Source organism: Sinorhizobium sp. CB7 (assembly GCF_041357635.1).
GTDB lineage: Bacteria > Pseudomonadota > Alphaproteobacteria > Rhizobiales > Rhizobiaceae > Rhizobium.
On record NZ_JAULLL010000001.1, the window covers coordinates 629,493 to 858,971 of the forward strand.

A 229,479-nucleotide genomic window follows, 5' to 3' on the forward strand; every position below is an offset into this window, starting at 1 on the left:
ACCCTTCATCTTCGCTGGTTTTCAAATGAGAGCAGTAAATCCAAAATGGAGACAATTGAAAATGTTTAAATCCATTAAGAGCATTACACTGGGCTTGGCAGCGGCCGCCTTCATGGCCGGCGTCGCGCATGCCGACGTCACCGTTTACACCGCTGGTCCGCAGAGTCTGATCGACAAGCTGTCGGCCGGCTTCACAAAGCAGACCGGCATCAAGGTCAACGTCTTCCAGGCAACGACCGGCAAGGTTATGGCTCGCATTGAGGCCGAGGCCGCAAACCCCGTCGTCGACGTCGTGATCTCGGCTTCCTGGGACACGGCGACCGATTTCACGAAGCGCGGCTGGCTCGTTGCCTACACCAGCCCGAATGCGGCCAAGGTTCCTGACTTCCTGAAGACCGACACTGCAGTCGCTCAGGGCATTTCGGCTCTCGGCATCGTCTGGAACACCAAGAGCGGTACGCCCAAGCCTTCTGAATGGGCCGATCTGACGAAGCCGGAATACAAGGACCTCGTCAACATTCCGGACCCGGCTCAGTCCGGCTCGTCCTTCGAACTGACCGCTGCTCTCGCAGGCCAGGATGACTGGAAGCTTTTCAAGGATCTCAAGGCAAACGGCGCCATCATTGCCGGCGCCAATGCCGATGCGCTGAACCCGGTTCTGCAGGGTGCGAAGGCAGCCGTCTTCGGTGCCGTCGATTACATCGCGCTCGCGTCCAAGGCCAAGGGGGAAAATATCGAAGTGGTCTTCCCGGCTTCCGGCACAGTCATCGCGCCGCGCCCGGCCATGATCATGAATTGGTCGAAAAACCAGGACGACGCCAAGAAGTTCATCGACTACATGCTCTCCGACGAAGGTCAGAAGACTGTCGCCGGCGAAATGCTGATGCCATCGCGCACGGACGTCGCGGCAAATCGCCCGCTGATCAGCGATCTCAAGCTGCTGAAGTACGACACGGCTGCCGTCTACGGCAAGCGCAAGGAAACGCTGAAGCAGTTCGCCGACACGCTCGGCGCGAAGTAAGGCACGGCCTATGCGATCGAACGGCATCGGCGGCTCGGTTCCGGCCGCGTGGCTCGCCACAGCAGGTCTCGTCCTCGTCGTTGCCGTTCCTTTCGTGGCCGTGGTGCTTCAGGGCATCTTCCCCGATCTCGGACAGGGCTCGTTCGCGAGCCCTTTCTCCCCGCTCTTTGCGACGCTTGCCGATAACTCGCTCATCCGGATGGGCGGCAACACGATCTTGCTCGGCTGTTGCGTGGTACTCGCCTCGGCGCTGGTCGCAGTGCCGCTGGGTGTTTTCCGGGCACTCTACAGAATTCCGCTCGCGCCGCTCTGGGACGTGCTGCTGCTCGTGCCCTTCATGATCCCGCCCTATATCGCGACCCTCGGCTGGATCATGACGCTGCAGCCGCGGGGCTATCTGCAGCAACTCGCCGGCTTCAATCTCGCGCCCACCCTTTTCTCGCTGTTCGGCATGACGCTTGTCATGGCCTTCAACACCTTTCCGGTCGTCTATTTCGCGGTATCGCGCACGGTCGAGGCTGTCGGCGCACGCTATGCCGACGTCGGCCGCGTCTTCGGGGCAACGCCTGCAAGAGCCTTCTGGCGCATCACGTTGCCGCTTTCGGCACCAGGCCTGACCGCCAGCCTGATGCTGGTCTTTGCCGCCGCGATCGAGGAATATGGCACGCCGGCCGCCCTCGGCCGCCGCGCCGGTTTTCAGGTGCTGGTGACAGGCATCGATCTTCGCGTCACGGATTGGCCGATCGATCTGCCGGGCGCGGCCATCCTCTCCCTGGTGCTTGTCGCCATGTCGCTTGCAACCTTCCTGTTGCAGCACTGGATTCTTTCGCGGCGTTCCTATCAGACCGTCGGCGGCAAGCCGCAGGCAAAGGACAAGCGCCCGCTCGGCGCCCTGAAGGTCCCTGTGCTGATCGCCTTTGCGGTGGTGGCTTTCCTTGCGACCGGCGTGCCGCTGCTGGCTATCCTCGCAACCGCATTATCGCGGACGATTTCGGGCGGGCTGGCGCTCGACAATGTCAGCTTCGCCAATTTCATGTCGGTCTTCGGCAACAGTGCCGGTGCGCTTGGCGCATTGGTGAACAGTTTCTCGCTCGGCATCGGCACGGCGCTGATCACCGGGCTGATCGGCGTCACTGCAGCCTATACAGTGGTGAAGACGAAAATCCGAGGGCGCACGGCGATCGACATCATGACCATCCTGCCGAATGCGCTGCCGGGTATCGTCGTTGCGGTCGGGCTGATTCTTGCCTGGAACATGCCGGGGCTGCCGTTCACGCCCTACAACACCGGCTTCATCCTGCTGCTTGCCTATTGCTGCATCCTCCTGCCGCAGCCGGTGCGCTACACGACGGCGGCCTTCCAGCAGATCGGCGACAATCTGGAGGCGGCCGCGCGCGTCTGCGGCGCAGACAGCCTGACCGCCTTTCGCCGCATCATGCTGCCGCTGGTCCTGCCGAGCCTTGCCTCGTCCATGCTTCTCGTCTTCGCGCTGGCCTCGAGGGAACTTGTCGCCTCCGTCGTCGTTGCTCCTGTCGGCATGCAGACGATCGCGACCTTCATCTGGCGGCAATTCGAGCAGGGTTCGATCGGTCTCGGCATGGCAATGGCCTTTATAGCCATCGTGATTACGACGCTCCTGCCGCTCGGCCTGCTCGGGCTGTTGCGCCGCGGCAGCGTCATCGAAGATTGAGCGCCATGAAAGCAGCGTTATGAAAGTTCAGGCGATTTCCGGTTACGGCGGCAAGACGCCCGCCTGCTTCCTGGTCGAGATTTCCGACCGACGCTTTCTTCTCGATCTCGGAGAGGGTCCGGAAACCGGCGTCTATCCGGATGTCTCAGGGCTGGGCAGGATCGATGCCGTCCTGATCGGCCACAGCCATAAGGACCACGTCGGCGCGCTGCATCTCCTGAAAGAGATCGGCGCGCCTCCCGTCTACGCCACAGCGATGGTCCGACAGATCGTCGGCCATCCGGCACTCGATGCAACCCGCGACCTGCCCTTGCGCGGCACAACAGAGATTCTCGATGTGAAGGTGGAGACGGGTCGCGCTTCGCACGCGCCGGGTGGCATCTGGATGCGGATTGGCGGCGAGGGTGGCGTTCTCTATACCGGCGACTGGACGCTCGAAAGCGAGCTCTACGATTTCGATCCGCCGCCGGCTGCTGTCGTGCTGATCTGCGATGCCTCCTACGGCGATTACGATGCGCCGCTTACGGACGGTGTTCGCCAGATCTTGGATGAGGCCGCCACAGGCCCGTTGCTGCTGCCGATGCCGCCGGCGGGCAGGGGCCTTGACGTCGCCGTTCTGCTCGCAGAAGCGGGAGTCGACATTTCCATCTGCAAGGCTCATCGCGGCATCGCCGCCAGGCTCATCGAGAGCAAGGCAGGAGAGGTGTCCGAGGAAGGCAAGCGGCGGCTCTATGACATGCTTGGTAAGGCCGGCGAGTTGACAGAGACGTCAGTGCAGGGCGGTGTCATGATCGCGGCGACGGCCGATGCCGGCAGCGGCGTTGCCGAGCCCCTTGCATCCCGCTTTGCCGTCGACGGCACTGCCCATATCGTCTTCACCGGCCACGTTGCCGACGACACGCCCGGTAAGAAGCTGTTGTCAGAGAGGAGGGCGAAGTTCATCCGCTGGAACGTGCATCCGCGCGCAAGCGATGTCGCTTGGCTGGTCGACCAGGTCCGGCCAAAGGCGGTTCTTCCCGTCTTCTGTGGGCAACCCGCGCTCGGGGAATTCATCGCGGCCAATCCGGCGATCCCCTTTGCCACTGCTCAGGTCGAAATCGACTGACAGTTTCCCGCAACCAAGATCGGAATGGTTTCTTCAGACGCGTGGTGTCTGACGCAACCATATCGAGCGCAGACATGCTCAAAGCCGAAGCAATTTCAGATGGTCAGTCATCTGATTTTCAGATGCCCTCAAAAAATCTATCTATTTGTTTTATGTCAATTTCACTCCTATTGTCCTTTCAACATCAGATGAGTTCTTTTGGACGAGGACGCGCGGCAAGCTGCGCATTGAAAGAATATCTGGTGATCGTTGGAGGATAATCTGTAGTAAATCGAAGTATGTTCGCACTCGTCGGAATATGATTTCGGCGTCGATACTCTTCTTTTTCAGTTTTATCTGACTGTTCGAATTGAGTGTTTTCCAACTGCCGTTGGAGACGCTTGCGCTTGGACTTTGCCACTTGGCATGTGGTGACGAGATATTGGAGTTGACAATGGAAGTGACGATTGTTGGCGGGGGGATCGGGGGCCTGACGCTCGCCCTCATGCTTCATGAAAAGGGTATTCCCTCCCGTGTTTACGAAGCGGCTCCCGAATTGAAGGGCCTAGGCGTCGGTATCAACCTCCTGCCGCATGCATCCCGCGAAATGTGCCGGCTGGGCCTTGAGGAGGATCTTGCCAAGGTGGCGATCACCACCAAGGAATCCGGTTTTTATAACCGTTACGGCCAGCATATCTTCAGCGAGCCGACCGGCCGCTACGCCGGTTACGAATGGCCGCAATTCTCCATCCACCGCGGCGACCTGCACATGGTGCTGCTGAAGGCTTTCAAAGAGCGCATCGGCGAAGACCGGCTGATGACGGCCTGGCAGTGCACGGGCTTTGACCATGCCGACAATGGCGTGACGCTGCATTTTGTCGATCCGCGCGACGGTTCGGCGCGTCCCTCGCAAACGGTGGAAATGGCGGTCAGCTGCGAAGGCATTCATTCCCGCATTCGCAAGCAGCTCTATCCGAACGAAGGCCCGCCGCGCTATTCCGGCATCAACATGTGGCGGGGTGTCACGCGCTGGAAGCCGTTCCTGACGGGCGCATCGATGGTACGCATCGGTTGGCTGAACACGGCCAAGGTGCTGATCTATCCGATCCGCGACAATATCGATGCCGAAGGCAATCAGCTCATCAACTGGGTGGTAGACATCGAGACCGACAAGTACAAGTCGCAGCGCGACTGGAACAAGCCGGGCCGCCTCGAAGACTTCTTCGATGTGGTCAAGGACTGGAAGTTCGACTGGCTCGATTGCCCCGCCATGTTCAAGGCGGCTGATCAGATCCTCGAATATCCGATGGTTGACCAGGATCCGCTCGACCAGTGGACGTTTGGTCACCTCACCCTGCTTGGCGATGCCGCCCATCCGATGTATCCGCGCGGCGCAAACGGTTCCGCACAGGCGATCCTTGATTGCCGGACGCTCACCGATGCGCTGGAACGCGAAGGCAATGTGCTGAAGGCGATGCATGCCTATGAGGAGATCCGCCGGCCGGCCACCGCCAAGGTCGTCCTGACCAACCGGGCCAATCCACCGGACGCCATCCTGCGTGAAGTCTATCTGCGCACGGATGACAAGCCTTTCGAGGACATCAACGACGTCATCAGCCGCGAAGACCTCGAACAGCTCTCGGCGAACTATCAGAAGATCGCGGGCTACCATAAGGACAATCTTGCCGCTGCAAGATGAGTTTGCCTGATCGGCCGGACCATGATGGCCCGGCCGATATATGCATGGTTGGGAGGCCGGAATGACAGTGCAGGACAGTACTTACGCCAAAATGATTTCGCGGCCCGGAATAGCCGGGAAAGTGAACCTGAAATGGATCATCATCTCCGCGGTCATTCTGATCGTCGGCTGGCTGGCGCTCGTTCCGCTCGTCTTCCTGGTGTGGCAGAGCTTCATGACACCTGCGGCCGGCGACGTGCCGGCCGCGTTCACCTACGAGAACTATGTCAAGGCCTTCACCGACAGCAGCATCATTCCGCTGTTTCGCAATTCGGTGATCTTCGCGACCGGCACGGCGTGTCTCGCGCTCTTCATAGGCACGCTTTTCGCATGGCTGAACGAGCGAACGAACACGCCTTTCAAGATGATGTTCTATGCGGCCTCCATCGTGCCACTCGTCATTCCCTCGATCCTTTTCACGGTGTCGTGGATCATGATGACGAGCCCGCAGATCGGGCTCTTCAACCTCATCCTGAAAAATGCCTTTGGCGTTACTCACCCCATCTTCAACATCTATTCGATGACCGGCATGATCTGGGTCGAAGGGCTGCATTATTCCCCTGTCGCCTTCCTGCTGATGTCGGCCGCATTCCGGGCAATGGATCCCTCGCTCGAGGAGTCCGCCCTGATGTCGGGCGCGTCCGTGGGGCAGATCCTTTTCCGCATCACGCTGAAGCTGGTCTGGCCGGCGCTCGTCGCCGCCTTCTTCATCCTGTTCGTGCGCGCGGTGGAATCCTTTGAGGTGCCGGCGCTGCTCGGCACGCCTGTTGGCATCGATGTCTTCACCTCATCCATCTATGATGCAATCCGCGAATATCCGAGCAATGTCGGATTGGCCTCGGCTTACGCGATCGTGCTGCTGGCGATCGCGTCCTTCGGCATCTATTTCCAGTCGCGGCTGGCCAATCAGGGCAGCAAATATTCGACGGTGACAGGCAAAGGCTTCCGCCCAAGGCCCTTCGACCTCGGAAAATGGCGCGTTCCGGCCGCCTGTCTGATCGTCGTCTACATGTTCCTGGTGATCGTGCTTCCCTTCCTGGTGCTTTTGTGGTCGTCGCTGAACAAATATTACAGCGTGCCGACCTGGAGTGCCCTCAGCAGAGTGTCGCTGAACGCCTATGCAACGGTGCTGAACTATCCGTCCGTTGGCCAGGCCGTCTGGAACAGCGCCATTCTGGCCTTCAGCGCGGCGACCGCGATCATGCTGCTGACGGCGGTGATCTCCTGGATCGTCATTCGCACCAAGCTGCCGGCGCGCTGGCTGATCGACAATCTCGCCTCGTTACCGATGGTCTTTCCCGGCCTCGTGCTCGGCCTCTCGATCATGATCTTCTATCTGTATCTCGACATCGGCGTCTATGGGACGACCTGGATCATCTTCATCGCCTATGTCACGCGCTTCATGCCCTATGGCATCCGCTACAACACCACCTCCATGCTGCAGATTCACAAGGATCTCGAGGAATCGGCCGCCATGAGCGGCGCCTCCTGGGGCCAGAGCTTCGTGCGCATCGTGCTGCCGCTGCTGAAGCCGGGCCTGCTGGCCGGCTGGATCTACATCCTGGTCGTTTCGGTGCGGGAGCTGTCGAGCTCGGTCCTGCTCTACAGCCCCGGCTCGGAAGTGGTTTCCGTAGTCATCTGGGAGATGTGGCAGAACGGGCAATATGTCGAGCTGTCGGCCTTCGGCGTGATGATGATCCTGGTGCTGTTTGTGATCGTCATGCTGGCGCAGGTGGTTGGCAAGCGCTTCGGCGTCAAGGAGGCGTGAGGGGAGGAGGGGGCTCGCGGGCAGCTGTCGGCGAGTTCCATTGGAAGAAAGGAATGGGAGGAAAGGCATGCTGGAATTCATAAGCAGATCATGGCGCTTCTCGCGACGGAGCCTATTCGTGGGCGTCGTTTCCGCGGCTCTTGCAGGCGGCGCGCATGCGCAGTCTACGATCGACGCGATCGCGAGCTACACCGGCCCAGATCGCATGGAGAAGTTGATTGCGGCCGCAAAGCAGGAAGGTGCTTTGCAGCTCTATACCGTTACGCCGGTCGAAGACGTCACCGTGATTACCAAGGCCTTCGAGGCCAAATACGGAATCCCGGTGCAGATCTGGCGCGGAAGCTCCGAAGACGTCCTGCGCCGCGCGGTGACGGAACTGAAAGCCGGCCGGCATGATGTCGATGTGATCGAGACCAATGGTCCGGAGTTGGAAGCCCTCCATCGCGAACATCTGCTGGAGCCAATCCAGTCGCCCCTGATCCCCGATATTTTTCCCGGCGCGGTTCCCGAGCACAGGGAATGGATCGGCAGCCGTCTCAACATTATAACCGCGGCCTATAATCCGGATTCCGTCAGCGAAGCCGATCTGCCGAAGAAGTGGGAGGATCTGCTTGATCCGAAATGGGCCGGCAAACTCGGCATCGAGGCAGTCGCCTATGACTGGCTTGCAACGGCCGCCAAGACCTTTCCTTCCGAGCAGGAGGGCATGGACTTCTTCAAGAAGCTCATGTCGGCAAACCATCCCGGGCTCTACAACGGCCATCCGCTCCTGACCAATGACGTAGCGTCGAGCGAAGTCCCGCTGGCGCTCACCGTCTATCTCTATAAGGTCGCGCAGATGGAGCGCGACGGTGCTCCGATCAAGAGGCTTTCGATCGGTCCGGCGATCGCCCGCATCAACGGTCTCGGTGTCGCGCGCACGGCGCCGCATCCCAATGCCGCGATTCTCTATCAGGATTTCACGCTCACGGATGGTCAGAAGATCCTGGCGGACAGGCAGTTCACGCCCACGAACATCAAGATCGTGCCCTTGCCGGAAGGCATGGAGGTGAGGGTCATCAATCCCGATGACGCCCTCGATAACCTGGCAGCATGGCGCGACAAATTCGAACATACATTCAAATGATTAGCCGAAATGTTCAATCCGAAATTCAACGGGAGGAAAAATGTTGGGATTGTTGAACACTCGCTCGATTGTCGGCCGTTCGGTCGGCGGGCTGGCCTTGATTGCCGCACTCATCGGCGGCCCCGCTTTTGCGCAGTCGAGTATTGATGAACTGGCGGGCTATACGGGCGCGGACCGCACGGAGAAGCTCGTCGCCGCTGCAAAGGAGGAAGGTGCGCTGACCCTCTATACCGCGACGCCGGTCGAGGACGTCACGGCCATTACCCGTGCATTCAGCGCGAAATATGGTATCCCGGTCACCACCTGGCGCGGCAGCTCGGAAGACGTGCTGCGCCGCGCCGTCACGGAAATCAAGGCCGGCCGCTATGACGCCGACGTCATCGAAACCAACGGCCCGGAATTGGAAGCGCTGCATCGCGAGAAGATCTTTCAGCCGATCACCTCGCCGCTGACCGCGAACATCTTCCCGCAGGCCGTTCCCGAGCACAAGGAGTGGATCGGCAGCCGTCTGAATATCATCACGGTTGCCTACAACACCAGCCTTGTCAGCGACGCCGAGGTACCGAAGACCTGGGACGACCTTCTCGATCCGCGTTGGAAGGGAAAGGTTGGTCTGGAAGCGGAAGCCTATGACTGGCTCGCGACTGTCGACGACAGCTTCCCCTCGGAGAAGGAAGGTCTCGACTTCTTCAAAAAGCTTGCCACCACGAACGGCATCTCGCTGCGCAAGGGCCATACGCTGCTCACCAACCTGACCGTCTCCGGTGAAGTGCCGCTGGCGCTGACGACCTATCTCTACAAGGTCGACCAGATGAACAAGGACGGTGCGCCGATCAAGGCGCTTGCGCTCGGTCCTGCCGTTGCCCGTATCAACGGTCTTGGCGTTGCACGCACGGCGGAGCATCCGGCTGCCGCGATTCTGTTTCAGGAATTCACGCTGACCGAGGGACAGAAGATCCTGGCCGACCGCGGCTTCACGCCGACCAACACGGCCGTCGTTCCGCTGCCGGAAGGGCTGAAGATCCAGGTCGTCAACTCTTCAAAGATGCTCGACGACCTCTCTAAGTGGCGCGATACGTTCGAAGCCACGGTGAAGTAGGAATACAAGTCGAGGAGGAGCCTCCCCATTGTGATGGGGAGGCCCGAAATCAGGTTCTGCAAGGTATCCCGTTTTGCCATCGTGCACGGGGATGTGAGGAGAATACCATGCTGAGTGTTCACGGTCTGAGCACCGAATATGCCGATGGCAAAGGCAAGGTCGTCAGGGCGGCACAGGACGTGTCCTTCGAGGTGCCGCAGGGCAAGCTTTTCACGCTTCTCGGGCCAAGCGGCTGCGGCAAGACGACGACGCTGCGTTCGATCGCGGGTCTCGAGCGTCCAGTCAAGGGTTCGATCAGCGTCGAGAACGTGACCGTCTATTCCGCGGGCAAGGGCATATTCATCGCGCCCAACCACAGGAATTTCGGCATGGTCTTCCAGAGCTACGCCATCTGGCCGCATATGAGCGTCTTCGAGAATGCCGCCTTTCCGTTGCGTGTCGCCAAGACGCGCTTCTCCAAGCAGCAGATCGAGCAGAAGGTGGAGCGCGTCCTGAAGGCCGTGGCGCTCGAAGCCTATGCCGGACGCGAGGCGACCCGGCTTTCCGGCGGGCAGCAGCAGCGCCTGGCGCTGGCGCGCGCGCTGATCATGGAACCCCGGCTGCTGCTTCTCGACGAGCCGCTCTCCAATCTCGACGCCAAGCTGCGCGACATGATGCGCTTCGAGCTCAAGCGCCTGCAACGCGAGCTCAACCTGACGACGCTCTACGTCACGCATGACCAGCAGGAGGCGCTGGCCCTCTCCCACCAGATCGCCGTGATGAATGCTGGACAAATCGTTCAGCTCGGTTCGCCGCGCGAGATCTATGAAACACCGAGCGCGCGCTTCGTCGCCGATTTCATAGGTTCCAGCAACTTCCTCGAAGCCAGGGTGCTCGGACGCGGGAAGGAGGCCGGGAACTGGGCGGTCGAAACGCCGGCGGGCCAGATCGAGGTTGCCGCGGAAGAGGCCCTCGATATCAAGGACAAGCTCACCGTCGCGGTGCGACCGGAAAATGTCCATCTCCTCGAAGAGGGGAGCAAGGATGGAGTGACCGGCAATCTCCTGGAGGGGACGGTGGATACCAAGGTCTTCCTGGGTGAATGCGTCGACTACATGGTCAACGTCGGAGGCGCAAAGCTTCTGGCGCGGGCGCATCCGAGCCTCAGGACGCCGATCGGCGGCCGCATCTTCGTGAACATCAAACCGGCCAAGGTCAACGTGATCACGCGCTGACCTGCCCTTCTATATAATTCAATTTCAGGACATCATGATGAGCCGTCTGAAGCTTTCCATCGCCACGACCGACTATGATCATTTTCGCGATTTCCGCACTGGCGCTGTAACCGCTGAAGGCATCGACCTGACCTGGTCGATGCTGTCGCATCACGAGGTTTTCGCGCGCTTCACCTTCAATCGCGAATGGGATATCGCCGAGCTTTCCTTCGCCAAATTCATGGCTCAGGTCAGCCGCCCGGATAGCGACATCATCGGCTTGCCGGTCATCTGCTCGCGTCTGTTTCGCTTCAGCTCGTTCTACGTCAACAAGGCAAGCGGCATCAAAACGGCCCAGGATTTGAAAGGCAAGCGCATCGGCGTGCCGGAATGGGCGCATTCGGCGGCCGTTTACATGCGCGGATGGATGCACAATGATGCGGGCGTCAAACTGCAGGACGTGCACTGGTATCAAGCGGGCGCCAATGCTCCGGGCCGGATCGAGAAGGTCGAGCTTGCGCTGCCCGAGGGGGTGACGCTCACGCGTGTTTCGGATAAATCGCTTTCCGAAATGCTCGCTTCCGGGGAACTCGATTGCGTCATCATCGCCCGTCCGCCGACCTGTTTCCTGGAAGAGGATTCGCGCGTCGAACGACTGTTCCCGGATTTCCTCGAGATGGAAGAAGAATATTACCAGAAGACGGGCATCTGGCCGATCATGCACATTATCGCGATGAAGAAGCGCCTGCTCGAGGACAATCCGTGGATCGCCCGCAATCTCTACAATGCCTTCGACGAATCGAAGCGGAGGAGTCTCGAACGCCTGCTCGATCCCGCCGTTTCACGCTACCCTCTGGCGTGGCTTCCGACCTACGCAAGGCGTATGCGCACCTTCTTCGGCGGCGATCCCTTCCCGTTCGGCATTGACAAGAACCGCCCCACTTTCGAGCAGATGATGCTCTACACATACCAGCAGGGGATCGCCAGCCGCCATATGAAGGTGGATGAGATCTTCCCGGCCGGAATCATGACCAAAGTTGTCGTCTGACAGGATCTCGAAGATGGATGCTGAAGCGATGAGCGATCTCCAAACCGTGTTGGCCGAACTCGTCACCGCCAACCATATTCTCGCAAACGAGGACGTGCTCGACGCCTTCGGCCACGTCAGCATCCGTTCTCCGGAGGCGGCGGGAGAATATTTGATCTCCCGTTCCCGAAGCCCGGAGCTGGTCACCGCGGCAGACATCCAGCGCTATGACCTCGACTCCAATCTTCTCGGATATGATGAGCGTCGCGGCTACATCGAACGCGTGATCCACGGCGGCATCCTCAAGCTTCGCCCGGATGTCATGGCGGTCTGTCATTTCCATTCCCCGGCCATCATGCCGTTCTGCGTGGCTGATATACCCTGGATACCGGTGACCCATCTCGCCGCCACGCTCGGGATCAGTGTACCAGTCTGGGACAGCCAGGACGAATTCGGCGATACCGACATGCTGATCTCGACGCCGGAACAGGCCGCCTCTATGGCGCGAACGCTCGGCAACCAAAATGCGGTCCTGCTGCGGGGCCATGGCGCCGTCGTCGTCGGGCGATCGGTCCGCGAACTGGTGATGCGTAGCATTCAGCTCTGCCGCAATGGCGACGTGCTGATGCGTACCCGCTTGCACGCCAACCCCAAGCCGCTCAGCGAACGCGAGGTCGCGCTGTCGGGTGCAAAGAACCTGGAAGCTCCGGTCCTGGCCCGCGCATGGGACTATTGGGCAGCACGAGCGGCGCAGGCACATTGACGCGGGGTCAGGGAAGTCTCGCCGTTCTGAAAAACCTGCGAGAATTCATTTGGTTGTTGTTCAGCGTTCATCCGGGACCTGGGCAGCAGCACAAATGCCGATAGGACTTGGCCGGGCCACTCGAAAATATTTAAGTTGCGCGCCGCCACTTTCATGCCACAGTGCCCGCTGCGGTGGCGTGATGTGAGCCCCCCGCGGGCTTGCCCTTCCAAAAATCGGAAAACAGGACAGGCCGCTGCGGTTGACGGACTCGATCACCCATGCAGTGTCATCTCGCGCTAGCCCGAAAATCGGAATCGATTCTCGAAAAGGCTCATGCGCAGGTTCAAAGTGATGGAGCGTCCTGAGCGTCCTGTCGGAGGCGCCGCGCTCTATGGCCGGGGAGGATGTGGCCGGTGCGTATCCGCCAGCTCGAATCATTTGTCAGCGTATGTGAAACCGGCAGCATCACCCAGGCCGCGGCCGCTCTAAACATCGTCCAACCCGCACTCGGTGCCCAGATCAGTGCGCTGGAGCAGGAGCTCGGCGTGCAGTTGCTCGAGCGCGGACCGCGCGGCACGACAACGACGCCTGCCGGACAATATTTCCTCGAGGAGGCCAAGGAGATACTCGACCGCCTCTCGACGATCCGACAGACGATCAAGCGCTTCGGCCCAGCCGAGGACAGGCATCTTTCGATCGGCCTGACATCCAGCCTCTCGGCCCTGCTTGCCGGCCCACTCGCACAGGAGCTCGGTCGCCAGAACTGGCCGGTCAAGGTGCAGATCGTCGAGGACATGAGCCATGTGCTGGCCGAACGGGCCGCACGCGGCGAACTCGATTTCGCGCTCGCCTTCAACGCGTTGCCGCACAAGGGAATGAAGCTGACGCCGGTTCTTAGGGAGTCGGTTTTCTTCATCACCGGCCCCACCTCCGAATTCAACCAGGAAGGGCCTATCAATCTGGTCGAGCTTGCCAAGGCGACATTCGTCATTCCGACCGACAAGGGGCAGATCCTGCAGCTGCTCAAGCAGGCGATGGGCTTCTTTAACCTGCCGTTGAATGTCGCTTACCAGATCGAATCAACCGAGGCGATCAAGGGCCTCATAGCGCAAGGAAATGCCTGCGCCGTCCTGCCTTTCGGAACGGTTAAGCGCGAGGTCGAGGCAGGCACCCTGATCGCCCGCAAAATCGCCAACCCGCCGTTGGTCAGGACGCTCTTCCTGCTGCAGCCAAGCGGGCGCCCAAACTCCGCACATATGGGCGAAGCCCTGCGTATCATCGAGAAGTTCGTCGTGCATCTGGCGGAGAGTTCAGCCTTCGAGATAGCCGAACCGCTGCAGCCGCGTTGACGATTGACCAAGCGGCGTCTCTCTACGCCGCTGGATCAACGCAACTGACCGGCTTTGCCTAAGCGCCCGGTCCTCAGACTGTCCGGCACTGCGCATTGCAAATCCGCCGCCTTACTGGACCGCCTCGAAAGCCGGAATCTCAGACATCTCCAACGGTGGCGTTTGAGGAATTGAGGCTAAGGCGAACAAAGCGACCACATAGGCAGCGAATGTTGCCGCGAGAAATGCAAACCGAGCCATCACAACTCTCATTTATGTCATCTAATGACATTTCTAAGATTCTTTGCCATGATGTCAATCCTGAACGCCAGATGAACGGTGTTCAGGAATGGGAAAAATGTGTTTGCATGAGGATGGAATATCGTTGCTTGCGGAATGAACATCCGAAATCGCCATCGAGGGAGCAATATTCTACCTTGAGGCAAATGAGGAATGTCCGGTGAAGGAGAGGGTGATGACCGTGGAGATGATCGCCTTCCGCGGATTGATATGCGCGACATGATTGTAAGATCCAAGCTCTTACGTTACACCGGGATTGCGCTTACTGAGGGCAATTTGCGTTAGGAGCTACCAAGCCGCGCATCCGACAATATCTTGCAGAGGAGTTCGGGATAGCCATTGTTATGGTGACCCGGCAGCGATTGAACAGGCCTCTCGAAGGCGATCGACCTGAGACGGAAACCGGTCAGTCCAGCCGCGATCAAACGCACTTCTCTTTCTCCGTGCGGTCCGAGACGGAAAGCGGGGATTCCGCCGGGGGAACGCTTGAAGTGGGGTTCTAAGAAGGGGCAGTTTGGGGAGAATAAAGGAATGAATGATCGTGCCGAAGTGGTCGAATGGTTGTCGCGCCTGGAGGCATTGTTGCAGGAAAGGGGGCTGTTGGATGGAAAGGGTGAACTCGTATCGGAGAGCGGTGCCCGACTTGCAGTGGACATTGAAGATCTGTTGGATGGGTTTGTCGAAAACATCGGCGAGCTGAATGGCCTGCTGAAAATCGGCAGGGCGGCGCGCGGAGGCGAGCCGTTGTCGGCGGCAGTCCTTGGTGCGGCGAGATTGATGATCAGGGAGGTCTTCCTGGCGCTTCAAGGAGATACTACGACCATTGCGGGGAAGATGTCCTCCTCTGGCGACGAGCCAAACTGATCCTGTCGAAACTGACGAATAGGCTCGCCCAGACTCATTCCAGGCGAGCCTTTGCGCTGGCGGGATATCTTACCGCATCCGGCCAAAGAATGGCGGAAGCACTTGAGCTCGAATGCGCACAATGGGAGACACTGCAGAACCGCTTATCTGGTGCGCGCGAGTGCTAACCCAACTTGGCAAGATGTCGAAGCTGCGCCAGGGATTCAGCGAGCAGCGGTTCGTTTTCGAGCATGCCCTGCAAGTGGGTTCTTGCCAGAGACTCGACCAATTTTTCCCCAGCCGGCGTCAGGCCGATCAGAACGCTGCGCTTGTCTTCCGGGGAAGGAATGCGTTGCACCAAGCCTGCCGCCGCGAGGCGATCGACAAGTTGCACGGCGCCGTTATGCTGCAGAAGCATCTGTTCGGCCAGTTCCCGGATCATGATTTTGCCCGCTGCGCTCGCCTTAATGACCAGCAATGCCTGATATTGCTGGGACGTCACCTCCGCTTGCGTGAGCGCCGCTTCGCTGAAAGCCAAAAAACGGCGCATCGCGAGCCTGACCCCCGCAAGGCTCACATAGATCCCCTGAGCAAGCGTTCCGCCCGTTTCTTGCTCAGCGGATTTGTGAAGAGTCATTTAGATTGTCCTTTTCTTATGTCATGGCGTGATATATTCTCATCTCGCCCACTCAGGGAGGTGGTTCGCGAGCGCGCAACGTGAGACGCAGGGCTGGGTCCACCAAGGCGTCCATCATCCTCCGCTACGCTCGCGAACCATATTTCCAATTCATGACGACAAAAAGGGAATGTTGCTGACGATCTTGATGCCAACGTCGGCAGCTTGATTATATTCGATGACCTTAGAACCTTTGGCGGGATTCCTGCGCCCGAAGCGCGCCTTTCTATGGTGGCCGAGCCGCGAATGAGATGAACGAATTTTAACGTCGACGGTAAGTATTTGATAACGAATTCCGCCGACTTAAGAAGACGTCGCCGGATACTTCCTCCGGCATTTCTCCAATCGAAACTCCAACAGGCAGGGATATGATGTTCATCAGAGCTATCGCTTGTGCTTTTTCGCTTGTGTTGCTGGGCTCGATGTCGGCTCAGGCGGCACCCATGCTCATCCAGCAATATGGGGCTTGGGGCGCCTATTCCTATCAATCTGAAAGCGGGCCGGTCTGCTACGTTTTGTCGGTACCGACATCGCAACTGCCGGCGAATGTTGACCATGGCAAAAATTACTTCATGGTTTCGCGCACCGCCAAGGGCGAAGAGCCGGAAGCCCTGATGGGATATGTCTTAAGGTCCGGCTCCAAGGTCAAAGTCACGATCGGGGACCGGACGTTCTCGATGTTCAGTAATGATGACAAAGCCTGGGTGGAAGACGCAACGGATGAGCCGGGAATGGTGGCAGCAATGCGCAGCGGCCATGACATGACCTTGGCAGCGGTATCCAAGAGAGGAACTGCGACCAGTTACACCTACTCGCTCTCAGGCATCACGGACGCGCTTAAAAAGATAGGTCTTTGCAAATAAACCTAGCGCGAAACTGTCCCTTGTTTATGGCGGCGGCTGCTCGGATTGAGCAATGCAAAACGCGAGCAACCGCCGCGCTATAGCTTGAAGGCCTGTTTCAGATGGTCGACAACCAGTTCCATCGCGTATTTTGCCCCAGGTACAAGTTTGCTCATGCCAAAGAACTCGTGGCCGAGACCCTCCATGTTCTGTGCGTTCACAGCTACTCCGGCGGCCCGGAGACGATCCGCGAAGATTTGACCTTCGCTGCGCAAGGGATCCAGGTCCCCTGTGATGATGGTCGTCGCCGGCAAACCGTCCAGGTCGCCGCGTCCGGCAAGGTTTATGCGAGGATCATTTTGCGCTAGCGGATCCGAAAACGCGTGCTTGAAAAACCACATCATGCCGGCCTTGCCCAAAGGTATGCTGTCGGCATTTTCCCGATAGGATGCGCTGTTCATATCGTTGCCGGCGAGCGGATAGAGCAGCAGCTGGATCAAGGGCGCCTCAACGTTTTCCGCAATTGCTCGGATCGCCACATTCGCGGCGAGATTGCCGCCTGCGCTCTCTCCAAGCACTGCGATGCGTTCTTTATCACCGCCCAGCGTTTCGAGTTGATCTCGGGCCCAGAGGTAGGCAGCCCATGCATCCTCATGGGCGGCGGGAAAGGGATGCTCGGGCGCTTTGTAGTAGTCCACGGCAAGAACGATGGCGCCAGCATGGAGAGCCAGTCTTCTCGCGGTCTGATCATAGGCGTCAATATTGCCGATGACGAAGCCGCCGCTATGAAAGTAGATGATGGCCGGATAGGGGCCTTCGCGTCCATCCGGAGTATAGATGCGCACCCGAACAGGCCCGTTCGGTGACGAGATGGCCAAGTCTTTCGTTTGAATTTTGGCTTCGGCAGTCCGATCCAGGCCGCGTAGAAGCTCCAGGGAATTTGCTGCATCCGCTGGACCTAGCTGTGCGCGCGCCTCCTCCACGGAAAGCTCAGAAAGCGGTCTGGCCCCCAGTCGTTTCAATTCGTCAAGGACCTCCCGCATTTCCGGGACAAGCCTGTCGAGCGGATGCTTCGGCTGTTTCGACGCGCCGGAAGGATCCTGGGTGTTTGGAGATGAAGTTGCGTCGATGCCCACCATGGCTGCATGCTCCGGCGATTGAGTAAACATGTGTACAGGCCGATGGTGGCCGTTGGTTGGCTGTCAGGTCGAACCTAGGCGTCTCGGTCAGGCAGAGCCCCCCTCGGCGATCTCAATAAAGGTGCTCCGCGGCAGTAGACCGGGCATGATCTTTCCGCCGACCAGCCATGCCGGAGTGCCACGAACGCCCACTTGCCGACCGAGCATCTCGGTCTCGTCCACCAGCAAGTGAGCTGATCGGCCGGCCAATGCGCGGCCCATGTCATCGACGCTTACGCCGGCTCGACGCGCACGCTCGCTGATGACGTCCGGGCTGCCGATATCGTCTCCTTCGGCGAAATGCGCGGCAAAGAGCGATTTGGAGAATTCGCGGAACGCGTCCGGCTCATTCCGCCTGACCCATTCCGCTGCAGCCAGCGCCATGCGGCTGTTGGGAAGCCGTTCCGGCCAGTTCAGCGGCAGGCTCGCTTCATCGGCTTCTTTCTGAAGCCTGTCATACATTTCGCCGCTCCGTGGGCCGACGAATTTACCGTCAGGCGGGATCTCCGGATGTATTTCAAACGCGAGATCGACGACGGCAAATCCACGATCCTCGAAGATCGCGTCGCGGCTTTGCCCGACGTAGCAGAAAGGACAGATGAAATCGTACCAATGAAGAACCGTGCGCCGATCGATTGGCCGGCCGATGATCGCCGCGATGCCGTCGGATGTCCGTACAGATCCGCGATCGTTCATACCTTGCTCTCCTTACTGCGAGTGACGAAACGGGAGAAGTAGCGTTCTCGTGCAACAGAACGAGACCCGATCGGTAAATTTCTCGGGAAGAGCGGCTAGCGGAGATGCGCAATTCAGTTGCCGACGCTACTTAATGCAGGCCACCGACGCCGAGCAGCCGCTCCACTGCGTCGTGATCATTTGACAAGGCCTCGGGCGTTCCGCTCCAGGCAAGCCGACCTCGTTCGAGGATGATCACCTGGTCGGCGAAATCCAGCGCGCTTTGGATGCGTTGCTCCACCAGCAGGATGGTCATGTCGCCGGTCTTGGCAAGTTCGGCAAAGGCGGCCATCAGTTCCTCGCAGATCACGGGCGCAAGGCCTTCGAGCGGCTCGTCGAGCAACAGCACGGAAGGTCGCCCGAGGATCGTGCGCGCTGTCGAGAGCATTTGCTGTTCGCCGCCGGAAAGCTGATTGCCGAGGTTCTTCCGCCGCTCCTGAAGACGGGGGAACATCTCGTATGCCTCCTGCAGCGCACTCTTGGGACGACCCTTGAGGCCGACGAAAAGATTTTCCTCGACGGTCAAGGTCGGGAAGATGCAGCGCGCCTGCGGCACATAGCCGAGACCGCGATGGGCACGCGATGCGCTTGGCAGGCCGGTGACGTCGGACGAGCCGAGACGGATACGGCCGTCGTAGCGCCGCGTCTGGCCGGCAAGTGTTGCGAGCAGCGTCGTCTTTCCCATTCCGTTGCGGCCGAGGACGGCAAGCCGCGCGCCGGCGGGAACAGAAAAGGTGACGCCTTCCAGAACACGCGTCGGGCCGTAACCGGCCGAAAGATTGTCGACTTCAAGCCGCGTGGCCGGCATTGGCATAGCTCCCGAGATAGGCCTCGCGCACGCGGGCATCCTTGGTGACGTCGATGGGCGAGCCGTCGAAGATGATCGTGCCGGCGGCAAGCACGACGACACGCTTGGCGAAGCGGAAGACGAGATCCATGTCATGCTCGATCATCAGGACAGCGAGATCGGCGGGGAGATCGGCCAGGGCCTGCTCGATACGACCGGTATCGCTCTGCGGTACGCCTGCGGCGGGCTCATCGAGCAACAGAACCTTTGGCTTCAGTGCCAGCGCCACTGCGATCTCCAGCAGGCGCTGCTGACCATAGGCGATCTCGTTGACCTTGCGATGCATCAGCGCGTCGAGGCCAAGCTTTCGCAGCGTATCGGTGACCTCTGCCATCACATCCGGCATGGCGAGGAAATTGCCAAGCATGCGCCCAGACCGGCCGTCGCGCTGCAAGATGGCCAAGGCCACATGCTCGGCCGGTGTCATGTCCTGGAAGAGCCGGGTCACCTGGAAAGAGCGGACGAGACCGCGCCTGACGCGACCGATGGCATCGATCCTGGTAACCATCTCACCCCCAAGCCGGACATCGCCGGAATCGGGACGCAGGTTGCCGGTAACGAGATTGACGAAGGTCGTCTTTCCGGCGCCGTTCGGGCCGATGAGCGCGACACGATCACCTGGTGCCATGGCAATGCTGACATCGTTGGTGACGGCAAGGCCGCCGAAGGCCTTGCAGAGGTTGGTGACTTCGAAGATGGGGTTCACCGGCTGGCCTCCTTGTGACGGGCGAAGAAGGCGGCGGCAGTGCCATAGAGACCCTTTGGCGCGAAGAGCACGACGGCGATCAGGAGCGCACCGACGATGGTCAGCCAGTGGAAGGGATTGGCCGCCGAGACATAATCCTCGAAGAGCATGAAGACGACGGTCCCGGAAAGTGCGCCGAAGAGCGAGCCGGTGCCGCCGAGAACGAGCATGACGAGCGACTCGGCCGACAGCGTGAAGGAGAGACTGTCGAGACCGACCACCTGGGTGGTTATCGCATTCAGCCCGCCTCCGATCCCGGCGATCGCACCGGAAATCACATACATCTTGATAAGCGTAGCCTTGGGCGAGGCGCCCATCGCGCGGATGCGCAGTGGATCTTCCTTGATGCCGCGGCAGAGCATGCCGAAAGGTGAACGGACGAGCAGGCGGAGCAGGACGAAAACGATGAGCAGAAGGACAACGGCAAAGACATAGGCCGTGTGGCCGTAGAGATCGAATTCGAAATATCCAAGCAGCGGATCGGGCGAGATCCCGGAAAGCCCGTCACTGCCGCCTGTCCAGGACGAGGCCTTGTTGGCGAATTCGTGGAAGAGATGGATGAGGGCGATTGACAGCACGAGCTGCGGCAGGCCATGGGCGCGCAGGATGACAACGCCGCAGACTAGGCCCGCAACCGCACCGCCGACGATGCCGGCCACCATCATGAGCAGCGGATCGTTAATGCCGTAATGGGCGGAAAGGATGCCGGCGGCATAAGCGCCGGAGCCGAACAAAGCCGCCTGGCCGAGCGTCGCAACGCCGCAATAGCCGGTGACGAGATCGAGCGAGAGCACGAGCAGAGCGATCGCGATAATGCGCGTCAGTAATGCGAGATTATCAGGAAAGAGGAGGAAGCCGAGCACGGCGATCACGATGATCGCGGTGACGCCGACAAGATCGCGGCCGATTGAACGGCGCTGGCGCGCGGTTGCGGCGATGGTGTCGTGGTTGATGGTCAGTGCCATTACTTCGTCCTCCCGGCCAGTCCTCGGGGGAAGACGCAGATGATCGCGATGACGGCGAGATAGAAGAAGAATTCGCCGAATTCCGGCATCAGGTAGCGGCCGGTCGTATCGATGCCGCCGAGCAGGAGACAGGCAAGCAGTGCGCCGGGAATGGAGCCTGCTCCGCCGACCGAAACCACCACCAGGAACGTCACCATGTAGCGCAGTGCGTAATAGGGCTCGACCGGCAGGAGCTCGGCGCCGACGACACCGCCGAAAGCGGCAAGGGCCACGGCGATCGCGAAGCTGACGGCGTAGACGATCTCGGTTCGCACGCCGAGTGCCGCAGCCATGGCAGCATTGTCGACGGAGGCGCGCAGCTTCACGCCGAAGCTCGTCCTCTCGATCGCGTACCAGAGGACGGCGGCAACAGCGAGACCGCAAAAGATCGCAAAAAGGCGATGAACGGGGATGGTGCGAAAACCGATATCGGCGGCACCCTGAAGCCCTGATGGCAGTGGAATGGTCTTCAGCGTCGGACCGAAGACAAAATTGGCGATGCCGATGACGCAGAAGGTAATGCCGATGGTCATCAGCACCTGGGTCAGTTCCGGCGCGCCATAGATGCGGCGATAAAGGAAGCGCTCGATCGGAACGGCGATTATGACCGTTCCAACGACGGCGATCAGCACCGCCACGGCGTAACCGAGACCCATATCCCGCGCGGCATAGGAGGCGATATAGCCGCCGATCATCGCAAAGGCACCATGGGCGAGATTGACGACGCGCATCAGCCCCATGGTGACCGACAGGCCGATGGAGATCACGAAAAGGACCATGCCATAGGCGAGCGCATCGACGGCTATGCTGAAGACAGTTTGCATGAGATATCCAAGTTTCCTTGTGCCGGGCGTAGAGAAAATCGCCTCTCACCCGAGCCCTCTCTCCGCCAGCGGAGAGAGGGTCTGTTCACGTGCGAAATCAGTTGCTGGCTGCCAGGCCAGGATCGCCCTGCTTCTCGAAGGTCTTGATTTCCTTGTTGAAGTAAGTGCCGTCATCGGCTTTGGCGACCTCGCGCAGATAGATGTTCTGCGTGATGTGACGGCTTTCCGGATCGATCGAAACCGGACCACGCGGGCTCGTCCAGGAAAGACCCTTGACCGCGTCGACGGCCTTCTGAGCATCCTGCTTGCCGCCGGTCGCCTCGATCATCTTGTAGATGACATACATGCCGTCATAGGCTCCGACTGCCGGGAAGGAGAGTTCCGCGGGATTGCCGATCGCTTTGGAGGCAGCTTCGACAAATGCCTTGTTTTCCGGAGAGTCGTGGGAAACGGCATAGTGGAAGCTTGTCTGGATGCCGAGAGCCGCGTCACCGAGGGCCGGTAAGTCCGACTCCTGCGTCAGGTCGCCCGGTGCGAAGAACTTGATGCCGGCCGTCTTCAGGCCGTTTTCGTTGTAGGCCTTGACGAAGCCGAGCGTCGTCGGACCCGACGGCAGGAAGGCGAAGACGCCTTCGGCGCCGGAATCCTTGATGCGTTGCATGATCGGGCTGAAATCATTGGTGGCGAGCGGCATGCGGATCGCCTCGACGACCTGGCCGCCTTCCTTCTCGAAGCCGGTCTTGAAGGCTTTTTCGGCGTCGATGCCCGGGCCGTAATCGCTGACGACGGAAATGACTTTCTTCACCCCGGCGTCATGCGCGACCTTGGCGATCGGAGTGGACGTCTGCCATGTGGTGAAGGAAGTGCGCACGACCAGGGGACTCTTCGTGACGATGGCCGAGGTGGCGGCATTCATAACCACCATGGGAACATTGCCCTGCTTCAGGATCGGTGTGACGGCCATGGCGTCCGGCGTGAAATAGAAGCCGGCGAGATACTGCACGCCTTCCTTGACGACCAGCTCCTGCGCCAGCGACTTCGACTGCGCCGGGTCGGCCTGCGGCACGTCCCGGTAGACGATTTCGACCGTGTCGTTACCGACCTTGTTGCCGTTCAGCGCCATATAGGCATCGATCCCGGCCTTGAAATTCTTGCCCTGCAGCGCGAACGGACCCGAGAATGGGCCGATGACGCCGACCTTGATGGTGTCGGCATAGGCCGCGCTGCCCATGACAAGCGCCGCCATGGCGGCAATGATCATTTTTTTCATATTTCTCTCCCTTAGATGCCGCCCGATCCAAAGCTCCAGCCGACCGGCGTTCCATAACTAATCTGACACGTGAAACGGTGATGTAAAAATGAAATAAAGAGGGGAATTCATGATTGTCTCCTTATGAATACCCCTGTGAAAGCAGTCCTCATATGTCTTATCGCAATTCCTGATAGCCGTCTTGCATTACTTGGAGAGCAGGCTTTCGCCGTCGCCTGATCCTTGTCCGAAATAAATAATCAAAGCTGCATGGGTGCCAATACTCGTCAGCGGCGGAGGCTGAAATCCGGTCAACGAATTTGCAGGCTATTTCCCGAGCCGTTGGATGCTGCCGACCAGCGTCTGGGCAAGCTTCAGCGATGCGCCGCAAGCGGTCGCCATCTGCGGCAGGATCATCCATTCCAGCGTCCAAGCCGCACCCGATCGCTCCTGTTCGTGCACGAGCGATTGATGAATGCCGGACAATTGCACGGCGTTGAAGCGGGCAAGTGAGACAAGCACTTCGGCGGCCACCGGATTCTGCTTGTGCGGCATGGCGGAGGATCCGCCACCGCCGGCAAGCGCGATTTCCGAGCCGGCTTGGGCAAGCAGCGCCACATCCTGTCCGAATTTTCCGAGGCTTCCTGCTATCATCGAGAACAGCCCCGCGATCTCGGCAATCCTTGCGCGCTGGCTTTGCCACTGCGGCTGGTCGGTCAGCCCGAGTTCATTGGCGAGTGAAGCGCGCACGGCGTTTGCCGTGCCTTTCAGCTTATCGAGAGTGCCGGCGGCACCACCGAACTGTACCGGGAAGACGGCCTGGGTGAGCTGATCACGATAGGAGGAGAGCGGCGCGTGCCATGCGGTGATTCTATCCGAGACGGTAATTGGAATTGCCGCCTGCATTCGGGTATGTCCCATGAGAGAATTGCCCCCGAACTGCCGATCAAGCGTTTCGAACGCCGTCATCAAGCCCGAGACCCGGCCGGCAAAAAGGAAGGTGACGCTTTTCAGCCGCAGCATGAGGCTGGTGTCGATCACGTCCTGGCTCGTGACGCCGAAATGCACATGTTGCGCGGCGTCGCCGCCGATAGCCTTGCGCAGTTGTTTGACGAGGTCCGGCACGACGACGCCGTCGGTGGCCGTCGCAGATTTCAATGCTGCGGTGTCCGGCTCGAAACCGGCGCAGACTTCCGCGATGCGATCCGCCGCATCCTGGGGAATCACGCCGTGGTTCGCTTCAGCCCTTGCAAGTGAAGCTTCGAAGGACAGCATGGCGCGGATATCGGCTTGGGCCGAAAACCAGGCGGCAACCTCTTCATCGCCGAGAAGACCGGAAAGGAACGGGTGATCGAAGGGTGATGCGGTCATGGTGTCCTGCGCCTGTTTTTCGCTCATATCCCTGCGAATTGCCCCTCACCCTAACCCTCTCCCCGCAGGCGGGGAGAGGGGACTATGGCGGAGTCTGCCGCAGCTGCGCACCATATCCCAATGGAGAGGAGATGGGCGCCATTCGCGAGGTCGTTCCCTCTCCCCGCGCGCGGGGAGAGGGTTAGGGTGAGGGGCTAGCTGTGCGCCCTCAAATATCGAGAAACACCGTTTCCTTCTCACCCTGAAGATGAACGTCGAAGGTATAAACCGGCGCCTCACCGGTGGCGATCAGGGTCGCGACGCGGTGACGGTGTTCAATCCGAAGAAGCAGCGGATCGATCGCATTGGCGTCTGCCTCGTCGGGGAAGTACATGCGGGTATGCAGGCCGATATTGATGCCGCGAGCGACGATCCAGAAGGTAATGTGCGGCGCCATCTTGCGCCCGTCCTTGAAGGGCACGCTGCCAGGTTTGACCGTCTCGAATGTGAAGACGCCGTCTTCCGCGCTCGTGGGGCAGCGGCCCCAGCCGGTAAAATTCGGGTCAGCCGTGCCGCGCAATTCCGACGGGCTGTTGTAGAGGCCGGCTGCATCCGCCTGCCAGATCTCCACCAGCGCATCCTTGAGCGGCATCCCGGTGCCGTCGAAGATCCTGCCCTTGACCGTGATCCGCTGTCCAAGCGTCTTGTCATTGACCATGGAGATGCCCAGGTCGTTTTCATAGACGCCGCCGATCCCGCAGAAGTTCGGCGTCAGGCCGATATGGACATAGGGCCCTGCCGTCTGCGATGGCGTTTCCTTGAGATATCCGAGTTCCTGGACCATCAGTTGCCCTCCAGCCGATTTTCAAAGAGCGTCGAGCGGCGTCCGCGCAGAACGATGTCGAACTTGTAGGCGCGCGCGTCCATGGGAATCGTGTTGCCCCAGTCGAGAGGCGCGATCAGCTGCTCGATCGCCCGCTTGTCCGGGATCGTGCCGACGATCGGACATTTCCAGATCATCGGGTCGCCTTCGAAATACATCTGGGTAATCAGGCGCTGCGCGAAGCCGTGGCCGAAAATCGAGAAATGGATATGCGCCGGGCGCCAGTCGTTGACGCCGTTCGGCCAGGGATAGGCGCCGGGCCTGATCGTGCGGAACGCGTAATGACCGTTCTCATCGGTGATCGCGCGACCGCAGCCGCCGAAATTCGGGTCAATCGCGGCGAGATAGGTTTCCTTCTTATGGCGATAGCGTCCGCCCGCATTGGCCTGCCAGAATTCCACCAATGCTCCCGGAACCGGCCGGGCGCGCTCATCCAGCACACGGCCGTGCACGATGATGCGTTCGCCGATGGCACTCTCACCCGGCTTGGCGAAATTATGGATCAGATCGTTGTCGAGTTCACCGAGTATCGAATGGCCGAAGACAGGACCGGTGATCTCGGAAATCGTTCCGTCGAGGGACAACAAGGCTTTCTGCGGCGAGCGGAGAACAGAGGTTTTGTAGCCGGGGGTGAAAGCGGGCGCGTGCCAGTCGCGATCCCGGGGGAAGAAGGCGCCCGTTTCCGGTTTCCTGTTGGGAATGTCAGACATGTTTCACCTCGATTCACGCCGCATGCCCGGCGTCCATCTGTTCGAAAACCCTCTTGGCGATCTTGATCGCGTGATTGGCGGCCGGAACGCCGGCATAGATCGCCACATGCATCAGCGCTTCCAGGACGTCGTCGCGCGTTGCGCCGGTATTGGCCGTCGCCCGCACATGCATAGCCACCTCGTCGTCCTGGCCGAGCGCGGCGAGGAGGGCGATCGTCACCATCGAGCGCTCGCGCTTGGTCCAGCCGGAACGTGACCAGAGATGGCCCCAGGCCGCTTCGGTGATCAATTCCTGAAACGGTCGATCGAAGTCGGTCGTGGTGGCCTGAGCGCGATCCACATGGGCATCGCCCAGGACCGAGCGGCGGGTCGCCATGCCCTGTCGGTAGCGCTCGGACGGTGCGTGGGCGTCATTCATGGGCTTTTTCTCCGGACTGGACGACATCGATGAAGGCGCGGATGACGGCGGTCAATGCTTCCGGCTGTTCAACGCAGGAAATGTGGCCGGCGTCGCGAATGACTTCATAACGCGCACCGGGGATGAGTTTTGCGGTCGACAGGACGAGATCCGGCGGCGTCGAACCGTCCTGATCACCGACGATGCAGATCGTCGGCACCGCGATCCTTTTTGCAGCCTCCGTCAAATCGGCATCGCGGATGGCAGCGCAAGTCGCAGTATAACCTGCGACAGGCTGGCGCTCGAGCATGTTGCAATAGCCGGCAAAGGCAGCGTTTTCCGGACGCCGGAAGGCCGGAGTGAACCAGCGCTCCATGATGGGATCAACGATGCTCGCAATGCTGTTCGCCTCGACTGCTGCGATGCGGGCATTCCACATCTCGGTTGTACCGATCTTATGCGCCGTATCGCAGAGGATCAGCGCACGCACGAGATCCGGCCGGCGCTGGTAGAGCGATTGAGCGATGAGACCACCGACGGAAATACCGCAGATGAAGGCGCTTCGAACGGAAAGGAAATCGAGGAGGCCCGCGAGATCCGTGGCGTGGTCCTCAATGGCATAGGGAACCTGGCCGACATCGGAAAGGCCGTGACCGCGCTTGTCGTAGACAAGAATGGCGAAATCGCCGGCAAGACGGACAATGACGTCGCGCCAGATGCGGAAATCGGTTCCAAGTGAATTGGCGAAGACCAGCACCGGCTTATCAGCGGTCGCGCCGATGATCTGGTAGTGGATCGTGACATCGTTAATACGGACAAACTGCACGGCTCTCTCCCTCTATTGCCTAAATTGGTTATTTAATTTGGTTAGGTAAAATGATATTTTCCGGCGTTCCAATAACCAGGAGATTATGTATTGGCGATCAGCCCACGCGTTAAGTTCCGGCATTTACAGACCTTTGTCGAGGTCGCGCGTCAAAAGAGCGTCATGAAGGCGGCCGAGCTTCTCAATGTCAGCCAGCCGGCTGTCACCAAAACGATTGGCGAACTCGAGGAGGCTCTTGGTGTCGACGTCTTCGAAAGAGAAGGACGCGGCATCAAGATCACGCGCTATGGCGAGGTCTTTCTGCGTTATGCCGGAGCCGCATTGACGGCGCTTCGCCAGGGGATTGATTCGGTCTCCCAGGCCCGTTCCGGCGAAGCGCCGCCGATTCGCATCGGAGCCTTGCCGACGGTCTCGACGCGTATCATGCCACGCGCCATGGAACTCTTCCTCAAGGAAGAGACATGGAGCCGCATCAAGATCGTCACCGGCGAGAATGCGGTGTTGCTTGAGCAGCTGCGGGTCGGTGATCTCGATCTCGTCGTCGGGCGCCTCGCAGCACCCGACAAAATGACGGGCTTTTCCTTCGAGCATCTCTATTCTGAGCAGGTCGTCTTCGCCGTCAGGCGCGGGCACCCGCTGCTCAAGGCGAAGCAGTCGCTCTTTGCCAATCTCGGCGAGTACACGATCCTGATGCCGACGCGCGGTTCGATCATCCGCCCCTTCGTCGAACAGTTCCTGATCGTCAATGGTGTCGCCAGCCTGCCGAACCAGATCGAAACCGTATCCGATTCCTTTGGGCGTGCATTCATTCGCATGACCGACGCCGTCTGGATCATTTCGCGCGGGGTCGTTGCCCAGGATATACAGGATGGGTTCCTCGCCACGCTGCCGATCGACACGAGCGAGACGAAGGGGCCGGTCGGGCTGACGATGCGCACCGATGCCATTCCCTCCATGCCGCTTTCGATCCTGATCCAGACGATCCGGGAAGCGGCTGCGGAAGTGTCGAAGAGACAGGCCGGATGAGTGGCGGGCAGACGCAGACCCACCACCCATCCCAGAACCCTCCGTGGATGGCGGAGGGGATGTTGCCGCAAAACCGCTGCATGCTCTTGCGCGATATGCCTTAGAGCGGGATGCCGAAAAGTGTGCGCGGTTTTCGGGCGACATCCCGCTCTAACTTTTAGATTTAAAGGCGGATTCAGATTTCAGGTCGATTCGACCTGAAATCATCCGGCTCTAGTAAGGAAGCCCGACATAATTTTCCGCAAGCGCCGTCGAAGCGGCGCGGGAATGGGTGAGATAGTCGAGTTCGGCTTCCTGGATTCGCTGGCCGAAATCACCGGTGTCCGGAAAACGATGCAACATCGTCGTCATCCACCAGGAGAAACGGACGGCCTTCCACACCCGAGACAGCGCCCGGGTCGAATAGGCATCGATGCCGGCATTCGATCGATCCTGATAATGCTCGGCAAGGCCCGAGAAGAGATAATGCACGTCACTGGCGGCAAGATTAAGGCCTTTGGCGCCGGTCGGCGGCACGATATGGGCGGCGTCGCCAACCAGGAACAGCCGGCCGAAACGCATCGGTTCGGCGACGAAGGAACGCAGCGGCGCGATCGATTTCTCGAACGAAGGTGCCGTCACCAGGGCCTCGGCATGATGAGCGGGCAGGCGGCGGCGCAGTTCGTCCCAGAAGCGATCGTCGCTCCAATCGTCGATCTTCTCATCGACGGAACACTGGACGTAGTAACGGCTGCGCGTTGCCGAGCGCATGGAACAGAGAGCGAAGCCGCGTGGATGATTGGCATAGATCAGCTCGTGGCTGACCGGCGGGACGTCGGCGAGGATGCCGAGCCAACCGAAGGGATAGACCTTCTCGAATGTATGGATCGATTTCTCTGGTACGGATTTCCGGCTGGCGCCATGAAAGCCGTCGCAGCCGGCGATGAAGTCGCAGTCGATGCGATGTGTGGCGCCATTCTTCTCATAGGTCACGAAGGGTGCGCTGCCGTCGAAATCATGCGGTTGGGCGTTGCCTGCGTCGTAGATCGTCACGCCGCCGCTTGCTTCGCGATGTTCCATCAGGTCACGGGTCAGTTCGGTCTGACCATAGACCAGGACGCGCTTGCCGCCGGTCAGACCGTGGAGGTCGATGCGATGGTCGCGGCCGTCAAAAGCGAGCGAGAAGCCGTCGTGGGGCAGGCCCTCGGCATGCATGCGGGCGCTGGATTTCGCCTCGTCCATGAGCCCGGCCGTGCCCTCTTCGAGGACGCCGGCGCGCACCCGGCCGAGAATATAGTCCTTGCTGACCCTGTCGAGAATGATGTTGTCGATGCCAGCCTCGATGAGCAACTGGCCGAGCAGAAGGCCGGACGGACCGGAACCGATGATGACCACCTGGGTACGCATGATCTCCTCCTGCGCTTGTCTTTTCGCAAGATTCTGACTGGACGTGAGGTAAGCGGCAATGGACATTTCGGCCAAGAAATTGCACAAATCGAACATTGTGGAAAAGGCAGGCTATGACGAGAGCGGTCCCGACATATGAGCTCTACGGCGAAGATCGTGCAGCAACGCACGATTTTTGGCTGCATTGCGAGACAATTCCTTCCCGAAGCAGCCTGCATCATTGGGAAATCCGGCTGCACCGCCACGAGCGCTTCTTTCAGATATTGTACATTGAGGCCGGCTCGGGCGATGCGATCTTTGGCAAGGAGAGCCATCCCATCCGGCCGCCAGCCGTCATCACGGTTCCGCCGGGCCTCCATCACGGATTTCGCTTCTCCAAGGATATCGACGGCTTCGTCTTTACCGTCCTGATCTCGCATCTGAAGGCTGCGCCCGGCGACCGCAGCCGGCTTGGCGAATGGCTTGCAAAACCCCACCTCACCCTGCTGAGCCGTGACAGTGAGGAGGCGGTCTTCCTTGGGCAGACGCTGCGCCGTCTGGGCGAGGAATTCGGCAACCGGCGCAGCGGCCGCAGCGATCTCCTGGACGCCTATCTGACGTCTGCCTTGACCTTGACCGCCCGGCTTTCCGAACAGGAGGATGGCAGGAGCGGTGCGACAAACGAAAACCAGCGTCGAATGGAGATGTTGAACGGTCTCGTGCAACGGCATTTCCGCTCCCAGAGGCCGGCGGCCTTCTATGCCGAGGAGCTTGGCATCTCGACGACGCATCTCAATCGTATTGTCCGTTCCATGACCGGGCATGGGACGCATGAGCTGATCGCCCGCAAACTGGTCGACGAGGCCAAGCGCGAGCTCGTCTTCACTTTCGGCAGCGTCCAGGAAATCGCCTATCGGCTGGGTTTTGCCGACCCGGCTTACTTCTCGCGCTTCTTCCTGAAGCAGACCGGTGAAACGCCGCGTGCCTGGCGGATCGCGGAGCGGGCGAAGCTTGGAATGTGATTATCGCAGCACGAGCCGCAGCGCCTTTTGCGTGTCCTTCAGCAGCGGCAGATAGCGGTCCGCCATCTCGGAAGCAGGCACATGGGCGGCCGGCGCACCGATATTGAGGGCGGCGACGATCAGCCCGCGGTCGTTTTCCACGGGAACCGCGATCGAGCAAAGGCCGATCTCAAGCTCCTGGTCGATGATAGCATAGCCTTGCGCGCGGACGCGGCGGAACTCCATCATCAATTCCTCGGGATCGGTTTTCGTATTCGGGGTATTGGCTTTGAGTTCCGTTCGGGCCAGGATGTCGCGTGCCTCGCTTTCGGGAAGTGTGGCAAGCAGGACCCGACCCATGGATGCGCAAAAGGCGGGAAGACGGCTGCCGGGCGTCAGGTTGATCGACATGACGCGGCGCTGCGAGGCTCGGGCGATATAAACGATCTCCGTGCCATCGAGCACCGAGGCCGACGCGCTCTGCCCCGCCTTTTCCGAAAGCTGATCGAGATAGGGCTGGATGATCGAGGGCAGGGGCGTTGCGGAGAGATAAGCGTGGCCAAGGCGCAGGATCTTGGGTGTCAGCGTGAAGAACTTACCGTCGTAGTCGGCATAGCCAAGCTCGGCAAGCGTCAGCAGCGAGCGGCGGACAGTGGCGCGGTCGAGGCCGGTCAGTTTCGAGGCCTCAGCGATGGCGAGGCGCTGATGCGTTTCGCCAAAGGCCTCAATGACCTTCAAACCTCTGGCAAAGCCGCTGACAAAATCCGTTTCACGCATCATCTGATCTGCTCTTTTGGTTCGTGTCTACAGCAGGTATCAAGAACAGTATTTATTGAGAAAATTCCACCAAGCACTTATTTGATCTGGTCGTTTTGCGCCAATAGATTTGTAGGATCGCGAGCGGCGCCTTGGGGCGCATCAAGTCCAGCGCCTCGTCGATAAGGAGGTAGACGACGCCATGTTCGCGAAGCATCGTCTTGATAGGCTCAGGCGAAATCGGGCTTCATGCTTCTCGGGCAGTCCCAAAGCGCGGAAGATGCGATTGCAAAGTGCACCACACCGCCTTCCTCGGCTTCGACGGTGAGGAGCGGGCGAACGGTGTCACCGAACTCGTTCTCATAGGCTTTGAAAAAACCTGACATGCATGAAGGTGCTCACCGCCTAACTACCTACTTCCACACCGGAATTTTGTTGAGTCAGCCGCAATTCGACTGATATCTTTATTTAAAAAAGAGAAAGTGCATATCGGCGGAACTGTAAGCAGATCGATGAATGTGAACAAAGGAAAACCGTTGCCGTTTACATCGGGCCAGGTAACGTTCCTTTTGTGAACAGTCGAAGCGCAGCCGCCCCGAGATCGCCGGTTGGGGAGTAGGACGCTCTTGCGTCTTCCTACACGCCAATCAGACTATTCCGTTCGAAGGGCACACAATGAATTCGCGCAGAATTCCGCTCCCTATGGGAATCCCAGCCATCGTTCTGTTCGCAGCCATGGCCGCCGGTTGCGTCTCCGCACAGAGACCTGCAACAACGGCGACTGACGGCGGCTATGGCTCCAATCCGGTGCTTCCGGAACCGAAGCCCACATTGATTCCGACGATCAATGTCGCCGATGCGAAGGGATGGCCTAGCGGCGCAAGCCCGAAACCGGCAAAGGGCCTGAAGGTGAACGCCTTCGCTGTGGGTCTCGATCACCCCCGCTGGATGTATCTTCTGCCGAACGGCGACGTGCTCGTTGCCGAGACAAATGCGCCAGCCAAGAAGGACAGCGGATTCAGTCTGCGCAAGCTCGTCATGGCGCAGGTTATGAAGCGGGCAGGTGCCGCGACGAAGAGTGCAAACCGCGTCACGCTCCTGCGCGACACGAACCACGATGGCGTCGCCGACCTGCGCACCCCCTTGATCGAAGGGCTCAATTCGCCCTTCGGCATGGCTCTCGTCAACGGAAAGCTCTATATCGCCAACACCGATGCGGTCGTCGCCTATCCCTATTTCCCCGGCCGTACCCGAATAACGGCACGGCCGCAAAAGATCGTCGACCTGCCGGCCGGGGATATCAATCACCACTGGACCAAGGACCTGATCGCCAGTCGCGACGGTCGGCAGCTCTACGTCACCGTCGGATCGAACAGCAATGTCGGCGAGAACGGGATGGCGGTGGAGAAAGACCGCGCATTGGTGCTGGAGGTTGATCTCGCCGACCGCAGAACGCGGGTTTTTGCTTCGGGCCTGCGAAATCCGAATGGACTCGCCTGGAATCCGGAGAGCGGCCGACTCTGGGTGGCTGTCAACGAGCGCGATGAGATTGGCGACGATCTCGTGCCGGATTATATGACTTCGTTGCGCGAAGGCGGCTTTTACGGATGGCCTTATAGCTATTTCGGCCAGAATGTCGACGTTCGCGCCAAGCCACCGCGGCCGGACCTAGTCGCCAAGGCAATCAAGCCTGATTATGCGCTAGGCTCGCATACCGCGTCGCTGGGACTCACATTCGATGAGGGCTCTTCACTGCGGCCGCCGTACCGCGGCGGCGCGTTCATTGGGCAGCACGGTTCATGGAACCGAAGCGTGCACAGCGGCTACAAAGTCATCTTCGTGCCTTTCCGCAACGGCAAGCCCGCAGGCCGACCGAAAGACATCCTCACCGGCTTCATCGGCGCTGGCGACAGGGCCATGGGCCGCCCGGTCGGCGTGATTTTCGACCAGACGGGCGCCCTGCTGGTCGCCGACGATGTCGGCAATATGATCTGGCGCGTGACGCCGGCCGTGCGACATTGATCTCGATGACTGCTGTTGGCGCAGAGCGATGGCCGCTTTTGGCCTTCGCCGTTCGCACTTCCGGAAAATACCGGCACCGAACCTAATCCTTTTCCGCTTCCGCGCAGGTCTCGTATTGAAGTTTGCCAAGATCGGCTTCGATCTCCACGACGACGCCCGCCGGCCGGTAGTCCAAGGTTACGTGGCCGAAGGCTCGAAGGCTCGATGCGATCAGACGGCTGCCGAAGCCCTTCCGCTTGGGGGGCCTTACCTCGGGACCGCCGCTCTCCCGCCACCAAAACTGCAGTCTAATCGGCCTGTCCTTATCTTTAATGTCCCATGAGACATCGACCGTGCCGGCCTCGCCAGAGAGCGCGCCGTACTTGCTGGCGTTGGTGGCTAGCTCGTGCAGCACAAGCGCGAAGGTAAGCGCTGCCTGAGGGCCAAGCTCGACGGATGGGCCGTGCATACGAAGGCGTTCCGACGCTTCCACGCCGATGTTCGCCGCGGTCGCCTCGACGATTGAAGCCATCGTCGTGCTTACCCAGTCGCGCTGCAGGAGGATGTCGTGCGCCTTTGAATAGGCGGTCAGTCGCGCCGTGATGGCGGATTTCGCGTCCTCGAGCGTCGCCGCGCTTCTGAAGGACTGGCTCGTGATTGCCTGCACCACGGTGAGCGTGTTCTTCATGCGATGGCTGAGTTCGTGCATCAGCATGCGCTGCCGCTCCTCGGCCTCGCGCTGGTCCGTCCGATCGCGGAGGATCTTCAGGAAGCCCTCCACAATACCGTCCTCCGAGCGGAGCGCCATCATCTGGCCCGAGGCCCAGAACAGAGTGCCGTCGCCCCGTCGATGCCAGCGTTCGTCATTGCCGCTCTCCCGGTCAAGCGACGCGGTCATCTCCCGCTGCGGAATGCCCTCCCGCTTGTCATCGTCGGTGAATATGATGGAGATCGGGCTGCCGATGATCTCCTCCGCCATCCATCCAAAGATCCGGGTGGCGCCTTCGTTCCAGCTCGTGATCAGCCCGTCGAGATCGAGGGATATGATCGCATATTCGATGGCGCTCTGGAGGATTGCGTCGAGAAAACGCTCCCGCGCGATCGTGTTCTTGGTCCTCGCGTCATTCATCGATGGCTACTCTGGTTGGTGACGGCATCCGGTTGATATGGCGCTTTCCGTTCAGCCAGCAAGCTTACGGCGCTTAGCCTTGCACTCGGTCCGCTCCTCAGGAGCCGCGAGCATTCCGACGAGGACCTCGAAGTCGTAGGAAGATGGAACATTCCTGCGCGGCAAAGGTTCACGGCTCAGGAGGTGGCATGAGCCACAACCCCATAACGTATCCGCCATTGGACGTTTTGAAGCCCGCCGGCGATGGCCTTTGGGTTGTCGATAGCGGTCCGCTTCACGCCCTAGGCATCATTCCACTGCCGGTCCGTATGACCGTGATGCGGCTGGAGAGTGGCGGCATTATTCTGCACTCGCCGACCCGCTATAACGGCCAACTCCGCGGGCAGATCGAGCAACATGGGCCGATTTCGCATCTGGTGGCGCCAAACAGCGCCCATTGGAGCTTTCTAAAGGAGTGGAAGGATCAAGTTCCGCAAGCTCTTGCTTGGGCGGCGCCGGGTCTGCGTGCACGAAGGCCGGTTAGAAAATCTGGCATAGAGTGGCACGACGATCTCGGCCTATCCTCCAGCGCCCTTTGGTCTCCAGACATCGAGCAGATCGAAGTGCCGGGACTTGGAGGATTTTGTGAAATCTGTTTCTTCCACCGCCGAAGTGATAGCCTTATCTTAACGGACCTGATGCAGAACCTCGACAACAGCACAATGTCCCCGCCACTGCGGATATTTTCGACGTTGACAGGTGCGCAAGGTCGAGCTCCCATCTATCTCAGGGCGATCATCAAGCTCAAAGGTGCGGCAGCGCGAACAGCCGCCGAGAGATTGGTGGCGCTCGACCCGAAAAGGGTCGTCTTCAGCCATGGGCAGTGGTTCGAAACTGATGCAAGCTTCAGGCTGCGGAAAGCTCTTGACTGGTTGCTTTAAAAGACACTTGCCGTCCAGCTGTTCTTTGTTGGCGACGGTCTTGCCGCGCGGGAATTCTCTGCGACAGAGTTCAGCCGTCGAACCGTTTCTGGGCGGATTGGCGATAGCCGACACCTAGTCTTCGCCGAAAGCATTCTCATTAACCTGACGCGTCTGCGGTTAGGAAAGCTGCCTACGAGTTGACGCCGCTGATTTGTGCGATATATGAACAAAAGTCAAATAACGCACAAAATGTTTGACGGGCGAGATTTTGAGGCGCTTATTTTCCGCCATCGAAGCGCCCTTCGAATTTCCCCTGGTGCAAAGGAACGGGAGAAAGGGCAGGTGACAACAATTTGGAAAGGGAGGCCTATGGCGAAGATCGTATCGCTCGCCGAAGCGGTGGCGGAAAATGTCAGGGATGGCGATAGCGTCGCCATGGAGGGGTTTACGCATCTGATCCCCTATGCGGCGGGTCATGAAGTCATCCGGCAGGAGAAGAAGGATCTCTACCTGATCCGCATGACGCCCGACCTCCTTTATGACCAGTTGATTGGCGTCGGCGCCGCCCGCGGCATGAAGTTTTCCTGGGGCGGCAATCCGGGCGTCGGCTCGTTGCACCGCTTCCGCGACGCAGTCGAAAACCAGTGGCCGCGGCCGCTCGAAATCGAAGAACATTCGCATGCCGCCATGGCGAACGCCTATGAGGCGGGTGCCGCGAACCTGCCTTTCGCCATGCTGCGCGGCTATATCGGCGCCGACCTGCCGAAAGTGAATCCGAACATCAAGAGCGTCACCTGTCCGTTTACCGGCGAAGTTCTGGCCGCCGTTCCGGCAATCCGGCCGGATGTCTCGATCATCCATGCGCTGCGAGCCGACCGGCAGGGCAACGTCTTGCTCGAAGGGATCGTCGGTGTACAGAAGGAGGCAGTCCTTGCCGCCAAACGCTCGATCGTCACCGTCGAGGAGGTCGTCGACGAGCTGAACCCGCCGTCGCCGAATTCCGTCGTGCTGCCGAGCTGGGCCGTCACCGCGGTCGCGCATGTCCCTGGCGGGGCATTCCCGTCCTATGCGCAGGGGTACTATCCGCGCTCGAATGCCTTCTATATCGCCTGGGATGAGATCGCCCGCGATCGCGACAGCTTCCAGGCCTGGATCAAGGAAAATGTGATGAATGCGAAGCCGGAAGACTTCGCCAGGCATGCCAAGAAGAAGGCAGCGTGAGGAGGCGACGATGACCGATTTCACACCCACCGAAATGATGACCATCGCGGCTGCCCGTGCACTCACCAATGACGATGTCTGCTTTGTCGGCATTGGCGCGCCTTCGGCAGCCTGTAATGTCGCCCGGCTCACGCACGCGCCGGACATTACCCTGATCTACGAGAGCGGAACGGTCGGTACCAAACCTGACATCCTGCCGCTGTCGATCGGCGACGGCGAGCTCTGCGATACCGCGCTCTTCACCGTCTCCGTGCCGGAGATGTTCCGCTACTGGCTGCAGGGCGGTCGCATCACGACCGGCTTCCTCGGCGGCGCGCAGATCGACCGGTTAGCGAACCTGAACACGACAGTCGTCGGACCCTATGATCATCCGAAGGTTCGCCTTCCGGGCGGCGGCGGCGCACCCGAGATCGCCAGCAATTGCGGCCAGATCTTCATCACCATGGCGCTCTCCAAGCGCGGCTTCGTCGAAAAGCTGCCCTTCATCACGTCGATGGGTCATGGCGAGGGCGGCAATCACCGCGAACGGCTCGGCATGAAGACTAAGGGCCCGACGCGCGTCATCACCGATCTCTGCATCATGGAGCCGGATCCCGTCACCAAGGAACTGACGGTCGTGTCCATCCATCACGGCGTCACCCGCGAGCAGATCATCGAGAATTGCGGCTGGGCCATCAAGTTCGCCGATAAGGTGATCGAGACGCCGGTGCCGACCGAAACCGAGCTCGCGGTTCTGCGCGATATCAACGCGCGCACCAAGAGGGCTCATCAGGGCGACGGCAAGGAGGCCGCGTAATGACCGAAGCCTATATATGCGATTATATCCGCACGCCGATTGGCCGTTTCGGCGGCTCGCTCTCATCCGTGCGCGCCGACGACCTCGGCGCCATTCCGCTGAAGGCCCTGATGGCGCGCAACGTATCCGTCGATTGGGACGCGGTGGATGACGTGATCTTCGGCTGCGCCAACCAGGCGGGCGAGGACAATCGCAACGTCGCGCGCATGTCCCTGCTGCTTGCCGGACTGCCGATCTCGGTGCCCGGTACGACGATCAACCGTCTCTGTGGTTCGGGCATGGACGCCGTAATCACCGCCGCCCGCGCCATTCGAGCGGGTGAAACGGAACTGATGATCGCCGGCGGCGTCGAGAGCATGTCGCGCGCGCCCTTCGTTATGCCTAAGGCGGAAACCGCCTTCTCGCGCAATGCCGAAATCTATGACACCACCATCGGCTGGCGCTTCATAAACCCGTTGATGAAGAAGCAATATGGCGTCGATTCCATGCCGGAAACCGGCGAGAACGTCGCCGAGGACTACAAGGTGAGTCGCGAGGATCAGGATGCCTTCGCCGTGCGTTCGCAGGCAAAGGCTGCTGCCTCGCAGGCAAGCGGCAGGCTCGCCATGGAGATCACCTCTGTGACGATCCCGCAGCGCAAGGGCGATCCGATTGTCGTCGAGAAGGACGAGCATCCGCGCGCCACGACTATGGAAGCGCTGGCGAAACTGCCGACGCCCTTCAAGAAGGAGGGCGGCACGGTGACGGCGGGCAATGCCTCAGGCGTCAACGACGGAGCCGCAGCCCTTATCATCGCTTCGGAAGCCGCCGCGAAAAAGCATGGCCTGACTCCGATCGCCCGTATTCTCGGCGGCGCGGCGGCAGCGGTTCCCCCTCGCGTGATGGGCGTTGGCCCAATTCCGGCCTCGCGCAAGCTCATGGCACGCCTCGGCATGAGCGCCAGCCAGTTCGATGTGATCGAACTCAATGAGGCCTTCGCCTCGCAGGGTCTGGCGGTGCTACGCGAACTCGGCATTGCCGACAACGACCCCCGCGTCAACCGCAACGGCGGGGCGATCGCGCTCGGCCACCCGCTTGGCATGTCAGGCGCCCGGATCACCGGCACTGCCGCGCTGGAGCTCAAGGAGATCGGTGGGGGCTACTCGCTCTCCACCATGTGCATCGGCGTCGGCCAGGGCATTGCCGTGGCGCTTGAACGCGTCTGAAATCTTTCGCGTGCACGTAAACGTAACACCCGGCCCCGGAAAATCCGGCGGCCGGGTTTTCCGTTTCAGGAAAGACCGTCACTGCAGCGGCAAGGATGAGTTCTCTCTAAATTTCGGATTTCATTAAGGAACATTCATACCCCCTCCACGTTTCCGATTGCGGGGTACGGTGAACCAAACACTCCGTGGATCCACGAGGAGAGAAACAGGACTGTGACCATATGAGCTATTCCTTTTCGGAACTCGATTTCCTGAAGCCGGAACTGGGCGCTGAATATGTCGGGACCGGCACTCACTTCGCCGTATTTTCCGCCCATGCAGAAAAGATCGAACTTTGCCTCTTCTCCAACGACGGAAAAAAGGAGATCGCCCGCCTGCCGCTGCCCAAGCGCGAGGGGGACATCTGGTCCGGCTACATCGCCGATCTCGGCCCCGAAACGGTCTATGGCTATCGCGCCCATGGTCCCTATGATCCGGGAAACGGCCACCGCTTCAATCCCAACAAGCTGCTTCTCGATCCCTACGCAAAGGAAGTGATGGGCGAGCTCGAGTGGAACGACGCCCTCTTCGGCTACACGATCGGAGAGGACGGTGACGACCTTTCTTTCGATGAGCGTGATAGCGCCCCCTTCATGGTGAAGGGGGTGGTCCAGGATTCGGCATTCGACTGGTCGGGGGAAGAAGCAATTCGACGTCCCTGGACGGAGACGATCATCTACGAGACGCATGTGCGCGGCATGACGATGACGCATCCCAAGGTGCCGGAAAAGCTGCGTGGTACCTTCCTCGGCATGTGCAGTGATCCGATCATCGATCATTTGACGAAGCTCGGTATTTCGGCGGTAGAGCTGCTGCCGATCCAATACTTCCTTGACGATCGCTATCTGGTGGAGCGCAAGCTCCGCAACTACTGGGGCTATCAGACGCTCGGCTTTTTCGCACCACAGCCGCGCTACATGTCCGGCAGCCGCATCACTGAATTCAAGACAATGGTGAGGAGGTTCCACGCCGCCGGCATCGAAGTGATCATGGACGTGGTCTACAACCATACCGCGGAAGGCTCCCAGCATGGCCCGACGCTCAGCTTCCGCGGGCTCGACAACGCAAGCTACTACATTCTTTCGCCTGAGGATCCGCGTCACACGTTCGATACCACCGGCACGGGTAATGCGCTCAACGTCGCTAATCCCATGGTGATGCGCATGGTGCTCGACAGCCTGCGCTACTGGGTGGGCGTCATGCATATCGACGGCTTTCGCTTCGACCTTGCGAGTACGCTTGGGCGTCAGGATCTGGAATTCGATCGGCAGGGCATCTTCTTTGGTGCGATCCGACAGGACCCGATCCTTGCGGGCGTAAAGCTCATCGCCGAGCCCTGGGATGTCGGCCAGGGCGGCTATCAGGTCGGCGGTTTCCCGCATCCCTTCCGCGAATGGAACGACCAATTCCGGGACGCCGTCCGCCGCTTCTGGAAGGGCGACGGCGGAGTGGTTCCGGAGCTTGCGGCGCGGATTACTGGCTCGGCACAGCAGTTCAACCATTCCGACCGTGGTGCGACTTCATCCATCAATCTGCTGAGCGCCCATGACGGGTTCACGCTGATGGACACGGTTTCCTATGACGGCAAACACAATGAGGCGAATGGCGAAGACAATAATGACGGCCATTCCGACAATCATTCCGACAACATGGGCGCCGAGGGAGATACCGACAATCCGGACATAATCAATGCCCGTACGCGGCGCCGCCGAAACATGATGGCGACGCTCCTCTTGAGCCAGGGCGTCCCGATGATCCTCGCCGGCGATGAAGTCGGCAACAGCCAGGGTGGCAATAACAATGCTTATTGCCAGGACAATGAAATCGGCTGGATCGACTGGTCGGGTCGTGACGATCCGTTCCTCGACTTCTGTCGCAAGGCAGTCGCCTTCCACAAGGCCCATCCGGTGTTGCGGCAGGAACGTTTCCTGACCGGCGAAAGCACGGAAGACGGCCGCGTCGAGATCGCCTGGTACAAGCCCGACGGCAATTTCATGGACGAGGCAGCCTGGAATGACGATGAGCTGCGTATCCTTGGCGTCCTGCTCTCGAAAAGCGTTCATGCGCTCGACAGTGATACGATGGACGACCTCTTTCTTATCTTCAATGCCGGCGGCGACTGCGACTTCAAACTCCCTGAAGCAAACGGCATCAAGCGGTGGGAAAGGGTATTGGAAACCGGCGCAGACGATGCTTTTACGGTTTTTCAACCGGATAATCCGGTAACGATCTACGCGGCGAGCGTTGCGGTTTTCGCCCCAAGGCCCACGACGCCGCCAGCCGAGCCGGAAAGGCAGCGGCGGCGATGGTTCCAGTTCGGTCGCGGCCGTCAGCGATAGGTGGGGGTCCAAAGAAGTACGATATGAACGGCGTATCCATCAGCGAACTGGGCTTGATCTATGTGAGCGATACGGAACCAGGCATCCGCCGCCGCCGACAAGGCCGAGGATTTTGCTACAGGCTGCCGAACGGCAGGCTCCTCAGCGATCCGATCCAGAAGAAGAGGATCGCAGCCCTCGGCCTTCCGCCCGCCTACGAGAATGTCTGGATCTGCCTACAGGAGAACGGCCACTTGCAGGCAACCGGTTACGATGCTCGCGGCCGCAAGCAATATCGTTATCACAAGGACTGGCAGTCGTTCCGAAGCATTGAAAAATTCGACCAGCTCATCGAATTTGGCCAAGCATTGCCGAAGATGCGCCGTACCATGCTGAGGCATCTGGAAGCGGGACCCGAGGACGTCAACGGCGTGCTCGCAGCACTTGCGACCCTGCTCGACGAGGCGCACCTGCGTGTCGGCAGCCCAGCCTACACCAGGGAAAACGGTACCTATGGCGCCACCACGCTGCTCAAGCGGCATCTGAAGATGGCCGATGGGCGGATTGAACTACAATTCGTCGCCAAGGGCGGCAAGCGCGTCAGGCGGAGCCTCAGACATCCGCGGCTGCAGCGCATTCTGGAGGAGATCGCGGATCTTCCAGGCCGACAACTCTTTGTCTGGAAGGACGAAAGCGGCACCCTGAGGTTGATCGACTCGGGCCGTCTGAATGCCTATCTGGCGGACATATCGGGCATGGCCATTTCCGCAAAGACCTTCCGTACCTGGGCGGGAAGCGTGGCGGCCTTCTCCGCCGCACGCGACGCGCTTGCAAAGGGCACCAGGCCGACTGTCAAGGAAATATCCGAGGCCGCGGCTGCGATTTTGCACAATACGCCGGCCATCTCCCGTTCGAGCTATATCCATCCTGCAATCATCGCACTTGCCGACAAGGGCCGTCAGCCGAGCGAAGACGAAATCAAGCCGTTGCTGGAGCCGCTGCGCGGCCTGCGTGCCGAAGAGAACCGGCTACTCGACTTTCTGATACGTGCAGCGGGACAGGTGGAAAAGGCGCCGCTGCTTGTGGCGTCTGGAATGGCAAGTCCGCCATCGGCCAAAGCCAAGGCGGACTTGATATCCTCGTAGGAAAGCTCGCTCACGCCGCACGGCGATAGTGGCGACCTTCCTCGACTTCCTCGACGATCTTGTTGACGAAGGCCTCGAGATCAGAGGGCGAACGCGATGTGATGATACCCTCGTCGGTCACGACCTTCTCGTCCTTCCAGGTCGCACCCGCATTCTTCACGTCGGTCTTGATCGAGTGATAGGATGTTGCCTGGCGGCCGCGCAGCGCATCGGCCTCGACGAGCAGCCAGGGAGCATGGCAGATTGCGGCAACGATCTTTCCCGACTTGAGGAAATCACGAACGATGCGCATCGCATCTTCGTCGACACGCAGCTTGTCGGGATTGATCTGACCGCCGGGAAGGACGATGGCGTCGAAATCATCGACCTTAACGGCCCTGGCGCTAAGATCCACATTCACACTGTCGCCCCAGTCGCCCTTGTCCCAGCTCTTGATGCTGCCATCCTTGATGGAAGCGATCTTGACGTTGGCGCCCCGCTTCCTCAGTTCATCCAAGGGGACACGCAGCTCCGAGCGCTCGTAGCCATCGGTGGCAAGTATCAGGATTCGTGCGGAGTTGATGGAAGGCATGGATTCGTCCTTTCCTGCTTCTGTGGAATTCGGGATGCGATCCTAGAACCGGTAACGCACGCAATCGTTCCGATAAATTTGCAGGCTGCGGGAACCTCCGGAACACGATGATGTTAACGTGGCAGATCAAAGGAGGGAGGGTGCAATGAACCCGCAAATCATCAGATTCGACGCTGGCGACTGGGTGCCGAACAATCCAAATTTTCCCGTTCTTCTCTATCGGGCAGTGCTGGCGGATGCCGACAGGGCAAAAGGCTTCGAGGAGCTTTTCAGAAGGAACGGGTGGGTAGGCCTCTGGCGCAATGGTGTCTATCCTTTCCATCACTATCATTCGAACGCTCATGAAGTGCTTGGGTTTGCTCGAGGAACTGCCCGACTGATGCTTGGCGGACCGACGGGGGCCGAACTGGAAGTATCGGCGGGAGACGTTGCCATTCTTCCTGCCGGCACCGGCCATTGCAGATTGAGCGCCAGCGACGATTTCCTGGTGATCGGCGGCTATCCGCCCGGAGAGGAGTACGACCTGTGCCGACAGGCGGCGACGCCGGAGCAAATGCGGTGCATTCGCGAGCTACCGGCGCCGAAGACCGATCCGGTTACTGGAAATCATGATGGTCTGGTCGCGACCTGGCGGTGATCCCGGGTCAACGACACATCGGAACCTTTGCGCGTCTGGATAGTTGAAAACCTTGAAACCGGACAAGGGCTTGAGGTGTTTTCACTATGGCGAACGTCCGCAAGATCGATCGCGCAAACGGAAAGATGGACGGCCGGGATCGACTGATCGTCGCCCTTTACGCGCAGCTTAAAGCCGAGCGTGAAACCCGTGAGGCCCTGGAATGGGTCATCCGCAATGGCGGTCTTTCGAAGGAGGTGCTGGAGGCGATCGCCAGCGATCCCGTGCCCGTCGTCACGAGCGAAGATATCGCCTCGGTGGAAAAGATCATTGCGCTCGAGGAGCGACGGAAGACGTCGTCTGCCAAGGACGAATAGCAAAGAGGTCGAGGAAGGAATCCCATCATGGTCGACATCGCCTATGAGATCGTGCCGCATGACAATGGCTGGGCTTACAAGCTCGGCGAGACCCTCTCCGAGGTCTATCCAACTCCGGAGCTAGCCATGGATAGCGCCCGCAGCGCCGCTGCACGCCAGAAGATCGGACAAGGCGATGCGAAAATTATCTATCCTGCCCCCGATGGTGGCTGGCAATCGCAATCCGTCAGGACCGACAGCTCCGGCACGTCCTAGGCAATCGGGGAGGAAGGTCGACCATGGCTCTCGAAACCTATGAGGCGAAACGCAACTTCAAGCTCACGCCGGAACCCCGTGGGAAGAAAGGGCGCAGCCAGGGCTTCAGCTTCGTGATCCAGAAGCACGACGCGACGCGTCTGCATTACGATTTTCGCCTGGAAATGGACGGCGTCCTTAAAAGCTGGGCCGTGACTAAGGGGCCGAGCCTTGATCCGGAAGATAAGCGGCTCGCCGTACACGTCGAGGATCATCCGCTCGCTTACGGTGATTTCGAGGGTATCATTCCCAAAGATCAATATGGCGGCGGCACCGTTATTGTTTGGGATCGCGGTACTTGGACGCCTCTCGATGACCCGCGCAAAGGTTACAAGAAAGGCCATCTGGAATTCGAGCTCGACGGCGAGAAGCTGAGGGGCCGCTGGCATCTCGTGCGCATGCATCCCCGCAAGGGTGAGAAGCGGGAAAACTGGCTGTTGATCAAGGGCGACGACGCCGAAGCGCGCCGCAACGGCGAGGCGGATATCCTCGAAGAACGACCGGAATCGGCAAAGACCGGCCGGCTGATCGAGGAGGTCGCGCAGAAACCGGACGACACCTGGAATTCCAAACCGGAGACAGGCGCGAAAGCCACAAGGCGCCCCGCCAGAAAGGCGAGGTCATCTGCCCCCCATGACTGGCCAAAAGGTGCAAGGAAGGGAGCGATGCCGGATTTCATCGCTCCCGCTCTTGCCCTGCTGAAGCCTAAACCACCTCCCGGAGACCGGTGGATCCACGAGATCAAGTTCGATGGCTACCGCCTTCAGGCACGAATTGAGGACGGGGAGGTGAAGCTCCTCACCCGGAGCGGGCTGGATTGGACCACGAAATTCGGCAAGGCGATCATCGATGCTTTCGCTGCGCTTCCGGTCAAAGCGGCGGTAGTCGATGGCGAGATCGTGGTCGAACGCGATATCGGCGCTTCGGATTTTTCGGCACTTCAGCATGACCTCAGTCAGGGGCACGACGATCGCTTCATCTTCTATGCCTTCGATCTTCTCTATCTCGATGGCTACGATCTGAGGAATGTTGCGCTGATCGAGCGGAAAGCCCTGCTGGAGAAACTGCTGCCCACCGGCGACGGGAAACTTCGTTACAGCGTGCATTTCGACGAAAGCGGCGGATTGGTACTTAATCATGCCTGCCGTCTGAGCCTGGAAGGCATCATTTCGAAAGACCGTAACAGTAAATATGTGTCCGGGCGGACAGGACAGTGGATCAAATCCAAATGCTCTCAGAGGCAGGAATTCGTGGTTGGCGGTTATGTGCCATCCACCACGATCAAGAATGCCATCGGGTCACTAGCCTTCGGCGTCTACGAGGACGACAAGCTGAAGCATATCGGTCGTGTCGGCACCGGCTATACGGTTGCGGTGGCGAAGTCTCTCTATGAGCGGCTGTCAAGGATGGAACAGAAGGAGAGTCCTTACGACGACACGCTGTCGGCAGAAGAGCGCCGGGGCCTCGTCTACGTGAAACCGGAACTTGTCGGCGAGGTGGAGTTTCGGGCATGGTCTGCCGATGGTAATCTTCGCCATGCCGCCTTCCGCGGATTGCGTGAGGACAAGCCCGCCAAGGACGTGGTTCGCGAGATGGAAAAGACACCGGCGAAAGCCCTGCCGAAAACGGCCGTGCAACTCACGCATGCCGACCGAATCTATTGGCCGGACGAAGGTGTGACCAAGGAAGGATTGGCCGACTATTATGCGCAGGTCTGGCGCTTCATGGCGCCGTACGTTGTTAACCGGCCGCTTGCCCTGTTGCGCTGTCCCGATGGGATTACAGGTCAACGCTTCTTCCAAAAGCATGCTTGGAAAGGCATCAATCCTCATATCGCGCAGATCACCGATCCAAAGGACAAGGAAGGCGAGAAATTCCTGCGCATCACCGACTTTGACGGCATGATCGCGCTCGTGCAATCAGCTGTGCTGGAAATCCATCCTTGGGGCACGACGACGGATCACTGGGAAAAGCCGGATATAATCATCATGGATCTCGATCCGGCAGAAGACGTGCCCTGGAGCGATGTAACTGCGGCCGCCTACGAGTTGAAGGAACGCCTTGAGGCGGCTGGGCTTGTTCCCTTTGTCAAAACATCCGGCGGCAAGGGGCTGCATGTCGTCGCGCCCCTGAAGCCGAAGGCAAACTGGAACGACGTCAAGGCCTTCGCCAAAGCACTTGCCGACGGCATGTCCGCTGACAATCCTGACAAATATCTGGCGACGGCAACGAAAGCGAAGCGGACCGGCAAGATCTTCATCGACTATCTGCGCAACGGCCGCGGCAACACTGCCGTGGCAGCCTATTCGACGCGTGCGCGCGCAGGAGCATCAGTCTCGATGCCTGTTGAATGGAAGGAACTCGGCGACGGCATAGGTCCGGCCTATTTCACGGTCGACAATACGCCTCCAAGACTGGAGGCGCTTCCAACCGATCCGTGGGAGGGCCTTTTCGCTGCAGCCGAGCCGCTGAGTGCGAAAAGGAAGAAGGCACTCTAAGGCATGTCGCGCAAAAGTGTGCAGCGGTTTTGCGGCAACGACATGCATCAAACAATAAGCTAAAAGCTGTCGCGTGAATCTCCTTTCATGCGACAGGCTTTAGAGTTCAGACAAACGCGCCATGGCCCTCTCCGAATATCACGGTGCCTCCATATCGAGCTCGGGATAATGCCGAAAGATCCCCTGCTCATTGAAAGCAAGGCGACGGTCGGATTTGAGATAGCGAGCGATATTCGGTCGCACTTCGACCGCATCATGCACGCCGGCGATGGCAGGATATTTCCTCTGGTAATCCCTCATGGCCTTTGGGAAGGCGTAGTTAAGCCCTTCCACGATCTGAAAGAGCGACAGATCCACATACGAGAGTGAAGTGCCGACGATATGCGCGGAGCCATTGGGGTTCTGCTGCAGGACCTGCTCGAAATAACCCAGGAATTTCGGAATGCGCTCCTTTATGAACGCGGCCGACCGCGCCTTGGCTTCTCTCTTCTGGTCTTCGTAATAGAGCGACGTCGCGATCGGGTGATGCGTGTCGTGAACCTCCGCGACGAAATCGGTCACGGTGAGCTGCAAACCGTTTGCCACGTAACGCAGATTTTCATCCGTCGGCGCTAGTCCGAGTTTGGGCCCAAGATAGAAGAGGATGTTGGCGACATGGGGAACGATGAGATCGCCATCCTTCAGAAAGGGAGGAGCAAAGGGAATCTGGGGCTCGCTCCTGCTTTCCATCAGCCGCATCATCGCACCGGTGCCACCGCCGTTTTTGGCTGGGCTGCGGGCGACATCGATATAGTCCGCGCCAGCCTCCTCGAGCGCCAGGCGGACAAACTCGCCGCGTCCCTGAATGCCGTCCCAATAGTAAAGCTCATATGCCATGCCGACCTCAATGTTTGGGTTCGCGATCAAAATCCTTGCGCAATTCGTCCTTGGTCCTCTCGAGCGTCGCTTTTTGCTTCTTCGTAAGCTGGTCGCCCGCGCGGTTGATGTAGAAGGTCAGCATGGACATCGCCGAACGGTAGGGACTGGATTTGCGCCTGTGACTGGATTCTGCGGAGTGCTTGAGTGATGCGGCAATCTTCTTCGGATCATCCGACTTGAATACACCTTCCTCGAGATCCAGCGCATCACTGGTTTCCGTGACTTGTTTTGACCATTTCTTCTTGCTTGTGGTTTGCTTGACCATGGCGTTATCCTCGCTGCTTGCCTCCGCCCGCCATCTGCTTTCGGATAAAGCCTGTTTTCCTCGATTGTTCCCCGGCATTTCTTACGAAAGCCGGATAGCGAGCCGATCGGCTAGAGCGAATGCCGAAAAGTGTGTGCGGTTTCGGGCGATGTCCCGCGCTAACTCTTTGATTTAGAGACGGATTCAGATTTAAGGTCGATTCGACCTGAAATCATCCGGCTCTAGTGCCGCAATTATTCCTGAGGGGCCGCAACGGGTCGGCTCACCACTTTGGCTGGAACTGAGGAAGGCCGCGCTTGCGAGGCGGGCGGGGCGCGAAATACGAAGCCAACCATGTAGTCGATGACAGCGACCAGAGCGAGTGCGCAGGCCAGATAGATTGATGCGACGGTAAAAAGTATAGACATGGCTCCCGCCTCAAATCGGGGTAATCATGAGATAGCAGCTTGCGACAAAGAGCGAGACCAGAATGGCTTCCAGATACCCCGAATTCATGGCGGAAACTCCTCGTTTTGGCCATAAACAGCGCTTGTGTGATTTTGTTCCTGCCACCAACGGCAAGTCACAAAACTTTCATGGAAAAAGCCACGACGATTGATGGTTCCGGAAAGCAAGTAACGGCAGGAAATATAAATTGGACACAAGTAAACAGGGCGCGGGACAACCGCACTCTCCATACACTCACTTTAAGACAATTTAATTACTCTGCGGCTTTTCGAGCCGAAACGCGTTTGGAAGCGGTTGCCGCCTTACCGGCTGGCGCTTTACTGGTTGGCGCTTTGCTGGTTGTGGCCTTGGCAGTTTCCGCCTTACCGTTGGCCGCAGGCGCGGGCGCCTTCCGCGGTGATCGCTTCGCTTTGCTCTTCACGTCCTTGCCGTCGGGCGAGGCCGCTGAGCCTTCGAGCGCTTCACGCTCTTTTCTTGCCTGTTCCCAATGAATCGGATCACGTCCGGCGGGACGCCCCTCTTCCTCCCAAAGAGCGTATGCGCGTTTCCTGATCCACTCTTCCCGTGTTTCTGCCATCGCTGATCTCCCGTCATAACATGCCGCTGTTTAACGCTCGACTTCTCCCAGAGTTCCAGAGGTTTGCCTCAGGTTCAAGAGAAAATAACGGGCGGAGGCAAGAATGACTTCAATCGCGCATAAATGCCCTGATTTTCCGCAGATCGCCTATAAATTGCGCTCGTTTTTGCTCTGCATCGGCCTCGTCGCGAACGCGCAAAAGATAGGAAGGATGGACGGTCACCAGCACTGGCGGCAGGGTGGGAAGATGAACGACATTCCCGCGCTCCTTTGTTACCCGGCTTTTGGGACCAAGCAGCGAATAAACCGCGGTGGCGCCAAGCGCGACGACGAGGGAAGGCTTGAGCAAGTCCAGTTCAGCTCCAAGCCACCATGCGCATCGTTGGATCTCGCCGGCATTGGGTTTGGAATGAAGTCGCCGCTTGCCTCGTATCTGATATTTGAAGTGCTTGACTGCATTGGTCACGTAGCAGCGTGACCGGTCCACGCCGGCTTCATCGAGACAAAGGTCAAGCAGCCGGCCCGCTGGTCCGACGAACGGCCTGCCGGCAATATCCTCCCTGTCCCCCGGCTGCTCGCCGACGAAAACGACCTCGGCGTGCGAGGGACCTTCCCCGAAGACCAACTGGGTGGCGTTGCGATAGAGATCACAGCGCGTGCAATGCTCGGCTTGGTGTCTCAGTTCCGCAAGCGTGGGTGCATTGGCCGTTTCGAGTGCGAATGTCGGACCGATTTTTGGTGTGAGATTCATGGACAAATCCCTGCCATGAGCTACGTCGCACGGTGGTCTCTCCGCAGGAAACCAATGAACCAATCGTTTGTTCCTCGCAGGAGAAGTTTCTAAACTTGGAACAACCCGCTGCGACGCGAATTTTCCCTACTTATGCGAGCTGAAAGCGAACTGAAATAAGTTGTGGAAGGGCGATATGTCGGCAGCAGGCAAGACGAACTCGAATTTCATTTTTCCGCGCAGCTGGGGTGCAGAACTCAGCGATAAGGAAATTGCCAGGTTCCGCCTCTGGGCGCCGAATGTAACGGCCATGGCTGTGCGGATCGACGGTGAAGAACAACCGATGACGGCGGTAAAGGACGGATGGTTTGAGCTCACCGTGGCCGACGTCGGACCGGGAACCAAATACATCTACGTTCTCCCTGACGGCATGACCGTCCCCGATCCTGCCTCACGGGCCCAGGTAAAGGAGGTTCACGGACCGTCGCTGTTGGTCGACCCCACGGCTTTTCGATGGAAGAATGCTGATTGGCGCGGAAGGCCATGGGAAGAGGCAGTTCTCTATGAGCTGCACATCGGTACCTTCACGCCTGAGGGGACTTTCCGAGCGGCAATTGCAAAGCTCCCGCACCTTGCAGCCATCGGTATCACTACTCTTGAAATCATGCCGGTCGCGCAGTTCGGAGGGCGACGAGGCTGGGGTTACGATGGGGTGCTGCATTACGCTCCGCACCCAGCCTATGGATCGCCGGACGATATGAAGGCGTTTGTGGACGCCGCGCACGGCTACGGCATCATGGTGCTCCTTGACGTCGTATATAATCACTTCGGTCCGGAAGGAAATTACCTCGATCGCTATGCGTCCGATTTCTTCCGCAGGGATTTAAAGACTCCCTGGGGCGCCGCGATCAATTTCAGTCAAGATGCGGTTCGGCGATATTTCATCGAGAACGCGCTCTACTGGCTCGGCGAGTTCCATCTGGACGGCCTGCGGCTGGATGCTGTCGAGCAGATCTACGACAATTCGAAGAGGCATATTCTGATGGAGCTGGCGGAAACGCTGCGCTCTTCCTTCACGGATCGCCCTATCCATCTCGTTCTCGAGGATCAGAGAAATCTGGTCAGTCTTCTTGAACGCGACGGCGCCGGGAGGACTGCAGCATATACCGCCGAATGGAATGACGATTTTCATCATGTCGCACATGTGCTCGCCACTGGAGAGGCGGGTGGCCACTATCGCCGCTTTGCCAATCCGCCATGGCAGAGATTGTCGCACGCGCTGCGACACGGCTTCATCTTTCCAGACCACAATGCAGAGCATCCGGAGGTTGTGCCGGAAGTCGACTTTTATCTGCCGCCCACGGCCTTCATCGACTTCCTCCAAAATCATGACCAGATCGGCAATCGCGCGTTCGGCGAACGGCTGACAGCCCTGACGTATCCGCCAATGCTGGAGGCTTTGATGGCGATGCTGCTCTTGTCCCCGCACATTCCTTTTCTCTTCATGGGAGAGGAGTTCGGCGAGACACAGCCGTTCCATTTCTTCTGCGACTGGAGCGACGAATTGGGCGAGGTCGTCTACAAGGCTCGGCTCAAGGAGGTCAAAAGCTTCGGCGAACTGCCCGCTGGCAAGGCCGCAAACGATATGCCTGCGCCGAATGCGCGTTCGACCTTTGAGGATTCAAAACTCCGCTGGAATAAGGCCGATTCCGATGAGGGGCGCAAATGGCTCGATTTCATAGCGAAGCTGATCCATCTGCGGCAGAAGTTCGTGGTCCCGCTCCTTGGCACGGCCAGGATCGTCGAAACCGAAGCACCCGATGCAGAAGAGGGGGTAGTCGCGGTTTCCTGGCTATTTGAGGACGGCAAGCTCGAATTAAGGGCCAATCTGGCCGACAGGCCATTGCCGGCGCCGCCTTTCGAGGGTGCGGCCATATTTTCGCACTTGGGGCCGGCCGATGACGAGCCGGGGGACGGCAGGCTGCCCGCATATTCCGTGGTCGTCGCCGTCGACCCCAAGCATGCAAGCAGAGCCACCATGGCATAGGCTTGTGCCTGGCCTTTTGACGATAGCAGGAGCCAGATTTTAGAGGTACACGCTTTCCGGGTATGCTGCGGCGATTGAAAGCTTTGATTCCGCAGTTATATTCGTGGCTATGCTTGTACTCATATTCACCTATTGGCCGCATATCCTTGCCGTGCTTTCGATTGCAATGGGCGCGGTTGCGGCCATTCATGCGACGATGACCAAGGAGGAAGTGCGCGCCGCGATCGGATGGGTCGGCGTCATCATCCTTTCCCCAATCGTTGGCGCCCTTCTATACGCCATTGCCGGAATCAACCGGATCCGAAGAGCCTCGCTTAGCCTTCAGCGCGACGCACTTTTTGCAAAAGGCGATTCGGATAGGCTTGCAGCCTTCATTGCAGAGCCTGATACAGTGATCAGTCAGTTCGGCCGCCGTTTTGCGGCCCTGCAGACGCTCGGCGACCGGGTCACGCGCTATCCGCTCACCACCGGCAACACCATCGACATGCTGGAATCCGGTGACGATGCCTATGCTGCCATGAAGACGGCTATCGACGGGGCCAAGCGCAGTATTCTGCTCGAAACCTACATATTCGACCGTGATGAGATCGGGCTCAGAATGGCCGATGCGCTCATCGCCGCGGTCAAGCGGGGCGTCGAGGTGCGCGTACTGATCGATGCTGTCGGCGCCCGTTATTCCGTCCCGAGCATCATCGGCTATCTGCGCGAGGGCGATGTTACGGTCGATGTGTTCAACGGCAATGTCATCATGGGACTGCGCCTGCCCTATGCCAATCTCAGAACCCACCGGAAGATCCTGCTTGTTGACGGTAACATCGCTTTCACCGGCGGCATGAACATCCGCAAGGGTTTCACGAACGAGTTTGCCAGTGGGGTCTGCGCGCTGGATACGCATTTCTGCGTGACGGGGCCGGCGGTCGCCGATCTCTTCGACGTTGCGGCGGAGGATTGGCGGTTCACGACAACCGAGTTGCTGCGCGCCGACGCTTGGGGAATCGAACCCCCACAACGGCAGCCCGGAGATCCCGTGATGATGCGCGTTGTTTCGTCCGGGCCGGACCGGAGTGTTGAAACCAACCATAAGGTGCTGATGGGTGCATTCTCCGTCGCGCGCAGTACGATCAGGATCATGTCGCCCTATTTTCTGCCGGACCGCGAGCTCATCAGCGCCCTGGTGACAGCGGCGCGGCGTGGAGTCGAGGTCGACATCGTCGTGCCAGCCGCCAACAACCTTCTGATGGTCGACCGCGCCATGACCGCCCAATTCGACCAGATGGTGAAGAACTATTGCCGCATCTGGCGGGCTACCGGGCCTTTCAATCATTCGAAACTGCTGACGGTCGATGGAGCCTGGGCCTATGTCGGCTCTTCCAATATCGATCCCCGTTCGCTGAGGCTCAATTTCGAGGTCGACATGGAGGTGATGAACGAAGGCTTTGCCGGCGAGATTGACGCTCATATCGAAGAAACGATCAAAACGGCGACCCCTGTGACGCTCCACAGCCTGCGCACGCGGCCCTTCGTCGTCCGGCTGTTCGAGAAGATAGTGTGGCTCGGCTCTCCTTACCTATAGGCGCTTTCAACCGCTTTCGCGGCGACCTGCCATGGCAAGTTCACCACGCGTGGCTATACTGGCTCAGAATACCCATATGGTTTGACATCGGCAGCATAAACGGCAGAACGGATGCACGCGAAGAAAGACAGCCTCCCCGCAAATATTCTGGCCTCGATCAGGAACAGGAAAAATCGCGGAAAGGCTCTAAACACAGCGCGGCCGACCGGCACGCTGATTGCTTCCTACAACGTCCACAAGTGCATCGGCACTGACAGGCGATTCGATCCAGAACGCACCACCAGGGTCATCCACGAAATCGATGCCGACGTGATTGCGCTGCAGGAGGCAGACACCCGCTTCGGAGAGCGCACCGGCATCCTCGATCTCGGCCGGTTGGAACGGGAAACCGGCCTCATCCCGGTGCCGGTCGCCGGCGTCAATAAGGCGCATGGATGGCACGGCAATGTGGTGCTCTTCAAGAAGGGCAAGGTTCGGGACGTGCACCAGATCAAACTGCCAGGCCTGGAACCGCGCGGGGCTCTGGTCGCCGAGATAGACCTTGAGAACGGAAGTTCACTTCGGGTGATCGCCGCCCATTTCGGCCTGCTCCACCGCTCGCGCGCGCAACAGGCGCGCCTGATCGTCGACGTGATGAACAGCAGGCGAGAGACCCCGACCGTGCTGCTCGGCGACCTCAACGAATGGCGCCTGGGCGACCGCTCCTCATTGAACACATTCCAAGCCGTATTCGGCCCGCTCCCACCGGCCGTGCCAAGCTTTCCCTCAGGCCTTCCGATCCTTGCGCTCGACCGCATCGTCGCGAACCGCAAAGGCCTGATTTCAACGGTTCAGGTGCACGACACTCCGCTGGCGCGCGTCGCCTCCGACCATCTGCCGATCAAAGCCGTGGTCGACTTGCAGAAGGTGCGCGAAGCGGCAGAGGCGTCGTAACGTCTCTTCAAGGGGCCTCGCGAAAGAGCCTCCACCGCGTCGGTCGGAAGGCTATGCGGTTCCTGTCGAGCGTGTCGGCCCGGTCGGGCGGCACCTCGATCTCGATATTTGGATAGTTCCGGCCGATATCCACTTCGATATGGCGTGTCCCGGCGACGCGTCGGCTCGCCGTCAGCAGACCGGCAATGCATCCGCCGCAGCCATCGAGCAGCTCGATATCGTGCGGCCGGAAATAGAGCTGTGCCTCGCCGTCCGGCTCGTCACGGATCATGAGCCCGAGCGGCCGGTCCTCGAACCAGATCTCGCCGCCTGCAACACGGACCTTCAAACAGTTGGACTGGCCGATAAAGCCGAATACGAAGGGAGAATTCGGCCGGTCATAGATTTCGTCCGGCGTGCCGACCTGCTCGACCTTGCCCTTACTGAGGACGACGACGCGATCGGCAAGTTCCAGGGCCTCTTCCTGATCGTGGGTGACGAAAACGGTCGTGTGGCCGGTACGATCGTGAATCTCGCGCAGCCACTTGCGCAGATCCTTTCTGACCTGCGCGTCAAGGGCGCCGAACGGTTCATCGAGCAGCAGCACATTCGGTTCAACGGCCATGGCGCGAGCAAGTGCTACGCGCTGACGCTGGCCGCCGGAAAGCTGTGCCGGATAGCGCTTTTCCAACCCGGAAAGCTGCACCAGATCGAGCAATTCGAGCGCCCGTTTGCGAATTTCGATCTTGGGAGGGCGGCGACTGGCATCGCGGACCTTGAGCCCGAAGGCGACATTGTCGAGCACCGTCATATGGCGGAACAGCGCATAGTGCTGGAACACGAAACCGATGTTGCGCTCCTGAACGGTTTTTTTTGACGCATCCTCGTTGCCGAAGAAAATCTGGCCGTCAGTCGGGCTTTCGAGGCCGGCGATCAGGCGCAGCAGTGTTGTCTTGCCCGAACCCGAAGGGCCGAGGAGCGCGATCAACTCGCCGGAGCGAATATCAAGGGACACCTCATGCAGCGCCGGAAAGCGGTCGAATTCCTTGCGCAGATTTTGAACGCGAACTTCCATAAACAATTCCTTCAGTGACGCCGGCTGGCAGCGATTTCCGCGCTGTATTTCAGTTCCAGCAGCGTCTTCAAAACAAGTGTTACGAGCGCAAGCAGCGCAAGCAACGAAGCGACCGCAAAAGCACCGGTAAAATTATACTCGTTATAGAGAATTTCCACCTGCAACGGCATGGTATTGGTCTGCCCGCGGATGTGACCGGACACGACCGAAACGGCGCCGAACTCTCCCATGGCACGCGCATTGCAGAGAAGTACGCCGTAGAGCAGGCCCCATTTGATATTCGGCAGGGTCACATGCCAGAACGTCTGCCAGCCGCTTGCGCCAAGCGAAAGGGCAGCCTCCTCATCGGCGGTGCCCTGTTCCTGCATGAGCGGGATGAGCTCGCGGGCAACGAACGGGAAGGTCACGAACATCGTCGCCAGCACAAGTCCCGGCACGGCAAAGAGGATCTTGATGCCGTGGCTCTGCAGCCAAGGGCCGAGCATAGTATTCGATCCGAAAAGCAGCACGAAAACGAGACCTGACACGACCGGCGAGACCGAAAAGGGCAGGTCGATCAGTGTGGTAAGAAACGCCTTGCCCTTGAATTCGAACTTGGCGATTGCCCAGGCGGCCGCAATCCCGAAGACGAGATTGAGCGGCACGCTGATTCCGGCGACGATCAGGGTCAGCCGGATTGCGGAGAGTGTTTCGGGATCCTGCAGCGCGGTGAAGAACTCAGTCGCACCCTTGCGGAATGCCTCGACGAAGACGGCTGCGAGCGGCAGAAGCAGGATCAGGGCAAGGAATGTCAGCGACAGGACGATCAGGGTCCAGCGCGCGATCCTTTTCTCAGTGACGGCCGAGTGAACCTTGACGGTAGCGGGAGCGGTTGCCTCATGTGCCATAGCCATACCTCCGCCTGCTCCAGGACTGTATGAGATTGATGACGAGCAGCATGATGAATGAGATGACGAGCATTATCGCCGCGATTGCCGTGGCCGCCGGATAGTTGAACTCCTCCAGCCGGATGACGATCAGAAGCGGCGCTATTTCCGAGACATAGGGAAGATTGCCGGCGATGAAGATGACTGAGCCATATTCGCCGACGGCCCGCGCAAAAGCCAAGGCGAAGCCGGTCAGCACCGCAGGGGCGAGCCCCGGCAGCAATACCCGCGTGATCGTCTGCAGGCGCGTGGCGCCGAGGGTCGCCGCGGCCTCCTCGACTTCCTTGTCGATCTCTTCCATCACAGGCTGCACCGTCCGCACGATGAAAGGCAGGCCGACGAAGATCAGCGCGACCACGATCCCCGCCGGGGTGAAGGCGATCTTGATGCCGAGCGGTGTCAGGAACTGGCCGATCCAGCCGTTCGGTGCGTAGAGTGTCGTCAGCGCAATGCCGGCAACAGCCGTGGGAAGCGCGAAGGGCAGATCCACCATGGCATCGATGACGCGCTTGCCAAAGAAGCGATAGCGTACGAGGACCCAGGCAAGCATCACGCCGAAGACGGCATTGATGCAGGCGGCGATAAAAGCTGCGCCAAAGCTGATGCGGAGCGCATTCAATGTGCGCGGATCGAGCGCAATCGACCAGAATTTCTCCCAGCCAAGTGCGCTCGACCGCCAGGCAAGGCCTGAAAGCGGGATCAGGATAAGAAGGGTGAGCCAGGTCAAGGTAAGGCCGAGCGCCATTCCGAAGCCCGGAATGACGCTCGGCTGCCTGAACCGCCACCGCGTGCGGCTATCGGTGCTCATAAGGAGATTATTGGCCCGGCTTGTAGATCTGGTCAAATATGCCGCCGTCATTGAAGAACTTCGGCTGCGCCTGGCTCCAGCCGCCGAAATCGTCGATGGTTGCGAGCTTCAGGTTCTGGAAGCGGGCGATATCGGCCTTTTCGGCCGCTTCGGGCTTGAACGGCCGGTAATAGTGCTTGGCCGCGATCTTCTGGCCTTCGTCGGAATAGAGGTATTGCAGGTAGGCTTCCGCCACCTTGCGCGTTCCCTTAGCATCGACGTTGCCATCGACGACGGCAACCGGGGGATCGGCCCTGATCGAAACGGAGGGCGTTACGATCTCGAAGCTGTCGGGACCGAGTTCCTCGAGCGAAAGATAGGCTTCGTTTTCCCAGGCGAGTAGGACGTCGCCGAGGCCGCGTTGGACGAAAGTGGTGGTCGCGCCGCGTGCGCCGGTATCGAGTACGGGAACATGCTTGAAGAGCTTTGCCACGTAATCCTGCGCCTTGGCATCGTCACCGCCATTGGCCTGTTTCGCCCAGGCCCACGCTGCCAGGACGTTCCAGCGCGCCCCGCCGGAGGTCTTCGGGTTCGGCGTGATGACCTGGACATCATCCTTGATCAGGTCGCCCCAGTCCTTGATGCCCTTGGGATTGCCCTTCCGGACAAGGAAAACGATGGTGGAGGTATATGGCGTGCTATTGTTTGGGAGTTTGCTCTTCCAGTCGGCCGGGATCTTGCCCGTGGCCTTTGCAATCGCATTGATGTCGCCTTCCAGCGCCAATGTGACAACATCCGCATCAAGACCGTCGATGACCGAGCGGGCCTGCGCTCCGGAACCGCCGTGGGAGGTCTGGATCGTTACCGTTTCACCGGTGTCCTGTTTCCATTTCGCTGCAAACGCAGCGTTGAAATCCTTGTATAATTCCCTCGTTGGGTCATAGGACACGTTAAGAAGCGTGGAATCCGCAAGGGCCGGGGCCAGGCTTGCGAGATGAAAACTTCCCGCAAGCAGGGCTGCTGCCAGCAGCCTCGAGATGCGAATTGATTGCATGGTGACCTCCTTCGTTTATACTTTAACTCTATCAAGTTGGTCGTATAATGTAACGAAGATCGTTCCGGTTCCACGCAGCCTCTTAGAATCTCATTCCATAGAATCGACGAAATTGAAATCGCGTTGCCGGTCGTTGGCCGCCGTTAAATACGCAGGCGCCGAACTTGTCTATCGAAGCTGGTCTGCGATGAAGGTCGAATAAAGCTCGTCGGCGCTTTTCGCCTGCCGCATGGCGGCAAGAACGCCTTCCGCCTGCAGCCGCCGTGCGATCGCCGCAAGCACGTTCAGGTATTCGCTGCGGCTGTTCTCGCCGAAAAGGAGGACGAAGGCGAGGTCCGTCGGGACGTCGTCAATTGCGTCGAAATCAAGCGGCTGGGCGAAACGGATCAGCAAGCCTTGCGGGCTTTCCAGCCCAGGCATCGCGGCATGCGGGACGGCAATGCCGTTGCCGATTCCGGTCGAGCCGAGCTTTTCACGCGCTTCCAGGACGCCGAAGACGATATTTTCATCCAGACCGAAGGAATGCGCCGCCCTGGATGCGATCTGGTGAAGAGCGCGCCACTTACTGGGCGCGGATATGTCGATAAAGACATGCTCGGGCAAAATGATCTTCGAAAGGTCCATTGTCTTGCTCGCTTGGTTTGATCAGCGGGACGCACCAGCAATCCGGCGCTTGAGGCGCAGGTCCAATGCCGCGACCTGACCCGAACTGATGTCAGTCCGGTTCACGTAACCGATAGCCGACACCGGTTTCCGTCGTGATATATTGCGGCTGGTCCGGTATCTGCTCGACCTTCTGGCGAAGCTGGCGGACATAGACGCGCAGATACTGCACGTCTGCCGCCGCACCCCAAACCTGTTTCAGCAGGAATTGGTGGGTGAGAACCTTTCCCGCATGCTGGGCAAGCACGCGCAGAATGTCATACTCCTTGGGCGACAGCTTGATCTCCTTGCCGTCGACCTTGACGATTCGCTTGACAAGGTCGATCGAGAGCCCGCCGGTCTGGAAGATCGGTTTCTCACCCTGCTGCTGCAACCGGTGGCGCAACGCCACGCGAATGCGCGCGCCGAGTTCGTTTATGCCGAAAGGCTTGGTGACGTAATCATCGGCGCCAGTTTCGAGCGCCTTGACGATCCCCGCCTCATCCGTGCGGCTCGACAGGATGACAACCGGCATCTGCAGGCCATCCTCGCGCCATTCCTGCAGCAGGTCATGGCCCGGCTTGTCCGGCAAGCCAAGGTCGAGAACGATGAGATCGGGCTGCTCGCCCTTGACCGCCTCTCGGGCAACGGCGGCATTCGGCGCTTCGCTGACGGCATAGCCTTGGGCACTCAGCCCCACGCGAAGGAGCTTGCGGATTGGGGGCTCGTCGTCGACGACAAGTATTTTCACGGCTGAACCGATCATTTGAGTTCATCCAATTTTGGAACATCGTTGGGTTTTGGCAGGCGTATGGTGAAGACTGCGCCTGAACCTCCGACCCGGTTTCCCGCTGCAATCGTTCCGCCCATGGCTTCGATGAAGCCGCGGCAGATCGATAGTCCAAGGCCAGTCCCGGCACGAACCTGGTCTCCCTTGCGTACGCGGTAGAACGTATCGAAGATGCGACCGAGGTCGGCGGCCGGAATCCCGGGGCCTTCGTCGGAGACCTCGAAGATCACCTGTTCGGCATCGGCCCAACCTTCAATGCGGATGGTGGATCCTTCGGGGGAATATTTTGCGGCATTGTCGAGCAGATTGAAGAATACCTGTTCGAAAAGAACCGGATCGACGCGCACCATCGGCAGATCGAGAGGGATCGTCACCTCCGTCTTATGGTGAGCGAGAATTTTGGCGCCGCGGCGCAAAGCGCTGCCGACGATGTCGCCGGCATAATGCAGTGCATAGTTCGGTTCCATCGCGCCGGACTCGATCTTCGTCATGTCGAGCAAATTGGCGATGAACCGGTTGAGCCGCTCGGATTCGTCGATGACAGTCGAAAGCAGGTCGACACGATCCTCCTCCGGCATGGAATCGATATAATCCCTCAGCGTTCCCGCCGCGCCGAGGATGGCTGCAAGCGGCGTCTTGAGGTCATGGGAGATCGAGGTGAGCAGGGCGGATCGCAACCGGTCGGCTTCGACGGCCAATTTGGCACGGTCGACATCGGCGACGAGCTGCACGCGTTCGATCGCAAGTGCCGCCTGATCTGCCAGCGCGTCGAGCAGCCGCTGCTGTTCGGGTGTGAGCAAGGGGCCTTCCCTGCGATCGCTGTCCAGTCCTATGACGCCGACGGCGGTGCGGCCGGTGCGCAGCGGCACATAGAGGCGCTTGGCGCCAGGCAAAGTGTCTGCACCCCGGCCGGCGGCATGATTGTGCTCCCATGCCCAGCGGGCGGCGGCGATGTCGGCATCATCGAGTGTGTCGTCCGGCGGATAGCCCGCCTTGACGGCAATGGTATCGCCCTCGGGCAGAAGCAGGACGACGCGCACCTTGAGCATGGAAGCGAGCTGGAAGGCGGTTGCCCAGAGAACATCGTCGAGCGTGCCGGTACCGGCGAGTTTTTTCGAGAAGAGGTAAAGATCTTCCGTCGTGCGGGCACGCTGGCGCGCGGCGGCGGCCTGCCGCTGCACGGTTGCCGTCAGGTTGCTGGCGATCACGGCGACGCCAAGGAAGAAGAGGAGCGCAAGCACACTTTCCGGATCGCTGATCGTCAATGTGTAGCGCGGCGGCAAAAAGAAGAAATTGAAGGAGAGCGCGCTCAGGATGCAGGCATAGAGCGCCGGACGCAGGCCGTGAATGACGGCCGAAGTCAGCACTGCCATCAGGAAGACAAGCGCAAGATTGCGGACGTCCAGCACCTGATCGAGCACGATGCCTGCGGCAAGGCCGACGGCCACATAGAGCGTTGAGAGCAGATAGGCGCGAAGCCGGAACGGCGGGGGAGTGGCCGCGGTCTTCACGCCCCGGACAACAGATGTGGGATCCTTCTCGTTTCCGGAAATGACATGGACGCTGATTTCGCCCGCCCTGCGGATCAGTTCATCGGGGATCGAACGTTGGAACCATTGCCGCCAGTCGTGGCTCTTCGGCGAGCCAATCACGATATGTGTGACGTTGTTTGCGATCGCATGCCGCAGCAGCTCTTCCGACACGTCGCGCCCCGGAATGGTGATCGCTTCGCCACCGAGCTGCTCCGCCAGCCTCAAGGTCGCCGCGATCGTGTCGCGCTGCGCCTCCGTCAGATTGATGGAGCGATTTGTCTCGACATAGACGGCGGCCCAGGGGCCGCGAAGTCTCGACGCCATGCGGGAGGCATAGCGCACGAGGGACGCACAGCGCGCATGGTGATCGATCGAGACCAGAACGCGGTCGCCCGCGGCCCAAGGCCCTGGGATCGCATGGGCCTGCATATGCGTCAGCAACTGGTCGTCGACGCGCTGGGCGGTCTTGCGCAGCGCCAGCTCGCGCAGCGCCGTCAGATTGCCGGGTGTGAAATAGTTGGTAAGCGCCCGCTCCGCGGTCTTCGGCACATAGACCTTGCCGTCGTGAAGGCGCTTGATGAGATCGTCCGGCGTGAGGTCGATGATCTCGACATCATCAGCCAGGTCGATGATGGAATCGGGCACCGTCTCGCGCACGCGAATGCGGGTGATCTGCGAGACCACGTCGTTGAGACTTTCGACATGCTGGATATTCAGCGTCGTATAGACATCGATGCCGCGATCAAGCAGTTCCCTGACATCGAGGTAGCGCTTCGGATGGCGGCTGCCTTCCGCATTGGTATGGGCAAGTTCGTCGACCAGCACCAGATCCGGCCTGCGGGCGAGAATGGCGTCGATATCCATCTCTTCAAGAAGGCGGCCCTTGTAGTGCACCTGCTTGCGCGGAATGATCTCGAAACCATCGAGCAGGGCCTGGGTTTCACGACGGCCGTGCGTCTCGACGACGCCGACCACGACGTCGAAGCCATCGGCCATCTTCGCCCGCCCGGAAACAAGCATTTCGTAGGTTTTTCCGACGCCGGGCGCGGCGCCGAGAAAGATCTTCAGACGGCCGCGCATTTCCTGCCGGGCTTTCTCGAGCAGTGCGTCCGGCGAGGGTCTGCCGGTCGGTTCGCGGCTATCGTCTGACATCCACACGATCTTTCTTCATCGGCCAGCCCCGAAACCGATTGCGGGATTCCGGGGCTGCAACCTTATTCAGTCATAGAAGCATCGAGGCTCTGGTTCAACGCGAGAACGTTGACGACAGGTTCCCCAAGGATGCCCAGTTCGCGCCCTTCGACCGCGGCATCGACAAGGGCGCGCACCTTGGCCTCATCCATACCGCGCGCCTTGGCGACGCGCGGAACCTGGAAATAGGCAGCTTCCGGCGAAATATCCGGATCGAGACCGCTGCCCGACGCCGTGACGAGGTCGACCGGAACTTCGGCGGTCGGGTTCGTAGCCTTTGCGGCATCGTAATCGGTCTTCACCCGGTCGATCAGCTTCTGGCTGGTCGGACCAAGGTTGGAGCCGCTGGAGCTGGCGGCATTATAGCCATCGCCGGCAGCCGACGGGCGACCGTGGAAATAGCGGTCACTGGTGAAGGCCTGGCCGATCAGCTTCGAGCCGATCACCTGACCGTCCTTTTCGACGAGGCTGCCGTTTGCCTGATAGGGGAAGATGGCCTGTGCGATGCCGGTCATTCCGATGGGATAGATCAGGCCGGTGATGGCAGTAGTGGCAACGATCATGACGATTGCCGGGCGTATTTGGTTCAACATGGAATGTCTCCTTAAGCGAGGCCGATCGCCGTGATGACGACGTCTATCGCCTTGATGCCGATGAAGGGCACGATGATGCCGCCAACGCCGTAGATCAGCAGGTTGCGGCTCAGAAGTGCGCCGGCGCCGATCGGACGATACCGCACACCTTTCAGCGAGAGCGGAATGAGGGCGATGATGATCAGCGCATTGAAGATGATCGCCGACAGGATAGCGCTTTGCGGCGTTGCAAGGCCCATGATGTTCAGCGCGCTGAGCTGCGGGTAGAAGGTCAGGAACATCGCCGGGATGATGGCGAAGTATTTCGCGATATCGTTGGCGATTGAGAAGGTCGTCAACGCGCCGCGTGTCATCAGCAACTGCTTGCCGATTTCCACAATCTCGATGAGCTTCGTCGGGTCGCTGTCGAGATCGACCATGTTGCCGGCTTCGCGGGCCGCGACCGTGCCGGTGTTCATGGCGACACCGACATCGGCCTGGGCAAGAGCGGGAGCGTCGTTCGTGCCATCGCCGCACATGGCAACAAGCTTCCCCTTGGCCTGTTCCTCGCGGATCAGCGACAGCTTGTTTTCCGGCGTCGCCTGGGCAAGGAAGTCGTCGACCCCCGCTTCGGCGGCGATTGCGGCCGCGGTCATCGGGTTGTCGCCGGTGATCATGACAGTACGGATACCCATGCGGCGCAATTCGGCGAAACGCTCGCGAATGCCGCCTTTGACGATGTCCTTGAGCTGGATGACACCGAGCAGGCGTCCATCGCGGGCAACCGCAAGCGGCGTGCCGCCCGACTTGGCGATCTCGTCGGCGATCGCCTGCAGTTCGCGCACGGTCTCGCTGCTGGTCCGCGCCATGACCGTCGAGCCTGCGCCCGAGTTCGCGATTGTGCCGGCATTGACATAGGCAAGCACCGCATCGACGGCACCCTTGCGGATCGACGAGCCTTCAAGGTCGACGCCGCTCATGCGGGTCTGGGCGGTGAAGGGCACGAAGGTGGCCTTCAGGCTTGCCATGTCGCGGCCACGGATCGAATATCTTTCCTTGGCGAGAACGACGATGGAACGACCTTCGGGTGTTTCGTCGGCAAGCGAGGCGAGCTGCGCGGCATCCGCCAGTTCCTGTTCGGATACGCCCTTGGCCGGAAGGAACGCCGTTGCCTGACGGTTGCCGAGCGTGATCGTGCCGGTCTTGTCGAGCAGCAGCGTATCGACGTCGCCTGCCGCTTCCACGGCGCGGCCGGACATTGCGAGCACGTTGAAGCGCACGAGGCGGTCCATGCCGGCAATACCGATTGCGGAAAGAAGGGCGCCGATGGTGGTCGGGATCAGCGTCACGAAAAGTGCGACGAGGACGATGATCGGGATCGCGCCGCCGGCATAGGTCGCAAAGCTCGGGATCGTCGCGGTGGCCAGCACGAATATCAGCGTCATGCCGGCAAGCAGGATGTTGAGCGCGATCTCGTTCGGCGTCTTCTGGCGTTCGGCACCTTCGACGAGTGCGATCATGCGATCGAGGAAGGTCGAGCCGGCGGCCGCCGTGATGCGGACGCGGATCCAATCGGAGAGCACCTGGGTGCCCCCGGTCACAGCCGAGCGGTCACCGCCGGATTCACGAATGACAGGGGCGGATTCGCCGGTGATCGCAGCTTCGTTGACTGAAGCGATGCCTTCCACAACTTCGCCGTCGGACGGGATGATGTCACCTGCTTCGACGAGGACGAGATCGCCGACCTTCAGGCTTGTGCCGGGGACGAGCTTGTAGCCCGTGCCGTTATTGGCGGAAAGCAGCTTGGCCTGGGTTTCCGAACGCGCCTTGCGCAGCGAGTCCGCCTGGGCCTTGCCGCGGCCCTCGGCCACGGCTTCCGCGAAGTTGGCAAAAAGGACGGTAAACCAGAGCCAGATGTTGATCTGGAAGGAGAAACCGAGATTGCCGCCGCCCGTCGCGAGATCGCGGAGGAACAGGATGGTCGTGAGTGCCGAAACCGTGGCTACGACGAACATGACCGGGTTTCTGGCGAGAGTCCGAGGGTTCAGCTTCTTGAAGGCGGCGCCCACGGCCGGAATGAGAATGCGAGAATCCATGATGCTCGCGGATTTTGCCTGGCTCATAAGAGAACTCCAGCTTGAAAAAGAGGACGGCGAAACCGGGAGCTCCGGTCAGCCATGTAAAATTCGAAAGACGGCGTGAGCGACGAGAAGCACGATCATCATCACGAGGACGATATCGGAGGCACGAGCCATCCGTCCCGTCTCACGCCCCGGATATCCGGGGCGTGGATTGAGAAGCCTTCGAAGCCTGGTAACGATAGGCCGCGACATGGCAGTCACTCCTAGAAAGTCTGGCCCGCGATTGCGACCAGGTGTTCGACGACCGGGCCGAGCGCGAGCGCGGGGAAGAAGGTGAGACCGCCAACGATCAGGATCGTGCCCACCAGCAGGCCGACGAAGAGCGGACCATCGGTCGGGAACGTACCGGCCGAGGCGGGGACTGTCTTCTTGGCAACCAGCGAGCCCGCAATGGCGAGCGCCGGGATGATGACCAGGAAGCGTCCCATCAGCATGCCGATGCCGAGCGTGATGTTGTACCAGGGCGTGTTACCGGTGAGGCCGCCGAAAGCCGAGCCGTTGTTCGCAGCAGCGGACGTGTAGGCATAGAGGATTTCGGAGAAACCGTGCGGACCGGCCGTGCCGATCGAGGCGACGGCAGACGGCAGCACGGTGGCGATCGCCGTGAAGACCAGCATGGCGAGCGGCAGGCAGAGAATGGCGAGCACGGCCATCTTCATCTCTTTTGCCTCGATCTTCTTGCCGAGATACTCCGGCGTGCGGCCGACCATCAGACCGGCAACGAAGACGGCGACGATGATGAACAGCAGGATGCCGTAGAAACCTGCGCCGACGCCACCGATGATGACTTCGCCGAGCTGCATGTTGATCAGCGGAATTAGGCCGCCAAGCGCCGTGAAGCTGCCATGCATCGCGTTGACCGCGCCGCAGGAGGCCGCCGTCGTGACGACCGCAAACAACGAGGACAAGACGATGCCGAAGCGGACTTCCTTGCCTTCCATGTTGCCGCCGTTGAGGCCAAAGGCATGCATCAGCGGATTGCCCGCCGCTTCAGCCCAGTAGGTGACGATGACACCGGCGACGAAAAGCACGCCCATCGCGGCAAGAATCGTCCAGCCTTGGCGCTGATTGCCGACCATACGACCGAATACGTTGGTCATTGCTGCGCCGATCGCGAAGATCGAAACCATCTGGATGAGGTTGGAGATCGCATCCGGATTTTCGAAGGGATGGGCGGAGTTGGCGTTGAAGAAGCCGCCGCCGTTCGTGCCGAGCATCTTGATTGCAAGCTGCGATGCAACCGGACCGACGGCAATCGTCTGCTGTGCGCCTTCGAGCGTCGTGGCGTTAACGTAAGGGCCGAGCGTCTGCGGCACGCCAAGATAGACGTAGACCAGCGTCAGCACGATGCAGATCGGCAGGAGAACGTAGAAGGTTGCACGGGTCAAATCGACCCAGAAATTGCCGACCGCCCTGGCCGACGCGCGTGAAAAGGCACGAATGAAGGCGACCGCGATCGCTATGCCGGTCGCGGCCGACACGAAATTCTGGACGGTGAAGCCAGCCATCTGCGTCAGATAGGACATCGAGCTTTCGCCGCCGTAGTTCTGCCAATTGGTGTTGCTGACGAAGCTGACGGCAGTGTTGAAGGAAAGCTCTGGGCCGACCGCGGCCATGCCCGCTGGATTGTACGGCAGAACCGCTTGGAATCGCATGAGCAGGTAAAGGACGATAACGCCAGCCAGATTGAACATCAGTAGCGCGAAGGCATAGGTCGTCCAGTGCTGTTCCTCGCGTTCATTGGTGCCGGCAAGAGCGTAAAGTCCGCGTTCCAGGGGAACGAGGACCGGCGATAGAAAGGTGCGCTCGCCATTGAAGACACGCGTCATGTAGCCGCCGAGCGGTTTGACGAGCGCAATTACGATCCCGCAGAAAATCAGGATCTGAAGCCATCCGTTGAGGGTCATGGGGGTAACTTTCAGTACCCGGCAAGTTCTTGTTCCGGCGCCTTTGCCTTAGGCTGGGAGGAGCTAAGGCGTTGTGCGCGAGATCAGAAGCGCTCGGGGCGAATGAGAGCGTAAGTGAGGTAAACGGTCAGAAACACGGTCACTGCACCGCTGAGAATATAATCGAGCAGCATGGCGGGTATCTCCTTTAGAGACTGTCGCAGGCTTTCGTGTAGGCAAAGCAAAGCACGAAAAACAAAGCACTGATCCCGATGAGAATAATGTCCATCATCGATCGTGACTCCTTGGTTGTTATTTGTCCAGAAGTCAGACAAGACAAAGGGCGCCTTCAGTGAAAGCGCCTTTCATTCTTCCTGGCCTCAGAGATAATCTTGGCGATATCTCGGCATTAATATGCGGCGGAAGCGCATAAAGGTTCGAGAGGATGAATTCTGGAAAGATATAAAAATCCTATAAATGCCAATAAGGACGATCTATCGCCGCACTCTTCCATATAAGGCGCTAGGCGAGGCGTTCCGCCATGCGATCCTCGCGGAACGGTTACGACTTGCAAGCGAGTACGCTTGCCCCTCAAGATCCGACCCAAAGTGACGGCTGTAGCTCACTGAAATCGCTACTGAACATAGCTAAGACCTCGCGTATTGCGGGCATAAACAGCCTCGCGCAAGGACCGCGGTTTTTTATGCCAGCCAAGCATGAAGCGGCTGATGACGCCTCCTCTGGTCGCGCATCATAAATCATCAGCGTCCGACGGTTGAATAAGATCTTTTTCAACGCGAATCGAATTGCCTAACTAAAACTTTACCGTGTTCTAACGGCAAAGTTGCATCAAAATGGGATCGTATGGTTTATGGCAAAATCAAGAACAAGAACTTCCTCAAGTTGCATTTCAGAATAACTATGTTTGCAGCGAGATTCCTTACCACGCCAACGGCGGCATTGCTTTGCCAGGCCATCTTCCTGATGCCCGGCCAATCGCAAGCCCAGGTGCCCGCCGCTGCAAGCCCTGCTGCAACAGCTGACATTCAATCCGAGAAGTTTGACGACTGGTATTATCGTTGCGGTGGCGAGGCCAACGCTCGCACCTGTGAGGTCGCGCAGATCGCGCAGGTCCCCGAGAACGGCAAACCGGTGAATGTCCTGACCTTGGCATTCGCCTTGCCGCCAAACGCTGCCACCGGTCAGTCGCCGAAGAAGGGCAAGGCGGCTCTCACTCTTACTGCCTTGCTGCCGCTCAACGTCTTTCTTCCCAATGGCTTCGCTATCAAGGCCAACGGGAAGACGCTCACCAAACTGGAATACCGCAATTGCAATCAGGCCGGATGCTGGGCGCAACAAAGCCTTGACCAACGCATGCTGACCTCGCTCGCCAAGGGCGGTTCGGCGGAAGGCCTTGTGCGGCTGATGAACGGACAGGATGTCAACATCCGCTTCTCGCTCAAAGGCCTGAAACCCGCATTGGACAAGCTCCAAGGCACACGTAGCAGATAATCGGGTCATATCATGACGATAGTGACTCGACACGCCCCGCTGGCGGGCGTCGCCCTTCTATTGGGCTTCGTCGCCGGCAATCCCACGAAAGCGCAATCACCGGCTGACGAGTTTTCTCGACGGCAGGATCAACAGACGGAAATCCGTAGATTGGACGCACTGAGACGCATAACGCCTGAGGACAAGGCGACAGCTGCCGACGCGCAGGCACCTTCGCCCGCGGCCGGTGATGGCCGTTGCTTCGACATCGAGCATGTCGCGGTCGAGGGTGCCGTGCACGTTCCGGCAGCAAGGATCGCAGCGATCACCAGCCGTTATGAAAACCGTTGCATCGGGCTTGCCGATATCAACGAAATCCTTCGCAGCCTGACGCATCTGTACCTGGACCACGGCTATGTGACATCGCGCGCCTACGTTCCCCAGCAGGACATCAAGGCATCGAAGATGCTGCGGCTGGTCATAGTGGAAGGGACGCTTGCCGACATCTACCTCAACGGCAAGCCCGCGCCCGCGAAGGGCTCGCTGAAGACGGCCTTTCCTGGTCTGAAGGGAAGGATCGCCAATATTCGTGATATCGAGCAGGGCATCGACCAGATCAATCGGCTGTCTTCCAACGACGCCAAGACATCGATGCTTCCAGGCCCCAGGGATGGCACGTCCATCCTCGATGTCAAGAACGAGCCGACGAAACGCTGGCATCTTTCCGTTGCAAACGACAATCTCGGACAGGAAAGCACCGGCTATGCGGAAAGCTCGATCCGGCTTGCGCTCGATGATCTTCTCGACATCAACGACCAGCTTGCATTTTCCTATCAGCGCACCGGTCCCGACTATCCCTGGTCCAGGGACGGCAGGGGAAACAGCAACAGCTACGCGGTCAACGCCAGCATCCCTTACGGCTACTGGACCATCTCGGCGAATGGCTCATGGTATGATTACAGAAGCTCGGTTCCCGGCAATTTCGGGCCGATCGAGACGTCGGGCGATTCCGGACAGTTCGGCATGGGAATCGATCGGGTCCTGCTGCGCGACAAGAACTCCATCACCACAATCAGAACCGGGCTGACCTACAAGCAGACCGACAACTTTCTTCTGGGCAATCGCATCGAAGTCGGCAGCCGCCAGTATAGCGTCGGCAGCATCGGTGTGTCGCATTCGAGACGGATGCTTGGCGGCATCTGGGTCTTTGACGGGACCTACGATCAGGGCCTTGATCTTTTCGACGCCGTCGATGCCGGTGATCCGGGTGCGGGCACCGCCGATCCGCGATTTGCGAAGTTCAGCGCCAACATCAGCGTGACCCAACCGTTCGAGCTTGGCGGCCAGCATTTCGAGGCGGTCTCCCTCGTAAGCGGACAATATTCTCCGGACAACCTCTTCGGCGCCGAGCAAATATCGCTGGGCAGCTACAGCAATGTCCGTGGTTTGCGGGAAAGCGTGCTGTTCGGCAACAACGGCCTCTTTACCCGTAACGAGCTCGTCTGGCGGACGATGCCCTGGGAAAACGACGGCCCTGTCGCGAAGGTTCTCGGAGAACTGCGCCCCTATGTGGGTCTCGACTACGGCCATGTCTATTCCCAGCAGCGTTTCGACATCAGCGGCGGCGATCTCTCCAGCTGGACGATCGGCGCCCGCCTGGTCGGCGGCAACCTCAATCTTGATCTCGGCTATTCCGGCATTCTGGCCAGCAGCGTCGATAGTGACGGTGATGGCCTCTTCTTTGTAACCACTTCGCTTCATTGGTGAATTCAACATGTCAATTGATAGAATGACCATCCAAACCAAAAATCCGCTTCTGCCGCTGCGCTCCGTCGCAGCCGTGATGATCTGCTGTTCGCTGGCGCTCTCGGGCTGCGGCGGGCGGGAGGCTCACCCGATCGCAGCGACGAATGTCGCCGATACTTCTCTGGATTGCGGTGCAATCAAGCGCGAGTTCGATGCGAACGAACGGCAGATCCTGTCGACGGTCAAGGAGCGATCCCAGGCGCAGGGAAAGAACATCATCCTCGGTGCGACAGGCGCTCTGATCTTCTTCCCCGCTCTGTTCTTCATGGACCCGAAGTCCCCCGAGAAGATCGAAATCGATGCCTTGCGCAACAGAAACAACGTGCTGATCGATCTGGCGAAATCGAAGAAATGCCCGGTGCCGCAGTCGCAGCTGGTAGACCTCTACAAGCACCTGGATGGCAAGGTCAGTAAGCCGTCTCCAGACAAGTGATTGATTCCTCAACTGTATGCCGATTGTAACGCGTAGGAAGGCGAAACAGCGATGGACCGGACAACAGCACGTGCGCCCATGGGCATGAAGGACGGCAGGAGCAGCCGCTTCTCCGCCATATCCCGCAGGGCATCTCGCCTCGCGCGCAAGTTCATCGCGTTTGGCCTGAGCGGCCTTATCGCCTTCCAGCCGATATTGGCGCAAGCCCAGCAGGTCGCGCCCGACGCCAGCGCGTTGGCCGGCAACCGGCCGGAGGTCGGCGCCGCCCCGAACGGCGTACCGCTCGTCGACATCGTCACGCCGAACAGCCAGGGGCTGTCTCACAACAAATATAACGATTTCAACGTCGGCGCACCGGGGCTCATTCTCAACAACTTCAATGGAGAGACCGGGACCTCGAAGCTCGGCGGCATCACGCCGGGCAATCCGAACCTGCGCAATTCGGGTCCTGCCAGTGTCATCCTCAACGAGGTCACCAGCGGAAATCGCAGTGCCCTAAACGGTCCGACCGAGGTCTTCGGCGGTCGGGCCGACGTCATCGTCGCCAATCCGAACGGCATCACCTGCGATGGCTGCGGCTTCATCAACACGCCGCGTGCCACGCTCACCACAGGCGTACCCGATGTTGGCGCGGACGGCCGTCTGAACGGCTTCACGGTCAATGGCGGCGACGTCACCTTCGGCGCCCGCGGCGGCAATTTTGCGTCTGGAGACGGCGCGGCCGATCTCTTCGACATCGTCTCGCGCAGCATAACCGTCAATGGTCCTGTCTACGGCAAGGATCTGCGCCTGACGGCCGGACGCAACAGCTTCGACTATGCGACCGGGCAGGCGACCGCACTGCAAGCCACCTCCGGCACACCCGAATTCGCGATCGACGGCTCCGCTCTCGGCGCCATGCAGGCGGGTCGCATAAAGATGGTGGTCACGGAAAAGGGTGCCGGCGTGCGCATGCGCGGCGACATGGCCGCCAACGCCGGCGAGCTGACCCTTTCAGCGGACGGGCGCATTTCGATCGGCAATGCCTCGGGTGCACACGGCGTCGATATCAGCTCGCGCGGCCGCGTCGAGGCGAGCAAGGTCACGTCGAAAGCGCGTGTTGCCGTAAAGGCCGATGCGGGCATCACCCTGCAGTCCGTCGCGGCCGACGGTGACGTGGCGCTCGATGGCGGCTCGGGGCTGATCTCGATTGCGGGCGATACATCGAGCCTCGGCAACATCAGGTTCTCGGCGGGCAGCATATCCGCCGGCGGCATAAGCGCGGGCGCAGCAGCATCCCTGACGGGCACGTCCGGCAATATCAGTCTCAATGGTGTCGCCAGTTCCCGCCAGGACCTGACGCTGTCTGCAATGAGCGGAGCAATCTCTGCCGGAACGCTCATCAGTTTCGATAATATTTCGTTGAAGGCCGGGCTCGATATCGCGCTCTCCGGTGACGCCACTGCGGCGGGCGATGTCACCATCAGCGGCAAGAGCTTCAAGGCGGGAGCGGTTACAGCCGGCGTCGATATCGCCGCGACCAGCGCCTCGCCAACCGGAGACGTGATTTTCTCGGCTCCGGGCAACCTCTCCATCGGCACGCCATCGGGCGCCGTCACGGTCAAGAGCCTCGGCGCCTCCGGCGACATCGACACGATCGCCTCCCGCATCCAGGCGCAGACGATCATCGCTCATCGGTCGATCGCGATTGCTGGTTCCCTCGACGTTGCCGGCCAGCTCCTTGGCGGTTCGGACGTATCGGTCACCGGCGGCGACATCGCAGCCGGAGCCGCGGTGGCAGGCGTCGATTTCGCCGCGACAGCCGCATCCGCATCGGGTGAGGTCGTCCTGACAAACACAGGCAATCTGACGCTCTCGGCAACCTCCGGGGATGTCGATGTCGCCAGCCTCCTCTCTGCCGGAGACCTTAGGGCGACAGCCGGCCGTGACATCAGCGCCAACGCCGTCAGTCACGGATCCATGTTGCTCACCGCCGGCCGCACGGTCACGCTTGCGGGTCAGTCGCTCGCAGGTTCGGCTGTCTCCATCACCGCAGGCAACGTGACGATCGACACGCTCATTTCCGGCGTCGATTTCGAGGCGACCGCGGCCTCCTCTCAGGGCAGATCATGCTCGGAAACGACGGGAGCCTGCTGGTGGATGCGTCCCAGGGCTCCATCAACGCGGACGATCTGCTGAGCGCAGGCGACCTGACGGCTCAGGCCACTCAGAATATCGCCTATCTGAGCCTTCAAAGCGGTGGTGCGGCCGCACTGACAGCGGATCAAGGCACGATCAGCCTCGACAAAAGGACGCATGCCGACGGCGACATAACTGTTTCCGCCCAATTGATCGATCTCAGCAATGGCCGCAGCGGCATCGACACGGCCGGCACGCTGAAGATCACGGCTGACAACGCCAACTTCTCCGGCAGCACGCTTACCTTTGGCGGCCTCGATCTCAATCTGACTGGCGCGGCGAACGTCGCCAATGCCAGGATCAACACGCTCTCCGCATCGGGCGGCACGGGCGATCTGCTGATCTCCGCATCGACGCTGAGCGGCAATGCGAACACCGCGCTCCTTGCCCAGGACGATTTGGCCCTGACGCTCGCAAGCCTCGGCAATGCCGGTCAGATCGCCGCCGGCAACAATCTGACACTGAACGTCTCCGGCAATCTGACCAACAGCTCCACCGGTCTCGTCTATGCGGGAGGCGACGTGAAGCTGTTCGTCCTGGGAGACCTCGTCAACGACCAGGGCGCCATCCTTGCCGGAACCGACCTGACCATCGCAGGCAATGCCGGGGGCGTCCGCAACCGGTCTCTGACCAATATCGGCGGGCTGCTGCAGTCCGGAAACGATCTCTCGGTCCTGACCAACAACCTGACGAACAGGCGCGTATCGACGCCGACCATCAGTAATTCGCTGGTCTCCTCCGGCATCGCGTCGTACTTCGCGCTCAATCCCGACGTAGCCGGCAAACCCTTTGCCTATCTCGAATCCCGAGAGCAGGATATATTCGAACTCTATCCCGGCGCCGGCACGCCGCTCTTTTCCGAGTACGAACCGCAACTCTGGTCGGTCGCAACCCTCTCCGACGGCACATCCTATCGCGCCTGGACATGGATCAGCGGCGACGGACCTGAGGCGGTCAGGCCGATCTTCGACTGGATCAAGGATCGCGTTCCCAAGGACGCGAACGGAAATCCCGTGCTCGATCCGAGCAATCCCTCCCGCTACTTCATCGTCGATCACGTGATTTCCGGCGGAAACCCGGATACCAGCACCACCTACAGCTGGGACGGCAGCGCCAATCTCAGCCAGAGCGTCTATCAGGACCATTTCGACGCGCCTTTGACGGCGCAAGGGCTGATCCACGCCAGCGGTGATCTCTCGATCGACGCCACCAATCTGACCAACGCCTACAGCGCGATCGAAGCGGGCGGCAATGCCACCCTCAAGGGCTCGGTCCTCGACAACCAGGGCGTGACGCTCACCCGCACGACGATGACGACCTGTCATGCCGACGGCGCATGCTCGGCCTATGATGCGTCGGGCAACCGCAACCCGTCCAAGGACATAGCCAATGGCACGTCGATCATAAGCAAGGTCGAGTCCATCGGCGGCGCTTCCGCCACGATCAAGGCCGGCGGAAACGTCAATATCTCCGGCTTCGCCACGGTCAACAACAGCGCGGCTGCGGGATCGATTGCAGGTGCGACAAGCACGTCGGCCACCGGCCGCGCAGACCCTACATCAGCCCTCAGCGGAATGACGGCAGGCGGAGCGCTCTTTGCGATCAATGCCGCCGCGAACGGTCTCGCCGGCGCCAGCCTCCAGGCCGCCGTCGCCGCTTCCACCCCAAAACCGCAGTCTGGCGGATTTGGCGGCACGATTCCCGGTCAAACCTTCCTCTACGAGACGCGCGCCGCGTTTCTCGACGTCGACAGGTATTACGGCTCCGGCTATTTCGTCAGCCACATCGGCTACCAGCCGGACAACGACGTCCCCTTCCTTGGCGACGCCTACTTCGAGAACCAGTACATCGATCAGCAGCTCCGGCAGAACACGGGCGAAGGGCTTGGAACATCACGCTTCATTCCCGGCAGCGATATTGTCGAGCAGGTCAAGACGCTGCTCGACAATGGCCTGCAATATGCCGAGGATCATAATATCAAGCTCGGCCAAACGCTATCGCCCGAACAAATCGCCGCGCTGACGCAACCGCTCGTCTGGTATGAGCACAAGACCGTCGACGGCGTCGAAGTCCTTGCACCGGTCGTCTACGTGCCGAGCACGGAGATGGCGCAGCTGACGGCGGCGGGTGCCCTGATTTCGGGCAGTTCCGTTACGGTCGAGGGCGGCGCGATCAACAATTCCGGAGCCATGGTCGCGAGCAACGATCTGTCCGTCTCGGGCAAATCGATCGCGACCAACGGCGGCAGCTTCAAGGCAGGCGGCGACCTGGCGCTGGCCTCTTCGGGAACGATAACGCTCAATGCGCAATCGCTTGACCTCGGCGGACAGAAAGTCGTCAATCCGAACGCCGCCGTAAGCGCCGGCGGACATGCGACGCTTACGGCCACATCCGATATCAACCTCAAGGGTGCGGCGGTCGAAGCGGGCGGCAACCTGTCGCTCAGCGGCAGCAACGTCACGCTCGATACCGTGAAGGTCGAGAACGGCAGTCAGCAGAACGCGACGGGGGCGCAGCTGTCGAGCGGCGGTACCCTGACGATTACCGCAAATGACAATGTCAATGTGATCGGCAGTTCCGCCAAGGCCGGGACATCGTTGGATGTGACCGCGCAGAACGGCTCCGTCAATGTCGTGACGACCGATCTGGCACGGCAGACCGACGATGGATACAGCAAGATAACCTCCACCGATCAGCAGGAATCACTGCTTTCGGCCGGTGGCGACGCGACCATCAAGTCGGGCAAGGACATTCTGCTGTCGGGCTCGTCTCTCAGCGCCGGCAACGACGTATCGCTCCAGGCGGCCGACAGCATCGATATTTCGGTCTCCCAGAGCCAGTCGGCTGCGAATTTCGGCAAGAATTCGTCCTCCAACACTACGCATACGGGATCCGAGATCACGGCCGGCGGCGCCGTTTCCGCGACGGCCGGCGATGATATCAACATCATCGGCAGCAAGCTTGCGGCCGATGACACCGTCAGGCTCAAGGCCGGCGACGACGTCACCATTGCCGAGGCAACCGATTCCGGCACGCTCGATGTTCAATCCTCGACAAAATCGGGCGGCTGGTTCGGGTCCAAGACGACGGCGACCGGCCATCTCGAGACGGAATCGGTGGTCGGATCCTCGATCAGCGGCAAGGGCGGCATCGACATCACCTCGGGTGGGAATACCACCATCTCCGCCTCCAAGGTCCAGGCCGGCGACGAAGAAAACAAGGCGAACCTGAACGTCAGTGCGGGCGGCGACCTCGTCATTGCCTCCGGCACGGATACCGTCTCCCAGGACGATCACGGCAAGAAGAAAGGCTTCCTCAGCAAGGGAAGCTCGCACTATCAGCGCTATGACGAAGCCACGATCGGCTCCGAGATCGGCGCTTCCGGCAATATCAGCCTGAATGCGGGCAATGCCGCCGTCATCGAAGGTTCGAAAGTCACCGCCGAAGGCGCGATCTCGGCAAGCGGCGACAGCCTCTCCATCATCGGCGCCCAGGAAAAGCACGAGCTCGAGGACCAACGCAAGAAATCCGGCCTCTTCGTCGGCTCCGGCGACGGCTTCTTCTCGATCTGGGGCAACAAGCAGAACTCCGGCAAGCAGTCCTCCACCCTCAACATCGGCTCTGAGCTATCGGCCGGAACCGATGTGACGCTGACGGCGCGCGACACGGACCTTAATATCATCGGTTCGGGCATCGAGGCCGGCCGGGATATCGCGCTCAGCGCGACGCGCGACGTCAATATCACGCCCGGCGCTGAAAGCTTCTCCTCCGAGGAGAAGGAAAAGCGCTCCGGCTTTGGCATTTCCTTCGGATCGGGCGGTGGCGGCGTGTCGATCGGCATCGGTGTCGCCAAGGCGAGCGACAAGACGACGCAAGGATCGAACACCAACGCTGCCTCGACGCTGACGGCCGGACGGGACCTGACCATCACAGCTGGCCGCGACGCCAACTTGCAGGCAGCACAGGTCGAGGCCGAACGCGATGTTGCCGTTACAGCGGCACGCGACGTCAACCTGCTTTCGGCTCAGGACGCCACCAATTACGAGCACATTCACAAGGAGCTCTTCGCCGGCATCACGGCGCAGGTGTCGAGCGGGCTGGTCAGCGCCGCGCAGGGCGTGGCTGAGAGCATGGAGGCGGCAGGTTCGGCAAGCGGCGGGGCGCAGGCGCTCGCCAACGCCGCCATGGCCGCGCTTTACGCCAACAAGCTGAAGCAGGGCCTGGACCAGATCAGCCAGAACGGCAATACCGGGATTTCCGCCTCCGTCTCGATCGGCTTCCAGTCATCGAAGACCGAGGAGCGCTCGCAAAGCTCCACGCCGGTGGTAACGAATATCCGCGCCGGCGACAGCGTCACGATCGACGCCAATTCCGGCGATATCAACAGCCATGGCGCGCAAATCATCGCGGGCTACAATCAATATGGCCTGCCCACTGGCGGCTCCGGCGACATCACGCTCGATGCCGGCAATGACATCAATCTCGAGAGCGCCGTCGCCACGGGCAATTCGTCGTCGCAGAACAGCTCGTTCGGCGCGAGCGTCGGCATCGGCGGTGGCTTCACCGTCGGAGCGGGTGGAATAAAGCCAATCGAAGGCAGCTCCACCGGCATCTCCGTCAGCGCCAATGGCAGCAAGGGGTCTGCAAACCAGAACACGACCACGCATGTCAACACCCATGTGGCAGGGGCTGGCACCGTCTCGCTCAATTCGAACAACGACACCAACCTGAAGGGCGCCGTCGTTTCCGGCGAGAGCGTCAAGGTCGATGCCGGCGGCGATCTGAACATCGAAAGCCAGGTCGATACGGCTTCGAGCAAGGCGCAGCAGACATCAGTCGGTGGCTCCATCGGCAATGGCGGCTTCAACGTCTCGGGCAGCTATCAGAACGCGAAGGGTGATGCAGCCGTCGTCTCCGAGCAGTCCGGCATTCACGCGGGCTCTGGCGGGTTCGACATCAATGTTGAAGGCAACACCTCGCTCAAGGGCGGCCTCATCACCAGCGAGGCGCCAGCCAAGGACAATCGTCTCGAAACCGGGACGCTGGAATTCTCCGACCTCGACACCCATTCGAAGTGGAAGGCCGAGACCTGGGGCGGCTCGATCGGCTCGGGTGGCATCAGCATGGCTCCACCGATCAAGCAGGGCGAGAGCGAGACCGGCAAGGCCCTCTCCGCCGTCTCGCCAGCGGAAATCGTCATCACCAACCCTGCTGCCCAGCAGCAGAACATCGACGATCTGCGCCGCGATACCACGAACACCAACACTTCGCTTCCCGGCCTGCCGGACCTGCAGAAGATTCTTGGCGAGCAGTACAAGACGCAACAGCGCTATCAGGAAGCCGCCCAGATGATGGCGGAGTTCGTGGCCGAACAGGCGGATAAGCTGGCAAAAGCAGCCCCGGACGAAGAAACCCGGAAATGCTGGGAAGCAGGCGGCGTCTGCCGTGCTGCGCTCCATGCCGTGGGCGGCGGCATCCTCGGCGGCGTCAACGATGTCTCCGGCATGATCAAGGCAGCCTTCGGTGGTGCTGCTGCGACGATGATCGGGCCGTACATTGATGGACTGGTGAACCAGCTCATCAACGATGCCGGTCTTGGTGGCACGGAGGCCGGGCGTTCTCTCGCAAAGATCGTGTCCGGTGGCATCGTCATGGGGCTGACCTCCGTCGTCGGCGGTGGCGATGCAGCGGCCTATGCCGGGGCGGAGTTCCGGTACAATTATCTTATGCATAGCGAGTGGGCCAAGTTTGAGGCCGAGCTCAAAGCTTGCCTGGCGCGAGGCGAAACCTGCGTCGATGTTATCGCCAAGTACAAGGCGATAAGCGAGGCGCATGAGGCGGAATTCGCCGCATGCGGCCGCGATCAAGCCTGCATTGACCTGCACATGACTCGGATTGCCGCAGCAGAGCTTTCGCACAAAACGTTCGATGTTCTCGAGCTCCTGAAGCCGACCGGCTGGTCGGCCACCTTCGATCGGCTGCAGTACGAAAACGCTGAAAAAATTGGCGCCGGCAGCGACATGAACCAGGTTTGGCATGATGCCGGAGCTGAATTCCGCAAGGAATTCGGAAAGGCGTCATGCTCAGGGCTGAGTGCCGCAGCATGCCAGAAGGCTTTTGACGAAGAAGTCATGCGCATTGCTGCCGTGGAAGCCCATAGCAAGGCTGTTGGCGAAGGCATTGTGTCCTTCTTCTCGGCCATGGGCATCGGCATCGATATGACTCCGATTGGCGATGCCGTCGCGGTTGTCGACTGCGCCTCATCTCCCAGCATGGGCACTTGCGTTGCTGCCGTGGCAGGCTTGCTTCCTGCTTTGGGGGATGGCGCAAAAATCCTGCTGAAGCGCGGGGATACCGTTCTGGAAGTCGCGCTGGATGCGAAGGGGGCTGCGAAGGTTGAAAATGCCGGCAGTTTGGCTACAGAGACGATTGGCGGTAAAACCTGTATTTATAGCTGTGTCGTGGATGGAGTTACACGGTATGTTGGGATCACGGATGACATTGCTCGAAGAGGCGTTGAACATCTCCGCGAAAAAGGAATAAAAATTGCGGAGATTCGTGGTTTATCAAATCTATCTCGCGATGACGCGAGGGCGGTCGAGCAAGTACTGATAAATTACTACGGATTGGGAAATAAAGGTGGAGATTTACTTAATAAGATTAATTCAATATCTTCGAGCAAAAATCCGACGGTTTATGAGCAAGCACTTGTACGCGGGAAAGAACTCCTTGATAGCGTCAATTATCAATGGACAAAATGAATATGCTTAAGCGTAAAACTGTTAAGGTGGGCGATATCTTCCAGATCCTAACATCGGAGGGTGTCTGCTATGGACAAGTGACGCACACACACCCAAAGTGGAAGTTTGTAGTAGCTATTTTCAGAGAGTTTTTTTCAAAAGAACCAGAGGATTTTAATGCGGTTGTATCAAAAGACCCACAGATTATTACGACATTTCTTATCCAAGATGCCATCCGCCAAGGGCTTTTCACGTTAGTTGCTAACGTTCCGGTTTTCGACCACCTCAGGAAATTTCCAACATTCCGTGGAACAAATCATTTAAATGGCGATAAAACGGTGTGGTTTTTTTGGGATGGCGATAAAGAATGGAAGGTAAATCGTCCCCTTACAGACAGGGAGAAGAGATATCCAGAGGGCCCATCTTTTCCTAGCGCGCCTTTGCTAATCGAAATGATTGAAAAAAACTATCGTGTGGAGAGGGATTACATTTGATTGTGAAATTTTGCATTCAACGTTTCACGCTGTCAAAGGAGGTAGCTGATGCAGGCTCTTCCCAAAAAACAATGGACCGAATTTCAAAGAGCGGTCGTAACTTTAAGTGAAAAATCGTTACCGAAAGAGGTGCTTGAAATAATTCTTGGCTGGTTGAGACGCAATAGAGCATTATTTCGGAAGAGCCATTCTCCACATATGGCTTCGAACGTTTCATCCAGATGAATGAGAAGCAATTGCCGGTTGCCTCTTCTGCAATGACTTCCGGAGACATTCTGCACTTTCGAACGGTCATTCTAAAATACAAGGAAGGCGACCTCGACGCGATTGCCAGGTTTCTGAGAGATAGTTTCGAGGAAATTGCCATTCTTGAGATTGACAAAGAGTGTCGTAACTGTGGGTCCTGGGGTATGAAGGTATATGTAGGACACAGCAACGAACTCTTGGCCTATGAGTGCAAAGTATGTGGATACTCCGAATACTCCGACGGGACAAAAGTCAAAGGCGAGCGCCTCGATTTCGCGGACATTGATAGATTGGAAAAATCTGGCCTGATCCAAGGAATTCGTTCGGATTGAGCCAATGAGGAGGATGGCCTCGCACTCAGGCCGATGAACTCGTTCCCACAGCAGGTCAAAGCCTGGCCGACGCAAAAGTAAATCCCACGGCTGATCGAAGCACAGCCGCTGACCGCGACAACAGACCAAGATTTCGGCAGGCTCGCTCGCGCCCATTTCGCGGCAATGTGAAATTCGCGTCACGGCTTTCCATGCGCGTGGCCACCCATCAGATAGACGCTCGAATCCGGCCGCGATACGAATCTCAAGGGTGCGGTCGTCTCCGGGGAGACTGTGACGGCTGACGTCGGGCGTGATCTCAATATCGTCTCCGTTCCCGATACCGGTTCCAGCTCCAACTCCTCGGCGTCGATCGGTGCAAGCTTTAGCGGGCCCCTTGGGGGAATGCCTTCGCTCACCGGCGTCTCGCCCGGCGGCGGTCTCGGCTCCGGCGACACCAACTGGATCAGCGAACAGTCCGGCCTCGTCTCTTCCGGCCAAATGGACGTAACGGTCGGCGGCAACACACATCTCGGAGCAGGCAAGATCATCTCCGAAAGCGGAGACCTGACGCTCGATACGGGCACACTGACCTTTGAGAACGTCCAAGGCTCGAAGCAATATGAGGGCTTCGATGTCACACTCAACATCGACCTGACAGACAGAGGGCCGCAGCAGCCCGGCGAGATTTCGCAGCCGCGCACGACGGGCGAGGGCAGCTGGCAGCTCGACGACACGCGCCAGGAGGTCCGGGCAACCGTCGGTCCGGGCGAGATCATCATCCGCGATGAGGAGAAGCAGGCGGCTCTGGAAGCTGGGGGTGTCACTGCGCCGCTAGAAGACCTTAACCGTGATCCCGACAAGGCCTATGAGATCACCAAGGACAAGCATGTCGGCATTGAGTTTTATCTCTCCGATACCAGCCTGAATGCAGCATTCGAGGCAGGTAAGACCATTGCCGAAATATTTGGGGATGTACTCGACCGTATGGTTGCCGATGGCGTGAGAACGCCGGAACAGGCTGCGTTGTCAAAGGAGATATTTCCATATCTGGATGACCCGGATGTCCTAGCGCAACTTGAGCAATGCGGCCAGCGACAAGGCGCGATCGATTTCAACATCTTCAACTGGATAGTCACTCCTGCATACGCCCAGACCGGCTGCTTGGTTGCACTGCCAAATGGACAGACAAAACAATTCACGCCCGTGCAGGCCATGGATTGCCTGTCAGACTATGCAAGAATGACGGGCATTGTACGTAGAGTGATTGGTCTGACGGGTACAACGGTCGTTGCATTGGCCGGTGTCTTCCTTCTGGCATCTGCGAACTCGATTGGACAAGATATCAACCAGAAATTTTCCAGTGCCGATGGCAGCACGGTTCTGGTGACTGGCAAAAGCGATCAACCCATCAGGCAAATCCTGGTGACCTATCCCGACGGCACCAGGGCAAGCCTTACCATTGAGGTCTACAACGACGGTGGGGTCGTTTATCTGACCAGTGGCATGATTGGTACTCAACCAATGACGCCGAATATGCTGCAGGATATGCAAATTACACTCAGCAACTCTGGCATGCCGAACGTGGTATTGAGCCAGAATGCAAATGGTGGGAGCGATCAAAAGTATTTTCCGCCTCCAAAAACTGGAGAGATTACCGGAATACCAGGATTGCGACCAGTTAAGGCGTTGGGTGGTCGGGCACGTTGGGTAGATAGCAAGGGACAAATATACGAGTGGGATAAGCAGCACGGGACGCTAGAGAAGTATGATAAGACTGGTAAGAAACATCTTGGCGAGTATGATCCCAAGACGGGCAAGCAGACCAAACCGCCTAAACCGGGACGAACGACGCCAACCTAAGGATGAGGCATCGCTATGCCACGCACAATAAGCTTATATCAACTGCACGGTAACGAGCTCGTAAATAGGCTGGAAATACTGAATGATGATCTTGAATTTTTTAGGAAATTATTCAATGAGCCAACTGGAGATCCTCTGATGTATGATAGCTATTTGATAAACACCGGAATTAACGAGAAGATATTTGAGAGGTTTGGCTTCTTTCTTGATGTGACGAAGTATAGCTGCTATGTAGAATTTTTTGAATAAAAAATAATATAAATAAGCTGAAGTTAATGAAATAATAAACAAGAATGCGATGACCCAAGCGATCAATACGCAATTCGCAAACCTGAATTAAGGCAAAGGCGGCAGGATTGCATCTGTCTGCACCCCTGTCGTCGCAAGCTTAAGCGGGCCCCTTGGGGGAATGCCCTCGCTCACCGGCGTCTCGCCCGGCGGCCTTGGCTCCGGCGAAACCAACTGGATCGGCGAACAGTCCGGCCTCGTCTCTTCCGGCCAAATGGACGTCACCGTCGGCGGCAACACCCATCTCGCGCAGGCAAGATCATCTCCGACAGCGGCGACCTGACGCTCGATACGGGGACGCTGACCTTTGAGAACTTCCAAGGCTCGAAGCAATATGAGGGCTTCGATGTCACGCTCAACATCGACCTGACAGACAGAGGTCCGCGGCAGCCCGGCGAGACTTCGCAGCCGCGCACGACGGGCGAGGGAAGCTGGCAGCTCGACGACACGCGCCAGGAGGTGCGGGCAACCGTCGGTCCGGGCCAGATCATCATCCGCGACGAGGAGAAGCAGGCGGCACTCGAAGCCGAAGGTGCCACTGCGCCGGTGGAGAACCTCAACCGTGATCCCGACAAGGCCTATGAGATCACCAAGGACAAGCATGTCGGCATTGAGTTTTATCTCTCCGATACCTCAGTAAAGAAGGCGCTCGAAGCGGGCGCGGCGATAACGGAGGTCATTGGCGATGCGCTCCGCAAAATGACCGCTGACGGCCTTATGACACCGGAGGATTTGGCGAAGGCGAACAAGGTCGCAGCCTACGCCGTCAACGATCCCAAGGTATTAGCGGCCTTGGCGGAGTGCAATAATCACGCATCGGTTCCGTTCAGCATCTTCGATTGGATCGTGCCGTCCGCCCATGCGGCCGCTAGCGCGTGCTCAATCTCGACACCGAATGGTCCGATAGAATTGTCCGTGACGGCCGCGAAGAACTGCTACGATGTTGTGAGACAAGCTATCAGTGTCCGGTCCGCTTTGGCCGTTGCGGGACAAATGGCCACAGTGGCGGCAGCCACGGCCGGCTTCTATTTTTGGATGACTGGCTCGATCGGTGACGACATCAATGAAACGACAAAGCTTTCGGATGGAACTGTCGTTCGTCTGACGGGGAATTCCGAGGCCCTCCGACGCGGCATTGAAATAACCACACCGAATGGCGACAAGGTTTCGCTGGTTCTTACCGAAGATCCCCTCACACATCAGCTTGAGCTGCAGTCCGGCAATGTCAATGGCGGCGCTATGTCTCGCCCGCTGTTGCAGGAGATGGTGAAGGGGCTGCAGAGCGGGGGCAAAAATGTCGTCTTGAGCCAGAAAGCCGGAGGTGGCGGTAAAACCGAGTGAAAGTCGAAGGCGAGGTGCGATTTGAAGATCCCAAATCTGGATATCAAATTGTTAAAGATCGTGCTGGTGGAAATGCTCACGGTGGCAGTGCGTGGAAATTACTCGACCGCGCAGGCAATAGAATTGGAACGTTGAATTCGGATGGCGTTTTTCTGCGTGGATGAGGGTTGAGATTATGAAAAAAGTGAATTTGGCAAAAATGTACGCGTATGTATTTACGCAAATCGAGACAATCGATGACGTAGGTAAGGCTAAAACACCATATTTGAATGTTTCAGTTTTTGATCATTGGCTGAATGAGAAGGAAGCTGATGATTGCGACATTCTAGCTTATAAAATCGCCGTTAATCGCGGAAGAGAAAACGCTTATTTATCGGGCGAACAGCAGTTTTTACAGCTTTACCGAAAATTAGGAGAAGGCGGTATTGTTATCAATGTTCCGGGGCCTTTACGAGAAATTTATAACAACTGTAGCGAAGTGGATGAAATATTTAAGAATAGCTTAAGAGAAAAGAAGCTTATGGACGTATTTTTCCCGATTTATTCGGTGAGAGTTCTTGGGGGATACGATCGGACTGACCTATTTGTTCTGCATGATTGGAAAAAATACACTCAACTGATTAACATTGTGGAGGAGGTAGGACTTTATGCAATTTAACGAATTATGCAGCGGGCACTGTCGTTGAGCTGAAGAAAGGTATGACTGACGCCCGTTAGCCAGCTCGTCGTCCGGCAGCTCCTCAATAGAAGCCAGCATCGGCGTCTCGGCCGGGGTGACATTGAGCGGCATTGGGGTCGGCATCAGTGGTGGTGCCCATGCGGGTACCGGCAAGTCGAACGGCGAGAGCACGACGCAGGTCAACAGCCATGTGACCGGCACGGGCGATATCGCGCTCGAATCCGGCCGCGATACGAATCTCAAAGGGGCGGTCGTCTCCGGGGAGACCGTGACGGCTGACGTCGGGCGCGACCTCAATATCATCTCCGTTCCCGATACCGGCTCCAGCTCCAACTCCTCGGCGTCGATCGGCGCAAGCTTTAGCGGGCCTCTGGGGGGAATGCCCTCGCTCACCGGCGTCTCGCCCGGCGGCGGCCTTGGCTCCGGCGACACCAACTGGATCAGCGAGCAGTCCGGCCTCGTCTCTTCCGGCCAAATGGACGTGACCGTCGGCGGCAACACGCATCTCGGAGCAGGCAAGATCATCTCCGAAAGCGGCGACCTGATGCTTGATACGGGCACGCTGACCTTTGAGAACTTCCAAGGCTCGAAGCAATATGAGGGCTTCGATGTCACGCTCAACATCGACCTGACAGACAGAGGTCCGCAGCAGCCCGGCGAGATTTCGCAGCCGCGCACGACGGGCGAGGGAAGCTGGCAGCTCGACGACACGCGTCAGGAGGTGCGGGCAACCGTCGGTCCGGGTGAGATCATCATCCGCGACGAGGAGAAGCAGGCAGCACTTGAAGCAGGAGGTGCCACTGCACCGCTGGAGGACCTTAACCGTGATCCTGATCAGGCCTATGAGATCACCAAGGACAAGCATGTCGGCATCGAGTTTTATCTGTCCGATACCTCAGTAAAGAAAGCGCTCGAAGCGGGCGCGGCGATAACAGAGGTCATTGGCGATGCGCTCCGCAAAATGACCGCTGATGGCCTTATGACACCGGAGGATTTGGCAAAGGCGAACAAGATCGCAGCCTACGCCGTCAACGATCCCAAGGTATTAGCGGCCTTGGCGGAGTGCAATAATCACGCATCGGTTCCGTTCAGCATCTTCGATTGGATCGTGCCGTCCGCCCATGCAGCGGCCAGCGCGTGCTCAATCTCGACGCCGGATGGCCCGATAGAATTGTCCGTGACGGCGGCGAAGAACTGCTACGATGTTGTGCGGCAGGCTATAAGTATCCGCTCCGCTTTGGCCGTTGCCGGAAAAATGGCCACAGTGGCGGCAGCCACGGCCGGCTTCTATTTTTGGATGACTGGCTCGATCGGTGACGACATCAATGAAACGACGAAACTTTCGGATGGAACTGTCGTTCGTCTGACCGGGAATTCGGAGGCCCTCCGGCGCAGCATTGAAATAACCACACCGAATGGCGACAAGGTTTCGCTGATTCTTACCGAAGATCCGCTTACACACCAGCTTGAACTGCAGTCCGGCAATGTCAATGGCGCCGCCATGTCTCGCCCGCTGTTGCAGGAAATTGTGACGGGGCTGCAGAGCGGGGGCAAAAATGTCGTCTTGAGCCAAAATGCGGGCATCGGTCATAATGGCGGGCCGCCGTTGAATGATGGTGGGTCCAACGGCAATAATCAAAATCCGAATGGAACACCGCCTCTCGTTCCCCCGCCCGTCCCCGGATACAATATCGATTATGATAAGATATCGACGGCCAAACCGGGGCAGGCAACGCAACCTAGGACCTTGGCTGAACAAGTGCTGTGGAATCAGGTGCTTCAGGACCCGGCTGGCGGACAAAAGCTCAATCTCAACAACGACCCACGGTTTCCTCCCGCGAATGGATGGCAGAAGATGGAGGTTACGCATACGCAGCCAGATGGGTCCAAGATATCGATCCACTACCAATATAATGCTATTACCGGCAAAGCATATGACATGAAGCTCACGAATTAGAATGGGTGCAACAATGAAAATAGTCGAAAAAGATGGATTCAACAGAATTGTTGAAGTATATGCACTATATTGGGTCGACGGAATTAGACATCATTTGGTAATTCCGTATGAAGGTTACGATGGTTTTATTGTGGTTAATGAGGATCAATGTGACGTGGTAGATTCGTCAATAAATGGGTTTATTTTGAAAAAAGATGATTATGGAGGAGATATGTTGATTCACTGGGCCGCAGAAAAGGGGGGGTTAATATATAAATTGACAGACCCCCCGGATGCCGATGCAGTAGCAGAATTGAAGCGTCGCCTTGCTGAAGAAAAACCACCCTTTTAAATCCGGCAGAATATTTCCTGAAAGGCTTTTACTGCCTTTTTAAGCGGACCTTGTAGCCTTCAAACCACTGGCGGCCAATGCAGCGTTCGCCGGTTTGAAAGCTTACGACGCGATCGCGGACTTGCGGGCGATCGGGCAAGGGAATCGTGATCGCTCTGGCCTGTTGGCATGTTCAATTGAGCTGCTAAAAAATACGAATATCACATTGGAGTATCAGGAGCGCCTTAAGCAACCAAATACCAGTACCGTCACGATTGTGCGATTGGAAGGCAATGAATATATGCCTTTCATCGGGATGAGTTCGCTTCAAGGTTTGATAGCGAGAGCATGGGCTATCGACGGTGGATCCGATCACGTAGCCGGTCTCCACCGCTCAATAGCGGTTCGCAGCTATCGACCGGAACCGATGTGACGTTGACGGCGCGCGACACCTACGTGAACCTCATCGGCTCCGGCATAAACGCTAGCAGCGCTTGCTACCGATAAAGAGATCGCGCTGAATATCATGGCCGATCTGCAAAAGGCATTGAGAGGGCAGAAATGAGCGCATTGACCGTTTCCTTCGCGTGTCACCTAGCGTTTCGGTTCCGAGAGCTGCTTCCTGTTCTTGCGGAGCATATCCAAGACAATAGCGGCGAAATTCTCCCGCATATTCTGATGTATGATTATTGTCGTTTCGTATGCGGCGGCCCTGATGGAGAACACAAGTGGCAGCGGGAGCTACTTGGCTATCTCGAAAACAATTTCTCAGAAAGCGACGATGAAATAAGCAATTTGATTGCTGTCTCTTTTATTGAAAATATCCCGGATCCACTCACGTCCAGACATTGGTCCGTTCAGCTTCTAGGAGAGAAGATGGCGGAGCAATATAGCGCCATTTATGGCACCTGATTTCCTTGTTCCTCTGAAGACTAGTCGCAAAGCAAAGTCAGGGGCGAACGAGGCTGACTCTGTAAAAGAGCCGTTTCATGCTCATATCGAGACGGTTATCACGCAACCCACAGGCGTCAGATACTACGCGGATGGACGCGTAGTTTTCCCAGACGCAAAGACGAGGACGGTAGTCATAAAGAACCCTAACAGCGGGGAAGGCACAGCCTTCCGGCCGGATTTCCAAGGTGGCTGGGACGACTATATCAGCCAGCTTCCGAAGAGGACTCAACCATATTGAGGTTACACCCATGGATGCTATTCGACTAGACAAAGAAGCTGTTATCCTTGCGCTCGATGTCGCGGACTTTAATTTTACCCGCGAGATTTTTCGCGAGTTTCGTCGTGTTGTTGATCCGCGCGAACTGCCGGCATTGACTGGGCGGACAAAGGCGGAATTGGACAGAATGATTGACGATCTCTCCGCTATCGCCGATCGTTTGGGAATTGATCTTTAAGATCTTTAAATAAGCAATCTAACTAGACAGGCTTACCACAGCAGCGAACATCGCCGCAGCAGGCGGGAAGCTGACCCGAACGTCGGAAACTTGTCTATAACTCTCCCGCTAAGCCTCCGGCTATGCTGGAGCGGCGGGAATGAAAAAACGAGTAGCCAGAGCTGGCGACAAAATCATCAAAAGCGAATTTTCATCAATCGAGAAAATTTACCATCATACCGAACTGACGTTGACTCTACGCTGGATTGCATAAATAGCGTTGCCGATCCGCACGCGGGCGATGATTAAGTCCGCGATCTGCAAGTTGAATCTAATCACATGACGAGGATTAGGGTCGGCGCGGCCAAGGCGTTCTGCCCGGTCGTCACAATAAGAATTTTGGAGTCCGATTTATGCCCGCGTTGCGGCTTTTGATTGCCTTCATCATGACCGTCGCCCTGTCCTCCTGCGTCACGACCGATCCACGACTGGTTGCAGCCCTTCAGCGGACTTCGGTCTCGCAGATCCGCGTTGAGACCGCACCCGATGTCACCATGGGCGGCCTGATCGACAGGACGAAGCCGGATCCTCAGCTGCCTGCCGTTGTTCGCACGATGCAGAGCGTCATGGCTCGCGAGCTCACCGGTCTGCCGGGAGGGCCGGTGCAGGGGCGTTTGGTCGTCACTTTGCACATGGTCGACGTTTCCAGCAAGGCAGGTCGGATTATTGCGGGAAATGACAGTTACATCGCGGGAACGGTCCGGCTGGAAGATGTCAAAACCGGTCAGTTGATCGCTCAGGCCCAGAATATCCGTGCCGAGGATCGCGGAATGAGGGGTGAAGGTTTGGGGATCGTCGTCGCCATGGCGGTCAACGCTGCCCAGGCTCAAAAGGAAGATGCTCTCGCACTCAGGTTGTCGAACTCGTTCACGCAGCAGGTCAAAGCCTGGCTGACGCAAAAGTAAATCCTATGGCGGATCGAAGCACCGCCGCTGGCGACGCGATGATAGCCCGGTTAATTCGGCAGGCTCGCTCGCGATTATTCCGCCGCGATGTGAAACTCACGCGGCACATTCCCATGCGCGTTGCCGCCCATCAGATAGATGAGACAGCTCGTGCGCAGCATGGAGGCAAAGTTGGAAACCGAGCCGTTGATCTCGAGCGCTTCGTCATAGAGGGTCGAGAGAAAGCGGGACGTTGACATGCGCTGGCTGTCTGCGATCTCGTCGATCAGATCCCAGAAGGCGGTTTCGAGCTGGATGCTGGTGGAATGACCACCGATCCTGACCGATCGGTTCACGGCGCGATAGCGCTGCGGATCCTGACCTGCGAAAACTCCACACATGGCATTGTCCTCCGCTCTTGTTTTTATAAGCCGATTATGGAACGGCCGATCGCAGTGGTCAATTTCCCTTTGCGCCGCCGGCGTCGAAGCACGCCGTCTTATCTTTCGCTTGATCAAGCAAAATTCCGCTTGCGGTAACCGGCTGCTACCTGCTGATGCCTGCTTTGATGCATCCTCGACCCAGATATCAGAGGGTGGCCGCGGGGGCGAAAGTGGCGAAAACGATACATTCGATGATCCGTGTTCTGGATGAGCAGCGGTCGGTGGATTTCTATGGCAAAGCCTTCGGCCTCGATGTGGCGGATCGGCTGGATTTCGAAACCTTCACGCTTGTCTATCTCAGCAATCCGCAAAGCGAGTTCGAGCTGGAGCTCACCATCAACAAGGGCAGGAAGGAGCCCTACAGCTTGGGCGACGGCTATGGGCATCTAGCCGTTTCGGTCGACGACCTCGACGCCGTGCATGCAAGCGTCAGCGACGCGGGACTAAACCCCAACAAGATCGTTGAATTCAGCCGCGATGGCGGCCTGATTGCCCGCTTCTTCTTCATCGCCGATCCCGATGGATACAAGATCGAGGTGCTGCAGAGGCACGGGCGCTTCAAATAGCAATTCTGCCGACGATCCTGAGGAGAGATCGCCGGCATGCGCATGGTCCCGAGGGGCATGCGCCAAGCAAGGGAGGAAACAGGAATGGTAACGATCTACGAAAGGCAATCGGGAATATCGCGCCGCGAACTCCTGAAACGTGGAGGCGCGGGCGCGGTGCTCCTGATCAGCGGCAATGCGGTGCTCTGTCCCACCTCGGCGTGGGGGCTCGAAACCACCGCGCTCAAGCCGGAAACGATGGCGACGCTGATCGTGCTCGCCCGCGACATCTATCCGCATGACCGACTTGCCGACCGTTACTATGCGGTCGCGGTCAAGGGCCAGGATACCAAGGCGGGCAGCGATGCCGCGCACAAGGAACTGATCGAAAACGGTGTGGCCGATCTCGACAAGCGCGCCGGCCCCGGCGGCTATCGCGGTCTTGCCTGGGAGGACGATCGCGTGGCGATCCTCAGGGACATCGAGACGACGCCCTTTTTCCAGGCCGTGCGCGGCGATCTCGTGGTCAGCCTCTACAACCAGAAGGAAGTCTGGCCGATCTTCGGCTACGAAGGCGAATCCTATTCCAAAGGCGGCTACATCAATCGCGGCTTCAACGACATCGAGTGGCTTTGACGGTTCCTGCGCGCCCGCACGGGCGCACCGCATGATCCGTCAATCTGGGAGGATAAAATGGCAGCCCCTTATGATCTCACCGACGACAGCGTGGTCGTCATCATCGGTTCCGGCGCGGGCGGTGGAACGCTCGGCAACGAGCTCGCGCAGAAAGGCGTGGACGTCGTCGTCCTGGAAGCCGGCAAACGCATCGAACACGAGGATTTCATCAACGACGAATGGGATAGCTTCACCCAGCTCTCCTGGCTCGACAAGCGCACGACCGGCGGTGGCTGGCGGGTGCACAAGGACTTCCCAAACCTGCCGGCCTGGATCGTCAAGGCGGTCGGCGGCACCACGACGCATTGGGCCGGCGCCTCGCTCCGCTTCCAGGAACATGAGTTCAAGACGGCGACGCATTACGGCAAGATCGAGGGCGCCAACCTGCTCGACTGGCCGATTACGCTTGCCGAACTCGAGCCCTATTACGCCAGGGCCGAGGACAAGATGGGCGTCACCCGGACGAACGGCATCGAGGGCCTTCCCGGCAACAGCAATTTTAGGGTGTTCAAGGCCGGTGCGGACAAGCTCGGCTACAAGGAATGCCATACCGGCAACATGGCGATCAATTCCGTCGACCGCGACGGCCGCATGGCCTGCCAGCAGACCGGCTTCTGCTTCCAGGGATGCAAGTGGGGAGCAAAATGGTCGACCCTCTATACCGAGATCCCGAAGGGTGAAGCGACGGGCAAGATGGAGGTCCGGCCGAATTCGCAGGTGGTCAAGATCGAGCACGACAAGACCGGCAAAGTGACGGGTGTGGTCTATGCGGACAAGGACGGCAAGCTGCACGAGCAGAAGGCGCGCATCGTGGCCGTCGCCGGCAACTCGATCGAAAGCCCACGGCTGCTTCTGAATTCCGCTTCTTCGATGTTCCCGGACGGGCTTGCCAACTCCTCCGGGCAGGTCGGCAAGAACTATATGCGCCACACCACTGGATCGGTCTATGGCGTCTTCGACAAGCCGGTTCACATGTACCGTGGCACGGTCATGGCCGGGATCATCCGCGACGAGGCCCGCCATGATCCCTCACGCGGCTTCGTCGGCGGCTACGAAATGGAGACCCTGTCGCTGGGGCTGCCCTTCATGGCTGCGTTCCTCGATCCGGGTGGATGGGGGCGCTCCTTCACGTCGGCGATGGACGACTATGTCAACATGGCCGGCATGTGGATCGTCGGCGAGGACATGCCGCAGGAACAGAATGCGGTCAAATTGCATGGCGAACTCAAGGACGAGTACGGCATGCCGATCCCGGACGTCTGGTTTACAGACCATTCGAACGATGACGCCATGCGCAACCATGCCTACAAGCAGGGCCAGGCGCTCTATGCGGCGGTAGGAGCCGTACGTTCCTTCCCGACGCCGCCCTATCCCTCGACGCATAATCTCGGCACCAACCGGATGAGCGAAAAGCCGCAGAACGGCGTGGTCAACAAATGGGGCCAGACCCACGACATCAAGAACCTGTTCATCTCGGACGGCAGCCAGTTTACGACCGGCGGCGCGGAAAACCCGACATTGACGATCGTCTCGCTGGCCATCCGTCAGGCCGACCATATCGCGTCCGAGATGTCGGCGGGCACGATTTAAGCAATTCCGGGAAAGTGCGAAGCGGTTTTCCATTCGGAATTGCGCATAAGAGATTAAGGCTCCGCCCCGGCCGCGCTTTGCGGCCGGAGTCCGCGCGCGGACGAGCCCCCAAGACGCGTCCGCGCTACTTCTGGCCGGCTCAAGCCGGCCATTCTTTTGCGTGATCGACAATTTCCGAGGAAGAGCGCACCGTCAATTGCGCCGGAGATCTATCCGGCTTGTCACGACCTTGTTGCCGGAGTTTGGATCGACGTCCATGGTCGTGAGCCTCATGCCGTTGTCGCTGACTTTCTGAACGGTGAGATCGGCCTTTCGATCGCCATTGACCAGCTTAGGCCAGAGGATGGTCAGGTTGATCGCGTTGCCGCTTCGGCTGCCGGCAAGGCCAGCCTTGCCGCCATTCGGCCCGAGATAGGTGCCGTTATACTTCGCGCCGTTGAATTTCAGATCCGCGCCGACCGGGCGGGATATCAGGATCATGCCGCGGCAGCGTCCCGTCATCGACAGCTCCGTATCACTCGCGCGGGAATCGAAGTTGCAGGTGACATTGATCGGCGATGAGTCGGCACGGATCCTGACCACGCCCTGGCCTGCCCATTTTCCCTGTAGCGATCTCAGGAAGTCCGATTCGCTTGCAATGGCGGTGTCGGCGATCAGAACCAGTATGGTTGTCGTCAACAGGAGCAAGCCGATCTTCATATCAGCCTCCAGCTTTGTGGACACGGGGTTGACGGCCGGCCGTTGTCCGTACCGGGAAAACGCGTCATGCCGAACGGGGTTCCGGGCGCACGGCGTCAAACATATCACATTTCCCTAAATAAAGCGGGATGCCGAGCCGATCGAAGATGCCTATACGAGACCAGCGAATCAGCCGGTTGTAGAGCGTCTTGCGGGGGCTATAGACTTCGGGGGCATCCCGCCATCGCAAACCATTGCGGGTGACGCGGTTTATCCTACTGATCACACGCAGGTCGTCCGCGCGCGGGACGCCACGCGATTGGGACGTGGTGTTCAAGACGCTTGAGCTGCGTCTCGGTGAGCCAGAATTGATCAGACATCGGCAAATCCTCCTGCCGCACTTGAATCATGATGGCTTGCCCGATGGAATTTTAAGGTTCGCGACGCCCGTTGCGCCTCAGAAGCGGACGTAAATGAAGGCCATCACGGAACGACGGCATATGCCCAAGCTGACATCCGCCGGCCACCGCGATCGAACTAGACTACCGCGCGCCGGCTCTTAGTCGACCCCTCCGCATTTCGATAGAATTTCGTCGACAACGGAGGCGAGCGGCGCAGTGGCGTCAATGGTCGCCGCGTTCTTGGGAATGTCTTCTTTCGTTGCATGCAGTCGCACAACCAGTTCTCGTTCGGCTGGTTTTCCGCCAAACTCGTCTTCAGGTCTGCTGGCAAGCCGCCTCTTCAACGTGTCCAAATCGACGTCGAGAACGAAAACCCCGTCAAACAGATCAATAAAGTGATGGAAATTCCTCAAGCCGCCGCAGAAGAAGGAGATCGGGTGGCTTTGATCGGCCATCAGGGATTTGACTTTGTCGACATCCCAAAGGTGGTGCTCGTGTACAAAGGCCACATCCAGATTGTTCTGCTTATGCGCAGAACCATCCAGCGGCTCGCCCGTCTGGGGATCGCCTCGATAAGCCAACTCACGGTCACCGTGGATGGCGTGGTAACCGCGCTGCTGCAGTTCGGTGGCGACTGAGGTCTTGCCAGTCCCGGAAACGCCTTCGATCAAATAGTTCCTGACGCCCATTTCGCTCTCGTTCGATGAACCGCACGCTCTTTGGCAATGGCCAAGTCCCCCTGTCGCCTTATGGCGCAGAGCGGATACGGTGTACCAATCGAGGATGACAAACAGATTTCCGGTGCTTCAATTCCAACGGCTTGCACGGTGCAGAAGTCTGGAACGTTAGAGTCCGCTTTGGGCCTGGAAGCCACCATCCGGCCCTTTGCTCAGCTTATAGGTCCTGACCCTAGTTCCGACTGAGATGAATTTCGCTTATGACGACTTTGTCGCCGGAGGTTGGATCGACGTCGACAGTGACCAGCCTCATCCCATTATTGCCGAGTTTCTGCAGCGTCAGATCCGCGCTGCGATCTCCATTGACCAGGTTCGGCCAATGAATGGTCAGGTTAATCGCATTGCCTGTCCGGCTTCCGGCTAGGCCGGCCGTGCCGCCGGTCGGCCGCAAATAGCTGCCGGTATATTGCGCACCATTGAATTTCAAATCCGCACCGACGGGACGGGAAATCACGATCAGTCCCTTGCAGCGTCCCGTCATTAACAGCTCTGTATCAGTTGCACGGGAATCGACGTTGCAGACGACATTTATCGGCGATGAGTCGATATCGAGCCTTACCATGCCCTGGCCCGTCCATTTCCCGTGCAGAGATTTGAGAAATTCCGCCTCGCTTGCCATAGTGGTGTCGGCGAGCAAGACCGGTATCGTCGCAGTTGCGATGAGCAGCCGACCGACCTTCATGTCAGCCTCCAGTTTTGCGGATAGGTGTGATTCCCTCTGTAGCCGGAAAACGCGTCATGCCGGACAGGGTTCCGGCGCAAGGCGCAGAACATATCGCATTTTGCTAAAATAATAGGCGGTGGGCGTAGATCTTCTAGAGCCGGATGATGCAGGTCGAACCAAATCATCCGGCTCTACATCAAAAAGTTAGCGGGATGTCGCCCGAAAACCGCACGCACTTTTCGGCATCCCGCTAGCGGCTGCAGCTGAGGCCGATCTCCGGGTCGAACAGATGAATCGTCTCTTCGTCGAAGGACAGTGCCAGCATCTCGCCATCGGCCAATCGCGTTCGCGGCGGGAGGCAGGCCATCAAACGCTGCTGACCGGCGATTGCCGTGACAACCAGTTCGGGGCCTGTCAGTTCGGCGACCTCGGACTTTGCCGCGATCGATGGACCTCTGCCGTCATCGAGCCTGAGCGCCTCGGGGCGGATGCCCAGAACGAGGCGCTGGCCCGCGCGCAGCTTTCCTTGGAAGCGGGCGGGAATGGGCAGCACGCGGTTCGTGCCGGCGATTTCCAGGCCGTCTCCAACGACGGCAACGTCAAGCAGGTTCATGGGCGGCGCACCGACAAAGGTCGCGACATATAGCGTTGCGGGATGATTGTAGATCTCCTCCGGCGTGCCGAGCTGTTCGATCCGGCCGTCGCGCATGACGGCGATCCGGGTCGCCAGCGTCATCGCCTCGATCTGGTCATGGGTGACATAGACGACGGTCGTCTTCAGCATCTGATGCAGGCGCTTGAGCTCGGTTCGCATCTCCATGCGCAGCTTCGCATCGAGATTGGAAAGCGGTTCGTCGAAGAGGAAGACTTCGGGCTTTCGTACCAGAGCCCGCCCGATCGCCACGCGCTGGCGCTGTCCGCCGGAAAGCTGGCTCGGCTTGCGGTCGAGCAGGTTTTCGATCTGCAGCAACCTGGCGGCCTCTCGCACGGCCCGATTGCGCACATCCACTGGGATCTTGCGCATTTCCAGGCCGAAGCCGATGTTGCGGTGAACTGTCAGGTTCGGATAGAGCGCATAGGACTGAAACACCATGGCGATGTCGCGATCCTTCGGATGGACGCCCAGAACCGAGCGTCCGCCGATCCTGACATCGCCGCTGGTGGCCTCGGCAAGGCCGGCAATGATATTGAGAAGGGTGGATTTGCCGCAGCCTGAGGGACCGAGCAGCACCAGAAACTCGCCGCTTTCGAGCGCGATGTCGATGCCCTTGAGGGTTTCGAGCGCGCCGTATGTCTTTCGGACATTCTGGATTTCCAGCGTGCTCATGGCAGGACCTCCTCGGAAGATGACGGTCCGTCATAGCTGCGGGGGAGGGTCGAAATTGCATGCGAGGCTATCCGCGTTCCGGCTGCAAGGCAGGCGGGGAGCGGCTGGTCCTCGGCAAGTGCGGCGAGGAAAGCGGCATTGAAGACATCGCCGGCGCCGATCGTATCGACCACTTTGACGGGGGGCGCGGCGGCCGAGACGAGAGCGCCGTCGGCGCCGATCGCAATCGCGCCGTCCGGTCCGCGCTTGACGACGACGATGGCTCCTTCCGGCATCAGAGATTTGATTTCATGGGCTGCATCGAAGGGGCTTTCGAGCCCGGCCAATGTCGTTGCCTCGACCTCGTTCAGCAGCGCGCAGCGGCAGCGGGAAAGCCAGCTCCGCGCCGCATCGCGGTTTGCATCGGTCCAGCCATCGAGCGGCCAGCCGGTGTCAAGCGCGATGGCTATGCCATGCGCCTCTGCCCAATTGAAAAAGGCGCCGTAATCTCGCGTCAGATCGTCCGTCAGGAAAGATCCGCAAAGCAGGGCATAGCCGCCCGAAAGTCTCTTTCCGTTGAGGACGGACAGTACGTCGGCAAGACTAAGGCGAGGCAGATGCCCGCGCGTCGTGAAGAAGGTGCGTTCTCCGTCCGGATGTGTAATGCCGACCGAGAGCGTCGTGCCTTCCGAAGAGACCGGCCACTTGTCCGCACGGCTACCGAAGGCCTCGTGCAGCCACCGTCCGAACTGATCGTCGCCGACATTGGCGGCGATCTCAAAATTGATGCCGAACGCCATCCAGACAAGGGCGCTGTTTCCGGCAGATCCGCCGACGCGCAATTCGTCGTGATCGACAATGATCTCCGTGCCCGCCTTCGGCCATGGTTCTGCCGGCCCGAGGATCAGATCGACATTGACATTGCCGATGACTGCAAGAGGCCGCATTCACTCGCTCCGCGTAATCTTGGTGGAGCGCAGCGGCGTACCGGCGTTGTCGACCCGGGCATCGGCAAAGGCGATCATCAGCCGTTGGGCAACCGGAAGCATCGCGAAGATCGCTGCCATCCCCGTTGCGGATTTGAAACGGATCATGACCGTCCCGGCGACCGGCTCCTCACCCGAGGAATCGAAGACGATGACAGGGGCACCGGTCTCAACTGCCGAAACCGCCATTGCGGTCATAAGGCCGGCAGTCGGATCCTTTCCGCGAAAGAGGACGACGCCGATCTCAGGCCCCAGCATTTCCATCGGCCCATGACGCAACTGGCCGCCTTCGAGCGAAAAGCAGGGCCGGCGTGAAAGTTCGGTGAGCCCCAGCGCCAGCGCTTCCGCGACACCCTGCAGGCGGCGGCCGGAGGTGACGACGGTGGTAACGCCTTTTAGTGCAGCAAGTGCTGCTTCGATCGCCGGCTCTTCTGGGGCATTCAGGGCAACAAGGGCGGCCGCAGGATCTTCACCGGCAGCGGCCAGAACGGCGAGGTGAAGAGCAAAGCTCACCGTCAGGCTGCGCGTGGCGGCAAAGGCGAGTTCCGTACCGCCGGCGCCCACGAGCGAAGGCGCGGTTCTCGCAAGGAAGGATGTCCCTTCGAGCGTCAGGCCGAAGGTGTCGGGCGTTCCTCCTGTCTCGTCGAACCAGCGCAGGACCTCCGCGCTTTCACCGGACTGCGAGGTCATGATGATCGTTCGATCTTCGATGGGAAGCGGTTGGCCGAGCTGTTCGGAAAGGGGGATTGCTATGGCGTCGATACCGAGGCCACGATAAATCGGTTCCACCGCACGGTTGACGGCGTGCGAGCCGCCCATGCCGAGCAGCAGCAGCTGGCCGGTTCTCTCCAGCGAGGCCGCTGCCCTTGCCGCCATTTCGGCTGCCCCCTGAATGGACGCGATGGCATCGGCATGCTGGCGCGCCATTTCGCGGTCGATTGCGGCAAGCCCGGCCGGGCGGGTTTTCTCTCCGGTCATGATCATCCCTTGACGCCGCCGCTGGTGAGCCCCGAGATCAGGGCGCGCTGCATGAGGAGACCGATCAGCACCGGTGGCAGGGCGGCAAGCACACCGGCGGTGGCGATCAGTCCGTAATCGGAAACGCGGCCGCCGGCGAGATCGGCGATGGCGACCGTGAGTGTCTTGGCGCGCTGGTCGGACGTGAACAGCAACGCATAGAAGAATTCGTCCCAGGCAAGCAGGAAGGCGAATAGCGCCGATGTGGTCACGATCGGTGCCGCCAGCGGCAATATGATGATCCTCAGCGTCTGGAAAAGGCCTGCGCCATCGATCATTGCCGCGCGTTCGATCTCGTGGGGAATGGAATCGAAGCCGGATTTCATCAGCCAGGTGGTGAAGGGCGCAAGGATCGTCAGGTAGACGAGCGCCAGGCCGAAGACATTGTTGAGCATGCCGAAATGCGAAAGGTCCATATAGAGCGGCACGGCAAGCGCCACCGGCGGCAGCATGTAGGTGGCGATAACCATGGAAAGCGACCAGCCGACCGAGGGCGTGCGCGAGACCGCCCAGCCGGCCGGTATGGCGAGCGCAATCGCTGCGATCGTCGCCATGCCGGCAACCTCGATGCTGTTGCGCAGCGAAGCGGTGAAGGCCGCACCCGCGCTGTTTTCAATGGTGGAAAGCAGCATCCGATAGCGTGAGAAATCGGCCGATTGCGGCCACCAGTGCAGAGGCTTGGCGGCAAGGTCGGCAGCCGGCGAAATGCTCATTACGAAGAGCCAAAGCAACGGCGCCAGAATGACTGCGGCGAGAAGCAGAGCTGCCGTATGGACGAAGATCGTGAAGATCAGGCTTTTGCGCTCCATCAGGCGGCACTCCCAGCGGCCTTTCGCACAAGCCCAGCATAGGCGACCGCAAGCACCGTGACGAGCAGCGTCACGATCAGCGCCAGCGATGCGCCGGAACCGGCGCGCTGGAACGAAAAGGCTTCCTGATAGACGAGGATCGACAGTGTGCGGGTGCTGTTTGCCGGCCCGCCCCGCGTCATCACCCAGATGATGTCGAAAACCTTGAAGGCCTCTATCGTGCGAAGCACGAGCGCCACCATGAGAGGCCCGGCGAGATAGGGAAGGATGACGAAGCGGAAGCGGGCGAGGGGACCGGCGCCGTCGACCAGCGAGGCCGCGGTGATCTCGCGAGGAACGGCCTGCAATGCGGCGAGCGCGATCAGTGCCACGAGCGGAAAATTCTTCCAGCAGTCGGCAATGATCAGCGCTGCTAGCGCCGTTCCCGGTTCTCCGAGCCAGGAGCGGTAGGCCTCGATGAGGCCGATCTGCGTCAGTGCCGCGTTCAACGCGCCATATTCCGGATTGTAGATCAGTCGCCAGAGCGTGGCATTGACCACTGTCGGAAGCGCCCAGGGCAGGATCATCAGCGCCCGAAGCACGGTGCGTCCGCGAAATTCCTGGTTGAGGAGCAGGGCGGCCAGAACGCCAAGCACCATTTCAGCAGCAACCGAGATGACGGCAAACCAGGTGGTCGTGACAAGCGTACGCTGGAAGTTCGAGCCGGAAATCATCTTCACGTAATTATCGATACCGACGAAATTCCCCGCCGTGCCAACGAGCTTCGCGTCGGTGAAGGAAAGACCGACGGTGTCGACCAGCGGCCAGCCGATGACGGCAATCATGACCACGAGGAGCGGCAGCATCAGAAGCCAGGCGCGGGTTGTCATCCAGGTGCCGGACATCGGCGGCCTTCTCGATCATTGGAATGGATATGAGGACCAGGCGGCAAGGATGCCGCCTGGAAAATCGCTCCGTCAGAGGCCGCTGTTTTCCGCAGCCGATTTCAGCGCGTCTTCGGGAGTGGACTGGCCGAGCAGGGATTCCTGGATTGCCTGCTGCAGCGCGGTCGACAGTTCCTGATATTTCGGCGTCGTCGGGCGCGGATACATGGCAGCGAGACCCTGCTTGGCGGCCGCGATCAGCTCTTCCTGACCCTTGGTGACGGCGGGATCCTCATAGGATGAAGCCCAGATCGGCAGGCTCAGCTTGGCGAACTGGTTCTGCGTCGGCTGCGAGGTCATGAAGGCAATATATTTCCAGGCTTCCTCCGGATGCTTGCTGGCCGAAGTAATGCCGAGACCCATCGAGCCGTTGACGGCTGACACTTCGCTCTTGCCGGAAACGCCCGGGGCGGGAACGACACCCACTTTGCCCGCAACCTTGCTGTCCTTCGGATCGTTGGCCATGTTGTACATGTAGGTCCAGTTCAGCGCGAAGGCTGCATCGCCATTCTGGAAGACCTTTCGAACATCCTCTTCGAGGAATTCCTTGGAATTCGGATTCGTCACTCCGGACGCGTAGCTGGAGACCATGTATTTCAGCGCGTCGAGACCGCCACCATTCTGGAAATCAGGCTTTCCGTCCTTCAGGAAGTCGCCGCCATAGGCGCTGACGAGCGTCGTGTAATCGCAGATGGCGGCCTCGGCTTGCGACCAGCTCCAGGCGATCGGTGTGGCGAGCAGCCCCTTGTCCTTGATCATCTTTGCCTGTTCGCTCAGCTCGTCCCAGGTCTTTGGCGGGTTCTTGATGCCGGCCTTTTCCAGGATCTCCTTGTTGTAGAACAGGTACTTGGTATCGAGGATCCAGGGCATGCCGTAATATTTGCCGTCATACTGAACGGTCGTCCAGGCGCCCGGCAGAACCCCCTTCTTCATCTCATCGGTGATGCGGGAAGTGACATCGATGAGAACGTTGTTGGTTGCGTATTCGGCCGGCCAGATGACGTCGAAGAGCACGACGTCGTAACCACCGCCCGAGCCCTGCGCCAGCACCGTCTTATCGTGCAGGCCCTCATAGGGAACGAATTCGAGATTGATCTTGATATCGGGGTTCGCCTTGGTGAAGGCGTCCGTCATGGAGCGGACATCGGCTTCGCTATAGGCGGCCTGCGCCATGAAAAGCGCATTCAGCGTCGTCTCCGCGAATGCATGCGGGACAATGGACGCGCCAACGAGCGCTGCACCGAGCAGCGTCTTGCTTAAGGATTTCAACATTCCAGCCTCCAGTTTTTTGACATTGCGCGCTTGCGATGCCGGCGCGATGCGCCGCCATCGGCAATTCGAAGGCGCCCGAAAAAAGCGGGAGCCGAGTCTGTCTTGGAGCGTTGTCGCGGCCATTATGCGTGGTCGCCCGCGTTCCCCGAAACTCTCTGGTTTCTTATTAAGTCAATTGGCTTGACTAATTTTTTGTTCAACATTCTATTGAAGTCAAGGGGGAATTGCACATGAGCGATGTCCGCCCCATCCGGGCAAAGAGCGGCACCAATCAGGAAGGCACGAGCGCCCATAACCGGCGCGTGATGATGGATGCACTCAGGATCAACGGGGCGCTATCGCGTGCCGATCTTGCCCGGGCGACGAGGCTCACGAAGCAGACCGTCTCGAACATTATCGAAGAATTGGAAGGCGATGGTCTCGTGGTCCGTCAGGAGGCGGTGAAAAAGGGCAGGGGTCAGCCTTCCACCCCCTACTGCCTTGTCCCGGAAGGTGCATTCGCAATTGGTCTGCAGATCGACCGTCACGTGACGCGGGCGATCGCGGTAGATCTCGTCGGCAGCGTTCTGGCACGGGCCGAAGCGAACCTGCCGGCAGGCGGTCCCTCCAAGGGAACGGAGGTCATCCTCGACCTGATCGCAGATGTCCGCAGCCGCCTTGCCGCTGTTGCCGTGCACGCGGAAAAGCGGCTCGTCGGCCTCGGCGCCGCAATGCCCGGCCCGTTCGGCATCGATGACAGCGACAATCCGTGGATGATGGCGGCCTGGCAGCAGTTTCCATTGCTCGAGACACTGACTGCAGGCACCGGCCTCAGGGTCAGCCTGCAGAACGATGCCGCGGCAAGTGCAACGGCCGAGCGTCTGGTCGGCGCCGCCCATGGCCTCGATCACGCCGTCTGCCTGTATCTCGGCTATGGTATTGGTGCCGGCCTGATCCTGAACGGCGAGCTTTATCGCGGTGCGAACGGTAATGGCGGCGAAATCGGAATGGCGCTGCTTGGCACGGCCGACGGCGAGCGCACGCCGCTCGAGCACCGCGCTTCGCTCGCTTCCCTTTATCAGCATCTGGACATCGACCCGGCCGACGCAACGGTCTATGCAAAGGTGAGCCAATTCGCTTCGGCGGGCGATCCCAAAATTCTGGCCTGGATCGAGGCCGCCGCTTCAGACCTGCGGTGGAGCGTACATCTGATCGAAACGATCTTCGATCCGCAGACGGTCATCCTTTGCGGCGGCGCGCCTGAGGCACTGGTGAGCCGCCTCATCACCGCCATGCAGCCGCTTCTGCCGTCGATCGCGGAGCGCCCGGACCGCGTGCTGCCACGCCTGCAACTCGGCATGACGGATCCCTGGTCGGTCGCGCTTGGCGCCGCGGCGGAGCCGATCAGCAGCGCTTTCGATCCGCGCTTCTCAGCGATCCTGAAGGAATCGCTGTAGTGAATTGTTATTTATAGTCCATTTTTGATTTGGTGTTCTTGCGCGATCAACCGAACTGCGCCAAGTCCTACAGCCGGCAATCACCCGAGGACCGCTGGCTTCAGCGCCTCCTCACACCATTGCCGGAAGCTGGTCGGGGTCGTGTTCTCGGGCGTACGCGGTTCGGCATTGTCGAGGCCTTGGTCCTTGGCGAAGGCCATATCGGTCATGCCTTGCGCCATGGCCTCGGACATGCCTAAATCGACGAACCGCGCCTTGTAGGCCTCAAAGGAAATGCGGTGAAAGCGTACCGGTTTGCCCAGTACTTGCGACATGATCTCTGCCATTTCATTGAAGGACAGGTCTTCCGGACCAAGGACCGCGACATGTCCGCTGCCGCTCCAGGAGGGGACAAGCATAAGTTGCGCGGCGACGGCGGCGATATCACGCGTGGCGCAGCTCGGCATCCTGCGGTCGCCGGAGATCGGCGAGACGAAGATGCCTTGGCTCTTTATCAGGCCCGCCTGGCGGAGAATATTGTCCATGAACGAGGGCATGGTCAGCGCCCGGTAGCTCACGCCGGTGCCGGCGATCAGGTCGTCCATTGCCAGCGACCCCGTAACGTAGCCGGCCTGTCCGGCGAGCCGCGTGCCTCGGCCGAGCGCCGAGATGCCGACCACGCGCTTGATGCCTCGACTTTTGAATGCCTCGCAGGCTGGCCGGGCAAAGTCCACATAGGCGGCCTCGACGCTTTCTGCTTGCGGGTCCGGCGGAAGCAGCCAGAACACGGTATCGGCCCCTTTGAACGCCTGATCGACGACCTCAGCATCGCCATGCGACCCTCGGACGATCTCGACACGTTCGCGCACTTGCGTTGGAAGACGCGACGGATCACGGACGATCACGCGAACGGCTTCGTCGCTCTTGAGAAGGGTGTCGAGCACTTGACTGCCGATTGTACTGGTCGGCGCGGTTACGATGATCATGGTTGTCTCCAATTAGTGTGAGGACCGGCTCTTTGCGGTCAAGAATTCACGATTGTGCGGATGATCGTGATTTTAGGTCAGCCTTCGACCCAGCGGCGATTGATGGCCTGGCAGGCCCAGCCGGCGAAGCCGCCGATCGCCGTTGCACCACCGAAGTGCAGGAATGTCCCGGGGGAAAGTTCCCAATCTGCCGCGAAAAATGTGACCATGCCGAGAAACCAGGTCAGCATATTGTTGACGATGCTGGTCGTTCGCAGGCCCACGATGAGGATGGCGACGAAGAACACGACCAACGGGAGCGCCAATCGTCCGATGGTCGGGATCAAGGCGCTCGTCGCAATTTCCGAAATCGCCGCCAGACCTATTCCCAGCCACAGGCAGACCATGGCGGACAGGCTTTCGCGCAACGATGTCGGGCGTGTGAACCAGGCGATAAATCCTGCAAACATCACCCAGACCTCCAGCGCCAGAGTAGCGCTCCCCCATGCGGCAAAAGATGCGACGACGGCAGCGACAAGCGTGAATAAGATGAACTGTTTCGGTGTTTGACGATGAACGTTGGCGGTTTCGGTGGTGCTCATGGCAAAAATCCTTTCTGAACACTGACGGCGATGAGGGTGAGCCATACCTTTCCGGAACGACTCCCCGAGATCTTCCACCGGCTGTCGGCCGCTTGGCCAACACCGGGGAGCAAAGCGAAGATGTTTGCGGCAAATGGCCGGAGCGGGCTCAAGCGGCGGATCGACCGCTTCCCTGATCGTGTCTCGGGCGAAGGTGATCTACCGGCCTGCAAGCACTGTGACAAAACGGGCCGCAAATGTGCGCTCGATCCAGAGCAGCAGGTTCATCAACTGCATCCGTGTACCCTCCCATGCAGCCCGCCCGTATAGGAGACAACGTCGCCGTTGGAGAGCTTAATCCATGATCTGCGCAGTTGATGCGGCGGGAGGCAGTTGCGGAGTGCGAGTACTACAACGCGGTCTCCAGCGCGCACTCGGTTGCCAAGATCGAAGAACACTTGGACCGGAGAGAATTCAATCTCGTGGGTCTTATCGACATCCTCCTGGCGCGCAACGATTGGGCCTTTGAACTCATCCGGACGATCGACTTCGACAGACGGAGGGTCTGCTGTTTCGACGCGCACTGAAAGGACCGGATGCGGCGGCGAGAAGCTTGTCCGTGTGACCACCCCCGCAAGCAGAAACGGCTTGCTGGTGTCATACTGGCCGCTAACGCCGTGGTGGGCGAGCACGGTGCTGCCCGACAGTGCCACAGCGATCAGCGTAACAGTTGCGGTGCTCCGGCCGAACATCTTTACCATCATGACGGTTCCTTCCAGGCTTATCGCTGCGTCTGCAGTCTTGATCGTTGGAAGTTAGGCGATTGCCTGAATACGGTCTATGCGTTAACGTCTATATTACTTTCGCGATCGTCCAGGACCTTCGATGGATCCGCTCTCTGATGTGCTCTCATTATTGAAACCGCGCAGCTATGTATCGTCCGGCTTCGATGCAGGCGGAGACTGGTCGATCCAGTTCGCCGACCAGCACGAGCGCATCAAATGCTATGCCGTGGTCTCAGGCGCTTGCTGGTTGTCCGTGGAAGACGTTCCCGATGCGGTGCGGTTGCAGTGTGGCGATTGTTTTGTGCTGCCGAGCGGGCGTCCCTTTCGTCTCGCGAGCGACATGGCTGTGAAGCCTGTGGATGCGGGCATGATCTTTCCACCTGCCCGGGCAGGCGGTGTCGTTTCGGTGAATGGCGGCGGGGAGTTCTTTCTCGTTGGCAGCCGTTTCGCTGTCAGCGGGCAACACGCCGGTTCATTGTTACGGACATTGCCGCCCATTGTGCACATCCGCAAAGAGTCGGATCAGGCGGCGCTGCGTTGGTCGGTGGAACGAATGATGCAGGAATTGCGCGAGCCACAACCCGGCGGTTTTCTGATCGCCCAGCATCTTGCCCATATGATGTTGGTTCAAGCCTTGAGGCTCCATCTGGCGGAAGAGGCGGAAAGTCGGGTCGGGTGGTTCTTCGCGCTTGCCGACAATCAAATGTGCGCGGCGATCTCCGCCATGCATGCCGATCCGGCCCATCGCTGGACATTGCAGGAATTGGCGGAGCGCGCCTCAATGTCACGATCAGCTTTTGCCATGAAGTTCAAGACAAAGGTCGGACAAACGCCAATGGACTATCTCACGCGCTGGCGCATGCTGCTGGCGGCGGACAGGCTGGTAAACTCGAGCGATCCGATCTCGGCCATTTCCCTGTCGTTAGGCTACGAGTCCGAAAGTGCTTTCAGCACCGCGTTCAAGCGGGAGATGGGCTGTTCACCCCGGCAATACTGCTTGGATCGGAAGCATGCCTCTTCGTCCACAGCCCACGCCGTTCCTTATGCCGACGGGCTTCACGCTATCGCGCGCTGATGATCGGGCTCATAGTGGGTCCTGAGACACGACATCTTCGCAAAGATAGCATTCCACCTATCACATTTTGGTGGTTCACGGCCATGTGTGTAACAAAATCGCGTATACTCGCGTAGTTGCATGCAGAGACCAGACTCGGTCAAACGGGGAGGTTTGAACCATGTTGAAGAGGCGATCGTTGCTGGTGGCTGGCAGCGTCGTAGCGCTTGCCGCCCGTTTTGGATTTGAGAGCGAAGCTGCAAATGCGGCCGGGACGTTTCCGGTCATGCACACCGATCAGGAATGGCGAAAGCTTCTCACGGCCGATCAATATGTGGTGCTGCGCCAGGCCGGCACCGAATATCCCAATAGCAGTCCGCTGCTGCATGAGGAACGTGAGGGCAATTTCGCTTGCGCCGGCTGCGACCAGGATGCCTTCTCTTCGAAGACGAAGTTCGAGAGCGGCACGGGCTGGCCGAGTTTCTGGGCGCCGCTCGAAAATGCCGTCGGCACGACGCGCGACACCTCCCATGGCATGGTGCGCACTGCGGTGCATTGCAGCCGCTGCGGCGGTCATCTCGGTCATGTCTTCAATGACGGACCGAAGCCGACCGGTTTACGCTATTGCATCAATGGCCTAGCCCTGGTTTTTCATCCGGCTTCGGCCTGATCGGTTCCGGCGGTGTCCGGGCTTATGCATTCACCTTCGATAAAGGAGAGGTCATCATGGATGGCGCATCGACAGGCAAGTCAAGCAGGATCTGGCGTCGCCCCGTGCGCGCAGCTGCTTTCGGAGCGGCGGCTTTGGTGATTGGCGGTGTGGCGTTTCGCTCCATGCCCTCATCAGCAGATGAAGCTCGCGCCATCCCGGCGCCTGCGACGGATGAAGCGCCGGGAACGGCGAGTGCGGAAACGGCGGTACTGGCCGGAGGCTGCTTCTGGGGCGTGCAGGGCGTGTTCCAGCATGTCAAAGGCGTCACCAGCGCCACGTCCGGCTATGCCGGCGGGGGCAAGGATACCGCCTATTACGAGATGGTCGGCACGGGCTCGACCGGCCACGCCGAATCCGTCCGGGTCGTCTTTGATCCGAGAAAGGTGAGCTATGGCCGTCTGCTGCAGATATATTTCTCGGTCGCCCATGATCCGACGGAACTCAACCGACAGGGTCCCGACGTCGGCACGCAGTACCGCTCGGCGATCTTCCCGGTCAATGCCGAGCAGACGCGCATCGCCAAGGCTTATATCGACCAGCTCAACCAGGCCCGTGTCTTCGATGCGGCGATCGTCACCAGGATCGAGCCCGCGCGCCAGTTCTATGCGGCCGAAGGCTATCATCAGGATTTCCTGACGAACCATCCGGATTATCCCTACATCGTCATCAACGACCTGCCGAAGATTGAGAGCCTGAAGCAGCTTTTCCCGAAAGATTACAGGTCCGATCCGGTTCTGGTCGCAGCTTCGGGTAACTGATCACGCCCAACTCCCTGAACTCGTTCGGAGGTCTTCGCGCGCGGAGGCGACCTTTGCCATCCATGAGGATCGGATAAGATCCGAATTCTGCGCGCTTGACGTTATATGGAGGCGAATATATCGCTTAGAGCGGGATGCCGAAAATTGATCTAGAGCGACAACGATAAGGAATTGACCCATGACCAGTCTGGGATTGAGTATTCCTCGGGAAGTTTCGCTCCGCCAGCAGGTCATCGATGGCCTTCGCGATTCAATCTTGTACGGTGCCTTGGAGCCGGGACAGAAACTTATCGAGCGTGAACTCTGCGAGGAACTGCGGATCAGCCGCACCGTCCTGCGGGAAGCACTGCAGCACCTGGATGCCCAAGGGCTGATCGTCAATACGCCCCGACGGGGCCGGACCGTCGTCGAGATCGGCAAGGAAGAAGCAAGGGAAATCTACGAAGTTCGCCAGGCTTTGGAGACGCTCGTGGGCGAGGGCTTTGCCCGCAACGCGACCGATGAGCAGATCTCCCGCCTGCGCGTTCATTTCGATCAGATGTATGCCGCCGGTCCGGTCAAGAACATGCTGATCGCGGAAAATGAATTCTTCTCGATCATACTGGAGAATTGCGGCAACCGAATCGCTGCGGAATTCTTCAAGCAGCTCAACAATCGCGTGACGATCCTGCGCCGCCTCTCCGTTTTCCAGGGCCGGCGCTCCGGCGAAAAGCTTGCCGAATTGGGTGAGATCGTCGCCGCTATCGAAGCCCGGGACATCAAGCGGACGGGCGAACTCTGTGCGAAACGTGTAGCAAAGGCTGCCGAAGCGGCGGCAAGGCTCTTCTCCGAGACTGCAGTCGAGGCGGGGTAACGAGACTCTGCCTGTGCTGAAGCGTGCTTGCCCGACCCCCTTTCAGCTATATCGACGGCCTTACTAAATGTGATATTTCTAATGTGTTCCGGAACGAGGGCAGGGATGGAGGCACCTTCCGGATAGAAATCCATAAAAGATGAAAGGCGGGCGGCTTTGTTCGCCTCAGGAGGAGGAACACATGCGCAGGATGAAGAATGCAAGGCTGGCTCGGATCGCCGCCCTTTCGGCGCCGTTGCTTGTGGGGCTTTATGGTTCGGTTTACGCGCAGCCTGAAATCGTGCAGGGGCCGGCGACCGATCCGCAGTGCATGACCCCATGGGCGGCGGATACGCAATTCCTAAAGTATCCGAAGAAGGAGGGGCCTTATCGCATCGCGCTCGCCAACGGCTATATCGCCAATACCTGGCGCATACAGATGATACAGACGGCCAAGGCCTATGTGGCGCAGCCTGACGTCAAGGCGAAGCTGAAGGAATTCAAGGTCGTTTCCACCGGCGAGGATGTCCCCGCCCAGATCTCGGCCATCAACAATTTCATCGATGCCGGCTATGACGCGATCGTCGTCAACGCGCAGAACCCGACGGCCTTCGGTCCTGTGATCAAGCGCGCCAAGGAGGCCGGCGTCATTCTCGTCGCATTCGACAATATCCTGGATACGAAGGATGCGATCAACGTCAACGTCGATCAGAAGGGCCTCGGCGTCATCTGGGCGGACTGGCTCGTTAAGCATCTGCCTGATGGCGGCAAGATCCTGGAAGTGCGTGGCGTTGCCGGCACCTCGGTCGATACCGACCGGCACAATGGCATCCATGAAACATTCGCGGCTTCAGGCAAGAAATTCAATGTGACGGAAGTCGTCGGCAAGTGGGATGACGGCACGGCGCAGAAGGCGACGGCCGATGCGATCGCGACCAATGGTCCCTTCGACGGCATCACAGCGCAGGGTGGCGATACCGGCGTCGTGCAGGCGATGATCGACGCCAAGCATCCGTTCGTGCCGTTCGGCGGCGAGACTGAAAACGGCTTCCGGAAGTTCTGCGCCGCCCATGCGGCCGACGGGTTGAAATGCTCGTCCGCCGGCACCGGGCCTGCGCAGGTCGCGGTCGCCATCAAGACCGCCATCGCTGCCCTCGAAGGACAGGTCGTTCCGCAATCGGTGAAGCTGCCGACCGCGCTTGTCTCCGACCCGAATTTCAAGGAAGGGCAGGATTACTATCCGGACCAATCGGACAACTTCTTTGTCGGTAACTCTTTCCCGACCTGCGGCATCAATTTCACGGCCCAGGAAATCATGGGACAGAGCAAGGAAAACCAGTAAGCGGCTCACTCAAAAAGCTTGACTGCGGGCGTTCACGCCCGCAGCCTGAGTCTTACTGTGACCGGTTGGGAGGCTGGCCGCATGATCGTGTCGGAACCGATCTTCTGCATGGAAGGCATATCGAAGCGCTATGGCGGCGTTCTTGCGCTGAACCATGCCGACCTTGCGGTCAGAACGGGCGCCATTCACGCCGTTCTTGGCGAAAATGGCGCCGGCAAGTCGACGCTGATCAAGGTCATGGCGGGTGTCGTCCAGCCGGATGAGGGACGGATGCTGCTCGATGGCAGGGAGGTGAGCTTCGCGAGCCCGGCGGCTGCGAATATGGCGGGCATCGTCTGCGTCTTTCAGGAGCTTTCGCTTGTTCCCGATCTTTCCGTCGCCGACAACATCATCATCAGCAATCCGCCGCTGCGCTTCGGGATGATCGACCGCCAGAGGCAACGGCAAATCGCGCAGGAGGCTCTGGCGCGTGCGGGCGCATCCGACATTCACCCGCGGTCGCTCGTCAAAGATCTGCCGCTCTCCCGCCGCCAGATGGTCGAGATCGCCAAGGCTCTGGCGCGCAAGCCCCGGATCCTCATCCTCGACGAGGCAACCTCTGCGCTGACCCAATCGGATGTCGAGAAGGTCTTCAGCGTGCTCAAGCGGCTTCGTTCCGAAGGCATGGCACTGATCTACATTTCACACCGCATGCATGAAATCGCCGCCCTGGCCGATGACTGTACAGTCTTTCGCAACGGCCGAAGCATTGAATCTTATCCGGCTGGGACGAAGACGGACCGGGAGGTCGTGGAGCTGATGATCGGGCGCGAATACAAGAATGTATTTCCGCCCAAGCCCATGCCGAAGACGGCTGGAGTACCGGTCCTGTCGTGCGGCAAGTTGTCATGGAGCGATCGGTTGTCCGACATCACCTTCGATATACAGCCTGGCGAAATCGTTGGGGTCGGCGGCCTGGACGGCCAGGGCCAGCGTGAACTTCTTCTGGCATTATTCGGCGTCCTTCGCGACACGAAAGGCGAGGTGAAGATCAACGGCAAGACCGTCACGCTGAACAACCCCCGGCAGGCAAAATCCGACGGAATAGCAATGGCTCTCATTCCCGAGGACAGGAAGACCGAGGGGCTGATGCTGTCGATGACGGTCAGGGAAAATCTGTCCATGGCGGCGCTCGGTCGCGTCTCCCGCCGCGGAGTGATCGACCGCGCCTTGGAAACGCGGCAGATCGACGAGCTGCTTAAGCTGCTCGACATCAAGGCGGCGACCACAGATATGGCCGCCAGCGCGCTTTCCGGCGGCAATCAACAGAAAGTGGTCATCGCCAAATGGCTGATGAACAAGCCACGCATCATCCTGCTCAATGACCCGACACGCGGCATTGATGTCGGAACCAAGCAGGAAATCTATCAGCTGTTGCGTAAGCTTGCTGACAATGGTGCTGCGATCCTCTTCTATTCCACGGATTATGACGAACTGATCGGCTGCTGTGATCGCGTGCTCGTCATGTATGCCGGCCGCGTCAGGCGCGAGCTGGTGGGAGCGGAGATTACCGAACGCGAGCTGGTCGCCGGCGCCCTCAACATTGATTCGGAGAGCGCCGCGCAACGGAGGGTCAACCCGTGACAAGCGGCTCTTCGCGCGAGTGGCGGTTCTGGTACGTCCAGCACAAGGGGACGCTTTTTGCCGCGGCACTCTTTGCGGTGATGTTCCTGATCTATGTGGGAAACCATCCCGCCGGCTTTACCCCGAACGTCGTCCAGACCGCATCGAACAAGGCGGTTCTTCTCGCCTTTGTCGCGATCGCCCAGGCACTGGTGGTCATCACCGCCGGGATTGATCTTTCAGCGGGCATGGTCCTCGTGCTTTGCAACTGCCTTGCTTCCTGGCTTGTTGTAGGAACACCGCTTCAGACCGGACTTGGAGTGATTGCCGTGCTCCTTGCCGGCCTCGGCTGCGGCATGCTCAACGGCCTGATCGTTATCTTCGGTCGTCTTCAGCCGATCGTCGCCACCATTGCCACAAGCGCGATCTTCTACGGTCTGGCCCTGCTGCTGCGTCCGACACCGGGAGGCTCGGTCAACGAAACACTGGCAGACGTCTTCACCTCGAAGCTCTTCGGTCTCGTGCCCATGAGCCTTGTCACGCTGGCGGCAACCATCCTGCTGATCTGGATACCGTTCAGCCGGTCGGTGTATGGCAGAGCCGCCTATGCGGCAGGCTCGGCGGAAAACGCAGCCTACATGTCGGGAATGCCGATCAAGCGCGCCAAGTTTGCGGCCTACGCCCTGTCAGGTCTGTTCTCCTCCTTCGGCGGGCTATATCTCACCTTCTTCTCCTATACGGGGGAAGCCGCGCTTGCCAGCGGCAATGCTTATACGCTCTTTTCGATTGCCGCGGTCGTGCTTGGCGGCGTTTCCCTGGCAGGCGGGCGTGGAAGCGCAGTCGGGGCCGTATTCGGCGCGCTCGCATTCCGAACGATCGGCGACCTGCTGTTCGTTTTTGACCTCGATCCGCTTTGGCAGCCGCTGTTCCAGGGCGTTGTGCTGATGCTTGCCATCAGCATCGGCTGCATCGGTCTTGCCCGTGTTCGCAACAGATTGGAGTGGTTTCAATGAGCAGGGATGCATCCTTCACGCCGCAGTCCCTGGTGCCTGCGAGATTGCGCGGCGTCGATCCGGCCGTCGTGATCGCTTTCGGCTGTATCCTGCTCCTGCTTTTCGGCGGATCGCTCTATTCGCCGAATTTCCTGTCGCCCGATTATCTGCTGCAACAATTGAAGGTCGCATCCTTTCTTGGCGTGATCGCCACCGGCATGATGGCCGTGATCCTGCTCGGACAGATCGATCTCTCCGTCCCCTGGGTCGTCACCACCGGGGCGATGATGGCCTGCGCCACCACCATCTATGGCCCGATAGGATCGTTGTTCGCCATTCCCTTCGGGATTTTCTGCGGCGCGATGATCGGGCTGGTCAATGGCATTGCGGTGGCCTATCTACGCATCCCCTCGATGATCATCACACTCGCGTCCAACGCGGTCGCGCAGGGACTGATGGTCGTCTATACGGGCGGCTTCTCGCCCCAGGATGCGGCAACTCCGGCCATGCGATATCTTGCGACGGGTTATGCCATTCCAGGCATTCCGAACGGCGTCCTCGTCTGGCTTGTCATAGGCGTGGCTGCCGTCTTCGTCCTGACGCGAACGACGTTCGGTCGTTCGCTCTACGCCATCGGAAACCGCGAAAGAGCGGCCTATATGTCGGGCATCAACACGCGCCTCGTGACGATGATCGCCTTTGTCATCTCCGGTGGATTGAGCGCGCTCGGCGGCGTGTTGCTCGCCGGCTATGCCTCCAAGGCGTCGCAATCGATGGGCGATGCCTATCTGCTGCCTTCGATCGCGGCGGTCGTGCTTGGCGGAACGCACGTCCTCGGCGGCAAAGGCTCCTACCTGGGAACGGTTGCCGGCGTGATTCTGATCACACTGCTGCAATCCATTCTTTCTGTCATGCAGATCGAGGAAGCGGGCCGCCAGCTCATCTATGGAGCAGTGATCGTCTGCATGCTGCTGCTCTATGGTCGCCAGGCGAGTTCCTGATCAACACCGACGATGCTGGTCAGATTGATCGGCTCGAGCGGGATGCCGAAAAGTGTGTGCGGTTTTCGGGCGACATCCCGCTCCAGCTTTTTGGTTTAGAGGCGGATTTCAGATTTCAGGTCGATTCGACCTGAAATCATCCGGCTCTAAGGCTGCTTCCTGTTTTCCGTCGTTTGCGTGAACATCGGTCTTGCCTGCGCCAATCTCCGCAGAGCGCTCGTGCGGAGTAGCTTCGTCATCCCGGTCGGATTCGCGTGACCTATGGGAAGCAAGCATCCGCGCCAGCTCCTTGGACGTTATCGTTGCAGCAAGTCCCTTCATGATGTGTCCTCGATCGACATTCCGAATGCTATCGGAGACGTAGCCGATTGGACGGACATTCCGGAATACCGGAGCCATGGTTGTCACCAACTTTGGCGGCTGCCGCGTCAGATTCTCCTTCTGAAGCCCCGGCCCCAAAAAGCCCCAAAAGCTCGGGTAGCTCCCGTATAGTGCTGTTTCGAAACAAAACTCTCCCGGGGTGACGGTTAGCAATGCATTCATATAACCCTGAGGCAAGGCACTGAAATGCAAGAACATGGTTGAAAGAGGCGGATCGGCTGCCATCTTTCGACCTGAGGCTCAATCAGACGAAGAGATGCCGCCGCTCCGGGCGTCATCGATGTGGCTCCAACGATTTGACTTCGCCACTTCTGCGCGGTCATTGCCAACAATCATCACTATAGCGCCGCTTCATTGCGGCAGTTTCAGGAAGGATCCAACCCGCGTGGCTGCTCCCTCGAAAAAACCGCCGCAAACATTTTTCATGGCGGTCCTCTCGTCTCTCCGAAAGGCATTCTTCAGCATCGGACTCACCAGCGCGGTGATAAATATGCTGGCACTGACGGGCTCCTTTTTCATGCTGCAGGTCTATGATCGGGTCATCCCCGGCCGCAGCCTCCCGACGCTCGCCGGCCTTGCCGTGATCGCCGCGACTCTTTTCATCTTTCAGGGTGTTCTCGAACTCCTGCGCTCGATGCTGCTTGCCCGTGTCGGGGTATCTCTCGAGGAGCGAATGGGGCAAAGCGTCTTCGGTTCGCTGCTTCTGCTGCCGACCAGGATGCAGGCGACGGGGGATGGGTTGCAGTCCGTTCGCGACCTCGATCAGGTCAGATCGTTCCTGTCCGGTGTCGGGCCGACGGCGCTGTTCGACCTGCCCTGGATGCCGTTTTACATCGCTCTTTGTTTTCTGTTCCACTTCTGGATAGGCGTCACCGCCCTTAGCGGCGCAATCGTGCTCATTGCCTTGACGGTTGTGGCGGAAATGATGTCGCAGCGTCCCACCCGGGAGGCTGCCCGGCATTCGGCGGCACGTCTCGGCTTTGCCGAAAGCGCCCGAAGAAACTGGGAGGCCGTGGTGGCGATGGGTTTCGGCTCTCGGCTGAACGAGAAGTGGGCGGCGATGAACGACGATTATCTCAAGAGCCAACTTGCAGCCGGCAATGTCATCGGTTCGCTCACCACAGCCTCAAAGATCCTGCGCATGATGCTGCAATCCGGTGTATTGGCCGTCGGCGCGATATTGGTCATCCGGCAGGAGGCGACGGGCGGCATCATGATCGCCAGTTCGATCCTGCTCAGCCGTGCGCTCGCCCCGGTCGAACTTGCGATCGGGCAATGGAAGAGCTTCGTTGCAGCCCGACAAAGCTGGTCGCGCCTCGTCAAGCTTCTGGAGATGATACCCTCCGAACAGTGGAGCATTTCCCTGCCGAAGCCGACAACCAGTTTGAGTGTCGAGAACATCAGTGTCGCGTCTCCGGGCAGTCGCGAGCTCATCGTGAGGAATATTTCGTTCAAGATCCAGGCCGGTACGGTTCTCGCCATCATCGGGCCAAGCGGGTCCGGAAAATCGTCGCTTGCGCGCGCGATCACCGGCGTGTGGCCGGCTCTGATCGGTGCGATCCGTCTCGATCAGGCCGCTCTGTCGCAATGGGAGCCGTCTGAACTCGGACGCCATATCGGCTATCTTCCGCAGGATGTTGGTCTATTCGAGGGTTCGATCTCCGAAAATATCGCGCACTTCGACAAGGATGCTCAGTCGGGTGCAGTCATCGCTGCGGCAAAGGCTGCCGGCGTATACGACATGATCGTGCGGCTGCCGGATGGTTTTGACACGGCTATCGGCGAAGGCGGCTCCAGACTTTCAGCCGGCCAACGGCAGCGCATCGCGCTGGCGCGGGCACTTTATGGCGATCCCTTCCTGGTCGTGCTTGATGAACCCAATTCGAACCTCGATGCCGAGGGAGAAGCCGCGTTGACCGCGGCATTGGCGGGCATTCGGGCGCGCGGCGGCGTTGCCCTCGTCGTCGCCCATAGGCCGAGTGCGTTGGCGGCAGCCGATCAGGTTCTGGTCATGACCAATGGGCAGATGCAGGCATTTGGTCCCAAGGACGACGTTCTCAGGAAATCGACCAGGCAACCCCATGCACCGGGTCCGATCCGGCTGATGATCGCCGGCGAGGAGGTCGGTTCATGATCGGAGAACGCAGATCAGCCACCGATCGCACGATCCGTCGTCTTTCGGTACTCGCGCTTGCGACGATTGTCGTTCTTGCCGGCGTGATGGGCGGCCTTGCGGCGACGACGACGATTTCCGGAGCGGTAATCTCTTCCGGCGCCCTCGTTGTCGATAGCTATGTTAAGCCGGTTCAGCATCTCAAAGGCGGGATCGTCGGCACGATCAATGTCAGGAACGGCGACCACGTCGATGCCGGCGAGGTCCTTATCCATCTCGATGACACGCAAACCAAAGCCAATCTGGCCATTATCAGAAAGCGTCTGAACGAGATTGGCGCGAGAACTGCGCGTCTGGTTGCCGAGCGTGACGGCGCCAGCACGATCACCTTCCCGAAGGATTTGCTTTTCAGGGCGGGGGACGAGGAAGTCGACAGCATCATGACTGGCGAACAGCATCTTTTCAATGATCGCATGGCGTCGCAGAAGGGCCGGAAATCGCAGCTCCGCGAAAGAATTCAGCAGCTCAAGCAGGAGGCGGATGGTCTTGTCGCGCAGGAGAAGGACAAGCGCACCGAGATCGAGCTGATCGAAAAGGAGCTCGCAAGCCTGCAGCCGCTGCTCAACCAGGGCATCATTGCCGCGAGCCGGGTCTATTCACTCCAGCGGGAGGGCGCTCGCCTGACGGGGGAGCTTGGCAATCTGGTTTCGACCATTGCCCAGACCAAAGGCAAGGTGAGTGAAACGGAACTGCAAGTCATCCAGATCGATGACGATCGCAGTGCTGAGATTTCGGATCAATTGCGGCAGGCTCAAAGCGATATGGGCCAGTTCTCGGAACGATTGATCGCTGCCGAGGACGATCTGAAGCGGATCGACATTCGGGCGCCGCAAGCGGGTATCGTCAATCAGTTGAATGTCCACGCGGCCGGCGCCGTAATCGGACCGGGCGAGACCATCATGCAGATCGTACCGGGTAGCGACGCACTTGTCGCCGAACTCAAGCTTGCGCCGCAGGACATTGACCAGGTGACAGTCGGACAGCACGTGACCTTGAGATTTTCCGCCTTCAACCAGCGCAATACGCCGCAGCTCAACGGCCGGATCAGCCGGGTTGCCGCCGACCTTACCACCGATCAGCGCTCGGGCCTCAGCTATTATCTCGTCCGAGCCGAAATTCCCGATCAGGAATGGCAACGGCTGGGCAAGGTTACCGCTGTTCCCGGCATGCCGCTCGAAGCTTTCATTCAGACGGGCGAAAGAACCGTGCTGTCATATCTGACGAAGCCGATGACCGACCAGATGGAGCGGGCGTTCAGAGAAGACTGATGCATGTCGCGCAAAAGCGTGCAGCGGTTTTGCGGCAACGACGTGCATGAAAATAACAGCTTTAGATCGGTCCTCGCAACCCGCATAAATAAAGGCGCGACAGCCACTTGCAGTCGCGCCTTCCTATTCTGATGACGGCTCTCAGATATGCCAGTCGCCGGAGTGTGTTTGTGTGGACTGGGCATGCAAGGTCGCCGCCGGATCATCCAGCGAATAGGCCTTGATGTAGTCGATCTTCATCTCCGACCCCTGATCCAGATTTCCCGGCGTGCCGGCCGGTCCGCCGACTGCAAGGTTGACCAGCATATACATCGGATCGTGCATGTCCGCCGGCGTGTCTGCGCGGGCGACGGCAACGTCGTCGAAATACCAGACGATCTGGTCCTTGTCCCAGAGCACGCCGTAATTGTGAAAGCCATCGGTGCTGGGCACATTGACTGCCGTCGACTCTATGGTGTGCTGACCTGTCGCAGCTGAATGAACGGTCGTGTGGACGGTGTTCTTGTCCTGTCCGCGCATCTCGACCACGTCGAGTTCCGGCGGCCAGGAGCCGTCTTCCGGAAGCAGCCAGAAGGCCGGCCAAACGCCCTGATCGTTTGGCATGTCAGCCCGCATCTCGAAATAGCCGTAGGTCTGCGCGAAGGAGGAATGCGTCGTCAGCATGCCGGACGTATAGTTATGTCCTTCGAGCTGTGGCTTGAGTGCATCCGGAGCCGTCTGCGCCGTGATCGTCAGAACGCCATTCGAGACCGAGAATGGATTGACCGAGGATGTCGGCCCGTAAGCGGGGTTTATGTACCACTGCAGCTCACTATTGCCGGGAAGGTTGGCGCCCTTTTCCGGCGCCCACCAGAACTTCGCATCCCAGGTGCCCGTGGAGCCGTTTCGAAGCGAAAGCGAATTGAAATCGTCCGAAAAGGTCTGCGTGAGGTTTGAACGGTCGAGGCTCAGCTCGAACTGATCGGCATGAAGGTCGGCGACGGTCTTGTTTGCAAAGACCAGGCTTTCGCCACCTCCGAGATCGAGCTTGAGATTGGCCCCGTCCTGCGTCAGGTGGCTTTTCACCTGGTCGAAGGAGGTGAGACCGTACTGATTCAGCCGTACGATGTCATCGCTGCCGAAATCGGTGATGAGATCGCTGCCGTTGCCCTTCGTGAAAATGAAGATGTCGGCGCCGCCGCCACCGGTAAGAACATCATTGCCGCGGCCGCCATCGATCGTCTGGCTTCCGGACGCGCCTGAAATAATGTTGTCGAGATCATTACCGAAGGCGTGACGGTTGTTGCCGGTGACAGCCAGGTTTTCAAAATTAGCTGGCAGCGTGTAACTCATCCACGTGTTGATGGTGTCCACGCCCTGGCCCGGTGCTTCCGATGCGCGATTGATGCTTGAATAAAGATAATAGATGTCGTCTCCGGTGCCGCCGCTCATCGTAACGTTGACGGCGCTGTCTCCCCACATGGAGTCATTGCCCGCCGTGCCCTGAAGTGTTGGGCCGGAGCCCGTGGCGGAAAAGAAACCTGTTGAGCTTCCGCTATAGGGAAGCGCTTGACCTACGGCGTTCAGGATTGTTCTGGTCATCAAAACCTCTTCTGTTGCGTTGCCGGGTCTCCCCCACGGTGACGCTCCTCCACGCCAGACCCTAACACATGGGTCAGGGGCAAGGTGGATCAATAGGTGACGAATACGACCCTACGGAGGCGTCTTCCGGTTAAAGCTGCGGATAGTCCTAACGAGCTCTGAGCTTCGGAAAGGCAATAAACCTTTCGTTGTGTCATCTCGGCGTGGCGAGATGGTTCAAAGTGGACGCGACGACAGGTAATCACAAAAAAGCGATCACAAAAACGATCCCTGTGTCGGGCGATCGCCGTGACCTTCGTCCTTGGCGCATAGAAGAGGATTTCCTCAAGGGAAACCTGGGATCCCGGAGCAGCTCGCGCCGGATCGTACTTCTGACCGACGCAACGTTTATTTGGGAGGATTCAAAATGGCTAAGACGATGGCGATCCTGCTGGCCCGTCTGATCTTCGCTGCTGTCTTCGCGATGGCAGCCAGCTTCAAGTTTATCGATATACAGGCGACCGCGACCTATATCGCGTCCGCCGGCTTTCCCATCCCGCTTTTCCTGGCGTGGATCGCGGCCTTTTTTGAATGTGCACTGGTAATCGCACTCCTCACAGGCGCGTATTTTTCGGAAGCAAGCGTCCTTGCGGGCATTTATGTGGTGTTTCTCGCTTTCGCCTTTCATGGGCCCTCGCACTGGAGTGCAAATCAGGCGGAGTTCGGATTTTTCGTCGACCACTTCACTTTTCTTGCCGGTCTGCTTTTTGCCGCAGTGCATGGTCCCGGTGAGCGGTTTGCCCTTCGGATGAGTTTGCTGCCAGCTCGCTGACGTGACGAGTGCGTTTCCCTTCGGCACGAAACAGGCGAATGACAGGACTGTCAGCGTAGCGCCATCACCAATTCCTGACTTTCAACTTTCCACTTTGTCAGCAGTTGCTATCGCAGAACGGGTGTCAACAGATCTGATGTCGTGATATGGTTGAGATGCGGCATGTGCCGGTGCTGTGCCGCCATCTTGTTGGGAGGATGTCATGGTTAGACTGCTGACTTCAATCTTCGCCATGCTGTGCATTTGCCTCTTTGCGTTCGTCCCGGCCAAGGCTGGCCCGGCCGATGACCAAGTGAAGGCCGCCTACTCTGCATGGGACGAAGCATTCAACAAAGGGGATGCAAAAGCCGTTGCGGCGTTCTACACGGACGACGCTATCTTCCTGCCGGCCACCCATGACGTAATCAAGGGGCCTGACGGAGTTGAGAAATTCTTTGGCTCGCTCTTCGGCATGGGCGTGACAGGCCACAAGCTTGAAGTGATCGAGGTGCAAGAGGACGGCAATCTGCTGGTCGGCACCGCGAAATGGTCGGCCAAAGGCAAGGACGCCAAGGGCGCTGACCAGCCGTGGGCTGGTGTGGCAACCCATGTCTTTGAGAAGCAGGCGGACGGCAGCCTGAAACTCAAGTTGCACACCTTCAACTGAGCCGACGGATTCGCAGACGCTCTCTGCAAGCGGTCGCAATGATTGCCATTGTGGGCAGGGTGCTCGGCAGGACGGTCCAGCACTCTTGAGACAATGTCGTCGCCGTCCTGGCGGGCGCTCCAACCTCAAGCGTCTTGAGGGGCTTTGCCGCGTCGAGACAGTTGCCATCATGGGATACTGGGGGTACTCTTGCTATCTCTCGACGCCCGAACAAGCGAGCATTTTTCGCTTCGTTCCGCGCCTCTAAGACCATCGGTCGGGGGACCGATTAGGAGGCCGCCATGTATGTCGATCGCTCCAAGGCACGTTTTTGTTACTGCAACGCTGAGCCAGGGCGGTTCGTCTGCGATGGCTTTGACCGGCGAGAACTGATCTGCGGCGGGGGCGCTGCGCTTTTAGTCGGATTACTGGCCGGACTGCTCGGCGGGGCTGCTCCGGTAAGGGCCGAGAAGCTCACCGGCGCGGTTCCTGAGTTGGACCGCGTGGCCGTCCGCGTGCTGATCGACAGCTACCAGTTCGCCGTGACCCCGGGCAAGAAAATCGATGGTCTGGATATACAGCATTTCGGATGGGGGATCGGTAATCATCCGCCCGCCAGGACGCTGATCAGCGAGTTTGGCCTTTCGATGCACGTCGAAACGCAGAGTGGCTCCGAGACCCGAAACATCCTGATTGACTTTGGGTTCACGCCCGAAGCGCTGAATAACAACATCGAACTGGTTGGGCTCGACCCCGGCGCATTAGACGCGTTGGTGCTCAGCCATGGCCATTACGACCACTTCGGCGGGCTCGTCGGCTTCCTCCAGCGCGCCAACGGCAGACTGAAGCCCAGGCTTCCGCTGTATGTCGGCGGTGAGGATTGTTTCTGTGCCCGTGAATGGACGGCGCCGCCCGTCGCTGGCGATTTCGGGGTCCTCGACCGCAGGGCATTGGAAAAGGCAGATCTCGTAGTGACCGAATCCGTCGGACCTTCACGGGTGGCGGACCATGGTTTCACGTCAGGTCAAATCAGCCAAAGCAGCTTCGAAAAGTTGCTGTCGCCCAGCGCCATGAAAATCGGAATTGAGAATGGTCTTGGCTGTTTCCCGGAGCGGCTTGCAGAGGAAGATCGGAAGCCGGGACTCGTGCCGGATCAGTTCCGGCATGAGCGCGCTACGGCGTTCAATCTCAAGGGACGCGGGCTAATCGTGCTCACCTCGTGCAGCCACCGCGGCCTGCTGAATGCGATCAAGCAGGTTCAGGCGGTATCCGGCCTCGATAAGGTCCATGCGGTGATCGGCGGCTTTCATCTGGCCCCATATCAGCCGGACTACCTGCGCCAGACCATCGCCGCACTCAAGGAGATCGATCCGACCTATGTCGTTCCGCTTCACTGCTCCGGCGAACCGTTCGTCGATCTGGCGAAGGCCGAACTTCCGATGAAGCTGGTGCGGGCGTACACGGGGACGCGTTTGGTCTTCGACAGTCGAAGTTCTTAAGATACGACCAACGTAAGGCTGCTGCTGATGCCAGGCTTGGATGAGCGCCGTGACCTGCTCGCCGGAGTGCCATTGTGAGAGCAGTAACACTGGCCGCTTACCGGTCTGGCCAAGCGAAGCGTTCCTGTCTGCTGTGGCCTCGCGCCCGACAATTGGTGGAGGAGGGATGTGGATATTGGGACTTGGCTGCGCAGCTTGCAGCTCTCGCAATACGAGCAAGCGTTCCGCGACAATGACATAAGCGCCGACATTCTGCCCGAGTTGACGGCGGAGGACCTGATCGGTCTCGGCGTAATCTCGATCGGCCACCGGCGCAAGCTGCTGGCGGCAATCGCGACCTTGCGCGGCGAAGGCTCGGCCCAGGGCGGGACAGCGGAGCCGGTCCGAGCCGGGGCTGAGCGGCGGCAGCTTACGGTCGTGTTCGTCGATCTGGTCGGATCGACGGCACTGTCGGTCGAGTTCGATCCGGAGGATATGAGCAAGCTTCTCCGGGCCTACCAGAACGCGGTGACCAGTGGATTCGCTCGCTTCGAAGGCCATGTCGCCAAGTTGATGGGCGACGGGGTGCTTGCCTATTTCGGATGGCCGAGGGCGCACGAGGACGAAGCCGAGCGCGCCGTGCGGGCGAGCCTTGAGGCCGTCGAGGCGGTCGGGCGTCTCGCGACGCCGAACGGTGAGCCGCTCGCAGCCCGGGTCGGCATTGCCACAGGCGTGGTCGTCGTCGGTGAGCTTATCGGGGAGGGGGCAGCCCAAGAAGAGGCGGTCGTCGGAGAAACGCCGAATCTTGCCGCCCGCCTGCAGACGCTCGCGCGACCCAACGAGGTCGTGATCGGCGAAGCTACGCGAGAGCTTTTAGGCGCGTTGTTCGAGGTCGAGGATCTCGGGGTCCAGCCGCTGAAGGGCATAACAATGCCGGTCCGCGCGTTCCGTGTGCTCGGACCCGGTCGCGCAGCGAGCCGCTTCGAGGCGCTTCATGTCAAAGAACTGGCGCCCATCGTCGGGCGTGACGCGGAGCTGGCGCTGCTTCTCGATCGCTGGCGACGGGCCAAGGCCGGCGAGGGCCAGGTCGTGCTGCTTTCCGGCGAGCCAGGAATCGGCAAGTCTCGGATCGTTCTGGCACTGCGCGAGGCCCTCGCCCAGGAACCGGTCGCCGTGCTGAACCATTTCTGCTCGCCCTACCATATGAACAGCGCACTCTTTCCGGTGATCGGGCAGCTCGAAAGGGCCGCGGGCTTGGCTCGTGAGGACGGACCGGAGGAGAAGCTCATCAAGCTGGAAATGTTCCTCAAGCCTTATGCCGAACGCCTCGACGAAGACGCGAGGACGCTCATGGCCGCACTGTTATCGCTGCCGGTCGCGACCGGCCACCCGGTCCTGGATCTGCCGCCCGAGCGCCGGAAGCAGCTCACCTTCGAAGTCCTGCTCCAGCTGTTTGACGCCCAGTGCGGCCAGCAGCCGGTCTTGGCGGTCTATGAGGATGTTCACTGGATCGACCCTTCAACAATGGAACACCTGGATATTCTGACCGGACGCGTGGAGGGACTGAGGGCGCTCGCTGTGATCACCTTTCGACCCGAGTTTAGCCCTCCCTGGATCGGTCACTCCCATGTCACCTCCCTTTCGCTCTCCCGGCTCGTGCGTGGCGACGTGGCGATGATTGCCGGACGCGTCGCCGGCGGAAAGGTATTGCCGAAGGCCGTTTTGTCCCAGATCACCAGCAAGACGGACGGCATCCCGCTGTTTGTCGAGGAACTGACCAAGACCGTTCTCGAATCCGGTCTGTTGCAAGACCGTGGTGACCGCCTCGAGCTTATCAAGGTGCCGGCGGCGCTCGCCATTCCCTCGACCTTGCAAGACTCGCTCATGGCCCGGCTGGATCGGCTGGCGCCAGCCAAGGAACTCGCCCAGATCGGCGCCTGCATCGGCCGCGAGTTCGATCACGATCTCTTGGCCGCGGTGTCGCCGCTCCAAGAGCCGACGTTCAGTGAAGCGCTCGCAAGGCTTGTCGGCTCCGATCTGGTCTTCCGGCGCGGCCAGCCGCCGAACGCGACCTACGCCTTCAAGCATGCGCTGATCCAGGACGTCGCCTACGCAACGCTCCTCAAAAGCCGGCGAGTACAGCTTCATGCGCGCATCGCCGCCGCGCTCGAAGCCCAGTTCCCCGCGATCGTCGAGCGCCAGCCCGAGCTCCTGGCTCATCATCTCTCGGAGGCCGGGATTCACGGCCGCGCCATAGATTGGTGGCTGCGCGCCGGCCGATCGGCGCGGCAGCGCTCCGCCAACAAGGAAGCGATAGGTCACCTGACAAAAGCGCTCATCATGCTCAAGGACGCGGCGCCTGGTGAGGCGCGCGAGCGCCAGGAACTCGAGATACAGGTGGCTCTCGGACCGCCGTTGATCGCAACCGAGGGCTTCGCTGCCCCCCAGGTCGAGGCTGCCTATGCCAGAGCCGAGGAGCTCGCCCGCCGGCAAGGGCACGAGAGCTACCGCGCGCGAGCACTGCGCGGCTTGTGTCATGTCTATCACGTACGCGGTCATTTGACGCGTGCGGGCAAACTCAGTGCTGAACTGCTCGAGCTGGTCGCACGCGGCAGCGACCTTGTGCGCCAGGCTGACGCCCATCATGCGCTGGGATTCAACCTGTTCCATCTGGGCGAACATGGGCTCGCCTTGTCCCATTTGGAGGCGGCACGCAGTGAGATCGAGCGTGCCGGTGATCCCGCCGAAGCGTTTGCGGCTGGCGTCAATATCCACGTCCACGGTCGCGCCTATGCTTCCCATGTCAACTGGCATCTCGGGTTCGTGGATCGCGCATTGCTGACCGTCGGCGAAGCGATCGATGTGGCCCGACGGATCGATCACCCGTTCAGTCGTGTCGTCGCGCTCGCCTATGCTGCGATGCTGCACCAGTTTCGTCGCGAACCGGCAATGGTGCGCCTGCATGCTGACACCGCTGGCGCCCTGTGTGCCGAGTATGGGTTCAGCTATTATCTTGCCTGGGCCGCAATCATGGACGGTTGGGCGTCCGCCGAGGAGGGCGACCTCGAGCGAGGTATCGTGCGCCTGCGAGATGGTCTGCGCGATCTGCGTGCGACGGGCGCCGGACTGAGGCTGCCGTACTATCTCGCGATCCTCGGCGATCTCTACGTCAAAGCGCAGCGGCTGGATGAGGCGGGCGCCGCCCTCGGCGAGGCCGACGCCATCGCTGAGCGTCACGGGGAATCGTGGGCCAACGCGCGGCTTCGGCTCCTCGAGGGCGAACTATTGTTCGCCACGCGCCACCCGGCGGCGGCTTGCTTTCGGCGCGCCGTGGAGATCGCGACCGCGCAGGGGGCTTTATCCCTCACGCTCCGGGCGGCCATCCGGCTCGCGCGTCACCTGTGCGCAGAGGGCAAATCCGCGGAAGCGTACAAGGTCCTCGCATCTCCCTACGCCTCGATCAGCGAGGGCTTCGATACGCCTGATCTTCTGGAGGGGCGGGCATTGCTTGAGGAACTGCGATCTGAGCGCCCGTCCGACCATTGACAATAAGTCCAGCGCGGCTTGCCTCAGGACGCGCAAAGCGTAAGTTCCTGCGGACGCCGTCGCCGGCTCAACCGCCAGCTTTTATGTGATCGATCCATTGGCAAATCCGGTCTGCACTTTCTTCAGGCTGGATGCCGCTCGTATCGAGCCTCAACAGGTGATCGGCGCCATCTTCCACGAGAGGATTGAGCTGCTGCGGTAATGCGCTTGGATCGGTGAGCTTGCGAAGATGCCTGCGATCTTCCGACGTTATTCTCCTCAGATGCTCGTCCGGCGAACACGTGATTGTGACAGCGAAGAACTGCGAACTCCGTCGCCGTGCCAGGCTCAGGAGTGCGGTCCAGTTTTCCCGACCCCACTCGGAGGTGCCATAGGCATTCGTCATAATGACCGGAATGTCCGGAGATATGACGGCCACTCGCGCATAGGCGGCGTCCTCACGCTGCGAACCAGCGAAAAGAATTCCTGTGAACGAAATTCGGTAAGGGCAAAGGCGACATTGTAGATAGTATGGTTGTCGAGCAGGTGGCCGCCCAACTTGGCGGAGACAGCACGTGCAATCGTTAACTTTCCAACTCCGGGCCAGCCATTCAAATGGATGATCACGCTAAATCCGTTCGGCAAGATAGGGACATCTTCAAGGTACGGAGCGTGCGCGACAGGACTATGTCATGTGGGATACGTCGCAGACCTGGAACAGACGGTGCTTGCATTCACCCGCTTCCGCTCCAGATTCACGTTAGAGCCGGATGATTTCAGGTCGAATCGACCTGAAATCTGAATCCGTCTCTAGACCAAAAGGTTAGAGCGGGATGTCGCCCGGAAATCGCGCACCTTTTCGGCATCCGCTCTAGTGGATTGATTGATGGAGGTCGGACCATGACGGATGACCGGAAAGCAGTGCGGGTACGCATAGACGGAATGGTGCAGGGAGTGGGCTTTCGCGTCTGGACACGCGGCGAAGCGGAACGGCTCGGGCTGACCGGCTGGGTCTGCAACGAGGATGACGGATCCGTATCTGCCGTGGTCGCAGGTTCCGAAGCAGCAATCTCAACGATGCTGGAGAAATTTCGGAAAGGCCCTCCGGGCGCATCCGTTTCTCACGTCGACACCGAAGATATCTCCGATGTCGAGAGACCCTCGGGGTTTCGCATCACGAACTAGATGCGCGCATCTCGAGGGTTTTGTTGCGTCCAGGTCTTGACCTCAACCCTCGTTGAGGTTGCAAGCTGCCAATGCGGCTACCGAATGGCGGCAAGAGCGGGATGCCAAAAAGTGTGAGCGACTTTCCGGTGACATCCGCCTATAGCGCCCCAGCATTCCGAATTTTTAAGAGAAAGACATGTTTGAACCCGGCAGCAAAATGCCCGGGATACAACATAGCAATTGCCTTTCCGGTCGAAGCATCGCCAAAGTTTGCCGGGCTATGCATACGATGCAGGGGTGAGCTGAGGTTTTGGCTCTGCTCTTTCAGAACATCCGAGATTACATACGCGTCATCGAAGTACGCGAGGCGCCACGGACTGGCTGCCGGCTTCGAAAACCTGAGGAAAGGGGACATCATGAACGTAGCACGCTCTTTCGCCAACTGGCGCAAGTATCGGAAAACAGTAGCGGAACTGGATCGCATGACGACCCGCGAATTGCAGGATCTCGGTATCGACCGCAACGAAATCCGCAATGTTGCACGGGCTGTCATCGGCCGCTAACGGCTGTCTGCATCGGTTCTGTTTTGACATCTGCAAGCGCCTGTCTCACATCGAGCGGGCGCTTTTTGCTGCGTGCAAGTGGCGCTTCTGTGTTCAAGCGAAATCACTTTTGACGCATAAAGATGCCCCGAATTAAAGGGTTAGAGCGTTTCCTTGTGTGTTCGTCAGAACACGCGGGCGCCTTCATGCCGAAGCGGCCCTGTTAGTGCCCCGCCTTTCGCATAGCGCATGGCTGCTCTGCAAAGAAATGCCTACAAACTGAGCAAGAATCGCGGCATATTTATTTCTATCGAAGCGATGCACCTCCTCCCGCATCCCTTCGATTTTGCAGATGGCCTCTCCTCCTCCCATGGCCAGCTGCGGGAATAGCGGCACTCCTCCTCCCAGCCGCTGTTCGGTTCTTTTCGAAAGCCTGTCGCATTTCCTGCGACAGGCTTTTCGTTTTTTGGATACAGGATTTAGCGTCGCAACCAGACATAAGTCGTATCGCCGATAGCCCCATTGCCGGAACACTTACCTGGGCCTAGAGGCGAGGCGAAGAACTTCGCGGTCCGGTGAAAGAACCACGGGCACCGGGTGCCGCGCTTGGAACTTCGGCTCTTCAGCTGCAGACAGCACCGCGGACGCAGCTATCTGCGTATCGAGCCAACTCTTGCGAGCACCTCATTCGGGATGCTGTAGTTTTGAATGACATCGCGATTGTTCCGCAGGCCGCATGTTTCGCGATGAATGAAAAGCGCCCAGACAGCATCGGAGGCATTGTACAAAAGGCTCTCCCGATCGGCGATGCTATGGCGATCAGGATCCCACGCCCGCAGCTTCGCAAGCGCGGCCTCCACCTTAAGCCCCTGGCGTCCGAGAGAACTCGCCCGTTCGGCAATGAGTTCATATTCGAGCGCACTCAACCTGCCCCCGGTTGAGCCGGATTGATTGAGGATTTGGGGTGGGCGGACGCTCATCGATCGATTCCTGCGCAATGGGAACAATACTATCTGATTACGTCCATCAGATCATGACGATTATCTGACCAATGGAAGCGAAAGTTTTCCGAGAAGCGGCAGCCCATCTTGGCTGCCAATATCGAGAACAGCATGCCAGGCTCATAATCCTCTTGAAGCGTTCAGACACCGGATATACATTTTTCTTATTGTATATCAAAGGAGCTTGACCATGCGCATTGCGAAATGGGGTAATAGTCTTGCCATCCGTCTACCCGCCGCCGTTGTCGAAGCATTGGAACTCAAGGAGGGGGACAATATCGAGATCCATGTGACAGGCATGCGTGAACTCGGCATTGCCCGCAAGCCTGATCGTGGCGAACTGCTGAAACGCCTGCGCGACTTTCGCGGCCGACTGCCAGCTGATTTCAAATTCGACCGAGACGAGGCAAATGCCCGGTAGGTTTTTTGACACCAATATCCTGATCTATCTTGCATCGGCTGATTCCGACAGAGCCGATCAGGCCGAAGCTCTCCTGGCTGGCGGCGGGGTGGTCAGCGTGCAGGTGCTCAATGAGATTGCAAATGTCTGCCGTCGGAAGATGCGGCTGTCGTGGCCTGAAACACACATGTTTCTGACAACTATTCGTGATTTAGTGAACGTCGTGCCGGTCACTATCGAAACGCATGAAACGGGTCTTGAACTATCCGAACGATACGGACTGTCGACTTACGATGCCATGATCCTCGCAGCAGCAGTTTTGGAAGGCTGTGAAACGGTTCTGTCTGAGGATATGCAGCGCGGATTTCGCATCGGGAGTCTACGCATTGAAAACCCGTTCGAGGCGACGTAGGTCTGACCGGCAGATATAGCAGCGTTCCAATATTGCGCTCCGGCCCGGGATTGATTGCCCCCAAGGACCCGCCGCCCCGAAGGCGACGGATCAGCATCCGTGTGTCGCTAACGGCATCAGTTCTTGACCGTATCCTCCAGGAAGAAGCGGCCGAGGGGGTTCTGGTAGAAGTTCTCGATGTTCTTGCGCGAAACGTTGATGTAGGGGCTGTAATAGAGATCGATCCAGTTGACGTCGTCCTTCGCCATTTTCTGCAGATCGATATACATCTGTTCGCGCTTGGCGGGATCGAGTTCGAGCCGCGCCGCTGCAACCAGTTCCTTCACCTTGTCGTTCTGATAGCGGGTGTAATAGTTCAGGTTTGTATCATGGCCGAGCACGAAGGTCGTCTTCTGGTCCGGGTCGAGAATATCGTTCGTCCAGTAATTGACCGAGATGTCGTACTCGCCGGCGACGACCATGTCCCATTCCTGACTTGGATCCACCTTTTGCAGATTGGCCGTGATGCCTGCTTTCTGTAGCTGCTGCTGGACAAGAACGGCGGTCTGCTCATCGACCTCGTCGCCTGCTCTGAGTAAGTAATTTAGCGTCAGCCCGGATGCGCCGGCTGCTGCAAGCATCACCTTGGCCTTGTCGGGGTCGTATGGGCGCTGCAGGTTGTCGGCGTAATAGTAAAGGGCACCTTTAGGAACATAGGAATTGGCGACTTCGCCCTGGCCGAAGGTCACCGCGTCGACAATTGCCTTTTTGTCGATCGCCAGATCGATCGCCTGGCGGACCTCCTTCTTGGCGAGGGCGCCGTGTTCGTGATTGATGAGTAGGCTGTCTTCGCGCGTGGAGGCATCGGTGGTGACGTTGAGATTGGGATCCTTCTTGAGTTCTTCGACACGGGAGAAGGGAACGAAGATCGCCGCATCGAGCTGGCCCGCCTGAACGTTCAACATGCGGGTATTGTCGTCAGGCACCGAAATCCACTCGACACCGTCGAGCTTCACGCGGTCAGCCTGCCAGAAATTGGGGTTCTTCTTGAGGATGACGCGGTCGCCGCGCCGCCATTCGTCGATGACAAAGGCACCGGAAGCGATCGGCTTTTCGCCATAGGCATCCGGCCCAAGTTCCTCCATACCCTTCTTGGAGATGACCGAGGCGTTCGGGAGCGCCAGCGTCGCGAGGAAAGGCGCCGACTGGTTCCTGAGTTTGATGGTCAGCGTGTGGGCGTCCGTCGCCTCGGCGGTGTCGATCACCTTGTAGGAATCGCTCCAGAGGGACGCCGGGTCGTCGCGTATACGAAGCAGACTATAGGCGGCATCCTCGGCCGTGAGCGGCGAGCCGTCGGAGAATTTCGCGTCACGGATCTTGAACGTATATGTCAGGCCGTCCTGCGAGGTGGTCCAGCTTTCCGCAAGGCCAGGCTCCAGCTTGGTGCCGGTCTTGTCGACCCGCACGAGCACATCGTAGACGTTCGAAAAGACCCAGTTGTCGATGTTCTGTGCAGTCTTGATCGGATCGAATGTCGTCGAATCCTCGCGCCGTCCGATAGTCAGCACCCCGGCTGCCTCGGCAAAACTCGTGCTGAGCATGAGGCCGGCCACGATGGCTGCAAGCCCCGTTGTTTTCCACCTGTTTGTCATGAGTTCGTTCCCTTCATTGTTATGGCATGCGTTTGATGGACTGAAGCGGCATGAATTGCTGGTCGTCTTGCGGACCGCTGCTGCGAAGAAGTGGCTTGTCAGGATCGATATCGGGAATGGCGGCGATAAGGGCTGCGGTATAGGCATGCTTCGGTCGCGCGAATACGTCCTCGGCGCGGCCTTCCTCGACGATCTTGCCACGATGCATGACGACGACGCGTTCGCAGAGATTGCGCACGATGGCGAGATCGTGCGCAATGAAAAGCAGCGTTAGTTTCATCTTTTCCTTGAGCTCTCGGAAGAGCTCGACGATCTGCGCCTGGATGGTGACATCCAGAGCGGCGACGCATTCGTCAGCGATGATAAGCTTCGGATCGACCGCAAGCGCTCGCGCAATCCCGGCGCGCTGGCATTGGCCGCCGCTCATGCTGCGCGGTTTGCGGTTCGCGAATTCGCGCCCGAGGCCGACAAGATCGAGCAATTCCCCGATGCGGGCTGGTCTGTCGGCAGCATCGACCTTGCCATGCACCCTCAGCACTTCCGCAAGCATCTCTCCGATTGTCAGCCGCGGATTGAGCGCGTTGTAGGGATCCTGGAACACCATGGCGGTTTCACGCCGAAGCTTGGCGAGGCTGGCGTTTCTATGCAGCGCGAGATCGACCCCGTCGAATGTCACATGTCCGGAAGAAAGCGGCGTCAGGCCAAGGATGGCGCGGGCAAGCGTGCTCTTGCCGCTGCCGGATTCGCCGACAATGCCCACCGTCTCACCGGGCATGATCTGCAGGCTGACACCGGACACCGCATTTACAATCTTGGTGCTGTCCTTGAAGAGACTGCCGCCGAGCCTGAAGCTCACATGCAGATCATCGATTTCGAGAAGTGCTTTGGCGATAGAGCCGGTCCTGGCCGTCTCGACCGCAATGAGAGCCGTCTCATCGGGCATGGAGGGATGGCTGTTGATCAGATTGATCGTGTAGGGATGCCGCGGGTTTGCAAGGATCGTTCGTTTCGGTCCCTGCTCGAGCAGTTTGCCCTCGCGCAGCACGGCGATGCGGTCGCAGGTCTGCGCGACGATGCCGAGATCATGCGTGATGAAGATGATGGAGAGGCCGCGCCGATCGCGTATTTCCATCAGCAGACGCAGGATCTGCGCTTGGATGGTGACATCGAGCGCGGTCGTCGGCTCGTCGGCAATCAGGATCTTTGGATTGCAGGAGAGCGCCACGCCGATCATGGCGCGCTGGCGCATGCCGCCCGAAAACTCGTGCGGATAGCTGTCATATTGCCGGGCAGGGTCGGGAAAGCCGACCTGCCCCAGGATCTCCGTTGCCGCGGTCCGGGCATCGCGAGCGTTGAGCCCCTGGTGATAGCGGATGCCTTCGGCAATCTGCTCGCCGATCCGCATGAGGGGATCGAGGTGGCTTGTTGGATTCTGGAAAATCATGCCGATTTCGCCGCCGCGGACCTTGAGCATCTCGGCATCACTGACCTTGGTCAGATCGCGTCCTTCGAGGAGGACCGATCCGCTCTCGATCGCGAGCAGCGAGGAGGGGAGCAGCCGGACGAGCGAACGGCAAAAGAGGCTCTTGCCGGAGCCGCTTTCGCCGACGAGACCAAGAATTTCGCTCTCGCAGAGATCCAGCGATACGGCGTCGATCAAGGTGCGCGTACCGGTATCGAGATGGGCCTTGACGGTCAGGTCCCGAACGGAAAGAACCGGATTGCTCATTCGTGAACTCCGAGCAGTTCACCCAGCCCATCGCCAAGCATGCTGAAGCCGAAAGCGAGGCAGACGATCGAAAGGCCGGGAAAGAGCGTGATCCACCAGCCTGTGGTGATGAAGCTCTGGCCTTCCGCAACCATGACGCCCCATTCGGCGATCGGCGGCTGGACGCCGAGGCCGAGATAGCTGACGGCAGCACCGCTTAAGAGCACGAGCACGGCATCGGACATCGAAAAGACGATCGATCCGGCGATCGCATTCGGCAGCAAATGCCGGAACATGACGCGGAAGCGACTGAAGCCGAGGCTGACGGCCGCAACGGCATAGTCGGCTCCCTTGAGGACGAGCATCTGCGCCCGGATGAGCCGCGCGTAGGACACCCATCCGACCAGCGCCATGGCGATATAGAAGCTGTTCAGCCCCGGACCGAGAATGGCAATGATCGAAAGCATCAGAACCAGAAACGGGAAGGCGAGGATGATATCGACAAGCCGCATGAACAGTGCATCGACGACACCGCCGAAGAAGCCGGCGATGGTGCCGACGGTCGTGCCGATCAGGAATGGAAAGACGACGCCGATGATCGCGATCTGCAGGTCGATGCGCGTGCCCCAGATGACGCGGGAAAGAATATCGCGCCCGAAATTGTCGGTGCCGAAGGGATGCGAGAGCGAAGGAGGCTGAAGGCGGACATCGGCGTTCTGGAGGATCGGATCATAGGGCGCAACAACGGGAGCGCCAATGGCGAGCAGGCAAAAGAACGCCAGGATGCCGATACCGACGACAAGCGTCAGCCGTTTGCCGAAGAACCGACGCCAGCCGAAGGAGGGATTTGCGACAGACTGGACGCTCATAGCTTCACCCTCGGATCGATGGCGACGGTCACGATATCGGCTATGAAATTGACGAGGACGGTGGCGCAGGCAAAGACCATGGCGACACTCTGGACAACCATGTAGTCTCGCGAGAAGATGGCGCGCACCAAAAGCTGGCCCATGCCAGGCAGCGCGAAGACGCTTTCGACGACCACCGTCCCGCCGATCAGCCAGCCGATATTGACGGCAAGCAGGTTGATTGTCGGCACCAGCGAATTCGGCAGCACATGCCGCCAGAAAACGATGCTCTCCGGCATGCCGCGCGCCCGCGCCGCGGTCGCCACGTCCGATTTCAATGCTTCGATCATTGCAGCGCGCAGGCTGCGCGTCAGCACGGTCGAGAGCGAGAGTGCGACGGTGAGGCTCGGCAGGATAAGATGGGCAAGCTTGTCACCGATGGTATTGCCGTAGCCGGAAACCGGCAGCACGCCGAGCTCGACACTGAAGAAGATGATCAGCATCAGCCCCAGCCAGAATGGCGGAAAGCCGATGCCGAAGGTCGAGATTATGCGCACGGCATGATCGGGTACACGGCCGCTGTTGCGGGCGGCAATCGCGGCCATGGGGACGGCGATCACAACCGAGAGGATCACGCTGGAAATCACCAGGGCCACGGTCGGCTCGATGCGCGTGACAATCAGTTTCAGGACGTCGATCTTGTAGAGAATGGACTTGCCCATCTCACCGTTCGCGAGATTTCTGAGGAAATAGAAATATTGCAGCCAGAGGGGCTCATCGAGACCGTACTGGGCGCGGACATTGGCAACCGCAGTCGGTGTCGCGCGTGTGCCGAGAATGACGCGGGCCGGATCGCCGGGAATGAGCCGAACCAGAATGAACGTGATCACGCTGATGCCGAAGATCACCGGCAGGAATTGCAGCGGTCGCGTGAGAACGAATCTATAGCGATGCATGGCGGCGGTCGCCCCCTTGCCTTCGACGGATCTTAATGACTCCCCTTCGCATCAGTGCGCCCTGTGCCGCGACAAGAAATCGAGAAGCGCCGGATAATAGTCTCCCGGATTTTCATAAAACGGCATATGGCTCGCGTTGGCAAATACCTTGAGTTCCGCATTCGGCAGGGCAAGCTTCATGCGCAGCGCGCAGGCGGGCGTCAGCTCGTCATGTTCGCCCGTCGTGATCAGCACCGGCACCGGGATGCGCGGCAGGTCGGGAATGCGGTTCCAGTCCTTCAGATTGCCGATGTAGAGAAATTCGTTCGGCCCCTGCATGGTCGCATAAGGCCCCATATTCCAGTCGTCCAGAGAGCGACGTACCGGCGCTGGCCATTTCGGCAAGCGGCACACATGGCGGTAATTGAGGATGGTGATGGCGGCCAGATATTCGGGGTGGTTGTAGGTGCCCTGCGCCTCGTGCTTCTGCATCATGGCGACCGTTTCAGGACCAAGCGCGGCTCTCAACCGCTCCAGCTCCGAGACAAGATGCGGCATGTCGGCAACCGTGTCTTCGAGAATGAGCGTCTGAAGGTTTTCCGGATAGGTGAGGGCGTAATCGATCGCCAGCCAGCCGCCCCAGGAATGGCCAAGCATATGGACTTTCCCGAGACCGAGCGCCTTGCGGACTGTTTCCGTTTCCTCGACGTAACGGCCGATCGTCCAGAGCCCCGCATCTTCGGGCCGATCCGAGGCGCCTGTACCCAGTTGGTCAAAGGCGACGATGCGATATCCGCGATCGACGAGACAGGAATGCGCCTCGCGCAAATAATCGCAGGGGAGGCCGGGTCCACCATTCAGACAGAAGACTGTTTCGCCGCCGGTTCCGAAACTGTAGGCGACGACGCGATAGCCATCGACTTCAATGTCATGGCGCTCGTCCGGCTGCATCTCTCGCCACATAAATTTTCTCCGGCAAAGATTCCGCTTGCCCAACATTTGGGCATGGCTAAATTTTTACCGGAAACCGCGATCCGCACCAGCTATAAGAAGTGATAGGGTACGTGGCTGAATTGCTCAACCGGAGCCGCCTATGCTTGATGAGATTGGAACGATCAAACGGCAATTCACAGCGTACAATACCCTTGATGAGCAGATCGATCAGGTCTTCGAAGCAATGAAGCGGTTAGGCTTCGAAGCGCTGATCTACGATTATACGCCGGTGGCGTACGACATTGACGGTCAGATGATGGTGCCGTCGCTGCTGAAACTGCGCAACATTTCCGAAGACATGCACGACTATTGGTGCAACCGCGGCTATTTCCGCATCGATCCCGTCCAGCAGGTGGCATTGCGCACGTCGGCGCCCTTTTTCTGGAATTATGATACCGATGCCGGTACTCCCATCAACCGTTTCATGAGCGAGGATACCAAGCCTGTCGCGCGTTATCTCAGCGAACGCGACATGTCGACCGGTGTCACCGTTCCCATCCACATGCCGCGCGGCGATTACGCCACCGTGACGGGGATCGGGTTTGGCGGGAAGAAGAAATTCGAGCAGGATGCCCTGCGCTACATCGCGGATTTCAATCTTCTCGCGCACGTCTTTCACGAGACGGCCTATTCGCTCTTCGATGCGGAAGCTCGCCGTGTGGGCAAAATCCATCTGACAGACCGGGAACGCGAGTGCCTGCGCTATTCGGCGGAAGGTTACTCCGCCAAGGAGATTTCCCGCATCATAGAGCGGTCGGTTCCGACCGTCGTTATGCATCTCAACGCCGCCGCCAAAAAGCTGGGGGCGAAAAACCGTACCCAGGCCGTCGTGCGGGCCACGCATTACCGCCTGCTCGAGACCGCCACCCTATAAGTTGTGATAGCTGCCGCGGGCTTTGCGGCCGCGTTATGCTTTCCATCACCTGCCCATAAGATGGAGATGCTCGTGGCCGCCGTGACGTCAGAGGAAGGCTATCTTCCCTTCCGGGAATATCACACCTGGTATCGGATCGCAGGGTCGCTCGACAGCGGCAAGCTGCCTCTCGTCGTCGCCCATGGCGGCCCCGGATGCACCCATGACTATGTCGATTCCTTCAAGGATATTGCCACGCTCGACGGCCGGCCGGTCATTCATTACGACCAGCTCGGCAACGGCAATTCGACGCGGCTGCCGGAAAAGGGACCGGATTTCTGGACTGTCAGCCTCTTTCTCGAAGAGCTGGATGCGCTGCTGAAATATCTTGCCATCCAGGACCGCTATGCTTTTCTCGGCCAATCCTGGGGCGGCATGCTTGGCGCCGAGCACGCAGTGCGCCAGCCGAAAGGCCTGAAGGCCCTGGTAATCGCCAATTCGCCGGCCAATATGCACACTTGGGTTTCGGAAGCGAACCGCCTGCGCTTGGAGCTCCCCCGGGAGGTGCAGGATACGCTCCTCAAACACGAGCTGGCCGGAACCTTGACCGATCCGGAATACACCGCCGCCTCACGCGTCTTCTACGATCGCCATGTCTGCCGCCTCGTGCCCTGGCCGCCGGAGGTCGCGCGCACCTTCGCAATCATGGACGAGGATAACACCGTCTATCGCAACATGAACGGCCCGACCGAATTCCATGTCATCGGGACGATGAAGGACTGGACGATCGAGGATCGCCTGCACCTTATCCAGCCTCCGACGCTGTTGATGTCAGGCAAATATGACGAAGCGACGCCGGAGGTCGTGCGGCCGTATGTCGAGCGCGTACCGAATTGCGAGTGGATCCTGTTCGAAAATTCCAGCCACATGCCGCATGTCGAGGAGAAGGAGCTCTGCCTGGCAACGGTTTCGAGATTCTTGTCACAGCACGATTAACTCGGTTATTGACCCATCTCAAAGACGCGGATTCCGGTTTCGGCGAACCTCAGAGGACGGGGGTTTGGGGTCGACGACTGTTTTTGCAAATCGCGCGAGCGTGGCGTAGCCGCGTACGATGGCTTCGCGCCCCTGATGCGACGCGACTTCGTCGATATCGTGAAAACCATCAGGTGCGCGCGCCTCGATCATGTCGATGACCCCTTCAGGATCGCCGCGGCGGTTAGCGAGCACGATCGCTGACGTTGCGGGCCGGCGCTCGGCATCGTAGCGGGAGAGGGCCGTCTCGCCCTGCGGCGGATGAGCGCCAGGCTCCATCGAACGAGCCGTTGACCATCCGCCGCAAAGCAGGGGGCGTTACAGTGATCAGAGCCGAACCAGTCTCCGGAGGCCGCATATGGCTTTGCCGGCACGAAATCACTTCTTTTGCATCGTCTCGTTGATGATCTTGGAGACGCTGTAGAGCCGCTGTTCGATCAGCGTCGGAACCTCGCAGACATAGGTTAGCGACTGCACTCGTTCTTCGAAGATGCGCGTCTCCCATGTCAGCTGTTCGTCATGCTTGGCAAGTTCTGCCGGGTCGGTATCGGATGCGGCTCGCATCTTGTCGACTTCAGAGGCTTTCTTTCTGATATCGGCCGCAAGCTCCCTTTGCTTTTCGGCATAGCGTGAAATGCCTGAGATGATCTGTCCGCGCTCTATGTTCAGCTTGTCGAACACGCCCATGAAAAGCTGTTCCAGCTTTTCGCTTGCCTGATCTTTTGGCAGTGTCGAGGCGTAATCCAACACTTGCTTACGGACGTTTTCGATCGGATTGGCTCGCTTGGCGAGTTCCGCGGCGAGATCCGACACCTGGGGATCCTTGTCCCATTCCTTGGCGGTCTCGGGAATCTCACCGCCGTTCCACACCTGTCCGATCGAAATTTCGGGTACCTTGCGCTGAACGCAGGGCCAATCAGGATCCGTGTTTGCGGCCGCGCGGGCCATCGGCGCCGCAGACAGCATGACCAGCATCACGATTGCAAGAAGGGGCCGGCTCATTGGCTTCCTCCCATATCCTGTTTGCGGACGGTAAGACCGCGTGCGGGATTGTAGGCCAGGATGGCTCCACCCAGCAGCGCGAGCGTGACGGCCAAGACGACGATAAGCGACGTCCATTCGATACGCGCGTAAAAGGCGAAGCGGATGAGTTCGACCGCATAGGTGAACGGGTTCAGAAGGCATATCTTGTAGAGCAGGGGGCTCGCCTCCTGAACGCGCCAGAGCGGATAGAGCGCCGAGGAAGCGAAATACATCGGAAAGATTACGAAGTTCATGATCCCTGCGAAATTCTCCAACTGCTTGACGAGGGATGACAGCAGCATGCCGAGCGCACCGAGCATCAAGCCGGAGAAAAAGAGGGCGGGCAGGATCAGCACATAACCTTCAACCGGCGCTTTGACATCCCAGAACCAGGCGATCGCGAGGAATGCATAGACCTGCAGCAGCGAAACGGCGACACCGGCCAGAAGCTTGGATACGAGCAGGTACCAACGCGGAAAAGGACTGACGAGCAGGATGCGCATGTTGCCCATCTCCCGGTCATAGACCATCGACAGGGAGGATTGCATGCCGCTGAAGAGGAGAATCATCCCGCACAATCCCGGTGTGATGTAGACCTCGTACAGAACATAGGTTTCGTAGGGCGGGATGATCGAAACGCCGAGCACCTGCCGGAAACCGGCTGCGAAGATGAAGAGCCAGAGCAGGGGGCGAACCAGGGAGGAAACGAAACGCTCCTTCTGTGAAAGATATCGCAGCCACTCGCGCAGCAGAATACCTTTAAGACAGACGAGGTACTGAATGAGGCTGAAGCCCTTCCAGTTCTCTGATGGTGAACCAGCAAACGTCTCGGTCGCGTCGGTCATGACTTTCCTCCTCGCACATTCATGTCCGTGATGCCGGTGAGCTTCGAGAACGCCTGATTGATGGTCTCCGTTCCGGTCTGTGAAAGAATGGTCGACACCTGGCCATCGGCGACAAGCCTTCCTTTGTCGAGAACGAGGACCTGATCCGCCTGACCGACCTCGTCGATCAGATGGGTTGCCCAGAGCACGCTGATTCCGTCCCGTTCGACCAGCGCGCGGATATCCCTGAGAATGGTAGCCCGCGACTTGATATCGAGCCCGACCGTCGCTTCATCCAGCAGCAGCAGGGAAGGCCGGTGCAACAGGGCGCGAATGATCTCGACACGCCTGACCTGCCCGCCGGAAAGGCCTCGCACCTTCTCCTCTATGCGGTCGCTCATGTCGATGGACTGAAGAAGCTCGTCGATCCGCCGCCGCGCCACGCGCGTTGTGATGCCGTGGAGGGAGGCGTGATAGAGCAGATTTTGCCGGACACTCAGATCGAGATCGAGGGTGCGGGCCTGAAACACGATGCCGAGGCGTCTGAGCGCCGGGCCGGGATTGTGGTTTATATCCTGGCCGAAAACGCGAATGCGGCCCGTTCGAGCCGAGAAAAGATGGCTGACGAGCGAAAACAGCGTGGTCTTGCCGGCGCCATTGAGCCCTAAGAGCACGGTGAACCGCGATGGTCCTATGGAAAACGATACGTTGTCGAGCGCTTTTCGTTCTCCATAGTTATAGCTGACGGAAGCGAGTTCGAGAGCGGCGGTCGCCGCTCCGTCTTCGTTCTGGGATGTTTCGGTTAAGCGGGATTCCAGCTTCATTGCAGCGCCTTTCACAAGCCACGTATGGCTGGCTACTTGATGATGATCTTGCCCGTCATGCCCTTGTCCGCTAGATCGGGAACCGACCATGTATATTCGCCCGGTCGTACTGTCGTGAACTGTACGTTGATCGTTCCTTCCGAGTCGAATTCCAACCATGCCGGAGCGCCGTTCATGTGAACCTCAAGATCGTTGATGACGATCTGGTTCATCCAGACATTGCGGAACAGATCGGTGACGAACTTGTATTCCAGGCCGGCTGCGGACGTGATTTTCCATCGGTAGCCTTGTCCAGAAACGAGTTCGAAGTCCTTCCGGTTCACTGCGTAGCTGTTGTCCTTCGAGCCAAGGATCAGTTCCGGGACGTTCTGGCTGGCCCGCGTAATCTTGGGCGCATCGTCGCCATCCTTGTCATCGCCGGACTGGGCGAAAGCCTGCTGATGCTGCATGGAAAAAAGGCCGGCGAGTGCTGCAAATGCGATGATTGTGAATTTCGACATGTTTTCCTCCCATTAAAAATCGAAAAAAAGCGGCTCAGTTGGGGGCGACGGTCACTCCCCATGGCAGGGCACCGACGGTGACGGACTTGATCGGCTCATCGGTCGCCGTGTCGATGAAAGTGATATCGTTCGAAAGGCCGTTGGTGCTGATTACGTTCTGTCCGTCAGGCGTGAACGCCAACTGCCAGACCCGCTGCCCCACGAGGATGTATTTTTCGACCTCGTAGGTTTCGGTATTGATGACCGCCACGCGGTTGGCCGGGCCGAGGGCGACATAGGCCTTCTTGCCGTCCGCGGTGATCCGCACGCCCACGGGTTGGATTGCCTCCGAGCGCAAGCCCGGGATCTCGAACGTGATCTTCTTGATTACCTGTCGCGTGGCATTGTCTATGACCGAGACGCTTCCGCCGATCTCGGAGGATACCCAGACCTGCGATCCGTCCGGCTTGAATTCGGCGAAGCGAGGGCGCGAGTCGACGAGCACGTTACCGGTGATTTCGTGGGTGGACGTGTCGATGAAATGCGCCATGTTGGTTGTCTCGGACGTGTTTACCATCGTCTTGCCGTCGGGGCTGACGCCCATGCCTTCCGGCTCCACGCCGACCGGTATCTCCGTGATCACACTTCGGCTGTTGACATCGATGACGGTGACGAGATTGTCGTCCTCATTGGCGACGTAGAGCGTGTTGCCGTCCGGAGAGAGTACGAAAAGCTCCGGGTCCGGGCCGGAGGGCAACGTTCCGACGATCTGATGCGTTGCCGTGTCGATGATCTCGACGGTGTCGTCGTCACTGGCGCAGACATAGAGAAGTTTCCCGTCATGGGAAATCGTGATGCCGCGCGGCCTTTGCCCCACATTGATCGTCTGGGTCACTTCCATCGTCTTGGAATCGACGACCGTAACGGTATTGTCCTTCTCGTTCGAGACATAGACGTTATTGGCCCAGGAGGGCTCTGTGTAGATGACAGCCGCGATGGTCCCTGCGAGCAGGTAGGTGTGTCTGCGCATTCTCTCCTCCCGTTGCGTTTTTTACTTCAGTTTGCAGGCGGTCTCGGGCTGATCTACCCCCAACGTGTCGAGTTCGGAAAACTGGTGAAGAAAACCCTCCTGTGGTGACGTGGAGATCACTCCATGTCCATCACCGAGCAGGATCGGCTGGCGAAGCTGCCAGTTCCACCGACGGAAAGTTACCTTCTGTCCCTTGAACGCGGCCAGCGAAAAATTCTCGTCCTTTATGAAGGCTTCGATTTTTGCCGGGTCGTTGCTGTTGGTCCGCGTCGCCGCTTCGCCGAGGATACGGGCCGCCGTCCATGCCTGCATGTCCTTGCTGAGCATGCGGCGTCCTGTAGCCTTCACGAAGCGATTCTGGATCTGCGAACCGCCCCATTGTTCGCTGGCCGGATGCCAGGAGGAGGGAATAAGGCCCGCCGTTCCGGCAACCGGCCGCGGATCCCAGGTTCGGTAGGGAACATAACTGCCGAAGACCTCGCTCTCGTCCGCGACGATGACGACATCATGTGCCGGCAGGCCCTGCGTGAAGACCGGCATCTGCCGTTGGACCTGAACGACGCCGCTGTCGGTCCTGCGGGCCGTGCCGGTATCCTTGTAGAGCCTCTCCTCGACGATCTTTGCGCCGAACCGCTTCGCCGAGCGCCGGATGGCGTCCGCAAAAAGCTGGTCCGGTTCATGGGAACCGTAGAGAAGGACCCAGTTTCGCCATTGCTTCCAAACGAGATACTGCGCCAGGCCATCGGCGAGCATCGTGCGGGTCGGAGCCGTGTGGAAGACGTTGGAGCGGCACTCCTGCTCGCGCAGGATATCGTCCGTTGCGCCGACATTGAAGAGAAGCACGCCGTTCTCCTTGGCGAGATCGGCGATGGAGAGCAGCTGTTTGACCGAGATATCGGTCAGCACATATTTGTCGCCACGCGCGAGCATCTGCCTGAAAACAGGTACGACATCCTCTTCCCGCTTCGTTTCGATCACGTCGAGGCTGAAGGTCTGTCCGAGAAATCTGCCCGTGGTGTTGTTGTCGTTGATGGCGACCTTGGCTCCGGCAACGCCTTCATCTCGCGGAGGAATGTCCAGGACGGAAAGCGCCAGCTGCGGCTCATAGGCCCTGAGATAACCGATCCGGATTTCGGCAGCAGGCCTGGCGGCCGGATTTTCCTGCGCGATCGGCTGCGGCGCATTGACGAGCAGCCAAAAACAAGCGAATAAAAATGTAAGAGTATTCGGCACCGTACTCTTCATGGCCATACCACACCCTGCGCCTGCCTTCCGTGAAAGGCAGACGCGATGTCCAGATAGGTGCCCACTATGTTTGTAGCCAAATCCCCGATAATCTCAATACTGGTACTCAACTTTTCCCGCTGCGGTTGGGAAAACTGCAGTGCGTGGGGAGGTGTGCGATGACGTTGATGCTGACCAGTGTTCAAGATCGCAGGGAGGCGGAGATTGTTCTCCAAGCAGGCGCGGATATCATCGATGTGAAGAACCCGGCGCTCGGCGCGCTCGGCGTGGCAGACATCAGGCAAATCGTTGATGTTGTTGGCTTCGTTTCGGGCAGGAAACCCGTCAGCGCAGCCTGCGGAGAGTTTTCCGACAATTCGGAGGTTGTCAGGGCGAAGGTGGAGGAAGTAGCCGCCACAGGGGTCGATTTCATCAAGATCGGATTTCCCTCGTCGCCGCACGTTGCGGCAGATGCGGAGGCATTGGCGGATATTGCCGGCCGGAAAAGGCTGATAGCCGTCCTTTTTGCAGATCATCGGTACGAGGAGAACCTCATGACATCGTTCGCAAAAACCGGCTTCTACGGCGTCATGCTGGATACCGACGACAAATCGAAGGGAAGATTGCTGGATCATGTGCCCCCCGATTGCATTTCGGACTTTGTGGCCGAAGGACAGCGGTGCGGACTGATGACAGGTCTTGCGGGATCACTGGAAGGGCCGGATATTCCGCGGCTGCTGCCGAGCAAGCCGGATTTCCTTGGCTTCCGGGGTGCGCTCTGCGAGGGCTTGTCCAGGCATGCCGATATCGACGCCGAGGCGACGGCAAAGATCCGTGCGCTTATTCCGCAAGAGCGGCCTGCTGAAAAACCTTGCAGCGTCGACCTCGAACTCCTGGCTGCCCGTGGATATTTCCCCAGCTCGGCTGACGAGGATCTGGGCACCGATCAGATCTTCGTGCGCGATTTCGTCCTGCCCGTCGACATCGGCGCCTACAGCTTTGAACATGGCAAGCCGCAGAAAGTCCGGTTCGATGTCACGGCGGATGTGCTTCGTGTGACTCGCAATCCGAAGGACATGCACCATGTCGTCTCCTATGACCTCATCATGGATGGCATTCGCGCCATCGTCAGTCGCGGTCATGTCGATCTGGTCGAAACGCTTGTAGAGCAGACCGCGGCGTTTATTCTTGAAAATCCCCGCGTTGCTCGCGTAGTCGTGCGGGCCGAGAAATTGGAGCTCGGGCCGGGCGGTGTCGGCGTGCAGATCGAGCGGAGAAGGGAAGGCGCCCAGTTATCGAGGCCCTTTCGGGTGATAGCGGCGAAGGCTGATGGAGGAAGGAAAGTGGTATGACGCCGCTGGTCGTCAAGCTTGGAGGAAGCACGGCCGGCCGCATCGAGATGGATCAGTGGATTGCCGTGCTGGCATCGGCTACCCTACCACTGGTGATCGTTCCCGGCGGCGGCCCGTTTGCCGACCAGGTGCGCTTTTCGCAGAGAGAGATGCATTTTTCAGACGCCGCAGCGCATGAAATGGCCATTCTCGCAATGGAGCAGTTCGGCATCGTGATCGCGGAACGACATCCGCGCTTCCAGCCGGCCCGTTCGCTCCATGACCTCCAAATGGTCTTTGCGGACGGTGGGGTGCCGGTTTGGCTTCCTTCGAAGATGGCCCGGCATGCCGACGTCACGCAGTCCTGGGACGTCACCTCCGATTCGCTTGCTGCCTGGCTGTGTAGGGAGATTGGCGCGCGCCATCTGTTGCTGTGCAAACAGGTCGATCCGGAGTCCCTTCCGCAGGACCTGCAGGCGCTCGTTGACAATGGTGTGATCGATGCCATGCTGCCGGAACTATTGGGAGAGGAAATGATCTTGTACATTGCCGGACCATCATCGCTTCGTTCGCAGATGGAATGCCTGCCCATGACGCGGATACCAGGGACGCGGATACTGGGACTCATGGGAATGCGCGAGACAGCCGAAGGAGTGGCTCGCCGATGACGCGGCTTCATACGCCGCGCTGGGCATGGGTCCTCACCGGATCGGGCCACTTTTTTATCGAGTGCTTCGAACTGATCCACTCACTCGACCATTGCGACGTCTTCGTAACGAAGGCCGCCGATGAGGTGCTCAGGATGTACGGGCTGAAGCTGGATTTTCCCGATACGGTGCGCGTCCTTCACGACAAGACGGCGAGTGCCATTCCCGTTGGCGAGTTCTATCACGGCGTCTACCATAGTGTCGTGATCGCCCCGGCCACGTCCAATACCGTCGCCAAATGTGTTGCGGGGATCTCCGATACGCTGGCTACGAATGTTTACGCCCAGGCCGGCAAATGCCGCCTCCCGTCGATCGTCTTTGCCTGCGACACCGCGCCCGAGCTGGAGACGATGGCGCCGCACGGCATGGTGAAGGTCTATCCCCGGCCGATCGATCTCGAGAACACCGCGCGTCTCAAGACTTACGAGCTCACGGAGGTCGTCGAATCCTTTGCTGACCTGAAGCTGGCGGTGGCTCGCCGGAAGGGAGCGATCGAGGGCAATGGCTGAGCATGTCGTCTTCCTGACCGGACACCTGGCGAAAGCCAGGCTCGAGAACGTTCTCGCCGGATTGGGAGCGACGCCATTTACCTACGAGATCGTCGACATCGGCGTGAAGGTCGCCGCCCTGATGACCGAAGAAATCGTCAGCCGTCGTCTGCCTCGACCGTTGAAGGCGGACCGGGTCGTGCTGCCCGGCCGCTTCAGAGGCCATCTGGAGCGGTTGAGCGATGCGTTCGGCATTCCCTTCGTTCGTGGTCCTGACGAGGTTGCGGATCTGCCCGCCTATCTTGGCCGCGCCGGAAAACCGCCTGACCTTTCGCGCCACGAGATGCGCATCTTCGCCGAGATCGTCGACGCACCGGCGCTCTCGCTCGATGCCCTGCTGCAACGAGCCCGCATGCTCGCGGCTGCCGGTGCGGACGTCATCGACCTCGGCTGTCTTCCGGACACGCCCTTCGCCCACCTTGCCGAGGCCGTCGGGCGGCTCAAGGCCGAAGGACTTTCCGTTAGTGTGGACTCGGCAAATCCCGAAGAACTGGAACTTGCCGCCCGTTCCGGCGTCAATTATCTCCTGAGCCTCGACGAGAAGACCGTCGGGATCGCCACCCGCCATGAGGTTACACCGATCCTCGTTCCGGCTGTTCCGGGTGACCTCGATTCTCTTGGCCGCGCCATCGATGCCGCTCAGAAGGCGCAAATTGCATTCATCGCCGATCCGGTTATCGATCCGATTCATTTCGGCTTCGCGGCCTCTCTCGGGCGCTTCATCGAGGCTCGGCGCCGCTGGCCGGACGTCGAGATGATGATGGGCACCGGCAACCTGACCGAATTGACCGATGCGGATTCGTCCGGGGTTACGGCGGTCCTGACGGGCCTTTGTTCGGAACTTGCGATCACCAATGTGCTGGTCGTCAACGTCAGTCCGCATACGGTGCGCACCGTGGAGGAGCATGACCGGGCGCGACGCATCATGTTTGCCGCCAAGCATGATCATGCGCTGCCCCGCGGCTACGACCCTGGTCTTTTGCAGATCCATGACCGCTCGCCCTTCGCCAGCAGCATTGCCGACATCGACGCACTTGCGCAAACGGTGCGCGACGCCAATTTCCGCATCATGACCGCTCCGGACGGCGTCCATGTCTTCAACGGCCAGGGACATTGGAAGGCCGAGAACGCTTTCGATCTCTTTCCTTCCCTCAATGTGGAGAAGGACGGCCCTCACGCCTTCTATCTGGGAGCGGAATTGATGAAGGCGGAAATCGCCTGGAAGCTGGGTAAGCGCTATTCGCAGGACGAGCCGCTTGCCTGGGGTGTGGCGAGCCCGCGGAAAAGCGAGGATCGCACGCGCCTTGCCGAGGCTGGACATACGCTTCGGGCAAAGAAGGATAGCCCATGACCTATATCAGGGAAACGATCGTGACGACGGTGAGCGCCGAAGGCCGCGTGCACATCGCTCCTCTCGGGATCATCGCGCAGGATGATGGGTGGGTCATCGCGCCTTTCCGGCCGTCCACCACCCTCGAAAATATCGCCGCCGTCCCGTTTGCCATTGCCAACTATACGGACGACATGCGGATTTTCGCAGGCTGTCTCACCGGCCGACGGGAATGGCCTGTTGTTGCGGTGAAGGACTGTCCTGTTCCGCGTCTGGAGGCCGCACTCAGCCATTCCGTCATGCAGGTCGCTTCCGTCCAACAGGACGAGCTACGTCCGCGCTACTTCTGCAGGATCATCGCCGAGGCCACCCACGCGCCATTCACCGGGATGAACCGGGCTAAGGCGGCCGTTCTCGAACTCGCAATCCTGGTAAGCAGGCTGCATATGCTCCCGCGGGAAAAGATCGATTCCGAAATTGCCTATCTAACGATCGCAATCGAGAAGACGGCCGGTCCGAATGAGCGGCAGGCCTGGGATTGGCTGATGGAGCGGGTGAACGAGCACCGCGCCAAGCACTGACGTGATTCCGTTCGCGATGTGAGTTTATCGTCGCGACCAGAGGAGGGCGACGGCGGCGGCCGGCGCGGCCTTGCTTGCCTGGTCCTGAGCCTCCTCCGACACTGCTGGAATAAGGGTGCCGAAGTCGACGTAAGGGCGCTCGAGGCGTCTGGCGAGTCTCGCGATCTGCGGGCGACCGATCCCTGCACCCACCACCGGTGCGGAAGGGTTCAGTCTGACATTGGTGACCACCAAAAATGCCCCGTCATAGATCATGCGCAACTGGTGCTCGCTGAACCAGCGGGCGATATCGATCCATTCTTCTTCCTCAAGATCGGCGCTGTCGCGGCCAACCATACGGGCGAGACGGCCGACGGATCCGGCGAGTGACTTGGCTCTGCGGTCGGCCGCGGGATAATGGTCGTCCGCCTCGTCCAGCGTTCCGAGAATGCGACCGAGATCGGCGGTATTGGCGAAATATTCGTTCATCAGCGGTGTCATCGTGCCGCGTACCGGAGCCCTTTCGGCGATGCCGATCAACGCCGAGCGCGTAAAACCGGTATAGACGAGCTCGCCGGTCATTAAACGTTCGGCGTCGGAGTAGCCATTGTTGCAGAGCTGTCCGTCCTGGAAAGCAAGAATATCGGTCGTTGTCGAACCCATATCGACAAAGAGGCCGTCGCCTTTGATCCTGGCACTCAAATCCGCGGTTGCGTGCCAATTGGCCGAGGCGATATCGGGACCGAGATCGTAGGCGCGGGAAAGATCGACAAAGCCGGCGCGGCCGGCATAGATCCAGATATCGTCACGACCGAACTCTGTTGCGATGAAATCCAGGATATGGCGGATACCTGCCTCTCGTGACGTAAAGCCATCGGACAACTCGCCGGTCATCGTGAAGACATGGGTTGTATCGCTTTGAAAAAGCGGCCTTAATTGGTTCAGCGCATCGCGCACCTGGTCGAGCCCGAGCCACATGGATGCTTTGACGGTTCGGGCGAGCGTAATTTCGCCGTCTTCGGCAAGCGCCATCTTTAAATGCGCGCCGCCGATGTCCCAACCTGTAACTGTTTGCTTTCCTTCGCCTGCAGTTCGAGCTTTCATATAGTCATCATTCTTGCCGAGGTTGACCATTGCTTATCATTCCCGTTCTCGACATCAAAGACGGCCGCGTGGTGCGCGCGCAGATGGGTATGCGCCATACCTATAAGCCCATTGAGACACCGCTCAGCCCGACATCGGCGATCAGAGATGTCGCCGAGGGGCTGCGACGAGTCCATCCGTTCCCGGTCTTCTACGTGGCCGATCTCGATGCCATTGAGAATGGCTCGAGCCTTTTGGCGACCGCCGATCCTCTCTCGCTTTTGCAGCCGAGGCCTGAGATTTGGCTCGATGCAGGCTTTCGAAGCACAGAAGATGTCGAGCAGCTGCTAGCCAATTCGCGGACTTTCGTGGTTCTCGGTTCGGAAAGCCAGGCGAATACGGACGTTCTGCGCGCGTTCAGCACGCATCCGAGATTGATCCTCTCCCTTGATTTTCGTGGCGATGCGTTCCTGGGGCCACCGGACATCCTTTCTGAACCCGCTCTTTGGCCGAAGCGGGTGATCGTGATGACGCTCGACATGGTAGGGGCTCGCCGCGGCCCCGATTTTGATCGCCTGCAGGCAATCAAAGGCGTCGCCGGAGGCCGCGAGATCATCGCTGCGGGCGGGGTCCGCAATGTGGATGACCTGAAACGGCTGAACGACATGGGTATTGCAGGCGCTTTGGTTGCGACGTCGTTGCATAGCGGCGAGCTCAGCGCGGCCGAAATTTCCACTTTCATGGGCAAATGAAGACCTTTGAGAGAAGAGAAGGTATCTGACCTTCGGTTTGGCTCAACCTCTCAGGACGCTGAGAATGGAGTGGGGGAAGGCCACATGGCCATGCCCCCAGCTCTTTTTCTGGATCTGAAGCGAAGTGTAGCCACCCTCAACCGTTCGCGCGTGAAGATGGCGCGCTGTCGAAGCCCAAAGCCTTCGCCAACCGGCGCAACAGGCCACCTGTTTCCACGGGGGGCTCGTTCTGTGCGGGGTTGCTTCGTGTCTAGGCGCTGAAAGGATGCTTGACGGAGTCCCGCTGAGCGGTTGCTTCCGCCGCGGTCGGCTTGCCCGTAACCGCGCGTTGGATCGCTTCCTTCGTTGCCCTGTAGTTAAAGTCCTGGATCTTGGCGTCGTCGTCGGCTTCCCAGTGGATGAAGACACCGACGCAGATAAAGATGTCATCGGCTTCGTCCGCGGGAATGACGCCTTCGGCAACGCTGTCCTGCACTGCCTTTGCCACCGCATGCTGTGCCGGGCCGAACATCTGCACGGCCTGTTTGGCACCCTTGATAGTGACCTTGTTGAACAACATCGTATTGGGCTTGCATGCTAGGTTCGGTGCGATCACCGCCAGCAGCGACGTAAACCCGTCCTTATTATTCGTCAGTGCGTTGCAGAATGCTGTTTCCACCGCGCTTCCGCGGGGTCCCATCAGAAGATCGATATGAGCGACTTCATTTCCCTCACCAACGAGAGACTCACCAACCATTACTTTGCTGATCTTTGCCACGGCCAATTCCTCCCTTGCACCGTATGCCAAAAATGTGTTTGTCCAAAGATGCCGTACCACACGAGACACGACGCTCGATGGACAGCTATCCTTGTTCGCAGCACCCTTTGACTGGGTCGGTTGGCCAGATAGCGGCGAAATAAGTTCGCTGACCAAATTCAACCATTTAAGTGGCGATTATGCAAGTCGAAGTTCATGCTGCAGACAAAAAGCGTTGCCACGGTAAGATCGGCGGAGGTTCCCGGGTTGATATCCCTTTCCTTCAGCCTCCTGTCGAAGTCCAGAAGGACCTCTTGTCGCCTCGATAAGTCCGTCTCGTCCGTCACGATGAGACGTATTCTCTCCGCCTCTTTTCTGATTTTCTCGGCAAGATCTATGCCGTATTTGCGTCCCACATGGCTGTCGGGAAATGACGACAGAAAGTGGAGATAGACGAAGATAGTGGGCCACATGTCCCTTTCTCCGCGGCCGGCAGCTTCTTTCCATGCCGAGAGGCCGCCGGTGAATATGTCCGCAAAGCCGCTCGTATATTGCCTCGCAATCATGTCGCGGTCGGCGGCCATGCCCATGGCACCGATGAGAGACACTGTCGGCTCCTCCCTGACATCTTGTTTTTCTGCGGTACCCAGCCCTCCCGGATTGGTGAGCCGGATGGCTGCGAAGACGTCGCGAGCATCGTCCGCATCCATTTCATCCAGGGTGCGAAGCAGGTCCTTGCGGAAATTTGCCAAACCGCCTTCGGCCGCCTTGGCGAGCGGCGCGCAGAGCAGGAGAATGCCGAGATTAGTGTTCGTTCCCACCTTTTCACGTGTCGCCGTCACCGCAGCGAGGACACGCCGGCCAACCGATGCACCCGGTTCCGAGACCAGTGGGGCGCTGACCTCGGCGCTTGCGAGAAATTGGTCTGCGGTCATCCGGTGGCCATCGGCGAAGCGATGCACGTTGCCGGGCTTCAGAGCTTCGATCTCGGCCCGGCAGGCGTCGAGATAGGCGGTCATGATCTGCTGCCGCGTCAAGGTCATGCGGCGGGTCTTTCTTTCACTTCCGGATTGAGAAGCATGACCATCGCCTGGGCAATGCAATCGGCTATGCGGACAGGGACAACGGATTGCAAGCCGGTCCAAGCAGGCATGCTGTTGACTTCCAGTACGAGGAGATTGCCCTCGCATCCCTGCACGATGTCGATGCCTGCAAAGTTCGTGCCGACTGCCGACGCAGCGGCAAGTGCCAATTCCTCGAGCTTCAGGCGCAATGGCCCCATGACCGGTTCGGCCTTTGCGCCGCGCGCGATATTCGTGATCCAACCATCGGCGCAGCGCCCCATCATGCCGAGAATGTCGCCGTTGCTGACGAATATCCGGTAATCCCGATAGGGCGGTCCCGCACGCATGACGAGCCGTTGCAGGTAATAGACATTGTCGACGTCGTCGGGGTCAGGCAGGTCAGCGATCGAGCGAATAAGCCGGATTCCACGTCCCTGCGAGCCGAAGAGCGGTTTCAGCACAAGGAGACCGCGCGACCCCTCGCGCTCCACGATGGTCCTGGCATTGTCGGGACCTTCCACTGCGAAGGTCTCGGGCGTCGGAATTCCAGCGTTTGCGAGAAGAAACGTGGTTGTTGATTTATCGACGCAACGTTCGATCGCCTTGGCCGAATTCCATACGGGCACCCCAAGGTGGGTGAGGGCGTGCAGGATGCCGAGGCGACGCGTGATCGCTTCGAAGGTGCCGCCGGAAATGGAACGAACGATCACGCCGGCCGGAAGAGCCCCGTCGAGTGTCGGGATGGCGATGCCCGAAGGATACCGCGTATCGAATGCGATGTCGCTGAGCGGGCAGAAGATTGTCTCTGAACCGAGCTCCCTGAAGGAGCGCCGCAGTTGTTTCACCTGACCGTCCGGCTTATCGGAAACGATCAGTATTCTGTCCGTCATCACTGTGGGTTCAACCAAGAGACTGCTCCAGCATCTGCATGTTGGGCTCGCCGGCGCGGAAGGTGTCGCCTGTATCAACGGCGGTGACGATCACCTCGGCCGGGCTGAAGAGGTGTGGATCGATTGCATAGAAGTCGCCGTTGAATTTCTTGAAGATCTCCGCAAAAGGCTGGCCATAGTCGCGCGATCTGTTGCTCGGCAGTTGCTCGGCGAGCTCTCGCGCGGCTGCCGCACTGCCGCCAACGAACAACTGCACTAGGCCGCCATAAATAATGGCGTCGTTCGTCCGTCCCATCGCCTGCAAAAAGTCGGGATGAGGGGCGGGAACCGGTGCGCATCCCACTCCGTCGATGATCGCGTTCAACGGGAAGTGCAGGCTATGCGCTTTGTGAAGGGCAACTTCGAGAGAACGGCCGATGATCTGGACGCAACCGGCAAGACTTTGTGTCGGGGCATAGATGAAGGTCAGGGTATCGGGCGCCAGTCCCGTCGCGTTGGACACCTTCTCGACAATGGCGGACGGCGGAGGTTTGTCCGTCTCCAGGAGGAGAACCGACGTGGAAGCATCGGTTTCGCTATATGCAATCTCCTCGAAGAGAGGCTCTACCCGCGCCAGCATCCGTGCCGGACCGGAGCCCATGGCGAAATATTTCTCATGCGAGAGCCGCCAGCCCGCATATTGGCTGCCGAGGCAGGCAAGGACCGGTTGCGAGGAATGGACGGTAACGCTCAGCGGCCACTTTTCGTTATGGCGATCGAGTGCCATGGAGACGGTCCCCAGGCCGCCCATGCAGATTTCCGTCATCCGGAGACCCACCTCCATACCTCCGGGGCTGGTCGCACCGGCATCGATGAGATGCTCTCCGAGAGCCCCACGGCTGTAGGTGATGCCGAACCGCTCGCTATCGTCGATTATCTGATCGACAATGCGCTGAGCGTTTCTGTTGATATGGGCTTTTCCGTTCATCATTGGAAACTCTCCTTCCAATGCTCCGCTATTTCGTTGACACGACGTCTTACAACCCGTTCGGCGGCGGTAGCGGATCGTGCCTGGGCCAGGACGGTACAAACGGGATCATCGGCGTTGAGCGCCGATCCGGCATTCTGATGATCGGCCGTCATGCTCGGCCAGTCGACATGGGGAAAACGGGAAATGGCATAGGGCGCATAAGCGATTGCCGAAGCCTTCGTGCCGCGATAGGTTGGCACCGTGATGTCTTCGCCACGCACGGCGCTCAGATGTGCGGTGATGAGCGGCGCGTCTTCGCTGTCGAAGATATCGAGCGTTGCGCCCGGCCGCGGATTGATTTCGATGAGGTGCAGACCGTCCGGCCCGTCGATGAAATCAGCGCTGCAGAGACCGGCAAGACCGGTGCGTTTCGTCAATTTGTCGAGCCAACAACTGACTAATGCCTTCTTTCCCCGATCGAACCGCACAAGCCGCACGGCGCCGCCGTACCGAAATGGCGATGTTTGCGAAGGCGAAGACCACTGCCGGCTGAAGCCGACAATGCGGGCGCTCCCCGCCTGCGCCAGGAACAAGGCCGAGATGCTGCGGCCGACAACAAACTTCTGGTAATAGTGGCCGTTTTCCAAGGGCGTCGCCCCGGCAGGCCGGACATGTGACCCTCCGGCGCCGCCGCCGAGTTTCATAAGCCAACCTTCTTCCCGGGGCGCCGAGAAGCGGATCGCCGGATGCCTGATATCGAGATCCCGACAGAGCTCAGACAGGCCGGCCGGATCCTTGACAGCTCGTATCGTCCCAGCATTGTTTCCGGCAATCCGAAAGTTTTTGGCGACCATGTCGATGATGTCGGGCCGACGCTCGAAACCTGAGCCGTAGACCAGTGCAATGGGCTTCTCGTCTCGCGCTAGATGCGCCAGTATGTCGACGATTTTTTCGCCGTCGATTCCATCGCGTATGCTGCCGGGTAGTCGTGCGGTCCGATCGGCTAGGGCGACCGTATCGGAATCGCCGAAGAGATCAGCCACCAGCGGTCTACAGCCGGCGCGTCGCGCCGCTGCAGCCAGAGACCGGCCCGAAATGGCTGCAATCAGGATCGCCGGGCTATTTTTCGAGGCTGCGGGCAAGGGCAAAAGCATCCTGAAAATCGTAAACAACTGTTTTTTCGGCACTGATCATCTGGTTGAAGAGACCGGATTGAGTCTTGTATTTGAGGTTACCGATGGACAGAGGACCTATGCCGACAGCCGAGGTTCCGTCCAGTTTGTCTGCCTTTGCGTTGACCGCCAGGCCTTCGATGCCCGACGGCGGCACGGCATTGACGTCAGCTGCGACGAGCAGATTGCTTGCAGAGCGAAGTTGTTGCGCCGAAAGCACCCTGACGCCGGCCTTCGCGGCCGCGAGCGCCACCTCGGCCTGCTGCAGCAATGCCGCCTTCTTCTCGTCGGTCGATCCATCGGCCGCGTTGAGCATGACGCCGAAACGATCCTTGGCCGCCTCCGCTATATTCTGCACGCGGCTGATCCCGTCGTGGCCGACCAGCGTGACGTCAGCGCCCTCCTTGGCCGAGATCACGGCCGTGCAATAGCCGACGACGCCGGTCGCACCGAAAATGACCACCTTCGTTCCGGCAAGGCCGCGACTATGCAGTTTTTCAAGCGTCTTTTCGACTTTCGCGACCATTGCCGCAGCGGTCGTGAACGAGCCGGCGGGATCGGCAAAGACGGAAATCCCGAAAGGGGGCACCATTGACTGCTTGGCGGCATCGATCATGTCGAGCGCCAGGACCGTGTCGCGCCCGGCAATGAAAACGCCGGTAGCCACGCCGGCATCCGGCGGGCGCGAAAATATGGCGTCCTGGACAAGGCCGGTCACATCGGCGAGCGCCACATCCGTATAGGGAACGACATGATCATAGCCCGCATCAAGAGCCATGTTGACGTCGAAGGGGCTCATCTGCCGCAAGGGAGTGAGCATATGGAGAATGGTCTTTCGGCTCATCGCGTCACCCTCTCTAGTAGCGGTTCCTGTATTCCAGCCCGGTCTGCGGCGATACTATTCTTCGCGTGATCTTCACCCCGTCATTTCGACCGGGGACGATGCGGATCGTTATCTCCGCATTCTGCAACGCCGCGGCAGCGACGATCCGCTCGGCAGCCACCTGCGATTCGGCAAAAGCAAATCCCGTCGGTCCCCAGGAACTTTGCCCGATGCCGACGGCGCCGCATTCGGCAAGTCTTGCAAGTGCGCGTTCGACGGCCTGACTGGTGAAATGTCCACCTTGAGCCGGGGAAAAATATGCACCCAGCGTCCGCTGTACCGCCGTCATCGCATTGCCGAATGTTGCGAGATCCCCTTCGATGACGGCGGGCATGATTCCCATCAGGACATGGCGGCAGATCGATGCCGAGCTGGCGGCGGGAAACGGTGGCAACGTCCGGAACGCTTTGGTTTCTGCTTCCCCGTGAATTCCCTGAGTACGGTTGTCCAGGACGAGAATGACGCGCCATTCGCTCGGGAAGGGAATGCGGGAAATGACGGTCGGCGTCAGATTGTTCCGTGCCTTGCCGGCGTCGAAGATAAGGCCACCTTCCTCGAAGGCGGCAATGCCGATCCCCGACCGCGCACCACGTCCTAAAAGGGCCGCATCATCGCCGACTCTGAGCGGCAGCCCATGCAAAGTGCGAAGTGCTGCGGAAATGGCGAGCGCGAGCTGAGTTCCAGACCCCAATCCGACATGGTCTGGGATAGTATCGAACACGGCCACCCGATGATGGCCCGGAAGATTGAGATGGGATTGAAGAGTTCTGAGGTGAGCGAGGATGCGGGTCCTTTCGTTGCCCTCAACGGTGGTCTCGGCTGCCCGCGCGACCTCCAGCCTGGTCGATATGCCGTCGAGAGGCAAACCGATGCTGCCGAAGCGCGAACCTGCCGTTCCCGGGATGTCCAAAAATCCAAGGTGCAAGCGTCCAGGAACTTGAATGGAGACAGAGTCCGACATCGGTTCTGTTCTGAACTTTCTGAAGATCGGGCCCTGATTTATGTTATCCTATTTTGCCATCAGCGCAAGTACGGGTGAAGAACCAGGAGAAAGAAGCAAGGAGCATCTGCCATGGCTGAAGAGAAGGAACGGAAGCGGGAGCGTGTTTATTCCGAGGAAGAAATCGTCTCGAAGCTGCAAGCGGAGCTTCCGCATTGGCGCTACGAAAACGGCTGGATCCGCCGCAGGTATAAGACGCATAGCTGGAAATCCACGCTCATGCTTATCAACACGGTCGGACATCTGGCCGAGGCGGCATGGCATCATCCCGACCTGAAGGCATCCTATGCCTGGGTGGAGGTGTTGCTGATGAACCATGCGGCGAAGGGCGTGACCGACAAGGATTTCGAACTCGCCCGCAAAATCGAGGAAGTGGTTCAATGGCAGCCGGGCAAGGCAGGCGGCGCTCTGGAAGGCACACCCAACACGGATCAGCGATTCGCCTATCTCAAATATGACGACTGAGTTGCTTTTTCCCCGAACGGACTTCACATTTGGCAAAGAACGGATAAATTCAGGGCGGCACCAGAAAGTTTCGGGATGTAATGGTTGCGTGGATAGGGGGACGAACGGTTCCTTTGCCGGCAGCAGTTCAGCAGGTGGCAAAGCTTCTGGTTACAAGCCGTTGCCCGGTATTCTCCGTTGACTCGGATGTCCACGGCTGCCGCAGCTTGATTGCTCTGGCGGAGCGAGTAGGCGCGACCTATGATCATGTGAACGGTCGCAATCTCGTTCACGAGGTCGCGCTTCACACGGACATCGGCGGATTCTTCACCACCGCGACAGAGGCGCGGCGTCGGGCGGATGTATTCGTCATCGTCGGCGATATTCCGGTTGCGCATCACGATCTGCTTCTGTCTCTTGCGGGCTCGGCACCGGATTTGTCTACACAAGCCAAGCGACGCTGGTTTCAGATCGACGACAAAGCGGCAACGGCTGCGGGCGACAAACTTCGGCGGCGCGTGAAAGCTGTGCAGGTCAGTTCGCCCGATCTTTCCATCGATGCGGCGCTTGCGGTTTTCAGGGCAGCATTGGCTGCGAGAAAGACCTCGGCCACTCTTGCCAACATGGATGCCCTGGCGGGTGCGATCGCGAAAGCACGGTTTCCCGTCTTCGTCTTCTCCCATCTCAACGATCCAGCGAGCCTGGCGATGCTGCAGGGGCTGCTGGCCGATCTCAACAGGACGCAGCGCGCGACCGCCCTTTTCCTGCCCTCCGATGATGACGCGTGGGGCATGGTGCTCGCGTCGACCTGGATGACAGGCTTCCCGCCGCGTACGGGCTTTTCGACCGGCGCGCCAATTTATGATCCGTGGCTTTGCGATATAGATCGCATGATTGCCGAAAAGGAGGCGGATCTGCATCTGTGGGTCTCGGAGCGGGACGAGGTGCAGCCGCCGAGACGCATCGGCCTGCCGACGATTGCGCTAGTCAGGAGCGAACGGCCGGTTGCCGGCGCGGCGGTAACCGTTCGTATCGGCAAAGCCGGCCTCGACCATGACGGAGTTGTCTATTCGAGCCGCATCGGGACCTTGAAAGCTGCTCCGGCAGAGGACCCCTCTGATCTTCCCAGCGTTTCCGCAATCGTCAGCCAACTCCAGCATGCCCTGCAGGGCGAGGACCTTTCATCATGCTGATTCGTCTTGCGGGTGGAGAAGTGGTGGATCCGGTCAATGGCTGGACCGGTAAGCGCGATATCTGGATCAAGGATGGCGTCATCGCCGAAAGGCCCGCCTCGCAGAGGGCGGACAAGACCTATGACGTTTCCGGTTGCCTTGTGATGGCGGGCGCGATCGACATTCACTCGCACATCGGCGGCGGCAATGTGAATACAGCACGTCTTCTGTTGCCGGAACAACATGCCGCCCACGTGAGGCGTCCTTCGCATACGCCGCTTTCGAATGCAGGATGGTCGACCTTCAATACGGGATGTCTTTACGCCAGGATGGGGTTCACGACCGTCATCGAGCCGGCCATGTCGCCATCGAACGCGCTTCATACCCATTTGGAGCTTGCTGACATTCCGATCATCGACAAGGGTACGCTCACGATCCTCGGCAATGACGATTTCCTCCTGTCGATGATCCGCGACAATGCCTCATCGGCCATGATCGACGATTATGTGGCATGGACCGTGTCGACCTCGAGGGCACTTGGCGTGAAGGTCATCAACGCCGGTGCTGCGGCCGCCTTCAAGGAGAACGTCCGCTCCTTCTCCTTCGATGACATCGTTCCCTCCTACGGCGTCAGTTCCCGTAGGATCGTCAAGACGCTGCAGGCCTCCGTCGGTCGTCTCGGAGTTCCCCATCCCCTGCATGTCCATGCCAACAATCTCGGCATTGCGGGAAATGCGGCAACGGCGGCCGAAACGATCCAGGCTTCGGAAGGTCAGCCCCTTCATCTCGCTCACCTTCAGTTTTATGGCTACGGCACGGGTGGGAAACGCCAGTTTTCGTCCGAGGCCGCCCGTCTTGCCGCCCTCGTCAATGCCAATGCAAGTGTGACCGTCGATGTCGGCCAGGTGATGTTCGGGCAGACGGTGACGATCTCCTCCGATGTCGTAAGACAATTCTCCGGTATGAGGACTGCGCATCCCAGGAAATCCATTCTCATCGACGGAGGCGGCAACGGTGGCGGCATCGTTCCCTATCGATATCGTCAGGATTACTATGGTTCCCTGCAGTGGGCCGTGGGGCTGGAATTATTTCTCCTCATCGAGGATCCGTGGCGGGTTTTCTTCACCACGGACCACCCGAACGGAGCGCCTTTCACCAGCTACCCGGAACTGTTCGAGTTGCTGATGCGCCGCGATGCCCGCAATGCGAAGATGGCCGAGCTCGACCAGTCCGCGCTGGAGCTGACCACGCTTTCTTCGATCTCCCGCGAATATACGTTTGAAGAAATCGCCGTCATGACGCGAGGAGCGCCGGCAAAACTGCTCGGGCTCGATGATCGCGGTCATCTGGGTCCCGGCGCGATCGCGGATATTGCCGTCTATCGCAAAGGGCAGGACGTCCAAAAGATGTTTCGCGATGCTGCGCTTGTGTTCAAGAACGGCGATCTGGTCGTCGAGGACGGCGTCGTCACGCACTATCGCTGGGGTAGGACGCTGCATCTCAATCCGCCGCCCGACAAGGGGATGGTCAAGCGCATGGAAGCCTATCACCAGGACCGCTACGGGCTCTCGCTCGACTGGTTCACCTTCCCGGATTCGGCGATTTCTCGCGAAAACCCGTTTGCGGAGGTCGCATGCAAGAGCTGATCCGTAATGGCATCGAGATCGACGATACGTTCGCGGAGGCGTTCGGCATGCGTGCGACGGCGATCATCATCACTGCGCCGACACTTAAATGGGCACGCCAGGCGGCAATCACCATGACGGGCTTTGCCACCTCGGTCATCGCCTGCGGTTGCGAGGCAGCTATCGATATTGACATTCCTGCCTCGAAGACACCCGATGGGCGCCCCGGCTGCCGCGTCATGATCTTCGCCGTGGGGACGGAAGAGTTGCAGAAGCAATTGAAAACCAGGCTGGGTCAATGCGTTCTTACCTCACCCGGCTCCGCCTGCTACTCGGGTCTTGAAGGGAGCACATATCTCGATCTCGGTTCATCCCTGCGATATTTCGGCGATGGATGGCAGATCTCCAAGAAATTTGGAGGCAAGCACTATTGGCGCGTGCCTGTCATGGACGGTGAATTTCTCTGCGAGGCCAAGACCGGCATGACGAAACAGGCAGTCGGCGGAGGAAATCTTCTTTTACTTGCAGCCGACGCGGAAAAGGCGCTGGCGGCTGCTGAGCGTGCCGTTGCTGCCATCGAAAAAGTTCCGGGCGCCATCATGCCTTTTCCGGGCGGCGTCGTGCGTTCCGGTTCGAAAGTCGGCGGCAAGTACAAGGGCATGATGGCCTCCACCAACGACGCCTATGCACCCACGCTTCGCGGCGTCGTCAAGACTGCGCTCGGTTCCGATATCAACGCGGTCCTGGAGATCGTGATCGACGGGGAGACGAGCGAGGCGGTTGCTGCCGCCATGCGAGCCGGGTTGAATGCTGTCATCAACTTCGGACCCAAGCGCGGCGCTTTACGCATCAGCGCGGGAAATTATGGCGGCAAGCTCGGCAAATTCCATTATCATCTGAAGGATCTTCTGCCATGAAGCCGCTGACCTTCACGCTTCGTTCCGAGCCCGAGGAGAGGCTGGATCTGTCCGGTCTGATCCCCGACAAGCTCAGCGGCATGCCGACTGCCGAAATCGCCAGATTGCGGATCGGAACCAGCAGGCTTCCCGCAGCAGTCGGGGATATCTTCAAGATCACCGGTACGGATGCCTCCAATATCGTGTTTTCCGGCGGAAGCGGGCGTTTCGATCTGATTGGAGCTGAAATGACGACGGGACGGATCCGCGTTGACGGCGATGTCGGAGCCCGGGCCGGCCGCCGCATGGCCGGTGGTGCTCTCGTGATCGATGGCAGAGCCGGATTGCAGGCCGGCTCCGGCATGAAGGCTGGGCGCATCGAGATCAATGGTGACGCGGGCGAGGGCGTAGGTGCTCCTATGGCGGGAGAAGTTCACGGCATGACCGGAGGCCTTATTATCGTTCGCGGCAAGGCCGGCCATCGCCCCGGTGAGAGGATGAGGCGCGGCATCATAGCGCTTCTGAAGGGATGCGGCGACTATGCGGGTCTCGGCATGATTGCCGGCACGATCGTCGTTACCGGCCGCGCCGGCCTCTATCCCGGGCATTTGATGAGACGGGGGTCGCTTCTATTCGACCGTCGGCCGGCCGGCCTTTCGCCTACTTTCGTCGACTGCGGCCGCGTCGAAATAGCTTTTCCGGCGCTGTTCGACCGCTATCTTATCGAGGAAAGAATTCTCGATCGGCCGCTACTTGGCACAAGACCCTTCCGGTTCGGCGGCGACAATGCTGTGCTCGGCAAGGGCGAGATCATGTTTGCGCGAGGCTGACGGGTGCCCGGCAGGTTCGAAATCAGTCAAAGATTTTCAACCTGCATCCGCCTCAGCCCAATAAAGCTTGTCGAAGAAGGGAAGGCATCGAGCGCCTCTCTCACGCAGAAAAGCCTGAAAGGCGTTCATGGCGGGAGAGACGGTTCTGTCCGTGCGCACCACCGACAACCATTGCCTGCGGATTGGCATGCCGACGACGTCAAGCGTGACGAGTTTGCCGAACTCCAGTTCCATCGCGATGGTATGGGCCGAGATGAAGGCGATACCGAGACCCGCCATGACAGCCTGTTTGATCGTCTCGTTCGACGACATCTCAGTGCCCAGATCGTCCAGCCTGCCCGGGATTTCTCCGAGAAATATCTCCAGCGATATGCGCGTACCCGATCCGGGCTCGCGGACGAGGAAATGTTCCCTTGCGATCTCCTCCTTGGTGATGTGACGTTTCCTTGCCAGCGGATGGTCCGGTGCTGCGATCATCACCAGGGGATGGTCTCCGAACACTGTCGACTGCAACGGCAGGTCCCTGGGCGGGCGCCCCATCAGGGCGATGTCGACGTCGTGATTCTTCAGTTTTGTGATGATCTCCGACCTGTTGCCGATTGCGAGCGAAACGGCGACGCCGGGATGGCTTTTGCGAAAGGTCGCCATCAGGTGTGGCGCGAAATATTTCGCCGTCGAGACGACGCCAAGGGCGAGCGTACCGGTACGCACGCCCTTGATGGCATCGATCTCGTCTTCCAGCTGGCGCAATCTCTCTTCGATCATCTGGGCCGCGTCGATGAAGGCAAGGCCGGCCGCCGTCGGGCGTACTCCGTCATTGGTCCGGTCGAAGAGGGCGATGCCGGCATCCTCCTCGATCTGCTTCAACTGGATGGTGATCGCCGAGGGCGTGAGGCCAAGAGCATGGGCGGCCCGGACGATCGTTCCGTATTTTCCAATCTCCTGCGTCGCACGCAGATGTCTAAGCGTCAGGTTCTTCATAAGAGGCGAGCTTAAAGAAATTTAGGCAATAGATAAATAGAATAAATTTTACTTATTCCGAGTTTCTTGGTTCGATATCACCATGCTCGGAAGTGAGGAGCGGGCAGGGAGGTAAGCCATGACTTTGTCGACGCTAGAAGCCTTTTTGAATTCCCATGTCATGGGTGGCACATCACTCGACGAAGCTGTTGCCCTGACGATTCAGCGGCTCGCTGCTGCCGCGGTCACCCTGTCCAGCACCATCAGCCAGGGTGCACTTGGCACGACGTTTTCCGGAGATCGCAGCAGGGTTGGTCCGAGTGGCGATATACCGAAGGATCTCGACCTTCTGGCCGATGCTCTGTTCATTGAAGCCATGCGGCAGGCACCCGTCTGCCTCTACGCTTCCGAGGAACTTGAAGATGCCGTTTTTCTCGATCCCGCAGCCCCACTTGCGGTCGCCGTCGATCCGTTGGACGGCTCCTCGAACATCGACACCAACGTCTCGATCGGGACCATCTTCTCCATCCTCCCAAAGGCTGGTGATCCGGTCGGCGAGCCCAACGCCTCCTTCTTTCAGCGGGGAGACGCCCAACTCGCCGCCGGCTTTTTCATCTACGGTCCGCAGCTTGCACTGGTTCTCAGCGTCGGTAATGGCACCCATGTTTTCGTCTTTTCCCCGCAGATCGGCGCGTTCTTCCGGGCCTACGACACCCTGATCATCCCGCCGCGAACGCAGGAATTCGCGATCAATGCGGCCAACTATCGCCATTGGGACGAAGCCGTCCGGCTTTATGTCGATGATTGCCTGAAGGGAACGGAAGGTCCGCGCGAAAAGGAGTTCAACATGCGCTGGATCGCCGCCGTTGCCGCCGATGCCTATCGCATTCTCGTGCGCGGCGGCGTTTATCTTTATCCCGGCGACAGGCGCCGGGGATATGGCGAGGGCCGGCTGCGGCTGGTCTACGAAGCCAACCCCATCGCTTTTGTCATCGAGCAGGCAGGCGGAGCCGCCACCGACACGATGAACCGTATTCTCGACTTGATGCCGCTGGCTCTGCACCAGCGTGTTCCGCTCGTCTTCGGCTCTGCGCGGGAGGTCGCGCGCATCGGCCGCTACCATACCGAGCCCAGCAACATCGCTGAACGGGCGCCGCTCTTCAGCAATCGCGGCCTTTTCAGGGCCTGATCGGGAGGAGCGCTGCATGTCGGCAAGACATCCCATCATTTCGATTACCGGATCGTCGGGTGCGGGGACCACCTCGGTCAAACGCATTTTCGAGCAGATTTTCCGGCGCGAGAAAATCGAAGCGGCCTTTATCGAGGGAGACGCGTTTCACCGCTACGATCGGCAGGCCATGAAGATAAAGGTCGCTGAGGAGGAGAAGAACGGCAATCCGAATTTCACCCATTTCAACGCGGAGGCCAACGAGCTCGAAATTCTCGAGTCTGTCTTCGAGGAATATGGTCGCCATGGCACGGGCCGCACCCGGACCTACATCCACGACGAACAGGAGGCCGCGCACCACAATGTTCCGCCGGGCAGCTTCACCGAATGGCGCGAATTTCCCCCGAGCGACCTGCTATTCTACGAGGGGTTGCATGGATGCGCGGTCACCGAAAAGGTCAATCTCGCCCGCCATGGCGATCTGAAGATCGGCGTCGTGCCCGTCATCAATCTGGAATGGATCCAAAAGATCCATCGCGACCGGGAAACACGCGGCTATTCCACGGAAGCGGTCATGGACGTGATCCTGCGCCGCATGCCGGACTATGTCCGCTACATCACACCTCAGTTCACCCAGACCGATATCAATTTCCAGCGGGTGCCGATCGTCGACACGTCGAATCCGTTCATTGCGCGCTGGATACCGACTCCTGACGAATCGATGCTGGTCATCCGCTTCGCGAGACCCCGCGGCATCGATTTTCCCTACCTGCTGTCGATGATCCACGACTCGTTCATGTCGCGCCCCAACTCCATCGTGGTGCCCGGAAACAAGCTCGATCTCGCCATGCAACTGATCCTGACACCCCTGATCATGCAACTGCTCGAACGCAAGAGCCGCGCCTCGTGAGGATGAAAGTGATGAACACGCAACTTCAGCTGCAGGAAATATCCGCGTCCGATGCCGTAACGGAAAGCGACATGGCCAATGCCATCCGGGCGCTCGCCATGGATGGCGTCCAAAAGGCCAATTCCGGCCATCCGGGCATGCCGATGGGCATGGCCGACGTCGCCACGGTTTTGTTCAGCCGCTTCATCAAGATCGATCCGTCCCATCCCGACTGGCCCGATCGCGATCGGTTCATTCTTTCGGCCGGCCACGGTTCGATGCTCCAATATGCGCTTCACTACCTGATCGGCTATGAGGACATGACGATCGAGGAGTTGCAGCGGTTCCGCCAGCTCGGCGCCCGGACTGCGGGACATCCCGAATACGGCCATGCGCTTGGCATCGAGACCACGACGGGCCCATTGGGCCAGGGCATCGCCACGGCCGTCGGCATGGCACTTGCCGAGCGTATCGCTAATGCGCGCTACGGCAACGGGCTTGTCGATCACTATACCTATGTGATTGCCGGCGACGGTTGCCTGCAGGAGGGCATCAGCCATGAAGCGATCGATCTTGCCGGCCATCTGAAGCTGTCGCGGCTGATCGTGCTCTGGGACAACAATTCAATCTCGATCGACGGTCCCACCAGCCTCTCGACCTCGATGAACCAGCTTGCCCGTTTCGCGGCGGCAGGTTTCGACGTGCAGGAGATCGACGGGCATGATTTCCATGCGATCGGCCGCGCGATTTCCAGGGCAAGGGCTTCGGACATGCCGTCACTGATTTCCTGCCGGACAATCATCGGCAAGGGTGCTCCTAATCTGCAGGGAACGGAGAAGACCCACGGCGCACCGCTCGGCGAGACCGAGGTCGCCGCCGCAAGGCAGAAACTGCAATGGACGCATCCAGCCTTCGAGATTCCCGAGACCATACTGGAGCGCTGGAGCGAGGTGGCCGAGCGTGGCATGGCGGAGCGGAGCAAATGGCTCTCCCGGCTTTCCGAATCCCCCGATGGTGGCGCTTTCGTCAAAGCTGTGGAACGGGAGATCCCGGCACAGCTCTTCGAGGAGCTCGCCGCCTTTCGCAACGAACATCAGGCCAAGGCGACGAAGGTCGCCAGCCGCAAGGCCTCGGAGATGGTTCTCGGCGTCATCAACGCCGCCACTGATCTGACGATCGGCGGGTCGGCCGACCTGACCCATTCCAACCTAACCCTGACTGCGGGAATGGGATCCATTGCGCCAGGAAAATACAACGGTCGTTATATCCATTATGGTATCCGCGAACACGGAATGTCGGCTGCGATGAACGGCCTCGCCCTGCATGGCGGTTTCATCCCCTATGGCGGCACCTTCCTCGTTTTCTCCGACTATGCCCGTGGCGCCATCCGCCTGTCGGCGCTGATGGGGCAGCAGGTGATCTACGTCATGACGCATGACTCGATCGGTCTTGGCGAGGACGGACCGACCCATCAGCCGGTCGAGCATCTGGCGATGCTGCGCGCGACACCCAACCTGAATGTTTTTCGCCCCTGTGACATCGTCGAGACGGCGGAATGCTGGGAGCAGGCCCTCAAGGAGCGTGATCGTCCAAGCCTCCTCGTGCTGTCGCGCCAGAACCTGCCGATGTGCCGCCCCGACACCAGCGAAGAAAACCTTTCTGCGCGCGGAGCGTATGTCCTGCGCGGGACCTCGGAACCACGTGTCCTGACCATGCTCGCAACGGGTTCCGAGGTCGAAATCGCCTGTGTTGCAGCCGAAAGGCTGCTCACGGAACACGGCCTCACCGCTGCGGTCGTCTCCATGCCCTGCTGGGAGCTGTTTGAGCAACAATCGCCCGAATACCGTAAGGCGGTGCTCGGAACTGCGCCAAGGATCGGTATCGAGGCGGCCGCGCGTCTCGGTTGGGATCGGTATCTTGGAGAAAACGGCGTCTTCATCGGCATGAACGGCTTCGGTGCCAGCGCTCCGGCGGCCGCACTCTATGATCATTTCGGAATCACCGCCAAGGCTGTCGTGGAAACGGCGCTCGGGCTTGTCGCCTGAGGCCAAGGATTAGAGCAATTCCAGGAAAAGTGCGAAGCGGTTTTCCGTCCGGAATTGCGTGAAAACAAGTACTTAGAGCGGTTCTGCGTTTCCATGAAAAGCTGAAACGCTCTACGCGCAGGCCAAACAAATCAGTAAGAAAGGAGCAGGCCTATGGCCCGCATCACGTTACGTCAGCTGCTCGATCACGCAGCGGAATACGGATATGGCGTCCCGGCGTTCAACATCAACAACATGGAGCAGGGCCTCGCGGTTATGGAGGCGGCGGCCGCCTGCGACGCGCCCGTCATTCTCCAGGCCTCGAAAGGAGCTCGCTCCTATGCAAGGGACATCATGCTGGCGCGCATGATCGAGGCGCTGACGGAAATTTATCCGGCCATCCCCGTCTGCATCCATCAGGATCATGGCAGCGATGAAGCGACCTGCACGACGGCGATGCGCCACGGCTTCACCTCCGCGATGATGGACGGCTCTCTCGAAGCGGATGCAAAAACGCCCGCTTCCTATGAGGACAATGTCGCGATCACGGAACGGGTTACGCGCATTGCCCACTGGGTGGGCGTCTCGGTGGAGGGAGAGCTCGGCGTTCTCGGTTCGCTGGAAAGTGGTGCGGGAGAGGCGGAAGACGGCCACGGCGCCGAGGGGACTCTATCGCACGACCAGCTTCTGACGGACCCCGACCAGGCGGTCGACTTCGCCACCCGCACGGGCGTGGACGCGCTGGCGATCGCCTGCGGCACGTCTCACGGCGCCTACAAATTCACCCGGGCGCCGGATGGCGACATTCTGGCGATGAGCGTGATCGAGGAAATTCACCGCAAGCTCCCGAATACGCATCTCGTCATGCACGGTTCGTCCTCGGTCCCGCAGGAAATGCAGGACATCATCAATCGCTTCGGCGGTCGGATGCCGCAGACCTATGGCGTTCCCGTGGAGGAGATCGAGCGCGGCATCCGCCATGGAGTACGCAAGGTCAATATCGACACCGACTGCCGCATGGCGATGGCCGGGCAATTCCGCCGGATTGCGACAGAGCATCCGGAGGAATTCGATCCGCGCAAGTTCCTGAAACCGGCGATGGATGCCATGCGCAACCTCTGCCGCGATCGCTTCGAACGCTTCGGCACGGCGGGAAAAGCTTCCAGGATCAAGGTCGTTCCCCTGGACGAGATGGCTAGGCGCTATGCCGCCGGCGAACTCGATCCGCAGATTTCAACCGCTAAAGCCGCCTGAGTGGCGGTCCACAACAGGGACGAAAGGACCAAGCCATGGCCGATAAATCGCAGACCGTCAGAGGTGCGGAACGCTACAGATCCGGCGTAATGGAATACAAGAAGATGGGCTATTGGGAGCCCGATTATGAGCCGAAGGACACCGATATCGTCGCGCTCTTCCGGATCACGCCGCAAGACGGCGTCGATCCGATTGAGGCAGCCGCTGCCGTCGCCGGAGAATCCTCAACCGCCACCTGGACGGTCGTCTGGACTGATCGGCTGACGGCGAGCGAGAAATATCGCGCAAAGGCCTACCGGGTTGATCCCGTACCGAACGCCGAGGGGCAGTACTTCGCCTATATTGCCTACGATCTCGACCTGTTCGAGCCCGGTTCGATCGCCAACATGAGCGCATCGATTATCGGTAACGTGTTCGGCTTCAAGCCGCTGAAGGCGCTACGGCTCGAGGATATGCGATTTCCGGTCGCCTATGTGAAGACCTTTCAGGGACCTGCGACCGGCATCGTCGTCGAGCGCGAACGTCTCGACAAGTTTGGCCGCCCGCTGCTCGGTGCGACCGTGAAACCGAAGCTTGGCCTTTCAGGACGTAACTACGGCCGCGTTGTCTATGAAGCCCTGAAGGGCGGGCTCGATTTCACCAAGGATGACGAGAACATCAACTCGCAGCCCTTCATGCATTGGCGCGAACGTTTCCTCTACTGCATGGAGGCGGTGAACAAGGCGCAGGCCGAAACCGGCGAGATCAAGGGCACCTATCTGAACGTCACGGCCGCCACCATGGAGGACATGTACGAGCGGGCTGAGTTCGCGCGAGAGCTCGGTTCAGTGATCGTCATGATCGATCTCGTCATCGGCTACACGGCGATCCAGTCCATGGCGAAATGGGCGCGCCGCAACGACATGATCCTGCATCTCCATCGCGCCGGCCACTCGACCTATACGCGGCAGAAGACACATGGCGTGTCCTTCCGCGTCATCGCCAAATGGATGCGGCTTGCCGGCGTCGACCACATCCATGCGGGTACCGTCGTCGGCAAGCTGGAGGGTGATCCTGCGACCACGCGCGGCTATTACGACGTTTGCCGCGAGGACTTCAATCCAATGCGGCTGGAGAACGGCATCTTCTTCGACCAGCCTTGGGCATCGCTCAACCGGATGATGCCTGTCGCTTCAGGCGGCATCCATGCCGGGCAGATGCACCAGTTGCTGGACTTGCTCGGCGAGGACGTCGTGCTGCAGTTCGGCGGCGGCACGATCGGACATCCGATGGGCATTGCCGCCGGCGCCACGGCCAATCGCGTCGCGCTCGAATGCATGGTGCTGGCCCGCAATGAGGGGAGAGACATCGTGCATGAAGGGCCGGACATCCTGCGCGATGCCGCGCGCCATTGCCAGCCTTTGCAGCAAGCGCTCGACGTCTGGAAGGATGTGACCTTCAACTACACCTCGACGGATACGCCGGATTTCGTTCCGACGGCGACCGCAGCAGAATAGGAGAAACGACATGCATATCACCCAGGGAGCATTCTCGTTCCTGCCGCCGCTGACGGACGAGCAGATCGCCAAACAGGCGCAATACTGCATCGACAAGGGCTGGGCGATGAGCCTCGAATTCACGGATGATCCTCACCCCCGCAACACCTATTGGGACATGTGGGGCCATCCGATGTTCGACAACCCGGACGCAGCTGCGCTGATGATGGAGCTGAAGGAATGCCGTAAGGTCTACGGCGACCGCTATATTCGCTTCATCGCCTTCGACAGCAGCCATGGCTGGGAATCCGTCCGCCTCTCCTTCATCGTCAACCGCCCTGAAACCGAGCCCGGTTTCCGGCTCGAGCGGCAGGAGGCTGCCGGAAGAGGCGTCCGCTACACTACGCGCTCCTATGCGGCGGACCGGCCGGCAGGAGAACGCTATGGCTGAGCCGGTTCCAATTACTCGTCAAGTCGATGACGAGGTGACATCGGCGATCGACCTGAGGGCGGAATTCATCGAGTCCGGCGTCAAGGACGTGCTGGACGAACTTGATCGCACGCTAATCGGCCTTGCACCGGTAAAGCGGCGAATCAAGGAGACGGCCGCACTGCTTCTGGTCGAACGCGCCCACAAACGCCTCGGTCTCGCACACGAAACGCCGACGCTGCACATGAGCTTCAGCGGAAATCCGGGAACCGGGAAGACGACGGTCGCGCTGCGCATGGCCGATCTGCTCCATCGATTGGGCTACATCCGCAAGGGACACCTCGTCTCGGTGACGCGGGACGATCTCGTCGGTCAGTATATCGGCCACACTGCTCCCAAAACGAAAGAGATCCTGAAGAAGGCGATGGGTGGTGTGCTCTTCATCGACGAGGCCTACTACCTCTATCGGCAGGAAAACGAGCGCGACTACGGCCAGGAAGCCATCGAGATATTGCTGCAGGTGATGGAGCGCCAGCGTGACGATTTCGTCGTCATTCTGGCGGGCTACGCTGACCGCATGGATCGCTTTTTTGAAAGCAATCCTGGCTTTCGCTCACGGATCGCCCATCATATCGAGTTTCCGGACTACACGGATGACGAACTGCTCAGGATCGCCGAGGCGACGCTGAACAACCAAAACTACCGCTTCGATGCCGAGGGGCGGACTGCCATGGCACAATATATCGCATTGCGCCGACAACAGCCGCATTTCGCCAATGCTCGCTCCATCCGGAACGCTCTCGACAGAGCCCGGCTGCGCCAGGCAAACCGATTATTCGAGACCTCTGACGGGCCGGTCGACGCCCATGCGCTATCGACGATCGTCGAAGAGGACGTCAGGGCCAGCCGCGTTTTCAAGAGCGTCGCGGCGCAGGAGGAGACCGCTTCATGATGAGGAAAACGATCATTGCTCCCTCGATCCTCTCGGCCGATTTTTCCCGGCTGGGTGAAGAAGTAGAGGACGTCGTCAAGGCGGGCGCCGACTGGGTCCACCTCGACGTCATGGATGGCCATTTCGTGCCCAATATCACGTTCGGGCCGCAGATCGTCAAATCCATCCGCAACCGCACGAGCGCTGTTTTCGACTGCCATCTGATGATTGCGCCTGCGGATCCCTATATCGCCGCCTTCGCGGATGCGGGTTGCGATTTCATTACGGTTCATGCCGAAGCCGGCCCCCATCTCGACCGAACCCTTCAGGCAATCCGCAGCCTCGGCAAGAAGGCCGGGGTGGCGCTCAATCCATCAACGCCGGAGAGTACGATCGAATATGTTCTTGATCGATTGGATCTCGTTCTGCTGATGACCGTCAATCCCGGTTTTGGCGGTCAGGCCTTCATTCCCGCGGTCGTGGAGAAGGTGCGCCGCGTCGCCGCAATGATCGGTGAGCGGCCGATCCATATCGAGGTCGACGGCGGGATCACGGCTGAAACCGCACCTCTTGTTTCTGCCGCCGGCGCCGATGTCCTGGTGGCTGGTTCCGCCATATTCGGGCGCAACGACAGGTCGCTCTATGCCGGCAATATAGCGGCAATCCGGCGGAATGCGGACGGAGGACTATCGCGCCCGGCGGCCTGAATTTGGTTGTTGTGAAACGGAACAAATGATGGGACCGCCGGCGACAGCCGACGGTCCCATCGCTTTATTCCTTCTTCGAATATTGTTCGAGATAGGCCAGGAGATTGGTTATCTCGCCGTCGTCCTTCAAGCCGGGAAAAGCCATCTTCGTGCCTTTCACCTTGGCTTTCGGGTCGTGGAGGTAGTCGCGCAACGACGCCTCGTCCCACTTGAGACCGCCTTGGCCTGCCTCGATCATCGCCTTGGAATAGGTAAAGCCTTCATGGGTGCCGGCAGTTCTGCCGATCACGCCGTTCAGAGACGGGCCCACCTTGTTCTTGTCCGTGTCCGCGTTGTGACAGGCCTTGCACTTGTTGAACACTGTTGCGCCGGCGGTGGCATCTCCCTCCTGAGCTTTTACCCCGCAGGCAGAAAAAATCGCAACTGATGCACCGATCAGAAGGATACGATATTTCATGGCATTTCCTCATTCGCCAAGGGTGCCCTTTGACGAAGGCAGCTGCCGTCATTCCTCCATCGGCACTGCCGTTTCGGATCGCAACCCTTTTGCACGGTGGCGGCAGGAATTGTAATCCGGCGAAAAAGTTACCTGCCGACGAATGTAAGTCAACCTCTTAATGCACTGGCGGTGTCGCCGGCTGATCGAGACGGAAGTTGCGATTGACGCACGGGCGTGATGCTCCTAACCTCGCCATTATTTCTTCCTTGGCACCGGGAGAAGCTGTGATTGGCTGGCGGTTGCACTCTGCGGCCGTTTGGCGCGTTGAATCGGCTGCGACGCGTCATCTTCGAAAGGTGCGACATGCTTTTCATCGAACTCATTCTAACGGTTTGTCTTGCGGATAAGCCGTCGAATTGCCGCGAGGAGCATCTTCGTTTCGAAGATAGGGGAAATTTGGTGGCTTGCCTGATGCAGGCGCCTCCCCAGATTGCAAAGTGGTCGGAGGAACATCCGAATTTGCGTGTGGTGAAATGGCGGTGCGAATACCCCGCGAAGAGGGTGAACATCTAGAATTCAAAGTGACAATTGGAAGGACGCACGGGAGGAAGGCGTTATGGGAGGTAAGATAAGCAGGCCGTTCGCGATCGTGCTGGCGTTGCTGACGGTGCTCTTCACACACACCGTCGGGCAGGCGGCGGCCGCAGAAACCGTGCGCGTCGGCGTTCTCAAATTCGGCACCGTGAGCTGGGAGCTTGATACGATTAAACGGCACAAGCTCGACGAAAAACACGGGATCACTGCAGATGTACAGGCATTTGCCGGCGAAGACGCAACGAACGTCGCGCTGATGGCCGGCGCAGTCGATATCATCGTTTCGGATTGGCTGTGGGTTTCGCGGCAGCGCGCAACGGGCGCGGACCTGACATTCGTTCCCTATTCGACCGCAGTCGGGGCGATCATGGTTCCTCCGGACTCTTCGATCAAGAGCATCGGCGACCTCGCCGGCAAGAAGATCGGTGTCGCGGGCGGCCCGCTGGACAAGAACTGGCTTTTGATCCAGGCCATGGCAAAGAAGGACTATTCCAAGGATCTGGCGGCGGTCAACACGATCATTTACGGCGCCCCACCCCTACTCACGGAGAAGATACAACAGGGCGAGCTCGATGCAGTGCTGAACTTCTGGAACTATTGTGCTCGACTGGAGGCGAAGGGATTTCGCCGGTTGACCGGAGGACAGGAGGCGGCCACCGCACTTGGTGCCTCGGGGCCGATCGTTGCCTTGGGATACATTTTCCACGAATCCTGGGCCAAGGCGCATCCGGCCGCGATCGATGCGTTCATCCAGGCAAGCACCGATGCGAAGGCTCTGCTGGAACGTTCCGATGAGGAGTGGAAAATGCTCGCACCGATGATTCGGGGCGAGGAGAGCGAGCAGGCGGTCATGCGTGATCGCTATCGCGAAGGCATTCCAAAACGCTCTTCGGACGATGCGGAAAGGGATGCGGAGGCGCTTTATTCGGTTCTGGCTTCGATAGGCGGCGAAGAACTCGTCGGACCGTCGAAGGAGCTGATGCCAGGGACGTTCTGGGGGGCGAAATAGGTGAGTTCGCTCTCTCTTGGCCCGTCATCGCAAGAGCGAAGGGAGAAGACTGGGTCCGGACGCAAATTCGGACCGTTGCTGACGGTCATCGCATCGATTGTCGTCCTGGCTGCCGTGTGGCAGCTGTCGGCGACCCTCTGGCCCAGCCGTGCCTTCCCGCCGCCGCTCGACGTCATCGACGTCATGGTCCGTGAGATCGGGACGGGAGAGATCCCCTATCATCTGGCAATAACCCTTTGCCGTGTGGCCGCCTCCTTTCTACTGGCCATGGTTATCGGTTCGGCAATCGGCGTCGTTCTCGGCAGCTATCCCGTGGCGAACCGGTTCCTCGATCCCTGGGTCATTTTCTCGCTGAACATTCCAGCGCTGGTGATTATCGTTCTTGCCTATATCTGGTTCGGATTGAACGAGGTGGCTGCCATCGGTGCTGTGGCTTTCAACAAGATCCCCAACGTGATCGTGACGATGAGGGAAGGAGCTCGCGCGCTTGATCCGCGATATGCGGAGATGGCAAAGGTCTATAAGTTCGGCGCCCTTGCGCGACTGCGCCATGTCCTGCTGCCGCAGCTGCAGCCCTATCTGGCCGCGGCCTCTCGTTCCGGCATTTCGCTGATCTGGAAGATCGTGCTGGTCGTCGAACTTCTCGGCCGGTCGAATGGTGTCGGCTTCCAGATCAATCTTTATTTTCAGCTCTTCGACGTTGCTTCCATCCTGTCCTACACGCTGGCCTTCGTCTGTGTGATGCTACTCATCGAATTCCTCCTGGTGCAACCCCTTGAACACACTTCAACCCGCTGGCGCAGACGCGCGACTTGAAATCGAAATCAGCCACAAATCGTACGAGGCGTCCAAGGGCGGCAGCATCGATGTCCTGCGCGATCTCAACTTTACGGTAGAGCGAAACGAATTCGCCTGTCTGGTCGGCCCTTCCGGTTGCGGCAAGACCACAACGTTGCGGCTGCTGCTCGGCTTGGACCACGCCTTTGAGGGGCGCATAAAGCTGCCGGGAGAGGCGGAGCCGCGCATCGGCATGGTCTTTCAGGAGCCGATCCTTCTGCCCTGGCGAACGGTCGAGGAGAACGTGCGTCTGGCCTTACCGAAAACCCTGCGTGACAAGAATCTCGATCAACTGTTCGATGCGCTCGGCCTGTCCAGAATGCGCGCCTTTTATCCCGGAGAACTGTCGCTGGGGCTCGCACGCCGCGCTGCTCTTGCTCGGGCGCTTGCGATCGAGCCCGATCTCCTGGTTCTGGACGAGCCCTTCGTCTCCCTTGACGAAGCAACCGCCCAGCAGCTTCGGTATCTGCTGCTCGAAGTGTGGTCGGGGCATCCGACGACGGTCTTGATGGTGACGCACAACCTGCTCGAGGCGATCACGCTGGCCGACCGGATCATCGTGCTCTCGCCACGCCCCTCCCATGTCGTCGGCTCGTTTCTGGTACGTGTCCCCCGGCCATCCAGGAACGCCCAGATTCGCAGCGACATCCTTAGGTCGTTCCACGAAAGATTTCCGGCTCAGCTTTAGTTAGAACATGTCGCGCAAAGTCTGCGTCGGCTTTTGCTGCTATGACATGCGCGACAACATAGACCTTGTGAGACTATGTCCGACTCAGAAGCAGCGCACGTCTGCCTCGGCCTGGGCCCTTCTCAATTCCGCTATCGCGGCCTTAGCCGGGGCGCTGTCGCGAAACAGTGCGCCATTTTCGCCCGGGACCAGTCCCATTTGCCTGAAGGTGGCAGCTGTCTCGTATCGGTCATAGGGGAGGATGGATTCAATGACGTCGATCGAGCAGGAGCAGCGGTCGAGATTGGCCCGATTTTCACCGTTGGCCTTCATGCAGGCATAGACATATTCCGCGACGACGTTGGTCGGATAGCTCGTCGCTGCCATCGCCGGAAAGGCGAGACTTACTGTTGCAACTGCGAGCGCAGCAATTGGAAACTTCATCAGCGTAACCATGGCATACCCTTTTCATGCCGCGCAGTTTTGCGCTCTACGAAGGATGCAACTAACTATACAAGTATAACCTCCCAGTCGCGACTGTATCCAGTAAAATAGGATAATTTTCCGAGTATAAAAATACTGCAATGCAAAATCCATGATGCACTGCAGCGATTAATGCTTGAGAAACACGCTTGCGGAAAACAATTCTATCTCTTATGGTTAGTTTGTTTCCGGCTTCAAGGACGTTACCGTCAAGGGAGTGGTGACAGTCTTCGTAGGCCAAGCGGGTGGGCGGTAACGGTGCCCTCCGCACGCCTGGCTTAGGTCGTGACACGCTGCCGGAAATACTTCCCACACGCTGAACTGGTGATGCGGACTTCTGTTAGGAAAACAGGTGTCGTTCATCTTTGCGAACTTAGGGAGGAGTAAAATGCGTGTACGTGGAAATTTCATAAAATTGGCATTGGTGACGACGGCCGTGTCTCTGTCATTGGCGGGAGGAGTGTTTGCCAATGACGAGGTGCAGAAGTTAATCTCCGATTCCAAGAACTGGGCTATTCCAACGGGTGATTATGCCAATACCCGCTATTCGAAACTGAACCAGATCAACAAGGACAATGTGAAGGACCTCCAGGTCAAGTGGACGTTTTCAACCGGCGTTCTTCGTGGCCATGAAGGTGGACCTTTGGTAATCGGCGACGTGATGTATGTGCACGCGCCGTTCCCAAATACGGTCTATGCCCTCGATCTCAACAATGACGGTAAGATCCTCTGGAAATATGAGCCCAAGCAGGATCCGAACGTCATTCCAATCATGTGCTGCGACACGGTCAATCGTGGCGTCGCCTATGGTGACGGCAAGATCTTCCTCTATCAGGCCGATACCACGCTAACCGCTCTCGACGCCAAGACAGGCAAGGTCGTCTGGCAGGCGAAGAACGGCGAGGATGTCGCTGGCGGCAAGGGAGAGAGTGGAACGAGCGCTCCGATGGTCTTCAAGGACAAGGTCCTCGTTGGCATATCGGGTGGTGAATTCGGTGTCCGCGGCCATGCGACCGCATACAACATAAAAGACGGTTCGGTTGCCTGGCGGGCCTATTCCACCGGTCCCGATTCCGAAACGCTCATGGACGGTGAGAAGACCACACAGCTCGGCAAGCCGGTCGGCAAGGACTCGGGTGTCAGCAGCTGGGAAGGCGAACAGTGGAAGCAGGGCGGCGGGACGACCTGGGGCTGGTATGCCTTCGATCCGAAGCTGAATCTGGTCTATTACGGAACCGGCAACCCCTCGACCTGGAACCCTGTACAACGGCCGGGCGACAATAAATGGTCGATGACGATCTTCGCTCGCGACGCCGACACCGGCATGGCGAAGTGGGTCTATCAGATGACCCCGCATGACGAGTGGGACTTTGACGGCGTCAACGAGATGATCCTCGTCGACGGCATGAACGTCAACGGTAACGCCCATGACGTTCTGGTCCATTTCGACCGCAACGGCTTCGCCTATACGATGGATCGCGGAACCGGCGAACTGCTCGTCGCCAAGAAATACGACCCGGCGGTCAACTGGGCGACGGAAGTCGTGATGGATCCGAAGAGTAAGGAGTACGGCCGTCCGCAGGTCGTGGCTCAGTATTCGACGCAACAGAACGGCGAAGACACCAACACCACGGGCGTATGCCCGGCGGCGCTTGGCACCAAGGACCAGCAGCCGGCCGCCTATTCGCCGAAGACCGGACTGTTCTACGTGCCGACCAACCATGTCTGCATGGACTATGAGCCATATAAGGTAGGCTATACCGCCGGCCAGCCCTATGTGGGCGCGACGGTGTCGATGTACCCGGCTCCAAAGAGCCATGGCGGCATGGGCAACTTCATCGCCTGGGATGCTGCCAAGGGTGAGATCGTCTGGTCGAAGCCCGAGCAGTTCTCGGTGTGGTCAGGCGCGCTGGCGACAGATGGCGATGTCGTCTTCTACGGCACGCTTGAAGGCTACATCAAGGCTGTCGATAAGGACGGTAAGGAACTCTACAAGTTCAAGACCCCGTCCGGCATCATCGGCAACATCAACACCTTCGAGCATAACGGCAAACAGTATGTCGCCGTGCTCTCGGGTATTGGTGGCTGGGCAGGCATCGGTCTAGCAGGCGGTCTGCTTCAGGCCGAAGGCGCTGCTGCCTGGCAAGCGGCCGTTGCGGGCAAGAATGCCCCAAGCGACCAGGCCCAGTCGATCTCCACGGCAGGTCTTGGCGCAGTCGGCGGTTATGCCGCGCTTGCCGACTATACGACGCTAGGCGGTCAGCTTACCGTCTTCGGTCTCCCGGATTGATTTGCGGGAAGCCATCATAGGCAACCGACCTCCGGCAAGAGGCGGTAAGGCAGAGAAACGAGAGCCTGGTTCACAGGGATCCCACCCAGGCTCTCGATTTCGCCGCGCAATCCACAACTCACCTGTCAACGCCGCATCGCGACAGCAAAGCTGTGTCCGTGGCGAAATGAGAAAGAGGTATGAATGTCTGTTCGCAAAACAGCAGTCTCGGTTATTGCCATGACTCTTCTTCTTGGTTCCAGCATGATCCTCGCAGCCGACGACAAGCAGAAGGCTGCAGCAGTTACAGACCAGGACGGCAAATATTTCGACGCCGATGGAAATCCGACATTCAAGGTCAAGGATGATGGCACGGTGGACTGGTACACGTTCAGTGGATATCGCCGCTATCACTCGGACTGTCACGTGTGCCACGGCCCTGATGGGATGGGTTCCAGTTATGCCCCGCCGCTCATCAATTCGTTGAAGACGATGGATTATGGCACGTTCCTTTCGATCGTCGCTGAAGGTCGCAAGAATGTGGGCGGCGGCAAGGAAAACGTCATGCCCGCTTTCGGCAACAACAAGAACGTCTATTGCTACATGGACGACATTTACGTTTACCTGCGCGCGCGTGCGGTCGATGCGATCCCGCGCGGCAGGCCTCCCAAGAAAGAAGACAAGCCACAAGCTGCCAAAGAGCAAGAAACATCGTGCATGGGGAGTTGAGCTCATGTCTGCACGCAAATCCTGCGGTCTTTATATACTCTCCATGATCGCGCTGATTGTCGCGATGCCGACCGCAGGATTTGCGCAGGGCGCCGGGCTCGGCGCCGCGGGTGAACTGGTCGATCCGGACGTGCTGCGTGTTTGCGCTGATCCTTCGAACATGCCCTTCACGGATGAGAGCGGGCAAGGCTTCGAAAACAAGCTGGCAGAACTGGTGGCAGCGAAGACAGGCCGCAAATCGGTCGCCTATACCTGGTATCCGATGGCCACCGGTTTCGTCCGCAACACGCTGAGGGCCAACCGCTGCGATATCATCATGGGTTACGCCCAGGGCGACGAACTGGTTCAGAATACCAACGCCTATTATCGCTCGACCTACGTCATGGTGTACAAGAAAGACAGCGGTCTGGACGGCGTGGAGGTCATCGAGGATCCGAAACTGTCCGACAAGCGGATCGGTATCGTCGCGGGAACGCCGCCGAGCGCCAACCTGGCGCGGGCAAACCTGATGCGGAAGGCCAAGCCGTATCCGTTGATGGTGGACACGCGATTTGCGCCATCCATGGCCGAAGTGATGCTGAAGGACCTGCAGCAAGGCGTCATCGACGTTGCAATTCTGTGGGGGCCGATGGCAGGCTACTACGTCAAGCAGATAAATTCGGATCTCATCATGGTGCCGCTCTTGAAGGAGAAGGGCAGCCATATGGCCTACCGCATCACGATGGGGGTTCGTCCGTCCGATCAGGAATGGAAACGTACTCTCAACAACGTGATCAGGGAGAACCAATCGGAGATAAACCGGATTCTTCTGCAATATCAAGTCCCTCTGGTCGACGAAGCCGGCAACCAGATTAAGGGATAACAGTGATGACGGTTTCAGGTTGAACCAGGTGAAGAGTGATTGCGTTGGGATGTAAGTCTGTTCTGTGGTATCTTCCGAGCCGTCCCAGGACAGCAATCTAGCGCGATACCTCCCTCGAGTTTCAGAGCTTGCGCCGGCCGGGCGCACGGTGCCGGGAGGAGATCAATCGTTGATCTCAGGCAGAAAGCAAAGAGGAGAAGCTTATGAAGAAAAGCTGGAAGAAGCCGACGATGTGCACGGTTTGCGTCGGAATGGAAATGTCACGCTACCGTTCCGCCGAACTCAAGGCTAAGAAATAAGCCCATTTGCCGCTCCATGCGGCGTGCACGCATGGAGCGGCTGCCGTCGGAAGGAAGCATCATCACATGCGGCTGAAGATCCTCGGCTCCGCGGCAGGAGGGGGATTCCCTCAATGGAATTGCAACTATAGGCTGAGTCGTTCGGTTCGCAACGGCGAAGAGGGCTTTCGGCGGCGGACACAATCGAGCCTTGGCGTATCTGCTGACGGCAATGATTGGGTTCTCTTCAATGCCTCCCCGGATATTCGCGAGCAGATCGCTGCAACTCGGGAATTGCAGCCGAGGAAGGATGGTCCCTTGCGCGCCTCACCGATCAAGGCCGTTATCCTGACGAATGCGGACGTTGACCATATCGCCGGGCTCCTGAGCCTGCGCGAGCGGCATCGATTTGTCATCTACGCGACCGCTCGGGTGCTCCGCGTGATCGCGGAAAACAGTATCTTCAATGTTCTCGATAAAGACCTGGTGCCGCGCCGCGAACTTCCTCTGAATGTTGCGACGCCGATTGCGGACTGGCAGGGCAGGCCGACATCCATTGTGGTCGAGGCGTTTTCTGTTCCCGGAAAGGTTGCGCTTTTTCTTGAGGATGCCGGTAAGGCGGAAGAGGGCTTCGGCACGCAGGAAGGCGACACGGTGGGATTGCGCATCCTACAGGAAGAGCGTGATTCCTCGGTACTATATGTTCCGGGCTGCGCGGCAATCGACGCCGATTTAAAAGGGAGAATTGCTACCGCCGCGTGCCTGCTTTTCGATGGTACGGTCTATACGGACGACGAGATGTTGAGCGCCGGGGTCGGTATCAAGACCGGTCGGCGCATGGGGCATCTGCACATTGCCGGCCCCGACGGGTCCATGGCCTTGCTTGCCGATATCGCGCCCACGCGTCGCATCTATGTTCATATCAACAATACCAATCCGATCCTCGATGAGAATTCACTCGAAGCGGCAGCCGTGAGGGCAGGGGGATGGGAGATTGGCTACGACGGAATGGAGATCAGCCTATGAGCGATTTTGCGGCCGCCGCGCGACATGGATTGACGCCAGCGGCGCTTGAAGCAACCCTTCGCCACGTGGGAGAAGAGCGATATCACAACAGGCATCCCTTCCATCACAGAATGATGGCGGGCGCACTGACCAAGGCGCAGCTCCAGGCATGGGCGCTCAATCGATATTGCTACCAGGCGATGATTCCGCGCAAGGATGCCATGATCGTCGCCCGGGGGGAGGATCCGGAATTTCGTGCCGAATGGCGCCGCAGGATCGAAGATCACGATGGGACAACCGGCTGGGACGGAGGTATCGCTCGCTGGCTCAAGCTCGCCACGGGGCTCGGGCTCGAAGAGGGACTGGTGAAGAGTGAGCGACTTGCTCTGCCCGCCACTCGCTTTGCCGTCGGAGCATATTTGTCTTTCTGCACTAATCGCAGCCTGCTGGAGGCGGTCGCTTCGTCGTTGACGGAATTGTTTGCTCCGGTGATCATCGGCGAACGTGTCCCCGCCATGCTGGCGAAATATCGCTATGTGACCGAAGATACCCTGGCTTATTTCACGCCTAGGTTGAAGCAGGCGCCGCGGGATTCCGATTTCGCGCTCGCCTATGTTCTGCGGCATGCGACCGATCCGGAAAAGCAGCAGGCGGTCATCGATGCGCTCGTTTTCAAATGCGATATTTTGTGGGCGATGCTGGATGCTCTGGATCACGCCTATGGAGATGGCGGCCACATTCCGCCGGGCGCCTTCGTACCGGAGGCGGCATGATGCAGACCAACCGTCAGCGTGCCATTCTGTCCGCGCAGTCGAGACCGTGTCTGAAGCGCCACGTTCGGCTGCAGTATGATCCGGTGCGCAGTGCCTGGGCGCTGCTTTCGCCGGAACGGGTTTTCTGGCCGGATGAGGTCAGCCTTGATATACTGAAGCTGTGCGATGGTCGGCATACTGTTTCGCAAATCGTCGACGAGCTTTCCGATCAATATGATGCGGCTCGCGAAGACATCGCACCCGATGTCGAACAGTTCCTGCAGGAATGGTCCGACAGATTTCTGGTGACGCTATGAGTGAAGCACTTCTGCCTCCGATCGGCATGCTGGCCGAGCTTACGCATCGCTGTCCCCTGCAATGCGTCTACTGCTCCAACCCGCTTGAACTGTTGAAGGCCGACAAGGAGCTTTCGACAGACGCCTGGCTCGCGCTTTTCGAAGAGGCGGCGGATCTTGGGGTCCTGCAGATCCATTTGTCCGGCGGCGAACCGACCGTCAGGCCGGATCTCGAACAGTTCATAGGCTGTCTGGCAAGGCGCGGCGTCTACACCAATCTCATCACCGCAGGGGTCGGCATCGCTGAAGGGCGGCTCGAGGCGTTTCGGGATGCGGGTCTCGATCATGTGCAGTTGAGCATTCAGGGTGCGCACGCGCCTACGACGGAGAAAATCGGCAATCACCGGAGTGCCCATGAGAAGAAGCTCGAAACAGCAAAGCGGGTCGTGCAGATCGGCTTGCCGCTCACGATCAACGCGCCCATCCATCGGCACAATATAGAAGAGGTCCCTGCTTTCATCGATCTCGCGCTTGACCTTGGGGCAGAGCGGCTTGAGATCGCAAATGTGCAATATGCCGGCTGGGCGCTTCTCAACCGCAATGCTCTCATGCCCGATCGCGAGGCGGTGGAACGCCAGGTCGAGATTGTCGAGGAGGCACAATCGCGGCTGCAGGGAATTCTGGCGATCGACTTCGTCGCGCCCGACTATTTCGCGGTCTATCCGAAACCCTGCATGGGCGGCTGGGCACGCGATGCGTTCATGGTTGCCCCGGATGGCACGGCGCTTCCATGTCATGCGGCCGGAACAATTCCGTCTCTGCATTTCGAGCGGTTCGGAGAATCGAGCCTGACGGATATCTGGCTCAACTCTCCGGCTTTCAATGCGTTCCGCGGCGACGACTGGATGCTGGAACCCTGCAGGAGCTGCGAGCGACGCGAGATTGATTGGGGCGGATGCCGGTGCCAGGCCATGGCAATTGCGGGCAATGCGGCCGCGACGGATCCCGCCTGCATCAAATCACCCCTCCATAGCCGCATGGCAACGCTGATCGCTGAAGCCAACTCGCCCTCTTCGTCCAATGCCGACGATTTCCGGTACCGCCGCATCGGAAGGGCGTAGCCGTCAATACTATCCCCGAGAGCGCGGTTTCGCGCGACAAGCGCTCCAATTTTTCGACTACGAGACGCTTCAGATTTCAAGCCGATTCGACCTGAAATCATCCAGCGCTAACGCCGCGCAATCCCCGCCAATAGCGAATATTTGGCCCTCCTTTCGATCGATGAGTTCCTGAATTGAATCCATGCGCGCAAGCGGAGTGGAGCGCCAATTGCATCAGATTCAAAGGAACAAGCATTGGTGACCTTGCGTTAGACCGTAGAACTCAGCGGCGAGGGACATCCGATGGACACGCGCCCCCAATTTGCTTCGCAAATCTCACTGTCGCAGCTGCCACCGCAGATTTATTACGTGCATCCTTTGATGCTGAAGGGGCTGGACGCTTGGAGAGAGGTGTTTGCCCATGCCAAGGACCTTGGTTTTGATACGGTCCTGACGGCTCCTCTTTTTGAACGCGGCCATAATGCCAGCGTCTTCGTCACCAGGAATTTCGATCGGCTTGATCCTGACCTGGGGCTCGGCCAGTCCCTTGAGGACGGTGTCAAAGCCCTTGTTCAGGAGGCTGGAAAAAATGACGTCAAGCTGATGCTCGACCTCGTTCTTGATAGAGTGGCGGTCGATGAAAAAACTGCGGGATCCATCATCGCCGATCCGCGTGTGGTGCCGCAGGAAAGATACAGCCGCCGCATCAATTTCAGGGGCGAAGCAACGCATATCGACGACTGGCGCAACCGGCTGACCTGGCTTACCGGCCTTGGCATTGCCGGCTTTCGTTGCCTAGGCATTAACCGCCTGGCGCCGGAGGGCTGGAGCGACCTTATCGTCTCGACCCGTAAGTCGGCGCCCGCAACAACCTTCCTTGCCTGGACGCCTGGCAGCGCCTTCGAAGACCGCCGCGCCCTTCAGGGGACCGGCTTCGACGGCAGCTTCTCCTCGTTTGCCTGGTGGAACCTGGAGGAGCGGTGGATCATGGACGAATATCAGATCCAGCGGCAGATCGGCTATCAGATCACCTTCCCTGAAGCGCCGTTCGGCAAGCGGATCGCTCACGGCACGGACGGCTGCGAGGTTCTGCAGCGCAAAGCTGTCCGAGCGCTGAAACTTGCCTCGACATTCGCGAGCGGCCTGATGATTCCGATGGGTTTCGAATACGGTGCTGCGACGCCCCTCGACCCCCTGTATGGCGATGGAACCGGTCTGCGCGGACTTCGGGAACAGGGCTCGTTCGACCTTTCTGGAGACGTCCGCACCGTCAATGCGGGGATCAACAAGACAGTCGCCGGTTTCGCACGTCAACCGCTCAAGGTCGTCTCCACCAGCCAGACTCCGGCTGTCGCTCTGATGCAGACAGACCGGGAGGACGTTTACAGCTCGCAGAAAGCTCGCGTCGTCGTCCTCAACCGTGACCTTCGGCGCGTCGTCAACACGCCTTTTCATGTTTTGCGGGAGGCTGCGTCCTTGTTCCTTCCCCTCATCGACACGCAGGCCGAGGACGAGGTTCTTGCCGCAGAGCTCAAACTGAAACCGGGCGAGTTGCGCATCTTTGAAGGGCAATCATCCGTTCCGATCATCGATGCCGTTGCGGTGCCCGATGTCAACACGGCCGCTGCGTCTGCGCGGTTGGCAATCGAGAAGATCACACCGGCGGTCGATGATGGCCGTTTCGTCGTCAAGCGTGTGGTCGGCGAGACAGTGAAAGTCGAGGCCGACATTTTCGGCGACGGCCACGACCCTCTCTCAGCCGCCCTGTTTTGGCGCGCGGCCGATGATAGCAGTTGGAACGAAGCCCGGATGGAATTGGTCGAAAATGACCGCTGGCGCGGTGAATTCACGCCGAAACGTCTGGGACGACACGAATTTGCGGTCGAAGCGTGGCGCAATCCCTTCCAAATCTTCCGCTATGAATTCACCAAGAAGCACGAGGCGCGGCTCGATCTCAGGCTCGAAATCCAGGAGGGCATCAACCTCGTGCTGGACACGCTCGATCATGCGGAAGGCGAGATCAAGACGCGACTTAAGAATCTGTTCGACAAACTTACGGCAGTTCACGATGAGCAACGCATCGAAATCCTGCTGGCGGCGGATACCGCCGAGCTGATGGCGGCAGCCGATCGACGACCGCACCGCCTCCGTTCCCAGGCTATCCCTCTCGATGCGGAGCGTTCGGCCGCCGCCTTCGCAAGCTGGTATCAGATATTCCCACGCTCGCAGAGCGGCGATCCGAACCGGCACGGCACATTCGATGACGTCATCGATCGGCTGGGGGCCATCCGCGCCATGGGTTTCGACGTGCTCTATTTCCCGCCGATCCACCCGATCGGCAAGACGAACCGCAAGGGCAAGAACAACAGTTTGCGCGCGGCACCAAAGGATCCCGGAAGCCCCTATGCAATTGGCGCGGAGGCGGGCGGCCATGACGCGATCCATCCCGAGCTTGGCACCTTCGAAGACTTTCGACGCCTGGTGGATGCTGCAAAGGAAGAGGGGCTGGAGATAGCGCTCGACCTCGCGATCCAGGCCTCGCCCGACCATCCATGGCTGAAGCAACATCCGGGCTGGTTCGACTGGCGACCGGACGGGACCATTCGTTACGCGGAAAATCCGCCAAAGAAATACGAAGACATTGTCAACGTCGATTTCTATGCCCATGACGCGATCCCGTCGCTCTGGATCGAGCTGCGCGATATCGTGCAGAAGTGGGTCGACAACGGCGTGAAACTCTTTCGCGTCGATAATCCGCACACCAAACCTTTCCCCTTCTGGGAATGGCTGATCGCCGATATCCGGTCACGGCATCCGGAGGTCGTCTTTCTGTCGGAAGCCTTCACCAAGCCGAAGGTGATGTACCGATTGGCCAAGATCGGCTTTTCACAATCCTATACCTATTTCACCTGGCGCAATGCGAAATGGGAACTCGAGCAATACCTGCGCGAGATCACTACGGAGGAACCGAAGGAATTCTTCCGACCGCATTTCTTCGTCAACACCCACGACATCAATCCCGACTTCCTGCAGAACGCCCCGCGCCCGGCCTATCTGATCCGTGCGGCTCTCGCCGCGACACTTTCGGGACTCTGGGGCGTCTATAACGGCTTCGAACTCTGCGAGGGCCGGCCAGACGCAAAGCGTAAGGAATACGCCGACTCGGAAAAGTACGAGATCCGCGCCTGGGACTTCGATCGACCGGGCAATATCAAATCCGAAATCGCGATGCTCAATCGGATCCGAAGGGAAAACCCGGCTTTGCATTCGCATCTCAGGCTCCAGCTTCTCACCGCCTGGAACGAGAACATCATGTTTTATGAAAAGGCGAGCGCCGGACGCGAGAACGCTCTGCTGATCGCCGTCAATCTCGATCCGTACAATGCTCACGAGGCAGATGTGGAAATTCCGCTCTGGTCATGGAACCTCCCGGACGATGGCGCGCTTGACCTCGAGGACCTGATCGCCGGCCACAAGTTCACTTGGTCCGGCAAGGTGCAGCATCTTCGGCTGGATCCGCATGCTGGCCTGCCGTTCGGGATCTGGCGGGTGAGATAGGGAGGAAAAACAAAATGGACACAACGACCATGAACCGCAGCCAATCGCAGACCCAGGCGTACGCGCAAGAGGCTGATCCCCTGTGGTACAAGGACGCGATCATTTACCAACTCCACATCAAGTCGTTCTTCGATGCCAACGGCGATGGCATTGGGGACTTCAAAGGCCTGCACGAGAAGCTCGATCACATCGCTTCGCTCGGCGCCAATACGATCTGGCTCTTGCCCTTCTTCCCGTCCCCCCGTCGTGACGACGGATACGATATCGCCGACTACGCCAATGTCAGCCCGGATTACGGCACGGTGGAAGAGTTCACAGCCTTTGTCGACGCTGCACATCGACGCGGGCTTCGCGTCATCATCGAATTGGTTATCAATCATACATCTGACCAGCATCCGTGGTTCCAGCGGGCCCGCCAGGCAGCCCCCGACACTCCGGAGCGAGACTTTTACGTCTGGTCGGATACGGACCAGAAATTTCCCGAAACCCGGATCATCTTTCTCGACACGGAAAAATCGAACTGGACCTGGGATCCTGTCGCGGGCGCCTACTACTGGCACCGCTTCTATTCTCACCAGCCAGACCTGAACTTCGACAATCCGATGGTGCTGGAAGAGTTGCTTGGCGTCATGCGCTTCTGGTTGGAAACCGGCATAGACGGCTTCCGCCTCGATGCCATCCCCTACCTCGTGGAGCGCGAAGGCACGATCAATGAGAACCTGCCTGAGACGCACACGATCCTGAAGAAGATCCGCGCCGCCCTGGATTCCACTCATCCGGGCAAGATGCTGCTCGCCGAGGCCAATCAATGGCCGGAAGATACGCGCGAATATTTCGGCGACGGCGACGAGTGCCATATGGCCTTCCACTTCCCGCTGATGCCGCGCATGTACATGGCGATCGCCAAGGAAGACCGCTTTCCGATTACCGACATCATGCGGCAGACGCCTGAAATCCCGGAGACTTGCCAATGGGCAATCTTCCTGAGGAACCATGACGAGCTGACTCTTGAGATGGTGACCGACGAAGAGCGGGACTATCTCTGGAACATCTATGCCACCGACCGTCGCGCCCGTATAAACCTCGGAATCCGGCGTCGCCTTTCGCCGCTCATGGAGCGCGATCGCCGCCGCGTCGAGTTGATGAATGCGCTGCTGCTTTCCATGCCCGGTACTCCGGTGATCTATTATGGCGATGAGATCGGCATGGGCGACAACATCTATCTCGGTGACCGCGACGGCGTCCGCACGCCGATGCAGTGGTCTCCCGACCGTAATGGCGGCTTCTCCAGAGTCGATCCCGCGCGGCTTGTGCTGCCGCCGATCATGGATCCCCTCTACGGTTACGAGGCAGTGAATGTTGAGGCACAAGGAGCCGACGCGCATTCGCTGCTTAACTGGACCCGGCACATGTTGACCCTGCGCAACAGGCACACAGCCTTCGGACGCGGTTCTTTGAAGTTCCTTGCGCCGAGCAACCGCAAGGTCCTGGCCTATTTGCGTGAATATGGCAGCGAGACGATCCTTTGCGTCGCCAATCTCTCCCGCCTGCCACAAGCAGTCGAACTCGATCTCGCGCAGTTCGAGGGCCGCGTGCCGATCGAGCTGACAGGCATGTCTCCGTTCCCGCCGATCGGGCAGCTCACCTATCTGCTCACTTTCCCCCCTTACGGATTCTTCTGGTTCCAGCTCTCCCAGGAGGCCGATGGCCCAGCGTGGCGTACCGCGCCTCCGGAACAGTTGCAGGACATGGTGACAATGGTGGTGCGCCGCGACCTGCAGGAACTGCTCGACGAGCCACGACTTTCCGGGACGCTCTCGAACGAAGTACTGCCGGCCTATCTCGGCAAGCGGCGCTGGTTTGGCGGAAAGGGCGAGGCGTTAAGGAGCGCCTCGCTCATCACCGCGACGCCGCTGCCTTTCGCCAATAACCTCCTGCTCGGAGAACTGGAAGCCGAGGTTGACGGACGCAAGGACATCTATCTGCTGCCGCTTGCAGTGTCATGGGATGACAACCAGCCGGCAGCGCTCGCGCAACAACTTGCTCTTGCCCGCCTCCGCCAGGGGCGGCGCGTCGGCTTTCTGACCGACGGCTTTGCGATGGAGAGTCTGGCACGGGGCGTCATCCGCGGGCTCTGCGAACGCGCGGTGGTTTCAGGCCGCGCCGGGACGTTGGAATTTCTCGGAACCGACCAGCTGGACTGCATGAACCTCAACGACATGCCGGTGCATTGGCTCTCCGCCGAGCAATCCAATAGCTCGCTGATCATCGGCGACATGGCGATGGTAAAGCTGATCCGCCATATCCTCCCGGGGATCCACCCCGAGGTGGAGATGACCCGCTACCTGACGAACGTCGGATTTAAGAATACAGCGCAGCTGCTCGGCGAAGTGGCGCATATTGCCTCTGATGGTAGCCGCTACACTTTGATCATCGTGCAGAACGCCATCCGCAATCAGGGCGATGCCTGGAACTGGATGCTCAGCAACTTGCGCCGAACGATCGATGAGGTGATGGTTACCGGCGTCGACGGAGATGCAGCGGATGAACATTTCAAGCCATTGGTCGATTTCTCTGCGACTATCGGCAAAAGGCTCGCCGAACTGCATATCGCGCTGGCGCAGCCCACCAAAAACGAAGACTTCAAACCGGTCACCGTATCCGACGAAGATGCCACACGGTGGGGCGATGCCGTAAAGGCGCAAATCCAGGGAGGTCTCTCCATCCTCGAAGAGGCGCACAACGACTTCACGCCTGAGATCGCCCTGCATATCGCACCGCTCATCGAGCGGCGCGAGATGCTTTTGGATGTGGCGGGAAGGCTTGCCAAAGCGGCGACTGGCACGTTGATGATCCGCAATCATGGTGATTTCCATCTGGGGCAGGTGCTGGTTGCGGAGGGCGATGCTTATATCATCGATTTTGAAGGCGAGCCCGCCCGTGGTCTCGCCGAACGCCGCGCCAAAGCCAATCCACTGCGCGATGTTGCAGGGCTGCTGAGATCGTTCAGCTATCTGGCGGCGTCCGCGGGCATTGACCGGGAACTGGTGAGCGAAGTGGACGACCAAAGGCATAGGGAGCTTGTGGCGCGCTTCATCGACATGGCGAAACCTGCGGTCCTTCAGGCCTATTTCGACGCCATCGACGGTGCGCGCGAGCTTAGCAGTCTGGCGGATTCGCGTGGTCGGATCCTCGACCTGTTCCTGCTGGAGAAGGCGGCCTATGAGATCGCTTACGAAGCGCGTAACCGCCCCACCTGGCTACCGCTGCCGCTTGCTGGTTTGTCGGCCATCGCATCGAATCTCTTGGAGAACGTCGCATGAGATACGAGCCCTCAGAGCTTATGATCGGCACCGTCCAGGAGGGCCTCCAAGCCCTCGTTGAAGGGCGGCATGGTGATCCATTCTCAATCCTCGGGCGTCATCAATATGGCAATCTGACAGTGGTAAGAACCCTGTTGCCGGGGGCGCTCGCCGTGGACGTGGTAGAGCCCGACACCAATCGCGTGCTGTCGCGGCTGGAGACGATTCATGATGGCGGCCTTTTTGCTGGTGCCATCGGCGGAGCAGCCAGCTACCTTTTTCGCATCCAATGGCAGGATGCTGTGCAGGAGACGGAAGATCCCTATTCCTTTGGGCTGTTGCTCGGGGACCTTGATCTTCATCTGATCTCTCAGGGAACACACTACGACCTCGGCCGCACGCTTGGTGCAGTTCCAATGGAAGTCGATGGCGTCCACGGCGTACGCTTCTCTGTATGGGCGCCCAATGCGCGGCGGGTTTCCGTGGTCGGCGACTTCAACGCTTGGGATGGTCGCCGACATCCAATGCGACTGCGGCCATCAGCCGGCATATGGGAAATCTTCATCCCGCGTCTGACGCATGGAGAGCGTTATAAATTCGAGCTGCTCGATTCTAACGGCAATCTCCTGCCCCAGAGGGCGGACCCGGTTGCCCGTGCCAGCGAAGCCGCACCCTCGACTGGCTCGATCGTAGCTTCCGCAAAGCCTTTCCAATGGACAGATGAAGGGTGGATGCGCGCGCATCGCGCCAACCCGCCGCGCGAAGACGCAATCTCAGTCTACGAAGTGCATACCGGGTCCTGGCTCAGGATCACCGAGGAGGGAAACCGGCGGCTCGATTGGGTCGAGCTCAGCCAGCGATTGATTCCCTATGCGCAAGATCTCGGCTTCACGCACATAGAACTGCTGCCGATCATGGAACATCCCTTCGGCGGCTCCTGGGGCTATCAGCCGCTGGGCCTTTTCGCTCCGACCGGCCGCCATGGCACTCCGGAAGATTTCGCCTATTTCGTCGACCGCTGCCATGCCGCCGGCATCGGCGTCATTCTCGATTGGGTGCCTGCGCATTTTCCCACCGATGTCTGGGGGCTCGCCCGCTTCGACGGCACCGCCCTCTATGAGCACGAAGATCCGCGTGAGGGATTCCACAAGGACTGGAATACACTGATCTACAATCTCGGTCGCAACGAGGTAAAGGGTTTCCTGATTGCCTCGGCGCTGGAATGGCTGGAGCACTATCATGTCGACGCACTGCGTGTGGACGCGGTCGCATCGATGCTCTATCGCGACTACAGCCGTAATGAGGGTGAATGGATCCCCAACCAGTATGGCGGACGGGAAAACCTCGAAGCGATCGAGTTCTTCAAACACTTGAACAGTATCGTCCATGACCGTTGTCCGCATGCCTTCACGTTAGCGGAGGAATCGACCGCCTGGCCGGGCGTCACCCGTAGGCCGGAAGAGGGCGGCCTCGGTTTCGACTTCAAATGGAACATGGGGTGGATGCACGATACGCTGCACTACATGCAGGAGGATCCGGTCTATCGCAAATATCACCACGGCACGATGACCTTCGGGATGATCTATGCCTATTCCGAGCGCTTCATACTACCGCTCTCCCATGACGAGGTCGTTCACGGAAAGGGTTCACTCCTCGGCAAAATGCCAGGCGACCATTGGCAGAAGCTCGCCAACTTGCGTGCTTATTATGGCCTCATGTGGGGCTATCCGGGCAAGAAGCTGCTTTTCATGGGTGGTGAGATTGCCCAGGAAAGCGAATGGAGCCATGACAGTTCCGTGCATTGGGACCTGCTCGACCTGCCCGATCATGCAGGGATTCAGCGATTGATCCGCGATCTCAACAGCTTGTACATCCGGGAACCGGCTTTGCAGTACGGCGACCTCCATCCGGAGGGCTTCGAATGGGCGATTGTGGACGATTCAGAAAACTCCGTTTACGGCATGCTCCGCAGCCCGCAAGACCGCTCCTCGCAAATTCTGATCATGTCCAATTTCACGCCCGTGCCACGGTACGGCTATCGCGTTGGCGTGCCGATAGAAGGGCATTGGGAAGTGGTGCTCAATACCGACGCGGCGATCTACGGAGGGTCCAATTTCGGGCAAACCGAGGCCTGGGCTGAAGGTCAGCCGGCGCAAGATAAGGCGTACTCGATCCTGCTCACCCTGCCGCCGCTCGCAACGGTCTTTCTGCGGTGGAAGCGTTAAAGCCTGTCGCGTGAAAAGAGATTCACGCGACAGGCTTTAGACTATTGTTTTCATGCATGTCGTTGTCGCAAAACCGCTGCACACTTTTGCGCGACATGCATCAGGCTTAATCCGCCGGTCTTGCTGACGCTGTGCCCATGACAGCGCCATGCTTTTGGAAGGACGCACAAAGGTGCTTTATCTCAGTTCAGACGGACGCTGAGCGATTTCGACAGGCGTCTTCATGATGATCTCCCGATGCGGGAAGGGGATCGAAATCCCCGCTTGCCTGAAGGCGTCCCACAACGCCATGAGTACCTCGCCGCGAATGTTGGTTAGCCCGTTGCTCGGATCAGAAATCCAGAACCTCAACTTGAAATCGATCGAAGAGGATCCGAAGGCCGTCATCCAGCACACTGGGGCAGAATAGGTGTTCGCGATGCGAGGAATGCTCTTTGCCGTTTCTATGGCGATGCGCACGACATCATGCGGGTTGCTGTCATAGGAAGTTCCGAAATCGACTTCGATGCGGACGTAATCGCTGGAAAACGACCAATTCACCACTTGCTGCGAGATAAAATCCTCATTCGGGATGAGATATTCCTTGCCGTCCCTGGTGATGACCGAGACGAAACGGGAGCGTAGGTCCCTGATCGAGCCGAAAGTTTCACCGAGCGAAATGGTGTCCCCCGGCTTGATGGACTTGTCGAGCAGGATGATGACACCGGAGATGAAATTCGACACGACCTTCTGTAAGCCGAAACCGACACCGACGCCCACTGCGCCCGAGAATATCGTGAGGGCGGTAAGGTCGATCCCGGTGGCCGACAGTGCGATCGTGCCTGCCACCACGATCAAGCCGATTTTGATAAGTTTGCTGATGAGCACCTTGAAGGAGGGGGAAAGGTCCGTGGATCGCTGAACCCAATGGGAAGAAACGTTTCCAACCAGTACGGCGAGCCAGACCAGCGCAACCACCAGAACTATGGCTTTTATGATCAGGAGCAATGAAAGCCTTACCGCGCCGATCCTGACGGCAGCGCTGTCGAGACCCCCAAGGACCGGTCCATCGAGCCCAACGACGTAGAGGGCGATGTAGCACCAACTCCCAATCGCAACGACGCGTGCAAGGGTCTGATTGCGGATGATCCTCGTCAGCACCGCTACGACGAACCATGCAGCCGTGAGCGTCAGCGCCATTGTGATAAGCCATTGATGGGACGGTCCCGCATAGCGCGATAGCATACCTTCCACCAGCCATAGCCACACGATCAGGAAGAGCCAACGCAGGCGCCTGAGGAAGGCGACAATAACGCGCAGCAGGTCCGGGTTTCCCTTGATTTTGCGCGCCCGTGTTTCAACAATGGGCTCCACTCGTTTTGCAGCGGATGCAGAAAGCAGGAAACCCAGAGCAATCAATCCGCACTGGTATAGTGTCCATGAATTAAGAAGAACGGTCCGGACCCAGGCCTCAGCTTCTCTGAAGATTTCCTCGAAACCCACCACTACCCCCTTATGTCAAAGTGCTTGCTCTCGTTCTTCGGGGCATCGCTGATTTTAGCTGTGAATCGTAGCACTTGCGTCGTTCCGGCTCCAGCAGGCATTGTTGAGTAGTCGCTAAAGCACTCCGACATCCGAACTATCGGCATGCATCCCTGCTTTGCCACCTCATCGTTCTTTAGAGCGATGGCTGTTGAGGTCTCGACGCATGAAGCGGGATGCCGAAAAGTATGCGCGATTTTTTGGGCGACATCCGGCTCTCCGTCGATGAAACCTGGCGATGTCTGAAGGGACGATATGCAAACTTAGCTATATCGTCATGAACGGGGCCGCCCTCGCGGCGGCCCCAGAGCGAGCCTTTACGGCAGTCCAAGATCCATAGAAAAGATCTCTTGCCGACGCTCTCGCTATTTTTCCTGTCCGGCCGCTTCGAGAATGAGACGGGTGACCTCATCCGGGCGCGAAATCATCGAAACGTGACTTGCCTCGACTTCGATCGTTTTTGCGCCCATGCGCTTTGCCATGAACCGTTCAAGATCCGGGTTGATAGTTCGGTCATTTTTCGAAACGGCATAGAAGCTCGGCTTTGAACGCCAGGCGGCATTTGTCGTCTTCCCGGTAAGAAGCGCTTTCTGGAAGGGCTCTTGGACCGCATACAACACCTTCGCCTTAGCTTCAGGAACGTCTCCGGCGAAATCGCGCAGGAAAGCTTCCTCTGTGAGTCGCCCTTCATCGCCGTCGAAGACAATGCCAGCCGACGCAGGCGGCGTCGGATAGGTCTTGGCCAGTGCCGTGTAGTCTTCGCCGGCATCGGGGGCGCGGGCCGCAACATAGACCAGCGAAGAGACCTTTGGATGTACGCCGGCATCCGTAACGATCATCCCCGAGAAAGAATGCCCCACCAGAACAGTCGGGCCATCCTGCCGATCCAGGACCCGATTGGCTGAGGCGACCGCCTCAGGCAGCGTTGTCAGCGGGTTTTGAACGGACGTGCAGTTGAGGCCTTTGGCCTGAAGGCGGGCGATGACTTCGGTCCAGCATGATCCATCGGCGAAGAGCCCATGCACAAGGACCACGTTGCGCGCTTTGACTGGCGCAGGCGCGGCTGCGAAACTCAAGCGCGGCGCAACCAATGCGGCCGCAGCGCCCGCAGCGAGAGCTGTCGAAAATGTACGTCGAGTAATCGGCTTCATAGCGTCGTCCTTCGTTAGAGCAGAGCTGTGACTTGATATCTTCAACAACAAGGTTTCGAGGATAAGGCGGGTCGGCTTCGCCCGCCTTCCTGTTCTCAGTTCGCCAGCCGAAGCTTCAGCGCCGTCACGCCGACGGCGAAGTTGAGACCGACATCGCCCAAGACGGAAACCGGCTGCAGCGACAGGGTCTTCGTCGTTCCACCGGCGAGGATATTTGCGCCACCGCCGACGCCTACGCTCGCATCGGCTGTAACGCCGCTATAGGTTCCCTGCAGGCCGCCGACCGGGTCGCGCGTGGCATTATAGACGAGCCAGAACATGTGGCCTTTTTCCACTGTCCCGATATCGAGGCCGAAGTCAGTGATATTGCCGACATAGTGCTGAGCGGCACCGCTGCCGGTGGGCGTGAACGTGCAATCGACGTCCTGCTTCGACCCGACCACGGCGCCGATGCCTGCGGAAACATCGCAATCCAGCTTGCCGACTTCAGCGCGCTCGGCGTTTGCGATTTCAGGAACTGCCAGCATGCCGGCAGCCAATAGAGAAAGAATATACGTCTTCATTGTGAAATCCTTTTAAGGGTAAGGGGCGTGATATCAGAGGGAACGGCGTGTCGTTTCGAAAAGGAACCACAGACGTCGTTCCGTTTCGTCGATCCAGTTTTCGATCAGACTGGTCGTGGCATGGTCGTTGTGGGAGGATGTCAATTCATGCAGCTGCCGCAGGATGGAGACGAGCTGCTTGTTGTCGTCGCGAAGCTCGGCAAGCATGTCGTCCGGCGAGACGAAGTCCGCGTCATTGTCGAGCAGCCGCTGCAGGCGGGCGATGTGCCCGACGGAGCGCAACGTCGTGCCGCCGATTTTGCGCGCCCGTTCGGCAATGTCGTCCGTCATCGCAAAAATCTGGGCGCCCTGTTCGTCAAGCAGCAGATGATAGTCGCGGAAATGCGGGCCTGAGATATGCCAGTGGAAATTCTTGGTCTTCAGATAAAGCGCAAAGACGTCCGCAAGCAATGCGGTCAGCGCTGCTGCAATATCCCTGGTCGCATCGGAACCAAGGTCGGTCGGCGTTGCGAGCGGAAGGCTGCGGGCCTTGGCTGCTGCTTGAGTGTCCATCATATCTCTCCTTGAGCGATCTGGTTGTCTGATTTGCGAGCCATTAATGGTTGCCCGCCGGTCGCCGCGCAGAATATGGGTGACGGCGGACGCGCCGAAATCGCATGCTGGTGTAGGCTGGCCCATACCTAAGTGTAGTTACGCGGCGTGGGGGATCGGGCTACCTTCTCCCCATCGCCTCAACCTGCCCCCGATGAGGCGAGTAGCTTCCCCGGCTACCAAGCTTCGGTGTCCCCCTCCACCGAAGCCGCGGATCACCCCCAAGATCCGCCAAAGGCCGCCTCCTTCCGCCGGAGACGGCCTTTCCCTTTTTTGTAACGATTACAAGCATCGAAGACCATCAGCATCCCCGCCATCCGCAGATCTTCGTCCTCTTCATCAAATCCCGATCGGTGTTGCGGATACATGGCGAACGGTCCGCAGCGCCCTATGCCTCAGTATAGTGTGCAGGGGCAATGTCGGTTGCTAGCCTCACTCGGACTGATGCGTCAATCATTGCGACCTGCGGTTGTCTGCCGCGCAAGATCGAAGGAGTTTCGAAATTGAAGGATAAGCGTCCAGAAGGTATCGAACGGTACGATCACCCGGCAGGCGGCTGGGACGCGCTCAAAGCGGTCGCCAGGACCCTGGCCCACCAGCAGGTCGTTGCCCAGGGCACCAAGACGCTGCTGAAGGCCAACCAGCCGGAGGGTTTCGACTGCCCCGGATGCGCATGGCCCGATCCGAAGCATACGTCTTCGTTCGAATTCTGTGAAAACGGGGCCAAGGCCATCAGCTGGGAATCCACCGCCAAACGGCCGGGGCCGGAATTCTTTGCCGGCCATACCGTCTCCGAGCTCTGGAACTGGACGGACCATGAGCTGGAAGACACCGGCCGACTGACCTTCCCGTTGCAGTACAATCACAAAAGCGATCGCTACGAGCCGATCGAGTGGAGCGCGGCATTCGAGCTCATCGCGGACGAACTAAAGAAGCTCGACGATCCCAACACGGCAGAGTTCTATACCTCGGGACGGGCTTCCAACGAGGCCGCGTTCCTCTATCAGCTCTTCGTTCGAGCCTACGGCACCAACAACTTTCCCGACTGCTCGAACATGTGCCATGAGGCAACCAGTGTGGGGCTTCCGAAGTCGATCGGCGTCGGCAAGGGTACCGTGACGCTCGAGGATTTCGACCATGCCGACGCAATCTTCAGCTTCGGGCACAATCCGGGCACCAACCATCCGCGCATGATGACGACGCTGCATAATGCGTCGCGCCGCGGCGTACCTATCATCGTTTTCAATCCGCTGAAGGAGCGCGCGCTCGAGCGCTTTGCGGCACCGCAGAACCCGGTCGAAATGGTGACGCTGTCATCGACGCCGATCGCCTCGGCCTATCACCAAGTTCGCACGGGAGGCGACCTCGCAGCGCTCAAGGGCCTGATGAAGGCGGTATTCGAGCGGGATGCGGCGGATATCGCGGCAGGTGGATCCGGCGTGCTGGATCGCGCCTTCATCGAGGAGCACACCGTCGGCTTCGACGCCTTGCGCGCCGATGTCGAGAATACCAGCTGGGATCAGATTGTTGCCGTCAGCGGCCTTGATAAGGAAGCAATCGATAGTGCGGCCAGCATCTACGTTCAGGCAAAGAACGTCATCCTTTGTTACGGCATGGGCATCACCCAGCATGCCAACGGCACTGCCAATGTGCAGCAATTGACCAATTTCCTGATGCTCAGGGGCAATATAGGCCAGGAAGGGGCCGGCCTCTGCCCGCTCCGCGGTCACTCGAACGTTCAGGGCGACCGCACCGTCGGCATCACCGAAATTCCCAACAAGGCGCTGCTCGACGGCATCGAGCGTGCATTCGGTTTCCGCCCGACCGGGGAAAGGGGCCACAACGCAGTCGAGGCCGTGGAAGCCATCATCGCAGGCAAGTCCAAGGCGCTCATTTGCCTTGGCGGCAATCTTGCGGTCGCCATGTCCGATCCGGAGGCAACCTGGGAAGGCATGCGCAAGCTCGACCTCGCAGTTCACATTGCGACCAAGCTGAACCGGTCGCATCTCCTGACCGCGAAGACGTCACTCGTCCTGCCGTGCCTCGGCCGTACCGATCTCGACACGCAGATCTCCGGTCCCCAGGCCGTGACCGTGGAGGATTCCATGTCAATGGTTCACGCCTCCCGCGGCTTCCTCAAACCACCAAGCGATATTCTGAAGTCCGAACCGGCCATCATCGCGGGTATTGCAAAGGCGACGCTGGGCGATCGCCATGGCATCGACTGGGATGGACTAATTGCGAATTACGACCGCATCCGCGACAAGATCGAGGAGGTCTTCCCTGACTTCTACGAGTTCAACAAGCGTGTGCGAGTACGCGGTGGCTTCCGGCTCGACGTTCCGGCGTCCTTCCGCCGGTGGAATACGCCGAACGGCAAGGCGAATTTCCTCGTTGCGCCCGGTCTGGACGAGGACCCGTTGATCAAGAACCCGGATGCGCTGGTGCTGACCACGATCCGCAGTCACGACCAATACAATACGACAGTCTACAGCCTCGATGACCGTTACCGCGGTGTCTTCGGCCGGCGTGACGTGATTTTCATGAACAAGGACGATCTGGCCGAGCGCGGTCTCAAGGATGGCGACCGCATCGACATCAAGGGTCTGGTCGGGGCCGGCGAAGTCACACACCTCGTGCGCGGGTTCACCGCAATCGAGTACAATATCCCGAAAGGCTCAGCCGCAGGCTATTATCCGGAGATGAACGCCGTGGTCTCGCTCCATCACTATGACCGCTTGTCGGGAACACCCGGCTACAAGGGCGTCCCTGTCGTGGTGGCTGCCGCCGACGGTTAGCCGGCTTGGGATTTCCGGAACAGCTGTCCCGGCGTCGGGTCGATGCCGGGAGATCCGGCAGCGTTGCATTCAGACCAGGCCGGCTGTCGCTTTCATAGCCTCGTTCGCCAGCGCCTACACCTTCTGCTTGTCCACCTACACCTACGTATGATTCAGCACAGCAGCATGCGTGGGTACTCTGCCGGCATCGACCAGCCAATCGGAACAGGAGGGGAGGCTCGTGATGGCCGACCAGCTCAACGTCACAACGCTTGATCCATCACTGCCGGCTACTCGCGCTCCGACTGCGGAGGCTCCGATACCGACCTCGCAACCTTCGACCATATTGGCGACGATCAAACGGCTTGCCATTCCGGTCCTGGCGGTCGCTCTCGTGAGCGGAGGCGTGGCGCTGGTCACGATCGACTGGAACCGATGGGTTGCGGGTGCCGCCCGGCAATCGACGGACGATGCCGTCGTCAATGCGGATGTGTCAACCCTTAGCGCGCAGGTCAGCGGCATCATTCGGGGCACGCCAGTCGCCGACTACCAGAGAGTGACGAAAGGCCAGTTGCTCGCGGAAATCGATCCGCGCGAATTTGATGCTGCCGTCGAGGTTGCCAGGGCGAACCTGGCATCCGCCAACGCCTCTTTAGCAAACCTTGCCAACCAGATCGAACTGCAGAAAGCTGTGGTGGCGGCAGCCGAAGCGCAGAACGGGTCTGCACTTGCGCAGCAGACGCAGACGGAGCAGGAATTCCACCGCCAGACAAGCCTTGGCAATGCCACGTCGCAGCAGCTGCTGCAACAGGCTCAGTCGGCCTATCTCCAGGCTCAGGCCCTAGTCAAATCGACAGCCGCGGCTATCGAACAACAGAAGGCACAGCTGAAAGTTCTCGATGGCCAATATCCGTTGCTGCGGGCACAGGTTAGCGCGGCCCAGGGAAACCTCGACACGGCGCTGATCCACCAGGGTTACGCCCGTATCTATGCCCCCTTCGATGGCGTCCTTGGCCGCAAGCTCGTTCACGAAGGCGACTATGTCGGAGCCGGGACAAGTGTCATTTCGGAGGTTCCGCTGCCGAGCGTCTACGTAAACGCAAACTTCAAGGAGACGCAGCTTTCCCGCATGACCCCCGGGCGTGCGGCAAAGGTCACGATCGATACGTTCCCCGGGCAGACCTTGCGTGGAGAGGTCTCGCGGCTATCGCCGGCCAGCGGTTCCATATTCGCACTCCTTCCACCCGACAACGCCACCGGCAACTATACGAAGGTTGTGCAGCGTATTCCGGTGCGAATCGATCTCGATCCTGACCAGCCGCTGCTCGACGAGCTTAGGCCTGGAATGTCGGCAGTCGTGACCGTCGACACCTCAGCGGATGCAAGCCGATGAGCGCGGCACCGCGCGCTTTCGGCCCTGTCACCAGCGGCACGACCGCGAAAAATCCCGTTCTTATTGTCGCCGCGCTGTTGCTGGCGTCCTTCGTGGTCGGCTTCGACACCAGGGTCTTCGCCGTTGGGCTTCCGGATCTTCGCGGCGCCTATTCACTGGGTGTCGACGAAGCCTCATGGCTGAGCACGGTTGCGAACGCGCCGCAAATCCTCATCTCATCCGCAGTCGCATGGCTCGTCACGGTCTTCGGGGTTCGTCGCGTAATGATTCCTTCGAGCCTGGTCTATGCCTGCATCTCATTCGCGATCCCGCTGGTCCATGACAGCGCAAGCCTTTTTGCGCTTCACGCCTGCAGGGCCTTTCTGCTCGGGGTCTTCATTCCGGCCACCATTATGGTGATCTTCCGGAATCTCGACATGAAATACTGGCTGATCGGAATCGCGATTTACGCCCTCCGCGTTCCGTTGTCGCAAAACCTCGGCTTTGTTCTCGTCGGGGTCTATGGCGATTATCTCGGCTGGCAGTGGACCTACTGGCAGGACGTGATTGTCGCACCGCTGATTGCGCTCCTATTGATCATTGCGGCTCCCAAAGAGGAGATCAACGTCGGCCTGCTTAGGGGCGCAGATTGGGGCGGGATGCTCTTGCTCGGCTCATCGATGACGATGCTTTACGTTGGCATCGATCAGGGGAACAGATTGGACTGGTTCCAGTCGGGCGTCGTCACCTCGTTGCTTGTCGGCGGCGCAATCCTTGCCATCGGATTCTTCATCAACGAAAGCGTCGTCCAAAACCCCTGGGCGCATGCGAGCGCCATCCTGTCCCGCAATATCGGCTTGGGCTACGCCATCATCATTGCCTTCACATTTTCGAACGCCGGCGCATCGATCGTCATCCCAGGCTTCCTGCAGAACGTGTCCGGACTGCGACCGATCGCGATATCGGAGCTCTATATCGTCGGAGCGGTCATCCCTGTCTTCGTGTTCATCGCGCTCGCTCTCTTCCTGCAGCGCCGTGTGGACGCAAGACTGTGCATCATCCTTGGCCTTTCCGCGATGGCGATCGGGGCCCTGCTCGGTTCCCGTCTCACAATGGAATGGTCGCCCTGGACGTTCCTGCCGATTGTTTTCCTGTATACGGCCGGTCAAACATTCGCCTTCTTCTCCACCGTCGTCTACCTGCTCGCCAACACCGATCCGAAGCGCTCTACGGCGGCGTCAGCCTATATCCAGGTCATACGGCTCGGAAGTGCCGAGCTCTCGATAAGCCTGTTGAACACCTGGCTGCGGCAGCGCGAGCAGTTTCATTCCAACATATTAGGCGGCCCGATTGCGGCCTCATCACGCGATCTCCACGGCGTGATGGCCAAGCTGGAGACGCTTTTCGGCACCTCCGCGCGAGGGGATCTGGAGGCGCTGTCCACGGTTGCAGCGCAGGTCCGCGCCCAGGCCTACGTGCTCTCCTATGCAGACGGCTTCGTGCTGTCGTTCTGTTTTGCGATTGCGGGTCTGGCCCTGGCCGCATGCATGGGAGCAATGCCTTTTGGGCCGTTGCACCCGAGCTTCCATCGCAAAGCATCGGATGCAGCTCCGGTGGCGCCGGAGAAGGCTGCATGATCGGCAAAGTGCGAAAGTCGCCCTAAACCAGGCGAGCTGCCCGGCCAACTCACACCTATGTATAGGTTAGATTGTGCCGGGAAGCAGGTATGGTCACGGCCGAATAGACCGGGAGAAAAATGTCCATAGCATCACTGATATTTCGCGCTTGGGAAGCAGAAAGAGGCCATAACCTGGGCTTTGGCCTGATTGCCATCGCGCTTGCAGCAATGGTCTTCTATGTCGATACTTACACGGACATCGAAGGCGCAATCGCGGTTTTTTATGTCGTCACGATGCTGTTTGCCGCACAGGCAACAACGCGGCTCGGCCTGATGGTCATCGCTGCAGCATGCGCCGTGCTCACGCTTCTTTCCTACTTCATGACGCATGGCGGCGATGCCGATCTGCAGTCGACGATCCGCCTGATCGTGGCCTTGGCGGCGCTGTGCATAACGACCGCGCTGCTTCTGAAAACGGAGGCCGGGCGCCTTGCTCTGCTTTCCACAAATTCCGCGCTGAAAGAGAGCGAGGCCAGATACCGCTCAATCTTCGATCGCACCCGCGTCGCGCTCTGGGAACGCGACTACTCCAAGCTACGCAGCTACTTGATGAATGTGAGGGCGCAGGGTGTGTCAGACATCAGGGCATATGCCCGCGCCAATCCTGCCATTGTCGATCATTGTATCGGCCTCATCGGCGTCGTTGCGGCGAATGAGGCGGCGCGGGAACTGCTGGGGCCGGCCTCCGCCTCACCTGCCGCCCTGCGACGGTCCATCATTCCCGGCAGCGGAAAGTTCCCTGACCTGCTGCAGGCGATCATGGACGGCGAGAGAGTTTTCGAGCACAAGGTGGAGGTAAGAGCAGACAACGGGGAAACCAAGCTCGTCCTGCTTAGCATCAGCTTCCCGGAGGATCCGGCTGCCTTCAGCCGCGTTGTCGTCAGCATGGTCGATATCACGCAGCGCGAGATGGCGCTGAAGGCCCTGGCCGAGGCGCAGGACGAACTGACGAAAGCATCCAAGGCCGCGACGGTCGGTGCTCTCTCCGCGTCGCTGGCCCATGAACTCAACCAACCGCTCGGTGCAATCGTCGTCAACGCCCAAACGTTGCTCAGATGGCTTGACCGCGATCCGCCGGATCTGGCGGCTGTCCGACGTTCGGCAGAGAGAACGATCCGTGACAGTCAGCGCGCGAGCGAGATCATCCAGAATACGCGCAGCCTCCTTTCTACTTCGAGCAATAAGCTCGAAAGCGTGAGCCTGGACAGGCTGGTCGAGGAGACGATGGCCCTCATGGAGCACGAGCTTCAACGAAGCGGGACCACAGTCCTTATCGAGCGTAAGTCACGGATCCCGCCAATCTCGGCCGTGAAGATCGAACTGCAGCAGGTGCTTATCAATCTCATCACCAATGCCATTCAGGCAATGGATGCGGCGGGCAGCCGGGAGCGGATCATCACGGTGGCCATAGACCGGCCAGACATCGAGCACGTCTGCATCTCCGTGCGCGATACGGGGCCCGGGATCGCAGAAGATGTGAAGGACAGGCTTTTTGCCCCGTTCGTTACGACGAAGGCGACCGGCATGGGCATGGGCCTGTCGATTTGCCGCAGCACGCTGGAGGCTCGTGGTGGAAAGCTCGATGGAACAAATCATTCAGAAGGTGGCGCGATCTTCGAAATGCGCCTGCCGATAACGCCGGAGGCGGAACATGCGTAATGCACGCAAGCACCTGAAGGAACCGTCAGGGCCAGTTGTCTTTATCGTCGATGATGACCTCTCTATGAGGGAGTCTCTCATCGACCTATTTCGTTCAATGAAGATTGAGGCCGAGGCGTTCGAAAACGCAACTTCCTTCCTGGCAATGGCGAACTTCAATCGTCCGGGCTGCATTCTGCTCGACGTGCGCTTGCCGGGAGTGAACGGTCTGGACTTCCAGCCACAACTGGCGCGCATCGGCAGCAAGATGCCGATCATATTCATGACCGGGTTTGGCGATATACCGATGAGCGTCCGGGCCATGAAGGCCGGTGCGGTCGATTTTCTGACCAAGCCCTTCAGGGATCAGGACATTCTGGACGCGGTGGGTGCCGCGATGGAGCGCGATGCGGCTCGCCGACGCCACAGCGCACAAAACGAAGCGGTCGCATCGCTCGCGGAGAACCTGACCCCGCGCGAGCGCGAAGTCATGGACGCGGTGGTCAAGGGAATGATGAACAAGCAGATCGCCTACGAGCTCGGCATCAGCGAGGTTACCGTGAAACTGCATCGGGGCAATGTGATGCGCAAAATGAAAGCCCGCTCGGTCGCCGAGCTCGTAAGGAAGGCCGAAATGCTGGGCCAAAGCGTACCGCCACCTGTATCTTCGTATGATATCTTTCAATCCGGCATGAGCGCATAAGAAACATCAGAAAGCAGTAAGAAAAGGTCGTTTCATTGCCCCCAGTCCCTACCATAGCCGTTGTCGACGACGACCAGGCCATCCGTGAAGCCATGGATGATCTCGTCCGGTCCTGCGGTTACGAGTGCCGGTTGTTCTCATCGGCGGAGGAGTTTCTCTCCTTCGAGCCGCGATCTGCAATCGATTGCATGCTCGTTGATGTGAAGATGCCCGGTCTCAGTGGGATCGAGCTGCAAGCTGAACTGAATAAGCATTCGGACCGTCCGCCGATGATCTTTGTCACTTCATACAAGGATGAGCGGACGCGCAATTCAGCCTTGAACGGAGGCGCGTTCGCCTTCCTCGCCAAGCCGGTCGATATCGAAAAGCTGATCGGCTACCTGGAGTCTGCGCTCGGCCACTAGAGCGGGATGAGGAAAGTGGGTGCGGTCTTCTACCGGCATACTGACCAACGCCCTTATTGAGACCTTCCCGGGCAGCGAGCGTCTATGCCCGACGCCGCAGCCTTGCCTGGAAGCAACCAAATGTAAGGAGAGTAGATGATGTTCTCGTTCACGAACACCCACCTCTCGGAGAGGGAAGGATTGCTGTCTCTGAGTATCCGCCTGGTCAATCATGTGTCTCGCCGGTCCTATACCTTCAGATGCGAGCTGCGGCGCGACGAACCGACGGAGACCGTCGACGTGGCGAGCTTCGGCAAGCGGCTGGAGTCCCTGCGCAAGTCGATCGATAACTCCTTTTCCGACAATTGAATGGCAGACCAATCGTCGCGGCCCCATTCGATGAAGCGTCACTCGCCATTCACATAAGCCCTGCCGGCGACAGCGTCGGGCTCATGGAGAACCGTCTCCGGCTCATCTAGAGAGTGCGCGTTCAAGCAAACGCGTAAAGAACCGCTCTAACGCTGTAATTCTAAGCAATTTTCTGACACCGCATGAATCCTCTGCTCTGGCGAGCTGACGGCCTGATCGTGGGCGCGGATCGACGTGTAGCCGCCTGGCATGACGCACATACCATTCGCGAGAGGCGACTAGACCTCCGTATAGATGCGCGGAGTCCTCCTCGGTCGTAGCCTCTCGTCGCTAGGATTCATCGACACAGCGCAATGCTTTAACCTTCCTTATGCGGAGCCCAGGAATGACGCCAATTCGTCCCCTTGCTGAACCCCGAAAGCACCGGCGCTCGACAGTGGCAGCCGCTGTCATCGTACTTTTGGTTGCCGGCGTATCTGCGACCTTCTTGTGGGTCGCAGGCACGGAACCGACCGCGGCTGCGCCGGAGTCCGATGCCCCTGCGGTCCCGGTTCAGGTTGCCAAGCCCTCTCTCGAGGAGGTGCCGGTATACCTGGATGGTCTTGGGACTGTGCAGGCAAACTACACTGTCAACATCAAGACGCGTGTCGATGGTGAACTCCAGAGCGTCATGTTCACGGAAGGACAGTCGGTCAAGAAGGGCGATCTGCTTGCCATTGTCGACCCGCGTCCGTTTCAGGCGGCGGCCGATCAGGCTGCTGCGAAAATCAAGCAGGACCAGGCCGATCTCGCCGACGCGCAGTATCTCCTCTCGAAGGACGAAAAGCTCTCCGAGCAGCAGATTGCGACGCAGGAGACGGTGGAACAACAACAGAGCCAAGTTCAGAGCGCTATTGCCCAACTCGCCGAGGACCAGGCGGCAAAGGAAGCCGCCGATATTTCGCTTTCCTATACCGAGATCAGATCTCCGATCGACGGTCGTGCCGGCATCCGGCAGGTCGATGCCGGAAACCAGATCCACGCGACCGATACCACGCCGATCGTAACCATCACGCAGACGCAGCCGATCTCGGTGGTGTCGACCCTCAGAGAAGATGATTTGAACGCGGTGCGTGATGCTTTGAAGTCGGGGCCGGTGGAAGTCATCGCCCTCCCGATGGATCAGTCCAAGGAGCTCGCCACGGGCACCCTTTCCCTGATCGATAACGTAATCGATCAGAACAGCGGCACGATCCGGATCAAGTCCACCTTCGAGAACAAGGATGACGCGCTCTGGCCTGGTCAGTTCGTTCTGTTGCGGATCAAACAGAAGACGCTCCATCAGGCGATAACGATCCCTTCGTCCGCATTGCAGCGCGGAGGGGACGGGTTCTTCGTCTACGTCGTCAGTGACGATGGAGTTGCCGCTGTCTGTAAGGTTGTACCCGGGCCGATTGAGAACGGCCGCGCTGTCATTGCTACCGGGCTTACCGGGGACGAGCAGGTCGTAACCGAAGGCCAGTACCGGCTCGATACAGGCACACATGTGTCTGTGCAGCAAGCTTCCACATCCGCGGCGGCGCAAAAGGAGTAGATGATGTCGATCTCTTCATGGTTCATCCAGAGACCGATTGCCACCTCTCTTCTGATGGCGGGGCTGTTTGCGATCGGCGTTGCCGCTTATCCCTTCTTGCCTGTCGCGCCTTTGCCGCAAGTGGATTTTCCGACGATACAGGTCTCGACGCAGTTGCCGGGTGCCGACCCCAAGACGATGGCCTCATCCGTCACGCAACCCTTGGAGCGGCAGTTCGGCCAGATCCCCGGCGTCACCCAGATGACATCGACGAGCACCCTTGGCAGCAGCGCGATCACGCTTCAATTCGATCTCTCGCGCGACGTGGATAGCGCCGCCCAGGACGTCCAGACGGCAATCAATGCTGCCGGCGGCCAATTGCCGACAGGCCTTCCGTCTCCGCCCACCTATCGCAAGGTCAATCCAGCCGATCCACCGGTCATCGTGCTTGCGCTGACGTCCGACACGCTACCGCTCACCCAGGTCGACGACTATGCCGAAAGCGTGTTGGCTCAGCACATCAGCCAGTTGAACGGCGTCTCGCAAGTGCTGATCTTCGGTCAGCAGAAACCCTCGGTGCGCCTCCAGATCGATCCCCAGAAGATCGCAGAAATGGGGCTCTCGCTCGAAGATATCCGCACGGCCGTCACGGGCATCACCAACAATGCACCCAAAGGCAGCGTACAGGGCGCCGAACGCGCCTACACGATCTACGACAACGATCAGCTGCTGAGCGCGGCACCGTGGAACGACGCGATCATCGCCTATCGCGACGGGGCACCAGTGCGCATCAGCGATGTCGGCCAGGCGATCGATGGGCCGGAGAACACCCAGCTCGCCGCCTGGGCGAATGGCAAGCGGGCGATCCTGTTGCCTATTTTCAAGCTGCCGGGTGCCAACGTCATCGATACCGTCGATCAGATCAAAGCGACTTTGCCTGAGCTTCAGGCGATCGCGCCCGCAGCCATCCACCTTTCGATCCTCAGCGATCGGACGGTGACGATCCGTGCCTCGGTGCTCGACGTCGAGACCACCTTGATGATCACGATCGCTCTTGTCGTCATGGTCATATTCGTCTTTCTCCGCAATCTTTGGGCAACGGTCATCCCGAGCGTCACCGTGCCCCTGGCACTGCTTGCCACCCTGGCACTGATGTATGTCGCAGGTTTCAGCCTGGACAATCTGTCGCTGATGGGACTGAGCATCGCAGTCGGCTTTGTTGTCGACGATGCGATCGTCATGATCGAGAACATTCATCGTCACATGGAGATGGGCAAGACGCCCAAACAGGCGGCGATCGATGGAGCCCGGGAAATCGGTTTCACCATCATCTCGATCAGCATCTCGCTTGTCGCGGTCTTCATTCCGCTGCTTCTGATGGGCGGGATCGTCGGCAAACTGTTTCGTGAGTTTGCCATTACCGTCACGATGACGATCGGTGTCTCCGCACTGGTCTCCCTGACCATCACACCGATGATGAGCGCCCGCTTTCTCAAACCCGAAGAGGCGTCCGGTCATGGAAAGCTCTATGCCGCCTCCGAGCATGCATTCGACCTCCTGCTTTCCGGTTATCGCCGCACGCTCGACGTTGCGCTGCGCCACCACCGGCTGACGATGATTGCGTTCCTCGCCTCGCTGGCTGCCACCGGCTTCCTCTTCATCAATATTCCCAAGGGCTTCTTTCCGACCCAGGATACCGGCCTGATCACGGGGATCCTTGAAACCTCGCAGGACATTTCCTTCTCCGAGATGCAGCGTCACCAGGTCGAAGCGGGCAATATTGTCGCGAGCGATCCCGGTGTGGCGACAATCGGCATGGCGGTCGGAAGCGGCTCAGGGCTGACGGCCAATACCGGTCGCATGTTCATCACGCTGAAGCCTCGGGAAGAGCGCGACGCCTCGGCAAGCGAGATCATCAACAGGCTGCGTCCAAAGCTTGCGCAGATGCAGGGTGCACAGCTCTTCCTGCAACCGGCACAGGATATCAATGTCGGCGGACGAAGCTCGGCCACCCAGTTCCAATACACACTGCAGGATGGTAACGCGCAGGAGCTCGACGATTGGGCGGCCAGGCTGCTCGCCAAGTTCAAGACCTTGCCTGAACTGACCGACGTCGCGACGGACCAGCAAAACGGCGGCGCGACCGTGACACTGGCAATCGACCGCGACCAGGCATCACGCTTCGGCATCGCGCCGCAGACGATCGACAACACGCTCTACGATGCGTTCGGGCAGCGCCAGGTCACCCAGTATTTCACCGACCTCAACAGCTATCATGTCGTTCTTGAACTTGCCCCGCAGTTCCAGAAGTCGCCGGTGGCGATCAATGGGCTCTACATCAAGTCACCGCTGACCGGAGAACAGGTTCCGCTCAATCAGCTCGTGAAACAGACGACCGAGCCGACGGCTGTTCTTGCCGTGAACCACCAGAGCCAGTTTCCCTCCGTCACACTTTCCTTCAATCTCGCCAAAGGTGTTGCGCTGAGCCAGGCTGTTGCCGCGATCGGCCGGGCCGAGGCGGAAATGGGCAAGCCTGCGACTTTGATCGGCACCTTTCAGGGCAATGCACAGGCCTATCAGAGCTCACTTTCGAGCGAACCGCTGCTCGTGCTTGCAGCGATCGCGGTGATCTATCTGATCCTCGGCGTGCTCTACGAGAGTTACTTCCATCCGCTGACCATCCTGTCCACACTTCCTTCGGCAGGCCTCGGGGCGCTGGCGATGCTGTGGCTCTTCGGCTTCGATTTCACCGTGATCGCGCTCATCGGAGTCATTCTGCTCATCGGCATCGTGAAGAAGAACGGCATCATGATCGTCGATTTCGCCATTGCCGCTCAGCGGGAACAGGGAATGTCGCCGGAGGACGCGATCCGGCAAGCCTGCCTGCTGCGGTTCCGTCCGATTATCATGACGACGTCTGCTGCACTTCTTGCCGGCGTGCCGCTGATGATCGGTCACGGCACTGGCTCGGAGCTTCGCCAGCCGCTCGGTTATGCGATGGTCGGCGGTCTCATGATCAGCCAATTGATGACCCTCTACACAACCCCGGTCGTCTACCTTTACCTCGAGAAACTGAGCGAGTTCGTCAGCAGAAAGCGGCCCGCCTTTGCCGAAGCGCAGGCTCCGGCTGAATAGGTCCTCACACGATCCACATGAAAGGAACCGCAGCCATGGAACCGCTTTTCAGGACGCCGGAGCTCGCCGGCATCTTCAGATCATCGCTTATCCAATAATGCTCAGCACAATCTCTGGACACAGGAGACAGTCATGTTCAAAATAATATTGATGGCATGCGCCCTGGCGCTTTCACTGGTCCTCACCACCGACGCTCAGGCGAGGCTAGAAACAACGATCGACGACACACCCGCAGCGATCCTTCGAAATGTTGTTCTAACGTTTACCGCTCCGGTGGATGCCGACAAATCGAAGGTTCGCGTATTCACCTCCTCGGGACGCGAGATTGCGACCGACGAGCTGTACACGAATGGTGAAAGGACCGACCTGATCGCTCCGATCAGCACGCCACTTTCTCCCGGCATCTACAAAGTGTTCTGGAAGGCCGTCTCCCGCGACGGGCAAACCGTTTCCGGCGTGTCCGAGCTGACGGTGCCGTTCGAAGGTGACAACCGGATTTCGCAGGCTCCCGCTCCCTGAGCGGAACGATCCGCCAGACAACTCACCAGACCCATGAGATTTTATGAGCTCCATGGTCTTCATCAATGGAAATCCTATCCCGCCCGGCGCTATTCGAGCGTGATGCGGAACCAACTCGAGGAAATCATGAAACCTCAGACCAAACCCTTTGTCCTCGTGATCAAACGCTCGCGCCGTTCCAGTCAGGTCCAGAGTGCGCAATCGGTTTCGACTGCGATCATTTCGGGCTCATCGATGAAGACACCTGCAAAGGACAACGAGAAGCCTGGTCGGTAGGAAGAAAGCGGATCTATGGTGAGCCGAAGCATTCCCTTTGAATATTTTTACGTCGGCAACGTTCGCTTGGATGGAAATGTCGCTGCTTACGTCGGTGATCAGCCCGTTCAAGATGCCGCGGTCGATGCCGGAGGCTGTCGATATCAGTCCGTTGGCTTGGCACATCGGATGGTCGCGGGCGCGTTGATGTCGCTGCGCTGCGGCCTCGCCGAATCTCATCTATTCGGCAGATGACTGTCCGTCACACCCGGCCTCCTAGAGCGGTTCAGCTTTTCACTGGAGCGCAGATCGCTCTAACCTTTTGTTTTACGCATTCCGGACGGAAACCCGCCTCGCACTTTTCCTGGAATTTGCTCTAGATCAGGATGATTTCAGGCCGAATCGGCTCGAAATCTGAATCCTGATCTACATCAGAGAGTTAGAGCAGGATTTTGGCCGAAAACCGCGCACACTTTTCCGCATCCCGCCCTAGTTGAAGTGGTTGGAGGCCATCTCGGCCGGCTCTCGACCGCCAGGCTCCTTGATGGACCAGCAGCACGCTCAGCCTCAAGAGGTTATCCTCCGCGCCTAAACTCAGCAGACAGTTTGAATTGGAAGCCGTTTGGAAACGGCTTGAAGCGACTTGGCCGTTCTATTTGTGATGCAAGCCAGATCATGTTTGCAGACCCGTTTGACCTACCTCATACCGCCCGAGTTTTCACTCCAGTCGTCTTCTCGAACTTTCAAAATGTGATCAATAAGACCCCATTCAAGCGCCTCCTCCGCCGTCATGAAACGGTCGCGATCTAGCGCACGCTCGAATTCCTCATAGGTACGCCTGCAATGTTCGGCATAGAGCTTCGTCATTCGATGCTTGGTGCGCTTGATTTCTTCGGCATGGATAAGCATGTCCGGGGCCCGTCCTTGGAAGCCGCCTGATGGTTGATGGATAAGGATGCTGGCATTGGGCAACGCGGCGCGACCGCCCGGTTGGCCCGCCATCAATAGGAACGATCCCATCGAACGAGCCGTCCCCATGCAAAGCGTATGCACCGAAGCGCGAATGTATTGCATGGTGTCATACATGGCGAGACCGGAGGTCACGACACCGCCCGGCGAATTGATGTAGAGATAGATCGGTTTTTTCGGGTTTTCCGCTTCAAGTAACAGCAATTGCGCACAGACCAAGGCGGAAACGGTATCGTTCACCTCACCGTTGAGAAAAATAATCCTCTCGCGGAGAAGGCGGGAATAGATGTCGAACGACCGCTCTCCTCTACTCGATTGCTCTATGACCATAGGGACGAGTTGCATCGCTTCGCGCATCGGCGAACTCCAATCTTTCAGAATTTTCTCGGAAAATTCGCTACGTCAGGCGGCCTGCATCAGGGATGGGCCGTTGTTGTTTGCAGCTGCCTTCGTCATCCGGTCAAACTTCACATCTGTAAGTTCGTGGACGATCCGCAAGTTGGTTCCGCCCGTAGCGTTCGGGGCGATTCTAAATGTCACAGTGCTTTCTAGGAAAGGCGGTGTGCTGTCGCGCATTCTATAGCTGATTTCCTTGTCGGGCGTGACGGACGCCGCCTTCGGATCGGCTAGGGCCTCTTTCGGCAGCCAGTTTTCAAGCAACTCTGGAACGCTGATCGCACGCCACACCTTTTGTGGCGGCTGGTCTAGTTCATACTCGAGTTCGATCTCGTTTTTCTGCTCTTTGATCTTTCCGTTGCTCATTGGTCCATATCCTTCAACAAGGCCGTGAGAGCTTCGATGCGCGCAGGCCAATAGGCTCGATACTTTGCGAGCCATTGCGCGATAAGCGTTAGTCCTTCCGGATCGACCTCATAGTTCACGAAGCGCCCTTGTCGTTTTTCCCGGACAAGTCTGGCGTTCCGAAGAACCGCAAGATGCTGAGACATCGCCGGCTGGCTGATCTCCAGACCCTCACGCAAAGCGCTGGCGTTCATGACTCCGTCCGCCAGCTTCTCGAAGATCGCGCGGCGGGTCGGGTCAGCCAAGGCTCGAAAAATATCATTATCAATCATGGAAACACATAAGCACGGACTTATGTGAACTTCAAGTGAAAACTGTAAGTATTTGTTTGTGAGGTAGTTCCTTTTATTAAGCTGGATTACGTCGAGCGGGACCCTCAAACGTCCCCGAAGACATCGGAATTGTCGGATTCGACGATATTTCCGAGGCGGCCTGGTCGTCGCATGCCTTGACGACAATCCGACAGCCGATTGCAGCGTTTGTGGATGCCGTCGTATCGGCACTGGAACTCGATCGCGACAATGACGGACCGGCGATCAGGAAATCCGTTCCGGTGACGCACGTTCAGCGGAATACAATGCGTCCAGAGAGGCGGCTGCCGCCTGTTCAATAGAAGAAGGCACCGACATTCTGGAACGCCCCTTTGCTTTGCTCCCGCCGGTTGCCTTCCGGTATGACCGGATCGTTGGCGATCGACAACCGGAACCCGAACGGCTCTGCACGTTCGCCGCCGCGGTCGCGCCAGTAGCCGTCGAGGTCGGCAAGCATCATTCGCCGGCGCTTGCGCCGACGGCGGTTCATCACATGCCGTTCGTTCGAGACTGCGTAAAGATGTGGGGCCCCGCCATCCGATACAAGCCCGTGAAGGGTGAGGAGCACCGCATCCTTCGGGCGCAGGCCACCGAGATCGCGCGTTGCTGTGATGAGCGCGCGTTTCGCCTTGTCCCCCCGCGGCCCCTGGATGCCACCGATCACGAGGCTGTGCGCCAAGCCTCAGGCCAGACAGACGATCGATATCCTCCGCGAACGCCGTGACCATGATGGCGGGCGTATTGCTCTCGCGGCGGATGCGGGCGAGCACCTCGAAGCCCTCGAGTTTCGGGATGCGTACGTCAAGCAGAACGAGATCGGGTGAGAGCACGGCGTGATGGGTGAGTGCCGTCTCGCCGTCGGCCGCCCGCACGGTGCGGAAACCTTCGCGGACCAGATAGGCATCGAGGATCTGTGCAATTTCCGGCTCGTCCTCCACCACAAGGATGAGACCCTTATCGACCATCTGAAAACCCCCGAGACCAATGTCGCCATGGCGAGCTTATGGAATGGAAATTTCCTGTTTGCAATTCATCCGTGCATGATCCGACTCGGTCCGACGGCGTTCCACGCCAAATCCCGTGCGTTTCTCCATCATTTCTTGACAGACCGCGGCAAGGATCCCGCCCGTATAGTTGTTCAAGTTGCGAGCCATCGGAATGTCCAGCGTCCTGCAATCCACCACCGCGTCATCCAAGGTATCACCGTGGAGGCTGGTAAGCCCTGGTGCACGGATCGCACGAGCACGTACCCATATCGTTGAGCATCCGGCCCGGTTCGCGGCTTCGCTTACGATTTTTGCGAGCTTCTTCTTCATGGCTTTCCCCCGCGCCGATCTCACGGTTTCGAGCTGGGCAGCATCCGCGTCGGGCGCCTTTCCGCTTTCCGCGGACTCGGCATTGCGCATGCTGCGCGACTTCAATCGCATGCTTCCGGCACTGATCCTGCCATGTATGGCGGCAATCCTCGTTCTCCAGACGTTCAGGCCGCGGCCATGGCTATTGCGACCACACAAGGCAATCTTTCTCCTTACTTTCTACATGCTTGGACCGGGTCTCCTAATCCAGGTGTTGAAGCTGCTGGTTGGCCGCGCGCGCCCCTATGAGATCGTCGAATTCGGTGGCCAGCTACCCTTCACGCCGACTTGGCAGGTCTCCGACGCCTGTGCGCGCAGCTGCTCTTTTGCCTCGGGCGAGTCGGCGAGCGCGATTGCGCTTCTCGCGCTGGCTCTGCTCGTGCCTGTGCGCTGGCGCAAGATTGCGATCGCCGCGCTGGTCCCGGCCGTCGTTGTCTTCTCGCTTAACCGGATCGCTTTCGGCGCGCATTTCCTCTCCGACGTGGTGCTCGCCTGGTTCCTGATGCTCTGGGTGATGCTGTGGCTCTGGCAGGTTTTTCATGAAAACGGCGAACGCATCGATGCTGCTTTGCGGCGAAGAGCTTGCCGCCTCAGGAGCTGACATCGGTTGGATCGCACATGTTCTCGTGTCCGCTCTGAATTCAGACGCATGGTTGTTGTGGATCAATGAACCGGGCGCCAGTCCCGAATACCTAGCTGTTGTTCTCAGGACCTTAGCGGAAACAAGACGAGGGGAGATCGGGAGTGGTGAGACGACTCAACGGATGGCAAGTGGCGCTTATTGCGGCCTGCATCGCGACCACGGCAGCGGACAGTCAGGGGCGGACATAAAATATCCGAAGGCGGAACCAACCGAACTGATGACGCCATTCACACGATCCGGCGTTCTGACTTGGCTAATTCTCTAGAAGGCTACCATGAACGCTGCGGCCCAGAATAATGCGGATAGCTCAGCCGCCACCAAAAAACCAATAGTGGTATCGCTCATGATCTGGCTCCTCCTTTGGCAACCTCCATTGCCGGAAGGAAACTATAGAGCACGGCTGAAGGTTCCGCTACCCAATAATGTGGAATGCCGAAAGCGCGCGCCGGTTCGGACGGCGTCCGCACTAACTTTTTGATTTATAATGGGATTCACCATTTTAGGTTCATCGGGCCTGAAACCATCCGGCTCTTCGATATCGACTGTCACTCGAACGATCGAAGCCAAACTGGATTACAGGATACAGGGAATCGATGGGCGACTCACATAATCAGCGAGTACATCAGAACGCCGACCGAACCCCAGAAGGCAATCATCGCGAGCGACATCGCCAGAACCAAGATCTTCGTCACAGCAAAAACTCCACAACCTTGCGCAAGCCTACAAATCTATTGCAGCGCCGAGAGGTTGGTATGGGCAAAAAGTCTGGGGAACGGGTTGGACTTTGGTCTGATATCCACCCAAGCACCGCCGGAAACACGGACCCGGCAAGTCCGATACGGGCGGTCGGGTCAAACGTCCTCAAGCAGTGTTCGCACACCGGCGTCGCAGGTTAAGAACGTCTGATGTCTATTAAGCATCGGCGTCAGGCGGCCAAAAGGATGTCGTAGTCGTCCTGGCGGTTCAGCGCGCCGATCAGCTCCTCGGCCTCCTCGGCGGTGAGCATGTCCATGACAAACCCATTGACTACCGCTTTCTGCCCGGTGACTTCGTCGAACACCGTCCAGTAGATGTTGAGGTTCTTGTGAAGACTATATCTCTTGGCTTCCATGGGACATACCTCCGGATTGCCGAAAACTACCTTGCGCTACCCCGATGGTCCGGTCGCACTGATGCGACAGTGGGCCTGCTGCGGGGCAGGAGCGCGGGACCAATGCACCGTGATCATTTGGTGCGGGTACCTTCCAGAAGACATGAATATAAAAGCACGGTCGCATTCAGAAATGAATTATGCGTGCGACATAGCCACCCTATCCATTGGGATAGAGCCGCTAATCTCGGGTTCACCGTGAATATCACCGACGTCCTGTGCTGTCGGTCTTCCAAAGCCTTGCGGGCGATCCGATTGGTACTATTGTTGTCAGATTACGGTCCAGAAACCAACGCTGCAGGACACCTCATGAAACTTGGCTTCATCGGCACGGGCGCGCTCACCTCCGCGATTGTCGCCGGGCTAAAATCCGTTCCAGGCGACTCCGTGTCGATTTTCCTGTCGCCTCGCAACGAAGAAATTGCAGCCGGCCTTGCCTCACGCTATCCGGATGTCCGGGTTGCGACCGACAATCAGGCAGTCCTCGATAATTGCGATACGATCATGCTCGCGGTCCGGCCCCAGATTGCTCATGACGTCCTTAAAGAATTGCGGTTCCGGCGTGATCATTGCGTCGTCAGCTTGATCGCCACCCTGTCGCGCGGGGAAATCGCCGATTTGATTGCTCCCGCAGAGCAAGTGACGAAAGCACTTCCGATGCCCATGATCGCACGCCGACAGGGGGCGACAATCATTTGCCCGCCCGACCGCAGCATGGCGGCATTTTTCGGTAGGCTGGGAAAGGTGATCGAGGTCGAGGATCCGAGCGAGTTCGACGCGCTGAGCGTCGTTACGGCGACATTTGCCACCTATTTCAAATACCTCGATACGATTCATGGTTGGCTGAAAGACCATGGTGTTGAGGATCCGAAGGCGCGCGACTATATCGCCACCATCTACCAGGCTTTGGCAAACGCTCCAGGCGCAGCGCCGGATGCAGGGTTCATGCATCTGGCGACAGAATATGCGACGCGCGGCGGGATCAACGAACAGGTCTTGCGCGATCTCACCGCCCGGAACGTCTTTGATGCATTCGCAGAAACTCTGGATAGTGTGCACCGGCGCATAACGGCATCTTAAGCCCCTACTGCATGTTTTCCTTAAATGGGGATCGATTTAAGGATAAAAACATGAGCAATTCAAAGTGCTACAGCGACCTTTGTGCGTCTGAAAAGACGCACGGCGCTGTAGGGCGCTTTGATGTCGCGGTGTCCAGCGCGCGAAACTAATTGCGGACCATCATGCCAGCCAGGATTTCCTCCCGTTGCGCTCTCGAGCCCGCAAGGCGTTCCCGTGCCGCGGCCAAAATTCCGGGCGAGGCTTCTTTCGGGGTCCCCGCCGTGAAGGGCGGGGCGGGCGCATATTCCAACACAAGCTGGATGGTCTCTGCCTCCGTCTGTCCCAGCAATTCGCTGATGACGACCAGCCCGAAATCGATGCCCGACGTCACGCCGCCTGCAGTAATCAGATTGCCATCCTGCACGACCCGCCCTTCGACAGGCGTCGCTCCAAAGCACGGGAGGAAATCGAGCGCATTCCAGTGGGTTGTCGCGCGCCTGCCCCTCAGCAGACCGGCCGCACCGAGCACCAGAGATCCTGTGCAAACCGAAGTGACAAAGCGCGCTGCTCTTGCCTGTTCTCGAACGAAGTCCAGGACCGTTTCATCGGTCAGCAGCACGTTAACCCCGACGCCCCCCGGAATGCACAGGACGTCGAGCGGTGGGCATTCAGCAAAAGTCATCGTCGGCTGCAGGCGAAGCCCCGTCGATGACACGATGGGATCGTCCGTCTTCCAAACAAGGTCGACTTCCGCGCTTTTTGCCGAGGCAAAGACCTCATAGGGGCCGGTCAGGTCGAGTTGCTGGACATGTGGGAACACCAGGATGCCTAAGCGCACTGTCATTTAAATCTCCTGCTTGACTTCGTAGAGCCTAACAGGTCAGACTTTGGCAGGATTGCCATTTACCCCTCATTTCACGCCAAAATGTCACGCCGCGTCGAAATTCTAAGTTTTTCCGATAGCCAGCTTCTCGACGTTGCCGGCCCTTTGCAGGTCTTTGCGACGGCCAATGACCTCACGCGGATGTCAGGAAGGTCGGCGCCCTACGAGCCGGTCACGGTCGGTTCCACAGATCGGGTCACGACATCATCGGGGCTTGTGCTGAGCGTGCTTCCACTCCCGTCGACGGAGGCGCCTTTGGATACACTGATCGTATCGGGGGGCTGGGGCGTCTCCGCCGCATGTGAGGACCAGCACCTCATAGATTGGATCCGTCAGCGGGCGCGGGCTGCAAGGCGGACAGCGTCCGTTTGCAGCGGCGCTTTCCTGCTTGCGACAGCGGGGCTTCTCGATGGGCGGCGAGCGGTAACGCATTGGCAGAGATGTGCAGAGTTCGCGAGCCGTTTCCCGAAGGTGCGACTTGAGCCCGATCCGATCTTCATCCGAGACGGAGACATCTGGACGTCCGCAGGTGTCACCGCGGGTATCGACCTCGCCCTGGCACTCGTCGAAGCCGATTTAGGGCGTGCTACGGCATTGTCCGTCGCACGCCAACTCGTCGTCTTCATGAAGCGGCCCGGAGGGCAATCCCAATTCAGTGCCGCATTGACCCTTCAGGACCGTGGCGGGCGGTTTGACGACCTTCACGCCTGGATCATGCAAAATCTGAACCATTCTCTTTCGCTATCTGATCTTGCTGAACGTGCAGGCATGAGCATGCGCAGCTTCTCGCGGCATTATCGCGATGCAACCGGCCGTACTCCGGCTCGCGCAATCGAGGAGATACGCCTTGAAGCGGCGCGCCGCCTGCTCGAACAAGGGCTTCAGGTCGGCCGCGTCGTCACGCGTTGCGGTTTCGGAACAGAAGAGACCATGCGACGCGCATTTCAGCGCCACTTCGGCACGAGCCCGCAGGCTTACCGGGAGCGATTTTCCGCCTAAGCCTGTCGCGTGAAAGAGATTCACACGGCAGGTTTAGGCTTTGTTTTCATGCATGTCGTTGCCCCAAAACCGCTGGACACTTTTGCGCATGCATTAGTCATCTGGTTGTCCCATCAGTCTGACGGCGACCGATCGGCTCCAGGAGCCCGGCGTGACGGCCGAACTTTTCTGCACGGGATCAATCCTCCCCCATTGCCTGGCTGACGGATCAGTTTCCGCTCATTTCGGCTATCTTGTCGAGGCCGGCTTTGTAGATGCTGCTGATCACGCCCTTGGCCTCGTCATCGGATTTGCCTTTTGCGTCGAAGCTGCTTCTCCAGTCCACCTTGGTCCCATCTCCTTCTGCCGAGACGCGGATCGTGGCGCGATAGTTCTGGACGGGAAGCGGAGAGTCGACGATGTCATAGGTGTAGCTGGTGTCCGTCTGCTCGACGAGCTTCTCCTTGATTGTGCCGCCGGCGCCGAGCGTCAGCGTGCGATAGGTCGCACCACCTTCCTCGTTCTGCTCGCACTTCGATACGGCGGGATGCCAGGTCTGAATGGCGCAGAAGTCGCCGATCTTCTGCCAGACCGCGTCCGGCTTACCCACCACAGTGGTGGAGCTTGCGACCTCCAGTGCAGAGCCCGATCCGGCCAAAAAGCCCATTGCAGCAACGGTGAATGTCAGGGTTACCAGAGTTCTTGTTGTCATCTGCGTTTTCCTCCCCACGATGACCCGCAACCATCTATTGTCTCATGAATGTCGGCCTCCCGATAGAACCGAGAAGGAGCTCAGCATGCGGTCTTTCATCTGCCCGACGTGACGCGTCGGTCCAGCTCCAGCATTGGATGGACGAGTGATCAGCGGCCACATCTGAGCCCCTGCGATACGATCGAGGCTGAGCCTTACGCGACCTGTCGGACAAATATGTCGGAAAGTACGCATTTCCTCGATGCCGGCCAAAACCTATTTGACATGTAATCCAGTCAATGACTAAATATGTCTGACAAGTTAATCTGCTGGGCCTGAGCTCGCAGTCTGGGAGAAATAATGATCATCACCGACGTCGAAGTCCGCGTCTTCCGCACGACCACCCGGCGGCACTCCGACAGTGCCGGTCACGCGCATCCTGGCCCGCCGCACAAGGTGGATCAGGCCGTGCTCACGATCCGGACGGAGGACGGCCACGAGGGCCACTCCTTCACTGCGCCAGAAATCGTGCGCCCGCATGTCGTCGAAAAGTTCGTCAAGAAGGTGCTGATCGGCGAGGATTGCCGTGACCGTGAACGGTTGTGGCAGGATCTCGCCCATTGGCAGCGCGGATCGGCGGCGCAACTGACGGACCGGACGCTCGCCGTTGTTGACTGTGCACTTTGGGATCTCGCCGGTCGCGCAGTCAAAATGCCTGTATACAAGTTGATCGGCGGCTATCGGAACAAGGTGCTTGCATACGGCTCGATCATGTGCGGCGACGAACTGGAAGGGGGGCTGGCGACGCCGGAAGACTACGGTCGCTTCGCCGAAACGCTGGTCAAGCGTGGATATAAAGGCCTCAAGCTGCACACCTGGATGCCGCCTGTCAGCTGGGCACCCAACGTGAAGATGGACCTCAAAGCCTGCGCAGCCGTGCGTGAGGCGGTTGGTCCGGATATCCGCCTGATGATCGATGCCTTCCACTGGTATTCGCGTTCGGATGCGCTGGAACTCGGCCGCGGGCTGGAAAAGCTCGGCTTCGACTGGATCGAGGAGCCTATGGATGAGCAGTCCATGTCTTCCTACAAGTGGCTCGCCGATAATCTCCACATTCCAGTCGTCGGGCCGGAAAGTGCTGCCGGCAAGCACTGGCATCGCGCTGAATGGGTAAGGTCCGGCGCCTGCGATATCCTGCGCACCGGCGTCAATGATGTCGGCGGGATCACGCCGGCCTTGAAGACGATGCGCATGGCCGAATGCTTCGGCATGGAATGCGAGGTGCACGGGAATACGGCCATGAACCTCCACGTGGTCGCCGCCTCGAAGAACTGCCGTTGGTACGAACGCGGCCTTCTGCATCCCTTCCTCGAATATGACGATGGTCACGATTATCTGAAATCGCTCTCCGACCCCATGGACCGGGACGGCTATGTGCATGTGCCCCAGCGCCCCGGTCTTGGCGAGGACATCAATTTTGACTTCATCGAAAACAACCGGGTGCGGTAAGTGACATGAAAACCGTTCTGGCCTTTGGAGACAGCCTGACATGGGGAGCGGACCCGCAAACAGGTCTGCGCCACCCCCGCCAGTTCCGCTGGCCTGAGGTCCTGCGAGCCGAACTTGTCGGACTGGCTGAGGTGATTTCGGAAGGGCTCGGCGGACGGACAACCTGCTACGATGACCACACGGGACCTGCCTGCCGCAATGGGGCGCGGGCGCTCGAGGTGGCACTTGCGAGCCATATGCCGATCGAGCTGGTCATCATCATGCTCGGCACCAATGACCTGAAACCCGTCCATGGCGGGCGAGCGGAGGCAGCGGCATCAGGCATGCGGCGATTGGCGGAGATCGTCGAAACCTTTCCCTACAAGCCGCGGTACGCGCGGCCAAAGCTGATGCTGGTGGCGCCCCCGCCTTGCCTCGCAGGATCGGAAGGACAGACCGCCGGCGGACGCAGCGTCATCGAATCCGAGCGATTGGCGCCCCTCTATCACAAACTCGCAGCAGAGCTCGGACACGCATTCTTCGATGCGGGCACAGTTGCCCGTGCCTCAGAGATCGACGGCGTTCACCTGGACGTGGCCAACACGGCGGCCATCGGGCGCGCACTGGCCGGACCTGTGGCCGACATTCTTAGAGCGGCACCGCTCTAACCTTTTGTTTTTACGCAATTCCGACCGGAAAACCGCGTTCCGCACTTTTCCTGGAATTGCACTGGTTAACCTGTCTGGCATGCGGGGGATCGTACCCGCCGGACGGATCAAAACGTGGAGGATCGTGTCCCGCAGGGACCGGCAACAAATGGAGGAAACATGCGACACTTTCTTGCAACCGCGGCCTTCGCTGCGCTTCTGATTGGCGCTGCGCCGGTTGGCGTTCTGGCGGAGACACCGAAAGACCAGCTCGTTGTGGCGACGACAATGAGCAATATCCTGACGCTCGATCCGGCCGCGATCACGGGCCGCGAGACCGTTCAGGTGCTCAACAACATCTACGATACGCTGGTGATCCTCGCGCCGGAGGACCGGACAATCCAGCCGCGTCTCGCCGAACGCTGGGAGATCGCCGAGGATCGCATGTCGATCCGCTTCCATCTGCGGGATGCGACGTTCGCGTCTGGCAATCCGGTGACAGCCCATGACATGGTCTGGAGCCTCAAGCGCCTGCTGACCCGCAACCTGGCGCAGGCTTCGCTCCTCAAGACCCGTGGGTTCACGGCGGAGACCGCCGACAAGCTCTTCGTCGCCGAGGATCCGAAGACTTTCGTCTTGAACCTGCCGAAGGCGGACGACCCGAACCTCGTCCTGATGGTACTCGCCCAAAATGGGCCAGGCTCGATCATCGACAGCAAGACAGCACTCGACAACGAAAAGGACGGCGACCTCGGCGGAGGCTGGCTGACGCTGAATTCCGCAGGTTCCGGCCCCTTCAAGCTCACGCAATGGAAATCCAACGAATACATCGTTCTCACGCGCAACGACAGCTACTGGGGCCAGAAGCCGGCGATGAAACGCGTGCTGCTCCGTCACCTGCCGGAGTCGCAGTCGCAGCGCCTGATGCTCGAAAAAGGCGATATCGACGTCGCCTATTCGCTGCAGGCCCCGGACCTGAAGTCACTGGAAACCGATAAGGAGATCAAGATCGAGTCGACGCCCGGTTCCGGCTTTTACTATCTCGGCGTTTCCATGAAGGACGAACGCTTTGCCAACGGGAAGGTGCGCGAGGCACTGCGCTATCTCATCGACTATGACGGCCTCGACAAGGCGGTGATGCCTTATTACGGCAAGCTGCGTCAACGTCAGATCAGCACCGGCGTCATGGGCTCGCTGCAGGATCCGGGCTATAAGCTCGACGTCGGGAAGGCGAAGGCGCTTCTAGCCGAGGCAGGCTACCCGAACGGTTTCAAGACGACGCTGCGCGTGCTTTCGGAAGACCCGTTCATGAAGGCCGCGACGGCCATACAGAACACGCTTGGACAGGCTGGAATCCAGGCCGAACTGATCACCGGCTCGGGTGACCAGATCTACGGCGCGATGCGCGAGCGCAACTTCGAACTGCTCGTCGGCCGTGGTGGTGGGGGACAGCAGCCGCACCCCGACAACAACCTGCGGGCGCTTGCCTACAATCCGGACAATTCGGATGAGGCGAAACTGACCAACTATCAGGGATGGCGCACAAGCTTCTACGACGAGAAGCTCAATAAGATGATCGAGGATGCGCTGGTCGAGCGCGATCCGGCCAAGCAGACGAAGCTCTACGAGGGCATCCAAAACTACATGGAAGGGGTCGTCATGTCGATCCAGCCATTTTCGGAGGTCATCGACACTGCCGCCTACCGTGGCGACGTAAAGGGCATGATCGTCAGCCCCTGGCTGTCCCGTTTCGAAGGGATCACCAAGGAGCGCTGATCCTTCGAAAGCTTCGATACGGTCGAATGGGGCGCACGGCGGCATGCGCCTCATTTGTGCAATTAAAGCCTGTCGCGTGAAGGAAGGCTCACGCGACAGGCTTTAGCTTGTTGTTTTCATGCATGTCGCTGCCGCAAAACCGCTGCACACTTTTGCGCGACATGCGTTAGATCCCATGGGGAGTCGCTGGCGACCTGCGTCCTGGCAGAGTAGCTATCTACACAACTTTCAGTTTGGAGCAAGTTTGGCCGGCTAAGCCGTGTCTGAAACCTGCGGTACCTTGTTAGCGCGTCGACTTGCGGGCGTTATGCACCTTAATCCCGCTTACAAGGACGATATCTCACCCATGCAGGGCCAAGGGCATTACGACCATTTTTCGAAACTGGCAGGACATGTCAAAGCGGCAGCCAGGCGCAAGTTTTGACGACCAAGCTATGCATAAGATCGCGGCATCAGATGGAGACATGATAAGTGGGATCAGTTGTTTTGATTACGTTTGCTGGTCGACAGCAAAGAATGGAAATACTCACAAGCTACGTGAGAAAAGCGCTAGACGCCGGAATTATTGACGAGTGGCACGTTTGGGACTTTACCCGATCCCCAGTTGATCGCGAGTGGGTTACGAGGGAATTTGGGCCGGCTCGCTATATGCACGCAGACGTGCCTTATATGCATAAAGGAACTGTCTCCTCGTTTTCTTCTTTCCGAATGGAAGCGGCTATCTCAGGTGATCTGCACTTGGCAGTACTTCCGGAAGATGACCCGGATCATTTTTACGAGATCGTCATCGGTGGATGGGACAATAGGCAAAGTGCGGTCCGCAAGCTCCGTAGAGACGAGCTATACGCCTTCGAACGCAATAACGAAGTTTTGTGGGTTCACCCGACTCCAGGTGTCCTCTCCCCAGGTTGCCCCAATGATGTTGTGTTGCAGGTCGATGCCGCCGGTGTTCCGACGCTGCATGTGAACGATGTGCTGATCGGCACGTGGCCGTATATAAAGCTAACGTCTGGAGCCTCGGTAATGGTCCGCGGCGGGTTTGGATCCGATTTGGAATTGAAAGACGTCAAGGCCCCGATCAGGCGTTATGTCGGCCAGCCGAATGAAGCTTTCCCATACTATAGATCCTATGAATACTACGCACGAAACCTGGAGGAGTTTGCCGATACCGTATTCCTGAAGTGTGATGACGATATCGTGTTCATGGATTTGTCGAAGCTGAGCGACTTCATAAACTTCCGCCGGGAAAATCCCAACTATATGGTCGTCTCAGCGAATGTGGTGAACAACGTCGCATGCGCGTACTGGCAACAAGCATCAGGTTCACTTCCGCTGGAGCTCGGTGTCTTTGAGTACCCGCCGGATTATGGTGGGTCGTTGTGGCAGGATGCGGATCGAGCTAATTCACTGCACGATTTCTTCTTGCAGAGGGAGGACAAGTCTCTTCCTCTTGGGAAACGCGTGGTTGAAACTACCGGACGTGTTTCGATCAACTTTATTTCCTGGCTGGGTCGAGACCTCCGGCACATGGGAATTCGGGGAATAAATGACGAGAGAGCGTTGACGCTTGACCTTCCAGCGTTTCTGAATAGACCGGTTGGAATTTTTTCGGATTTCGTCGTGAGTCACCTAAGCTTCGGCCCCCAGGAAACAGGCTTACATGTTGATCGACTCCTGGCGGGCTACCGAGACCTCATGGAACGAACACTCTCCAGATGAGCTAGTTAGCTCTCTTTCTGCCGCATAAGATTGTAGCAAGCGGCCAGCGCTGTTCTCCAGTGCCGGCCGTAGTGCTTTCTTCGACTAATGTTTTTGGTCCAAGCCTGCCCAATGATTCGGGATTATGGAGGAAGTGCCACAAGGCAGATGAGGGCGACGACGTCTCTTCAGAGCGTCCGCACAGTGCATTCGGATCGAGTCCTTCTCTGATAGCGATCTCAGCGGGCCTTGTGTTGCGGCTGTTTCAATGATGGCCTTCATATTCCAAGGAAGCGCCGATCAACTCGCGGGAATAGGGGTGCGTTGCCTTGTTGCCGGGGATTGCCTCGCGCGGCAGGATTTCCGTGATTTCGCCGCGTAACATCACGGCAAAGCGGTCACACATGTGATCGACCACGGCAAGATCGTGCGTCACCATGATGTAGGTAAAGCCGCGCTTGTCGCGCAGGCGCTGCAGGAGGTTGAGGATTTCCGCCTGCACGGAGACATCGAGGGCCGAGGTCGGTTCGTCAAGCAGCAGCAACGACGGCTCGAGGATAAGCGCGCGAGCGATCGCCACGCGCTGGCGCTGGCCGCCGGAGAGCTGGTGTGGAAAGCGGTCGAGGAACGCCGCCGGCAGACCGACATCGGCAAGCGCCTTTCGCATGCGATCTTCGTGGTCTCCAAGCTTGTGGATACGCAGCGGTTCTGAAAGAACGGTGCGTACCGACTGGCGCGGATGCAATGAGCCATAGGGGTCCTGGAAGACCATCTGCAGCGTCCGGCACCGCTCGATCAAAGGTATCTCACGCACCGACCTTCCGTTGATTTTGATCTCGCCCTGCCAGAAATCGGTCAGCATGGCGATGCAACGCAGAACGGTGGATTTTCCCGAACCGCTTTCGCCGACGAGGCCGAAGCATTCGCCCGGCTCCACCGAGAAGGAGACGTCGGGCAGCACCCTGGCTGCAGTCGGGCCGCTGCCGAAGACGATGGAAAGATTGCGTGTTTCGACAGAGACCGTCATTTATGCATTCTCCTCCAGCCATTCCGGGCGCCGGTCAAGGACCGCAAGCGGTGCGCGCACGCCGCCTATGCGTGGCTGCGCCGCCAGAAGGCCGCGGGTATAGGGATGCTCCGCCCTGTCGAGATCACGAGCGGCGAGCGTTTCCACCACGCGACCGGCATACATGATCAGCACCCGATCGCAGAAATTGCGAACCAGATTGAGGTCGTGGCTGATCATGATGAGGCCGATCCCGCGGTCACGCACGAGGCCGTCGAGAATATTCAGCACCTGAAGCCGGACCGTGACATCGAGTGCCGACGTTGGCTCATCGGCAATGACGAGGTCTGGATCTGCGAGCAGCATCATAGCGATCATGACGCGCTGGCCCATGCCGCCGGAAATCTCGTGCGGATATTGATCGTAGACGTGGTCCGGATCGCGGATCTTGACCGCCTCCAGCATCGCGATTGCCTTTGTGCGCGCCTCGGCCCTGCTGCACTTGAAGTGGCGCAGATAGGTCTCCGCCACCTGGTCTCCGACCCGGCGTATAGGGTTCAGCGAGAATTTTGGATCCTGCAGTATCATCGACATGCGCCGTCCGCGCACATCGAGCATCTGTTTTTCCGTGAGCGACAGAAGGTCGACATCCTCGAAACGCAGCGTGTCGGCGGTCACCTTGGCGGAAGGCAGAAGCCGCAGAAGCGCGCGTCCCACCGTGGATTTGCCGGAGCCGCTTTCGCCGACGATGCCGAGCCTTTCGCGCCCGAGCGTGAAGGAGACGCCGCGCACGGCATCGGAGGACGCGCCCCCATAACGGATGTGGAGATTGCCGACTTCGAGAATGGGTCGATCCATAGCCTTATCTCCGGTTCATCTGCTTCGGGTCCAGCGCATCGCGCAGGCCGTCGCCGAGGAGATTGAAGGCAAGGCTGACCGCCAGGATGGCCCCGCCGGGGAAGGCGACAAGCCACCAGCTGTCGAGCATGTAGCGGCGCCCGGTCGAGATCATCGCACCCCATTCAGGAAGCGGCGGCTGCGCGCCGAGGCCGAGGAAACCGAGCCCGGCAGCAGTCAGGATCACCGTCGCCATGTTCAGCGTCAGGCGGATAACTACCGAAGGCAGGCACATGGGTGCGATCGACTTGACGATGATGCGCATCCGCGAGGCGCCTTGCAGCCGGGCGGCGGCAATGTAGTCGGCATTGCGGAAGGTCATGGCCTCGGCGCGGGCAAGACGTGCGATCGGTGGCCATGACGTGAGCGCGATGGCGATGATCGCGTTGTTGAGGCTCGGTCCAAGGGCCGCGACGAAGGCAAGCGAGAGGATCAGGCTCGGGAAGGAGAGAAAGATGTCGGTTATGCGCATCATCACCGTATCGAAACGGCCGCCGAGATAGCCCGACGTTGCCCCCACCGCGAGACCGATCGGCCCGACGACGATCGATACGAGGAAGATGATCGTCAGCGTGATGCGGGCGCCCCAGACCAGACGGCTGAAGATGTCGCGACCGAGTTCGTCCGTACCAAAGAAATGACCGTTGCCCGGCGGTTGCAGCGTATTGGCGAGATCCTGTGCATAGGGATCGTGCGTGGCAAGCACCGGGGCGAGCACGGCAGCCAGAATGAGCAGCGACAGCACAGCCAGACCGAATGTCGATGTCGGGCTTTTCAGCAGGAAGACGACGATGTTGCGCAGCGCGTTGAACGAGGCCGGCAGACGGAACTTGGAGATGGTTGTGGCCGACATCAGCGGGTCCTCGGATCGAACAGGCGGTAAAGGACGTCGGAGAACAGGTTCAGTCCGATGAATATGACGCCGACAATCAGGACGCAGGTCATTACCGCATTCATGTCGCCGATGATAAGATTGCTTGTGAGATACTGTCCGAAACCCGGCCAGGCGAAGACCGTTTCGATCAGCACGGCGCCTTCCAGAAGCGAACCATAGGCGAGCGCGATGATGGTGACGAGCTGGACGCGGATGTTGCCGAAGGCATGGAGCCACACCGTCTGCCGGCGCGAAAGCCCCTTTACCCGTGCCGTGGTGATGTATTCCTGCCCAAGCTGATCGAGCATGAAGCTGCGCGTCATGCGGGTTATGTAGGCCGAAGATGAATAGCCGAGCAAGGCGGCCGGCAATATCAGATGGTTCACGGCCGAATAGAAGACGTCCATGTCGCCCGCAAGCAGGCTGTCGATCAGGAGGAAGCCCGTACGCTCCTCGACAAGACCGATATAGAACTGGTCCATGCGCCCGCTGCCACCCACCCAGCCGAGCTTGGCATAGAAGATGATGAGGGTGATCATGCCGGTCCAGAAGATCGGCATGGAATGGCCGAAGAGACTGAGAACGCGCACAAAATGGTCCGGCCAGCGGTCTTTGTTGACGGCGGCGAAGACGCCCATCGGCACACCGAGCCCCGCTCCCAGAAGAATGGCGAAGGTGGCAAGTTCGATCGTCGCCGGCATGACGTGGAGAATATCCTCGATTACCGGCTGACCGGTGCGGATAGATGTCCCAAAATCCCCGGTTAGGACGTCGCCAAGATAGTAGGCGAATTGCTGCCAAAGCGGTCGATCGAGGCCAAGGGAGCGGAAGACCTGCTCATAGGTCTCCCGGGTCGCATCCTCGCCGACGATGGCACGCACCGGGTCTGCGGGCATCATCCGCCCGATGATGAAGGTGAGCACCAGCAGGCCCAGCAGCGTGACCAGAATGCTACCGATATGGCCGGCAGCACCGTGCATGGACAGGCGTCTTGTCGACATGGTTCCTCCATTCAGCCGCCGACCAAGCGGCGGAGACAGGGCTCCCGTCCTGTCTGACAACTTAGGCCAAACCTGTCACAGGCTTAATGGGCTGTCAAGCGCGGCAATCAAAGGAAGTCGTCGCGGCGCGGGGTGAAGCAGTCAATGAGTTCGCCTTCTTCGATGCACTGGCATCCGTGTTCGACGTTCCCGGGAATGACGAGACTGTTGCCCGCGGTCAGTTCATAAGCCACCCCGTCGCGGAAGAACCGGAAACGACCGCGTGCGACATAGGTGGATTGCACGTGCGGATGGCTGTGAAGCTTGCCTTCAGCGCCGGTTTCGAAGCGGAAAGACACCACCATCAGCGCCGGCGCCTCGGACAGGACCTGGCGCTGCACGCCTTTGTCGGGGGAAACGACGGGAAATGCGGGAAGTGACATGATGACCTCGCTGACAACAATAGACGTGTATACCTTTTACCGAGTAAATCCTGTATGACAACAATGTTCAATACATCTAAGTCTGATCTTCCGTCGGGGCAGTTCGGGATCTCAGAAGCGCTTTGTAGCGGTCGAGGCTGCCGCGCAAATGGGCTCGCATATGCTCACGAGCGGCAGCCGGATCGCCCTCGATGATCGCATCGACGATCCGCCCATGCTCCTCCTGGAGATGGAGATTGTAGTCCTTCGGTCGTGAACCGGGAGCCGCACCCTGCAGTTCCCCACGGGGGATGATGCCGGAGCGGATCAGTTGCAGAAACTCCGGAAAACGACGGTTCTGCGTGGCCTGGGCAATGGCTAGGTGCAGGTCGAAATCGGCGTCTCGAGTGGGCGCGCCGGCGGCAAGACATTGACCGACGCGGCTATGTGCCTCCAGAATCTCTTCGATCTGCGCTGCCGAACGGCGCGCTGCGGCAAGGGCGGCCGACTCCACTTCGAAAACCGTCCTCAGTTCGAGCAATTCGATGACGGAGGAAATGCGTTCCGTCTTTAGGTCCTTGAACGGCTGCTCCTGTTCGGGCTTTGCCTCCAGCGCAAAAACGCCTGCGCCCTTGCGGGCCTCCACGAGGCCATCGGCGCGCAAAATGGCGATTGCCTCGCGCACCACTGTCCGGCTGACGGAATATTGCCGGGTCAGCGCGCTCTCGCTCGGCAGACGGTCGCCGGGGCGAAACACCCCCTCTGTGAGTTCGCGTCGGAGATCCGAGCTGATCCTGGACGCAAGGGAGGTATCCCGGGCTATTGTGACGCTGCTGTTGTCTTCCATCCCTGCCTCGCTGTAACAAGCCTGTCAGGCATGTTTGTCACTTAAAGCTATTGCAGGAGTTTTGACCGACTGCAAGAGTTATGCGCGATCCAGCGTTAGTTACCCTGTCGTCAAGTCTTGAGGACTTTTTGCGACGCACAATCCGCTCGAGGGCGCAGCGCGATTTCCTTTACTTATATCATGTTGTGACATATTATGGTGGAGTCCGCATTGGGAGGAGGTTCGCGGGCGCGCGATACCGCCAGGTACCCCCACTCGCTGCGCTCGCGAACCATATCCCAAATCGTTGCTACAGATAGGGTATCGCTCGGACGCCGACGGTGTTCCGGACGAAGATTTGAACTGCATGGAAGCATAGACCACGACGGTTCACGACAAAGGGTGATGTTTTGTTGAGCGGCGCAGTATGGATATTTTGCAATCGCCTGGCAGGAGCGGTACAACAAACCGAGGATCGTGACACCCGGCGGGAAGGAGTTAAGACCTTGCCGCTATCGTGAATAGATCCACACGGGGATTGTCACGTCTGGCTTGAAAATGGGCTTTCTCTATACATAGCAGTTTTGTTCACCTTAGGGCGGCACGGTGACATGAATTCATTCAGGAACGCATTTATGATGTTTCTTGCCCTGACAATCTCGGCGTATGCGCTGGCGCCACGGCCGGCTCTTTCCGAAGATCGCTTGGCTGACTGCACTGAGGTGGTCGAGAAAGTCCTGTCGAAGACAACAGGTCGGCTGTTGTCATTTCGTCCGGGCAAGAAAAAATGCACCGTCGTTATCCTCATGCAGAACGCGGGCGAGCGTCCCGAGAAGATTGTCTTGCAAATCGATCGCAACTTGCCGGCTGACAAGACTGAATAGCGGTTCGACGTGGTGTAAGGATATCGACAACCCGCCTCAGCAGACCGAGACCTCCGAGCCCCGCGTCCGGCAGTGAGATGCACTCTTATTCCAGCCTCATGGAAGTCGCCAACTAACCGTCGCTTCGGTCACTGGCGTTCAGTCGACGGGGCATCGCGACGAGAAGGATTACACCACAGAATGCGCATAGGGCGCCAATGACATAAAGGGCAGGCGTCGTACTGCCTGTGTAGTCCTTGATCGCTCCAACGAGGGTGGGGCTGACGATCCCGCCGAGTTGTCCGATTGTGTTGATCAACGCGATGCCGCCTGCCGCTCCGACACCGGTCAGGATTTTCGGTGGCAGTGTCCAGAATGTCGGAATCGCAGCGACGACGCCGGCGCCGAGAATGGCGAGGGCGCCAATCAGCATCACGATGTTCATATCGAAGACACCGGCAGTAAGGAAACCGACAGCAGCCGCGATAATCAGGACGGCGACGAATTTCGGACGCTTTCCGGATCTGTCGGAAAGGCGTCCGACGACGACCATGCTGACTGCGCCGCAAATGTAGGGCACAGCCGTTAGTAGGCCCGTCAGTACAGTATTGTTGCTGCCTGCGGTCCTGATAAGGTCGGGAGCCCAGAAGTTCAGTCCGTAGGAGCCGATCTGGATCAGAAAATAGATCAGTCCCAGAAGCAGTACGCCTGGGGAAAACAAGGCCCGCCAGGACGAATGGCTTCCTGTCTGCTCTGACTGACGACGAAGTTGGCAGGAAATCAGCGCGCGTTCGTGGGTGTCCAGCCATGCGGCGTCCTCAACACGATCCTCGAGACGAAAAAAGACGACTATGCCAAGGAT

The 229,479-nt window shown here is 59.2% G+C and carries 214 protein-coding genes and 3 pseudogenes (2 of these 217 running past the window's edge); 121 read left to right on the top strand and 96 right to left on the bottom strand.

The features are described from left to right. The 13 genes from AAE029_RS02890 to AAE029_RS02950 form a co-directional block, all read left to right on the top strand. A protein-coding gene (locus AAE029_RS02890) for an ABC transporter ATP-binding protein (RefSeq protein WP_371071278.1) crosses the window boundary here: on the top strand, positions 1-69 show its 3' portion. It extends 1,056 nt beyond the left edge of the window; only the last 69 of its 1,125 coding nucleotides appear in the window; its start codon lies beyond the left edge, outside the window; its stop codon occupies positions 67-69. Then, positions 62-1,021, top strand: coding sequence for an ABC transporter substrate-binding protein (locus AAE029_RS02895; RefSeq protein ID WP_371071279.1), 960 nt, complete (start codon positions 62-64; stop codon positions 1,019-1,021). Before AAE029_RS02890 ends, AAE029_RS02895 begins: the two co-directional genes overlap by 8 nt. Positions 1,022-1,031: 10 nt before the next feature. Further along, positions 1,032-2,711 carry an ABC transporter permease gene (locus AAE029_RS02900; protein ID WP_371071280.1) on the top strand — a complete coding sequence of 560 codons (1,680 nt, stop codon included), beginning with the start codon at positions 1,032-1,034 and terminating at the stop codon, positions 2,709-2,711. A 19-nt stretch (positions 2,712-2,730) separates the two neighbouring features. Further along, positions 2,731-3,816, top strand: a complete 1,086-nt coding sequence (locus AAE029_RS02905; protein ID WP_371071281.1) for an MBL fold metallo-hydrolase — start codon at positions 2,731-2,733, stop codon at positions 3,814-3,816. Positions 3,817-4,249: 433 nt separating this feature from the next. Beyond that, on the top strand, positions 4,250-5,494 hold the full coding sequence (locus AAE029_RS02910) for a flavin-dependent oxidoreductase (protein WP_371071282.1): 1,245 nt from the start codon (positions 4,250-4,252) through the stop codon (positions 5,492-5,494). A 61-nt stretch (positions 5,495-5,555) separates the two neighbouring features. Continuing rightward, complete coding sequence (locus AAE029_RS02915; protein ID WP_371071283.1) at positions 5,556-7,301, top strand: ABC transporter permease; 1,746 nt, start codon at positions 5,556-5,558, stop codon at positions 7,299-7,301. A gap of 67 nt (positions 7,302-7,368) precedes the next feature. Continuing rightward, positions 7,369-8,427 carry an ABC transporter substrate-binding protein gene (locus AAE029_RS02920; RefSeq protein WP_371071284.1) on the top strand — a complete coding sequence of 353 codons (1,059 nt, stop codon included), beginning with the start codon at positions 7,369-7,371 and terminating at the stop codon, positions 8,425-8,427. Positions 8,428-8,467: 40 nt separating this feature from the next. Further along, positions 8,468-9,526, top strand: a complete 1,059-nt coding sequence (locus AAE029_RS02925; protein WP_371071285.1) for an ABC transporter substrate-binding protein — start codon at positions 8,468-8,470, stop codon at positions 9,524-9,526. 107 nt (positions 9,527-9,633) lie between these two features. Next, positions 9,634-10,740 carry an ABC transporter ATP-binding protein gene (locus tag AAE029_RS02930; protein WP_371071286.1) on the top strand — a complete coding sequence of 369 codons (1,107 nt, stop codon included), beginning with the start codon at positions 9,634-9,636 and terminating at the stop codon, positions 10,738-10,740. Between the two features lie 34 nt (positions 10,741-10,774). Continuing rightward, positions 10,775-11,767, top strand: coding sequence for an ABC transporter substrate-binding protein (locus tag AAE029_RS02935; RefSeq protein ID WP_371071287.1), 993 nt, complete (start codon positions 10,775-10,777; stop codon positions 11,765-11,767). A 28-nt stretch (positions 11,768-11,795) separates the two neighbouring features. Further along, the gene (locus tag AAE029_RS02940) at positions 11,796-12,509 is read left to right on the top strand and encodes a class II aldolase/adducin family protein (protein WP_371071288.1); all 714 of its coding nucleotides are present in this window, start codon (positions 11,796-11,798) and stop codon (positions 12,507-12,509) included. A 395-nt stretch (positions 12,510-12,904) separates the two neighbouring features. Next, on the top strand, positions 12,905-13,840 hold the full coding sequence (locus AAE029_RS02945) for a LysR family transcriptional regulator (RefSeq protein ID WP_371071289.1): 936 nt from the start codon (positions 12,905-12,907) through the stop codon (positions 13,838-13,840). 765 nt (positions 13,841-14,605) lie between these two features. After that, positions 14,606-14,983, top strand: coding sequence for a hypothetical protein (locus tag AAE029_RS02950; RefSeq protein WP_371071290.1), 378 nt, complete (start codon positions 14,606-14,608; stop codon positions 14,981-14,983). Positions 14,984-15,146: 163 nt separating this feature from the next. Here the strand turns inward: AAE029_RS02950 and AAE029_RS02955 are convergent, their stop codons facing one another. Next, positions 15,147-15,500 (bottom strand): MarR family winged helix-turn-helix transcriptional regulator, encoded by a 354-nt coding sequence (locus AAE029_RS02955; RefSeq protein ID WP_371071291.1) that lies wholly within the window; start codon positions 15,498-15,500, stop codon positions 15,147-15,149. A gap of 509 nt (positions 15,501-16,009) precedes the next feature. Between AAE029_RS02955 and AAE029_RS02960 the strand changes: the two genes are divergently transcribed. Then, the gene (locus AAE029_RS02960; protein ID WP_371071533.1) at positions 16,010-16,501 is read left to right on the top strand and encodes an invasion associated locus B family protein; all 492 of its coding nucleotides are present in this window, start codon (positions 16,010-16,012) and stop codon (positions 16,499-16,501) included. 77 nt (positions 16,502-16,578) lie between these two features. Here AAE029_RS02960 and AAE029_RS02965 read toward each other — a convergent pair whose 3' ends face one another. The 12 genes from AAE029_RS02965 to pcaD form a co-directional block, all read right to left on the bottom strand. Beyond that, positions 16,579-17,463, bottom strand: a complete 885-nt coding sequence (locus AAE029_RS02965) for an alpha/beta hydrolase (RefSeq protein ID WP_371071292.1) — start codon at positions 17,461-17,463, stop codon at positions 16,579-16,581. A gap of 243 nt (positions 17,464-17,706) precedes the next feature. Then, positions 17,707-18,354, bottom strand: coding sequence for a DsbA family protein (locus tag AAE029_RS02970; protein ID WP_371071293.1), 648 nt, complete (start codon positions 18,352-18,354; stop codon positions 17,707-17,709). 130 nt (positions 18,355-18,484) lie between these two features. After that, positions 18,485-19,201 (bottom strand): ABC transporter ATP-binding protein, encoded by a 717-nt coding sequence (locus AAE029_RS02975; protein ID WP_371071294.1) that lies wholly within the window; start codon positions 19,199-19,201, stop codon positions 18,485-18,487. Then, a complete protein-coding gene (locus AAE029_RS02980; RefSeq protein WP_371071295.1) occupies positions 19,182-19,946 on the bottom strand; it encodes an ABC transporter ATP-binding protein in 765 nt (254 codons plus the stop codon). Before AAE029_RS02980 ends, AAE029_RS02975 begins: the two co-directional genes overlap by 20 nt. Beyond that, positions 19,943-20,950, bottom strand: coding sequence for a branched-chain amino acid ABC transporter permease (locus AAE029_RS02985; protein WP_371071296.1), 1,008 nt, complete (start codon positions 20,948-20,950; stop codon positions 19,943-19,945). The genes AAE029_RS02980 and AAE029_RS02985 overlap by 4 nt, the downstream gene beginning before the upstream one ends. Continuing rightward, a complete protein-coding gene (locus AAE029_RS02990; protein WP_371071297.1) occupies positions 20,950-21,813 on the bottom strand; it encodes a branched-chain amino acid ABC transporter permease in 864 nt (287 codons plus the stop codon). The genes AAE029_RS02985 and AAE029_RS02990 overlap by 1 nt, the downstream gene beginning before the upstream one ends. Before the next feature lie 97 nt (positions 21,814-21,910). After that, on the bottom strand, positions 21,911-23,083 hold the full coding sequence (locus tag AAE029_RS02995; protein ID WP_371071298.1) for an ABC transporter substrate-binding protein: 1,173 nt from the start codon (positions 23,081-23,083) through the stop codon (positions 21,911-21,913). 306 nt (positions 23,084-23,389) lie between these two features. After that, the gene (locus AAE029_RS03000; protein ID WP_371071299.1) at positions 23,390-24,433 is read right to left on the bottom strand and encodes a 3-carboxy-cis,cis-muconate cycloisomerase; all 1,044 of its coding nucleotides are present in this window, start codon (positions 24,431-24,433) and stop codon (positions 23,390-23,392) included. A 208-nt stretch (positions 24,434-24,641) separates the two neighbouring features. Further along, positions 24,642-25,256, bottom strand: a complete 615-nt coding sequence (pcaG, locus tag AAE029_RS03005; protein ID WP_371071300.1) for a protocatechuate 3,4-dioxygenase subunit alpha — start codon at positions 25,254-25,256, stop codon at positions 24,642-24,644. Beyond that, positions 25,256-26,005, bottom strand: a complete 750-nt coding sequence (pcaH, locus tag AAE029_RS03010; protein ID WP_371071301.1) for a protocatechuate 3,4-dioxygenase subunit beta — start codon at positions 26,003-26,005, stop codon at positions 25,256-25,258. Before pcaH ends, pcaG begins: the two co-directional genes overlap by 1 nt. 13 nt (positions 26,006-26,018) lie before the next feature. Further along, positions 26,019-26,423, bottom strand: coding sequence for a 4-carboxymuconolactone decarboxylase (gene pcaC, locus AAE029_RS03015; RefSeq protein ID WP_371071302.1), 405 nt, complete (start codon positions 26,421-26,423; stop codon positions 26,019-26,021). After that, the gene (pcaD, locus tag AAE029_RS03020) at positions 26,416-27,228 is read right to left on the bottom strand and encodes a 3-oxoadipate enol-lactonase (protein WP_371071303.1); all 813 of its coding nucleotides are present in this window, start codon (positions 27,226-27,228) and stop codon (positions 26,416-26,418) included. The genes pcaC and pcaD overlap by 8 nt, the downstream gene beginning before the upstream one ends. Positions 27,229-27,318: 90 nt before the next feature. Here pcaD and pcaQ point away from each other — a divergent pair, with 90 nt between their 5' ends. Next, complete coding sequence (pcaQ, locus tag AAE029_RS03025; protein WP_371071304.1) at positions 27,319-28,254, top strand: pca operon transcription factor PcaQ; 936 nt, start codon at positions 27,319-27,321, stop codon at positions 28,252-28,254. 213 nt (positions 28,255-28,467) lie between these two features. On the opposite strand, the gene pobA is transcribed toward pcaQ, so the two are convergent. Further along, positions 28,468-29,640, bottom strand: a complete 1,173-nt coding sequence (gene pobA, locus AAE029_RS03030) for a 4-hydroxybenzoate 3-monooxygenase (protein WP_371071305.1) — start codon at positions 29,638-29,640, stop codon at positions 28,468-28,470. 113 nt (positions 29,641-29,753) lie between these two features. Between pobA and AAE029_RS03035 the strand changes: the two genes are divergently transcribed. Beyond that, positions 29,754-30,641: a helix-turn-helix domain-containing protein gene (locus AAE029_RS03035; RefSeq protein ID WP_371071306.1), complete on the top strand. Its 888-nt coding sequence runs from the start codon at positions 29,754-29,756 to the stop codon at positions 30,639-30,641. On the opposite strand, the gene AAE029_RS03040 is transcribed toward AAE029_RS03035, so the two are convergent. After that, positions 30,642-31,397 carry an IclR family transcriptional regulator gene (locus AAE029_RS03040; RefSeq protein WP_371071534.1) on the bottom strand — a complete coding sequence of 252 codons (756 nt, stop codon included), beginning with the start codon at positions 31,395-31,397 and terminating at the stop codon, positions 30,642-30,644. Between the two features lie 209 nt (positions 31,398-31,606). Next, positions 31,607-31,762 (bottom strand): hypothetical protein, encoded by a 156-nt coding sequence (locus AAE029_RS03045; protein ID WP_371071307.1) that lies wholly within the window; start codon positions 31,760-31,762, stop codon positions 31,607-31,609. A 316-nt stretch (positions 31,763-32,078) separates the two neighbouring features. On the opposite strand from AAE029_RS03045, the gene AAE029_RS03050 reads away from it, so the two are divergent. Beyond that, positions 32,079-33,398, top strand: a complete 1,320-nt coding sequence (locus AAE029_RS03050; RefSeq protein ID WP_371071308.1) for a sorbosone dehydrogenase family protein — start codon at positions 32,079-32,081, stop codon at positions 33,396-33,398. A gap of 82 nt (positions 33,399-33,480) precedes the next feature. On the opposite strand, the gene AAE029_RS03055 is transcribed toward AAE029_RS03050, so the two are convergent. Continuing rightward, positions 33,481-34,506 (bottom strand): sensor histidine kinase, encoded by a 1,026-nt coding sequence (locus AAE029_RS03055; protein WP_371071309.1) that lies wholly within the window; start codon positions 34,504-34,506, stop codon positions 33,481-33,483. A 188-nt stretch (positions 34,507-34,694) separates the two neighbouring features. Between AAE029_RS03055 and AAE029_RS03060 the strand changes: the two genes are divergently transcribed. From AAE029_RS03060 to AAE029_RS03085, 6 genes are all read left to right on the top strand, one after another. Then, positions 34,695-35,426 carry a DUF4336 domain-containing protein gene (locus AAE029_RS03060; RefSeq protein WP_371071310.1) on the top strand — a complete coding sequence of 244 codons (732 nt, stop codon included), beginning with the start codon at positions 34,695-34,697 and terminating at the stop codon, positions 35,424-35,426. Between the two features lie 351 nt (positions 35,427-35,777). After that, positions 35,778-36,629, top strand: a complete 852-nt coding sequence (locus AAE029_RS03065; RefSeq protein ID WP_371071311.1) for a CoA transferase subunit A — start codon at positions 35,778-35,780, stop codon at positions 36,627-36,629. 10 nt (positions 36,630-36,639) lie between these two features. Further along, positions 36,640-37,425 (top strand): CoA-transferase subunit beta, encoded by a 786-nt coding sequence (locus tag AAE029_RS03070; RefSeq protein WP_371071312.1) that lies wholly within the window; start codon positions 36,640-36,642, stop codon positions 37,423-37,425. Then, positions 37,425-38,630, top strand: coding sequence for a 3-oxoadipyl-CoA thiolase (pcaF, locus tag AAE029_RS03075; RefSeq protein WP_371071313.1), 1,206 nt, complete (start codon positions 37,425-37,427; stop codon positions 38,628-38,630). Before AAE029_RS03070 ends, pcaF begins: the two co-directional genes overlap by 1 nt. 221 nt (positions 38,631-38,851) lie before the next feature. Continuing rightward, a complete protein-coding gene (gene glgX, locus AAE029_RS03080; RefSeq protein ID WP_371071314.1) occupies positions 38,852-41,008 on the top strand; it encodes a glycogen debranching protein GlgX in 2,157 nt (718 codons plus the stop codon). 23 nt (positions 41,009-41,031) lie between these two features. Next, positions 41,032-42,132: a DNA topoisomerase IB gene (locus AAE029_RS03085; protein WP_371071315.1), complete on the top strand. Its 1,101-nt coding sequence runs from the start codon at positions 41,032-41,034 to the stop codon at positions 42,130-42,132. 10 nt (positions 42,133-42,142) lie between these two features. Here the strand turns inward: AAE029_RS03085 and AAE029_RS03090 are convergent, their stop codons facing one another. After that, positions 42,143-42,703, bottom strand: a complete 561-nt coding sequence (locus tag AAE029_RS03090) for a DJ-1/PfpI/YhbO family deglycase/protease (RefSeq protein ID WP_371071316.1) — start codon at positions 42,701-42,703, stop codon at positions 42,143-42,145. A 145-nt stretch (positions 42,704-42,848) separates the two neighbouring features. Here AAE029_RS03090 and AAE029_RS03095 point away from each other — a divergent pair, with 145 nt between their 5' ends. From AAE029_RS03095 to ligD, 4 genes are all read left to right on the top strand, one after another. After that, positions 42,849-43,340 carry a cupin gene (locus AAE029_RS03095; protein WP_371071317.1) on the top strand — a complete coding sequence of 164 codons (492 nt, stop codon included), beginning with the start codon at positions 42,849-42,851 and terminating at the stop codon, positions 43,338-43,340. A gap of 86 nt (positions 43,341-43,426) precedes the next feature. After that, positions 43,427-43,696: a hypothetical protein gene (locus tag AAE029_RS03100; RefSeq protein WP_371071318.1), complete on the top strand. Its 270-nt coding sequence runs from the start codon at positions 43,427-43,429 to the stop codon at positions 43,694-43,696. A 27-nt stretch (positions 43,697-43,723) separates the two neighbouring features. After that, complete coding sequence (locus tag AAE029_RS03105; protein ID WP_371071319.1) at positions 43,724-43,951, top strand: DUF2188 domain-containing protein; 228 nt, start codon at positions 43,724-43,726, stop codon at positions 43,949-43,951. A 23-nt stretch (positions 43,952-43,974) separates the two neighbouring features. Next, positions 43,975-46,488 carry a DNA ligase D gene (gene ligD, locus AAE029_RS03110; protein WP_371071320.1) on the top strand — a complete coding sequence of 838 codons (2,514 nt, stop codon included), beginning with the start codon at positions 43,975-43,977 and terminating at the stop codon, positions 46,486-46,488. Between the two features lie 138 nt (positions 46,489-46,626). Here ligD and AAE029_RS03115 read toward each other — a convergent pair whose 3' ends face one another. The 5 genes from AAE029_RS03115 to AAE029_RS03135 form a co-directional block, all read right to left on the bottom strand. Further along, on the bottom strand, positions 46,627-47,364 hold the full coding sequence (locus AAE029_RS03115) for a glutathione S-transferase (RefSeq protein WP_371071321.1): 738 nt from the start codon (positions 47,362-47,364) through the stop codon (positions 46,627-46,629). A 7-nt stretch (positions 47,365-47,371) separates the two neighbouring features. After that, positions 47,372-47,671, bottom strand: a complete 300-nt coding sequence (locus AAE029_RS03120; protein WP_371071322.1) for a DUF3175 domain-containing protein — start codon at positions 47,669-47,671, stop codon at positions 47,372-47,374. Between the two features lie 233 nt (positions 47,672-47,904). Next, a complete protein-coding gene (locus AAE029_RS03125) occupies positions 47,905-48,078 on the bottom strand; it encodes a hypothetical protein (protein WP_371071323.1) in 174 nt (57 codons plus the stop codon). A gap of 293 nt (positions 48,079-48,371) precedes the next feature. Beyond that, the gene (locus tag AAE029_RS03130) at positions 48,372-48,695 is read right to left on the bottom strand and encodes a DUF2934 domain-containing protein (protein WP_371071324.1); all 324 of its coding nucleotides are present in this window, start codon (positions 48,693-48,695) and stop codon (positions 48,372-48,374) included. Positions 48,696-48,804: 109 nt separating this feature from the next. Further along, positions 48,805-49,446: a UdgX family uracil-DNA binding protein gene (locus AAE029_RS03135; RefSeq protein ID WP_371071325.1), complete on the bottom strand. Its 642-nt coding sequence runs from the start codon at positions 49,444-49,446 to the stop codon at positions 48,805-48,807. 175 nt (positions 49,447-49,621) lie between these two features. Here AAE029_RS03135 and treZ point away from each other — a divergent pair, with 175 nt between their 5' ends. From treZ to AAE029_RS03150, 3 genes are all read left to right on the top strand, one after another. Then, a complete protein-coding gene (gene treZ, locus AAE029_RS03140; RefSeq protein WP_371071326.1) occupies positions 49,622-51,472 on the top strand; it encodes a malto-oligosyltrehalose trehalohydrolase in 1,851 nt (616 codons plus the stop codon). Between the two features lie 109 nt (positions 51,473-51,581). Further along, positions 51,582-53,045 (top strand): phospholipase D-like domain-containing protein, encoded by a 1,464-nt coding sequence (locus tag AAE029_RS03145; RefSeq protein ID WP_371071535.1) that lies wholly within the window; start codon positions 51,582-51,584, stop codon positions 53,043-53,045. A gap of 111 nt (positions 53,046-53,156) precedes the next feature. Further along, positions 53,157-53,978: an endonuclease/exonuclease/phosphatase family protein gene (locus tag AAE029_RS03150; RefSeq protein ID WP_371071327.1), complete on the top strand. Its 822-nt coding sequence runs from the start codon at positions 53,157-53,159 to the stop codon at positions 53,976-53,978. A gap of 7 nt (positions 53,979-53,985) precedes the next feature. On the opposite strand, the gene AAE029_RS03155 is transcribed toward AAE029_RS03150, so the two are convergent. The 12 genes from AAE029_RS03155 to kdpF form a co-directional block, all read right to left on the bottom strand. Further along, a complete protein-coding gene (locus tag AAE029_RS03155) occupies positions 53,986-55,032 on the bottom strand; it encodes a sulfate/molybdate ABC transporter ATP-binding protein (RefSeq protein WP_371071328.1) in 1,047 nt (348 codons plus the stop codon). A gap of 11 nt (positions 55,033-55,043) precedes the next feature. Beyond that, positions 55,044-55,919: a sulfate ABC transporter permease subunit CysW gene (gene cysW, locus AAE029_RS03160; RefSeq protein WP_371071329.1), complete on the bottom strand. Its 876-nt coding sequence runs from the start codon at positions 55,917-55,919 to the stop codon at positions 55,044-55,046. Next, positions 55,909-56,766, bottom strand: a complete 858-nt coding sequence (cysT, locus tag AAE029_RS03165; RefSeq protein WP_371071330.1) for a sulfate ABC transporter permease subunit CysT — start codon at positions 56,764-56,766, stop codon at positions 55,909-55,911. The genes cysW and cysT overlap by 11 nt, the downstream gene beginning before the upstream one ends. Positions 56,767-56,773: 7 nt before the next feature. Next, the gene (locus AAE029_RS03170; RefSeq protein ID WP_371071331.1) at positions 56,774-57,799 is read right to left on the bottom strand and encodes a sulfate ABC transporter substrate-binding protein; all 1,026 of its coding nucleotides are present in this window, start codon (positions 57,797-57,799) and stop codon (positions 56,774-56,776) included. A gap of 168 nt (positions 57,800-57,967) precedes the next feature. Continuing rightward, positions 57,968-58,423, bottom strand: a complete 456-nt coding sequence (locus tag AAE029_RS03175) for a PTS sugar transporter subunit IIA (RefSeq protein WP_371071332.1) — start codon at positions 58,421-58,423, stop codon at positions 57,968-57,970. A gap of 91 nt (positions 58,424-58,514) precedes the next feature. Continuing rightward, positions 58,515-59,207: a response regulator transcription factor gene (locus AAE029_RS03180; protein WP_371071333.1), complete on the bottom strand. Its 693-nt coding sequence runs from the start codon at positions 59,205-59,207 to the stop codon at positions 58,515-58,517. Continuing rightward, positions 59,204-61,915, bottom strand: coding sequence for a DUF4118 domain-containing protein (locus AAE029_RS03185; protein ID WP_371071334.1), 2,712 nt, complete (start codon positions 61,913-61,915; stop codon positions 59,204-59,206). Before AAE029_RS03185 ends, AAE029_RS03180 begins: the two co-directional genes overlap by 4 nt. Before the next feature lie 62 nt (positions 61,916-61,977). Further along, the gene (gene kdpC / locus AAE029_RS03190; RefSeq protein ID WP_371071335.1) at positions 61,978-62,547 is read right to left on the bottom strand and encodes a potassium-transporting ATPase subunit KdpC; all 570 of its coding nucleotides are present in this window, start codon (positions 62,545-62,547) and stop codon (positions 61,978-61,980) included. Positions 62,548-62,558: 11 nt separating this feature from the next. After that, complete coding sequence (gene kdpB / locus AAE029_RS03195) at positions 62,559-64,649, bottom strand: potassium-transporting ATPase subunit KdpB (protein WP_371071336.1); 2,091 nt, start codon at positions 64,647-64,649, stop codon at positions 62,559-62,561. 48 nt (positions 64,650-64,697) lie between these two features. Continuing rightward, a complete protein-coding gene (locus AAE029_RS03200) occupies positions 64,698-64,859 on the bottom strand; it encodes a hypothetical protein (protein WP_371071337.1) in 162 nt (53 codons plus the stop codon). Between the two features lie 11 nt (positions 64,860-64,870). Further along, entirely contained in the window at positions 64,871-66,574 is a 1,704-nt protein-coding gene (gene kdpA, locus AAE029_RS03205; protein ID WP_371071338.1) for a potassium-transporting ATPase subunit KdpA, read from the bottom strand. An 83-nt stretch (positions 66,575-66,657) separates the two neighbouring features. Then, the gene (kdpF, locus tag AAE029_RS03210; RefSeq protein ID WP_371071339.1) at positions 66,658-66,747 is read right to left on the bottom strand and encodes a K(+)-transporting ATPase subunit F; all 90 of its coding nucleotides are present in this window, start codon (positions 66,745-66,747) and stop codon (positions 66,658-66,660) included. A 727-nt stretch (positions 66,748-67,474) separates the two neighbouring features. Between kdpF and AAE029_RS03215 the strand changes: the two genes are divergently transcribed. From AAE029_RS03215 to AAE029_RS03290, 16 genes are all read left to right on the top strand, one after another. Continuing rightward, positions 67,475-68,065, top strand: a complete 591-nt coding sequence (locus AAE029_RS03215; protein WP_371071340.1) for an invasion associated locus B family protein — start codon at positions 67,475-67,477, stop codon at positions 68,063-68,065. A gap of 12 nt (positions 68,066-68,077) precedes the next feature. Further along, positions 68,078-69,811 carry a ShlB/FhaC/HecB family hemolysin secretion/activation protein gene (locus tag AAE029_RS03220; protein ID WP_371071341.1) on the top strand — a complete coding sequence of 578 codons (1,734 nt, stop codon included), beginning with the start codon at positions 68,078-68,080 and terminating at the stop codon, positions 69,809-69,811. A gap of 76 nt (positions 69,812-69,887) precedes the next feature. Then, on the top strand, positions 69,888-70,283 hold the full coding sequence (locus AAE029_RS03225; protein ID WP_371071536.1) for a hypothetical protein: 396 nt from the start codon (positions 69,888-69,890) through the stop codon (positions 70,281-70,283). A gap of 51 nt (positions 70,284-70,334) precedes the next feature. After that, a complete protein-coding gene (locus tag AAE029_RS03230) occupies positions 70,335-72,461 on the top strand; it encodes a filamentous hemagglutinin N-terminal domain-containing protein (RefSeq protein ID WP_371071342.1) in 2,127 nt (708 codons plus the stop codon). After that, a complete protein-coding gene (locus tag AAE029_RS03235; RefSeq protein ID WP_371071343.1) occupies positions 72,392-79,222 on the top strand; it encodes a hemagglutinin repeat-containing protein in 6,831 nt (2,276 codons plus the stop codon). Before AAE029_RS03230 ends, AAE029_RS03235 begins: the two co-directional genes overlap by 70 nt. Beyond that, positions 79,219-79,695 carry a hypothetical protein gene (locus tag AAE029_RS03240; RefSeq protein WP_371071344.1) on the top strand — a complete coding sequence of 159 codons (477 nt, stop codon included), beginning with the start codon at positions 79,219-79,221 and terminating at the stop codon, positions 79,693-79,695. The genes AAE029_RS03235 and AAE029_RS03240 overlap by 4 nt, the downstream gene beginning before the upstream one ends. A gap of 221 nt (positions 79,696-79,916) precedes the next feature. Beyond that, positions 79,917-80,273, top strand: coding sequence for a hypothetical protein (locus AAE029_RS03245; RefSeq protein WP_371071345.1), 357 nt, complete (start codon positions 79,917-79,919; stop codon positions 80,271-80,273). Between the two features lie 273 nt (positions 80,274-80,546). After that, positions 80,547-82,115, top strand: a complete 1,569-nt coding sequence (locus AAE029_RS03250; protein ID WP_371071346.1) for a colicin E3/pyocin S6 family cytotoxin — start codon at positions 80,547-80,549, stop codon at positions 82,113-82,115. A gap of 409 nt (positions 82,116-82,524) precedes the next feature. Further along, on the top strand, positions 82,525-82,686 hold the full coding sequence (locus AAE029_RS03255; RefSeq protein WP_371071347.1) for a hypothetical protein: 162 nt from the start codon (positions 82,525-82,527) through the stop codon (positions 82,684-82,686). A gap of 176 nt (positions 82,687-82,862) precedes the next feature. Further along, positions 82,863-83,744, top strand: coding sequence for a hypothetical protein (locus AAE029_RS03260; protein WP_371071348.1), 882 nt, complete (start codon positions 82,863-82,865; stop codon positions 83,742-83,744). 175 nt (positions 83,745-83,919) lie between these two features. After that, on the top strand, positions 83,920-84,402 hold the full coding sequence (locus AAE029_RS03265; protein WP_371071349.1) for a hypothetical protein: 483 nt from the start codon (positions 83,920-83,922) through the stop codon (positions 84,400-84,402). A gap of 121 nt (positions 84,403-84,523) precedes the next feature. Next, positions 84,524-86,380 carry a hemagglutinin repeat-containing protein gene (locus tag AAE029_RS03270; RefSeq protein WP_371071350.1) on the top strand — a complete coding sequence of 619 codons (1,857 nt, stop codon included), beginning with the start codon at positions 84,524-84,526 and terminating at the stop codon, positions 86,378-86,380. Positions 86,381-86,393: 13 nt separating this feature from the next. Next, entirely contained in the window at positions 86,394-86,711 is a 318-nt protein-coding gene (locus AAE029_RS03275; RefSeq protein WP_371071351.1) for a hypothetical protein, read from the top strand. A 540-nt stretch (positions 86,712-87,251) separates the two neighbouring features. Next, positions 87,252-87,602: a hypothetical protein gene (locus AAE029_RS03280; protein ID WP_371071352.1), complete on the top strand. Its 351-nt coding sequence runs from the start codon at positions 87,252-87,254 to the stop codon at positions 87,600-87,602. Positions 87,603-87,892: 290 nt separating this feature from the next. Beyond that, a complete protein-coding gene (locus tag AAE029_RS03285; RefSeq protein WP_371071353.1) occupies positions 87,893-88,099 on the top strand; it encodes a hypothetical protein in 207 nt (68 codons plus the stop codon). A gap of 392 nt (positions 88,100-88,491) precedes the next feature. Next, the gene (locus AAE029_RS03290; RefSeq protein WP_371071354.1) at positions 88,492-89,043 is read left to right on the top strand and encodes a hypothetical protein; all 552 of its coding nucleotides are present in this window, start codon (positions 88,492-88,494) and stop codon (positions 89,041-89,043) included. Between the two features lie 74 nt (positions 89,044-89,117). On the opposite strand, the gene AAE029_RS03295 is transcribed toward AAE029_RS03290, so the two are convergent. Then, positions 89,118-89,423, bottom strand: coding sequence for a ribbon-helix-helix domain-containing protein (locus tag AAE029_RS03295; protein WP_371071355.1), 306 nt, complete (start codon positions 89,421-89,423; stop codon positions 89,118-89,120). Between the two features lie 212 nt (positions 89,424-89,635). Here AAE029_RS03295 and AAE029_RS03300 point away from each other — a divergent pair, with 212 nt between their 5' ends. The 3 genes from AAE029_RS03300 (at position 89,636) to AAE029_RS03310 (ending at position 92,275) form a co-directional block, all read left to right on the top strand. Then, entirely contained in the window at positions 89,636-90,031 is a 396-nt protein-coding gene (locus AAE029_RS03300) for a VOC family protein (RefSeq protein ID WP_371071356.1), read from the top strand. An 84-nt stretch (positions 90,032-90,115) separates the two neighbouring features. Next, positions 90,116-90,646 (top strand): gluconate 2-dehydrogenase subunit 3 family protein, encoded by a 531-nt coding sequence (locus tag AAE029_RS03305; protein WP_371071357.1) that lies wholly within the window; start codon positions 90,116-90,118, stop codon positions 90,644-90,646. A gap of 57 nt (positions 90,647-90,703) precedes the next feature. Further along, entirely contained in the window at positions 90,704-92,275 is a 1,572-nt protein-coding gene (locus tag AAE029_RS03310) for a GMC family oxidoreductase (protein WP_371071358.1), read from the top strand. A gap of 192 nt (positions 92,276-92,467) precedes the next feature. Here the strand turns inward: AAE029_RS03310 and AAE029_RS03315 are convergent, their stop codons facing one another. From AAE029_RS03315 to AAE029_RS03360, 10 genes and pseudogenes are all read right to left on the bottom strand, one after another. Further along, positions 92,468-92,974, bottom strand: a complete 507-nt coding sequence (locus AAE029_RS03315) for a hypothetical protein (protein ID WP_371071359.1) — start codon at positions 92,972-92,974, stop codon at positions 92,468-92,470. A 133-nt stretch (positions 92,975-93,107) separates the two neighbouring features. Continuing rightward, a pseudogene (locus AAE029_RS03320) lies at positions 93,108-93,333 on the bottom strand (transposase); the annotation flags it as partial. 179 nt (positions 93,334-93,512) lie between these two features. Further along, positions 93,513-94,043, bottom strand: coding sequence for an AAA family ATPase (locus AAE029_RS03325; RefSeq protein ID WP_371071360.1), 531 nt, complete (start codon positions 94,041-94,043; stop codon positions 93,513-93,515). Positions 94,044-94,263: 220 nt separating this feature from the next. Continuing rightward, on the bottom strand, positions 94,264-94,773 hold the full coding sequence (locus AAE029_RS03330; protein ID WP_371071361.1) for a hypothetical protein: 510 nt from the start codon (positions 94,771-94,773) through the stop codon (positions 94,264-94,266). 232 nt (positions 94,774-95,005) lie between these two features. After that, the gene (locus AAE029_RS03335; RefSeq protein WP_371071362.1) at positions 95,006-96,082 is read right to left on the bottom strand and encodes an ABC transporter ATP-binding protein; all 1,077 of its coding nucleotides are present in this window, start codon (positions 96,080-96,082) and stop codon (positions 95,006-95,008) included. After that, the gene (locus AAE029_RS03340; protein WP_371071363.1) at positions 96,079-97,008 is read right to left on the bottom strand and encodes a PfkB family carbohydrate kinase; all 930 of its coding nucleotides are present in this window, start codon (positions 97,006-97,008) and stop codon (positions 96,079-96,081) included. The genes AAE029_RS03335 and AAE029_RS03340 overlap by 4 nt, the downstream gene beginning before the upstream one ends. Beyond that, a complete protein-coding gene (locus AAE029_RS03345) occupies positions 97,009-98,031 on the bottom strand; it encodes an SIS domain-containing protein (protein ID WP_371071364.1) in 1,023 nt (340 codons plus the stop codon). It abuts the gene before it with no gap. Continuing rightward, positions 98,028-98,873: a carbohydrate ABC transporter permease gene (locus AAE029_RS03350; RefSeq protein ID WP_371071365.1), complete on the bottom strand. Its 846-nt coding sequence runs from the start codon at positions 98,871-98,873 to the stop codon at positions 98,028-98,030. The genes AAE029_RS03345 and AAE029_RS03350 overlap by 4 nt, the downstream gene beginning before the upstream one ends. After that, positions 98,873-99,757 (bottom strand): carbohydrate ABC transporter permease, encoded by an 885-nt coding sequence (locus AAE029_RS03355; protein WP_371071366.1) that lies wholly within the window; start codon positions 99,755-99,757, stop codon positions 98,873-98,875. The genes AAE029_RS03350 and AAE029_RS03355 overlap by 1 nt, the downstream gene beginning before the upstream one ends. Positions 99,758-99,829: 72 nt before the next feature. After that, positions 99,830-101,068, bottom strand: a complete 1,239-nt coding sequence (locus AAE029_RS03360) for an extracellular solute-binding protein (RefSeq protein WP_371071367.1) — start codon at positions 101,066-101,068, stop codon at positions 99,830-99,832. A 230-nt stretch (positions 101,069-101,298) separates the two neighbouring features. On the opposite strand from AAE029_RS03360, the gene AAE029_RS03365 reads away from it, so the two are divergent. Next, positions 101,299-102,504 carry an ROK family transcriptional regulator gene (locus AAE029_RS03365; RefSeq protein ID WP_371071368.1) on the top strand — a complete coding sequence of 402 codons (1,206 nt, stop codon included), beginning with the start codon at positions 101,299-101,301 and terminating at the stop codon, positions 102,502-102,504. A gap of 80 nt (positions 102,505-102,584) precedes the next feature. Here the strand turns inward: AAE029_RS03365 and AAE029_RS03370 are convergent, their stop codons facing one another. The 3 genes from AAE029_RS03370 to AAE029_RS03380 all read right to left on the bottom strand — a co-directional run bounded on the left by AAE029_RS03370 (position 102,585) and on the right by AAE029_RS03380 (position 104,793). After that, positions 102,585-103,469: an NAD(P)H-binding protein gene (locus AAE029_RS03370; protein ID WP_371071369.1), complete on the bottom strand. Its 885-nt coding sequence runs from the start codon at positions 103,467-103,469 to the stop codon at positions 102,585-102,587. 77 nt (positions 103,470-103,546) lie between these two features. Continuing rightward, complete coding sequence (locus AAE029_RS03375; RefSeq protein WP_371071370.1) at positions 103,547-104,050, bottom strand: DUF1097 domain-containing protein; 504 nt, start codon at positions 104,048-104,050, stop codon at positions 103,547-103,549. A 266-nt stretch (positions 104,051-104,316) separates the two neighbouring features. Then, positions 104,317-104,793 carry a hypothetical protein gene (locus AAE029_RS03380; RefSeq protein WP_371071371.1) on the bottom strand — a complete coding sequence of 159 codons (477 nt, stop codon included), beginning with the start codon at positions 104,791-104,793 and terminating at the stop codon, positions 104,317-104,319. Positions 104,794-104,914: 121 nt separating this feature from the next. Here AAE029_RS03380 and AAE029_RS03385 point away from each other — a divergent pair, with 121 nt between their 5' ends. The 8 genes from AAE029_RS03385 to AAE029_RS03420 all read left to right on the top strand — a co-directional run bounded on the left by AAE029_RS03385 (position 104,915) and on the right by AAE029_RS03420 (position 113,107). Beyond that, positions 104,915-105,889, top strand: coding sequence for an AraC family transcriptional regulator (locus AAE029_RS03385; protein ID WP_371071372.1), 975 nt, complete (start codon positions 104,915-104,917; stop codon positions 105,887-105,889). A 160-nt stretch (positions 105,890-106,049) separates the two neighbouring features. After that, positions 106,050-106,538, top strand: a complete 489-nt coding sequence (msrB, locus tag AAE029_RS03390) for a peptide-methionine (R)-S-oxide reductase MsrB (RefSeq protein ID WP_371071373.1) — start codon at positions 106,050-106,052, stop codon at positions 106,536-106,538. A 56-nt stretch (positions 106,539-106,594) separates the two neighbouring features. Continuing rightward, a complete protein-coding gene (gene msrA, locus AAE029_RS03395) occupies positions 106,595-107,338 on the top strand; it encodes a peptide-methionine (S)-S-oxide reductase MsrA (protein WP_371071374.1) in 744 nt (247 codons plus the stop codon). A gap of 178 nt (positions 107,339-107,516) precedes the next feature. Continuing rightward, entirely contained in the window at positions 107,517-108,191 is a 675-nt protein-coding gene (locus AAE029_RS03400) for a GntR family transcriptional regulator (RefSeq protein WP_371071375.1), read from the top strand. A gap of 181 nt (positions 108,192-108,372) precedes the next feature. Then, on the top strand, positions 108,373-109,512 hold the full coding sequence (locus AAE029_RS03405) for a sugar ABC transporter substrate-binding protein (RefSeq protein ID WP_371071376.1): 1,140 nt from the start codon (positions 108,373-108,375) through the stop codon (positions 109,510-109,512). Positions 109,513-109,593: 81 nt separating this feature from the next. After that, on the top strand, positions 109,594-111,135 hold the full coding sequence (locus tag AAE029_RS03410) for a sugar ABC transporter ATP-binding protein (RefSeq protein WP_371071377.1): 1,542 nt from the start codon (positions 109,594-109,596) through the stop codon (positions 111,133-111,135). Continuing rightward, positions 111,132-112,127: an ABC transporter permease gene (locus AAE029_RS03415; protein ID WP_371071378.1), complete on the top strand. Its 996-nt coding sequence runs from the start codon at positions 111,132-111,134 to the stop codon at positions 112,125-112,127. The genes AAE029_RS03410 and AAE029_RS03415 overlap by 4 nt, the downstream gene beginning before the upstream one ends. Then, entirely contained in the window at positions 112,124-113,107 is a 984-nt protein-coding gene (locus AAE029_RS03420; RefSeq protein ID WP_371071379.1) for an ABC transporter permease, read from the top strand. Before AAE029_RS03415 ends, AAE029_RS03420 begins: the two co-directional genes overlap by 4 nt. A 108-nt stretch (positions 113,108-113,215) precedes the next feature. Here the strand turns inward: AAE029_RS03420 and AAE029_RS03425 are convergent, their stop codons facing one another. Continuing rightward, a complete protein-coding gene (locus AAE029_RS03425) occupies positions 113,216-113,713 on the bottom strand; it encodes a hypothetical protein (RefSeq protein WP_371071380.1) in 498 nt (165 codons plus the stop codon). Positions 113,714-113,873: 160 nt separating this feature from the next. Between AAE029_RS03425 and AAE029_RS03430 the strand changes: the two genes are divergently transcribed. Both AAE029_RS03430 and AAE029_RS03435 read left to right on the top strand, forming a co-directional pair. Continuing rightward, positions 113,874-115,622 (top strand): type I secretion system permease/ATPase, encoded by a 1,749-nt coding sequence (locus tag AAE029_RS03430; protein ID WP_371071381.1) that lies wholly within the window; start codon positions 113,874-113,876, stop codon positions 115,620-115,622. After that, the gene (locus AAE029_RS03435; RefSeq protein ID WP_371071382.1) at positions 115,619-116,929 is read left to right on the top strand and encodes an HlyD family type I secretion periplasmic adaptor subunit; all 1,311 of its coding nucleotides are present in this window, start codon (positions 115,619-115,621) and stop codon (positions 116,927-116,929) included. Before AAE029_RS03430 ends, AAE029_RS03435 begins: the two co-directional genes overlap by 4 nt. 141 nt (positions 116,930-117,070) lie before the next feature. Here the strand turns inward: AAE029_RS03435 and AAE029_RS03440 are convergent, their stop codons facing one another. Further along, on the bottom strand, positions 117,071-118,510 hold the full coding sequence (locus AAE029_RS03440; RefSeq protein WP_371071383.1) for a family 16 glycosylhydrolase: 1,440 nt from the start codon (positions 118,508-118,510) through the stop codon (positions 117,071-117,073). A 406-nt stretch (positions 118,511-118,916) separates the two neighbouring features. On the opposite strand from AAE029_RS03440, the gene AAE029_RS03445 reads away from it, so the two are divergent. The 4 genes from AAE029_RS03445 to AAE029_RS03460 all read left to right on the top strand — a co-directional run bounded on the left by AAE029_RS03445 (position 118,917) and on the right by AAE029_RS03460 (position 124,970). Then, positions 118,917-119,321 (top strand): DoxX family protein, encoded by a 405-nt coding sequence (locus AAE029_RS03445; RefSeq protein ID WP_371071537.1) that lies wholly within the window; start codon positions 118,917-118,919, stop codon positions 119,319-119,321. 202 nt (positions 119,322-119,523) lie between these two features. Then, positions 119,524-119,967: an SgcJ/EcaC family oxidoreductase gene (locus AAE029_RS03450; RefSeq protein ID WP_371071384.1), complete on the top strand. Its 444-nt coding sequence runs from the start codon at positions 119,524-119,526 to the stop codon at positions 119,965-119,967. 281 nt (positions 119,968-120,248) lie between these two features. Beyond that, on the top strand, positions 120,249-121,445 hold the full coding sequence (locus tag AAE029_RS03455) for an MBL fold metallo-hydrolase (protein ID WP_371071385.1): 1,197 nt from the start codon (positions 120,249-120,251) through the stop codon (positions 121,443-121,445). Between the two features lie 168 nt (positions 121,446-121,613). Beyond that, complete coding sequence (locus AAE029_RS03460; RefSeq protein ID WP_371071386.1) at positions 121,614-124,970, top strand: AAA family ATPase; 3,357 nt, start codon at positions 121,614-121,616, stop codon at positions 124,968-124,970. A gap of 67 nt (positions 124,971-125,037) precedes the next feature. Here AAE029_RS03460 and AAE029_RS03465 read toward each other — a convergent pair whose 3' ends face one another. Continuing rightward, positions 125,038-125,388 (bottom strand): hypothetical protein, encoded by a 351-nt coding sequence (locus tag AAE029_RS03465; protein WP_371071387.1) that lies wholly within the window; start codon positions 125,386-125,388, stop codon positions 125,038-125,040. A gap of 461 nt (positions 125,389-125,849) precedes the next feature. Between AAE029_RS03465 and AAE029_RS03470 the strand changes: the two genes are divergently transcribed. Further along, positions 125,850-126,134 carry an acylphosphatase gene (locus AAE029_RS03470; RefSeq protein WP_371071388.1) on the top strand — a complete coding sequence of 95 codons (285 nt, stop codon included), beginning with the start codon at positions 125,850-125,852 and terminating at the stop codon, positions 126,132-126,134. Between the two features lie 398 nt (positions 126,135-126,532). After that, the gene (locus AAE029_RS03475) at positions 126,533-126,679 is read left to right on the top strand and encodes a DUF1127 domain-containing protein (RefSeq protein ID WP_371071389.1); all 147 of its coding nucleotides are present in this window, start codon (positions 126,533-126,535) and stop codon (positions 126,677-126,679) included. 629 nt (positions 126,680-127,308) lie between these two features. Here the strand turns inward: AAE029_RS03475 and AAE029_RS03480 are convergent. Beyond that, entirely contained in the window at positions 127,309-127,638 is a 330-nt protein-coding gene (locus AAE029_RS03480) for a DUF6665 family protein (protein WP_371071390.1), read from the bottom strand. A gap of 211 nt (positions 127,639-127,849) precedes the next feature. Here AAE029_RS03480 and AAE029_RS03485 point away from each other — a divergent pair, with 211 nt between their 5' ends. After that, positions 127,850-128,080, top strand: a complete 231-nt coding sequence (locus AAE029_RS03485; protein WP_371071391.1) for an AbrB/MazE/SpoVT family DNA-binding domain-containing protein — start codon at positions 127,850-127,852, stop codon at positions 128,078-128,080. Continuing rightward, positions 128,070-128,471: a PIN domain-containing protein gene (locus AAE029_RS03490; protein WP_371071392.1), complete on the top strand. Its 402-nt coding sequence runs from the start codon at positions 128,070-128,072 to the stop codon at positions 128,469-128,471. Before AAE029_RS03485 ends, AAE029_RS03490 begins: the two co-directional genes overlap by 11 nt. A 116-nt stretch (positions 128,472-128,587) precedes the next feature. On the opposite strand, the gene AAE029_RS03495 is transcribed toward AAE029_RS03490, so the two are convergent. From AAE029_RS03495 to AAE029_RS03515, 5 genes are read right to left on the bottom strand one after another with little or no spacing between them, the layout of a single operon-like run. Next, a complete protein-coding gene (locus tag AAE029_RS03495) occupies positions 128,588-130,102 on the bottom strand; it encodes an ABC transporter substrate-binding protein (RefSeq protein ID WP_371071393.1) in 1,515 nt (504 codons plus the stop codon). A 19-nt stretch (positions 130,103-130,121) separates the two neighbouring features. Further along, positions 130,122-131,831 carry a dipeptide ABC transporter ATP-binding protein gene (locus AAE029_RS03500; RefSeq protein ID WP_371071394.1) on the bottom strand — a complete coding sequence of 570 codons (1,710 nt, stop codon included), beginning with the start codon at positions 131,829-131,831 and terminating at the stop codon, positions 130,122-130,124. Further along, on the bottom strand, positions 131,828-132,679 hold the full coding sequence (locus AAE029_RS03505; protein ID WP_371071395.1) for an ABC transporter permease: 852 nt from the start codon (positions 132,677-132,679) through the stop codon (positions 131,828-131,830). Before AAE029_RS03505 ends, AAE029_RS03500 begins: the two co-directional genes overlap by 4 nt. Next, on the bottom strand, positions 132,676-133,614 hold the full coding sequence (locus AAE029_RS03510) for an ABC transporter permease (RefSeq protein WP_371071396.1): 939 nt from the start codon (positions 133,612-133,614) through the stop codon (positions 132,676-132,678). Before AAE029_RS03510 ends, AAE029_RS03505 begins: the two co-directional genes overlap by 4 nt. A 51-nt stretch (positions 133,615-133,665) precedes the next feature. Next, positions 133,666-134,556 (bottom strand): proline iminopeptidase-family hydrolase, encoded by an 891-nt coding sequence (locus AAE029_RS03515; protein ID WP_371071397.1) that lies wholly within the window; start codon positions 134,554-134,556, stop codon positions 133,666-133,668. Between the two features lie 130 nt (positions 134,557-134,686). Between AAE029_RS03515 and AAE029_RS03520 the strand changes: the two genes are divergently transcribed. Both AAE029_RS03520 and AAE029_RS03525 read left to right on the top strand, forming a co-directional pair. Further along, complete coding sequence (locus AAE029_RS03520; protein WP_371071398.1) at positions 134,687-135,460, top strand: autoinducer binding domain-containing protein; 774 nt, start codon at positions 134,687-134,689, stop codon at positions 135,458-135,460. Between the two features lie 66 nt (positions 135,461-135,526). Continuing rightward, positions 135,527-136,435 carry a proline iminopeptidase-family hydrolase gene (locus tag AAE029_RS03525; protein ID WP_371071399.1) on the top strand — a complete coding sequence of 303 codons (909 nt, stop codon included), beginning with the start codon at positions 135,527-135,529 and terminating at the stop codon, positions 136,433-136,435. A gap of 18 nt (positions 136,436-136,453) precedes the next feature. On the opposite strand, the gene AAE029_RS03530 is transcribed toward AAE029_RS03525, so the two are convergent. The 7 genes from AAE029_RS03530 to AAE029_RS03560 form a co-directional block, all read right to left on the bottom strand. After that, positions 136,454-136,753 carry a hypothetical protein gene (locus AAE029_RS03530; protein ID WP_371071400.1) on the bottom strand — a complete coding sequence of 100 codons (300 nt, stop codon included), beginning with the start codon at positions 136,751-136,753 and terminating at the stop codon, positions 136,454-136,456. 99 nt (positions 136,754-136,852) lie between these two features. Further along, the gene (locus tag AAE029_RS03535; RefSeq protein WP_371071401.1) at positions 136,853-137,476 is read right to left on the bottom strand and encodes a hypothetical protein; all 624 of its coding nucleotides are present in this window, start codon (positions 137,474-137,476) and stop codon (positions 136,853-136,855) included. Further along, positions 137,473-138,342, bottom strand: coding sequence for an ABC transporter permease (locus AAE029_RS03540; protein WP_371071402.1), 870 nt, complete (start codon positions 138,340-138,342; stop codon positions 137,473-137,475). The genes AAE029_RS03535 and AAE029_RS03540 overlap by 4 nt, the downstream gene beginning before the upstream one ends. Beyond that, positions 138,339-139,145, bottom strand: a complete 807-nt coding sequence (locus AAE029_RS03545) for an ATP-binding cassette domain-containing protein (RefSeq protein ID WP_371071403.1) — start codon at positions 139,143-139,145, stop codon at positions 138,339-138,341. The genes AAE029_RS03540 and AAE029_RS03545 overlap by 4 nt, the downstream gene beginning before the upstream one ends. Before the next feature lie 32 nt (positions 139,146-139,177). Further along, positions 139,178-139,645 carry a hypothetical protein gene (locus tag AAE029_RS03550; protein ID WP_371071404.1) on the bottom strand — a complete coding sequence of 156 codons (468 nt, stop codon included), beginning with the start codon at positions 139,643-139,645 and terminating at the stop codon, positions 139,178-139,180. Between the two features lie 34 nt (positions 139,646-139,679). Then, positions 139,680-140,654 (bottom strand): YVTN family beta-propeller repeat protein, encoded by a 975-nt coding sequence (locus AAE029_RS03555; RefSeq protein WP_371071405.1) that lies wholly within the window; start codon positions 140,652-140,654, stop codon positions 139,680-139,682. A gap of 21 nt (positions 140,655-140,675) precedes the next feature. Next, a complete protein-coding gene (locus AAE029_RS03560) occupies positions 140,676-141,899 on the bottom strand; it encodes an ABC transporter substrate-binding protein (RefSeq protein WP_371071538.1) in 1,224 nt (407 codons plus the stop codon). A 158-nt stretch (positions 141,900-142,057) separates the two neighbouring features. Here AAE029_RS03560 and AAE029_RS03565 point away from each other — a divergent pair, with 158 nt between their 5' ends. The 5 genes from AAE029_RS03565 to AAE029_RS03585 are packed head-to-tail and all read left to right on the top strand — an operon-like array spanning position 142,058 to position 146,375. Next, a complete protein-coding gene (locus AAE029_RS03565) occupies positions 142,058-143,230 on the top strand; it encodes a (5-formylfuran-3-yl)methyl phosphate synthase (RefSeq protein ID WP_371071406.1) in 1,173 nt (390 codons plus the stop codon). Next, positions 143,227-143,877 (top strand): dihydroneopterin aldolase, encoded by a 651-nt coding sequence (locus AAE029_RS03570; protein ID WP_371071407.1) that lies wholly within the window; start codon positions 143,227-143,229, stop codon positions 143,875-143,877. The genes AAE029_RS03565 and AAE029_RS03570 overlap by 4 nt, the downstream gene beginning before the upstream one ends. After that, entirely contained in the window at positions 143,874-144,425 is a 552-nt protein-coding gene (locus AAE029_RS03575) for a flavoprotein (protein WP_371071408.1), read from the top strand. Before AAE029_RS03570 ends, AAE029_RS03575 begins: the two co-directional genes overlap by 4 nt. Further along, the gene (locus AAE029_RS03580) at positions 144,418-145,815 is read left to right on the top strand and encodes a DUF6513 domain-containing protein (RefSeq protein ID WP_371071409.1); all 1,398 of its coding nucleotides are present in this window, start codon (positions 144,418-144,420) and stop codon (positions 145,813-145,815) included. The genes AAE029_RS03575 and AAE029_RS03580 overlap by 8 nt, the downstream gene beginning before the upstream one ends. Further along, entirely contained in the window at positions 145,812-146,375 is a 564-nt protein-coding gene (locus tag AAE029_RS03585; RefSeq protein ID WP_371071410.1) for a DUF447 domain-containing protein, read from the top strand. The genes AAE029_RS03580 and AAE029_RS03585 overlap by 4 nt, the downstream gene beginning before the upstream one ends. A 24-nt stretch (positions 146,376-146,399) precedes the next feature. Here AAE029_RS03585 and AAE029_RS03590 read toward each other — a convergent pair whose 3' ends face one another. Beyond that, a complete protein-coding gene (locus tag AAE029_RS03590; protein WP_371071411.1) occupies positions 146,400-147,458 on the bottom strand; it encodes a hydantoinase/oxoprolinase family protein in 1,059 nt (352 codons plus the stop codon). 29 nt (positions 147,459-147,487) lie between these two features. Here AAE029_RS03590 and AAE029_RS03595 point away from each other — a divergent pair, with 29 nt between their 5' ends. Then, positions 147,488-148,189, top strand: a complete 702-nt coding sequence (locus AAE029_RS03595) for a HisA/HisF-related TIM barrel protein (RefSeq protein WP_371071412.1) — start codon at positions 147,488-147,490, stop codon at positions 148,187-148,189. 250 nt (positions 148,190-148,439) lie between these two features. Here AAE029_RS03595 and fae read toward each other — a convergent pair whose 3' ends face one another. The 7 genes from fae to AAE029_RS03630 all read right to left on the bottom strand — a co-directional run bounded on the left by fae (position 148,440) and on the right by AAE029_RS03630 (position 154,844). Then, positions 148,440-148,946 carry a formaldehyde-activating enzyme gene (fae, locus tag AAE029_RS03600; protein ID WP_371071413.1) on the bottom strand — a complete coding sequence of 169 codons (507 nt, stop codon included), beginning with the start codon at positions 148,944-148,946 and terminating at the stop codon, positions 148,440-148,442. 158 nt (positions 148,947-149,104) lie between these two features. Beyond that, positions 149,105-149,968 (bottom strand): triphosphoribosyl-dephospho-CoA synthase, encoded by an 864-nt coding sequence (locus AAE029_RS03605; RefSeq protein ID WP_371071414.1) that lies wholly within the window; start codon positions 149,966-149,968, stop codon positions 149,105-149,107. Further along, on the bottom strand, positions 149,965-150,897 hold the full coding sequence (locus AAE029_RS03610) for a RimK family alpha-L-glutamate ligase (protein WP_371071415.1): 933 nt from the start codon (positions 150,895-150,897) through the stop codon (positions 149,965-149,967). The genes AAE029_RS03605 and AAE029_RS03610 overlap by 4 nt, the downstream gene beginning before the upstream one ends. Further along, positions 150,890-151,849 carry a methenyltetrahydromethanopterin cyclohydrolase gene (mch, locus tag AAE029_RS03615; protein ID WP_371071416.1) on the bottom strand — a complete coding sequence of 320 codons (960 nt, stop codon included), beginning with the start codon at positions 151,847-151,849 and terminating at the stop codon, positions 150,890-150,892. Before mch ends, AAE029_RS03610 begins: the two co-directional genes overlap by 8 nt. Next, a complete protein-coding gene (locus tag AAE029_RS03620; RefSeq protein ID WP_371071417.1) occupies positions 151,846-152,970 on the bottom strand; it encodes an ATP-grasp domain-containing protein in 1,125 nt (374 codons plus the stop codon). The genes mch and AAE029_RS03620 overlap by 4 nt, the downstream gene beginning before the upstream one ends. Further along, positions 152,948-153,844 carry an NAD(P)-dependent methylenetetrahydromethanopterin dehydrogenase gene (locus tag AAE029_RS03625; RefSeq protein ID WP_371071418.1) on the bottom strand — a complete coding sequence of 299 codons (897 nt, stop codon included), beginning with the start codon at positions 153,842-153,844 and terminating at the stop codon, positions 152,948-152,950. Before AAE029_RS03625 ends, AAE029_RS03620 begins: the two co-directional genes overlap by 23 nt. A gap of 13 nt (positions 153,845-153,857) precedes the next feature. After that, on the bottom strand, positions 153,858-154,844 hold the full coding sequence (locus AAE029_RS03630) for a beta-ribofuranosylaminobenzene 5'-phosphate synthase family protein (protein ID WP_371071419.1): 987 nt from the start codon (positions 154,842-154,844) through the stop codon (positions 153,858-153,860). Positions 154,845-154,955: 111 nt separating this feature from the next. Here AAE029_RS03630 and AAE029_RS03635 point away from each other — a divergent pair, with 111 nt between their 5' ends. The 5 genes from AAE029_RS03635 to AAE029_RS03655 all read left to right on the top strand — a co-directional run bounded on the left by AAE029_RS03635 (position 154,956) and on the right by AAE029_RS03655 (position 159,850). Continuing rightward, entirely contained in the window at positions 154,956-155,348 is a 393-nt protein-coding gene (locus AAE029_RS03635) for a 4a-hydroxytetrahydrobiopterin dehydratase (RefSeq protein ID WP_371071420.1), read from the top strand. A gap of 134 nt (positions 155,349-155,482) precedes the next feature. After that, positions 155,483-156,520, top strand: a complete 1,038-nt coding sequence (locus tag AAE029_RS03640) for a tungsten formylmethanofuran dehydrogenase (RefSeq protein WP_371071421.1) — start codon at positions 155,483-155,485, stop codon at positions 156,518-156,520. Then, the gene (locus AAE029_RS03645) at positions 156,514-158,145 is read left to right on the top strand and encodes a formylmethanofuran dehydrogenase subunit A (protein ID WP_371071422.1); all 1,632 of its coding nucleotides are present in this window, start codon (positions 156,514-156,516) and stop codon (positions 158,143-158,145) included. The genes AAE029_RS03640 and AAE029_RS03645 overlap by 7 nt, the downstream gene beginning before the upstream one ends. Then, entirely contained in the window at positions 158,133-159,041 is a 909-nt protein-coding gene (gene fhcD, locus AAE029_RS03650) for a formylmethanofuran--tetrahydromethanopterin N-formyltransferase (protein ID WP_371071423.1), read from the top strand. Before AAE029_RS03645 ends, fhcD begins: the two co-directional genes overlap by 13 nt. Further along, a complete protein-coding gene (locus tag AAE029_RS03655) occupies positions 159,038-159,850 on the top strand; it encodes a formylmethanofuran dehydrogenase subunit C (RefSeq protein WP_371071424.1) in 813 nt (270 codons plus the stop codon). Before fhcD ends, AAE029_RS03655 begins: the two co-directional genes overlap by 4 nt. 36 nt (positions 159,851-159,886) lie before the next feature. Here the strand turns inward: AAE029_RS03655 and AAE029_RS03660 are convergent, their stop codons facing one another. Next, positions 159,887-160,831, bottom strand: a complete 945-nt coding sequence (locus AAE029_RS03660) for a LysR family transcriptional regulator (RefSeq protein ID WP_371071425.1) — start codon at positions 160,829-160,831, stop codon at positions 159,887-159,889. A 118-nt stretch (positions 160,832-160,949) separates the two neighbouring features. Between AAE029_RS03660 and AAE029_RS03665 the strand changes: the two genes are divergently transcribed. The 8 genes from AAE029_RS03665 (at position 160,950) to rpe (ending at position 169,688) form a co-directional block, all read left to right on the top strand. Beyond that, a complete protein-coding gene (locus AAE029_RS03665; protein ID WP_371071426.1) occupies positions 160,950-161,999 on the top strand; it encodes a class 1 fructose-bisphosphatase in 1,050 nt (349 codons plus the stop codon). 16 nt (positions 162,000-162,015) lie between these two features. Beyond that, complete coding sequence (locus AAE029_RS03670; RefSeq protein ID WP_371071427.1) at positions 162,016-162,888, top strand: phosphoribulokinase; 873 nt, start codon at positions 162,016-162,018, stop codon at positions 162,886-162,888. Positions 162,889-162,899: 11 nt separating this feature from the next. Beyond that, entirely contained in the window at positions 162,900-164,912 is a 2,013-nt protein-coding gene (gene tkt / locus AAE029_RS03675) for a transketolase (protein WP_371071428.1), read from the top strand. Positions 164,913-165,065: 153 nt separating this feature from the next. Continuing rightward, positions 165,066-166,145: a class II fructose-bisphosphate aldolase gene (gene fba / locus AAE029_RS03680; RefSeq protein ID WP_371071429.1), complete on the top strand. Its 1,080-nt coding sequence runs from the start codon at positions 165,066-165,068 to the stop codon at positions 166,143-166,145. Positions 166,146-166,180: 35 nt separating this feature from the next. Further along, complete coding sequence (locus AAE029_RS03685; protein ID WP_371071430.1) at positions 166,181-167,641, top strand: form I ribulose bisphosphate carboxylase large subunit; 1,461 nt, start codon at positions 166,181-166,183, stop codon at positions 167,639-167,641. A 10-nt stretch (positions 167,642-167,651) separates the two neighbouring features. Beyond that, positions 167,652-168,071, top strand: a complete 420-nt coding sequence (locus AAE029_RS03690) for a ribulose bisphosphate carboxylase small subunit (protein ID WP_371071431.1) — start codon at positions 167,652-167,654, stop codon at positions 168,069-168,071. Continuing rightward, positions 168,064-169,002 (top strand): CbbX protein, encoded by a 939-nt coding sequence (gene cbbX, locus AAE029_RS03695; protein WP_371071432.1) that lies wholly within the window; start codon positions 168,064-168,066, stop codon positions 169,000-169,002. The genes AAE029_RS03690 and cbbX overlap by 8 nt, the downstream gene beginning before the upstream one ends. Next, positions 168,999-169,688 carry a ribulose-phosphate 3-epimerase gene (gene rpe, locus AAE029_RS03700; protein ID WP_371071433.1) on the top strand — a complete coding sequence of 230 codons (690 nt, stop codon included), beginning with the start codon at positions 168,999-169,001 and terminating at the stop codon, positions 169,686-169,688. The genes cbbX and rpe overlap by 4 nt, the downstream gene beginning before the upstream one ends. 64 nt (positions 169,689-169,752) lie before the next feature. Here rpe and AAE029_RS03705 read toward each other — a convergent pair whose 3' ends face one another. Next, the gene (locus AAE029_RS03705; RefSeq protein ID WP_371071434.1) at positions 169,753-170,145 is read right to left on the bottom strand and encodes a cytochrome c family protein; all 393 of its coding nucleotides are present in this window, start codon (positions 170,143-170,145) and stop codon (positions 169,753-169,755) included. Between the two features lie 598 nt (positions 170,146-170,743). Between AAE029_RS03705 and AAE029_RS03710 the strand changes: the two genes are divergently transcribed. The 3 genes from AAE029_RS03710 to AAE029_RS03720 all read left to right on the top strand — a co-directional run bounded on the left by AAE029_RS03710 (position 170,744) and on the right by AAE029_RS03720 (position 173,255). Further along, entirely contained in the window at positions 170,744-171,730 is a 987-nt protein-coding gene (locus tag AAE029_RS03710; RefSeq protein ID WP_371071435.1) for an ABC transporter substrate-binding protein, read from the top strand. A 78-nt stretch (positions 171,731-171,808) separates the two neighbouring features. Next, positions 171,809-172,546: an ABC transporter permease gene (locus AAE029_RS03715; protein WP_371071539.1), complete on the top strand. Its 738-nt coding sequence runs from the start codon at positions 171,809-171,811 to the stop codon at positions 172,544-172,546. Beyond that, entirely contained in the window at positions 172,506-173,255 is a 750-nt protein-coding gene (locus AAE029_RS03720) for an ABC transporter ATP-binding protein (RefSeq protein ID WP_371071436.1), read from the top strand. Before AAE029_RS03715 ends, AAE029_RS03720 begins: the two co-directional genes overlap by 41 nt. Positions 173,256-173,339: 84 nt before the next feature. On the opposite strand, the gene AAE029_RS03725 is transcribed toward AAE029_RS03720, so the two are convergent. Then, positions 173,340-173,678: a hypothetical protein gene (locus tag AAE029_RS03725; RefSeq protein ID WP_371071437.1), complete on the bottom strand. Its 339-nt coding sequence runs from the start codon at positions 173,676-173,678 to the stop codon at positions 173,340-173,342. Between the two features lie 427 nt (positions 173,679-174,105). Here AAE029_RS03725 and AAE029_RS03730 point away from each other — a divergent pair, with 427 nt between their 5' ends. The 10 genes from AAE029_RS03730 to glgB all read left to right on the top strand — a co-directional run bounded on the left by AAE029_RS03730 (position 174,106) and on the right by glgB (position 190,093). Further along, positions 174,106-176,007 carry a methanol/ethanol family PQQ-dependent dehydrogenase gene (locus AAE029_RS03730; protein WP_371071438.1) on the top strand — a complete coding sequence of 634 codons (1,902 nt, stop codon included), beginning with the start codon at positions 174,106-174,108 and terminating at the stop codon, positions 176,005-176,007. A 243-nt stretch (positions 176,008-176,250) separates the two neighbouring features. After that, entirely contained in the window at positions 176,251-176,715 is a 465-nt protein-coding gene (locus AAE029_RS03735) for a c-type cytochrome, methanol metabolism-related (RefSeq protein ID WP_371071540.1), read from the top strand. Positions 176,716-176,719: 4 nt separating this feature from the next. Next, on the top strand, positions 176,720-177,577 hold the full coding sequence (locus AAE029_RS03740; protein WP_371071439.1) for a substrate-binding domain-containing protein: 858 nt from the start codon (positions 176,720-176,722) through the stop codon (positions 177,575-177,577). A 365-nt stretch (positions 177,578-177,942) separates the two neighbouring features. Continuing rightward, the gene (gene pqqB / locus AAE029_RS03745) at positions 177,943-178,881 is read left to right on the top strand and encodes a pyrroloquinoline quinone biosynthesis protein PqqB (protein WP_371071440.1); all 939 of its coding nucleotides are present in this window, start codon (positions 177,943-177,945) and stop codon (positions 178,879-178,881) included. Continuing rightward, positions 178,878-179,633: a pyrroloquinoline-quinone synthase PqqC gene (pqqC, locus tag AAE029_RS03750; RefSeq protein WP_371071441.1), complete on the top strand. Its 756-nt coding sequence runs from the start codon at positions 178,878-178,880 to the stop codon at positions 179,631-179,633. The genes pqqB and pqqC overlap by 4 nt, the downstream gene beginning before the upstream one ends. Continuing rightward, entirely contained in the window at positions 179,630-179,929 is a 300-nt protein-coding gene (gene pqqD, locus AAE029_RS03755) for a pyrroloquinoline quinone biosynthesis peptide chaperone PqqD (protein ID WP_371071442.1), read from the top strand. Before pqqC ends, pqqD begins: the two co-directional genes overlap by 4 nt. Further along, a complete protein-coding gene (gene pqqE, locus AAE029_RS03760; RefSeq protein ID WP_371071443.1) occupies positions 179,926-181,029 on the top strand; it encodes a pyrroloquinoline quinone biosynthesis protein PqqE in 1,104 nt (367 codons plus the stop codon). The genes pqqD and pqqE overlap by 4 nt, the downstream gene beginning before the upstream one ends. 282 nt (positions 181,030-181,311) lie before the next feature. Beyond that, entirely contained in the window at positions 181,312-184,566 is a 3,255-nt protein-coding gene (locus AAE029_RS03765) for a maltotransferase domain-containing protein (protein WP_371071444.1), read from the top strand. Between the two features lie 29 nt (positions 184,567-184,595). Next, positions 184,596-187,889, top strand: a complete 3,294-nt coding sequence (gene treS, locus AAE029_RS03770; protein WP_371071541.1) for a maltose alpha-D-glucosyltransferase — start codon at positions 184,596-184,598, stop codon at positions 187,887-187,889. Next, positions 187,886-190,093 (top strand): 1,4-alpha-glucan branching protein GlgB, encoded by a 2,208-nt coding sequence (gene glgB, locus AAE029_RS03775; RefSeq protein WP_371071445.1) that lies wholly within the window; start codon positions 187,886-187,888, stop codon positions 190,091-190,093. The genes treS and glgB overlap by 4 nt, the downstream gene beginning before the upstream one ends. Positions 190,094-190,270: 177 nt before the next feature. On the opposite strand, the gene AAE029_RS03780 is transcribed toward glgB, so the two are convergent. From AAE029_RS03780 to AAE029_RS03795, 4 genes are all read right to left on the bottom strand, one after another. After that, complete coding sequence (locus AAE029_RS03780; RefSeq protein ID WP_371071446.1) at positions 190,271-191,575, bottom strand: mechanosensitive ion channel family protein; 1,305 nt, start codon at positions 191,573-191,575, stop codon at positions 190,271-190,273. 404 nt (positions 191,576-191,979) lie between these two features. Continuing rightward, a complete protein-coding gene (locus tag AAE029_RS03785) occupies positions 191,980-192,765 on the bottom strand; it encodes an alpha/beta fold hydrolase (protein WP_371071447.1) in 786 nt (261 codons plus the stop codon). A 95-nt stretch (positions 192,766-192,860) separates the two neighbouring features. Next, positions 192,861-193,328, bottom strand: coding sequence for a DUF992 domain-containing protein (locus AAE029_RS03790; protein WP_371071448.1), 468 nt, complete (start codon positions 193,326-193,328; stop codon positions 192,861-192,863). 33 nt (positions 193,329-193,361) lie between these two features. Continuing rightward, on the bottom strand, positions 193,362-193,880 hold the full coding sequence (locus AAE029_RS03795; protein WP_371071542.1) for a Dps family protein: 519 nt from the start codon (positions 193,878-193,880) through the stop codon (positions 193,362-193,364). A gap of 542 nt (positions 193,881-194,422) precedes the next feature. Here AAE029_RS03795 and AAE029_RS03800 point away from each other — a divergent pair. From AAE029_RS03800 to AAE029_RS03845, 10 genes are all read left to right on the top strand, one after another. Continuing rightward, positions 194,423-196,717, top strand: coding sequence for an FdhF/YdeP family oxidoreductase (locus AAE029_RS03800; RefSeq protein ID WP_371071449.1), 2,295 nt, complete (start codon positions 194,423-194,425; stop codon positions 196,715-196,717). Positions 196,718-196,940: 223 nt separating this feature from the next. After that, positions 196,941-198,089 carry an HlyD family secretion protein gene (locus tag AAE029_RS03805; protein ID WP_371071450.1) on the top strand — a complete coding sequence of 383 codons (1,149 nt, stop codon included), beginning with the start codon at positions 196,941-196,943 and terminating at the stop codon, positions 198,087-198,089. Next, positions 198,086-199,705 (top strand): MFS transporter, encoded by a 1,620-nt coding sequence (locus AAE029_RS03810; protein WP_371071451.1) that lies wholly within the window; start codon positions 198,086-198,088, stop codon positions 199,703-199,705. The genes AAE029_RS03805 and AAE029_RS03810 overlap by 4 nt, the downstream gene beginning before the upstream one ends. Before the next feature lie 119 nt (positions 199,706-199,824). Further along, a complete protein-coding gene (locus AAE029_RS03815; RefSeq protein WP_371071452.1) occupies positions 199,825-201,405 on the top strand; it encodes a sensor histidine kinase in 1,581 nt (526 codons plus the stop codon). Then, positions 201,398-202,087, top strand: coding sequence for a response regulator transcription factor (locus AAE029_RS03820; RefSeq protein WP_371071453.1), 690 nt, complete (start codon positions 201,398-201,400; stop codon positions 202,085-202,087). Before AAE029_RS03815 ends, AAE029_RS03820 begins: the two co-directional genes overlap by 8 nt. A gap of 35 nt (positions 202,088-202,122) precedes the next feature. After that, positions 202,123-202,491 carry a response regulator transcription factor gene (locus AAE029_RS03825; RefSeq protein WP_371071454.1) on the top strand — a complete coding sequence of 123 codons (369 nt, stop codon included), beginning with the start codon at positions 202,123-202,125 and terminating at the stop codon, positions 202,489-202,491. A 135-nt stretch (positions 202,492-202,626) separates the two neighbouring features. Beyond that, positions 202,627-202,839 carry a hypothetical protein gene (locus AAE029_RS03830; RefSeq protein WP_371071455.1) on the top strand — a complete coding sequence of 71 codons (213 nt, stop codon included), beginning with the start codon at positions 202,627-202,629 and terminating at the stop codon, positions 202,837-202,839. A 385-nt stretch (positions 202,840-203,224) separates the two neighbouring features. Continuing rightward, positions 203,225-204,412 carry an efflux RND transporter periplasmic adaptor subunit gene (locus AAE029_RS03835; RefSeq protein WP_371071456.1) on the top strand — a complete coding sequence of 396 codons (1,188 nt, stop codon included), beginning with the start codon at positions 203,225-203,227 and terminating at the stop codon, positions 204,410-204,412. 3 nt (positions 204,413-204,415) lie between these two features. Beyond that, on the top strand, positions 204,416-207,526 hold the full coding sequence (locus AAE029_RS03840; RefSeq protein ID WP_371071543.1) for an efflux RND transporter permease subunit: 3,111 nt from the start codon (positions 204,416-204,418) through the stop codon (positions 207,524-207,526). Positions 207,527-207,658: 132 nt separating this feature from the next. Beyond that, positions 207,659-208,045 (top strand): copper resistance protein CopC, encoded by a 387-nt coding sequence (locus tag AAE029_RS03845; protein ID WP_371071457.1) that lies wholly within the window; start codon positions 207,659-207,661, stop codon positions 208,043-208,045. A 951-nt stretch (positions 208,046-208,996) separates the two neighbouring features. Here the strand turns inward: AAE029_RS03845 and AAE029_RS03850 are convergent. From AAE029_RS03850 to AAE029_RS03860, 3 genes are read right to left on the bottom strand one after another with little or no spacing between them, the layout of a single operon-like run. Further along, positions 208,997-209,626: an ATP-dependent Clp protease proteolytic subunit gene (locus tag AAE029_RS03850; RefSeq protein WP_371071458.1), complete on the bottom strand. Its 630-nt coding sequence runs from the start codon at positions 209,624-209,626 to the stop codon at positions 208,997-208,999. Positions 209,627-209,671: 45 nt separating this feature from the next. Then, a complete protein-coding gene (locus AAE029_RS03855; RefSeq protein WP_371071459.1) occupies positions 209,672-210,031 on the bottom strand; it encodes an SRPBCC domain-containing protein in 360 nt (119 codons plus the stop codon). Beyond that, a complete protein-coding gene (locus AAE029_RS03860) occupies positions 210,028-210,342 on the bottom strand; it encodes an ArsR/SmtB family transcription factor (RefSeq protein WP_371071460.1) in 315 nt (104 codons plus the stop codon). Before AAE029_RS03860 ends, AAE029_RS03855 begins: the two co-directional genes overlap by 4 nt. A gap of 98 nt (positions 210,343-210,440) precedes the next feature. Between AAE029_RS03860 and AAE029_RS03865 the strand changes: the two are divergent. Next, a pseudogene (locus tag AAE029_RS03865) lies at positions 210,441-210,683 on the top strand (substrate-binding domain-containing protein); the annotation flags it as partial. Here AAE029_RS03865 and AAE029_RS03870 read toward each other — a convergent pair. From AAE029_RS03870 to AAE029_RS03880, 3 genes and pseudogenes are all read right to left on the bottom strand, one after another. Then, on the bottom strand, positions 210,677-211,045 hold the full coding sequence (locus tag AAE029_RS03870) for a DUF535 family protein (RefSeq protein ID WP_371071544.1): 369 nt from the start codon (positions 211,043-211,045) through the stop codon (positions 210,677-210,679). The pseudogene AAE029_RS03865 and the gene AAE029_RS03870 sit on opposite strands and share 7 nt — an antisense overlap. A gap of 7 nt (positions 211,046-211,052) precedes the next feature. Further along, positions 211,053-211,346: pseudogene (locus tag AAE029_RS03875) on the bottom strand (response regulator); the annotation flags it as partial. Between the two features lie 36 nt (positions 211,347-211,382). Continuing rightward, positions 211,383-211,697: a hypothetical protein gene (locus AAE029_RS03880; protein ID WP_371071461.1), complete on the bottom strand. Its 315-nt coding sequence runs from the start codon at positions 211,695-211,697 to the stop codon at positions 211,383-211,385. Between AAE029_RS03880 and AAE029_RS03885 the strand changes: the two genes are divergently transcribed. Then, positions 211,696-212,337: a phosphatase PAP2 family protein gene (locus AAE029_RS03885; protein ID WP_371071462.1), complete on the top strand. Its 642-nt coding sequence runs from the start codon at positions 211,696-211,698 to the stop codon at positions 212,335-212,337. The two genes, AAE029_RS03880 and AAE029_RS03885, sit on opposite strands and share 2 nt — an antisense overlap. Positions 212,338-213,304: 967 nt before the next feature. Here the strand turns inward: AAE029_RS03885 and AAE029_RS03890 are convergent. After that, positions 213,305-213,490, bottom strand: a complete 186-nt coding sequence (locus AAE029_RS03890) for a hypothetical protein (protein WP_371071463.1) — start codon at positions 213,488-213,490, stop codon at positions 213,305-213,307. Between the two features lie 69 nt (positions 213,491-213,559). On the opposite strand from AAE029_RS03890, the gene AAE029_RS03895 reads away from it, so the two are divergent. Next, a complete protein-coding gene (locus tag AAE029_RS03895; RefSeq protein WP_371071464.1) occupies positions 213,560-214,609 on the top strand; it encodes a pyrroline-5-carboxylate reductase in 1,050 nt (349 codons plus the stop codon). Positions 214,610-214,754: 145 nt separating this feature from the next. Here the strand turns inward: AAE029_RS03895 and AAE029_RS03900 are convergent, their stop codons facing one another. Continuing rightward, positions 214,755-215,432: a DJ-1/PfpI family protein gene (locus AAE029_RS03900; protein WP_371071465.1), complete on the bottom strand. Its 678-nt coding sequence runs from the start codon at positions 215,430-215,432 to the stop codon at positions 214,755-214,757. 81 nt (positions 215,433-215,513) lie between these two features. Here AAE029_RS03900 and AAE029_RS03905 point away from each other — a divergent pair, with 81 nt between their 5' ends. Continuing rightward, positions 215,514-216,470 (top strand): GlxA family transcriptional regulator, encoded by a 957-nt coding sequence (locus AAE029_RS03905; RefSeq protein WP_371071466.1) that lies wholly within the window; start codon positions 215,514-215,516, stop codon positions 216,468-216,470. 208 nt (positions 216,471-216,678) lie between these two features. Here the strand turns inward: AAE029_RS03905 and AAE029_RS03910 are convergent, their stop codons facing one another. Beyond that, complete coding sequence (locus AAE029_RS03910; RefSeq protein ID WP_371071467.1) at positions 216,679-217,161, bottom strand: SRPBCC family protein; 483 nt, start codon at positions 217,159-217,161, stop codon at positions 216,679-216,681. Between the two features lie 339 nt (positions 217,162-217,500). On the opposite strand from AAE029_RS03910, the gene AAE029_RS03915 reads away from it, so the two are divergent. The 4 genes from AAE029_RS03915 (at position 217,501) to AAE029_RS03930 (ending at position 222,770) form a co-directional block, all read left to right on the top strand. Next, positions 217,501-218,649, top strand: a complete 1,149-nt coding sequence (locus AAE029_RS03915; protein WP_371071468.1) for a mandelate racemase family protein — start codon at positions 217,501-217,503, stop codon at positions 218,647-218,649. 5 nt (positions 218,650-218,654) lie between these two features. Beyond that, positions 218,655-219,296 (top strand): SGNH/GDSL hydrolase family protein, encoded by a 642-nt coding sequence (locus tag AAE029_RS03920; protein WP_371071469.1) that lies wholly within the window; start codon positions 218,655-218,657, stop codon positions 219,294-219,296. 159 nt (positions 219,297-219,455) lie between these two features. Further along, positions 219,456-221,051: an ABC transporter substrate-binding protein gene (locus tag AAE029_RS03925; RefSeq protein WP_371071470.1), complete on the top strand. Its 1,596-nt coding sequence runs from the start codon at positions 219,456-219,458 to the stop codon at positions 221,049-221,051. 516 nt (positions 221,052-221,567) lie between these two features. Further along, positions 221,568-222,770: a hypothetical protein gene (locus tag AAE029_RS03930; protein ID WP_371071471.1), complete on the top strand. Its 1,203-nt coding sequence runs from the start codon at positions 221,568-221,570 to the stop codon at positions 222,768-222,770. 244 nt (positions 222,771-223,014) lie between these two features. Here the strand turns inward: AAE029_RS03930 and AAE029_RS03935 are convergent, their stop codons facing one another. The 6 genes from AAE029_RS03935 to AAE029_RS03960 form a co-directional block, all read right to left on the bottom strand. Then, positions 223,015-223,776, bottom strand: a complete 762-nt coding sequence (locus AAE029_RS03935) for an ABC transporter ATP-binding protein (protein WP_371071472.1) — start codon at positions 223,774-223,776, stop codon at positions 223,015-223,017. Next, positions 223,777-224,613: an ABC transporter ATP-binding protein gene (locus AAE029_RS03940; RefSeq protein WP_371071473.1), complete on the bottom strand. Its 837-nt coding sequence runs from the start codon at positions 224,611-224,613 to the stop codon at positions 223,777-223,779. 4 nt (positions 224,614-224,617) lie between these two features. Continuing rightward, positions 224,618-225,505: an ABC transporter permease gene (locus tag AAE029_RS03945; RefSeq protein WP_371071474.1), complete on the bottom strand. Its 888-nt coding sequence runs from the start codon at positions 225,503-225,505 to the stop codon at positions 224,618-224,620. Beyond that, positions 225,505-226,527 (bottom strand): ABC transporter permease, encoded by a 1,023-nt coding sequence (locus tag AAE029_RS03950; protein ID WP_371071475.1) that lies wholly within the window; start codon positions 226,525-226,527, stop codon positions 225,505-225,507. The genes AAE029_RS03945 and AAE029_RS03950 overlap by 1 nt, the downstream gene beginning before the upstream one ends. A 107-nt stretch (positions 226,528-226,634) precedes the next feature. Continuing rightward, complete coding sequence (locus AAE029_RS03955) at positions 226,635-226,952, bottom strand: cupin domain-containing protein (protein WP_371071545.1); 318 nt, start codon at positions 226,950-226,952, stop codon at positions 226,635-226,637. A gap of 73 nt (positions 226,953-227,025) precedes the next feature. Next, positions 227,026-227,775 carry a FadR/GntR family transcriptional regulator gene (locus tag AAE029_RS03960; RefSeq protein ID WP_371071476.1) on the bottom strand — a complete coding sequence of 250 codons (750 nt, stop codon included), beginning with the start codon at positions 227,773-227,775 and terminating at the stop codon, positions 227,026-227,028. Between the two features lie 614 nt (positions 227,776-228,389). Between AAE029_RS03960 and AAE029_RS03965 the strand changes: the two genes are divergently transcribed. Beyond that, on the top strand, positions 228,390-228,638 hold the full coding sequence (locus tag AAE029_RS03965; RefSeq protein WP_371071477.1) for a hypothetical protein: 249 nt from the start codon (positions 228,390-228,392) through the stop codon (positions 228,636-228,638). A 112-nt stretch (positions 228,639-228,750) separates the two neighbouring features. On the opposite strand, the gene AAE029_RS03970 is transcribed toward AAE029_RS03965, so the two are convergent. Continuing rightward, positions 228,751-229,479 carry the 3' portion of an MFS transporter gene (locus AAE029_RS03970; RefSeq protein WP_371071478.1) on the bottom strand. 600 nt of this gene lie beyond the right edge of the window, so the window shows 729 of its 1,329 coding nt (coding positions 601-1,329); its start codon lies off the right edge, out of view — the gene reads right to left on this strand; it ends in the stop codon at positions 228,751-228,753.

Coding starts and splice junctions, on each gene's coding strand:
- AAE029_RS03130 (WP_371071324.1), bottom strand. CDS start 48,695: ATGGCAGAAACACGGGAAGAGTGGATCAGGAAACGCGCATACGCTCTT.
- AAE029_RS03330 (WP_371071361.1), bottom strand. CDS start 94,773: ATGAAGGTCGGTCGGCTGCTCATCGCAACTGCGACGATACCGGTCTTG.
- AAE029_RS03175 (WP_371071332.1), bottom strand. CDS start 58,423: ATGGACCTTTCGAAGATCATTTTGCCCGAGCATGTCTTTATCGACATA.
- AAE029_RS03670 (WP_371071427.1), top strand. CDS start 162,016: ATGTCGGCAAGACATCCCATCATTTCGATTACCGGATCGTCGGGTGCG.
- AAE029_RS03380 (WP_371071371.1), bottom strand. CDS start 104,793: ATGATGGTAAAGATGTTCGGCCGGAGCACCGCAACTGTTACGCTGATC.
- AAE029_RS03420 (WP_371071379.1), top strand. CDS start 112,124: ATGAGCAGGGATGCATCCTTCACGCCGCAGTCCCTGGTGCCTGCGAGA.
- AAE029_RS03810 (WP_371071451.1), top strand. CDS start 198,086: ATGAGCGCGGCACCGCGCGCTTTCGGCCCTGTCACCAGCGGCACGACC.
- AAE029_RS03900 (WP_371071465.1), bottom strand. CDS start 215,432: ATGACAGTGCGCTTAGGCATCCTGGTGTTCCCACATGTCCAGCAACTC.
- AAE029_RS03435 (WP_371071382.1), top strand. CDS start 115,619: ATGATCGGAGAACGCAGATCAGCCACCGATCGCACGATCCGTCGTCTT.
- AAE029_RS03240 (WP_371071344.1), top strand. CDS start 79,219: ATGAATATGCTTAAGCGTAAAACTGTTAAGGTGGGCGATATCTTCCAG.
- AAE029_RS03840 (WP_371071543.1), top strand. CDS start 204,416: ATGTCGATCTCTTCATGGTTCATCCAGAGACCGATTGCCACCTCTCTT.
- AAE029_RS03355 (WP_371071366.1), bottom strand. CDS start 99,757: ATGTCCGGCACCTGGATGACAACCCGCGCCTGGCTTCTGATGCTGCCG.
- AAE029_RS02910 (WP_371071282.1), top strand. CDS start 4,250: ATGGAAGTGACGATTGTTGGCGGGGGGATCGGGGGCCTGACGCTCGCC.
- AAE029_RS03375 (WP_371071370.1), bottom strand. CDS start 104,050: ATGAGCACCACCGAAACCGCCAACGTTCATCGTCAAACACCGAAACAG.
- AAE029_RS03820 (WP_371071453.1), top strand. CDS start 201,398: ATGCGTAATGCACGCAAGCACCTGAAGGAACCGTCAGGGCCAGTTGTC.
- AAE029_RS03655 (WP_371071424.1), top strand. CDS start 159,038: ATGAAGCCGCTGACCTTCACGCTTCGTTCCGAGCCCGAGGAGAGGCTG.
- kdpC (WP_371071335.1), bottom strand. CDS start 62,547: ATGTTGAACCAAATACGCCCGGCAATCGTCATGATCGTTGCCACTACT.
- AAE029_RS03570 (WP_371071407.1), top strand. CDS start 143,227: ATGACGCCGCTGGTCGTCAAGCTTGGAGGAAGCACGGCCGGCCGCATC.
- AAE029_RS03090 (WP_371071316.1), bottom strand. CDS start 42,703: ATGCCTTCCATCAACTCCGCACGAATCCTGATACTTGCCACCGATGGC.
- AAE029_RS03475 (WP_371071389.1), top strand. CDS start 126,533: ATGAACGTAGCACGCTCTTTCGCCAACTGGCGCAAGTATCGGAAAACA.
- AAE029_RS02895 (WP_371071279.1), top strand. CDS start 62: ATGTTTAAATCCATTAAGAGCATTACACTGGGCTTGGCAGCGGCCGCC.
- AAE029_RS03790 (WP_371071448.1), bottom strand. CDS start 193,328: ATGAAGACGTATATTCTTTCTCTATTGGCTGCCGGCATGCTGGCAGTT.
- AAE029_RS03730 (WP_371071438.1), top strand. CDS start 174,106: ATGCGTGTACGTGGAAATTTCATAAAATTGGCATTGGTGACGACGGCC.
- AAE029_RS03405 (WP_371071376.1), top strand. CDS start 108,373: ATGCGCAGGATGAAGAATGCAAGGCTGGCTCGGATCGCCGCCCTTTCG.
- AAE029_RS03360 (WP_371071367.1), bottom strand. CDS start 101,068: ATGTTGAAATCCTTAAGCAAGACGCTGCTCGGTGCAGCGCTCGTTGGC.
- kdpB (WP_371071336.1), bottom strand. CDS start 64,649: ATGAGCCAGGCAAAATCCGCGAGCATCATGGATTCTCGCATTCTCATT.
- AAE029_RS03185 (WP_371071334.1), bottom strand. CDS start 61,915: ATGTCAGACGATAGCCGCGAACCGACCGGCAGACCCTCGCCGGACGCA.
- AAE029_RS03505 (WP_371071395.1), bottom strand. CDS start 132,679: ATGAGCGTCCAGTCTGTCGCAAATCCCTCCTTCGGCTGGCGTCGGTTC.
- kdpA (WP_371071338.1), bottom strand. CDS start 66,574: ATGACCCTCAACGGATGGCTTCAGATCCTGATTTTCTGCGGGATCGTA.
- treS (WP_371071541.1), top strand. CDS start 184,596: ATGAACCGCAGCCAATCGCAGACCCAGGCGTACGCGCAAGAGGCTGAT.
- AAE029_RS02970 (WP_371071293.1), bottom strand. CDS start 18,354: ATGAACGATCGCGGATCTGTACGGACATCCGACGGCATCGCGGCGATC.
- AAE029_RS03605 (WP_371071414.1), bottom strand. CDS start 149,968: ATGACCTTGACGCGGCAGCAGATCATGACCGCCTATCTCGACGCCTGC.
- AAE029_RS03645 (WP_371071422.1), top strand. CDS start 156,514: ATGCTGATTCGTCTTGCGGGTGGAGAAGTGGTGGATCCGGTCAATGGC.
- AAE029_RS03805 (WP_371071450.1), top strand. CDS start 196,941: ATGGCCGACCAGCTCAACGTCACAACGCTTGATCCATCACTGCCGGCT.
- AAE029_RS03055 (WP_371071309.1), bottom strand. CDS start 34,506: ATGAATGACGCGAGGACCAAGAACACGATCGCGCGGGAGCGTTTTCTC.
- AAE029_RS02975 (WP_371071294.1), bottom strand. CDS start 19,201: ATGCCGGCCACGCGGCTTGAAGTCGACAATCTTTCGGCCGGTTACGGC.
- AAE029_RS03100 (WP_371071318.1), top strand. CDS start 43,427: ATGGCGAACGTCCGCAAGATCGATCGCGCAAACGGAAAGATGGACGGC.
- AAE029_RS03035 (WP_371071306.1), top strand. CDS start 29,754: ATGACGAGAGCGGTCCCGACATATGAGCTCTACGGCGAAGATCGTGCA.
- AAE029_RS02990 (WP_371071297.1), bottom strand. CDS start 21,813: ATGCAAACTGTCTTCAGCATAGCCGTCGATGCGCTCGCCTATGGCATG.
- pcaF (WP_371071313.1), top strand. CDS start 37,425: ATGACCGAAGCCTATATATGCGATTATATCCGCACGCCGATTGGCCGT.
- AAE029_RS03040 (WP_371071534.1), bottom strand. CDS start 31,397: ATGCGTGAAACGGATTTTGTCAGCGGCTTTGCCAGAGGTTTGAAGGTC.
- pcaC (WP_371071302.1), bottom strand. CDS start 26,423: ATGAATGACGCCCACGCACCGTCCGAGCGCTACCGACAGGGCATGGCG.
- AAE029_RS03550 (WP_371071404.1), bottom strand. CDS start 139,645: ATGTCGAAATTCACAATCATCGCATTTGCAGCACTCGCCGGCCTTTTT.
- AAE029_RS03370 (WP_371071369.1), bottom strand. CDS start 103,469: ATGATCATCGTAACCGCGCCGACCAGTACAATCGGCAGTCAAGTGCTC.
- fba (WP_371071429.1), top strand. CDS start 165,066: ATGGCCCGCATCACGTTACGTCAGCTGCTCGATCACGCAGCGGAATAC.
- AAE029_RS03105 (WP_371071319.1), top strand. CDS start 43,724: ATGGTCGACATCGCCTATGAGATCGTGCCGCATGACAATGGCTGGGCT.
- AAE029_RS03500 (WP_371071394.1), bottom strand. CDS start 131,831: ATGAGCAATCCGGTTCTTTCCGTTCGGGACCTGACCGTCAAGGCCCAT.
- AAE029_RS03635 (WP_371071420.1), top strand. CDS start 154,956: ATGGCTGAAGAGAAGGAACGGAAGCGGGAGCGTGTTTATTCCGAGGAA.
- AAE029_RS03590 (WP_371071411.1), bottom strand. CDS start 147,458: ATGAAAGCTCGAACTGCAGGCGAAGGAAAGCAAACAGTTACAGGTTGG.
- AAE029_RS03815 (WP_371071452.1), top strand. CDS start 199,825: ATGTCCATAGCATCACTGATATTTCGCGCTTGGGAAGCAGAAAGAGGC.
- AAE029_RS03685 (WP_371071430.1), top strand. CDS start 166,181: ATGGCCGATAAATCGCAGACCGTCAGAGGTGCGGAACGCTACAGATCC.
- cbbX (WP_371071432.1), top strand. CDS start 168,064: ATGGCTGAGCCGGTTCCAATTACTCGTCAAGTCGATGACGAGGTGACA.
- AAE029_RS03220 (WP_371071341.1), top strand. CDS start 68,078: ATGACGATAGTGACTCGACACGCCCCGCTGGCGGGCGTCGCCCTTCTA.
- AAE029_RS03785 (WP_371071447.1), bottom strand. CDS start 192,765: ATGAAGCCGATTACTCGACGTACATTTTCGACAGCTCTCGCTGCGGGC.
- AAE029_RS03795 (WP_371071542.1), bottom strand. CDS start 193,880: ATGGACACTCAAGCAGCAGCCAAGGCCCGCAGCCTTCCGCTCGCAACG.
- AAE029_RS03665 (WP_371071426.1), top strand. CDS start 160,950: ATGACTTTGTCGACGCTAGAAGCCTTTTTGAATTCCCATGTCATGGGT.
- AAE029_RS03555 (WP_371071405.1), bottom strand. CDS start 140,654: ATGCGCAGACACACCTACCTGCTCGCAGGGACCATCGCGGCTGTCATC.
- AAE029_RS02930 (WP_371071286.1), top strand. CDS start 9,634: ATGCTGAGTGTTCACGGTCTGAGCACCGAATATGCCGATGGCAAAGGC.
- AAE029_RS02940 (WP_371071288.1), top strand. CDS start 11,796: ATGAGCGATCTCCAAACCGTGTTGGCCGAACTCGTCACCGCCAACCAT.
- AAE029_RS03065 (WP_371071311.1), top strand. CDS start 35,778: ATGGCGAAGATCGTATCGCTCGCCGAAGCGGTGGCGGAAAATGTCAGG.
- AAE029_RS03935 (WP_371071472.1), bottom strand. CDS start 223,776: ATGACGGTCTCTGTCGAAACACGCAATCTTTCCATCGTCTTCGGCAGC.
- AAE029_RS03480 (WP_371071390.1), bottom strand. CDS start 127,638: ATGAGCGTCCGCCCACCCCAAATCCTCAATCAATCCGGCTCAACCGGG.
- AAE029_RS03585 (WP_371071410.1), top strand. CDS start 145,812: ATGACCTATATCAGGGAAACGATCGTGACGACGGTGAGCGCCGAAGGC.
- AAE029_RS03575 (WP_371071408.1), top strand. CDS start 143,874: ATGACGCGGCTTCATACGCCGCGCTGGGCATGGGTCCTCACCGGATCG.
- AAE029_RS03885 (WP_371071462.1), top strand. CDS start 211,696: ATGGCTTTCCCCCGCGCCGATCTCACGGTTTCGAGCTGGGCAGCATCC.
- AAE029_RS03230 (WP_371071342.1), top strand. CDS start 70,335: ATGGACCGGACAACAGCACGTGCGCCCATGGGCATGAAGGACGGCAGG.
- AAE029_RS03120 (WP_371071322.1), bottom strand. CDS start 47,671: ATGGTCAAGCAAACCACAAGCAAGAAGAAATGGTCAAAACAAGTCACG.
- AAE029_RS03940 (WP_371071473.1), bottom strand. CDS start 224,613: ATGGATCGACCCATTCTCGAAGTCGGCAATCTCCACATCCGTTATGGG.
- AAE029_RS03860 (WP_371071460.1), bottom strand. CDS start 210,342: ATGATTGATAATGATATTTTTCGAGCCTTGGCTGACCCGACCCGCCGC.
- AAE029_RS03155 (WP_371071328.1), bottom strand. CDS start 55,032: ATGGAAGTTCGCGTTCAAAATCTGCGCAAGGAATTCGACCGCTTTCCG.
- fhcD (WP_371071423.1), top strand. CDS start 158,133: ATGCAAGAGCTGATCCGTAATGGCATCGAGATCGACGATACGTTCGCG.
- kdpF (WP_371071339.1), bottom strand. CDS start 66,747: ATGCTGCTCGATTATATTCTCAGCGGTGCAGTGACCGTGTTTCTGACC.
- msrA (WP_371071374.1), top strand. CDS start 106,595: ATGGATGGCGCATCGACAGGCAAGTCAAGCAGGATCTGGCGTCGCCCC.
- AAE029_RS03000 (WP_371071299.1), bottom strand. CDS start 24,433: ATGACCGCATCACCCTTCGATCACCCGTTCCTTTCCGGTCTTCTCGGC.
- AAE029_RS03215 (WP_371071340.1), top strand. CDS start 67,475: ATGTTTGCAGCGAGATTCCTTACCACGCCAACGGCGGCATTGCTTTGC.
- AAE029_RS03060 (WP_371071310.1), top strand. CDS start 34,695: ATGAGCCACAACCCCATAACGTATCCGCCATTGGACGTTTTGAAGCCC.
- AAE029_RS02925 (WP_371071285.1), top strand. CDS start 8,468: ATGTTGGGATTGTTGAACACTCGCTCGATTGTCGGCCGTTCGGTCGGC.
- AAE029_RS03910 (WP_371071467.1), bottom strand. CDS start 217,161: ATGACAACAAGAACTCTGGTAACCCTGACATTCACCGTTGCTGCAATG.
- AAE029_RS03115 (WP_371071321.1), bottom strand. CDS start 47,364: ATGGCATATGAGCTTTACTATTGGGACGGCATTCAGGGACGCGGCGAG.
- AAE029_RS03580 (WP_371071409.1), top strand. CDS start 144,418: ATGGCTGAGCATGTCGTCTTCCTGACCGGACACCTGGCGAAAGCCAGG.
- AAE029_RS02920 (WP_371071284.1), top strand. CDS start 7,369: ATGCTGGAATTCATAAGCAGATCATGGCGCTTCTCGCGACGGAGCCTA.
- AAE029_RS03625 (WP_371071418.1), bottom strand. CDS start 153,844: ATGAGCCGAAAGACCATTCTCCATATGCTCACTCCCTTGCGGCAGATG.
- AAE029_RS03690 (WP_371071431.1), top strand. CDS start 167,652: ATGCATATCACCCAGGGAGCATTCTCGTTCCTGCCGCCGCTGACGGAC.
- AAE029_RS03565 (WP_371071406.1), top strand. CDS start 142,058: ATGACGTTGATGCTGACCAGTGTTCAAGATCGCAGGGAGGCGGAGATT.
- AAE029_RS03495 (WP_371071393.1), bottom strand. CDS start 130,102: ATGACAAACAGGTGGAAAACAACGGGGCTTGCAGCCATCGTGGCCGGC.
- AAE029_RS02915 (WP_371071283.1), top strand. CDS start 5,556: ATGACAGTGCAGGACAGTACTTACGCCAAAATGATTTCGCGGCCCGGA.
- AAE029_RS03325 (WP_371071360.1), bottom strand. CDS start 94,043: ATGGGCGTCAGGAACTATTTGATCGAAGGCGTTTCCGGGACTGGCAAG.
- AAE029_RS03455 (WP_371071385.1), top strand. CDS start 120,249: ATGTATGTCGATCGCTCCAAGGCACGTTTTTGTTACTGCAACGCTGAG.
- AAE029_RS03050 (WP_371071308.1), top strand. CDS start 32,079: ATGGGAATCCCAGCCATCGTTCTGTTCGCAGCCATGGCCGCCGGTTGC.
- AAE029_RS03450 (WP_371071384.1), top strand. CDS start 119,524: ATGGTTAGACTGCTGACTTCAATCTTCGCCATGCTGTGCATTTGCCTC.
- glgX (WP_371071314.1), top strand. CDS start 38,852: ATGAGCTATTCCTTTTCGGAACTCGATTTCCTGAAGCCGGAACTGGGC.
- AAE029_RS03315 (WP_371071359.1), bottom strand. CDS start 92,974: ATGAAGATCGGCTTGCTCCTGTTGACGACAACCATACTGGTTCTGATC.
- AAE029_RS03830 (WP_371071455.1), top strand. CDS start 202,627: ATGATGTTCTCGTTCACGAACACCCACCTCTCGGAGAGGGAAGGATTG.
- AAE029_RS03920 (WP_371071469.1), top strand. CDS start 218,655: ATGAAAACCGTTCTGGCCTTTGGAGACAGCCTGACATGGGGAGCGGAC.
- AAE029_RS03510 (WP_371071396.1), bottom strand. CDS start 133,614: ATGCATCGCTATAGATTCGTTCTCACGCGACCGCTGCAATTCCTGCCG.
- AAE029_RS03445 (WP_371071537.1), top strand. CDS start 118,917: ATGGCTAAGACGATGGCGATCCTGCTGGCCCGTCTGATCTTCGCTGCT.
- AAE029_RS03295 (WP_371071355.1), bottom strand. CDS start 89,423: ATGTGTGGAGTTTTCGCAGGTCAGGATCCGCAGCGCTATCGCGCCGTG.
- AAE029_RS03725 (WP_371071437.1), bottom strand. CDS start 173,678: ATGAAGTTTCCAATTGCTGCGCTCGCAGTTGCAACAGTAAGTCTCGCC.
- pcaH (WP_371071301.1), bottom strand. CDS start 26,005: ATGTCTGACATTCCCAACAGGAAACCGGAAACGGGCGCCTTCTTCCCC.
- AAE029_RS03085 (WP_371071315.1), top strand. CDS start 41,032: ATGAACGGCGTATCCATCAGCGAACTGGGCTTGATCTATGTGAGCGAT.
- AAE029_RS03365 (WP_371071368.1), top strand. CDS start 101,299: ATGAGCGATGTCCGCCCCATCCGGGCAAAGAGCGGCACCAATCAGGAA.
- AAE029_RS03710 (WP_371071435.1), top strand. CDS start 170,744: ATGGGAGGTAAGATAAGCAGGCCGTTCGCGATCGTGCTGGCGTTGCTG.
- cysT (WP_371071330.1), bottom strand. CDS start 56,766: ATGAGCACCGATAGCCGCACGCGGTGGCGGTTCAGGCAGCCGAGCGTC.
- AAE029_RS03470 (WP_371071388.1), top strand. CDS start 125,850: ATGACGGATGACCGGAAAGCAGTGCGGGTACGCATAGACGGAATGGTG.
- AAE029_RS02935 (WP_371071287.1), top strand. CDS start 10,775: ATGATGAGCCGTCTGAAGCTTTCCATCGCCACGACCGACTATGATCAT.
- AAE029_RS03345 (WP_371071364.1), bottom strand. CDS start 98,031: ATGATCATGACCGGAGAGAAAACCCGCCCGGCCGGGCTTGCCGCAATC.
- AAE029_RS03255 (WP_371071347.1), top strand. CDS start 82,525: ATGCCCTCGCTCACCGGCGTCTCGCCCGGCGGCCTTGGCTCCGGCGAA.
- AAE029_RS03535 (WP_371071401.1), bottom strand. CDS start 137,476: ATGAGCCGGCCCCTTCTTGCAATCGTGATGCTGGTCATGCTGTCTGCG.
- AAE029_RS03095 (WP_371071317.1), top strand. CDS start 42,849: ATGAACCCGCAAATCATCAGATTCGACGCTGGCGACTGGGTGCCGAAC.
- AAE029_RS03145 (WP_371071535.1), top strand. CDS start 51,582: ATGCTTGTACTCATATTCACCTATTGGCCGCATATCCTTGCCGTGCTT.
- ligD (WP_371071320.1), top strand. CDS start 43,975: ATGGCTCTCGAAACCTATGAGGCGAAACGCAACTTCAAGCTCACGCCG.
- AAE029_RS03275 (WP_371071351.1), top strand. CDS start 86,394: ATGAAAATAGTCGAAAAAGATGGATTCAACAGAATTGTTGAAGTATAT.
- AAE029_RS03170 (WP_371071331.1), bottom strand. CDS start 57,799: ATGCAATCAATTCGCATCTCGAGGCTGCTGGCAGCAGCCCTGCTTGCG.
- AAE029_RS03490 (WP_371071392.1), top strand. CDS start 128,070: ATGCCCGGTAGGTTTTTTGACACCAATATCCTGATCTATCTTGCATCG.
- AAE029_RS03280 (WP_371071352.1), top strand. CDS start 87,252: ATGAGCGCATTGACCGTTTCCTTCGCGTGTCACCTAGCGTTTCGGTTC.
- AAE029_RS03045 (WP_371071307.1), bottom strand. CDS start 31,762: ATGTCAGGTTTTTTCAAAGCCTATGAGAACGAGTTCGGTGACACCGTT.
- AAE029_RS03835 (WP_371071456.1), top strand. CDS start 203,225: ATGACGCCAATTCGTCCCCTTGCTGAACCCCGAAAGCACCGGCGCTCG.
- AAE029_RS03765 (WP_371071444.1), top strand. CDS start 181,312: ATGGACACGCGCCCCCAATTTGCTTCGCAAATCTCACTGTCGCAGCTG.
- AAE029_RS03880 (WP_371071461.1), bottom strand. CDS start 211,697: ATGAAGAAGAAGCTCGCAAAAATCGTAAGCGAAGCCGCGAACCGGGCC.
- AAE029_RS03925 (WP_371071470.1), top strand. CDS start 219,456: ATGCGACACTTTCTTGCAACCGCGGCCTTCGCTGCGCTTCTGATTGGC.
- pqqD (WP_371071442.1), top strand. CDS start 179,630: ATGATGCAGACCAACCGTCAGCGTGCCATTCTGTCCGCGCAGTCGAGA.
- AAE029_RS03285 (WP_371071353.1), top strand. CDS start 87,893: ATGGATGCTATTCGACTAGACAAAGAAGCTGTTATCCTTGCGCTCGAT.
- AAE029_RS03630 (WP_371071419.1), bottom strand. CDS start 154,844: ATGTCGGACTCTGTCTCCATTCAAGTTCCTGGACGCTTGCACCTTGGA.
- AAE029_RS03845 (WP_371071457.1), top strand. CDS start 207,659: ATGTTCAAAATAATATTGATGGCATGCGCCCTGGCGCTTTCACTGGTC.
- AAE029_RS03515 (WP_371071397.1), bottom strand. CDS start 134,556: ATGTGGCGAGAGATGCAGCCGGACGAGCGCCATGACATTGAAGTCGAT.
- pqqE (WP_371071443.1), top strand. CDS start 179,926: ATGAGTGAAGCACTTCTGCCTCCGATCGGCATGCTGGCCGAGCTTACG.
- rpe (WP_371071433.1), top strand. CDS start 168,999: ATGATGAGGAAAACGATCATTGCTCCCTCGATCCTCTCGGCCGATTTT.
- AAE029_RS03905 (WP_371071466.1), top strand. CDS start 215,514: ATGTCACGCCGCGTCGAAATTCTAAGTTTTTCCGATAGCCAGCTTCTC.
- AAE029_RS03150 (WP_371071327.1), top strand. CDS start 53,157: ATGCACGCGAAGAAAGACAGCCTCCCCGCAAATATTCTGGCCTCGATC.
- AAE029_RS03540 (WP_371071402.1), bottom strand. CDS start 138,342: ATGACCGACGCGACCGAGACGTTTGCTGGTTCACCATCAGAGAACTGG.
- pobA (WP_371071305.1), bottom strand. CDS start 29,640: ATGCGTACCCAGGTGGTCATCATCGGTTCCGGTCCGTCCGGCCTTCTG.
- AAE029_RS03310 (WP_371071358.1), top strand. CDS start 90,704: ATGGCAGCCCCTTATGATCTCACCGACGACAGCGTGGTCGTCATCATC.
- AAE029_RS03305 (WP_371071357.1), top strand. CDS start 90,116: ATGGTAACGATCTACGAAAGGCAATCGGGAATATCGCGCCGCGAACTC.
- AAE029_RS03520 (WP_371071398.1), top strand. CDS start 134,687: ATGCTTGATGAGATTGGAACGATCAAACGGCAATTCACAGCGTACAAT.
- AAE029_RS03960 (WP_371071476.1), bottom strand. CDS start 227,775: ATGGAAGACAACAGCAGCGTCACAATAGCCCGGGATACCTCCCTTGCG.
- AAE029_RS03545 (WP_371071403.1), bottom strand. CDS start 139,145: ATGAAGCTGGAATCCCGCTTAACCGAAACATCCCAGAACGAAGACGGA.
- AAE029_RS03560 (WP_371071538.1), bottom strand. CDS start 141,899: ATGAAGAGTACGGTGCCGAATACTCTTACATTTTTATTCGCTTGTTTT.
- AAE029_RS03290 (WP_371071354.1), top strand. CDS start 88,492: ATGCCCGCGTTGCGGCTTTTGATTGCCTTCATCATGACCGTCGCCCTG.
- AAE029_RS03245 (WP_371071345.1), top strand. CDS start 79,917: ATGAATGAGAAGCAATTGCCGGTTGCCTCTTCTGCAATGACTTCCGGA.
- AAE029_RS03385 (WP_371071372.1), top strand. CDS start 104,915: ATGGATCCGCTCTCTGATGTGCTCTCATTATTGAAACCGCGCAGCTAT.
- AAE029_RS03235 (WP_371071343.1), top strand. CDS start 72,392: ATGCTCGGAAACGACGGGAGCCTGCTGGTGGATGCGTCCCAGGGCTCC.
- AAE029_RS03125 (WP_371071323.1), bottom strand. CDS start 48,078: ATGTCTATACTTTTTACCGTCGCATCAATCTATCTGGCCTGCGCACTC.
- AAE029_RS03225 (WP_371071536.1), top strand. CDS start 69,888: ATGATCTGCTGTTCGCTGGCGCTCTCGGGCTGCGGCGGGCGGGAGGCT.
- AAE029_RS03485 (WP_371071391.1), top strand. CDS start 127,850: ATGCGCATTGCGAAATGGGGTAATAGTCTTGCCATCCGTCTACCCGCC.
- AAE029_RS03340 (WP_371071363.1), bottom strand. CDS start 97,008: ATGCGGCCTCTTGCAGTCATCGGCAATGTCAATGTCGATCTGATCCTC.
- glgB (WP_371071445.1), top strand. CDS start 187,886: ATGAGATACGAGCCCTCAGAGCTTATGATCGGCACCGTCCAGGAGGGC.
- treZ (WP_371071326.1), top strand. CDS start 49,622: ATGTCGGCAGCAGGCAAGACGAACTCGAATTTCATTTTTCCGCGCAGC.
- AAE029_RS03525 (WP_371071399.1), top strand. CDS start 135,527: ATGCTCGTGGCCGCCGTGACGTCAGAGGAAGGCTATCTTCCCTTCCGG.
- AAE029_RS03530 (WP_371071400.1), bottom strand. CDS start 136,753: ATGGAGCCTGGCGCTCATCCGCCGCAGGGCGAGACGGCCCTCTCCCGC.
- AAE029_RS03135 (WP_371071325.1), bottom strand. CDS start 49,446: ATGAATCTCACACCAAAAATCGGTCCGACATTCGCACTCGAAACGGCC.
- AAE029_RS03265 (WP_371071349.1), top strand. CDS start 83,920: ATGAAAAAAGTGAATTTGGCAAAAATGTACGCGTATGTATTTACGCAA.
- AAE029_RS03915 (WP_371071468.1), top strand. CDS start 217,501: ATGATCATCACCGACGTCGAAGTCCGCGTCTTCCGCACGACCACCCGG.
- AAE029_RS03070 (WP_371071312.1), top strand. CDS start 36,640: ATGACCGATTTCACACCCACCGAAATGATGACCATCGCGGCTGCCCGT.
- pqqC (WP_371071441.1), top strand. CDS start 178,878: ATGAGCGATTTTGCGGCCGCCGCGCGACATGGATTGACGCCAGCGGCG.
- AAE029_RS03425 (WP_371071380.1), bottom strand. CDS start 113,713: ATGGCAGCCGATCCGCCTCTTTCAACCATGTTCTTGCATTTCAGTGCC.
- tkt (WP_371071428.1), top strand. CDS start 162,900: ATGAACACGCAACTTCAGCTGCAGGAAATATCCGCGTCCGATGCCGTA.
- AAE029_RS03735 (WP_371071540.1), top strand. CDS start 176,251: ATGATCCTCGCAGCCGACGACAAGCAGAAGGCTGCAGCAGTTACAGAC.
- AAE029_RS02960 (WP_371071533.1), top strand. CDS start 16,010: ATGTTCATCAGAGCTATCGCTTGTGCTTTTTCGCTTGTGTTGCTGGGC.
- AAE029_RS03850 (WP_371071458.1), bottom strand. CDS start 209,626: ATGCGCGAAGCGATGCAACTCGTCCCTATGGTCATAGAGCAATCGAGT.
- AAE029_RS03200 (WP_371071337.1), bottom strand. CDS start 64,859: ATGTCGCGGCCTATCGTTACCAGGCTTCGAAGGCTTCTCAATCCACGC.
- AAE029_RS03350 (WP_371071365.1), bottom strand. CDS start 98,873: ATGGAGCGCAAAAGCCTGATCTTCACGATCTTCGTCCATACGGCAGCT.
- pcaG (WP_371071300.1), bottom strand. CDS start 25,256: ATGGTCCAGGAACTCGGATATCTCAAGGAAACGCCATCGCAGACGGCA.
- pqqB (WP_371071440.1), top strand. CDS start 177,943: ATGCGGCTGAAGATCCTCGGCTCCGCGGCAGGAGGGGGATTCCCTCAA.
- AAE029_RS02905 (WP_371071281.1), top strand. CDS start 2,731: ATGAAAGTTCAGGCGATTTCCGGTTACGGCGGCAAGACGCCCGCCTGC.
- AAE029_RS03180 (WP_371071333.1), bottom strand. CDS start 59,207: ATGATCGGTTCAGCCGTGAAAATACTTGTCGTCGACGACGAGCCCCCA.
- AAE029_RS03855 (WP_371071459.1), bottom strand. CDS start 210,031: ATGAGCAACGGAAAGATCAAAGAGCAGAAAAACGAGATCGAACTCGAG.
- AAE029_RS03890 (WP_371071463.1), bottom strand. CDS start 213,490: ATGGAAGCCAAGAGATATAGTCTTCACAAGAACCTCAACATCTACTGG.
- AAE029_RS03440 (WP_371071383.1), bottom strand. CDS start 118,510: ATGACCAGAACAATCCTGAACGCCGTAGGTCAAGCGCTTCCCTATAGC.
- AAE029_RS03965 (WP_371071477.1), top strand. CDS start 228,390: ATGATGTTTCTTGCCCTGACAATCTCGGCGTATGCGCTGGCGCCACGG.
- AAE029_RS03950 (WP_371071475.1), bottom strand. CDS start 226,527: ATGTCGACAAGACGCCTGTCCATGCACGGTGCTGCCGGCCATATCGGT.
- AAE029_RS02995 (WP_371071298.1), bottom strand. CDS start 23,083: ATGAAAAAAATGATCATTGCCGCCATGGCGGCGCTTGTCATGGGCAGC.
- msrB (WP_371071373.1), top strand. CDS start 106,050: ATGTTGAAGAGGCGATCGTTGCTGGTGGCTGGCAGCGTCGTAGCGCTT.
- AAE029_RS03335 (WP_371071362.1), bottom strand. CDS start 96,082: ATGAGCACGCTGGAAATCCAGAATGTCCGAAAGACATACGGCGCGCTC.
- AAE029_RS02900 (WP_371071280.1), top strand. CDS start 1,032: ATGCGATCGAACGGCATCGGCGGCTCGGTTCCGGCCGCGTGGCTCGCC.
- AAE029_RS03705 (WP_371071434.1), bottom strand. CDS start 170,145: ATGAAATATCGTATCCTTCTGATCGGTGCATCAGTTGCGATTTTTTCT.
- AAE029_RS03400 (WP_371071375.1), top strand. CDS start 107,517: ATGACCAGTCTGGGATTGAGTATTCCTCGGGAAGTTTCGCTCCGCCAG.
- AAE029_RS03740 (WP_371071439.1), top strand. CDS start 176,720: ATGTCTGCACGCAAATCCTGCGGTCTTTATATACTCTCCATGATCGCG.
- AAE029_RS03410 (WP_371071377.1), top strand. CDS start 109,594: ATGATCGTGTCGGAACCGATCTTCTGCATGGAAGGCATATCGAAGCGC.
- cysW (WP_371071329.1), bottom strand. CDS start 55,919: ATGGCACATGAGGCAACCGCTCCCGCTACCGTCAAGGTTCACTCGGCC.
- mch (WP_371071416.1), bottom strand. CDS start 151,849: ATGATGAACGGAAAAGCCCATATCAACAGAAACGCTCAGCGCATTGTC.
- AAE029_RS02985 (WP_371071296.1), bottom strand. CDS start 20,950: ATGGCACTGACCATCAACCACGACACCATCGCCGCAACCGCGCGCCAG.
- AAE029_RS03930 (WP_371071471.1), top strand. CDS start 221,568: ATGGAAATACTCACAAGCTACGTGAGAAAAGCGCTAGACGCCGGAATT.
- AAE029_RS03945 (WP_371071474.1), bottom strand. CDS start 225,505: ATGTCGGCCACAACCATCTCCAAGTTCCGTCTGCCGGCCTCGTTCAAC.
- AAE029_RS03660 (WP_371071425.1), bottom strand. CDS start 160,831: ATGAAGAACCTGACGCTTAGACATCTGCGTGCGACGCAGGAGATTGGA.